A 222,980-nucleotide genomic window follows, 5' to 3' on the forward strand; every position below is an offset into this window, starting at 1 on the left:
CATCAAAGCCCGCCGCGAGCAGCGCGGGCTTGAGGAAACGCTGAATTTGCGGCTCGTCATCGACCACGGGGATACGTTGCTGCATCACATGGCCCTTCCCGGCTCGACGAGGGGCAGGCGCAGGGTGGAGCGGGGGACGGCGCTGCGGGTGGAGGGGGGGGTGGCGGTTGTTGAGGGCGCTCGGGCGCGCCGCGCGCGCCCGGGGGTGGCCCGTCCGGGCCACCCCTTGGGGGGGGGGGCCCGCCCCGCCCGCCCGGCCACCTGCGTCAAAATCTGATAGGTTCGCGTTGCCGCGCGCGGATCGCCATGCGCCAGCCCCAGATCGGCATCGAGCACGCCAACCACCGAGAGCTTTTCGAAATGGTGACCCTTGCTCACCAGTTGCGTGCCGATGATCAGGTCATATTCGCCCCGCTCGATCTCGCTGAAGCGCTCGCGCAATTGCGCGTTGGAACCCATATCGGAGGAGAGAATCACCCGCCGCGCATCGGGGAACCGCGCCGCTGCTTCCTCAGCCACCCGCTCGATGCCCGGCCCCACCGCAATCAACGTATCTTCTTCGCCGCAGGCGCTGCAGGTCTTGGGCGTGCGCACTTCATGCCCGCAATGATGGCACATCAACACGCCCCGGAAGCGGTGCTCTACCATCCAGGCAGAGCAATCGGGACATTGATATTGATGCCCGCAAGCGCGGCACAACGTCAGCGGGGCGTAGCCGCGCCGGTTGAGAAATAATAGCGCCTGCTCGCCTCGATCCAGCGCCGCAAACACTTCACGCGCCAGCACCGGGGCAATCCACTGCCCCTTTTCCGGCCCGTCGATCCGCATATCGATCGCGGTAATATTGGGCATGGAAGCCTCGGCAAAACGCGAGGTCAGCAGCACATGGGCATAGCGGCCGATATTGGCATTGTTGCGCGTTTCGACCGACGGCGTGGCCGAACTCAGCACCACCCGTGCATTGGCCAGATGCGCCCGCACAATGGCCATGTCGCGGGCATGGTAATTGACCCCATCGGACTGCTTATAGGCCCCGTCATGCTCCTCATCGAGCACCAGCATGCCCAGCTCGCGAAACGGCAGGAACAGCGCCGAGCGCGCGCCCACCACGGCCCGTACACTGCCATCAAGCACCCCGCGCCACACCTTGGCCCGCTGTACCGGTGTCATGTCCGAATGCCATTCGGCCGGCCGCGTGCCGAAGCGCTTGGTGAAGCGGTCCAAAAATGTGTGGGTCAGCGCAATCTCGGGCAGCAGAATCAGGGCCTGCCGTCCGGCGCGCAACGTGTCAGCTACCGCCTCGAAAAATACCTCCGTCTTGCCGCCGCCGGTGACGCCATCGAGCAAAGCCACACCAAATGCATTGGCATCGAGCGCCACGATCTGCTCCAGCGCCGCGCTCTGCTCGGGATTAAGCGTGATCGCCGCGCCATCCGGGTCAGGCGGCAGAACGATTGGCGGCGGAGGCATTTCCAGGCGTTCGATGGCACCGGCCCGCTCCAGCCCCTCGATCACCGAAGCCGAAACGCCCGTGGCTCCAACCAATGCCGCCTTGGGCCAGGCCATATCGTCCATCAAGGCATCAAGCACCCGCAGCCGCGCCGGCGTCAGTTTTTCCGGCTCCAGCCCGGTGCGCCGGAAGGCGATGACCGGCTTGGGACTATCCAGCGCTTCGGTGGAACGCAGCACGGCGCGCAGCACCTGTCCTGGCGCGGCCAGCGTATAGCGCGCCACCCATTCGACCAGCTTGAGCAATTCCTCGCTGAGCGGGGGCACATCATAGGCCATGGCGATATCGCGCAGCCGGTTATGCGCCACCATGTCCTTGGGCGGCCCCCAGACCACGCCCAGCGTCAGCCGCGGGCCCAGTGGCACAGCCACGATCGAGCCGCGCGTGACGCTCATATGGGCGGGCACGCGGTAGCTATAGGGGCCCTCGACGGCCACCCCCACCATGACGGCGACGATGTCTGGACGTATCTCCATTTGTGCCTGTTCTGTTCGCATTCCAGCGATCACAGCGCAAGTGATTCTGCTGCCATCCCGGACTGCTGACAGGCCCTGTCAGGGGGCGGGTGCAATCTGTCTTCCCAAGCACAGGAGGATAGCATGACCCAGATGATCGATCGGGTGTCCCTATCGGAAGACATCGTCACCATCGCCAAGCGCGCCAGTCTTTATCAGCTGCTGCTATCGGCATTGCGACGCCAGAAGCGGGTGCAGGAATTGCCGGGCCATCTCTATAACGACCTGGGCATACCGCCCAGCCAGCGCCCCGATTTCACCCCGCGCTGCCGGTGACGTCAGCCCTCGGATGAGGGGTCCAATCCCATGCAGGCCTCCCAAAGGCCCCCTCATCCGCCCCCTTTTCCCTGGCTACAATTTTATAACCGACATGCGCTAAATTCCCGGCATGGTCGATTCAGCCTTTGCCACCGACGAGTTCGTTCGCGCCCAGATCGCCTCTTGGCAGCGCGAGTTGGGTTCGGTTCGCCGGCTCGCCGAAAACACGCTTGAGGCCTATAGCCGCGACCTCGATCAATTCCTGCAATTCCTCGCTGGCCATGCCGGCGGCCCGGTGACCTTGAGCACTCTCAAGGACTTGCGCGGCGCCGATATCCGCGCCTTCATGGCCCAGCGGCGCAATGAAAGCCTGGGCTCACGCTCGCTGGCCCGGGTGCTGTCGGCGCTCAAATCCTTCTTCCGCTTTCTCGAACGCGAAGGCGTTTTGGCAACCGAAGCGCTCAACGTCATCCGCACCCCCAAACAGCCAAAATCCCTGCCCAAGGCGCTGACTGTGATCGAGGCGCGCCGCACCATTACCACCACCGAGGAAATGGAAGAGCGCCCCTGGGTCGCGGCGCGCGACATGGCGGTGCTGTCGCTTTGCTATGGCGCCGGCCTGCGTATTGCCGAGGCTTTGGCACTGACTCGGGCGGATCTGGAATCCCAGACTTTGCGCGTCACCGGAAAGGGCGGCAAGGTGCGGATGGTGCCGCTGATCGAGGCGGTACGGAAGTCGATCGAGCTTTATCTCGAGCTTTGCCCGTTCAAATCCTGGCCCCAGGAACCGCTGTTCCGGGGGGTCAAGGGGGGGGTGCTGTCGCCGCGGTTGATCCAGTTGCGTGTGGCCCAATTGCGCGGCGCCCTGGGCCTGCCACCTTCGGCCACGCCGCATGCGCTAAGGCATTCTTTTGCAACGCATTTATTGGGGCGGGGTGGCGATTTACGGGCCATTCAGGAACTGCTCGGCCATGCCAGCCTGTCCTCCACCCAGATCTATACCGCGGTCGACACCGACCGCCTGCTCGACAGCTATCGCAAGGCGCACCCAAGAGGCTAATTGGTGCACGGACTGTTAGCGTTGAGATTGCCATACCGGCCGAACGGTTAACGCCCAAGCCGCCTTGCCAGCCGCAGCAGCCAGCGCTACGAAACTGCCCATGCATTCGTCCGCCACCATCATTCTGCTTGGTCTTTGGCTTTCTGGCTCCCTTTGGGTCCGGAACGAGCGCTGACATCCAGCCCTTCGTCTCACCGGCCCGCCTTTCAGGCGCCGGTATTGCTTGAGGCGGGTGTTTTTGGAACCGCCTCCCATGTCCGCTGCCGTCTCATCCCCCCAAGCCGCCAATGACCCCCTGGGCTATGCCTTTGCCGTGGCCGGCGCCGTGCTGTTCGCCACCAAGGGCATTTTCATCAAGCTCGCCTATGCCCAGGGCGTCTCCACCGAAATGCTGCTCAGCCTGCGCATGATCGTGGCGCTGCCGGTTTACCTGCTCATTATGGTGGGCCTGTTGCGGCGCGAGGAGAAATTGCGGGCTTCCCTGAGCTGGCCCGTGGTGCTGACCAGCATGGCCGTGGGCATTCTGGGCTATTATGTCTCGAGCTATCTCGACTTTTTGGGGCTGAATTACCTGACCGCGCAATATGAGCGGCTGGTGCTGTTCACCTATCCCTTTTTCGTGCTGCTGTTCGGCGTCTGGTTCTTTGGTGATCGCATGGTGTGGGGTGTTGTGCCGGCCATGCTGGTCTCCTATGCCGGGCTGCTGGTGATTTTCGGCTGGAATCTCGCCGTCAACCCCGACGGGCTGGTGACCGGCACGCTGCTGGTGCTGGGTTCGGCCATCACCTTTGCGCTTTACCAGCACCTGGCCAAGCGGCAGATGCTCAAGCTCGGCTCGGGCCTGTTCACCTGCATCGCCATGTCCACCGCCGCGCTTTGCGCCATCGGACAAAACCTGATCATTGCCGGTCCACAGAGTTATCTGATGCTGTCGCCGCAGATCTGGACCTATGGCCTGGCTCTGGGCGTACTCGGCACCGTGCTGCCCTCGTTCCTGATGAATGCCGGCATGGCCCGCATCGGGGCGCGCGCCACCTCCTCCACCGGCGCGTTCGGGCCCATCATCACCATCATCATCGCCGTCATCGTGCTGTCCGAACCCTTCACCATTTTCCATGCCGCGGGCACCGTTCTGGTGCTGGCGGGTTCGATATTGTTCACAAGAGCTGAACGCCGGGCGCGCAATCGGCGGGACTAGTCCCAATCGGCGTCAGCGAATGGCGATTGGGACTAAAACGCTGTCAGCCGCCGCAAAGCCGCTATATTGTGCGGCCACCACTGGCGGCGATACCTTCGGAAAGGGACACCGATGCAAACATATAAGCGGTTGCTGGGCGCGACCACATTGGGGCTGATTCTGGCTTCAGGGCTTGCCGCACCGGCCTTTGCCCAGAAGCTCGACAACAAGACCGGCCCCAGCACCCTCACCACCTCAGCGGGCGACATCGATTTCGGCGATGATTCGAGCGAATGGGCCAATGACGGGGAATGCGACGATCCGCGATTCTCGGGCACGGGCAGCGCCGCCGAACTGGTCGATGAGGATATCGCCAAGGACGCCACCGATTGCCGCGCCGCCTTTGCCGCCGGCACCGTGACCCTGGTCGAAGGCGGCAGCCCGGCCCAGGCCGATATTGCCAGCCCGATCGACGCCATCGACTTTGGCGATGACAGCAGCGAATGGGCCAATGATGGCGAATGCGACGACCCGCGTTTCAAGGGAGAAGGCAGCGCCGAAGAATTGCTCGATGAGGATACCGCCAGGGACGCCACCGATTGCGAGGCCGCTTATGCAGCGGGCACCGTGACCCTGGCCGACGATAATTCCAACGCCGATGCCACCACCAATATGCCCGCCAGTGCTGCCGAGATCGATTTCGGCGATGATTCGAGCGAATGGGCCAATGACGGGGAATGCGATGATCCCCGCTTTTCCGGCAGCGGCAGCGCCGCCGAACTGCTCGACGCCGATATCCGCAAGGATGCTACCGATTGCCGGACCGCCCATGAAGCGGGCACTGTGACCTTCAATGGCGACAGTGCCGGCAGCACCGCTACCCCGGTCGACATTTCCGACATCGATTTTGGCGACGACACCAGCGAATGGGCCAAGGACGAGGAATGCGATGATCCCCGCTTCTCGGGCGCCGGCGCTGCTTCCGAAATGCTGGACGATGACATCGGCCACGATGCCACCGACTGCAAGGCGGCCTATGCTGCCGGGACGGTGAGTTTCGACCCCGATGGCACTGCCGCCACCAGCGCGAGCCCGGCTTCCACCGAGTTCGACTATGGCAGCGACACGTCCAAATGGGCCAATGACGGGGAGTGCGACGATCCGCGCTTCCTGGGCGAAGGCACCAACAAGAAGCAGCTCTACGAAGACCAGATGGCCGACGCCACCGACTGCAAGACGCTGGAAGCCGAGGGCAAGGTGCAGATCCGCGAAGTCTACCAGCCCAGCTACGCAGCCGGGGCGCCCTATGACAGCGGCCATATCGAGTTCGGCGACAACACCTCGAGCTACGCCAATGACGATCAGTGCGACGACCCGCGCTTTGAAGGCCCCGGTGCCGCCATCACCTTGCTCGACAGCGACCTGGAACACGACGCCGACGACTGCAAGGCCGCCTTCGAGGCCGGCACCATCGTGCTTAAGTAGAGCTGAGGGTCGGTAGGATTTATTTCAACGGCGGGGCGCAGGCTCCGCCGTTTTTGTTTTAGGCGTAATCGCGGGTGCGCGTCAAAGCGAACACCATCCTGCTTGTGGTGCCTTAAGCCGCCTGCCCCGCGGCCCAGCCTGAGGCCCAGGCCCACTGGAAATTGTAGCCACCGAGCCAGCCGGTGACATCGACCACTTCGCCGACGAAATAAAGGCCGGGCACCGCGCGGGCTGCCATGGTCTTGGCGTCGAGATCGCGCGTATCGACGCCGCCTAGCGTCACTTCGGCGGTGCGATAGCCTTCCGAACCGACGGGTTTAAGCGTCCAGTTCTTGAGCCTGGCTTCGATCACGGCCAGCTTCTTGTCCGAGAAATCGCCGAACATGCCCGGCAGATCGAGTTCGTCGCCCAGCAATTGGGCGAGCTTTTTGGGCAGGAGATTGCCGATGACAGTCTGTACCTGAACCTTGGGCGTTTCCCTGCGGGCGGCGCGCAGCAATTCGCCGGCATCGCGACCGGGCAGCAGATCGACCTCAATGGAATCGCCCTCGCGCCAATAGGAGGAAATCTGCAGGATGGCCGGACCGGACAGGCCCCGATGGGTGAACAGCAGGGCTTCCTCGAACGCGGTCTTGCCATGTTTGACAATGGCGTCGGCAGCAATGCCCGAAAGGGGTTTGAGCTTTTCCAGCGCCCCGGTTTCAAAGGTCAGCGGAACCAGGCCCGGGCGGGTTTCAGTGAGGCGGAGGCCGAACTGGGTGGCGAGCTGATAGCCAAAGCCGGTGGCGCCCATTTTGGGGATGGATTTGCCCCCGGTGGCGACGATCAGGCTTTCCGCTGTTGCCGATGTGCTGGTGAACAGCACTTCAAAACCGGTTTCGGTCCTGGTGACCCGCTCGATTGCCGTCTTGAGCCAAAGGGTGACCCCGGCCAGCCGCATTTCGCCCAAAAGCATGGTGTTGATCTGGGTGGCGGGGCCATCGCAAAACAATTGGCCAAGGGTCTTTTCATGAAAGGTGATGCCGTAGCGGCGCACCAGGGCGATGAACATGTCGGGCGTATAGCGCGACAATGCCGAGAGCGCGAAACGTGGATTGTCGCTCAGGAAGCGGTCGCGGCCATGTTCGATCGTGGCATTGATATTGGTGAAATTGCAGCGCCCGCCGCCCGAAATGCGGATCTTGTCGCCGGCATGGGCGGCGTGATCCACCAGCAGCACCTTCCGGCCGCGCTTGCCCGCCTCGATGGCGGCCATCATGCCAGCGGCCCCGGCGCCGAGGACGATCACGTCGTAATGCATTTTTTTGGCCCTTTGGGTTTGGGGCAGTTACAGCCATGGGGCATGTGGTGGCAAGCGCTGAGGGGTGCTTTCCCCGCCCCGCTCCATCCTCATCACCCGGCTCGTCCGGGTGATCCGTCGTTCAGCGCATGCGGCGCCCTGGATTGCCCGGACGAGCCAGGCAATGACGGTTCCTGGGAGAATAGTGGTGGTTTAAGAGGCCGGAGCCAGCCTCTTAAGGGGCCAAAAAAGGTGACCAAAAAACCGAAAGATTGACTCTTTCCTATTTGAGAGTATGACAAGTCCTGCTTGCAACCAAAGCAGTCACAAGATGCGCAGCGCTTTCGCTATGGCCGATTTGCCTACGACCCCGGTTTTCACCGGCGGCGTCGCTGTCCTTATGACCAAAACCACCAAAACCGCCTGACGCTTTTCCCCGGGTCGTCTCCCGACGGGGAGAGGCTCAAAGCACTGGCCGCGATGCAGATCATCGCGCGGGGGCGGAAACTGGTAAGGGACTGGAGTTCCAAAAAATGGGTTATCGCGTCGCTGTCGTCGGTGCCACTGGTAATGTGGGCCGGGAAGTTCTCAATATTCTGGCCGAACGCAAGTTCCCCGCCGACGAGGTTATCGCGCTGGCGTCCTCGCGCTCGATCGGGCGGGAAATTTCCTATGGCGACAAGATTTTGAAGGCCAAGAATCTCGAGGATTTCGATTTCACCGGGGTGGATTTCGCCATCATGTCGGCCGGCGGCGCCATTTCCAAGGAATGGGCGCAGCGCATTGCCGCCAAGGGTGCCATCGTGATCGATAATTCGAGCTATTGGCGCTATCATTCCGATGTGCCGCTGGTGGTGCCCGAAGTGAACGCCCATGTGCTGGACGCCTTCATGGCCAATCCCAACCGCACCAATATCATCGCCAATCCCAATTGCTCGACGGCCCAGCTCGTGGTGGCGCTCAAGCCCCTGCATGACTTCGCCAAGATCAAGCGCATCGTGGTCTCGACCTACCAGTCGGTGTCGGGCGCGGGCAAGGACGGGGTGGATGAGCTGTGGAACCAGACCAAGGGCATTTTCGTCAACGATAGCGCCACGCCCGGCAAGTTCCCCAAGCAGATCGCCTTCAACGTCATCCCCCATATCGATGTGTTCATGGAAGACGGCTACACCAAGGAAGAGTGGAAGGTGCTGGCCGAAACCAAGAAGATCCTCGATCCCAAGATCAAGGTGACCTGCACCGCCGTGCGCGTACCGGTCTTCGTGGGGCATTCGGAAGCGGTCAATATCGAATTCGAAAACCCGATTTCGGCCGACGAAGCCCGCGATATCCTGCGCGAAGCGCCGGGTATTTCGGTGCTCGACAAGCGCGAGCCGGGTGGCTACGCGACGCCGGTGGAAGTGGTCGGCGAATACGACACCTATGTCTCCCGCATCCGCGAAGACAATACGATCGAGAACGGGCTCAATATCTGGGTCGTGAGCGACAATCTGCGCAAGGGCGCGGCGCTCAACACGATCCAGATCGCCGAAACGCTGATCGAGCGCGGGCTGCTCGCCAAGCAGGCGGCTTAATCTTTTGGCCCCGGTTTGCGCCGGGGCCGGTCACTACCACGGTGTCAGCCCGGTGGTGAGGGAAAACTTCAGGCCCAAAAATGTCCCCGCGTGATCTTATTCTAGCCCTCGGCGTCGTCGTGATCTGGGGGCTCAACTTTGTCGCCATCAAATGGGGTGTCGAGGAAGTTCCCCCCTTCATGCTGACGGCGTTGCGCTATCTGGGTTGCGCCCTGCCGGCGGTGTTTTTCATCCGCCGGCCGGCCGTCAGCTGGCGCATGCTGATCCTCTACGGTTTCACCGTGGGCGTGCTGCAATTCAGTTTCCTGTTCACTGCCATGCGGCTGGGCATGCCGGCGGGGCTAGCCAGTCTGGTCATGCAGATGCAGGTGTTTTTCACCATGGCGCTGGCCGTGTTGTTCTTGGGCGAACGGCCGGGCCTGTTCCAGCTGGGCGGGGCGCTGGTGGCTCTGCTGGGACTCGCGACGATCGGGGCCGAGCATCTGGGCGGGGCGGTGCTGGTGCCGCTGGTGATGACGCTGGTGGCGGCCATGTTCTGGGCCCTGTCCAATATCGTCACCAAGCGGGCCGGCAAGGTCGATATGCTGGGCTTCGTCGTCTGGGGGAGTCTCGTGCCGCCCATTCCCATGCTGGCGCTGTCGCTGATATTCGAGGGGCCGGCCGCTTATGGATCGCTCCTCGCCATGACGCCGCGCGGCATTGGCTCGGTGCTGTTCATCGCCTATGGCTCCACGCTGTTCGGCTATGGGCTGTGGGCGGTATTGCTGGGGCGTTATCCGGCCAGCGTCGTGGCGCCATTCTCGCTTTTGGTGCCGGTGGTGGGCTTTGCCGCGGCGATGATCATTCTGGGCGAAGCGGTCACCCTGCCCGAAATCCTGGGAAGCCTTTTGATCTTTGTCGGGCTGGTACTCAATGTGCTGGGCCCGCGCGCCCTGGCCTGGTGGGGCAAAAACAAGAAGGCCGCCCCGCAGGGCGGCCGCTAAAGCCAGCAGGGGCGGACTACTGCACCAGCGAATCGGGGGTTTCGACCGGGTCTGCGGGTGCTGCCGGGGCTGCGGGGTCAGCCGGGACGGCGGCGGGCTGCAGGCCGGCCAATTCGCTGGCCGAAATGCCGCCGCTGGCATCGATATCGGCGCCGGTGAATTCGGCCTCGGTCAGGTCGGGCCAAACCACCTGCAATTCGCTGAGCGACAGCTCGCCGCTGCCATCGGTATCGACATCGGTGAAATTGGTGGGGGTCTGCGCCAGGGCGGCGCCGGCCGATAGGCCCAGAATGGCAAAGCCAAGAACAATCTTGCGCATCAATTCTCTCCTAGATGGGTGCCCGTTCTGGCGGGCGGGGCAAGAGCCGGGGGAAACCGCGCCGCGGGCGTTGGTTCCCCCAGGCTAATTTACATTGCGGGCGCTGGAACCGGGGCCGGAGCGGTGGCCGCGGCAAATTCCTCGGCACTCAGCTCGCCATTGGCGTCGGTATCGGCGGCGGCAAATTGCTCGGCGGTGACGCCGGGCATGGCCACCTGCAGCTCGGTCAGCGAGATGCCGGCGCTGGCATCGGTATCCAGGGTCGCAAAATCGGGGGCAACCGCGTCTTGCGCGAAAGCGGCGCCGGACAGGCCCAGAACGACAGCGACGGACAGGATGAGCTTTTTCATGGGGGTTTGCACTCCATGTTGGGGAGACAGCGGCAACAGGTTAGCCCGTGGCCGACGGATCGCACTCCGCGCGGTCCGTGCAACAAAGAGTGATGGGTTAATGTGTCCTGTGCTGGCCGTAAAACCGGCAGCGAGCGGGAGATAATCGGGCAAATTAGGGGCAGTGATTGCGCGCAATATCTATCATGTATTGCACAAATATTGTGCCGCGGCCGCGATGATTTCGAAGTTTACTTATCGGGATAGTCTTGCATGAGCGGATGAATTTTCATCATCCCGGCATGAACTTCGGATACCGGCAAGTCGGCGCGATCACATAAGCGTGACAGCTTCGAAACGGAAACTTGATCCCCCGCTCCCGCCAAGTCGAACGGCCCGAAAATCTCAGAAATCGGGGCGAACGAAATCGCCGCTGGAATTCATCACCCACAATTCGCCGGTCGAAATATCGAACCAGGCGCCATGCACGGCGATCTTTCCCTCGGCTTCGAGCGCGGCGACATAGGGGAAGGTGCGCAGGTTGCGGATCGAGTTGCGGATCGAAATCCGCTCCAGCGCGGTCTGCCGCTCGGCCGGGGTCATCAGCTCGTTCTGCACGATCTGGTCGGGCAGGCCGCCCAGCATGCTCATCCACTTGCCGATGAAGTCGCCGGTGTCGAGCGGCTTGCTGTCGGGGTTGAGCGCCGCCTTGATGCCGCCGCAGCGGCCATGGCCCATCACCACCACATTGGCGATGCCCAGCGCCTTGACGGCAAATTCGATGGCCGCCGAGGTGCCGTGCTGGCCGCCATCTGGCTGATAGGTCGGTACCAGATTGGCCACATTGCGCAGCACGAAGAGTTCGCCCGGCCCGGAATCGAAGATCATTTCGGGCGCCGCGCGGCTGTCGCAGCAGGCGATGATCATGGTTGTGGGGTTCTGCCCCTCGGCGGCCAGATCGCGAATCCGGTCCTTTTCGCGGGCATAGCGGCCGGCCATGAAATTGGCGTGGCCCTTGAGCAGGTGGTCTGGAAAGCTGTGCATGGCATATCGCTTAGCTCTGTGGCAGAAGAAGATCAACCTGGGGCGCATGGGGCGCCCGCATACCGGGGTTGCAATGCTGATCTACCGCTTTTTGTCCGGGGAAGACGATTCCTCGTTTTGCCACAAGGTCACCAAGGCCCTGAGCGAGGGCTGGGAGCTGCATGGCTCGCCCACCTATGCCTATGATGCGGTCGCCAAGAAGATGAAGGCCGGCCAGGCCGTCACCCGCGTGGCCAGGGACCAGCCCTATGATCCCGACAAGAAGCTGACGGAGTATTAGGCGGAGTTAGCGCCTCGATCGCCCTCGGGGACGGCCTTCAGTCAGCCCCCCAATCCCGCTCACCCACCCCATCTCCCTCGGGCTCGACCCGAGGGCCATTCGCCGCTTGTGCCGTGTTGGGAGAAGCCCTCGGGTCAGGCCCGAGGGAGATGCGGTGGGTGGGGTACACTTGAGCCAATATTTGGCACCGCATTCGTCCTCCCACAATGTCATTCCGGCGCAGGCCGGGATGACACGGTGGGTTGGAGGGTTTTGGGGGCAACCCCAAATCCTGCCCAAAAATCACCCGCGCATCTGTTGCAGCGCCAGCGCCTGCAGCAGCATGATGGTCTTGGCGTCGATGATCTCGCCGGTTCCGATCATGGCGAGCGCTTCGGCAAAGCCGATTTCGAACACTTCGATATCCTCGCCTTCATGTTCGAGCCCGCCACCGGCATGCAGCTGTGCGCCTGGCGTGTAGCGGGCGAGGAAGCAGGCGCATTTTTCCGTCAATGAGCCCGGGCTCATATAGGCATTGAACATGAATTGCAGGCCGGCCGGCTCATAGCCGGTTTCCTCCACGGCCTCGCGATGGGCAGCGACGGCGGCACTTTCCCCGTCCAGCATGCCGGCGGGCACTTCGATCATCCAGGCAGGATCGCCATTCAGGTGCGGCGGCAGGCGGAACTGGCGGGTGAGGATGATCGTGCCGGCTTCGGGCGCATGCAGCAGCACGGCGGCGGCGCTGCCATGGTCATAGACTTCGCGGCGCACCGTCTGGGTTCCCCCGTCACGGCGCGGATGATTGACATGATAATCGTCGAACCGGCCCCAATTATGGGCCAGCTTGGTGACGCTCTCGATAATGATCTTGCCGCTCAATCGGATGCCCTCTCGATGCTGGCAGAGCTATGCCGCAAATGGCGCGCCAGGGCCAGTCATCAATGCCGGCTTGTGCTAACCCTCACCCAGATGCACCCGGCGCAGCTCCGCCATCTGCGCCTCGATGGCGCCGGGGCCGCCTTTGTCGCGCGCTTCGCCAGTGGCGGCGAGTACGGGATCGACGGGCATATAGCTGCGGCTCCAGCGGCTGATCTGGGCAATGATCGGCAGCAGGTCGATGCCCTTTTCGGTCAGCGAATAGATCGCCTTGAGCTTGTGGCTGGGATCGCCCGCGCGGGTCACGATGCCCGCCCCCACCAGCATGGCCAGCCGGTCGGACAGGATATTGCTGGATATGGCTTCGTCCGAGGCCAGGAATTCGCGGAAATGGCGTTTGCCGGCAAACATCATGTCGCGAATGATCAGCAGGGTCCATTTGTCGCCGAACATTTCAAGGCCCAGATTGATCGGGCAGCCGGAACGGAAAGCAGTTTGCGTCATGACTTGACTCTAGGCAATATGGTTGTAAAACGCAAGTGCTTGCATTTTGCAATCAATGGAGGAAGCAATGACCACATATGTGATCGTGCATGGCGCCTGGGCCGGTGCCTGGGGGTGGGACAAGGTGGCCGAGCTGCTGCGCTCGCACGGCCATCGCGTGCATGTGCCGACGCTGAGCGGGCTGGGCGAACGCGCCCATCTGGCCAATCTGCCGATCACGCTGACCACTCATATCGAGGACGTGGTCAACGAGATGGTCTGGCACGAATTGAGCGATGTGGTGCTGGTGGCCCATTCCTATGGCGGGTTCGTTGCCACCGGGGTGGCCGAGCGCGCCGCCGGGCGCATCGCTTCCATTGTCTATCTCGATGCCTTCATTCCCCAGGATGGCCAATCCTTCGCCGACATCATGGGCGAAATGCCGGAGGGGCCGGTGGTTGCGGTCCCCGAGATCGGGAATAACGAATATCCCACCGAGGCCGAGCGCCAGCGCGTTGCTGCCCTCGCCACTCCGCAGCCTACCGGCACCTTCACCGAACGCCTCAAGGTCAGCGGCGCCTATCTCAGAATTGCCCGCAAGACCTTCATCCTCGCCACCGGCTGGGACGGCTTCGGCGGGGTCGCTGCGCCGCTACGAGAGGACCCCGCCTGGAGCGTGCACGAACTGCCCTGCGGCCACGACGTGCCGCTGCTGCTGCCTGTGGAACTGGCGGGACTGCTGGAAAAGGCGTGATGGGGCTCAGGAAATTGCCGGAGCGCTAATCGGCTCCGGCAATAGCGATACTGCCTGCGATCACTGGTAGCGACGCCTTCGCCAGTCCGGCGGTGGTGATGAGCAGAGGCTAAGTCGGTTCGAGCATCAGGCGTGAGTTACAATCGTGGCGGGATTTTTTGCGCCCGTGCTTATGTAAAGGGATTGGGGGGGCATAGTTGCAGCGCGTCCCCGCTAAGCAGCCGCTTCCACCCCGCATTCCGTCGCCCTCCGAACACTTAGTGCGCTATACGAACAAAGTGCGCAATGCGCCAAAAGTTGACCTCCGGGGGGCTTTGAATTGTCATGCGGGGAGGCTAGAAGTCTTGAACCATTCCAAACTACAGCGGTCCCTCCCGCGCGTTCAGGACGGCTCCAGGAAGACTCCATGACGGTTCGCTCCCGCCCCACTTCTCCGCATCTGCAAATCTATCGCTGGACCATCACCATGGCCATGTCGATCGCGCATCGCGCGACGGGCATTGCCAATTATGTGGGCTCGGCCCTGCTGGTGCTGTGGCTGGCCGCCGCCGCCATCGGCCCGGAACCGCTCAATGTGGTCAATGCCATCTATGGCAGCTGGTTCGGGCAATTGGTGCTGTTTGCCTATTCCTGGTCGCTGTTCCACCACATGCTGGGGGGCTTGCGCCACTTCGTCTGGGATTTCATCGAGATGATGGAGCCGGGCCAGCGCGAAGCCATCGCATGGGCCAATCTGGTGGCCTCGATTGCGCTGACCCTTTTGGTCTGGACCATTTTTGTGTGGGTGCGTTGATGCGTGAACAAGTGATCACCCGGGACATCATCGCCGATCCCAAGACCAAATATGGCAATGGGAAAGCCTCGACCCGCCATTTCATCACCCAGCGGCTGACCGGCGCGATCAATGTGCTGTTCATCGGCCTGCTGGTGTTCATCGTCGTGCGCCTGGCCGGGCAGGACCGGGCCGGCATGGTATCGCTGATCGGCAATGGTTTTGTCGGCATTCCCTTTGCCGTGCTGCTGGCCATTGTCACCGTGCATATGCGCAATGGCATGCGCGATACGCTCGAGGATTACCTTTCTGGCGCCACCTATCGGCTGGCCATGCTGCTCAATACGCTGTTCTGCCTCGCCGTGGGTCTTATCGGCGTGGTCTCCATTCTCAAGCTCGTCTTCTGGGGTTAGTGCCTGATGGCTTCCACTTATGAACTCATCGACCACGAATTCGACGTGGTCGTGGTGGGCGCCGGCGGCGCAGGCCTCCGGGCGACCCTGGGCATGGCCGAGCAGGGCTTCAACACCGCCTGCATCACCAAGGTCTTCCCCACCCGCAGCCATACCGTGGCGGCGCAGGGCGGCATTGCGGCGTCCTTGCAGAATATGGGCCCCGATAGCTGGCAATGGCATATGTACGACACCGTCAAGGGGTCGGACTGGCTGGGCGATAATGACGCCATGGAATATCTGGCGCGCGAGGCCCCGGCCGCCATTTATGAGCTGGAACATTACGGCGTGCCGTTCAGCCGCACCGAACAGGGCAAGATCTATCAGCGCCCGTTTGGCGGCCACATGACCGAATTCGGCGATGGCCCGCCGGTGCAGCGCACTTGCGCCGCCGCCGACCGCACCGGCCACGCGATCCTGCACACGCTCTACGGCCAGAGCCTGCGCAACAATGCGCAATTCTATATCGAATATTTCGCGCTCGACCTGATCATGGGCGAGAATGGGGAATGCCAGGGCGTGATCGCCTGGAAGCTCGATGATGGCACGCTGCATCGTTTCCGCGCCAAGCTGGTCGTCTTGGCCACCGGCGGCTATGGCCGCTCCTATTTCTCGGCCACCTCGGCCCATACCTGCACCGGCGATGGCAATGGCATGGTGGCGCGGGCCGGCCTGCCGCTCCAGGATATGGAATTCGTGCAATTCCACCCTACCGGGATTTATGGCGCAGGCGTGCTCATCACCGAAGGCGCGCGCGGCGAGGGCGGGTACCTCACCAATTCGGAAGGCGAGCGCTTCATGGAGCGTTATGCCCCCAATGCCAAGGACCTGGCATCGCGCGACGTCGTCAGCCGCTGCATGACGCTCGAAATCCGCGAGGGGCGCGGCGTCGGCCCCAACAAGGACCACATTTATCTCCACCTCGATCATCTCGATCCCAAGGTGCTGCATGAGCGGCTGCCCGGCATTACCGAGAGCGCCAAGATCTTTGCCGGTGTCGACCTCACCCGCGAGCCGATCCCGGTGCTGCCCACCGTGCACTATAATATGGGCGGCATTCCCGCCAATTATCATGGCGAAGTGCTCGACCCCACGCCGGAAAACCCCAATCGCATCGTGCCCGGCCTGATGGCTGTGGGCGAAGCGGCCTGCGCCTCGGTGCATGGTGCCAACCGGCTGGGCTCCAATTCCCTGACCGACCTTGTGGTGTTCGGCCGCGCCGCCGCCATTCGCGCCGGCAAGGTGATCGATAAGGCCAGCCCCGTACCGGCCATCAATGCCGCCCAGGACGCCAAAATCCTCGCCCGCTTCGATCGTCTGCGCCATGCCGATGGCAGCCAGTCGACCGCCAAGCTGCGCGACGAAATGCAGCGCACCATGCAGGCCGACGCCGCCGTGTTCCGCACCTCGGATTCGCTGCAGAACGGCGTCAAGGCAATGAGCGAAATCTATGCGCGCCTGCCCGACGTCAAGGTGACCGATCGCTCGCTGATCTGGAATTCGGACCTGGTGGAAACGCTGGAGCTGGAAAACCTGATGACCTGCGCCATCGCCACTGTCGTCTCCGCCGAAGCCCGCCACGAAAGCCGCGGCGCCCATGCGCATGAGGATTTCCCCAATCGCGACGACGTGGAATGGCGCAAGCACACGCTGGCCAAGGTCAATGTCGATACCGGTGCGGTGGAACTGAGCTACCGGCCAGTGATCCTCGATCCGCTGACGCCGGAAAGCGAAGGCGGCATCGACCTCAAGAAAATCGCGCCCAAGGCACGCGTTTACTGATGAGCGATCCGGCCGGATATTCGGGTACGCCGCTGGCGCAGAAGCTGGGGTTCAAGGATGGGCAGCGCGTGCTGTTCATCGATCTGCCCCCCGCGCTGGACGGGTTGGCCACGAGCCGGCAATTCGCCGAAGCCGAGCGGATCGCCGCAGCCCAGGCGGGCAAGGCCAGAGCCGGCTATGACGTGATTCATCTCTTCACCGCTGCCCGTGCCGTGCTCGAAGCGCTGGCGCAGACGCTGATGGGGCTGATTGCCCGCGATGGCATGATCTGGGTCAGCTGGCCGAAAAAGGCAGCGAAGATTGCCACCGACATGACCGAGGATGTGATCCGCGCCGTGGTGCTGCCGCTGGGGCTGGTGGATGTGAAGGTCTGTGCCGTCGACCAGACCTGGTCGGGGCTGAAACTGGTGATCCGGAAGGAATTGCGCTGATGCGATTGGCACTGGGTTTGGTGGGTTTGATCGCGCTCACGGCGCCGGCTTTTGCCGTCGCGCCCACGCCGGCGCAGAAGGCCGAATTTTACCAGGTCTGCATGGGGATCGCGAGCGATGACACGCTGTGCGCCTGCAAGGCCGATGCGGCCATGAGCCTGATCGACGAGCGCTTCATGGGCGTGGTGATCAAATCCATGCAGGGTGGCTCCCCGGCCGAGGGCGATTACGTCGCCTACAACACATACGTGGCCAAAAGTAATCAGGTCTGCAAACCGGATTATTGACCACTCACGGAGTCATTCCCGCGAAAGCGGGAACCTCCGTTCAGCAAAACAGGGGTTCCCGCTTTCGCGGGAATGACCCGGTGAGAAGTAGACGATCCTTGAGCCTCATGCGGCTCAGTTGAGAAGGAAGAGCGACCCATGGTCGAACTGATGCTCCCCAAGGCCGACCGGCCGCAGCAGGGCAAGACCTGGCCCAAGCCCGAGGGCGCCAAGCGCCTGCGCGAATATCACATCTATCGCTACGACCCCGACAGACAAGCCAATCCGCGCATCGATACCTATTTCGTCAATCTGGACGATTGCGGCCCGATGATTCTCGATGGCCTGCTCTGGATCAAGAACAAGGTCGATCCTACCCTGACGCTGCGCCGCTCCTGCCGCGAGGGCATTTGCGGCTCCTGCTCGATGAATATCAACGGGCTCAATACCCTGGCCTGTACCAAGGGCATGGATGACTCGACCGGCCCGATCAAGATCTACCCGCTGCCGCATATGCCGGTAGTCAAGGATCTGGTGCCGGACCTGTCCAATTTCTACGCCCAGCACCGTGCCATCGAACCCTGGCTCAAGACGACGTCACCCACCCCGGCCAAGGAATGGACGCAGTCCGTGCCCGAGCGCGCCAAGCTCGATGGGCTCTATGAGTGTATCCTGTGCGCCTGCTGCTCGACCTCCTGCCCGTCCTATTGGTGGAATGGCGAGAAATATCTGGGGCCGGCCGCCTTGCTGCAGGCCTATCGCTGGCTGATCGACAGCCGCGACGAAAGTACGCAGGAACGGCTCGACGACCTTGAAGACCCCTTCAAGCTCTATCGCTGCCACACCATCATGAACTGCGCCAAGGTCTGCCCCAAGGGCCTCAACCCGGCCAAGGCCATCGCCGAAATCAAGAAGATGATGGTGGAACGCAAGGTCGCCGCCTAGTTTTTTGCGCCCGCCTCCGGCCGTCCAGGCCCTCCACGATTCTTGAAACCTGCCGCCCCCCTCAAGGGTGCGGCAGATCACAGAAAGCGGGCATCCGCCGATTGTCTCGCCGGCGCAACCTGGCCGTGGGGACCTGCCGGCCTGCAGCGAACATCTAGTTCACCGCCCAGGTGGCGATGGGCGGGAAGAACAGGATGATCATCAGCACCGCCAATTGCAGAGCGATGAATGGCAGGAGTGCCGTGTAGATGTGCTTGAGCGTAATCTGCCTGGGCGCAACGCTCTTGAGATAAAAGGCCGCCGGGCCAAAGGGGGGCGTCAGGTAGGAAACCTGCATGTTGACGGCAAAAAGGATGCCGAACCAGATGGGGTCGTAACCAAGCTGGATGACGATCGGCACGAAGATGGGCAGGGTGAGCAGGGCGATGCCGATCCAGTCGAGGAACATGCCCAGAACCAGCAGGATCAGCATCATCACCATGATGATGACGACAGGCGGTGCATCGATGCTCAGGATGGCGCTCGAGACGAAACGGTTGCCGCCCATCAGATTGTAGACGCCGACAAGTACGGCCGCCGCAATGCCGATCCAGATGATCATGCCGCAGGTCTCGAGCGTATGGACCAAGCTGGCCTGCAGCATCTTGAGATTGAGCTCGCGCCGCAGCAGGGAAATGACCAATACGGCCGACACACCCAGAGCGGCCGCCTCGGTGATCGAGGCGATGCCGCCATAGATCGAGCCCAGCACCACGACGACGATGAAGAGCGGCGCGGCGACCGAGCGCATCGCGCTGCCAAACGATTCCTGGGACAGCTCCTCCCGGGACATGGGGGGCCCCATTGCCGGATTGCGCAGGCAGATGAACAGCACATAGGCCACGTAAAAGGCCAGGAGCATCAGGGCGGGGGTGATGGCGGCGACGAAAAGGTCGGCAATGGAGACACTGGCAACCAGGCCATAGATGATCAGCACGATCGAGGGCGGCATCATGGTGCCCAGCGATCCGCCCGCGACGACGACGCCAATAGACAGGTTGCGATCATAGCCCAGGCGCAGCATCTGGGGCAGCGCCAGAATTCCCAGCAGCACGATCTCCCCGCCAATGACCCCCGACATGGCGGCCATCAGGATGGCCACGATCAGGGTCTGTACAGCCACGCCACCGGGCAGGCGGCCGGCCAGAATACGCATGCCGCGGAACAGGTCGCGCGCAATGCCGGAGCGATCCAGCAGAGCGGCCATCAGGATGAACATGGGAATGGCCACCAGCGAATATTCGGTGATGAAGCCGAAAATGCGCGAGGTCACCAAAGGCAGGGCGGCACCGCCAAACCAGCCGAAGGTGAAAATCAGGGCGACCAGGCCGGTGACCCAGGCCAGCGGCAGGCCGGTAAGCAGCAAGAGGAAAATGCTGCCGACCAGAATATAGGAGCCCAGCTCGATACCCAGAGTATTCAGGCCCATATCAATGCTCTCCCGTTGCGTCGAGTGTGATGTCCGGCTTGCGCCGGATGGCAGCGATGAGATGGAGCAGGGTCTGCACGAACATGAGGCCGACACAGATCAGCACCAGAACCTTCAGCATGGCTGGGGTCGGCGGGTTCCAGGCGGTACCGGTCCCCTCGAGCCGGAATTCGCCCGCCGGGGTAAACGTGGCCTTGGACGACATGGTCCAGGCAGCGTAGGACAGGCCCGCGAAAAAGATCAGGGCGAGGATGGAATTGACGATATCGAGCCAGCGCCGCCCCTTGGGTGAGACACTGTCATAGAACATGCGCACGCGGATATGCTTGTCGCGCGCCAGGGCGATGGGGCCACCGACGAGGAAAATGGCGGCGATCAGAAATGTTGTCGTCTCATGCGCCCAGAATGTGGGGCTGTTGAAGGCGTAGCGGGAGATGACCTCGAAAACGGTGACCGCAAAAGCCAGGAAAATGGCCCAGGCCAGGACCTTGGTTGTGCCCGCGACAAATCTGTCGAGCCCTGAACGGATTTCGGCGTCGTCCTGGTCAGGCTGAACAGCGATTTCTGGATCTTCAACCATCCGGCATCTCCTGGTGCGCGATAAGGCGCCCGGCGATGAACTGCCGGGCGCTGGTCATTTTTGAACGAGGCTTTCGGCCGCTCTAGAGCAGGTTCCGGCCTTCGAGATAGGCGGTAACGGCATCATAATAGCGCTGGGTCATTTCGCTGCGGCCGGCCCAGTTCAGCCATTCTTCCTGCGCGATGCGCCGGAACTTGGCGCGTTCGTCACCGGACCAGTTGATGATCTCGATTGCCGGGTTGGCGCGGGCTTCGGCCACTGCGGCGGCGTCGAGCATGCGCACCGAATAGACGTGGTCGAAGATGAACTGGTCGACCGACGCGTTCAGGATGGCTTGCAGATCCGCCGGCAGGCCGTCCCAGATTTCCTTGTTCATCGAAATGTCGATCAGCGGCAGCGAATGGAAGCCGGGATAGAGCGGATAGGGCGCGACATCATTCATGCCCAGCGCCTGGTTGGTGGCAAACACCGTATTGTCGGCAGCATCGACCACGCCCTTGTCGAGGGCGGAAAAGATTTCCGAACCCGGCAGGGCGACCGGGGCTGCTCCGGCCTTGGAGAAGATCTCGAACACCATGCCTTCGGGGGCACGCAGCTTGACGCCCTTCAGATCCTCCACGGTGCGGATCGGCACCCCGGCAACGAAGGCCTCGGGCTCGGTGGCTGCGGCGCCGATGAAATGTACGCCATAGGGCTCAACCAGTTCGGCATAGAGCTCGTGGCCGCCGCCCGACTGCATGAAGCCGAGCAGTTCGAACGGGTCGCTCCAGGCGCCGACCAGATTGCCCATCATGGCAAAGGCGGGGTCGCGGCCGGAGAAGTAGCTGGGATCGGTCAGGTGGCCCTGCAGAATGCCGCTGCCGACGGCCTCGAGCGTATCGGTATGGGGCACGACCGAGCCGATGGGCAGAATTTCAATTTCAATGCGGCCACCGGACAATATGCCGACATTTTCGGCCCATTTGGTCTTGTTGACGAAGCCCGGTTCGCCCGCCGTCTCGGAGGTTTGGAAAGTCCAGTTATAATCAGCGGCCTGCACGGCACTGGACAATGCCAGGATGGACGCTGTCAGCAGCACAAGTTTGGAAACTGCATTCGGTACGGTCACGGTCTCTCTCCCAAGTTTGTAACTTCAATTGTTTTTATGCGCTCGGGAGGCATCACGCTTCCGGCACTTGGGGGAAGTTGCGCATGATTTGCCGCCACAGGCAACGTTTGATGCGCCAGTTTTGGGAAAGACAATCGTCTGGCCGGCAGCCACGCTCTTTGAAGTTGCCGCTGTTCGATGGCTCTTGGCAGTGTGTGCCAAGCCGGTTTTTCAGGCGCAAAATCTGCCCTTAGCCGCCGTGATGGAGGCCAAAGCCGAGCTGCTCAAGATCACGGCGCACCGCCGGATCCCGCGAAAGCTCCGCAATAGCCCCAATCCGCCGCAGCCGTGCTTCACGGCGTGCGATCATGGCCTGCGCTAGTCTGGCGACGAGGAAAGACCAGGGGATACGGCCAGGTTCGCGAAACAGCATTTCTTGTGTGGCCCCCAGGTTGTAATCGCGCTACGTGCGCAAGTTCGGCACCACGAGGGGCGCAAGGATTGCGGGCAAGTTGCCTTGGGAGATCGCGCCGCTGATCAGGGTCGCGGCTGGATGGCAGGCTCGAACCGCCGCCAGTTACCCTCCGACACCACCCCATGAACGCCATCGACCACCGTGATGGCCGATTGGTCGTCCAATGCGTAGGTCGGCACCGGAATGCCGGCGGCCCATTTGCCGATATTGTGCAGCGTCGTATCGGGCATGTCCGGATGGTCGAGATGGGGATAGAGCGTGAAATCCACCAGCCCCAGCGCCCGCTCGGCGCCCTCGGCCATTTCGTGGCCGTCGGGCATGAACTGCAGATCCCACTCCGCATCGCAATTATAAGGCGTCACCGCGATACTGCCCGCGCTCACCCCGACATATACCGTTCCGGTCAGCGTCGGCAGCAGGTCCGCAAGGCCCGATTTTCGCATCCAGTAAGTGAGGTAAAGCACATCGCCGCCCCACACCAGCAGCACGTCGGCGTTCTTGACGGCGGGGATCCAGTTCTCCCGCCGGATAGTGGGCAGCGCCGTCAGCTCCAGGACGCCCACCGATTTCCAGCCCAGCTCGACTGCCCGGTTCGGCCCCTTGCCGGCAATCGCCTTCCATCCCAGTTCCGGGCCTACGGGAAAGGGATAGATCGCAGTCGGGATGATCAACGCATTGCACTCGGCAATGGGCTTGCCCAGGAGCTCGACCAGCGCGGCGGCAATACTGGGATTGCTGATGCCCGCGGACGTCAAAAGAAACTTCATCATATGCCCTCCCAATTTCGCGCTACCGTCTCGGTTCGTACCGCAGCGCCAGAGCGCCTGAACTGAGCTCCTTGCGGTCGACGAGCTTCAACTCGACAAATCTGGAAAGCCCGGCGAGCAGGGTGGGCCCATGACCGGCCAGCCTGGGCTGCATCACGAATTCGTACTCGTCGATCAGGCCCAGCTCCGCCAGCGCCAGCGGCAGCTTCACCCCGCCTGTGAACAGCGCCCCGCCTGGCTGCTGCTTGAGCTTTTGTACCGCCTCGCCCAGGTCTCCGCGCACGAGCTCCGTATTCCATCCGACCCGGTCGAGCGTGCTCGATACCAGGTACTTCTTCATCGCGTCGATCTTGCGCGCGAATGGCTCGGTCCAGTCGGGCGGCGTCGAGATGCGCGTCTCCAGCCGCCATGCTCCTTCCATCATCTGGTAGGTGACGCGACCAAAGAGCAGGGCGTCGGCGCGGCCCATGCTTTCGGTGGCGTGGCGATGTGTTGCACGCAGCTGCTCCTCCTGCAGTACCGCGTCCGCCGGTATGGCGTTGTGATCGACGCAGCCATCGAGCGTCACGTTGATGGAGTAGAGAAGAGGTCGCATCAGGGTCGCTGCTCCTTTGCTGCTCGCGCCGCTATGGCCAGGTCGAACCGCTGCAACTGGCTGGTCAGTCCCAGGATTGCGCCGCGTGTCATCTCGGGGTCCGGGTGGCGATCGGCGATCACGATCATCCGCACCCGCCCGGCTTCGGCGTGGAGTTCCATCACCATGTCGTAGGGATACGGCTCGACACCGGGCACGAAGTCGATGTCAAAGCGAATCCGCAGCCGGCGGTGATGCTCAATCTCCATAAATCGAGCGCTCACCCATGTTGTCGGCGGCCTTTCGAATTTGGCCATGTAAGCGACCGCCTCGGCGCTCACCGCAGTCATCACGTGATTGAACGTGCCACCGACCCACAGCTCGAGCGTCGATATCTCCAGGTGCAGCCCTTCGGGCGCGAACCACGCCTCGAGACCTTCCTTGGTGGTCCACAGCGCCCAGACGTCCTCGACCGGCGCGTCGTAGACCCGTTCGAACCTGATCGTATCCGCGCCTGATGCGCTGCCCTGTACCATCACTGCTTCTCCTCGCCTTGCCGCGCATAGCGTCGCTCCAGGGCGGCCTCGAAGCGATCGAGCCGGCTCTCCCAGAGCTTGCGATAGGTCCGGACCCAGTCGTCGATCGCCTGGAACGGCTCGGGCCGGAGCGAATAGAGGCGCCGCGCCCCGTCGGGCCGCATCGCGACGAAACCAGCTTCGCCCAGGATCCGCAGGTGCCGCGAAACGCCGGACTGATCGATATCGACGGCCTGAACCAGCTCGCCCACGGCCTGCTCGCCGGCTGCCAGCACTTCGATGATACGAAACCGCGTAGGATCGGCCAGGATCTGGAATGTGTTTTGTTGCATCATGCTGCATATGTATGATAATGCATATTCATGGTCAAGTCGCTTCGAGCGCCGGGGACCTCGCCAGCCGAACAAAGTGGCGGCAGAGTGCGTATCAACTCGGGCGAAGCTGAGAGGAGTTGAAAAATGCCGCCAGGACACGAAGCCGTGGAAGGTTCCTGTCATTGCGGGGCGGTGAAGATCCGCGCCGCCTCGATGCCCAAGGACCTCAACGATTGCCAGTGCGAACACTGCCAGAAGCGCGGCGCGCTGTGGGGGTACTACGCGCTCGATCAGATCGAGATCAATGGGCCGACCTCGGTTTATATCTGGGGTCCGAGCCTGCGCGAATTTCACTTCTGCACAACGTGCGGGATGACCACGCATTGGTGGCCCATCGATGCCGGCAGCATCCCATGGATGGGGCTTAACGCGCGCGTGTTCGGCCGGGACGTCTTCCAGCAAATTCCGGTGAAGAAGGGCGACTAGGCGGCGTCAAGCTAATAGCTTTCGTTCAGTTCGCGGTTCGTAAACCCCTCCGATTTCCGGCACAGCCCTGCCCGGCTCAAAACCGGATACCGGCGCGGATACCCACATTGGTCAATCCTTCGCTGTCCAGCCCGCACAACCCGCCATCGGTATAATGCTCGGCCGTCAGCATGAGCGAGGCCCCCGGCAGCACATCGACACCCACGCTGCCCGAGGCGCGCAACAGTGCCGCGCAGCCAAAGCGTTGCGGCGTTCCCTCGGCCAGCATGGAGCCGTTCTGCAGCGCTCCGCCCAGGCTTGCTTCGGCAAAAATCGGCAGCACGGGCAGCCGGAAGGTCAGGCTCAACCCGCCATAGAGCATGCTTTCCTTGCCATCCAGATTGAAGGTGGCGCCCAGATGCGGGCGGATTTCGGCCGGCACCAGAACCGGGCTCAGCGCCGGCACGGCAAACAGCAATTCCACATTGGCGTCTTCGATCCGCTCGGTATCGAACAGGCCCGAACTATCCGCATCGGTCACGCCGCGCGAGAAAATGCCGCCGCGGATTTCGGGCACGATATCGAATTGGGCCTGCGCGCTGCCTGCGGCAAACAGCGCCAGACCCAAAGCCACCATCACCCGCCAGACTATCCGCATCGCTCAACTCCAATTCGCCTGCGGCGATTGGAGGGCGTGGCGCCAGGATGCGCAATGTTTGATGCAAATTGTCTTTAACTGGACGTTAACGCTGGCGGGGTGGCCCAATGCCCTCCCACTCGCCAAGCACTCGGAGACCTCATGGTGAGCTTGTCGAACCACGAGGTCGAGCGGGTGGAGGCTCAGGTGCCACGACGTCGCCCTTCGACAAGCTCAGGATGAGGTCTACTGAGGAATTGTGGTGAGCAACCTAGAACTTCCAGCCGACCCGCAGGCCAAAGTTGGACAGCCCGTCATTGGCGTCGCACCAGCCATTGTTGGAGGTGTGCTCATAGGTCAGCGTGGCGGTCATGTTTTCGCTGAGATTGGCGCCAACGCCGAATCGTTCGTAGAAATTGACGCGGCAGCCGAAATTCTTGCGGCCCTCGGGCGCGCCGGTCAGATAGCCGTCATTGATCGCGGCGCCGAACGTGCCCTCGAGGTAGAACGGGGTTTCAAAGACCGGCAATTGCCAGGTCAGGCCCAGATGGGCGATCGAATCGCCGTCACCCAGATTGATCGTGGCGCCAATCTCGGGGCGTGGCGCGCCGACCCAGCGGAAGGCATCGAGGTCTGGCGAAGTAAACAGCACGTCAAAGCTGACATCCTCGATATGGCTGAGATCCCAGTTCTGCACGCTGAAGGGCAGCATGGTGCTGTCCACGGAATGGGCGTGGATGCCGATGCGCAATTCATCGACCACGCCGGCCAGCGGATGAGGGTCCATCAAGTCCTGCGCGGCCACTGGCGCAACGGCACCGACGAGACCCAGGGCAGAAAAAAACAGCGTACGCAGTACCGACATGATCGACCATTCACTTGGAAAACGGCCTGCATTGAGCTTGCAAGCACCAATGAAGTCAATGCCTTCGGAGTGATTTGCGGCCGCTGTGACCCCGGGGCAACGCTCGGTTTGATCGCAATCGGAGGCAAAAAATCCCGCATGCGGGATCAGGCGGGGTGGCATGGCGGGCCTGCAGAGCCTATCTTTCATCGTAATCAGACGATAAAAGCCTAACCATTGCGCCTTTGAGAGACGATTGCCCCGCCATGTCCAAGCCCCTTGCCCTTTCGATCCTCGATCTTGCCCCCATTGCCGAAGGCACTTCGACGCCTGACGCGCTGGCTGAAACCATCAAGCTGGCGCAGCTGGGTGATGCGCTCGGCTATACCCGCCTGTGGTATGCCGAGCATCACGGCATGGCCTCGATCGCCTCCTCCTCCCCCGAAGTGCTGATCGCCAGCGCAGCCGCGAATACCAAGAATATCCGGGTCGGCTCGGGCGGCGTCATGCTGCTCAACCACGCGCCCCTGCGCATTGCCGAGGCCTTTCGCACGCTTGAAGCGCTGCATCCGGGCGGCGACGGCTATGCCATGCGGGCCCTGCGTAGTGGCGGCGGCGAGGAATTTTCCACCTATCTCGCCGAAATGATGGCGTTCGATGAAGACAATTTCCCGACTGACCACCCGTTTTCGCGGGTGCCGGTGGCCCCCGGCGGCATTCGCCTGCCCCCGCTCTGGCTGCTCGGCTCGTCCGGCGCCAGCGCCCAGGCGGCCGGCCAATTGGGCATGGGCTATGCCTTTGCCGCCCATTTCAGCCATACCCCGGCGGCACCCGCTTTCGAAGCCTATCGCTATGGCTTCAAACCGAGCCAAGCCATGCCCGAACCCCACACCATTCTGGGCGTCTCGGTGGTCTGCGCGCCGACCGATGAGGAAGCGCAATACCTCTCCTATTCCCAGGCGGTGCAATGGGCCCTGTTCACCACCGGCGAACAGCGCCGCCTGATGAGCCCGGAAGATGCCCATGCCCGCGTGCTGACCAGCCAGCAGCAAAGCGTCATCGATCATCAATCCACGCTCTGGATCGTGGGCTCGCCCCGAACCGTGCGCGACACCATTGCCGAAAAGGCCGAAAGCGCCGGCGCCGATGAGGTGATCATCACCACGACGGTGCACAGCTATGAGCTGCGCCGCCGCTCCTATCAATTGATCGCGGAGGCCTTCGGGCTGGTGCCGCGGGCGCTGGCGGCTTAAGGCCACCGGCGCCATGGGCGGCCCCGTTAACCTCTCGTTCTACCCACCGCGATAGGATCGGCTCATAATCGTTGGGACCAATGGACGGGGAGCGTTCATTGGCCTGTCTGGGCGATACCGAATGGGGACGCCACGGGCCGTGTCCGGCTCTGGGCCAGAGTTGCGAACATGGGTGCCGCCGGTTTCGTCCTCGCCATCAATATTTTCGTCGCTGGATTGTTTGCCGCGGCCTTTGGTGCCGTGGCCTGGCGCTATAGCAGCGCCATAGGCGCCCGCTGGCTCTCGCTGGCCTATGCCCTGGGCATCCTCAATTCCATCCTCGAATATATCCTGCCCGGCCAGGACGATCCGCGTCTGCTTGGCATCACCGTCTTTGCCGTAGCGCTGTCGGCCTTCCTCGTCTGCGTTGTCGGGCTTGCCCGCCATTATGCCGTCGCCGTGCCCTGGATTTCGCTGGCTCTATTGGGCGGCGGCTCCCTGCTCGCCAATACCATCCTGATCAACGAGCCGGCCACCGCTACGCTGGGCCGGGCCATGATCTACCAGCTGCCCTATTTCTTTGCCCATATCCTGGCGGCAATCGTGGTGTTCCGGGCGCCGCGCCGCGGAGCGCTCGATGTGCTGCTGATCGTGTTCCTGCTGGTCAGCGGCCTGCAATTTATCGCCAAACCGTATCTGGCCATGGGCCTGGGCGATGCGAGCCTCAAGAATTACATGCACAGCCTTTATGGCGCCTGGTCGCAAATGCTGACCGCCTTCCTTCTGGTCTCCAATGGCGTGCTGATGCTGCTGATCAATGTGCGCGAGGTGATGGCCGAAATCACCCTGCGCTCGGAAACCGACAAGCTGTCCGGCCTGCTCAATCGCCGCGGCTTCGAGGAGCGGGCCGAACGGGCGCTGCAAAACGCCACCCGCGCGCGCATTCCCTCGGCGCTGGTGCTGGCGGATCTGGATCATTTCAAGGACGTCAATGACACATTCGGCCATGATGCCGGCGACCGGGTGATTGCCGCCTTTGCCGGGCTTCTGGTCAATAGTGCCGATGCCCGCATGGTGCTGGGGCGGCATGGCGGGGAGGAGTTCGCGATCCTCTTGCCGGGAGCCAATCTGGCCTCCGGGCGGCTTTATGCCGAAGGCGTACGCCAGGCCTTTGCCGCGCTATCGGGCAGCGATCTGGGCGCCAACCGCCCGCTCAGCGCCAGTTTCGGTGTCACCCAGATGCAGGCCGGCGATAGCCTGCATGATCTGGTCCACCGCGCCGACGCAGCGCTCTATGCCGCCAAAAAGGCCGGCCGCGATCGCGTCCATGCAGTGAGCATCGAGCCGGTCGACACTGCCGACCCCCGCCTGAGCGGGCAGGCCGGCAGCTGAAATTCTTGGTCAACGTTAGACTCTATTGATCCAGCGGCTCTTTCGTCCCCTCGCCCCTCAGGGGAGAGGGCCAGGGTGAGGGGTGCGATGCTTGAGCATCACACGTGCTACAGCATCGCACCCCTCACCCGCCGCAAAGCGGCGACCTCTCCCCTGAGGGGCGAGGTGATATGAGATCGTGGCTGCCGAGATCAATTTGATTGGCGGCGGTCCACCAGCTCGAAATCATCGGCGGTGAGGTCGACCTTGAGCGCCAATTGCTGGCGGTCGAGTTCGGCCAGCCACGCCGTCCAGGAACAGGGGCTGATCCCCTCGTTCGGGCCGCCCTGCCAGCCCGGGCGCTGAAAGCTCAGCTTGAGCTGGGCGTGTTCCTCCCCGAACCGGTTGCGCACCCGGGCGATGGCCGGAACACCATGCCGGTCGCTCACCCAGTTCTGGATGTCGCGATGGCGCGTCAGAGTATGAATATGGGTCATGGTCGCGGCCTCCCGTCCGCTAGTTCAGGCCCTCGTTCCGCAACGGTTCCGGTCCTCCACCGGTTCCGCTATGGCAGGTTAATTCTGCGCAAGGTTTGTGACGATCTTTAGTGCCGTCAGCTCCTCGGCAGAAAAATAGTACAGCTGGTCCGGCGGCGTCTGCAAGGCATGCAGCCACATGGCCGGATCAACACCCGATTTGGTCAGATGCGCAATGATATCGGCCGTCGTGCTCTGCGCATCGGCCATGGCGACGCCGGCCGCGCGCAGCGGGTCGCCACTCATGGCGGAAGCGTAAATCTGGTGCACGCCAATGGCGGCATCCGGACCGGCAATCCGCTCCACGCCCGAGGCAAAGACAATGGGGCAGGATGAGGCGCACAGCGATCCGGCCGCGACTTCGGTTGCCAGCCCCTGCTCACGAATCAGATCGCCTATCGCCAGCGCATCCAGGACCGACCCGCCGGGCGAATCGAGAAGGACAATCTGCACATACTCGCCGCGCGCCGCAATCTCGGCGGCAAAGCGCTCGGCGGCGCCCGGATCGATCGTGCCGGTCAGGCGCAATTGCCCGCCAGCGCCCAGGGCGATCTCCAATGGCTGGTCGAGCACTTCGGGGGCCGTGGTGACATTGGGCATCGGACCCTGCGGCAGCGCTGGATTGGAGGGCGGCAGGATGGGATGGCCGGGCCGGGCCAGCCCCGCGCTTTCGCCCGCCGTCAGCTCGCGAAAATCCACATAGAGCACCGAGGCGGTGCCGATCAACAGGCCGAAAAATGCCACCCGCAGGATCGCCCCATCCTCGAGCCCGGCCAGCCAGCGGATCGCCCCGCGATAGAAGGGGCCTTCGTCACTATCGGGGCGGGCATTGGCTGCGGTCTTCATGCCGGGCGCGGCCCGTCAGTGCGCTTGCGCTGCGCCGCGTCGATCGGGGTGACCGTGGTGTCATCGGCCACCTGCGCCGCTGCGGGTTCCTCGACCGGCTCCGGCACTATTTCGGGCTCCGTCACAGCAGGCTCGCTCCGCACCGGCTCGGACATTACCCCGGCCGCTTCCATGCGCCGGTACAGATTCATGGCGCGCAGCATTTCGGCGGCGGTGATATTTTCCGCCTCTTCCAGGCTTTCGGACTCCCGCCGCATGGCGTCATTGACGATCATCAGCACCAGGACCAGCACGACCGGCAAAAGATCAATGGAAATGGCGCCGGCCCAGGAGGGAATGAAATCCTGCCAATAGCGGATCACGGCTTCGGCACTGGACAGCGGCACGAAGCGGCGCTGCTCCACCGCCGGCACCGCCAGGATTTCGTCGGCCGCCGCGGTCAGCGCTGCCGATTGTGCCGCCACCGAGACGCGCACCGTTTCCATCACCTGATCCTGCCGATTGGCCAGATCGGCCGTCTGCCCATTGGCCACCGGCGCGATGAACCCGGCGGACAGATCCGCCGAAGCCCGCTTGACCGATGCGGCCACCCCGGTCTGCTGCAGGGAAGCGATAATGGCCGAAAGCTGCACCGCCTCGGTCTGGAAACTATCGGCGCGCGGCTCGATGGCGCCGGGGGTCGAGACCAGTTCGCGCATGGTGGCGAGCCGCGCCGAGCCCTGCTCGAACTGGCTCGCCACCTGGTCGCGCGAGCCGGTAATGGTGGCGGCCAGCTGGTTCATCTGCGTGCCCATCTGGGTCAGCAATTGCACGACGCTCCCCGAGCCGGTCGTGCCGGTCAGCGCGCCCGATTCCCGCTCATCGGCGGCCAGCCCGGTAAACCGCTCGGCCGCGCGCTGCACATCGGGCAGCAGCGACTGGGCGGCCAGCGCATTGGAATGGGCCTGATCGAGATCTTCGGCATAGCCCTGCAGGGTCACCGCCATATGCTGCTCGGTGGCGGCGGACCCCGCGAGCGCCGCCGCATTGAGCCAGCTCGACATGGCGATGATCATGGCGCAACCCGCCGCCATGGTGATGAACAGCCCGATCCGCTGCACCCCATTGGTCACCAGCGGCACAAAGCGCAGCATGAAGCTCCAGAAGGCATAGATCGCCACCGACACGGCGACCGAATAGATGATGGCGGCAAAGAACACGAAGTTCGCCGAGCCGTCGAGAATCCCCCGCACGCCCAGATAGGTATAGACGCCCGAGGCCAGCGCCAGCACCGCCAGCGCAAAACGGGTCATCGTCTCGACGCCCTTGACGGTTTCGTTGAGGCGATAGGCATTCGGCTTGAGCTGCATTGGCAATCGGGCCCCTCACGGTCTTAAGCGGAGGTTAACACAGCGATCCCGGCGGAACGGTGGCGGATTTGGTGAGGGTTAATGACGAGGCCGTGATGAGGCGGGGGCAACCCGACTTTCCTGTCCCTCGAAGGTAGCGAGCTGCCCCGGCCCACCTCGCCCCTCAGGGGAGAGGTCGCCGCAACGCGGCGGGTGAGGGGTGCGATGCTTCAACATCCTCGATGCCCCAGCATCGCACCCCTCACCCTGGCCCTCTCCCCTGAGGGGCGAGGGGACGATAGGGCCGATGGATCTGCGTATGCGACGGCCTCCCTCAATGGGGGAGAGAGCCCCAAACCTACCCGTTCAATTTCCGCATCACCCGTTCCACCCGGTCCCGCTTGGACTTTTGCGCGATGCCCTTGATGCGCCCTTTCAGCACTGCCAGGAAGCCCGGCTTCTGTTCGGGCGTCATCACGCTCGCGGTTTCCTCGGCATAGGCGGGAAACTGGTTGGGCGCCGCATTCTTGAGCCGCTCGACCAGGAGCGGCACGGCCTTTTGCGCATAGCCCGCCCGCGCCAGCTTGACCAGGATCGAGGTGCAGCGATCCTTGGCGATCACCGAGCCCTTGTCGGCCGCCGCCATGATGCGCGGCAATTCGGCCACCAGCGTATCGGCGCGCTGTTCGGCCACGCTGTCGAGCGCCGCCATGGCGCCCCAGACCTGTTTATTGTTCGAACTGGCCAGCGCCTCGAGAAAGACCGGGCAATAGCCGCCGACCAGGTCGGGCCGCCTTGCGCCGATCTCATACAGCACCTTCATGCCGTCATTGCGCTGCCGGCTGGTGCCCGAGCGCACCAGTTCGACGACCTCGGCAATACCCGCTTTGTCCTCGCGGGCCACCAGGTCTTCGGCCAGTTCGACATTGGGCGCCTCGTCGCGCCGCTCCAACGCCCCCGCCAGGCGATCCGCCACGCTCATCGTCAGGCCTCGATCGCCACGTCAAGCGCCAGCGTCACCATGTCCCTCAGCGAAGTCTGCCGTTCATCGGCATTGATCTCTTCCTTGGTGATCAGGCAATCGGTCATGGTGCAGATGGTGAGCGCCTTGACGCCAAACCGCGCCGCCAGCGTATAGAGCGCCGCCGCCTCCATCTCGACCCCGATCACTCCATGGCTGGGCAGCGCGCCATAGCCGGCAAAGCCGTCGGCGTGGTAGAAAATATCCGAGGAGAGCATATTGCCGGCGTGAAAGCGCATGCCCGCCGCCTCGGCCTTTTCCGCCGCCGCGCGCAGCAGGCCGAAATCGGCGATTGGGGCAAAATTGAACGCCCCGAACCGGTCCTTGACGATGGCGCTGTCCGTGGTCGCCGCCTGCGCCAGGATCAGGTCGCGCACTTTCACCCTGGCATTGAGCCCGCCACAGGTGCCCACCCGCAGCAGGGTCTTGGCGCCATAGACATTGATCAGCTCATGCACGTAGATCGACAGCGACGGCTGCCCCATGCCGGTGGCCTGCACCGAAACCGGCTTGCCCTTCCAGAGCCCGGTATAGCCCAGGCAATTGCGCACCGAATTGACCAGTCTGGGCGCCTCGAAAAACGTTTCGGCAATCCATTTGGCGCGCAGCGGATCGCCCGGCAGCAGCACCGCCTCGGCATAGTCGCCCGACTTGGCATGGTTATGTGGGGTCATTTTGGCTCCCTTGGCTTTGCTGCAAGCATTGCCACCCAGCGCCAGCAACGGCAAGAGCCGGGTCTATAGCGTCTTGACCCCGTCATCCTGCAGGTCCATTTACGCAGGGCTAAAAACGGAGCGCTGCCATGGCCGCCAAGATTTTCATCGACGGGGAAGCTGGAACCACGGGTCTGCAGATCCGCGATCGCCTGGCCGGCCGGCGCGATCTGGAAGTGATCTCCATTGCCGCCGACAAGCGCAAGGACCTGGACGAGCGCAAGCGCCTGCTCAATGCGGCCGACGTCGCCATCCTGTGCCTGCCCGACGATGCGGCCAAGCAAAGCGTCAGCCTGATCGAGAATGACACGACAAGGGTGATCGACGCCTCGACCGCCTATCGCATCAATCCCGACTGGGCCTATGGCTTTGCCGAAATGGACCAGGATCAGCCGGAAAAAATCGCCAATGCGCGCTTTGTCGCCAATCCCGGCTGCTGGCCGCAGGGGCTGATCGCCAATCTGCGGCCGCTGCTCGCCGCGGGCCTGCTGCCGGCCGATTTCCCGATCAGCTATAACGGCATTTCCGGCTATACCGGCGGCGGCAAGCAGATGATTGCCGAATATGAAGCCGCGGGGGACGCGGCCAGCCAGTTCATGCCCTATGGGCTGACCTTCAACCACAAGCATGTGCCCGAAATGACCAAATATACCGGTCTGTCCAGCGCGCCGCTCTTTGTGCCCAATGTCGGCGGCTTTGCCCAGGGCATGACCACTTTCGTGCCGCTGCAGCTGGGCCAGCTGGCCAAAGTGCCGGGCGGCAAGGATATCCACGCCGCCATTGCCGACCATTTCGCCGGGATCAAGGACAGCTTTGTGACCGTTGCACCCTATGATCCGGCCCTGGGCAAGACCCCGGCGCTCGACCCGCAGGCGCATAACAACACCAATACGATGACCCTGCATGTCTTTGCCAATGATGCGCGCGCCCAGGCCGTGCTGGTCGCCGTCTATGACAATCTGGGCAAGGGCGCCTCGGGCGCTGCCGTACAGAACCTCAACCTGATGCTGGGCGTCAGTGCCAGGGAAAGCCTCGCGGCTTAAAGCTCGTCGTCCCCACCCTCCCCTTCTGGGGAGGGAAACGGCTCCCGCAGGGCGAACCGAACGCTTTCCCCCAATCCCGACTTGACCAAATGCCCGCTTTTGCGCGATGAACCGCCCCAAAGCGAGGTTTTCCGTCATGGACAAGTTCATCACTCTGACCGGGGTCGCGGCGCCGCTGCCGATCATCAATATCGATACCGATATGATCATCCCCAAGCAGTACCTCAAGACCATCAAGCGCACCGGGCTGGGCACCGCCCTGTTCTCGGAAATGCGCTACAATGAGGACGGCAGCGAAAACCCCGATTTCGTGCTCAACAAGCCCGCCTATCGCGGCGCCAGCATCATCGTGGCCGGCGACAATTTCGGCTGCGGCTCCAGCCGCGAACACGCTCCCTGGGCGCTGCTCGACTATGGCATCCGCTGCGTCATCTCGACCAGCTTTGCCGATATTTTCTACAATAACTGCTTCAAGAACGGCATCCTGCCGCTGGTGGTCACGCCCGACCAGCTCAAGCTGCTGCTCGACGACGCCGAGCGCGGCTCCAACGCCACCCTGACCGTGGATCTGGAAGCCCAGACCATCAAGGGACCCGATGGCGGCACGATCCATTTTGATATCGATCCCTCCCGCAAGCAGATCCTGCTCGAAGGCCTGGACGATATCGCCGGCACGCTCAAGTCCGATCCGTCCATCACCACATTCGAAACCAAGATGGCGGCCGACCGCCCCTGGCTCTAGTCAGTGGCGGACATCGTCTACGAGGCCAAGCTCACGCCGCAGAGCGAAACCGCCATCGGCGATGCGCTGGTGGCGTTCAATCGCAGCCAAGTGCCGAGCTTTCCGGCCCCGGAGACGATCGGCCTCGTGCTGAAACGGCCGGACGATGGCAGCGTCGAGGGCGGGCTAACCGCCCGGATCAGCTTCAACCACATGTTCGTGGAAATGCTGGTCGTGCCCGAGCGCCTGCGCGGTCAGGGCGTCGGCCGCCAGCTCATGCAACAGGCCGAAGCGGTGGCGCGCGAGCGGGGCTGCGCCGGCATCTGGCTCGACACGTTCAGCTTCCAGGCACCGGGCTTCTATGAAAAGCTCGGCTATGCTGTCTTTGGCGCAATCGGCAATTATCCGCCTGGCCACAGCCGCTTCTTCCTCCACAAACCCTTGAGTTGATATTTCATGGTTCAGCGCGTTTCCACCGGCTCTCCCTTCGAGGCCACTTTCGGTTATTCCCGCGCCGTGCGGCACGAGGACAGTGTCTATGTCTCGGGCACGACGGGCTATGACTATGCCACCATGACCATGCCGGACGATGTCGGCGCCCAGGCCGCCAATGCGCTGGCCACTATCGACAAGGCGTTGAAAGAGGCCGGCTCCTCGCTGGCGGACACAGTGCGCGTCGTCTATTATGTGGGCGACCGCAATGATGTGGATGCGGTGGTCAAGGCCGTCGGCCCCGTGTTCAAGGATATCCGTCCGGCAGCCTCCATGCTGATCGTGCAGATGATCGAAGCGGGCATGAAGATCGAGATCGAAGTCACCGCCCGCATCGGGGCAGCCAACAGCTAGGGACAATCACAGACATGGCGAGCGTATCCAACCCCCAGGGCGCACTACCTCGCACCATGTTGAACCGGGCTCAGCTTGCCCTCGTGCTGCACGCGCTGGCGCTGATCGCCATCCTGCTCGTGCTGGTGCCGATCCTGACCAGCGCGCTGGGCACGACGGGTTATCTGGTGGTGTTTGCGCTCTACTGGATCGGCTTCTGCTCGCCGGTCATCGCCATCCATGCCCTCTCCGGGCGCAGTCCGCGCCTGTTCTCAGAAAAGCTCTCGCGGCGCGACTGGTTCGTGCCGGTGCTGTTGCTGGTGCAGGTTGTGGCAATCGGCGCCCTGGCCTTGGCGCCCAATACGTCGCTGCTCACCACGCCCGGCCTCATGCTGGCGGCCCTGGTCGCCATCATCAATGGCCCGCTCGAGGAAACCGCCTGGCGCGGCGGCTTCATGACCCGCTTTGCCGACCGGCCCAGGCTCGGCTTCTGGCTGGGCTGGCTGCTGTTCACCGCCTGGCATATTCCGCTCACCCTCAGCCATGGCGTGATCTTCGATGGCGGTGCAATGGGCCTTGTCGCCGGCGCTGCCGTGCTGGGCCTGCTGTGGAACTGGATCGCCTGGCGCACGGGCTCGGTGTTCTGGGTGGGCCTGGCCCACGCCCTCACCAATATCGCCACCTTCTGGGTGCTGTTCGACCGCAGCGGCTTCCTCTGACGCCAAGATTCCTGCCTGGCTGAACCGATCCGCCTGCGCACACCCTTGCGCGGCGCGCCAAAATGTCTCTATGTGCGCCCAAGCGTAACCACCAGTACGGCGAGGAGCATATTTTGGCCACCCATTCCCTATTTCTGTTGCCGGGCGACGGCATCGGCACCGAAATCATGGTCGAGGTCGAAAAGCTGATCGCCTGGACCAACCAAGAGCAGCTCACCGATTTCTCGACCGATAGCGGTCTTGCCGGCGGCGCGGCCTATGACCAGCATCAGGTGGCCATCACCGATGAGGACACGCAGAAGGCGCTCGCTGCCGATGCGGTGATCTTCGGCGCCGTAGGCGGGCCGAAATGGGACAATGTCCCCTATGAGCATCGCCCCGAAGCCGCCCTGCTGCGCCTGCGCAAGGAAATGGCGGTTTTCGCCAATCTGCGCCCCGCCATCTGCTATCCCGCGCTCGCCGATGCCTCCTCGCTCAAGCGCGAACTGGTCGAAGGCCTCGATATCCTGATCGTGCGCGAATTGACCGGCGGCGTCTATTTCGGCGAGCCCAAGACCATTACCGACCTGGGCGATGGCCAGAAGCGGGCGATCGACACCCAGGTCTACGAGACCTATGAAATCGACCGCATCGCCCGCGTCGCCTTCGATCTGGCCCGCACCCGTTCCGGCAAGGTTCACTCCGCCGACAAGAAGAACGTCATGAAGTCCGGCGTGCTATGGGACGAAGTGGTCAAGGGCGTCGCCAAGGACTATTCCGACATCGAGCTGCACCACATCCTGGCCGATAACGCGGCCATGCAGCTGGTGCGCAATCCCAAGCAATTCGACGTCATGGTCACCGATAACCTGTTTGGCGATATTCTGTCGGACGTTGCCGCCATGCTCACCGGCTCGCTCGGCATGCTGCCTTCAGCCTCGCTGGGCGCGCCCGATCCGCTCACCGGCAAGCGCAAGGCCTTTTACGAGCCCGTGCACGGTTCGGCCCCCGACATTGCCGGCAAGGGCATTGCCAACCCCATCGCCATGATCGCCTCGGTCGCCATGGCCCTGCGCTACAGCTTCGGCATGATCGAATTGGCCACCAAGATCGAGAACGCCATCTCGGCCGTGCTCAGCGACGGATTGCGCACCGGCGATATTGCGCAGGACAATCGCAAGACGGTCGGCACCGAAGAAATGGGCGCGGCGGTTCTGGCGAAGCTCAAGGCTTAAGACCGACGCTAACTCTCGCCTCCATCGTCCACACCCCTCCCAACGTCCCCCATCAAGGGGGAGGTGCCGTTCGGCGGAAATGGCACCATATTGCCCAAAGCTCGATGTCACCCTCCCCTTCATGGGGAGGGCCGGGGAGGGGTGACGAGAGCCCCAATATCCAGCCTCATGCTCTGACAGAGCCCAAACAACAAAAAGCCCCGGCGCTCGCGCACCGGGGCTTTCTGTTCAAACCGGCCAGATTACTCGGCGGCTGCTTCTTCAGCGGCCGGAGCTTCCTTGGGGGCGTTCTTGGCTTCTTCGATAGCAGCGGCCTTGGCGGCCTTTTCGTCGGCGCGGGCAACGGCCTTCTCGCCGGGCTTGGCCTTGTTCGGGTTGTTGCGGGCGTCGCGCTTGGCAACGCCGGCAGCGTCGAGGAAACGCAGCACGCGGTCGGTCGGCTGGGCGCCAACGCCGACCCAATGGGTTGCGCGTTCGGCATTGAGCACGACGCGGCCTTCATTGTCCTTGGCCAGCAGCGGATTGAACGTGCCGATCTTTTCGATGAAACGGCCATCGCGGGGCGAACGGGCATCGGCAATCACGATGTGGTAGAAAGGACGCTTCTTGGTGCCACCACGGGCGAGACGGATCTTGAGGGACATTGTTGGTTTTCCTTGAGGTTAGCTAAGCGGGATTATTTCTTCTTGCCCAGGCCGGGAAGGCCGGGGAAACGGGGGGGGCCACCCAGGCCGGGCAGGCCCGGAAGGCCGGAACCGGATTTGAGCAGCGCGCCGACATCGCTGGGCAGTTTCTGGGCGATCTGCGGCTGGGCGGCAGGCAGGCCTTGGAGTTGCTTGGGATCGATACCGGCCTGGCGGGCCATTTGTTCGAGCTGGGCCGGGTCCATTTTGGACATGTCCGGCATGCCGCCGAGCATGCCACCCATCTTGCCGCCGAACATGCCCCCAAGCGCGCCCATGCCGCCCTTGGACACCTTTTTCATCATATCGGCCATCTGACGGTGCTGCTTGGCCAGCTTGTTGATTTCGCTGACCTCGACACCGGCACCGGCGGCAATGCGCTTGCGGCGGGACGCATTGAGCAGGTCGGGCTCGGCCCGTTCCTTCTTGGTCATCGAATTGATGATGGCGATCTGGCGATCGAACACCTTCTCGTCGATATTGGAATTGGCCATGGCCTTCTTGATCTGGCCGGCGCCCGGCATCAGGCCCATGAGGCCACCCATGCCGCCCATCTTTTTCATCTGGATCAGCTGGCCACGCAGATCGTCCAGGTCAAAGGAGCCCTTTTTGAGCTTCTTGGCCATTTTCTGGGCGTCTTCGGCCGACACATGCTCGGCGGCCTTTTCGACCAGCGAAACGATGTCGCCCATGCCCAGGATGCGGTCGGCAATGCGGGAGGGGTGGAAATCGTCCAGCCCATCCATCTTTTCGCCGGTACCGATCAGCTTGATCGGTTTGCCGGTCGCTGCCCGCATCGAGAGCGCCGCGCCGCCACGGCCATCGCCGTCGACACGGGTCAGCACGATACCGGTCACATCGAGCCGGCTATCGAACGATCGCGCCACATTGATGGCGTCTTGCCCGGTCAGGGCATCGACCACCAGCAGGATTTCGTGCGGCTTGGCGATCGCCTTGATCTCGGCCGTTTCGGCCATCAGCTCTTCGTCGATATGGGTGCGGCCCGCCGTATCGAGAATGAGCACATCATAGCCGCCCAGCCGGCCCTCGCGCTCGGCGCGGCGGGCAATCTGGACCGGATTTTCGCCGGTGACGATGGGGAGCGTATCGACGCCCACTTGTTCGCCCAGAACGCGCAGCTGCTCCATGGCCGCCGGACGGCGCGTATCGAGCGAAGCCAGCAACACCTTTTTCTTCTGGCGTTCCTTGAGGCGCTTGGCGATCTTGGCAGTGGTCGTGGTCTTGCCCGAGCCCTGCAGGCCCACCATCAACAAGGTGACGGGCGCGGGGGCGTTGAGATCGATCGCGACGGCGGTCTCGCCCAATACGGCGACCAGCTCGTCATGGACGATCTTGACCACTTGCTGGCCCGGCGTCACCGAGCGGGTAACCTCGGCGCCGACGGCACGGTCCTTAACCTGCTCGACAAAGGCGCGGACCACTTCGAGGGAAACGTCGGCCTCGATCAGCGCGCGGCGGATTTCGCGCAGCGCCGCCTCGACGTCGGTCGCATTGAGCGCCCCACGGCCACGCAGTCCATCGAAAATTTTGCCAAGCCGGTCGGAAAGGCTCTCGAACATATTTTTGGTCCTTCTCTGCGGAGTGTTCCGCGAGACATAGGATCCATCAGTCCAAACGCCAAACTCACCCGCGGGCGCAACGCGCTGGCGGATGGTGGCCTCCGGGATCGGTTTATACCCCAAGGGGTCCCGGTCGGCTGGTCAGGGGCAAGCCTGATGAATGGGCTGGCTTTAGGGGAAAGCGGGCGCCGAGTCAAGAAAACGGCAGGCGAGGCCCCGTCCGACCCGCTGGCACTGGCAATTTTGCGGCACTTCCGCCATATAGAGCCGATATGAACTTCCCATGGGCGAGGCAAAAGTGAACGGCGTGCCGTTTCTCAAGATGAACGGGCTGGGCAACCAGATCATCGTGGCCGATATGCGCGGCCGCGCCGATCGGGTGACGCCTGCTGCTGCCATTGCCATCAATGCCATGCCAGCCACCAAGTTCGACCAGATCATGGCCATCCATGATCCCAAGACGCCCGGCACCGCCCATTATATCGAGATCATCAATTCCGACGGCAGCCTCGCCCAGGCCTGTGGCAATGGCATGCGCTGCGTCGTGCAGTTTTTGGCCTCTGAAAGCGGCCAGAAGACCTTTATGTTCGAGACGATTGCGGGGCTGCTGTTCGGAGAAGAACATGCAGACGGCATGATCACTGTCGACATGGGCACGCCAAAGCTGGCCTGGTACGACATTCCCCTGGCCGAAGAATTCGCCGATACCCGCCAGATCGAGCTGCAGATCGGGCCGATCGATGCGCCGGTGCTGCACTCGCCATCGGTCGCCTCCATGGGCAATCCGCATGCCACATTCTGGGTGCATGACGATGTGTGGAACTATGCTTTGGACCGGTTCGGGCCGATGCTGGAAAACCATCCGATCTTTCCCGAGCGCGCCAATATCTCGATCGCTCAGGTACTGACGCCAGACCGCATCATCCTGCGCACCTGGGAGCGTGGCGCCGGCCTCACGCTGGCCTGTGGCACCGCCGCCTGTGCCGCTTTGGTCAATGGCGCCCGCACCCGCCGTACTGCCCGCAAGGCGACAATCACCCTGCCGGGCGGCGATCTGGTGGTGGAATGGCGTGCTGACGACCATGTCGTAATGACCGGCCCCGCCGAGCGCGAATGGGTGGGCATGCTCGACCCCGCCAACGGCTCCTGGATCCGCGCCGGGGAAGCGGCCTGATGGCCGTCGAGACGCTGACATTCGGCTGCCGGCTCAATGCCTATGAAGCCGAGGTGATGAAGGCCGAGGCCGAGAAGGCGGGGCTCGACAATGCCATCATCATCAACACTTGCGCAGTGACCGCCGAAGCCGTGCGCCAGGCCAAACAGGCCGTGCGCAAGGCCCGCCGCGACAATCCGGCTGCCCGCATCATCGTCACCGGCTGCGCCGCCCAGACCGAGGCGCGCAGCTTTGGCGACATGGCGGAAGTCGATCTGGTCATCGGCAATAATGACAAGATGAAAGCCGAGAGCTACCAGCCCATGGTGTTCGGCACCCCGCTGAACGACAAGGTGCAGGTCAACGACATTATGAGCGTGCGGGAAACCGCCGGTCATCTGATCGAGGGCATGGATGGCCGCGCGCGGGCCTTCGTACAGGTGCAGAATGGCTGCGATCATCGCTGTACGTTCTGCATCATCCCGTTTGGCCGTGGGCCCTCGCGCTCGGTGCCGATGGGCATGGTGGTCGATCAGGTCAAAAAGCTCGTCGCCAATGGCTATGGCGAAGTGGTGCTGACCGGGGTTGATATCACCTCCTATGGCCCCGATCTGCCGGGCACGCCCACCCTGGGCAAGCTGACCCAATCCATCCTGCGTCATGTGCCGGACCTGCCGCGCCTGCGCATTTCCTCGATCGATTCCATCGAGGCCGACGAGGCGCTCTATGATGCCATTGCCAGCGATCGCCGGCTGATGCCGCATCTGCACTTGTCGTTGCAATCGGGCGACGACTTGATCCTCAAGCGCATGAAGCGGCGCCATTCGCGCGATGACGCGCTGGCCATTGTCGGCAAGCTGCGCGCCCTCCGCCCCGAAATGGTGTTTGGCGCCGATATCATCGCCGGCTTCCCCACCGAAACCGACGAAATGTTTGAAAATACCCGTCGCATCGTCACCGAGGCGGACCTGACCTATCTGCATGTCTTCCCCTATTCGCCGCGCGAAGGCACCCCGGCCGCCCGCATGCCGCAGGTCAATAAGCGCGTGGCACGCGACCGCGCCGCTATTCTGCGCGCCGAGGGCGAGGCGCAGTTCCAAAAGCTCTGCGCCAGCCGCGTCGGCAAAGTGGAAAACGTGCTGATCGAGCGCGACGGACTGGGCCGCACCGAGCAATTCGTGCCGGTCGCCGTGCCGGAAGCGCAACCCGGCGAGCTGCTGGCCGTTCGCATCACTGCCACTGCCGCCGATGGGCTGGTGGGTGAAGCCCTGCGCGAGGCGGCGTGATAACCAATAGCCGCTTTTTCTCCCACAGTGTCATTCCCGCGAAAGCGGGAACCTCTGTTACAAGGGATAGGGCGGCAAACGGAGGTTCCCGCTTTCGCGGGAATGACTCCTAGAAAAGAGCGGGCCTTCAGTGAACCGCCATCAGAAGTGAAAGCACGTTAATGACCGACAAGAAGCCGGGATTTTTCAAGCGATTGTTCGGTGGCGAGACCAGCCAGCCGGCGCCGCAACCCGTGCCGCCGCAGGAGCTTCCGGTCGAGCCGCCTCAGGACGTCCCACCACCAATCGATCCTGTGCCTGTGCCACCCGAACCGGTGCCGCCGGTCCCCGCGCCGGAACCCGAACCTGTGCCGGCGCCCCAGCCCGAGGAAATCCCGCCACCCGGCCCGCCCGAGACTACGCCCGATTATCTCGAAGATATCGCAGAAACGGCCGAACGCACCGCCGTTCCGCCACCTCTGCCTGTCGAGCCCCCCGCACAGCAGCAGGGCTGGTTTGCGCGACTCGCGTCCGGGCTCAAGCGCTCTTCCGATCAGCTCAGCGGCTCGATCACTTCGGTCTTCACCAAGCGCAAGCTCGATGCGGCAACGCTCGATGAGCTGGAAGACGTGCTGATCCAGGCCGATCTGGGCATCGAGACGGCCTCTGCCATCACCGAAACGCTGCGCCGCGACCGTTTCGACAAGGATGTCACCGGCGAAGACGTGCGCGCCGTGCTCGCTGCCGAGGTGGAAAAGGTGCTGGGGCCCGTGGCGCGCCCGCTGCTGATCGATCCCGGCCAAAAACCCTTCGTCATCCTGATGATCGGCGTCAATGGCTCGGGCAAGACCACCACGATCGGCAAGCTGGCGCAGAAATTTGTGGCCGAGGGCAAATCCGTCATGCTGGCGGCCGGCGATACGTTCCGCGCTGCCGCCATCGAGCAGTTGCAGATCTGGGGCCAGCGGACCGGCGCGCCGGTAATCGCCCGACCGGCGGGTTCGGATGCCTCGGGCCTGGCTTTCGATGCCATGACCCAGGCGCAGGCCGAAGGTCGCGATATTTTGATCATCGACACCGCCGGGCGCCTGCAGAACCGCGACGAGCTGATGAACGAGCTGGAGAAAGTCATAAGGGTGATCAAGAAGGTTAACCCTTCGGCACCCCATGCGACGCTTTTGACCCTCGACGCGACCACAGGACAGAATGCCATGCGACAGGCCGAAGTCTTCGGCCAGCGCGCCGGAGTGACCGGGCTGGTAATGACCAAACTGGACGGCACGGCGCGCGGCGGCATCCTCGTCGCCATCGCCAGAACGTTCGGCCTGCCGGTGCATTTTATCGGCGTGGGCGAAGGCGTGGATGACCTCGAACCCTTCGCCGCCGCCGATTTCGCCCGCGCCATTGCCGGCCGCGAGTGAGGCTTAGCCGCAATCTGACCACGCTGGCGGGTTAAGCGCCTGCTTGCATCATTACGCGCCTGCGCCCACATTGCGGCAGTGCCGAACTTGAAGAACCGAAAAACCGCATGACCGAAAAAACCGCCGAATCCGAGGTCAATTGGGACGAGCTGCGTCCCCAGCTCATCAAGATGGGACTGGAACTCGGTCCGCTGATCATCTTCTTCATCGCCAATGCGCGGGCCGATATCTTCGTGGCCACGGCCTGGTTCATGGGCGCCATGGTGGTGTCGCTGGTGCTGACCTGGGCGATCCTCAAGAAGATCGCCATCATGCCGCTGGTGACTGGCGCGGTCGTGCTGGTGTTCGGCGGGCTGACGCTGTGGCTGCAGGACGACACCTTCATCAAAATGAAGCCGACCATCACCAATTCGCTGTTTGGCGCGGTGCTGCTGGGCGGCCTGCTATTCGGCCATTCCCTGTTGAAATATGTGTTTGGCGACGTCTACAAGCTGCGCCCTGAAGGCTGGAGCAAGCTGACGCTCAATTGGGGCATCTTCTTCTTCGTCCTCGCCATCCTAAACGAAGTGGTCTGGCGCGGCAGCAATGCCTATTTCCCCAATGATCCCAAAGCCGCGACCGATCTATGGGTCGCGTTCAAGGTCTGGGCCACCATGCCGCTGACGGTGATTTTCTCGATCAGCCAGGTATCGCTGCTGAGCAAATATGCCCCGGCGGACGAGCCCAAGCACGTCCCGCCCATCGTGGTGGAAAGCTAGACGCCTAGCCGAATAGCCCGATCATCAGGCCATCGATCAGCAGCACGGCCAGCAGATACCCGCCATTGATCGCGGTCAGGCTCCAGGGCCGGCCTTCATAGCGATGATTGAGGACCATGGCAGTGAGGATGAAGCCCACCCACATATGGGCGCCGACAAGCAGGCCATTGCCCACATTAGTGGCTCCGGTCAGCGCCGGGGTCAGCAGGGCGATGAAATAGGCCATCACGAACAGCACGATGGCCGACCAGATAAAGGGCGTGTAATCGCCCTTGTTCATGTCTTCCATTTTCTTGCCGATACCGGCCAGCCATGGCTTGGACAGCAGCATGTACCAGCCGGCTCCGAAGCCGAAGCTGGCAATGGTGGCGACGATGACGGCAAGCCAGTTGACGGCAAAATGCGACATGCGATCTCCCCCGAAAGCGCGGTCTGCGCCGGGACAGATTAGCGCCTCCGCCGTATCATGAGAAGCTGCGGCATTTCAGTAGACCGCATCCTGAGCCTGTCGAAGGATGAGGGTCGTGGCAGAGTCTGCGCAAGCGACCTCGTGGTTCGACAAGCTCACCATGAGGTCTCTGTCAGAGCCCGCCCATCCTGCAGATAAAGTCCCATTCCGCTTCGCTCACCTTGGAGACCGAGAGGCGCGAGAGCTTGACCAGTTCGAGGTTTTCCAGCTCCGGCGTCGCCTTGATGGTGGCCAGCGTTACCGGCTTGGGCAGCGGTTTGACCGCTTCCACATCGACGCATTCCCACACCACCTGGCCCTTGTCGTTGGGCTCGGCAGTGCTGTCGGGATGAGCCAGCGCGATCACCTTGATGATGCCCACGATCTCCTTGCCGATATTGGAATGGTAGAAAAAGGCCAGGTCGCCCAGCGCCATGGCCTTCATATTGTTGCGGGCGGCATAGCTGCGCACGCCGTGCCATTGTTCGGGCTCGCCGCGCTTGGTCTTGGCCATCATGTCGTCGAAGGAGAAGACATCGGGCTCGGACTTCATCAACCAATAGGCCATGGCTTTAGTCCTTTTTGGTCATGTTGTTGATCGCCAGCCGCCAGGGCTTGATCTCGTAGCTGGCAAAGATGCCGGCGTCGATAAAGGGATCAGCCATGAAGCTGGCGGTGGCTTCTTCGATGGTTTCGGCTTCGATGACCATCAGCGATCCCTCGGGCGCACCGGCCTCGTTCAGCAGGGCGCCGGCCAGTACCAGTTTGTCGCCCAGGCTGTTGAGATGATCCAGATGCACCGGGCGCACTTCTGTGCGCTGGTCGCCGCTACCGGGCCTGTCCTTGGCGATCATGGCAAAAAGCATCGACTAATCCTCGCGTTTGAGCGGGCGGGACATCAGCCCCGCCACCACTGTGGCAATATCGGCTCTGCCGCTGAGCACAGCCTGTACGGCATGGATCAGCGGTGCGTCGACCCCAAGGCTTTTGGCCAGCGCATCGGCAACCGGCGTCGTGGCGACGCCTTCGGCCAGCTTGGCGCCCCCGGCAATGATGTCTTCCACGCTCTGGCCACGCCCCAGCGTCATGCCGAACTGATAATTGCGCGATTGCACCGAGGTGCAGGTCAGGGTCAGATCGCCCAGCCCGGCAAGACCGGTGAGTGTGGTGGCCGACCCGCCCATGGCGGTGACCATCCGGGCCATTTCGGCATAGGCCCGGGCAATCAGGGCCGAGCGGGCCGAGGCGCCCAGGTCTGCGCCCTCGATGGCGCCACAAGCCAGGGCATAGACGTTTTTCAGCGCCCCCGCGACTTCGACACCAATGCGATCATCGGCGGCATAGGGGCGGAAGCTGGGGCCCGCCAGGGCCAAGGCCAGCGCGGAGGTCTGTGTTGCATCGTCGCCCGCCAACGTCACCGCCGTGGGACGGCCCGCGGCAACATCGGCAGCAAAGCTGGGGCCGGACAGCACGAAGGGGATGGCTTCGGGCGCCATGTCGAACAGGATTTCGCTCTGCCGGTCGAGCGTGCCAGTCTCGAGCCCTTTGGCCGACAGGATCACCGGCTTGCCCGCGAGCAGATCAGGCGCAATGGCGCCAAGCGCAGCGCGGCTGGCTTGGGCCGGTACGGCGAGAATGATGATATCGGCGAGTCCCGCTTCGGTCGACGCGGTAATGTTTTGATGCAGCACTTGCGGGCCCAGATAGCGGGCATTGGTGCGTTTGCTATTGATCTCGTTGACCTGCGCGACATCCCGCGCCACCAGCGATACGCTGCGACCGGCCATGGCCGCCGCCTGCGCCAGAGCTGTGCCCCAGGCGCCGCCACCGATGACGCTGACAGTTTCAAGCCGCATCGGATGCCACCTTCATGTCAGGCAGATCGAGCGGCCAGCGGGGGCGCGCGGTAAAATCGAGCTGGTCGGTCGCGCCCAAGGCAAAGCGCTCGGCGCCCGCCCAGGCCACCATGGCGCCGTTATCGGTGCAGAGGGCAATTGGGGGCACGATCAGAGTGGCGCCGGCCGCGGAACAGACCTTGTCCAGGGCAGCTGCGATAGTGCGGTTGGCGGCGACGCCTCCGGCGACGACGAGCTGGGGCTTATGGTCCGGCAATTCGGCCTTGAAGCGTGCCAGCGCCTGCCCGGCGCGGACGGAGACGACCTCGGCCACCGCTGCCTGAAAACTCGCCGCGATATCGGCCACGTCCTGGTCCGATAGCGGCGCCAGGGCCTCGGCCTGCAGCCGCACAGCGGTCTTGAGGCCGGAGAAGGAAAAATCGAGCCGCGCCTCGCGCAGCAGCGGGCGGGGGAATTTGAACCGCTTGGGATCGCCCGATTTGGCTGTGGCTTCCACGGCGGGGCCGCCGGGATGGCCCAGGGTGAGGAGCTTGGCCACCTTGTCGAAGGCTTCGCCCAGGGCGTCATCGATCGTGGTGCCCCAGCGCTCATAGTTCCCGACGCCGCGCACCAGCACGAATTGGCTGTGACCACCCGAGACCAGCAGCATCAGATAGGGGAATTGCACCCCATCGGTCAGCCGCGCGGTCAGCGCATGGGCTTCGAGGTGGTTGACCGCGATCAGGGGCTTGTCGAGCGCGGCGGCTAGCGCCTTGGCGGTGGTCAACCCCACCAGCACGCCGCCGATCAGCCCCGGTCCGGCCGTGGCCGCGATGGCGTCGACATCACCGAGTGAAATTCCGGCCTCGCGGCAGGCCTGGGCGATGATATGATCGAGATAGGTGACATGGGCGCGGGCGGCGAGCTCGGGCACGACGCCACCGAAAGCTGCATGTTCATCGAGCTGGCTGCGCACCACATTGGAGCGAATAGCTGCCCCGCCCGCGGAATCGCGCACGACTATGGAGGCCGCAGTTTCGTCGCAGCTGGTCTCTATGCCAAGAATAGTGGCTTGCGCTTGCCGGGTCACGACGAACTGGTTACTCCCTGAAGCATCGTGCGGAAACTGGGAGCCAGGTTTCCGCCAGAACGATGCGACGTAAAGTCGAGCCTTTGCCTACTATAGGACGCCAAGAGATTGCAATCGCCAGCCCCCTTCGCCCGGATCGGAACACGCGGCAGCCCGCTGGCACTGGCACAGGCGCGGCTGGTGCGCAAAATGCTCTCCGAAGCGCATGGCGTTCCCGAGGATGATATCGCCATTCTGGTGATTTCGACCGGCGGCGACCGCAGCCAGGCCAGCAATGCCAGCCTCATCGAGATCGGCGGCAAGGGCCTGTTCACCAAGGAAATCGACGAGGCCATGCTGGCTGGCGTGGTCGATATCGGCGTGCATTCGTCCAAGGATGTGGCCACGAGCCTGCCTGAGGGCATTGCGCTGACCGCCTTTCTTGAACGTGAGGATGTGCGCGACGCCTTCATGTCGGTGAGCGTGCAGAGTCTGGATCATCTGCCCGAAAATGCCAAATTCGGCACCTCCTCCATCCGCCGGGCGGCGCAGGTGTTGCGGCAACGGCCTGATCTGCAGATTGTGCCGTTTCGTGGCAATGTCGGTACGCGGCTGCAAAAGCTGCTCGATGGGGTGGCTGATGCCACCATGCTGGCTGTGGCTGGGCTCAATCGGCTGGGCGAGGGGCATCGGGCGACGGCTTTGCTCGACCCTGAAATCTTCATGCCGGCGCCGGCCCAGGGCGCTATCGGCATTGCTGTGCGTCCGGACGACACGCGGATTGCTGATCTGGTTGCCGTGCTCGATCATGCTCCGACCCACACGGCGATTGCTGCCGAACGGGCCATGCTGGCCGTGCTCGATGGCTCCTGCCGCACCCCGGTTGGCGCGCTGAGCCGGCTTGAGGGCGGCACTTTGACGCTGAAGGGGCAAATCCTCAGCCTGGATGGCAAAACCGCCTTTGACAGCACGGCGACGGGTTCCGACCCTGTGGCGCTAGGCAAAACGGTCGGCGACGATCTGATCGCCCAGGCCGGCACCGAATGGCTGGCACAATGGGCCGCTACATGACGAGGATGCTGGTCACCCGCCCGGAACCCGATGCGCAATCGAGCGTGCTCAAGCTGGCCGCTTTGGGGATCGATGCTTTTGCGGCGCCGGTCATGGTGCGCCAGACGCTCGACAGCAGCGTGCCCCCGCCCGATGGCTTTGCTGCCATGGTGCTGACCAGCGCCAATGGCGTGCGTGCGCTGGCCGATCGGGGACTGGTCGGACAATACCGGCATTTGCCGGTGTTTGCCGTGGGCGACCGGACGGCGTTCGAAGCGCGCGAACATGGCTTTACCGAGGTCGCCAGCGCCGACGGCGCCTTTGCCGATCTGGTCAATCTGATTGCGCGGGCGCGGCTCAGCGGCCCGGTCTTCTATCCGGCGGGCAAGCATCAGAGTGGCGATCTGGGCAAGGCGCTGGCCCCGTTCGGCGTGATGGTGGCCACGGCACGGCTCTATGAAATGGTGGCGCTGGATAGCCTGCCGGAAGACGCTCTGGAGCGCTTGGCCGATGGCACGATCGGTGCGGTTCTGGTCTATTCGCGCCGCACGGCAGAGATTTTTGCGCAACTGGCGGGCCGGCTCGATCGGAGCCAGCGCAGCGCCATTGCCATGCTGGCCATGTCGGAAGCGGTGGCCGAGCCGCTGATGGAAAACCACTTCAATCGCATCAGCCTCGCCGACCGGCCCGATGAAGATGGCATGATGACGCTCGCACTGGCTTTTGCCCGCGAGCAAACTGGGCCATGATCGGCACCAAGAACCAAGGAGTCCGCGCATGGCCGACCCAAAGGGCAACGACCCCAAAGCGACCCAGGGCAAAGCAGCAGCCGATCCGGCTGTAGCCAGGCCCGAAGCTGGCAAGTCCGGCGCAGTCCGGCCGCCCGTGCTCGATTTGCAGGCGCGCGAGACTGGGGCTGGCGCCAAAAAGCCCGAGCCCGCGGAAAAGCTCGCGGCCGAAAGCGTTAGCCAAGCGCCCAAGCCAAGCGCTAGCGCACCGCCGCCTCGCGAGGGGTCGCCCGTGCTGCCGGCTATCGCTGGTGGTGTGCTGGGTCTTGCGGCCGCCTATGGCCTGGCCTGGTTCGGCCTTTGGCCAACCACGCCCGCCCCGGCGCCCCCTGCCGATCCACGGCTGGCCCAATTTGCCAGCGCCATTCCCGAACTCGAGACCGTGACCAACACGACCCAGTCGGAATTGGCGACGCTGACGCGACGCGTGGCCGGGCTCGAAAGCAATGGGCCGGCTAGTTCCACCGCCGAACCGGTCGATCTCGCCCCGATCCAGACCGAGATTTCGGCACTGACCCAGCGCATCGACACTTTGGCAAATGCCCCGGCAGCGCCCGGTAATACGACAGCTGTCGAGAGCCTACGAACCGAGTTGGCGGGCCTGACAACGCGGCTTGATGAACTGGGTGGCCGGTTGGGCAGCGCTGAAGCCAATCTGCGCAACCTCGACACCATTGTGAGCCAGACTTCGGCCACCCTGGCTGGCCAGCCCACCGATATCGGCGCCGTGCTGCAATTGCCGCTGATTCTCTCCGGCTTCGAAGCGGCCTTTTCGACCGGCCGGCCCTATGAGACCGAGTTGGCCGCTCTGCGCGCCGCCGTGCCGGATGCCGCCATACCCACTGCCATCGCCAATGCGGCAGTAGCCGGCTTGCCCCGTCCCGATGTCATCGCGCAACGCTTTGCCGATGTGCTCCCGGCCATCCTTGCCGGACGGCCTGCCGATCCCGCCGCCGGCTGGCAGGATGGCGCCGTTGATTGGTTCCGCTCGGCTATTGCCCTGCGGCCGACCGGGGAAATGGAGGGCGATTCGCCCGATGCCATCGCCTCGCGTCTCGAAGGGGCGATTGCCCGGCGTGATTTTGCGGGTGCAAAAGCCCTGTTCGATAGCCTCCCCGCCCCCATGCTGAGTGCGGCGGGTGATGTTCCGGCTCTGGTGGCAACACAGGCAGAGGCCGCGGGTTTCCTCGAACAATTGCGCGCCCAGGCGCTGGCGGGCGAGGTTCGCCCATGATCCGGCTCGCCTCCTGGATCATCGGTAGCCTGGTCGTGGCGGCGCTGGCCGCCTGGATGATCGCCCTGCCGGGCACCTTGACGCTGGAAGTGGCCAATTATCGCATGCAGCCCCGGCTGGGTGCGGCCATTGTCATGTTAATCATTGTGGCGCTGCTCATCATTTTCATCTGGTCGCTGATCCGCCGCGTGCTGACAGCGCCGCGCGCCATGGCCCGGCGCAATCGCGAGAAGCGCCGAGAACAGGGTGTCGAAGCCCTGTCCGACGCCATTGTTGCGCTGCAGGCCGGCGACCCGGCCCGCGCCCGGGCCTTGGCACGCGAGGCACAATCGCGCCTGCCGGCCAATGCGGCGGCACGCCTGCTCGAAGCCCGTGCCGATCTGGCTTTGGGCGACATGTCAGCGGCCCGCGAGCATTATCGTGCCCTGATCGCCAGCGAGAAAACCGCCGTCGCCGCATTGACCGGCCTCTATGATCAGGCCCGCGCCCAGCATCGCCCTGAAGCCGCGCTGACCTTTGCGCGCAAGGCGCTGGCCTTGGCGCCGGGCAGCGGTTGGGCGGCGGAGGCCGTATTCGACGATCTGACCAAACGCGGCCAATGGGCCGAAGCGGTTGCCATGGTCAATGCCGAAGCGGCCAGCAGCCGCGAGGCGCGCGCCGCCAAACGCCGCCGCCAGGCCGTGATCGAAACCGCCCGCGCCCGTGAAGCCGAAACCAGCGCCCCGCTTTCGGCGCTCGATCATGCGCTGACCGCGCTCAAGCTACTGCCCGATTTCGTGCCGGCGGCCCTGATTGCCGCGCGCATCCACATCAATCGCGGCGAGACGCGCAAGGCGATGAGCCTGTTGCGGCGCATCTGGCGCTCCACCGGCCATCCCGATATTGCCGCGCTCTATGCCCATGCCCAGCCCGGCGCTTCGGCGATCGACCGGCTCAAGCGGCTGGGGGAGATCATCGAGACCCCGCCACCGCATCGTGCCGCCGGCATGGCATTGGCTCGCGCGGCCATCGATGCCTATGACTGGCCGCTGGCCCGCAAGGCGCTGGAGCCCTTTGCCGGAGCCGACGCGACACAGGGTGTCGCCAGCCTGATGGCGGAAATCGAGGAAGGCCAATTGGGCGACCAGGGCAAGTCCCGCGAATGGCTGGCCCGTGCCGTACGCGCGCCGCGCGACCCGGCCTGGACCGCCGATGGCCTCGTCAGCGACGAATGGGAACCCATTTCCCCGGTCACCGGGCGGCTGGATGCCTTTGAATGGAAGGCGCCGGTGGCGCTGACCGGGCGGGCCATGCAACCCGCCGCACCAGCCGGTTTGCAATTGCCTGCCGCCGACCCCGCCTTGCCTCTTGCACCGGCCGAAAACCCAACGTAAAAGACCCAGCGTTCCGCTGCGGCGGATAAGCCGCTTTAGCTCAGTTGGTAGAGCACATCATTCGTAATTAGCGGGTCCGCTAGAGAATGACGTTCGAAGCCAGTGCGTTGGGGCTGGTGAGTGAAAGTTAGTAGGGCCATAGTATGGCCAGTGTGAAGGGTTAAGCCGCTTTAGCTCAGTTGGTAGAGCACATCATTCGTAATGATGGGGTCAGGTGTTCGAGTCACCTAAGCGGCACCATAATTTCTCTCGACATCATGGGCTGATCGCTGTCTCTCTTGCGGAGGGCCATTGCGACATGCCGGCCCAAAGGACAGCGCAGATGACCGATAAGACCCCCTTGCCGACCAAGCTCATCGTGCTGCTGGCCTTCGACAAGGGCGAGGATGGCGAGCTGTTCCCCGCCTTTGACGCGCGCGAAATGCGCGACGAATCCACCGCCATGCGCACCGGCCGCGACTTGGCCGGCAAGCATGCCGGGGTGATCGCCTGGTCGCGCTCGGCCGATCTGGTCAATGGCGAATTCGGCGATCCCGTCGTGCTGTTCCAGCACGGCGATGTGCCGGACATGGACTGATATTGCCGTCGGTGCCTAACCGTGCCGGCGATTGGCCTGAACCAGCCGCCGCGGCGCATTGAGCCGCCCGATCAGCTCGGCAATATCGCGCGCCGGCAGCGGACGGCTGAAGAAATAGCCCTGCACCTGCTGCACCTTTGTATGCTGGAGCACCGCATCGAGCTGAGCTTCGGTCTCCACACCCTCGGCCACCACGATCAGGTCGAGATCGCGTCCCAGGCGCGCGACATTGGCCAGCAGCCGAAGCGATTTTTCATCGCTCGCGATATCGGCCACGAAGGAGCGGTCGATCTTGAGCTTGGTGAAGGGCAGCGCATGCAGATAGCTCAGCGACGAATAGCCGGTGCCGAAATCATCAAGCGCAATCGCCACGCCCCTGGCCGCCAGCGCGGTCAGCAGGCGCTTGGCGATGTCAGGCTCTTCGATCACCGCCGTTTCGGTAACCTCGATCTCGAGTCGTGACGGCGCCAGCCCGCAACATGCCAGCGCCTCTTCGATCACGACCATCAGATCGACGCCGCGGAAATCGCGCGCCGAAATATTGACCGCAACGCTCACCGCGCCCGGCCAGGAACTGCATTGCTCGATCGCCGTGCCGATAACCCATTCGGTAATCGGGGAAATCAGCCCCATTTCCTCGGCCAGCGGAATGAAGGTGGAGGGCGCAATAAGGCCCAGTTCGGGATGATTCCAGCGCGCCAGCGCTTCGCAGGCCACCACCTTGCGGGTGGCGATATCGACCAGCGGCTGGAAGGTCAGGGTCAATCCGCCATGCTGCACTGCCTCGCTCAGATCGGCCTTGAGCCGCTGGCGATAATGGTAGTCGATATCCATCTGCGCGTGAAAAATCTGACTCCTGGCCTTGCCGTCGCCCTTGGCCGAATAGAGCGCCAGATCGGCCTTGGTCATCAGCTCGTCGAGGCCGTCATCGACATTGCCGCTGGTGACCAGGCCAATGCTGACATTGGCCTGCAGCGTCAAGCCATCGCGCTCAAACGGGGACGCAAAGGCTTCGAGCAGCGCCTGGGCATCGATATTGGCTTGGGCCGCATCCGCAACGGCACCGCGATAGACGACGAATTCATCGCCCCCCAGCCGCGCCAGGATCGCATCCACCGGCACGGTGGCGCGCAGCCTTTGCGCGACCAGGCGCAGCAGATGATCGCCCATGATGTGGCCGAACGTGTCGTTGACATGCTTGAAGTCATCGACATCGATGATCATCAGCGCCACCGCTCCGCCATCCATGCTCGATCGGCGGCTCGCGATATGTTCGGCGGCCAGTTCGCCGAAATAGGCGCGGTTGGGTAATCCCGTCAGAGCGTCGTGCCGCGCCATGAAATGAATGCGTTCTTCGGAACTGACGCGGGTGCTGATATCTTCGAGCAGCAGCACGCAGCGCTCCAGCCGGGCGCTGACCGTAACCTCATAATAAAGCCCCTCGGGCAGGGTGAGCCGCAACTTGCCCGATTGGCGCCTGCTGATCAGGTCGAGCAGGCGATCCACCGCCATGCGCGGCAGTTGGCCATTTGCGCCCATTTCGCTCAGGATGGCGGCAAAGGGCTGGCCCATCAGCCTGGGCGCGCCAAGCCGGGCGAAGACCCGGACCGCCGGCTCATTCACCACGCAGATCACGCCCGCTTCGTCCAACACGCACAGACCATGTTCGAGCGTACTCATAGCCATGTCGAGTTCGCTCGCCAGCCGGGACGCTTCGGTCCGGCCGTGTACCGCGCTGAGCAGGATGGCGCGGATATCGCCCGCCAGCTTGCGAAAGCTCGACAGCATCACGCCCAGTAGCCCCGCCAGCACGATATAATAGCCGCCGCCATGCAGCGCATAACCGGCCGCAAGCGGCACGGTGACCAGCACCAATTGAATGGTCACCAGCCGGTCGAGCCCGAAATTGCGTGCGCAAATGCCCGCCATTGCCGCAATGGAGAGCGAAGCGCTGGCCACGGCGGCAAACGGGTCCCGCACTATGGCCATCGAAGCAAAGCACCAGATGCCATAGACCAGGGCCAATAGTCCGCCGCTGAGCACGGCCCGATTTTCCCAATATTCGGCCGCCTGCGCATCATCGCTGTCGATGGCGGCCCGCCAGAATGCCCGCATATCGGCATAGCGAAACAGACCGATGATTACGAAAGCCAGCGTCACCAGGGCCAGGGCAGGCGAGTTGGCGCTGTGGGCCGTGAGGGCGGCGGTGAGCGCAGCCGCCAAGGTGCCCAAAAGCATCGCCCGCCTGTCGCCATAGACGGAGCGGATGATGGACACGTAATCGAGCGCCGGCATCGATCTTCGGGCCGAGGTGAACACCTGCTATCCCCAATATGTCGGGCGATATGAGGCGCTTGAGGCATTAAGATCGCCTTGCCAGCCGTGGTTGGGGATCTTGGCCTGCTCACTTTCCGGTGCAGAAGGTGAACGAGGCTTTAATGAGGATCGGGGCCGGGCCATCGCCTTGGAAGCGTCGCTTTGGCCTTTTAAGCCGATAGCATCAGGCACAGGAGGAGCAGGGACATGGTCGAAAAGCTGGTAGGCAAGGCGCGAGAGGATAGTCTTAAAACCCTCAATGGCTGGGTCTATGACGATGCGGCCGGGGCGATCGGCCACGCCTTCAAGTTCAAGGATTTTTCCGAGGCCTTCGCCTTCATGACCCGCGTGGCCCTTGCCGCCGAAAAGGCCGGCCACCATCCCGATTGGTCCAATAGCTATAATAGCGTCACCATCACGCTTTCGACCCACGACGCCGGCGGGCTGACAGAAAAGGATGTCGCCCTGGCCCAGGCCATCGACAAGATCATGGCTTAGGCGGCCGGGCTCAGTGGAAATTGCGCCCGCCCGGTAGCGCGGCATAGGCCTGCCGCCGGGCTTTTTCCTCCTCACGGCTGCGATCCCCGGGTGGGACAACTTCTCCGATATCCCTACCATTGCTGATGTCGAGCAATTGGGGGGTCATATCGATCATGTCCTCGGCAATGACATGGATCACCAACCCTTCCTTTTGCAGCTTGCCACGTACTGCCAGCAGGCGACTCGCCAGCAGCGTTCGGCGCATCTCGTCCTTCTCGAAGAGCTTTGGCCAGATGACGATATTGGCGATCCCAGTCTCGTCCTCGAGTGTGGCAAAGATCACCCCGCTCGCCGTACCGGGGCGTTGCCGCACCAGCACCAGCCCCGCCACCTCGATCCGATGCCCCGGCGTCACCTTGCCCAGATTTTTCGCCCGGACCGTGCCTCGCCCGTCAAGCATGGGCCGCAGGAACTGCACCGGATGCCCTTTGAGCGACAGGGAGAGCGACGCATAATCGTAGATCACCTCCTCACCGGGCCGCATCAGCGGCAGCCCGGACGGCGCTTCTTCCGCCAACGTCGGCTGGGCTGGCTGTGTGGCAGCAAAGAGCGGCAGCATCTCGGCCCCATGCGTGCCCAGCAATCCCCTGACCGTCCACAACGCTTCGCGCCGGTTGAGGCCCAGCCGGGCAAAGGCGTCAGCCCGGGCGAGTTTTTCAAGACTGGCAATCGGTACGCTGGTTCGCAACCACAGGTCACGAATGGATGTATAGCCCTCCCCCCGCAGCTCGATGATCCGCTCTATATCCTTCTTTGCCAGGCCCTGGACTTCCCGCAGGCCCAGCCGCAGCGCCTTTTCTGACCGGATGACTTCTCGCATGTCGACGTGACGATCCCAGACATGGTCACTGGCCTTCCAGCCATCATCCTCGAGCGCGCTATCATGGTTCGACCGGTTGATATCGGGCGGCCGCACCTCGACCCCATGCTCGACCGCATCGCGCACGAGCTGGCTGGGCGCATAAAAACCCATGGGCTGGGAATTGAGCAGCGCACAGGCAAAGACATCGGGATAGTGGCATTTGAGCCAGCATGAAGCGTAGACCAAGAGCGCAAAGGACGCTGCGTGGCTTTCGGGAAAGCCGTATTCGGCAAAGCCTTCAATCTGGGAAAAGCAGCGCTCGGCAAATTCCCGCGTATAGCCTCGCGGATTCTTCAGCATCCCATTGATGAATTTATCCCTGAAAATACCGATCTTTCCGGTTCGCCGCCAAGCTGCCATGGCACGCCGCAACTGGTCAGCCTCACCGGGTGTGAAACCCGCCCCTTTGACGGCCATTTGCATGGCCTGTTCCTGAAACAGAGGTATTCCAAGTGTCTTTTCGAGTACCATATCCAAAGGATCGTCGGGGTTTGCTTCCCAGCTCTTGTCCTGTCGGCGCTTGAGATAGGGATGCACCATGCCGCCCTGGATAGGACCGGGTCGCACGATGGCGACCTCGATAACCAAATCGTAGAATTCGACCGGCTTCAGCCGCGGCAGCATCGACATTTGCGCCCGGCTTTCTATCTGGAACACCCCGATCGTATCCGCCCGATGGGTCATGTCGTAGACCGGCTTTGCCCTGTCGGGATAATCGAATTCCTCATTCTGCAGCTCGACCAGTTTCACTTCTTGCCCATAATGCTCCTGCATCAGATCGAAGGCGCGGCGCAAACAGGTGAGCATGCCCAAAGCCAGCACATCGACCTTGAGAATGCCCAGGGCGTCGATATCGTCCTTGTTCCATTCGATGATATTGCGATTTTCCATGGCCGACTTGCCGATCGGCACCAGGCTTTCCAGCGAGTCGCGGGTGATGACGAAGCCGCCGACATGCTGGCTAAGATGGCGCGGAAAGCCTTTGAGGACCTTGATGACTTCAAACATCTGCGCCAGCACCGGATCGTCCGGGTCGAGGCCGATCGAACGGACCTTGCCCAGTTCGACGCTCGACCCCCAGCCCCAGTTCAACTGGTTGAAGGCATTGATCACATCGTCCGAAATTCCGAAGGCCTTGGCGGTTTCGCGCATGGCGCTCTTGGAGCGATAGGAGATGACATTGGCGGTCAGCCCGGTGCGCTTGCCGCCATATTTGTTGTAGACATATTGCATCACCTCTTCGCGCCGCTCATGCTCGAAATCGACATCGATATCGGGCGGTTCGTCGCGTTCGGTGGAGATGAAACGGCCGAAGACCAGAGTGGCCTTGCGTGGGTTGACCTCGGTGATTTCGAGGCAATAGCAGACCGTGGAATTGGCCGCCGATCCCCGCCCCTGGCATAGGATATTGCGCTCGTAGCGGGCAAAATGGACGATGTCGCGCACCGTCAGGAAATAGGCGGCATAGTTCTTATAGTCGATCAGCTTGAGTTCGGTGCGGATCGTGGCGGCGATATCTTCCGGCACCCCTCCGGGAAACCGCTTGGCCGCTCCTTCCCAGGTCAGCCGCTCCAATGTCTGCTGCGCCGTTTCGCCGTCGCCGATGGTTTCTTCGGGATAGTTATACTTGAGCTGATCGAGCGAAAAATCGATGCGGGCGATGAGGCGCTGGGTTTCAACGATGGCGTTGGGATGCTCGGCAAACAGCCGGCCCATTTCCCGCGCGGGTTTCAGATGCCGTTCGGCATTGGCGGCAAGCTGGAAGCCGGCGGTTTCGAGGGTGAGGTGCTCGCGGATACAGGTCACCACATCCTGCACCATGCGCCGGTCCGGCTCGTGATAGAACACGTCATTGCTGGCCAGCATGGGCGCGCCATGGCGCTTACCAAGCTCGTTGATCCGATTGAGCCGGGCCCGGTCATGGCCATCAAAGCGCACCGAGCCAGCAACCCAAATGCGGCCGCGCGCCAGCGTTGTCAGCTGTCCCAGCACCTGTTCAGTGCGCCCCCAATCGCTCTCATCGGGCATGAGAATGAAAAGCTGGCCCTGTGCATAATTTTCCGTCGGCCCCTGCTCGCTCGTCGAGCCCGGCCCGCCCGAACCGAAGAGGTCGGCGAAATGAAGCACCGGCTTGCCCTTCTCGCCCCGCTGGTTGGCGACGGTCAACAGCTTGCAAAGCCGGCCATAGGCCACCCGGCCGGTAGGATAGGCGATGATATCGGGCGTGTCATCGGCAAAGCAGAGCCGCACCCCGACCAGATAGCGGAAATCGGGATGGCTCTCCTTGAGATCGCGAGCCGCCACATAGCCGCGCACCACCCCGGCAAAGCTGTTGCGATCGGTCAGGCCAAAACCGGTATGCCCCAGATGGATGGCGGCATTTACCATTTCCTCGGGATGGGAGCCGCCATGGAGGAAAGAAAAATTGCTGGTAGAGACCAGTTCGGCAAACTCCGCCTCTACCGGTGGCAAACGAAGCCGCGTCCGTTGCGGTTGCGGTAGCTGGACGATCTGGCTCATGAGAAAATCCCATGCAGATACCAGCCAATTTCGCTCTGGGTCGGATCGAGCCCCTGCCGGTAAATCCAGAAGCGGTGGCCATCGGCATCCTCGACGACATAATAGTCCCGGCTCACCGCATCGGGGGTGAACCGGGCAAGGTTGGGGATATAGGGCTTCTGCTCACCCTTTTTGGGCACTTCTTGTGGAACCAATTGCAGCCGCTGGCCGCTGCGCCACCATTCGGCGCCCAGCCGTTCGGGGCCTGATGCCTTGATCAGCCGGTAGCTGATCCGGCGCCAGATCATCGAGGCCGGCAGCCCATCGGGCACTTCGGCATTGATCAGGATGGTTTCGGGCGCCGGCAGCAGGCGCAGGGGCCGGACCAGGTCGGGCCGCGGTTGATCATCGCCCGGAACATGGGCAATGGCCGGCACCAGCCGGGCGGCGCGTTCGGGGATATGGCTGGCCTGGAACTGGGTGCGCAGCACGACCATGGGTCCCAGCCGGCTGCTCATCCTGTCATGCAGCTGGTCGAGATCCTCGGTCGCGTCACGCTGGGTGAAAGCCCCCAATTGCGCGGCATCCAGCGCCCCCACCGAACTCACCGCCAACCGGATCATGTCAATGCCGAAGCCGGCGTCATAGGCGCCCTCCAGCCGCTCCGAGCGATGGGTGAAGAGCTTGGTGATATGCTCGGGATCGCGGCTGAGCCGGGCCGAATTGACCGAAAGCGTCATGACCTGATGATCGACGCGATAGAGAAAAAGATGAAAGGCCTGCCCGCCCAGCCCCTCGGTTTCAAGGCGAATGGCCAATTGGATGGCCAGGTCATGGGCGGTCATCAGCACATCGTCCATCAGGCCGATCGGATCGGCGAAGCGGCGTTCGGCATAGCGCTCGGCCGGGGGCAGGCGCGGCGTCATACGCTCTTCGATATGCCCAAAAGCCTGATCGAGCCGCAGCAACAGGCTTACTCCGAACCTGGCCTGCAGCGGCTTGCGTTCGCGGCTCCGCAATTGGCCGATGGCTTTGAGCCCCATCTGGGTCAGCCCGGCAATCTGGGCCGCGTCGAGCCGCAAGGCGGCGGCAGGCAACGCGTCGAGGACCCGGTCGAGATCGGGAGGTTCCACCACCTGGCTGCGGGCAAAATGGCTGACCGCCCAGGCCGCCCCGATCGTGGGCGCAATGGCGCCGGAGACGGCATAGCCAAGCTCGCGCAGCCGGGTCAGCAGCATGGCCAGCATGGCCCGTTCGCCACCAAAAAGATGGGCGACCCCGGTAATGTCCAGCACCAGATCGCCAAAGCCGGCGACATCATGCATCACCGCCACCAGCGGACTGGCATTGGAATGCCAATCGGCAAAATCGGCAAAGGCGGCTTCAAGCAGGGGCCGGTCCAGCTCGAGAACTGTGAGTCCCGGCACCATGGCGCGGGCATCGGCCAGGTTTTGCCCCACGCTGAGCCCAGCCCGGCCCGCTTCCGCGTCGATGGCGGCAAGCCGCAAGCCGCCCTTGATGCGCTCATAGAGCGCCAGGGGAGTGGTGAGCTTGCCATCACGCCGTTTCAGATAATCCGTCGGCCAGGTGGGCAGGAACAGCACGAGGAAGCGGCGCGCCGGCAGCATGCCGGTTTGCAGCCCTGTTTGCAGCATCGAGCGTTGTGAATCCATTTTGCGTCCAGCCTAGAAGCCATTCGGTTTGCTGGGTGAGAAGCACCCCCTTCTCCAATTGCACCCGCCAGCGCAGCGGGCCGGGGGCAAGGTGGTCGAAGCGTTTGCGGGCGCTAAGCGCGGGGGTGAGCCGCCAGCGCAGATGCGCGGCACTGGCTTCCCTTGTGGTGCCATAGCGCAACAGGAGAAACGAGGTGCCCGAACTGGCCGCCCGCAGGTTCAAGCGGCGGCTGGCGGTGAAATCGAGCACTTTGGGCTGGTCGGCGATATCGGCGATGACGGCGGCGACGGCTTTGCAGGCCAGAGCTTCTTCGGCAGCCCAGAGCAGCTCCACCATATTGGCCGGACGCACCAGGATCAGGGAGGCGGGATCAAAACCGAAACTGAGCAGGCCCGGGCCATAGGGCAGGCCCATTTCCTGGGACTGCTTGCCCAATTGCAGATAGATGACGGCACAGCGTTTTTCGCTGAGCAGGCTTTTCGCCTGGGCCAGGGCGAAGCCGAGAATGGCGCCACTATTGCGACGCTCATCGGTGAAAATCTCCTGCAGCAGCCCGCCGGCCAGCAGCGGAAACCCATCGCCCGGCGCGGCCGCCAGCACGCTGCGCCGCTCGGCCAGCACCGGTTTGCGCTCGATATCGGCAATAGTGTCGCGCAGCGCGGCAAGGCGCTGTTGTCGATCAGGCAAGCTCATGGAGCCGACCTCTCTTTGTGAACAAAACAAGAACCATTAGACTCCGTTTGCCGGCAGAGTCGAGTCCTTTTTGTTGGGATGAGCTGTTGCGGGGCTGCATCAATGCCGGTCAAGACCGCGTGACCCGGCCGCCCCAGCCATTGAGAGAATCCCAAGGCCTGCTATCTGTTTGAGGCCTGCCTTCCGGCGCGCACCCGTTTTACCGCTGCGCCCCAGAGGAGGCCATTACCATGTTCGAGGCCATTACCCGCCTGTTCAACAAGCCGGAAAACGCGCTTTCCGACCATGATCCCAAGCTGGCCGTCGCGGCTTTGCTGGTCCACCTCGCATCCGTGGATGGGCAGGCCAATGAAGCCGAACGCCGGGCGATCAAGGGCGCGCTGATGGATTATTATAGCCTGGATGAAGCCGCGGTAGACCAGTTGATGGAGCAGGCCGCCTTGCGCGATGCCGAAGCCGTCGATTTCTACAAATTCACCTCGGCACTGTCTTCGCTCGAAGCGAAAGACCGCATCGAGATCGTGCGTATGATGTGGATGGTGGTGTTTGCCGACAGCAAGAACCACGAACTGGAAGACAATATGGTCTGGCGCGTTGCCGAATTGATCGGCGTATCGAGCCGCGACCGCACCATATTGCGCAACCAGATCGGCAAGGCCGAGCAGGCCTGAATTACCAGGCCTTGAAGTCCCCGATGGTCTCGATTTCGTCTGTGGCGCAATCGAATGTGCCGGCCTTATCGGCGGCCTGACGCGCCCGCTCATTGGCATTGTCATTGGCCAGGGCATCGATATAGGCGATGTGGCAGCTATTGCCCTCGGCAAGCTGGGTCACCACCAGCACCTGGCCCTTGTTTTCCCCGCTTTGAGGATCGGCCGTGTGGTAGCGCACGATAGTGGCAATCGGCAGCCAGCGGCCCGAGGCATTGGACAGGCGCCATTCCAGCTTTGGCCCCAATTCGTTGAACGGACCCAGCGTCTGCCCGCGCGGTTCCTTGTCGATATTGAAGCCATAGCGGATGGAAAAGCGCAGATCGCCCTCGCTGACCAGCATGGGATAGCCCTTGTAGCCGGGGCAGGACCATTGGGTGGAAAAATCGTCCGAATCGAGCACCAGGCATTGGTTCAGATCCAGATCGGTATAGGCGCTGTTGAAGGCGGCATGAGCAGGCGCCGCGAGGAGCAATGGCAGGCAGGCGCCCAGCAAGATCGGCTTCATGGCATTTTTCCTTCCCGGGAACACGTTTTTGCCGCGAGCAGCAGGGACAAGCGGGATAAAGCCAAACTGGCTTGCTTTTGCGGCCCGTTCTGGGCAACAAAAGCCCCAATTTCGTCCCCCCCTTGATGAACGGACCTTGAACGCAAATGAACATCGACGCGATCCCAATCGGCAAGAACCCGCCCGACGACCTCAATGTCATCATCGAAGTTCCCCTGGGCGGCGAGCCGATCAAGTATGAGATCGATAAGGCCAGCGGCGCCCTCTTCGTCGATCGTTTCCTCTATACCCCGATGCGTTATCCCGGCAATTACGGCTTCGTGCCCCATACGCTGTGCGGCGATGGCGATCCGCTCGATGTCATCGTGATGAATTCGCGCCCGCTGGTGCCCGGCGCCGTGGTGCGGTCCCGCCCGGTCGGCGTGCTGTTCATGGAAGACGATGGCGGCCAGGACGAAAAGATCATCGCCGTGCCGGTCAGCAAGCTCACCCGCATGTATGACAATATCCTCGATATCGAAAATTTCCCCGAAATCCAGCTCGAACGGGTCAAGCACTTCTTCACCCATTACAAGGATCTCGAGCCCGGCAAATGGGCCAAGATCGACCGGATCGGCAATCTGGCCGACGCCCGCAAGGTGATTCTTGATTCGATCGAACTGGCCAAGACACAGAAATAGGTTTTGGCGCTTGCTCGATAAAACCCGCGCATGGGCGGATATGACGGGCCGCAAGCTGTGAGCGGGCGGATCGTCATTCTCAATGGTACGCCGCGGGCGGGTAAATCCTCCATCGCGGCGGCCATGCAGCAGCACCTGCCCGGGCGCTGGATCAATCTGGGGGTCGACGCGCAGAACAAGACCTTGCCGCCGCAATTGCTGCCCGGCATCGGCCTGCGGCCAGGTGGCGAGCGGCCGGATCTCGAGCCCAATGTGATCCCGCTTTATCTGGCGCTCTATGGCGCGATCGCGGCTCATGCCCGGCAGGGTTTTGATGTGGTTGCCGATGTTGGCCATCATGATGATTATTCGCGGCCGCTCGGTATCCTGCCGCAATGCGCCCGGCTGCTGGCGGGGCTGCCGGTGCTGTTTGTGGGGGTGCATTGCCCCATCGAGGTAATCATGGTGCGGCGCAATGCCGATCCACAGAGCGGGCTTTATGTGGGGGGCGACAGTGTTCCCGCGCCGGTACTACGCTGGCAGGAAGCGGTGCATGTGCCGGGGATTTATGATGTGAGCGTGGATAGCAGTGTCCTCACGCCGCAGGACTGCGTGGCGGTGATTGCCGAGGCGCTGCGGACGCCGAAGCGGCCGAGTGCGTTCGAGGTGCTGGCGGGGATGTGAGCCCCGACAACGTGATTTGCCGCGGCCCTGCCACAGGCGCACCCTCGCCTGAGGAAGGAGGGTCGATATGATGAGCATGTTGAGAAATGCTGTCGGCATTGTCTTGCTGGTGATCGGCGCGGTCTGGGTGTTGCAGGGCGCCAATATATTGACCGGGAGCGCCATGTCGGGCCGCAGCCAATGGCTGGTCGTGGGCATATTGATGGCCGTGGCCGGCGTGGCGCTGCTGTGGTGGAACCGGCGGGCGGGCCAGCGCAGTATATCGGCTGACCCGGCCGGGCATCAGGCGCGCAAGCGATAGGTCTGCACGATATTGCCCTTGGACGTGATGGTGCTGTCCACGAGGATAAGCCGCGTCGCCGGATCGCCCGGCTCGAACAGGTGCCGCCCCGTGCCGGCAATCACCGGATGGGTGATCAGCGTCAATTCGTCGAGCAGGCCGGCAAACAGCAGCTGCCGTACCAGCGAAATGCCGGCCATGGCGGCAATCTCGCCGCCCTCCTGCGCCTTGAGCGCACGCACGAAATCGAACAGCTCGCCCTCGATCAGGCTGGCATTGGTCCAGTCGAGCGGCCCCTTGAGCGTGCGCGAGGCGACATGCTTGGGCACTGCGTTGATGAAGCCGGCAAAATCCATGTCCTGCCCGGCATTGGGCCAATAGCCGGCCCATTCCTCGTATCCCACCCGGCCCAGCAATACCGTATCAACCTTGCCCATGACGCTGCCGAGCAATTGGCCGAGTTCGGCGTCAAACGCATCGAATTGCCAGCGATCGGGGGCTTCCACGACCCCGTCGACCGAATGAAACAGTCCGGCTGTCAGTTTACGCATGATGATTTTCTTTCCCTGTGCGGCGGCCAACTTGGCCACCCTCGCTGTCACGACGAACGCGATCGCGCGGTTTCGACAGAGTGCGGAAAATTTCGGGCGAGCAGAAGCGCCGCCTGGTACGGTTATCGAATGGACGGACGGGGAGAGCGGTGGGGGGAGATTGCGAAATGACCCTCGGTCCTCACCCACCCACAATGTCATCCCCGCGAAAGCGGGAAATCTCTGTTGTTTGGAGAGCCCGGTAAACAGAGGTACCCGCTTTCGCGGGGATGACATTGTGGGTGGTTTGACATTGGGAAGGAGCAGGGCTTCCTACTCCCCAGCCACCCATTCAATCTTGAACTCGCCGCGCCCTTCATCAGCCAACAGCGCCGCCAGCGGCGGCAGCAGCGTTCTCATGTCCTGCTCCAGCGCATAGGGCGGATTGACCACGATCATGCCGGTGCCGAAGAGGCGGGCCGGGGTGGAGGGCGCGCGGATGGTCAGTTCGATGCGCAGGATTTTGGGGATACCGGTCGCCCTGAGGTCGGCCACGAAGCTTTCGACCTCGCTTGGCTCCTTGATCGGATACCAGAAGGCAAAAATCCCGCCGGGCCAGCGGCGATGGCCTTTGATCAGGCCGGCCACCATGCGGGAAAATTCACCCTTTTCCTCAAAAGGCGGGTCGATGAGCACCAGGCCGCGTTTTTCCTTGGGCGGCAGATGGGTGCCCAGGGCGGCCCAGCCGTCGAGATGGGTGACGCGGGTCTGGAAATCGCCGGCAAAGTTTTCGCGCAGCGCCTCGGCATCGGCGGGGTGCAGTTCCAGCGCAAACAGCCGGTCCTGTTCGCGCAGCAGGGAGCGGGTGATCAGGGGCGAGCCGGGATAAAAGCGCAATTGCCCATCGGGGTTCTGCGCCTTGACGCTATCGAGATAGGGTTTTGCCAATTCCGCCGCTGCGGGGGGCAGGCCGGTTTGCACCAGGCGGGCAATGCCCTCGTGCCATTCCCCGGTGCGTTCGGCCTGATCGCCCTCCAGATCATAGAGCCCGACCCCGGCATGGGTATCGAGCACGCGGAAGGCGGCCGGCTTGCGCTTGAGATAGTCCAGAATCCGGACCAGGATCAGGTGTTTGACCACATCGGCAAAATTGCCGGCGTGAAAGGCGTGACGGTAATTCAACTCACTTGCGTCCTTCGGCCAGAAGAATGGTGGCGGCAAAGGCCATGAACACGGCCGCAAAGCTCCAGTTCAGCGCCTTGGAGACCCATTTGTTGTCGCGCAGGGTAGTAGTTAGCCATTCGGCGAAGAGCACAGTGGCGACCACGATCGGGATCGAGACGACGATAAACTCGACGCCCAGGAATAGCAGCTTGCTCGCGGCCGCTGGATCGCTGGCCGAGACGAATTGGGGCAGGAAGGTCACGAAAAACAGTGCCACTTTGGGATTGGTCAGATTGATGCCGAGCCCGGTCATGTAGCTTTGCGCGAAGCTGGGTTGGCGGTCGCCATCGCGCGCGACCAACAGGCCGCCACCACTACGCACCGCCTGGATCGCCAGCCATACGAGATATAGCGCCCCCACGATCTTGAGGACCCAGAAGGCTGCGGGTGCTGCAACAATCAGCACCGAAATGCCGAAGGCGACGAGCGCGGTGTGCACGGCGATCCCGGTCGTGGTGCCCAGCCCCGCCGCAAAGCCATGCGCGCGGCCATGGCTCATGGTGCGCGAGACGAATAGTGCCATGTCGGGCCCCGGCGTGATCGCCAGAACAAAAGCCGCGAGCGCAAAGGTCAGGATCACCGAAAGATCGGGAATGAAGCCGGGCATGGTATTTTCCGTGGGGGCAGGATTTGTGCCCTAGCCATAACGCGGCGCGGGCGGGGAAGCGAGCCTTCCAGTAGACCTCATCCTGAGCCTGTCGAAGGACGAGGGCGTGGCACCCGCTCCTCCACTCGCTCGACCTCGTGGTTCGACAGGCTCACCATGCGGTCTTTGAGAGATGGCCCTCACGCCAGCGGCAGCTCGTAGCTCCGCTTGATGGTTTCCATCGGCACGTCGGTCTTGACGCTTTGTACGCTGGGGATGCGGGTCAGGTAATCGGCCTGGAAGCGCCAATAGGCGTGCAGGTCCGCCGTGACCACGCGCATGATGGCGTCGCATTCCCCGGTGGTGAGATAGCATTCGACCACTTCGGGGAATTTGCGCACCGTCTCGGCAAATTGCGCGGTAATGGTGGAATCCTGGGTCTTGAACCAGACGCGGACGAACACGGTGAGGCCGACACCGGCCTTGGGCCCGTTGAGCACGGCGACATATTGCTCGATGACGCCGGATTCCTCCAAAATCTTGACCCGGCGCAGGCAGGGCGAGGGCGACAGGCCCACTTCATTGGCCAGTTCGACATTGCTCATGCGGGCATTGCGCTGCAGGGCGCGCAGAATGCGGCGATCGATGGCATCGAGCGAAACTGGTATTTTTGGTCTCCCCTGCGCGAGAAATTGGCAGATTGTGCCAGATAATGATGCAAGATTGACGTAATCGCAAGATTGTTGCGCTCGCTCTGGTGTATTACTTTGCGCCAGTTACCAAGGGAACAGAACCTTTATCATGGCAAAAGACATCAAGAAGGTCGTGCTGGCCTATTCGGGCGGGCTCGATACCTCGATCATCCTCAAATGGCTGCAGGAGACCTATCAATGCGAGGTGGTGACCTTCACCGCTGACCTGGGCCAGGGCGAAGAGCTCGAGCCGGCGCGCAAGAAGGCCGAACTGATGGGGATCAAGGAAATCCACATCGAGGATCTGCGCGAGGAGTTCGTGCGGGATTTCGTGTTCCCCATGTTCCGCGCCAATACGGTCTATGAGGGCCAGTATCTGCTGGGCACCTCGATCGCCCGCCCGCTGATTGCCAAGCGGCTGGTGCAGATCGCCCAGGAAAGCGGCGCCGATGCCATTTCCCACGGCGCCACCGGCAAGGGCAATGATCAGGTGCGGTTCGAACTGACCGCCAATGCGCTCGATCCGTCCATCAAGGTCATCGCGCCGTGGCGCGAATGGGATCTGCAGAGCCGCACGGCGCTGCTCAATTATGCCGAAAAGAACCAGATTCCGATCGCCAAGGACAAGCGCGGCGAGGCCCCGTTCTCGGTCGATGCCAATCTGCTGCACACTTCGTCCGAAGGCATGGTGCTGGAAGACCCCGCCGTGCCCTTCCCCGATTATGTGCCGCAACGCACCGTCAATCCGGAAGATGCACCCAACGAGGCTGAGATCATCACCATCGGCTACGAAAAGGGCGATCCGGTCTCGGTCAATGGCGAAAAGCTCTCGCCGGCGAGCCTCCTCACCAAGCTCAATGAGCTAGGTGGCAAGCATGGCGTGGGCCGGCTCGATCTGGTCGAGAACCGCTTTGTCGGCATGAAATCGCGCGGGCTCTATGAAACCCCCGGCGGCACGATCATGCTGGTGGCCCATCGCGGCATCGAATCCATCACGCTCGATCGTGGCGAAGCGCATCTGAAGGATGAGCTGATGCCCAAATATGCCGAGCTGATCTATAATGGCTTCTGGTATGCGCCCGAGCGCGAAATGCTGCAGGCGCTGATCGACAAGAGCCAGGAATTCGTCACTGGCGAAGTCACGGTCAAGCTCTACAAGGGCAGCGCCAGCGTCATCGCCCGCAGCTCGCCCTATTCGCTCTATTCGATGGATCTGGTGACCTTCGAAGAGGGCTCGGGCACCTATGATCATCACGATGCCGAAGGCTTCATCAAGCTCAATGGGCTGCGCCTCAAGACCTATGCCGCGCGCAACAAGAAGGCCGGCAAGTAGCTGATTCTCCTGCCGGGGCTGCGCGGCCCCGGCAGGCCTTAATGGCTCGTTAATGGGAAATCTCTAGCTTTCCCGCCAGCATGGATGCAGTTGCATCGGGCGGGGAGATATCGGCTGGTGCGAGCAGAAGACGCCGGCAGCTTGAGCGAGATGGCCGAGGCCCTGTTGCTCGATGCGGCCCTTGAAAACATTCCCTATGGTTTCTGCGTCTGGTCGCCCCAATTCCGGCTGGTCATGTGGAACAAGAACTGGCGCGACCTCTATGGCTTCCGGCTCGATCAGGTGCATCGGGGGATGAGCCTGGAAGAGGTGGTGGAGCTATCGGCCCGATTGGGCAATCACCACGAGCATGGTTCGCAGGGGTTTTACGAGGCCTATACCGCCGAGCTGTTGGCCAATCGCGGCGGCGCCCGCTACAAAAGCCAGGAAATGGTGCATGGCGGGCGGGTGATCGAAACCGCCCATGTCTATTCCGAGGCGCTGGGTTGGGTGGTGACCCATGAGGACGTTACCGCCGAGCTCGCCCGCACCGAAATCGTCGCCAAGCGCAAGCTGGAGCTTGAGCGGCAGAACATAAGGCTCGATGCAGCGGTCAACAATATCAGCCAGGGCCTGTGCATGTTCGATCCGCGTGGGCGGCTCGTCATCTGCAACCAGCCCTATATCAAGATCTACAATCTGCCCGAGCGCCTGCACAAGCCGGGCACCCAGCTTGAGGATATTCTGGGCCATCTGTTCGATGTGGGCATGAGCGCATCGGGTACGCGCGAGGACTATATCGTGTGGCGGCGCGAGGTGATCGCCCGGCGCGAATTTGGCAAGACCGTGCATGAGCTCAACGGCCGCGTCATCCTGATGCAGCACCATCCGATGAAGGACGGCGGATGGGTATCGACGCACGAGGACATTACCGAGCAACGCCAGACCGAAGCGCGCATCCGCCACCTGGCGCGGCACGATGCCTTGACCGACCTGCCCAACCGCATCGAATTTCTGGAACAGATGGCCAAGACCGAAGCGGGCCTGGGCCGTGGCGAAATGGCCGCCGTGCTCTATCTCGATCTCGATCACTTCAAGGCGGTCAATGACACGCTGGGCCATGCGGTAGGCGACGAAGTCATCAAGCAGGCTTCGGCCCGGCTCTGGGGCACCACGCGGGAAACCGATCTTCTGGCCCGCTTAGGTGGCGATGAATTCGCCATCCTGATGCGGCCGCTCGAGAGTGCGAGCGACGCGGCGCGCGTGGCCGATCGCATCATCAAGGCGATATCGGCGCCGATGAACATTGCCGGCCAGCAGATCGATATCGGCATCAGCATCGGCATTGCGCTGGGGCCGGGCGATGGCATCAAGACTGATACATTGGTCAAGAATGCGGATCTGGCGCTCTACAAGGCCAAGAGCGAAGGCCGATCTACCTATCACTTCTTCGAAGCCGGCATGGATGCCGCGCTGCAGCAGCGCCGCACCATCGAGGCCGGCCTGCGGCTGGCTCTGCAGCGCCAGGAATTGCGCCTGGTCTATCAACCGCTGCTGGGCCTCAAGGAAAACCGCGTCACCTGTGTCGAGGCGCTGTTGCGCTGGGACCATGACGATCGCACCGTCTCGCCGGTCGAATTCATCCCCATTGCCGAAGAAACCGGGCTGATCGTGCCGATTGGCGAATGGGTGCTGCGCGAAGCCTGCAAGTCCGCTGCGAGCTGGCCGGACGAAATCCGCGTCGCGGTCAATCTCTCGCCCGTGCAGTTCAAAAGCCGCGACCTCGTCGGCCTGGTCAAATCTGCACTTAGCGATGCGCGCCTGCCCGCGACGCGGCTCGAACTCGAAATCACCGAAAGCCTGTTGCTGGCCGAAAGCGAAAGCGTGCTCAAGGCTCTGCACGATCTGCGCGCCATGGGCGTACGCATTTCGATGGATGATTTCGGCACCGGCTATTCCTCGTTGTCCTATCTCCGCAGTTTCCCCTTCGACAAGATCAAGATCGATCGCTCCTTCATGGCCGATCTGACCAGCCGGCAGGATAGCCAGGCCATTATCCGGGCAGTGATCGGACTGGGCCAATCGCTGGGCATGTCGACCACCGCCGAGGGCGTGGAGACCGAAGAACAGCTCGCCATGGTGCGGGCGCAGGGCTGCTCGGAAGTGCAGGGCTTTTTGTTTTCGCCGCCACTGCCCCCGACCGCGCTCGCTAACCTGCTGCAGGGTGAGGCGGCCAGGGCGGAGGCCGAGGTGTGGACTGAGCGGAAGAAGGCGTCTTAGGTTTTCCGACACCGCATGTCGGGCGGCCAGTGTTTACTTTGAGTACTTCCCCGCACCGCCCAAACCATCCCCTCCATCGTCATTGCCCGGCTTGTCCGGGCAATCCATTGCTGCCGCGCCCGCTGAAAGATGGATCACCCGGACAAGCCGGGTGATGACGATGAATGGAGGGAAGCGTGCAAATGGTGAGTACTCTCACACCCCAATTGCCTTTTGCCCCGTCCCTTGACACCCTCACGCCGAGGAGACGCCATGCGGCCAAGCCATTACGCTCAATTGCTCGCCATTGCCCGCCGCGCCACCCTGCGGGCTGATGAAGCGGACGATCTGGTGCAGGATGCTCTGCTTGAAGCCGTGCGCAGCGGCCGCGCGATTGCCGGCCCGCAGGATGTCCGCTGGCTGGCCGGCATTATCCGCAACCGCGCCAGGCTCGCCGCAAGGGGCGCCAGCCGGCGAAGGCTGCGCGAGAGCCATTGGCATGCCATGCGGGTCGAGTCCGCGCCGCCTGCCGAACAACCCGACCTCACCACCATGCTTGCCAACTTGCCGCCGGCACTCAAGGCCGTCGCCGCGCTGACCCTGTCGGGTCACAACCGCCGCGAGGTCGCCTATTTGCTTGAGCTATCCGATACGGCCCTGCGCCAGCGCATCACTGCGCTCAAACGCCATCTGACTGCGCAGGGTGTCGCCATGCCCGAAGGCATGCCGGGGCTTAATCTCGATCTGGCCTATGGCCGCATTCGCGACGCGCTGCTGCCGGGCCTGTTGCGGCAAGGCGGGGTTTTCGCCAGCCACGATCCCGATGGGCATCTTTTTATCGTGCGGCGCTCACAAAAGCGCTGAGCGTGGCAACAAGGGCATATCAGACCACAGGAGGACGCCATGGCATTCAAGCCGAAATCGGCCAGTATCGTATTTTACGTTTCCGACATTACCCGTACCGAGAGCTTCTACAATGACGTGTTCGGGCTCGATCTTAGGCGCGAGGACGGCGCCGAGCCGTTCTGGCTGTCCGGCCGGCTCGAAAACGGGCTCGAGCTGGTCTTCTTCCAGATGGATGGCAAGCGCGGTGATACACCGGCTCTGGTCTTTGACGTCACTGAGGGTGGCATTGATGACGTGATTGCCGATCTCGTCGCCAAGGGCGTCACCATCGTCACCCCGGTCTCGGAGGCGCCGGGCGGCTGGAGCGCCGACTTTCTGGACCCCGATGGTTTTGGCCTGGGGCTCTGGCAATCGGAGGCGTTGCCGCGCTCGCTGAAGTAGTCCTGCGGGGCGGTCTTGGCCGCCCTGCAACCCACCTTTGCGTGTCGGGCGCTTGTCGGGCGGGCTCAAGTGCTGTAATAGCCGCGACAAATGCGCCAGCCTGCCCGAAAATGCGGCTGGCGTTCATGTTTCCGCATGATTTCAGCCAAGGCGCGCCCCGAACGACTTCCGGGGCCAATTTTTGGGATCATGCCAAAGAGGCCGATCCCCTATGAGCTTGCGCAATATCGCCATCATCGCCCACGTTGACCACGGCAAGACCACCCTGATCGACGTTCTGCTCAAGCAGTCCGGCTCGTTCCGCGAGAACGAACGCGTCGAAGAACGCGCCATGGACAGCAATGATATCGAGCGCGAGCGCGGCATCACCATCCTGGCCAAGGTCACGTCTTTGCTCTGGAAAGACACCCGCATCAATATCGTGGATACCCCCGGCCACGCCGACTTTGGCGGCGAAGTCGAGCGCATCCTGTCCATGGTCGATGGCGTGGTAATCCTGGTTGATGCGGCCGAAGGCCCGATGCCCCAGACCAAGTTCGTACTCGGCAAGGCCTTGGCCCAGGGCCTGCGTCCCATCGTTGCCATCAACAAGATCGATAAATCCGACGAGCGGCACCTCGAAGTGCTCGAAGAAATCTTCGACCTCTTCATCGCGCTCGACGCTTCCCCCGAGCAGCTCGATTTCCCGGTGCTCTACGGTTCGGCCAAGCAGGGCTGGATGGCAATGGAGCCGGAAGGCCCCAAGGAAGATCTGGGCCCGCTGCTCGACAAGGTCATCGAACACGTGCCGGAGCCCACCGTCGAGGAAGGCGCGTTCCGCATGCTGGTCACCACCATCGAGCGCAACCCGTTCCTCGGCCGTATCCTCACCGGCCGCATCACTTCGGGTTCGGTCAAGTCGAACGATCCGATCCACACGCTCAATCGTGAAGGCAAGGAAGTCGAAAAGGGCCGCGTCTCCAAGGTACTGGCTTTCCGCGGTCTCGAGCGCACCCCGGTCGATGTCGGCGAAGCCGGCGATATCGTCGCCATTGCGGGCCTCGTCACCTCGACCGTGGCCGATACGCTGTGCGCCACTTCGGTGACCAAGCCCATCGAATCCAAGCCGATCGATCCCCCGACCCTGTCGGTCACCTTCCGCATCAATGACGGTCCCTTGGCCGGCCGCGAAGGCGACAAGGTGCAGTCCCGCGTCATCCGCGAGCGCCTGATGCGCGAAGCCGAAGGCAATGTGGCCATCCGCGTCACGCCCGGCGACGACAATGACAGTTACGACGTTGCCGGCCGCGGCGAATTGCAGCTGGCCGTGCTGATCGAAAACATGCGCCGCGAAGGGTTCGAGCTGACCATCGGCCGCCCCAAGGTGCTGATGCAGGATATCGATGGCGTCCGCCACGAGCCGATCGAAGAAGTCATCATCGACGTCGATGACGAGCATACCGGCACCGTGGTGCAGAAGCTCACCGAGCGTAAGGGCGAATTGACCGACATGCGTCCGTCCGGCGTTGGCCGCACCCGCATTCAGCTGCTGGTGCCCACCCGTTCGCTGATCGGCTATCAGCCCGAATTGCTCAGCGACACCCGTGGCACGGCCATCTTCAACCGCCTGTTCCACTCCTTCGTGCCCTTCAAGGGCGACCTGCCGACCCGCCGTACCGGCGTGCTGATCTCCAACGGCACCGGCCAGTCCGTCGCCTTCGCGCTGTGGAACCTCGAAGACCGCGGCCCGATCATGATCGATGCCGGCGTCGATATCTATGAAGGCATGATCATCGGCGAGCATTCCCGCGAGAATGACCTTGAGGTCAATGCGCTCAAGGGCAAGCAGCTCACCAATATCCGCACCACGTCCAAGGACGAAGCGGTGCGCCTGACCACGCCCAAGAAGCTGACCCTCGAGCAGTCGCTCGGCTATATCGCCGAAGACGAATATGTCGAGGTCACGCCCAAGTCGATCCGCCTGCGCAAGATCTGGCTCGATCCCAATGATCGCAAGCGCAATATGCGCGCCCAGAAATCGGCGTAAGCCGGGGTTAGGGTTTCGCCACTAGTTTTCCATCACGTCATTGCCCGGCTTGTCCGGGCAATCCATTTCTGGGGCCATCAAATGCGGTGGTGACGCTGGCGCGGCAAGGAGCATCCCCATGACCGACTGGATCATCCAGACCATTTCCCAATGGGGCTATGCCGGCATTTTTGCCGTGATGCTGGCCGAATCCATCTTTCCGCCCATCCCGTCCGAATTGATCATCCCCTTTGCCGGCTTTGCCGCCGCCAATGGCGATCTCAACTTTTTCGGCGTTTTGATCGCGGCCACGGTCGGCGCCGTGGTTGGCATGCTGCCCTGGTATTATGCCGGTCGGCTGTTCGGGCTCGACCGCGTGCGGCGCCTGGCCGACCGTTTCGGTCGCGTCATGACCCTCAATGCCGAAGAGATCGATGTCGCGGTCGACTGGTTCCACCGCTTCGGCCCCATCATCGTGCTGTTCGGCCGGCTGATGCCGCTGATCCGCACACTGATTTCCATTCCCGCGGGCCTCGCCCGCATGCCGCTGCCTGTGTTCCTGCTCGCCTCGACCAGCGGCGCGCTGATCTGGAACACAATCCTGACTTCAGCGGGCTACCTGCTGCATGAGCATTACGAACTGGTCGAGGTGATCCTTGACCCGCTCAGCTATGTCGTGCTGGCTTTGGTCGTGCTGATTTACCTGGTGCGGCTGGTGATGTGGAAGCCGAGCAAGGCGGCGGAATAGGCTTTCGCAAAACGCGAGCCGCCTCGCATTCTGCAAGGCAGGCCCGCTCGCAAAATGCCAATCTTCACAATACTTTAACCTCTGCCGCCCGGTTTGCCTGCCTCCCCGACTTGGCACGCTAGTTGCTATTATGGGGATGTCCGGAAGTTCCCATGTAATGCGTACCGGATGTCAGTCATGTGGGCCCCGCACCGTGCGACCGGTGCGGGGCTCTCATGTCTTTGGGCAACCACACTCTTGTGGCAAGACCGCATAGCCATTAGATAATTCGCCGAACGTTCAACCGGAGACGCCCATGCGCGCCGTGCTCGATATCATCCTTCTCATCCTCCAGCTGTACTGGTGGGTTGTCCTGGCCATGATCATCATGAGCTGGCTGATCTCGTTCAACGTGATCAATACCCGCAATCAGTTCGTCGCCGCCGTCTGGCGCATTCTCAACCAGCTGACCGAACCGGTATTGCGCCCGATCCGCCGGGTCATGCCGAATTTCTCGGGGCTCGATATTTCCCCGATCATCCTGTTCCTGATCCTGTTCTTCATCGAACGCATCATCATCTACTACATCTATCCCAACGTGTTCTGATCCCCTTGGATCGCCCCGCTTGCTATCGGCTCAGCCCCTCGGGGCTGAGCCTTTTTGTTCGCGTTACCCCCAATGCCGGCCGCGACGCCATTGAGGGCGTGGAACAACGCGACGATGGCAGCGCCGTGCTGCGGGTCCGCGTCAAGGCGGTGCCCGACAAAGGCAAGGCCAATGCGGCCGTGGTGGCACTGCTCGCCAAGGCTTTGGGCGTATCCAAATCGGCGGTGAGCGTGGTGAGCGGGGCGACCGCACGGCTCAAGACACTGGCCGTGATGGGCGATAGTGCCGCCTTGATCAAGGCGCTCGGGAATATTCCGTCCTAGCCGCCCACCCACCACTGCGGCAAATCATCGCAATATCCATTGCTTAACGCACAAATCCATCACATCATCGGCCCCCAGAAGGGGCACAGAGGAGGATGGGCTTAGCGCCGATTGGAGGATCGGCCCTGGTCCATGCTGGGTCCCTGGAGGAACACCGAGAGGGACTTAAGGAATGACTTTGGCTTTATGGCTGATCGTCGTCTGTGGCGGGCTCAGCATTGTTTATGGCGTGATCACCACCCAGGGCCTGCTGGCGGCCGATGCCGGTTCGGCCCGCATGCAGGAAATCTCGGCCGCTGTGCGCGAAGGCGCCTCGGCCTATCTCAAGCGGCAATATACCACGATCGCCATAGTGGGCGTGGTCATCCTGATCGCCGCCTATTTCCTGCTCGGCATCTATGCTGCCATCGGCTTTCTGATCGGGGCGGTGCTCTCGGGCGCGGCCGGCTTTATCGGCATGAACGTCTCGGTGCGGGCCAATGTGCGTGTCGCCCAGGCGGCCACCACCTCGCTGGCGCGCGGGCTTGACCTGGCCTTTAAATCCGGCGCGGTAACCGGCATGCTGGTGGCGGGGCTGGGCCTGCTCGGTATCACCCTCTATTTCATCATCCTGACCGGCATGGGCCATGCGCCCACCAGCCGTACCGTCATCGATTCTCTGGTGGCGCTCAGTTTCGGCGCTTCGCTGATTTCGATCTTCGCCCGTCTGGGCGGCGGCATTTTCACCAAGGGCGCCGATGTGGGCGGCGACATGGTAGGCAAGGTCGAAGCCGGCATTCCCGAAGACGATCCGCGCAACCCCGCCACCATTGCCGACAATGTGGGCGACAATGTCGGGGACTGCGCCGGTATGGCGGCCGATCTGTTTGAAACCTATGTGGTCACCATCGTTGCCACCATGGTGCTGGCCGCCATCATTCTGCCCGAGACCTTCAAGCTGACCGGCATGGTGCTGCCGCTGGCCATTGGCGGGGCTTGTGTCGTCACCTCGATCATCGGCACCTATTTCGTCAAGCTGGGTGCCTCCAACAATATCATGGGCGCGCTCTACAAGGGCGTCATCGCCACCGGTGTACTCTCGCTGGTCGCGCTGCTCCCCGTGCTGTGGCTGATGTTTGGCGATCTCAACACCGCCATCGAGGCATCAGACAAGACCTTCACCCCGATGAGCCTGTTCTGGTGCGGCGCGGCGGGCCTGATCATTACCGGGCTGATTATCGTCATCACCGAATATTATACCGGCACCAATCGTCGCCCGGTCAATTCCATCGCCGAAGCCTCGGTCACCGGCCATGGCACCAATGTCATCCAGGGCCTGGCCGTATCGCTGGAATCCACGGCCCTGCCGGCCCTGGTCATCATTGCGGGCATTATCGTCACCTATAATCTGGCCGGCCTGTTCGGCATTGCGTTTGCGGTGGCCACCATGCTGGCTCTGGCCGGCATTATCGTGGCGCTCGATGCCTTTGGCCCCGTCACCGACAATGCCGGCGGCATCGCCGAAATGGCCGGACTCGACAAGGAAGTGCGCCACAATACCGACGCGCTCGATGCCGTCGGCAATACCACCAAGGCCGTCACCAAGGGCTATGCCATCGGTTCGGCCGGCCTGGGCGCCCTGGTGCTGTTTGCCGCCTATACGCAGGATTTGATCTATTTCGCCAATCTCCCCGATGCCCCGGCCATCTTCCAGGGCATGGGCACGCTCAGCTTCTCGCTGGCCGACCCTTACGTCGTGGTGGGCCTGCTGTTCGGGGGGCTCTTGCCGTTCCTGTTCGGTGGCATGAGCATGACCGCCGTGGGCCGCGCCGCCCAATCGGTCGTGGTCGAAGTGCGCCGCCAGTTCAAGGAACGTCCGGGCATCATGGCCGGCACCGAAAAGCCCGATTATGGCCGGGCCGTCGATATGCTGACCAAGGCCGCGATCAAGGAAATGATCGTGCCCTCGCTGCTGCCCGTGCTCAGCCCAATCGTGGTGTTCTTCCTGATCAACTGGATCGCCGGCCCCGCCGCGGGCTTTTCGGCCCTGGGCGCCATGCTGATGGGCGTCATCGTCACCGGCCTCTTCGTCGCCATCTCCATGACCGCCGGCGGCGGCGCCTGGGACAATGCCAAAAAGAGCTTCGAAGACGGCTTCACCGACAGCCACGGCGTCGTCCACCACAAGGGCGGCGACGCCCACAAGGCAAGCGTCACCGGCGACACCGTCGGCGACCCCTACAAGGACACAGCGGGCCCTGCGGTGAACCCGATGATCAAGATTACGAATATCGTGGCGCTGCTGTTGTTGGCGGTGTTGGCGCATTTGGGGTAGCCAGACGTAGTCTGGACTGGAATGAAGAAGGCCCGGGGGCGACCCGGGCCTTTTCAACACGCGCTATTCGTCTGCAGCTTGCGGTTTGCCCGCGTCTTCGGTGCGCTGCGGTTCTGGTCATTCATGAGCGCGTCTCGCGCCTGACCATCCTGGTGCGTCAACCCAGCAAGGCCGCCCGGCCGGTGCTCGACACACCTCACCAGCCGGCTGTCTGAACTCCCCGCCGGTCTGCGCCAGACCATCACCTTCGACAATGGCACCGAGTTCGCCCTGCACTATCGGCCCACCGAACGGCTCGGCATCCAGACTTTCTTCTGCGATCCCCATGCACCCTGGCAAACAACCGGTCCGGCCGCACTGGTTCATCGAATATATCGGTGGCAATATTGGCGAGTAGGGACGCGTCCGCGGCCGTTATCCGGCGACAGTTTATGGTCATGACCCTGCCTGCTCCCAGAGGCGGAGGAGATACCCATCCGGGTCCTGTACGCAAAACTGGCGCTGACGAACCACGTCATCACCAACCCGGTAGGCTTTGGTTTCCAGAGGCTGGAACAGAGCAACGCCCGCCTCTTGCAACCGGGCAAGAACCGGGTCAAGAGCCACAACTTCGATCTGGAAATTGACTCCGCGGCCAAGCGGCAATTCAAGCGGGGCAGTCACCCAATCCCGGCCAATACCAAGCTGGTCGAGCATCAACTCGGCGGCACCCAATTCGAGATAGGCAAAACCCTCGTCCGGCCGGCTATAACGCACCGAAAAGCCCAGCAAGTTGCAATAAAAGTGCAGGCGGAAAGCTCGGGAACCAGCGCGGGCGTCATACACCAGCCAGCGCGTCGCGGTCTTTCTTGGAGAGGCGTTCGCTTTCGCTCTTGAGCTGGCCGCAGGCGGCGAAGATGTCGCGGCCGCGCGGGGTGCGGACAGGGCTGGCATAGCCGGCTTTGTTGACGATATCGGCAAAGCGCTCGATGCGGCTCGAAGGGGAGCAACCATAATTGGTGCCCGGCCAGGGATTGAACGGGATGAGGTTGATCTTGGCGGGAATGCCGGCCAGCAGCCGCACCAGTTCGCGCGCATCGGCATCGCTGTCATTGATGCCGTCCAGCATCACATATTCAAAGGTGATGCGGCGGGCGTTGCTGAGGCCCGGATAATTGCGGCAGGCGTCGAGCAGCTCGGCAATCTTCCATTTCTTGTTGATCGGCACCAGCACGTCGCGCAGGTCGTCATTCACCGCATGCAGGGAAATGGCCAGCATGACATCGATCTCGCGGCCGGTCGGCTCGATGAACGGCACCACACCCGAAGTCGAGAGCGTGATGCGGCGCTTGGACAGACTCATGCCATCGCCGGCCGAGGCGATCAGCAGCGCCTGCTTCACATTGTCGAAATTGTAGAGCGGCTCGCCCATGCCCATCATCACGATATTGGTGATGGCGCGGCTTTCCCCACCGGGAACCAGGCCCCCATCATCGGGGCGGCTGCCGCCGGGAAAATCGCCCAGGCGCTCGCGGGCCATCAGGATCTGGCCCAGGATTTCGCCGGCAGTGAGATTGCGGACGAGTTTTTGGGTTCCCGTGTGACAAAAAGTACAGGTCAGCGTGCAGCCCACTTGGGACGAGACACAAAGTGTCCCGCGATCTTCCTCGGGGATGTAGACGGTTTCGATTTCGACCGGGGGATAGTTCGGATTGGCCGGATCGCGGAAGCGGAACAGCCATTTGCGGGTACCATCGGAGGAGACCTGCTCGGAGGCGATCTCGGGACGATCCAGAATAAAGGTATCGGCCAGTTTCTGGCGCACCGGCTTGGCCACATTGGTCATGCGCTCGAAATCGGTGACGCCATTGACATAGAGCCAGTTCCACAACTGGCTCGCGCGCATGCGGGCTTCCTTGTCGGCGGCAATGCCGGCAGTGGTCAGCGCCTCGGCCAGCTGCAGCTTGCTCAGGCCGATCAGCGACGGCCGGCTCGCCGCGGCGGGGCGGATAACGGACGAGTGATCGAGATTAAGCGCAATGCTCATGGCAAGGGGTCCAGACGTGACGGAAGCGCGGGCCAATAGCATATAGGACAGCTTTAGGCAAAGTCACGGGGCGGGCAGGTGCTTTGCTTGCGGCGCAAGAGGCCCTGCTCCCAGTAGACCTCATCCTGAGCTTGTCGAAGGACGAGGTCGTGGCACACGAGCCTCCACTCACTCGACCTCATGGTCGACGGGCTCACCATGAGGTCTTCTTGGAGCCGCGCTCGCGAGTGGCGTTTCTAGCAGCCGCTGCTGATCGACTGCGATGCGGCGGTGGCGCCGGAAAGCGAAAAGGTCTGCACCACTTTGATGCCACCGGCGGTCGTGCCTTCGACGGTCAGGCTCGAGCCGGCGCGGATGGCGCTGGCCAGGGCATCGGACTGGACGGCATCGTCGAGCCAGGCGGCGTCGTTCTGGGTGAACAGGTTAAAGCTCTGCCCGCCCACGGTGACCGTGGCCATGCTGTCGGGCTGGAAGGCAAAACCGGCAACCAGGTTGAATTCATTGGCGACATTCTCGCCCGGCCTATTGGTGATGTAGAGATAGCTTTGGGTATAGCCATCGGGCTCGGGCTGTACGCTGGTCGGCTTGGTCATGGCAAAGCACACTGCGCCCGCGCTGTCACTGGCGGCATAGCTCGACCAGGCCCGGTGCTCGCCCAGCAGCCGCACCGATTGCGCCATGGCTGCATTGGGCAGCATCACAATGGCGGCAAGAGCAAGTGCGGCAGCGAATTTGATCATCATGGCCTCTTGATATGCAACAGGGGCGAGCCCTTTTCGGACCCGCCCCGAATTATGGTGTTTCGCCCGAACCGGGCAAGGCAAATTACTGGCAGGCCGCGTCGATGGCGTTGACGGCCGCCGTAGCGCCGGACAGCGAATAGATGTCGGTCGTATTGGTGCCGCGCTGGCTGGTGCCCTTGATGACCAGGCTATTGCCCGCCTTGAAGGCCGCGACGAACCCCGCTTCATCCCCGGTCGAGGCGAGCCAGGCGGCCGAGCCTTCGGTGACCATTGGATAGGTCTTGCCATCGATCGCAGCGCTCGCTCCGGCATTGGTGGTATTATAGGGATAGCCGATGATCGTCTGCACCTCGTTCTTGGTGCCCATGCCCTTGCGATGGATGATCATGAAATGGATCGGGTCGCGATTGGCGCCAGCCGGCTCGCTTTTTTGCGGCGTCGCCGAGACATAGCAGATCACGCCAGAAGCGTCCGTCGCCTGCCAGGCCGTCCACGCGTTGAAGGTCCCCAGTTCGGTCGCCTGCTGCGCTTGGGCGGCAGGGGCCAGAGCCATGATTGCGGCGACCGCGAGCCCGAGCATCAGGCCACCGGTTTTCGTCGTCATTGCCAATTTCTTCCTCATCATCAGATCCGGGTTGGGAGGAGCTTGCCCGCTTCAACTTGCCCCAACATGGTTACCAAGGTGTCAAACGCCGCCGCATCCGACCGATTTGTCTCAAATGCGAGCCAATCGCGGCGGCATTTTGGCGTATAGCCGATCATGGTCCCCGGTTTGCGCCGTCGCGGTTAACATAGTGCTAACACTTGCGTGAACGTCAGGCGGCCAAGGGGTAACTCTGTTCAACCACATAGGGGCCACCGCCTACCGAATCCTTGCTCGAATACAGCACGAACCGGCCCACCGGAAAGCTCAGCGGCTCGAACCGCCCGGCCTCGGCCATGAAGCGGGCAACCTCTTCGGCGCTACAATTGCGTAACCGCGCCAGCGACACATGCGGCACGAATTTGCGCCCCTCGGGCGGCAGGCCCGCCCGCTGCAACACCCGTTCCTGCGCTGCCTGCAAACGAACCAGCGCCTCGTTCATCTCCACCCCGGCATAGAGCGCCCGCGGCTTGTCGCCGCCGAAAATCCCCAAATGCGTCAGGCGGATGGAAAAGCGCAGCGAATTGGAAAGCCGGTCCAGACTGTCCACCACTTCATTGGCGGTCTGGTGGTCAACATCGCCGATAAAGCGCAGCGTGATGTGGTAATTTTCGGGGTCGATCCAGCGTGCCCCGGTCAACCCACCCCGCTTGAGCGAGAGGGCAAATCCCACATCGGCCGGGATTTCGAGGCCGGTAAAGAGCCTGGGCATGGGCTCCTCCTCTAGTGGATCAATCACGCGATTCGTGGTTTGACCCTAACACAAGCGCGTCATGGGGCCAGTTCAAACGTCGCGGGGCCCCGTTCGGCCTTGTAAACAACTGGTCCCCCATCCATATTGTGCGTCAAGTGGCGAAGCAATGCGCCCACCGGCGGTGCAACGGACCGCTCTACCAATTGGGAAAGGAAACCGACTATGGCTGAATATGACCGTCAGACCCTCGGTGCGCGGGCCGGCTCGGCCTTGGCCATCGACGAGGGCCTGCGTAGCTACATGCTGCGCGTCTACAATTACATGGGTGTCGGGCTGGTTGTGACCGGGCTTGCCGCCTGGTTTGCCGCTGCCGCCGCCATCACCACCAATCCGGACGCCGCCGTGGGCCAGCTGGCCAATGGCCAATATGTGACCCAGTGGGGCGCCCTGCTCTATGCAAGCCCGCTGCAATGGGTCGTGATGCTCGCTCCGCTGGCTTTCGTGCTGGTGCTCAGCTTTGGCATCAACAAACTCTCGGTGCCGGCCGCGCAAGCCGTGTTCTGGGCGTTTGCCGCCATTATGGGCGTGTCGCTGTCTTCGATCTTCCTGGTCTATACCGACGCTTCGATCGCCAAGGTGTTCTTCATCACCGCCGCGACCTTTGGGGCCATGAGCCTTTACGGCTACACCACCAAGCGCGACCTGACCCAGATGGGCAGCTTCCTGTTCATGGGTCTGATCGGCCTGATCATCGCCTCGTTGGTCAATATCTTCATGCAGTCCTCCATGCTCGAATTCGCCATCTCGGCGGTCGGCGTGCTGATCTTTGTGGGCCTGACCGCCTATGACACGCAGAAGATCAAGGAAGGCTATGACGAAGCGCATGGCGCCGATGTGCTGGCCAAGGGCGCCATCATGGGCGCGCTGAGCCTCTATCTCGACTTCATCAACCTGTTCATGATGCTGCTCCGCCTGTTCGGCAATCGCGAGTAAGCCTCAGTCTCCTTGATTGGACGATCAAGGAATTTGGTTGGACGACAGATCGGACCGCATCCTAAAACGGGTGCGGTCCTTTTCTTTGCCGAGTTATGAGCCGTGTCCAATCCTATCCTGCGCCCCTTTGCCTGGTCCGACGTGCCCGCCATTACCGCGATCTACCGCCATTATGTGGACACGACGGCGATCACCTTTGATACCGAGGCGCCGGGCGAGGCGGCGATGGCAGAAAAACTCGCCCATCTTGTCGCGCTGGGCCACCCCCTGATCGTGGCCGAACAGGACGGCAAGGTGCTCGGCTATGCCTATGCCAGCTTCTATCGCCCACGTGCCGCCTATCGCTTCACCTGCGAAGATTCGATCTATCTCAACCCCGAAGCGACCGGCAAAGGGCTGGGCAAGCTGTTGCTGACGGAGCTTTTGGCGCAGTCAAGAGCCTTCGGCTTTAAGCAGATGCTGGCGGTGATAACAGCCGACACGGCCAATTCCATCGCCATCCACGAAAAATTCGGCTTCACCCATGTCGGGCGCTACGATTCCGTCGGCTACAAATTCGATCGCTGGCACGACATCGTGCATCTGCAGCTGGCACTCTAGGCTTGGCAGGCATAATCCGCCTCCCTCGCCGCGATGGGGGAGAACCACCGCATATGTCTCTATGTCGAGGCTCCATCGTCCCCTCGCCCCTCAGGGGAGAGGGTAGCGGCGCCGGGAGCAAAGCGACCTGGCAGAGCTGGGTGAGGGGTGCCGTGCTGGCATATCCCGTTCTTTGCAGCATCGCACCCCTCACCCGCCGGCTTCGCCGCCGACCTCTCCCCTGAGGGGCGAAGTGAAACCCGGCCATGTGCGATAACCTCCCTTCAAGGGGAAGAACGCTAAGGATTGGACCCACGACATGACCGTTCTGCACCTCATGGTCGGGCTGCCCTGTTCGGGCAAGAGCACCAGGGCAAAGCAATTGGAGGCTGAGCTTGGTGCGCTGCGGCTGACGCCGGATGAATGGCATATTGAGCTGTTCGGCGATGACGTCGCCGATCCCGACCATGACCGGCGCCACGATGCAGTCGAAGCGCTGATGTGGCGGGTCGCCAGTGCCGTTCTGGCCAAGGGTGTGGATGTGATCCTCGATTTCGGCTTCTGGGCGCGCGTCGAGCGCGAGGACTTTGCTGCCCGCGCGGCGGCTTTGGGCGCCGCGACCAAAATCCATTTCATGGACGTGCCTCGCGACGAGCTATTGGTCCGCCTGGCGCGGCGCAATGCCGAAGCGCCCGAGCATGCCTTTATCATTCCCGAAAGTGACCTGCTGGGCTGGCTGGCCCGCTTCGAGCCGCCAACAGCGGATGAGCTGGCGACGATCGCAGCGGCCGGCAGCCAGCATCAGTAGACCTCATCCTGAGCTTGTCGAAGGGCGGGGGCGTGGCATAGAAGCCTCCACTCGCCCGACCTCGTGGTTCGACAAGCTCACCATGAGGTCTCTCACCATCAGGACGCATCGATGACGCCGCAAAAAACTCCGGCCCATGATGCCTGGAGCCCCTTCCACCCACGCGAACTGGCGCAGCGGCTGGAGCATATATCCCGGCCTTGGTGCATTGTCGGCGGCTGGGCGCTGGACCTCTGGCATGGTCATGAGACGCGCGAGCATGAGGATATCGAATTCACCGTGCTGCGCGGCGATGTGAGCCTGTTCCGACAAGCTCTATCGGACCTTGAATTCTACGCGACCGGCAGCGGAGTGGTTGACTATCTACCCGATGGGCAGGAGCCGCCCGCGGACATTTTCCAGATCTGGTGCCAGGACCCGGCGGCGCAACGCTGGCGAGTGGATATGATGATCGAGCCGGGCACGCCGGACCTGTGGGTCTACAAGCGAGACCCGGGCATCACCCGACCACGTGCGGAGATGGTCGCGGTAACGCCGGATGGCCTGCCCTATCTCAAGCCTGCCGCCATCCTGCTGTTCAAGGCCAAGTTGGCCCGGGACAAGGATGAGGTGGATTTCGCCAATGCGGTGCCGAAGCTGGAATCCGCAGAGCGGTTGTGGCTGAAGACAATGCTGGAGCGGGCGCATCCGGGGCACGAGTGGATTGGACGATTGTAAAGCCGCGATCTGCAACTCCAGCTACACCAATACTTTCCGCATCGGATAGCCGCTGACCACGCGGCCGCTGGTTTGCGGGCCGTCCGCCTGCCAGCCCCGGCTTTGGTAAAAGGCACGGGCCGTGTTGGTGCTTTCGAGCCTGCCTTCACGATGGCCTAGCGCGACGAGCGCCTGTTCCAATCGGGCGAGCAGAGCTGTGCTGATGCCGGCAAAGCGCGCCTGCGGAGCGACATAGTTGAGGGCCACTGTGCCGTCCTTCGTTGCCGCGCCGACGGCCACGATCGCGCCGTCGCGCTCGGCCACGTAAAGTTCGAGATCGGGATTGGCCACCATGACAGCCACGCCCGCTTCGCTCTTGTTGCGCGTCCAGGCAGTAATGGCACTGGGATCCCCGCCATGGTCGGCAACACAGAGTTCGGTGATCGAGGCGGTCAGCACCACGCTCATGGCAGGCACATCGGCCGCAATAGCGCGGCGAATGTGCAATGTCACCCCACCACCGCCAATTGCGGATCGAGGACGCGCAGCACCTGGCTGAGGTCGTGGCCGCGCTTGAGGATGCGGCCCTGCTGGTTGGTGACCGAATATTGGCCCTGGCGATTACGCAGCTTGGGGGATTTTTCGACGATGAACAGCGGGCGCTCGGAGACGCGGGCATAGATGGAGAAGACGGCGCGCTCGCGCAAAAAATCCATCGCGTAGTCGCGCCACTCACCCAGCCCGACCTTGCGGCCATAGACCGACAGGATCAACATCAACTCGCGGCGGTCGAACGCCACGATGGGCATGGCCCTGGCTTGAGGCACACTGGAAGGCGCCTCTCCGGAATGGACCAGAGCCAGGCTTACCGGCTTGTCATGCGGCGTACGGCCTTGCACCGGTAACGCTCTCTCCGCTTGTCAACGCAGTGTCATGATTGCGGCATTTGCCTTTGCGCGCAAGGGTGCATGTCCAATCCGGTGGTGGGGAGACAAAATACCCAATTTCGAACACAGTTTTTCCCTCACAGCGCCAGATTGGGCAGTCAGCTTGCCAGCATTGCCTCCAGTGGTTGGCAACCGGACCGAACGAGCCCCCAAACCATGACGTTCGGTTGCCAACCAACCTTTTAGTTGACCAAGTCAGTCTATTCCTCCCGTTCCTGCCCCCAGGAACGGGAGTTCTTTTTGTCTGGATGGCGCTTAGCGCTCGAAGGCCGCGGCACCCAGGATCGGGCCGGGCAGCCCATCCTTTTCCTGCTGCACGATGACCGCCATGCCGGTATTTTCCGCCAGCATTTCGGGGAGCGGCAATTTCAGATCCGCGCCCGTCGCGCCTTCCCACATGCCCAGCGCCTGTCGGCCGGTCACCACCTGGGTATAGACCATGGTCTTACCGGCATTTTCGCCCTTGTCGATGGCCACATCGGCACGATCGAGATAGGTCACCAGCCACACCACCGCATTGTCGAAATCAGCATCGGGCGGCACGGCGATCTTGAGCAGGTCGCCCTGCCTGGTGATATCGACCGACAGGGGGAGCGTGGCAGCATCGAGCGCCCCATGCACCTCGTTGCGGCGCGAACCGACGACCCCCTTGTCGCCATTGACCACCATTTGCGGGGTATAGATACGCGAGGAGCCCCAGCTTTTGGCATAGGCGCGCTGGCGATCGGAATAATCGGCTTGGCCGAACGTGTCTTCCCAGCCCACATAATCCCAATAATCGACATGATAGGCGAGCGCGATGACATCGCCTTCTTCGGCAAGACTGGTCAGCAGCGCATCGGCCGGCGGGCATTGCGCACAGCCTTGGCTGGTGAACAATTCGACCACGGCCTTGGGGCGGTCATGCACTTTTTCCGCACCAGCCGGAAGGGCCAGGACGAGGAAGGCGGCAATGCCGGAGACCGGTGCAAATAGGGAACGCGATATCATGGGCAAACTTGTAAGCTGGCCCTGACAAGCCCCGCCAGTCAAAAGAGGGTGAGAGCGGGAAAAACGCCGCCAGCGTTTCCTTCATGCCACGGTGCAAAGAAAATGGCGGCCCCGAGGGACCGCCATTTCCAATTCGGCAATGTAAGCAGCTTTTACGCGGCGACGAGGCTGCGCAGCACGTAATGCAGGATGCCGCCATTCTTGTAGTAATCGAGCTCATTGGCCGTATCGATGCGGCAACGGGTCTCGACATTGAGGACCGAGCCATCGGCGCGGGTGATCTTGACGGTGACCTGAGCGCGCGGCGCGATCTCGGTGACGCCTTCGATATCAACGGTTTCCGAACCGTCGAGCCCCAGGCTCTGCCAGCTTTCGCCATCCTTGAACTGCAGCGGGATGACGCCCATACCGACCAGATTCGAGCGGTGGATACGCTCGAAAGATTGGGCGATGACGGCGCGCACGCCGAGCAGATTGGTGCCCTTGGCAGCCCAGTCACGCGAGGAGCCCGTGCCATATTCCTTGCCGGCAAAGATCACCAGCGGCGTGCCGGCGGCCTGATAGGCCATGGCGGCGTCATAGATCGCCATCTGGCTGCCATCGGGGCCCTTGGTGTAGCCGCCTTCGACGCCGTCGAGCATCTGGTTCTTGATGCGGATATTGGCGAAGGTGCCGCGCATCATCACTTCATGATTGCCGCGACGGGCGCCATAGGAATTGAAGTCCCGCGGCGCAACTTGCCGTTCTTCCAGATACTTGCCAGCCGGGGTCGATGCCTTGAACGAGCCGGCCGGAGAAATGTGGTCGGTGGTGATCGAATCAAGGAACAGGGCGAGCACCTTGGCCTTTTCGACATTGGTGATGGGCTTGGGCTCCATCGACATGCCTTCGAAATAGGGCGGGTTCTGCACATAGGTGGAAGACGAATTCCACTTATAGGTTTCCCCGCCATCGACGGCGATGCCCTGCCAATTGGTGTCACCCTTGAACACGTCCGAATAGCGGGCGCGGAACATTTCGGCGGTCACGTGCTTGCGCACGATCTCGGCGATCTCGTGGTTGGAAGGCCAGATATCCCTCAAGTAGACCGGCTGGCCATTGCTGCCAATGCCGAGCGGCTCGGTGGTGACATCGACATTGAGCGAGCCGGCCAGCGCATAGGCCACCACCAGCGGCGGGGAGGCCAGATAATTGGCGCGCACGTCAGGATTGACGCGGCCCTCGAAGTTACGATTGCCCGACAGCACCGAGCAGGCGACCAGCTTGTTCTCGTTGATGCAATCGGAAATCGCCTGAGGCAGCGGGCCAGAATTGCCGATACAGGTGGTGCAGCCATAACCGACCAGGTTAAAGCCCAGCGCGTCCAGATCTTCCTGCAGGCCCGCGGCCGTCAGGTAGTCGGTGACCACCTGCGAGCCGGGGGCCAGCGAGGTCTTGACCCAGGGCTTGGAATTGAGCCCCAGCGCCCGCGCCTTGCGGGCGACGAGGCCGGCAGCAACCAGCACCGAAGGATTGGACGTATTGGTGCAGGAGGTGATCGCGGCGATCACCACATGGCCGTCATCAAGGCCATATTCCGCGCCCTTGACCGGGAAAGCGGCATCCTCGGGAATGTCGCCGACGCCGGTGGCGCCCTCATCGACAAAGCGCGATTCCTGCTTGTCCGCCGGCAGGCGGGTGCGTTCGGCGCGGCCACCGGCCAGCTCGGGCAAAGCCTTGGCGAAGGAAGCAGCAGCATCCTTGAGGGCCACGCGATCCTGCGGACGCTTGGGGCCCGAGAGCGAGGGTACGACGGTCGACAGGTCGAGTTCGAGTGTCGAGGTAAAGACCGGATCGGGCGAGCTGGTCTCGCGGAACATGCCCTGGGCGCGCGAATAGGCCTCCACCAGCGCCACACGCTGCGGGTCGCGGCCCGAGGTGGTGAGGTATTTCAGCGTATCCGTATCGACCGGGAAATAGCCGCAGGTAGCGCCATATTCCGGCGCCATATTGGCGATGGTCGCCTGGTCTTCGAGGCTGAGGTAATCAAGGCCCGGCCCGTAGAATTCCACGAACTTGCCGACCACGCCCTTCTTGCGCAGCATTTCGGTGACGGTCAGCACCAGATCGGTGGCAGTGATGCCTTCATTGATCTTGCCGGTGAGCTTGAATCCCACCACTTCGGGGATCAGCATGGTGATCGGCTGGCCTAGCATGGCAGCCTCCGCCTCGATGCCGCCCACGCCCCAGCCGAGCACGGCCAGGCCATTGACCATAGTGGTGTGCGAATCGGTGCCCACCAGAGTATCGGGATAAGCAACGGTTTCGCCATTCTCGTCCTTGGTCCAGACAGTCTGGGCCAGATATTCGAGATTGACCTGGTGGCAAATGCCGGTACCGGGTGGGACGACGCGGAAATTATCGAACGCCGACTGACCCCAGCGCAGGAATTCATAGCGCTCGCCATTACGCTCATATTCGAGCTCGACATTCTGACCGAAGGCCAGCGCGGTGCCGAAGCTATCCACCATCACCGAGTGATCGATGACCAGATCGACGGGAACCAGCGGATTGATCTTCTGCGGATTGGCGCCGAGCTTGGCCGTGGCGTCGCGCATGGCAGCCAGATCCACCACCGCGGGAACGCCGGTGAAATCCTGCATCAGCACGCGGGCCGGACGGTAGGAAATTTCATGCTCGGAGGTGCGGGTCGTCAGCCAGGTGGCGACGGCCTCGATATCGGCCTTGGTGACCGTGCGGTTGTCTTCGAAACGCAGCAGGTTTTCCAGCACCACTTTCATCGAATGAGGCAGGCTCGACACGCCCTTGAGGCCGTTCTTCTCGGCTTCGGCGATGGAATAATAGGTATAGGTCTTGCCGCCGACCGTAAGGGTCGATTTGGACTTGAAGCTGTTTACTGACGTCATGGTGCTCCGCCCTTCGCTGGAATTGCTGCTGACGCGACAAGCGCAGTCGGAAAAGCTCCCGAAATCCGCCGGATAGCGCCGCCTTTTCTGGAATGACTCCAATCTGTGACGGCTTATAGACACTAAAGATTGCCCTTGCCAGTCTTGCCTTTGGTTCAATACGAGATGGGGTCATGACGCAAAGGCAAGCCTACCCATCCTTAGTACTGCGCGCGCAGGGGCTTGCCTGTGGTCGCGGCGGCCTGCCATTGGCCGATGACATGAGCTTTGCCGTGCCCGGCGGCACCTGCCTTTTTTTGCGCGGCCCCAACGGCACGGGCAAGACCACGCTGTTGCTGACGCTGGCCGGCATAGTCGCTCCGCTTGCTGGCTTTTTTGCCATCGAGGGGGCGGACCCGGAGGCCGGGCCGCTGCTGCATTATTGCGGCCATCGTAACGCCACCAAGCCGCGCCTCAGCGTGGCGGAAAATCTGGGTTTTTGGGCCGCGGTCAATGGCGCGGCGGGCGATAGCGTGGAAGCCGCACTCGGTCGCGTCGGGCTGGGCGATCTGGCCATGCTCGATGCCGGCTATCTCTCGGCCGGGCAGAGCCGGCGGCTGGCGCTGGCGCGGCTGCTGGTCACTCACCGGCCGGTCTGGCTGCTCGATGAGCCAACCGCGGCGCTCGACACCGAGGGCCATCAATTGGTGACCGACCTGATCGACGCCCATCTCGATGCCGGCGGCATCGCCATTGCCGCGACCCATGATCCGATCACCCTGCCCGATCCCGCCCGTATGGAAACCCTGGCTTTGGGCAAAGCCGCATGAGGGCGTTTTCCGCCATTATCGGCCGTGAACTGGCACTGGCTTTGCGCGGCGGCGGTGATGTGCTGACGCTGGTGCTGTTCTTCATCATCACCGGAGCCATCGTGCCCTTTGCGGTCGGCCCTGATAAGGCGCTGCTGGCGAGCATTGCGCCGGGCATTATCTGGATCGCGGCCTTCCTCGCCATGCTGCTGGGGCTCGATCGGCTGTTCCGACCCGATCATGAAGATGGCACGTTGATCCTGCTTCGCCATGCCGAGCTGCCGCTCCCGGCCATCATTGCCGCAAAAGTGATCGCCCATTGGCTGCTGACCGCGCTGCCGCTGATTCTTGCCAGCCCCATCCTCGCCGTGCTGCTGGCCATGGACTTTTCCGCCTTCTGGCGCATGGTGCTCTCGCTGCTGCTGGGCACCCCGGCACTGGCCGCTTTCGGCGCCATTGGCGCGGCGGTGACCGTGGCGATAAGGCGCGGCGGGCTCATCGCCCCCATTCTCATCGCGCCGCTCTCTGTGCCCGTGTTGATCTTCGGCACCGGGGCGATCAGCGCCACCCAGTCGAATGCCGCGCTGCTGTTTCTTGCGGCATTGAGCCTCATGGCCGTGGCGCTGGCTCCCTTTGCCGCCGCCCTTGCGATAAGCTCCGCCGAGGATTAGAGCGCTGATGTCATGACCATCCAAACCACACCCAAACAGAGCTGGTGGAGCCGGATTGCCCATCCCGGGCAATTCGTCGCCTGGACCCGCCCGCTGCTCTGGCCGCTCACCATCCTGACCGTCTTGCTGTTCGTCCTGGGCCTATGGTTTGCCCTCTATAATTCGCCGCAGGATTACCAAATGGGCGACACGGTGCGCATCATGTATGTGCATGTGCCCACCGCCTGGCTCAGCCAGTTCGTCTATGCGGTGATGGCGGTTTCAGCTTTGGGTTCGCTGGTCTGGCGCCATCCCATGGCCGATGTGTCGATGAAGGCGGCAGCCCCGTTGGGCGCGGCCTTTACCGCTTTGGCATTGTTCACCGGCTCGCTCTGGGGCCGGCCCACCTGGGGCACGTTCTGGGAATGGGACGGGCGCATGACCTCGACCCTGGTGCTGCTGTTCATTTATCTGGGCATTATTGCGCTGTGGCGGGCCTTTGACGATCAGCTCCGCGCCGCCCGGGTCATCGCCGTGTTTACGCTTGTGGGCGCTGTTAACATCCCCATCATCAAGTTCTCGGTCGACTGGTGGAGCACACTGCACCAGCCCGCCAGCGTGTTCCGTGCCGATGGTCCGCGCATGCCCTTCTCCATCCTGACGCCGCTTTTCGTGATGTTTTTCGCGTTTACAGTCCTGTTCCTGGTGCTGCATCTGAAAGCCATGCATACCGAAGTGAGCCGCCGCCGCGTCATGGCGCTGGAACGGCAGGCCGCGCAGGGAGCCAAGTCGTGATTGATCTGGGGCCGCACGCCATTTTCATCATCGCCGCCTATGCCGGGGTAACCTTGGCCGTCGCCGCACTGATTGTCTGGACCCGCCTCGATGCGCGGCGTGTCGCCAAAAAACTGGCAGATCTGGAAGCCCGCGGTATTCGCCGCCGCTCGGCGGGTCCGGCCTGATGCGCTATGTGTTATTTGCCCTGCCCCTGCTGCTGCTGGTCGCGCTGGTCGCTATTTTTGCCTCGTCCATGAATCGCGATCCCAGCCTGGTGCCCAGTGTCCTGATCGACAAGCCCGCGCCGGCCTTTGCCATGGAAGCAGTGCCTGAACTGGGCGTGCCGGGCTTTGATACTGCTGCGCTCAAGGGCGAAGTCACCGTGGTCAATGTCTTTGCCAGCTGGTGCCTGCCCTGCCGGGCCGAGCATCCGCTGCTCGAAGCGCTCAAGGATGTCGCCAAGGTCCGACTCTTTGGAATCAACCAATCCGACGCGCCCGAAAATGCCCGCGCTTTCCTCGCCGAACTGGGCAATCCCTATGATGCTGTCGGCGCCGACCGCGACCGGCGCGTCTCGATCGACTGGGGTGTCTATGGCGTGCCCGAAACCTTCGTGGTCAATGCCGACGGCATCATCACCTTCAAGCATGTCGGCCCGCTGACGCCGCAGGCGGTAACCGATCACCTGATGCCCGCCATCGAAAAGGCCCGGCTTTAGGAACCCGAGAGCGCTCCAGCAGACCTCATCCTGAGCTTGTCGAAGGACGAGGTCGTGGCACTTATGTCTCCACTCGCGCGACCTCGTGGTTCGACAGGCTCACCATGAGGTCTACTGGGAGTGGGCGGTCTACTCAAAAATCGCTGGTCAGGCCTTTGATTTCCCAATCGCCATAGCGGCCGGGTTCGAGCCCGCCGCGGCCGCCTTTTTCCCTGGGGGCAAAGGCGGTTTTGCCGTCGATGGCGCGGCGGCGTTCCTCCGCTTCCGCCAGCGCCCGCTGGGCGGCGGGGGTCAGCGGCGGGCGGGGTTCGCCCTCATCCGAACTCTGTTCTGCATCGCTCATTGCAGGCTTCCCGATTGTGGTATGGTCATGCGCCTTGCATGAAACCATCGCCGTCACAACATAATTGCAGGAAAGACGAACCCCAAGAGGCTCCGATGTTCAACATGTTTCGTACCGCCGTCCTGATCGCCGGGCTAACCGCCCTGTTCATGGTGGTCGGCTATTTCATCGGCGGCACCGGGGGCATGATGATCGCCCTGCTATTTGCGGCGGGCACCAATCTGTTCAGCTACTGGAATTCCGACAAGATGGTGCTGCGCATGCAGAACGCCGTCCCGGTCGAACGCAGCCGGGTGCCCGAACTGTACGACATGGTCGATACGCTCTCGCGGCGGGCCGGCATTCCCACTCCGGCGGTCTATGTCATCCAATCCGACCAGCCCAATGCCTTTGCCACCGGCCGCAATCCGCAAAATGCGGCCGTGGCCGTGTCGACCGGCCTGCTGCGCGCGCTCGAAACCCGCGAAGTGGCGGGGGTGGTGGCGCATGAATTGGCCCATATCCGCAATCGCGACACGCTGACCATGACCATTACGGCGACCTTTGCCGGTGCGATCTCGGCCTTGGCGCAGTTCGGCCTGTTCTTTGGTGGCGGCAATAATCGCGACAATCCGCTGGGCGGCATTGGCGCCTTGCTGATGGTGTTCCTCGCCCCGCTGGCCGCCATGGTGGTGCAGATGGCGGTGAGCCGGACCCGCGAATATGAGGCCGACAAGCATGGCGCCGAGATTTCGGCCGACCCGCTGGCCCTGGCCTCGGCGCTGAACAAGATTGCCGGCGCCGCCCGTCAAACGGTCAATATGGCGGCCGAGCGGAACCCCGCCATGGCCCATATGTACATTATCAATCCGCTTTCGGGGCAGCGCATGGATAACCTGTTTTCCACACACCCGGACACGGCCAATCGCATCGCCGCCTTGCAGAAGCTTGCAGCGGAGATGCAGGTGAACGATAAGGGCCCCGCGCCTCAGCCCCGTTCGCCATCGGCATCGCCGTCTCGCGACGCAAGTGGCAGCGGCACGAGCGGCTGGCGCGTGCCACCCACCGGAAGGTCCGGCGACGGTGGCGGACAAAATGGTCCCTGGGGATAAATCGTAAGCGTGGCACCAAAATCCGAACCGGCGGGGCTCAAGCTCCGTCTCGTTGCCGCCCAGCGGCTCAAGGCCGTTCTGGCGGGCGACAATTTTGTTCCCCTCAATGCGGTTGACCTGGCCGATGGGCGCGATCGCGCGCTGGCCAATCGGCTGATCACCACGGCCCTGCGCCGCCAGGGCCAGCTCAACTTCATTCTCCATGCCGTGCTCGACAAGGGCATGCCCGCCAAGTCCGGCACATTCGAAGCCATTCTGCGCCTGTCACTGGCCCAATTGGTGTTTTTACCCGATCTGGGGGCGCATAGCGCGCTGTTCCTTGCCGTCGAAGCCACCAAGCGCGACCCCAAGGCGCGGCATCTGTCGGGCCTGATGAATGCCGTCTTGCGCAGCGCCCAGGCCAATTCGGCCAAATTCGGCATGCTGAGCGACGACCTGCTGATCCCCGATACCTTTGGCGACACCTGGCTGGACGCCTATGGCGAAGCGGCCATTGATGGCTTTTCCGATGCCCTGCTCGCCGGCGCCCCGCTTGATCTGACGCTCAAGAGCAATGATCCAGATCTGATCGACACTCTGGGCGCCCAGGTCGCCCTGGCCGATACCGTGCGCATCGAACAGCGCGACCGCCCGGTCGAGGCCCTGCCCGGCTATGCCGAGGGCCAATGGTGGGTGCAGGACGCCGCTTCCGCCATCCCCGCGCGCCTCTTGGCGCTGCAACCGGGCGCGCGCGTACTCGATCTCTGCGCTGCGCCGGGCGGCAAGACCGCCCAATTGATCAAGGCCGGCTATGCCGTCACCGCGCTCGACAGTGACGCCGCCCGCATGGAACGCCTGCGGGGCAATCTCGCCCGGCTCGACTACACCGCCGAAACGATTGTCGGGGATGCCGGCACCTTTGCGCCTGCTTCGCTCTATTCTGGCGTGCTGCTCGACGCGCCCTGTTCGGCCACCGGCACGTTCCGCCGCCATCCCGAAGTGATCTGGCATCGCTCGGTGGGCGACGTTGCAGGTCGCGTCCGCCTGCAGCGGGCTTTGCTGACCAATGCCTTCCGCTGTCTCGATATTGATGGAGTGCTGCTCTATTGCGTTTGCTCGCTGGAGCCGGCCGAGGGCGAGGAGCAGGTCGATTGGGCGCTTGATTCGCTGCCGGGGCTCGAATTGTTCCCGGTTTCGGCTGCCGATCTGCCTGGTCTCGAGCAGGCGGTGACGCCCAAAGGGCTGGTGCGTACCCATCCGGGCATGAGCCCGAGCGGATTGGCTGGGGGCATGGACGGATTCTTCGTGGCGCGATTCCGCCGCCGGCGCTAGAATCGGCATGGGGGCGAATGGCAACGATCGGGGGACGTTGCACCGCAAAGGATTTGGGTTGTTGAGGTTTTTGACTAGCAAGAGACTGATCCCGGGCGCGCGGCGCGCGGGCGCGGTTTGATGTCCGGACAGATTCGATTCGCGCTGCGCCGGCTGTTTCTGGGCCTGGCCGACACTGTCGTGACCCTGCCCGTCTTGCGCTGGACCTGGCGGGGGCTGGCCGACGACGCCTTTGCCGGCGAACTGCCCGAATTCCGTCCCTCCGACCGCGAAGCCGTGCGCGACATGATGAGCGGCCGCTATCTTTTGGCTTCCAAGCTGGTGGAAACCGGCGGCACCTCGCCCTTCGGGCTTGAGGCCGAACACCAGGATTGGTGGCTCAACCTGCACGGCTTTTCCTGGCTGCGCCATTTCCGCGATGTGCGTGACCCCGGCGAGCGCAAATTTGCCCGCGTGCTGTTGCTCGACTGGATCAGCCGCGAAGCCCAGTTCGAACGCGACACCTGGGCCCCCGCACTCTGTGCACAGCGCGTGCTCAATTGGCTGCGGCATTTGCCTTTGCTGCTCGACGGGGCCAATCCCGAACAGGCCAAGACCATCCAGCGCGTGCTAGGCACGCAAATCCAGAGCCTGAAAGTGCGGGCGCCGCTGACCAGCGACCCCATCGAAGCGCTTTATGCCGCCATCGCCCTGCTCGGCGCCGAAATCTGCGACCAGGACGACAAGACCGACGTGCCGGCCCGCATCGCCAAGCTCAATACGATCCTGGCCAGCCAGCTCGATGCCGATGGACTGCATCTGTCGCGCAATCCCAAGCTGCAATTGCAGCTGCTGGTGGAGCTGGCCAGCGTGCGCCGCGCCGCTGGCGGCTACAAGACCGAGGAAAGCAACGAGCTGGGCGCTCAGATCGATCGCATGCATGAAAGCCTCGACGCGCTGACGCTGTCAAACGGCGAGCCGGTCTATTTCAATGGCGCCGGACAATTGCCCCACGACGTGCTGATCGCCGTGCAGGCGCTGTCGCCGCTGCGCAAGCGGCGCTCCATGCTGCTGGGCGGCTATGGCATTCTGCGCAATGGCGAAGCGGTGGTGATCGCCGATTCCGGCCGCATGCCGCCCAAGGGGTTCGACGCCGAAGCCCATGCCAGTGCATTGGCTTTTGAATTTTCCCATGGCAATGAACTGATCCTGGGCTCCTGCGGCCCCGCTCCGGCCGACCTGCCGGAAAGCCAGGCGCTGTTCCGCCAGACAGTGGCGCATTCGGCGCCCTCCATCGACGCCGAGGACGCCGAGCGAACGCCCCCGATCATCACGCTCGACGCGACCGATCATCTGCTGACGCTCGGCACGACCGGCTATGCCAAGCGCTATGGCGTTGATCTGGAACGCCGGCTGACCCTGCTCGCCGAAGGCACAACGCTGGTGGGGCAGGACCGCATGATCGCCAATGGCACGCCATCGGGGCTGCTCTCGGTGCGCTTCCATCTGGCGCCCAAAGTCATGGTGCGGCGTGTTTCCGGCGAAGGCCTGGTACGGTTGGTGCTGCCCAATGGGGCGGTCTGGAGCTTTTTGTGGGAAGGCGCCGATTTCCATGAGGAGGAAAGCGTGCGCCAATCCTCCTATCTCGGTTTTCACAAGACGCGTCAGCTGGTGCTCGAGACCGAAGCCGCCGCTGACCGCGAGATCGCCTGGATCTTTACGCTCGAACAATAGTGCATGGTTCCCATCGCCGCCGCTTCGTGCTAGCGAGCGCGCAGAATTTCCATTCTCTCTGCGGGACATTTTTGATGAGCAAGACGGTCAAGGTCGGGCGCGCACTGCTTTCGGTATTCGACAAATCCGGCATGGCCGATTTTGCGCGGGGCCTGAGCGAAGCCGGCGTGGAGCTGGTCTCGACCGGCGGCACGCATAAGCTCATCAGCGATGCTGGCCTCAAGGTGCGCGAGATTTCCGACCTCACCGGCTTCCCCGAAATGATGGATGGCCGGGTTAAAACCCTGCACCCAAAGGTGCATGGCGGCCTTCTGGCAGTGCGCGACAAGGCGGACCATGCCGCCTCCATGGCAGAGCATGAAATCGGCTCCATCGACCTGGTTGCAGTCAATCTCTATCCATTCGAAAAGACCGTCGCCTCGGGCGCCTCCTATGACGAGATTATCGAAAATATCGATATTGGCGGCCCCGCCATGGTGCGCTCTGCCGCCAAGAACCACGCCTATGTAACGGTCGTGGTCGATCCCGCCGATTATCCGGCTATTCTCGAGGCCATCAAGACCAGTGGCGGCGTGCCGTTCGAGCTGCGCCAGAAATTGGCCGCCAAGGCCTATGCCCGTACCGCGGCCTATGACAGCGCCATTTCAACCTGGTTCGCCAAGGCGATCGACTATCCCGAAATTCCCTATCGCAGCTTCGCCGGCACCCTGCGCGAAGTCATGCGCTATGGCGAAAACCCGCATCAATGGGCCGGCTTTTACGCCAATGGCGACAACCGCCCGGGCGTTGCCACTGCCACCCAGGTGCAGGGCAAGACGCTCAGCTACAACAATATCAACGATACCGACGCCGCCTTCGAGCTGGTCAGCGAATTCGACCCCGCCCAGGGCGCCGCCGTCGCCATCATCAAGCATGCCAATCCCTGCGGCGTTGCCGTGGCCGGCGATCTGGTGACTGCCTATAAAAATGCCCTGCGCACCGACCCGGTCAGCGCCTTTGGCGGCATTGTCGCCACCAATCGCGAGATCGACGCCGAAACCGCCGAAGAGATCGTCAAGGTCTTCACCGAAGTGATTGTCGCCCCTTCGGCCACGCCGGAAGCCCAAGCCATTATTGCGGCCAAGAAGAACCTGCGCCTGCTGCTGACCGGTGGCCTGGCCGATCCCAAAGCCGATGGCCTGACGGTCAAATCCGTGGCGGGGGGCCTGCTGGTCCAGTCCCGCGACAATCGCAATGTCGACGATTGCGATATCAAAGTGGTGACCAAGAAAGCCCCGAGCGACGCCGAAATGGCCGATCTGCGCCTCGCCGCCAAAGTTGCCAAGCACGTCAAGTCCAATGCCATCGTTTACGTCAAAGACGGCGCCACTGTTGGCATCGGCGCCGGGCAGATGAGCCGCGTCGATTCCGCGCTGACCGGCCATCGCAAATCCATTGACGCGGCCAAGGCCGCCGGCATTGAAGGCGCCTTGTCGCAGGGTTCCGTTGTGGCGTCGGACGCTTTCTTCCCGTTTGCCGATGGGCTTGAAGCCTTGGTCGCCGCTGGCGCCACTGCCGTAATCCAGCCCGGCGGCTCGATGCGCGACGACGAAGTGATCGCCGCTGCCAACGCCGCGGGGATCGCCATGGTGATGACCGGGATGCGCCATTTCCGGCACTAATCAGCGTTACCGAATTGTAACGGGACCGGTAAGACCTTTTTGAGATAGACCTGCCACATTGGCCAGGCCGGTTTCTGCCGCCGGTTACTGTGCTAGGAATACGCATGCTGAGGCAAAGGGGCGCTTTGGGGACGCTGCTGCGAACGGGTTTGACCCGATCGCTGGCTTCGCTCGCCATCAAGCTGGCCTCGGCCGGCCTCACCTATATTGGTTTTGTCGTGCTGGCGCGCACCATGAGCGTCAGCGAATATGGCTATTTCGCCTTTGGGCTGGCACTGGCGACTGTGCTGGCGATCGGCGCCGGCATGGGCCAGCAGACTGCAGTAATGCGATTCTATGCCGAAGACATGGCCAAGAAGGACAGCAACGCCGCCCAGACCACGCTGCGAGCCGGCAGCATGCTGACCATCCTGGGCAGTCTCGTTGTCGCGGCGGCGTTGTGCCTTTATGCGGCCATTGCCGATATGGTGCGTGGGACGCCCCCGAGCTGGCCGCTCTATGCCGCGGCCTTGTTGATCCTGCCCATGGCACTGGGCGAATTCACCTCGGCGGCTTTGCGTACGCAAGGCTCGATCTGGACGGCACTGGCCCCTCGCGACGTGTTGTGGCGCCTGGCCCTGCCGCTTGCGGCACTGGCGCTCGCCGCCACGGGCGTCATGCTCCCCGGCTGGGGCGCCTTGCTGCTTGCCGCCGGGCTGCTGTTGGTGGTGGTTGCCACCCAATACGGATTGGCACGAACCGAGCGCTATCAGCTGCCGCTCGGCTTTGCCGGACTTGCCGGCTTCTGGCGGGCACGCGGCAAAATCAGCCTCTGGCTGCTGCTGGGCGGCTTCATCAATGCGGCCGCACTCAATGCCGATACGATCGTCATTGGCGCATTACTGGCCCCTGAACAGGCGGGCGCCTATTTCAACGCCTTCCGCACCGGCGGGCTGATGACGCTGTTCGCCTTTGCCATTTCCCTTGTGATCGCCCCTCCGATTGCCCGGCATTTCTATGCCGGCGAGCGGCACAAGGCGCAAATGCTGCTGGCGGCGGGCACCTGGGGCGGATTCATATTTTCGCTGCTGGCCTGCCTCGCCTTCGTGTTTTTCGGCGAGCCGATCATGAGCCTGTTCGGGGAAAGCTATGGCAATGCCGCTATCTTGCTGATCATTCTTTCAGTGGGCTTTCTGGCTGATGCCGCCACCGGCCCGTCGCGCTCAGTATTGATGCTGACCGGCCATGAAAAGCGCTACGCAGCCATCTTCGGATTAACCACTCTGGCGAGTATCCTGGCCCAGATTGTCGTGTTGCCTAGCTTTGGTGTTATTGGAGTGGCCATAGTAAGTTCACTTAGCCGTGTGCTGGCTTACAGTCTATTGAGCTGGCAGTGCACGGTCCAAACGGGGCTCGACCCCACTATTTTTGGTATTTTGCGGCTTCGGACCCGTTCGGGGGGACAGGACGGCGCCGCCCACGGGACACATTTGGTGAAAAGCGAACCATGAGCATGTCGATGACATCCCCCCACCCCAAAGGCGCAATCATCCTGGCCGGTTCGCACGGCGCCATCGCGCTGGCACGCAGCCTGGCAGGGCAAGGACTCGATATCTGGTTCGTCACCAATTTCACCCCGCTGCCGCGTTTCTCGAACGCCGTGCACCATTGGGCTGAATGGCCGGGTGCCGAAAACCCCGGCGCGATCGAGGCGCTCGAAGCCCTGGTGCGCAAGAACGGCCTCGAGAACTACCTGCTCATTCCGGCCGCCGACGCGGACGTCAAACTGGTCGCCCAGGAACATGCTCGGCTCTCTGCGCTGCTGCAGGTCATGCTACCCGATTGGGAGCAATTGCAATGGGCCTGTGACAAGGCGCTGACCTATCAGCGCGCCGCCGAGCTGGGCATTGCAGTGCCCCGCATTTATGTGGTGGGCGACGATCTGGCGGCGACTGCTGCCAGCATCGAGTTTCCGGTGGTGCTCAAACCCACCATGCGCATTGCGCTTAATCGCTTCACCCGCGCCAAGGCCTGGCGCGCTGACAACGCAAGCCAGTTCATCGACCTCTTTACCCAAGCTGCGCAATTGCAGGGCAAGGAGCACATCGTTGTTCAGGAATATATTCCTGGTGGTGGCGAGACCCAGTTTTCCTATGCCGGCGTGTGGTGGAACGGCACGTCCCGCGCCAGCTTCGCCGCGCGGCGAACCCGTCAGTTTCCGGTGGAGTTCAGCTACACCTCGACATTCGTCGAAACTGTCGAGCAGGCCGATGTGGTGGCCAAGGGCGAGGCATTCCTCGCCTCGATCAACCATCACGGGCTCTGCGAAATCGAGTTCAAGCAGGACCCGCGCACGGGCGAGCTCAAGCTGCTCGACGTCAATCCGCGGCCATGGTCATGGTTCGGCCTGGCCCAGGCGGCGGGCATGGATTTTGGCGCCATGCTGACTGCGCTCAGCGCGGGAGAAACCGTCACCCCGACCACGGCGCGCCCGGGTGTCGGCTGGATGTTCATGCTGCGCGATTTCGTGGTTGCCCTGCAATTGGTGGGCATGGGCAAGCTGCGTCTGGGTGACTATCTGCGCTCAATCGGCCGTACACGCACCTTCGCCACCTTCTCCTGGCGCGACCCCAAGCCCGGCCTGGTCGAGCTGCCGCTGACCGCATGGCGCCTGCTCAAGCGGGGAAGCAAGCCGTCCGGTTCCCGGACAACGGCCCCTGGCGCCGAGCCAAGCACGATTTCGGAATAGCCAGCCGTACCCAGCGGTACGGTTGTGCTTGACCCTCGCCCCGTCCCGGCTTAGAACGGCTCCAAACTTCGTATTCCTGCCGGAACCTAAGCAATGACCAAGGCGCGTACGCTTTACGACAAGATCTGGGACGACCATCTGGTGCAGAACAACGAGGATGGGACCTCGCTGCTCTATATCGACCGCCACCTTGTGCACGAAGTCACGAGCCCCCAGGCCTTTGAAGGGCTGCGCATGAACAACCGCAAGGTGCGCCACCCCGAGCGCACCCTGGCCGTGGTCGATCACAACGTGCCCACTACCGACCGTTCCTTACCCAATCCCGACCCGGAAAGCGCGATCCAGATCGCGGCTTTAGCCGAGAATACCAAGGATTTCGGCATCGAATATTTCGACCCCTTCGACAAGCGGCAGGGCATAGTGCACATCGTTGGCCCCGAACAGGGTTTCACCCTGCCCGGCATGACCATTGTGTGCGGCGACAGCCATACCTCGACCCATGGTGCCTTTGGCGCCCTGGCGCATGGTATCGGCACCTCGGAAGTCGAGCACGTGCTGGCCACCCAAACGCTGATCCAGCAAAAGGCCAAGAACATGCTGGTGCGCGTGGACGGCCAGTTGCCGCCCCACGTCACTGCCAAGGACATTATCCTGGCCATCATCGGCGAGATCGGCACGGCAGGCGGCAACGGCCATGTCATCGAATTTGCCGGCGAAGCCATCCGCTCGCTGTCCATGGAAGGCCGCATGACGGTCTGCAACATGACCATCGAGGGCGGCGCCCGCGCCGGCCTGATCGCGCCTGACGAAACCACCTTCAACTACGTGAAGGGCCGCAATCGCGCGCCGACCGGCAAAGCCTGGGACATGGCGCTCGACTATTGGAAGACCCTCTATACCGATGAAGGTGCGGTCTACGACAAGGTCGTCATTCTCGACGCCGCCAAGCTACCCCCGATCGTGAGCTGGGGCTCCTCGCCCGAGGACGTGATTTCGGTGACCGGCGCCGTGCCGAACCCCGATGAGATCGAGGACGAGAACAAGCGCGCCTCCAAGTGGCGGGCGCTGGACTATATGGGCCTCAAGCCCGGCACGCCGATCACCGACATCACCGTCGAGCGCGTGTTTATCGGCTCCTGCACCAATGGCCGTATCGAAGATCTGCGGGCCGCCGCAGCCGTCATTGGCGACCGCAAGGTTGCCGCGGGCGTCAATGCCATGGTCGTCCCTGGTTCGGGCCTGGTAAAGGACCAGGCCGAGGCCGAGGGGCTGCACACGATCTTCCTCAATGCCGGCTTTGAATGGCGCGAGCCGGGCTGCTCGATGTGCCTGGCCATGAACCCCGACAAGCTCAAGCCGCAGGAACGCTGCGCTTCGACCTCGAACCGCAATTTCGAGGGCCGTCAGGGCTTCAAGGGCCGCACGCATCTGGTGTCTCCGGCCATGGCCGCAGCCGCGGCAATTGCCGGCCACTTCGTCGACATCCGCGAGTGGCAGTAAGCGGGACTGATTGGGGGGCGCGCTTTGCGCCCACCCTCGAGGATATCGAAGCCTTGGCGACAGCAGCCCTCGAAGCGCTGCCGGAGCCATTCCGTTCGCTGGCGGCTGACGTCACCTGTTCGGTGGCTGAATTTGCCGAGGATGACGTGCTCGAGGGCTTTGGCATGGAGAGCCCCTTCGAGCTGATGGGCTTGTTCACCGGCATCGGCATGACCGAAGACGGCGCCATGCCCCAGACCGGGCAGTTGCCGAACACGGTCTTTCTCTACCGCCGCGCCATTCTCGATTACTGGGCCGAAAACGACGACAACACGCTGGGCGAAGTCGTCACCCATGTGCTGGTCCACGAACTGGGTCACCATTTCGGCTTTTCCGACGAGGATATGGAAGCCATCGAAGCAGCGGAGGCAGATGACTAGCCAGGAGACCTCATGGTGAGCTTGTCGAACCACGAGGTCGGGCTACGCCGACGCCTGAGTGCCACGACTTCGTCCTTCGACGGGCTCAGGATGAGTCTACTGTGCGGCCCGCTCGATAAATTCGAACTCCGCTTCATTGCCGCCAGCCAGATCGTCGGACACCCGCAGCGCCAGATTGGCCGCTTCGAGCGCGGCAAACCAATCGTCCCAGCTGACCAGTTGAAAGCCACCAACACGATCCGGCCCCTCATTGCCATCGGTATTGATAGCGTGCTGGCCGAAGGTCAGCTGCAGCAAGGTACGGCTGCCGGTGCCATCGGGTGTTTCCATCAGCATGGGATTGCCGCCGCGTGCCTCGACCCATTGGCGTATGTCGTCGCGGGAAGTCAGAATCTTGGCCATGGCAGCGCTCCAGTGTTGTTGCCCTCACAATCGTTGGAACCATCGCGCGGTTCCCTGTGCCGGAGAATTCCCATTCCTCTCGCCGCCTGCTAGGAACAGCCCAGAAAAGCCGGGAACAACCATGAGCGACCAGACCAACCGCATCCTGATGGGCCAGATCGGTGCCGCCCATGGCATCAAGGGGCAAGTGCGCATCACCCCCTTCACCCAGGACCCCGCCGCCATTGGCGATTATGGCCCGCTGGACACCGACCGGCCGGGCCTCTCCATCACCATCACCAAGCTGCGCGTACAGAAGAATGTGATCATCGCCAACATCAAGGGCATTGCCGACCGCAATGCCGCCGAGGCGCTGAACGGGGTCTCGTTATTCATCGACCGCGCCCGCCTGCCCGAGCCTGAGGACGAAGACGACTTCTATCACGCCGACCTGCTCGGCCTTGAAGCCCGGCTCGACAGCGGCACGGTGCTGGGCAAGGTCTCGGCCCTGCCCAATTTCGGCGCCGGCGATTTGATTGAAATCCGCGATCCCCAATCGGGCGATACCTATTTGTACCCCTTCACCAAGGCCGTGGTGCCTGATATCCACCTTGCCGAGGGCTATCTGACCATCGTTGTGCCGCTTGATGCCGAAGCGGGCGAGGAAGAACCCGATTGAGTTTTTCCGCTGATATTATCACGCTGTTTCCCGAGCTGTTCCCCGGCCCGCTAGGCGCATCCGTGCTCGGCCGCGGGTTGGCGGACGGGCTGTGGTCGCTCAAGGCCACCCAATTGCGTGATTTTGCCACTGACAAGCACCGCACCGTAGACGACACGCCTTCGGGTGGCGGCGCGGGCATGGTGCTCAAACCCGATATCCTGGCCAGCGCGATCGACACGGTCTCCCCTTCCGGGGATCCGCGACCCCGCATCCTGATGTCGCCGCGCGGTGCGCCGCTGACCCAGCAAAAGGCGCGGCAATTGGCGCTTGGTCCCGGCGCGGTGATCATCTGTGGACGATTCGAGGGCATCGACCAGCGCGTTATCGACGGCCGTGGGCTCGAGGAAATCTCGATTGGCGACTATGTACTGGCCGGTGGTGAAGTTGCCGCCATGGTGCTGCTGGAAGCCGTTATACGGCTTATTCCGGGTGTGTTGGGCAAGGCGGAGAGCCATGCCGATGAGAGCTTTGAGAATGGCCAGCTCGAATACCCGCACTATACGCGGCCCCAACAATTCGAGGGCGTCGATATTCCGGCCGTGCTGACCTCGGGTGATCACGGCAAAATCGCCAAATGGCGGGCCGAACAAAGCCTCATGCTCACGCGGCGGCGGCGGCCTGATCTGCTGGATCCGGACAAGTCATAAAACTGTCCCAAACCCTAGACTCCGGGGCATTTTTGCCCTATAGCCGCGCCACGACTGCGACATTGGGCTGATCGGACCTGATGTTGCGCGAATAAAAAGACGAAAAACCTCCGTTACCAACCAAGACCGGGCGATCGGAATTTTCCCAGAAGTTCCGTGCAAACGCTCCATTGAAAAGATCAGAACGGATCAAGACATGTCCAATATCATCGAACAGATCGAGGCCGAGCAGGTCGCCGCCCTCTCCGCCAAGCGCGAGCTTCCCGAATTTACCCATGGCGATACCATCAAGGTGTGGGTGAAGATCAAGGAAGGCAATAAGGAACGCCTACAGGCCTATGAAGGCGTCGTGATCGCCGTCTCCGGCGGTGGCATCACCTCCAGCTTCACCGTGCGCAAGATTTCTTATGGCGAAGGCGTGGAGCGCGTGTTCCCGCTCTACTCGCCCAATATCGCTTCGGTCGAAGTGCTCAAGCGCGGTAAGGTGCGTCGCGCCAAGCTGTACTATCTGCGCGATCGTCGCGGCAAATCGGCTCGTATTTTTGAATCGACCAATTCGCGCACCAAGAAGATCGAAGCCAGCGAACGCACCGCCGCCCAGGCCGCGCGCGAAGCTCGTGAAGCTGAAAAGATTGCCGCTGCAGAGGCTTTTGCCGCTGAACAGGCCGCCAAGGACGCGGAAGCCGCAGCAGCGGCCGCCGCTGCCGAGCAGGCCGCAGCCGCTGAAGGCGAAGCCAAGAGCGAATAGGCTTTTCGGCACTGCCCTGAATTTGAAAGCCCGGTCGCAAGGCCGGGTTTTTTTGTTGGCCACTGACGCCCCATGTCAGCAGTGATCTCTCCATCGCCATTTCCGGCTTGTCCTTGGCGGTCCCCTCCGCGATAAGAATGCCCTCTGCTCAAGGGGCCAATCAATGACCGTCGCCGTCGTCACCTGGAACATCAATTCGGTTCGCCTGCGCCTGCCCATGGTGCTCGATTTCATCAGGCAATATCAGCCTGACGTGCTGATGCTGCAGGAGATCAAATGCACCAATGACCAGTTCCCGGCCAATGCCTTCATCGAAGCGGGCTATCCGCACCAGGCGGTACACGGCCAGAAGGGCTATCACGGCGTCGCTATTGTTTCGAAATTTCCGCTGACCGACATTTCGAGCCGCGTGTTCTGTGAAATCCCCGAATCGCGTCACGTCTCGGCAGTGCTCGATCTGGGCCGCGGGCCGCTGACCGTGCATAATTTCTACATCCCTGCCGGTGGCGACGAGCCGGACCCGCAGATCAATCCCAAATTCAAGCACAAGCTGGGTTTCCTCAGCGAATTGACCAGCTGGTTTTCCGAGCCAGGATTCCAGCGCGGCCATCTGATTGCCGGCGATTTCAATATCGCCCCGCATGAAAACGATGTGTGGAGCCACAAGCAGCTGCTCAAGGTGGTGAGCCACACCCCGATCGAAACCGAAGCGCTCAACGCCATTCTCAATGGTGGCCATGGCTGGACCGATCTGGTGCGCAAGCATGTGCCGTTCGATCAGAAGCTCTATTCCTGGTGGAGCTATCGTAGCGCCGATTGGGAAAACGCCAATAAGGGCCGGCGCCTCGACCATATCTGGGCCACTGCCGACATCGCCGAGCACAGCATCGCCGCCGAAATCGCCAAGCCATTCCGCGGCTGGGCCGACAAGCCGAGCGACCACGTGCCGGTCATCGTGCGGTTTGCCGGGGTTTAGGCCCCAGCGGCCGGATTCACGTGAAACAGGCGGCCCAAAAATCTATTCGCCCTTCATGCGAGCGCGAACGGGTTCAAGTGCGCCCAGATAATTGCCCAAGTCGCGTTGCACGCGTTCGACGGCGCGCTGCGCGAGGTCCGGCGATTGCTGCACGAGCTTGAGGAAAGCCTGGCGCGGCACGAACAGGGTCTGGCATTCGGTGACGGCGGTGATGGTGATCGGCCGCGGCTTGGCCAGGATCAGCGCCATGGCGGAGACCACGCTGCCCGGCTCGGACATGGCATAGGGCTTGCTGGCAGCCGCGCCTTCGGGCTTGGCGCGCAGCGTCCCCGAAATCAGCACGAACGCGCCCAAGGGAACGTCGCCAGCCTTGTACAGCACGGCATCGGCCTCGAAACGGCGTGTATCGCCGGCAAAGGCCAGCATGCGCCTTTGCTCGTCGTCGCAAATATCGAAAAATTCAGCTCTGGCCAGCGCCTCGGCCGCGTCGTCCCTGATCATAAGCCCCAAGTCCAGATGCAAGACTGTCCGCACACGGGGCGCGGACAGTCTTCATCCTATAAGGCATTTTGCCTCGATTTGTACCCGATTTCCGCGTTACGGAACCAGGCGATAGCCACCCTCTTCGGTGACCAGCAGGCGCGCATTGGAGGGGTCGCGCTCGATCTTCTGGCGCAGGCGATAGATATGGGTTTCAAGCGTATGCGTGGTGACCCGGTTATTATAGCCCCAGACTTCCTTGAGCAGCACATCGCGCGTGATGGTCTTGGGACCCTGGCGATAGAGGAATTTGAGGATAGAGGTTTCCTTGTCGGTCAACCGCACCTTGCCACCATCATTGGCTTCGAGCAGCTTGGCCGAAGGCTGGAAGCTATAGGGCCCGATGGTGAAGACCACGTCCTCGCTCTGATCGTGCTGACGCAGCGCCGCATTGATTCGCGCCAGCAACACCGGAAAGCGGAACGGCTTGGTCAGGTAGTCATTGGCGCCCGATTCAAGGCCCTGAATCTGATCGGCATCGCTATCATGACCGGTCAACATCAGGATGGGGCTTTTATAGCCTTTGGTGCGCAGCACCTTGACCGCATCGCGCCCATCCATGTCCGGCAGGCCGACATCGAGGATCATCAGATCGATATTGTTTTCCCGGGTGGCCTTGAGCGCGTCATTGGCGGTGCCGGCTTGGAGAATGTCGAACTCGTTATGCGTTTCGAGCTGCTCGACCAGGGTCTGCCGCAGATCGGTATCATCGTCCACCAGCAGAATGCGTCGCTTGTTCATTGTTTTCTCCGGGTTTTTGGCGCTTTGCCCGATCAAGGGTCACACTATTGCGACCGGTTTTTGTTCAACCAATCACATCGGCGTTACGACAGGCAGGAACGATACGAGAGGGTTAAAAGTTGCAATGATCTCCGCGTTTTACCTTGCTCGTCCACGTTTCAGCGCGCGTCTGCCTTGGGCCGGTAGCCAAACAGCGCCGACCCAACCCGGATATGGGTAGCGCCCATGGCAATGCCAAGCTCGAAATCCCCGCTCATGCCCATGGAGAGCCCAGGCACACCGGCAATCCCAGCCAGTTCGGCCAGATGAGCGAAATAGGGACCGGGCGGCACGCCATCGGGCGGAATGCACATCAGCCCAACGACATCGAGCCCGTGTTCGGCCCGGCAGCGCGCGACAAAAGCTGCCGTTTCGGCCGGCGCGATGCCGCTCTTCTGAGCCTCGCCACCGATATTGACCTGCACGAAACAGGGGAGCTGCTTGCCGGCGCGCGCCATCTCCTCGGCCAGGACGATCGCCAGCTTGTCACGATCGAGCGTTTCGATGACATCGAACAGCGCCACCGCCTCACGGGCCTTGTTGGTCTGTAGCGGACCAATCAGGTGCAATTGCACATCGGGATAGGCCTGCCGCAGAGCAGGCCATTTATCCTTGGCCTCCTGCACGCGATTTTCCCCAAACACGCGCTGCCCGGCCTTGAGAAAAGGCAAAACATCCCCGGCCGAAAAGGTCTTGGACACTGCCACCAGCTCGACGTGTTCGGCGGGCGGGCCGAAGCGCTTTTGCGCCGCCGCCATGCGCGCCCGTATCTCGCCCAGGCCGCGCTCGGCAAGGATCTGCTTCTCGTCCATGCTTTGGCCCTGTCCCTGTTGACCTTGAGGGGGTTTTCTGTTGATGGTCCGGTAGCCAAAATCCCCTTACAACGCAAGCGGCGCGGCAGTTTTCGCCGCTCGCGATTCCAGCATATTCGAGGACGATAACGTGAGCGTCGAACGCTACAATCCGCGCGAGGCAGAGCCCCGCTGGCAGCAGGTCTGGGACGATGCCAAGAGCTTCGTGACCAATACCGACGATCCGCGCGAGCCCTATTACGTCCTCGAGATGTTCCCCTACCCCTCCGGCCGCATTCATATGGGCCACGTGCGCAATTATACGCTCGGTGACGTCGTTGCCCGCTTCCAGCGCGCGCGGGGCAAGAATGTGCTGCACCCCATGGGTTGGGACGCTTTCGGCCTGCCGGCCGAGAATGCCGCCATGGAACGTGGGCTCAATCCCGGCACCTGGACCCGCCAGAACATCGCGACCATGAAGGCCCAGCTCAAGACCATGGGCCTGTCGATCGACTGGACCCGTGAAATCGCCACCTGCGAGCCCCAATATTACCAGCACCAGCAATCCATGTTCATCGACATGCTGGCGGCCGGGCTGGTTACCCGCAAGAAATCCAAGGTCAATTGGGACCCGGTCGACATGACCGTGCTTGCCAATGAGCAGGTGATCGACGGCCGCGGCTGGCGCTCGGGCGCCCCGGTGGAGCAGCGCGAGCTTACCCAGTGGTTCTTCAAGATTACCGACTATGCCGAGGATTTGCTGACGGCGCTGGACGGACTGACCGATTGGCCGGAAAAAGTGCGCACTATGCAGCGCAACTGGATCGGCAAGTCCGAGGGGTTGCGCCTGCTCTTTGAACTGGTGCCCGGCAGTGACGTCAGCCAGCAGAGCATCGAGGTTTTCACCACAAGGCCTGATACCATTTTCGGCGCCTCTTTCCTGGCGCTGTCTCCCGATCACCCGCTGACGACCGAACTGGCCGCGGGCAATGCGGACCTCAGTGAATTCGTTGCCGATTGCCATCGCCAGGGCACCGCCACCGAAACACTGGAAAAGGCCGAGAAGAAGGGCTTTTACACCGGGCTTTACGTCAAGCACCCCGTGATCGAAGGCGCGACGCTGCCCGTCTATGTCGCCAATTTCGTGCTGATGGAATATGGCACTGGCGCCATTTTTGGCTGCCCGGCCCATGATCAGCGCGATCTCGACTTCGCCCGCAAATACGAACTGGCGGTAACGCCTGTTGTGCTACCGCCCGGCGCTGATGCGGAAACGTTCGCGATCGGCATCGAAGCCGCAGTCGATGCCGGCACAATTTACAATTCCGGGTTCCTCGACGGCTTGGCCGTGGAAGAGGCCAAGAAAGCGATTGCGAGCCATTTCGGCGCGCGCACCGTCGATGGCCAGCCACAGGGTCGGGTTGAAGTGAACTATCGTCTGCGCGACTGGGGCCTGTCCCGCCAGCGCTATTGGGGCGCGCCCATCCCCATTATCCACTGCGAAGTCTGCGGCACGCTGCCTGTCCCGAAAAAGGACCTGCCCGTCGTGCTGCCCGAGGATGTCAGCTTCGACAAGCCCGGCAACGCTTTGGATCACCACCCGACCTGGAAGCATACGACCTGCCCGCAATGCGGCGGCGCGGCAACCCGCGAAACCGACACCATGGACACATTCGTGGATTCGTCCTGGTATTTTGCGCGCTTCACGGCCCCCGAGGCGCCCACACCGACCATTCCGGCCGTTGCCAACCGCTGGATGCCGGTCGATCAATATATCGGGGGCATCGAACACGCGATCCTGCACCTGCTCTATTCGCGCTTCTTCACCCGAGCCATGAAGGCCACCGGCCATATCGGGCTGGACGAGCCCTTCAAGGGCATGTTTACCCAGGGCATGGTGACCCACGAGACCTACAAGTCCGCCGATGGCCAATGGCTGGCGCCCGAAGATGTCCGGTTCGAGACCATTGAAGGCGAAAGACGGGCGATCGAAATTCAATCGGGCCGCCCCGCTCGCATCGGCCCCGTGGAAAAGATCTCGAAATCCAAGCGCAACGGCACCGATCCCGACGATATTTTGAAGGTCTATGGCGCCGATGCCGCCCGCTGGTTCATCCTTTCGGATTCGCCGCCGGAACGCGATATCGAGTGGACCGAAGCCGGCGTTGAAGGCGCCAGCCGCTTCCAGCAACGCATCTGGCGCCTAGTCGGCGAAACGGTCGAAATTGCCAAACAGTCTGCTGGCATTGTTCGCGTTTCTGACGACGACGAAGCCCTGTCCTTGCGCAAAACGGTGCATCGCGCCGTACATAATGTCGGCGGCGATATTGAAGGCCTGCGCTTCAACCGTGCCGTAGCGCAGATTTACGAGTTGACCAATGCGCTGGTCCGCTCGGCCGGTCTGGTTGCAGTGGCGCCGGCTGCACGCCTTGCTGCGCTGGAAGAGGGCGTTGAACGCTTGATCCAGCTCATTGCGCCCATGATGCCCCATCTGGCCGAAACCTGCTGGGAAGCCCTCGGCAAGTCCGGCCTGGTCGCCGATGCCTTATGGCCCAGTGTCAATCCCGCTTTGCTGGTGGATGACGAGGTGACCCTGCCTATTCAGCTCAATGGCAAGCGTCGCGGCGAGATTGTCGTTCCCAAAGGTCTGGCGGCGGCCGAGGTCGAAAAACGCGTCTTGTCACTCGACGAGATTGTCCGCATGCTGGATGGCAAGGCACCCAAGAAGATCGTCATCGTGCCGGACAGGATCGTCAATGTCGTTGTCTAAAGCCCTGCGCCTTGCCGCTCTTGCCGGCACTCTGGCCCTGTCAACGCTATTGGGCGCATGCAGCTTTGCGCCGGTCTATTCGAGCGGCACGCTGGCCAGCCAACCGCTGTTGAACCTGGCTTTTGCCAAACCCAATAGCCGGTTGGAACAGGTCGTCTACCAGGAGCTTTCGCTGCGCTTCGGCCATTCCGAGGCGCCCACCGCCCCACTGGCACAAGTATCCGTCAGCGCTCCCGCGGCGGATACCATGCTCTCGCAGACAGCCAATCCGGAAAAGTCGGTGGAAGTCACCGCAACGGCGACGCTCACCATCACCTATCGCGATGGCAGCGGCAAACCTCCAGTCACACTGACGCGCTTTGCTACGGCAGGCTATACCCGTAGTGACCAGGTTCTGGCCGATCGGGAAGCCGCCAGCGAAGCCGCCGAACGCGCCGCCAGGGCCGCCGCCGAATCGCTGCGCCTCGGCCTTCTGGCGGCCCTGAGCCGCTGATGAGCGCGCTCAAGGCGCATGAAGTTGCCCGCTTTCTGGCGCGCCCGGATCTGACCGAAGGCATTTTCCTCGCCTATGGACCCGATGCCGGACTGGTGCGCGAAACCGCGCAGCGGCTGATCCGTTCCCTCACTGGAGACGATCCAGAGAGCGCCAGCCTTGTTGTACTCGACGGCAGCGAGGTGGATGCCGATCCCTCCATCCTCGCCGTCGAGGCCAAGACCATCTCGCTCTTTGGTGGCAAGCGCATCATACGTGTGCGCGGCGCGACCAAATCGCTGGTCATGACACTGACCGAGTTGCGCGACGATCCCGGCGGGGCCGCCATCGTGCTCGAAGCCGGCAATCTCGCCCCAAAGGATGCCTTGCGGGCCCTGGTTGAGGCCGCAAAGCTCGGCCGCGCCCTACCTTGCTACCCCGACAATGACGAGACGCTGACGACGCTCATTCGCGAGACGTTTAATCATCAAGGCATTCGTGTGGATGCCGATGTCATTACTACCCTGCGCGAAATCCTCGGCAATGACCGCGAAATCACCCGCCGCGAACTCGAGAAGTTGTCGCTCTACGCCGCCAGCAGCAAGGTTCTGACGCGTGAGGATGTGCTGCTGCTCTGCGCCGACAATGGCGCCTTGGTGATCGACGCCATTCTCGACGCCACCGGCGGCGGCCATGCTGAAAAGCTGGAACTGGCGCTCAACCGCGCCTTGTCATCAGCCGTCGACCCGCAGCGCCTATTGGCCATGACCACGACACACTTTGCCAATCTGCGCCGCTGGCGGGTGGAAGTCGATGCCGGCAAAACACCGCGCGCGGTGCTGGACGGATTGCGGCCAAAGCCGCATTTTTCGCGCACCTCCGCCTTGGAACAGCAGTTGCGGCTCTGGACGGACAGTGCTCTCGCCACCGCCAGCCACCGCATCTTGCAGACTACCGCCGACAGCCGCCGCCGCCCGGCTCTTGCGGAAACCAGCCTGCGCCGCGCCCTGCTCGCCATCTGCATGATGGCCGCATCGCACTAATCCGCATCAGGAATCAACGTGCACGTTTCACGTGAAACGTTGCGGTTACAAGATCAGTTCGGGTACCCGGTCAGCCGCGCACAAATGCCGTCGAGTTGCTCAAGTGTCTTGTAGCGAATTTCCAGCTTCCCGCCACGTTCACTATGCGCCAGCGACACCGACAGCCCCAGTGCATCCGATAGCCGGCGCTCCAGCGCCACTGTATCGGCATCTCGGCTGGCAGCGGCTTCGGTAGGCTTACGCTTGCCGGCCACATCCCGCTGCTGGCTGAGCGCTTCGGCCTCACGCACAGACAGACCGCCAGAAACGATCTGCTGTGCCAGATGGGCCGGATCTTCCGCCGTAATCAGCGTACGGGCATGCCCTGCCGTCAGCGTGCCGCTGGCCACCATGCCGCGCACATCCTCAGGCAGCTTGAGCAGGCGCAGCGTGTTGGCGACATGCGAGCGGCTCTTGCCGATCACCTGGGCCAGGTCCTGCTGGGTATAGTCGAATTGCTCGATCAACTGGCCGTAGCCCATGGCTTCTTCGAGCGGATTGAGATCGGCGCGCTGCACATTCTCGATAATGGCGAGCTCGAGCGCTTCCTTGTCGCCGACATCGCGCACAATGACCGGCACGTCATGCAGGCCGGCCTTTTGCGAGGCGCGCCAGCGGCGTTCGCCGGCGATGAGCTCGAAAATATTGGGATCTTCGCTCGGCCGCACCAGTAGCGGCTGCATTACACCCTTTTCGCGAATCGAATTGGTCAACTCCTCGAGCTGATCCGGATCGAAACTCCGGCGGGGATTGGCGCGATTGGCGATGATCATTTCGACCGGCAGGCGCTTGACGCCGCCGCTCTCGGTGACTCTTGCGCCTTCGATAGTCGCCATATCGCCGATCAGCGCGGCCAGCCCGCGGCCCAGTCGTGTCGGTTTTTCGTTCATATCGGGCTCCTATGCCGCGTTGAGCTGCCGCTCACGGCGGATCACTTCGGTCGCCAGCCGCAGATAGGCCTGGCTGCCGGCACATTTCAAATCATAGAGCAAAGCCGGCTTGCCGTAGGACGGCGCCTCCGAGAGCCGCACATTGCGCGGGATCACGGTGTCATAGACCAGATCACCCATTTCGCTGCGCACGTCCTGCAAAACCTGTTCGGAGAGATTGTTGCGCTTGTCGAACATGGTCATCACCACGCCTTGGATCGACAGGCGTGGGTTCAATGTCGAACGGATCTGCTCGATCGTCTGCAACAACTGGCTGAGACCTTCCAAAGCAAAAAACTCGCATTGCAGTGGTACCAAAACGGCATCGGCGGCCACCAGGGAATTGATGGTCAGCAGATTCAGCGAAGGCGGGCAATCGATCAGGATATAGCTGACCGGCCGATCATTGATCGTCAGATCGTTCAATTGCTTGAAAGCATTACGCAATTTAAATGCGCGGTCGGCCTGGCCGGCAATGGTCAGCTCAACGCCCAACAGGTCCATGGTCGAGGGAACGATGGCAACATTGGGCACGCTGGTCATGATCGCCGATTGCGCGACACTCGCCTCGCCGACCAGCAGATCATAGGAGGACACTTCGCGATCGTTGCGGGAAATCCCCAGACCCGTCGAGGCATTACCCTGCGGGTCGAGATCAACGATCAGCACCCGTTCGCCAATGGCCGCCAAGGCCGTCGCCAGGTTGATCGCCGTCGTGGTTTTACCCACGCCGCCTTTCTGATTGGCCAGAGTCAGAATTCGGGGCGTCAAATCAGCCTCCAGTGTCTTTCCGCTAACGCACTGATTTCCGTCGCAGATTCGTGATCTCAAGGATCACTCCACCCGGATCGGTGTCGCTAGGAACCATTAACACGTCATGGTGCCAGTGGGCACCCGAATCCGCCAATTCTTCAACATATTCCCTTCCCTTGTGCAGTAAGGCCCGGGTTTTGCTAGCGAAAAACGGCTCCATCCAGTCGCAAAGCAGCGGCATTGCCGCCAAGGCGCGGGAGGTAATGACGTCGGGATTCGGTGTTTCACGTGAATCAATCTGGTCGCTGCGCCGCGCAAAAACCGTCACTGCCAGTCCCAGTTCTCGTGCTACAGTACGGAGAAAGCTGGCCTTTCTTCCATTCGGCTCCACCAACACGAATCGTTGCGGCCCGCCCTTGAGGGCAATGGCCAATGGCAGCGCGGGGAAACCGCCACCGCTGCCCAGGTCCATGAAATTGTGATCGCCCGCGCGCAGCAGCGGCAGAATCTGCAGGCTGTCAGCGAAATGCCGGGTCCATACCTGGTTCAGTGTTTCACGTGAAACAAGATTCTGCACCGCCTGCCACTTACGCACCAGCTGAGCATAAGATTCCAGGTCGCCAATAGTCTGGTCCGCTGACCGTACAAAGTACGGTGCGTATTTAAGAGATGCCGCGGTCTCCGACATCAGCTCGCCTTACGCAACTCGCCGCGGCGAATCACTGACAGCAACAGGGTGATCGCTGCCGGCGTCATCCCATCCAGCGCCTGTGCCTGGGCAATCGTCTGAGGCTGGTGCTGCTGTAGCTTCTGACGAAGCTCGATGGAGAGGCCGGGAATGGCCACATAGTCCACCCAATCGGGAATGGTGCGCTGCTCATCCCTGCGTACCGCGGCAATATCGTCGCGCTGACGTTCGAGATAGACGGCATATTGCGCATCCACCACCAGCTGTTCGATGGTTGTCGCGTCAATTTCTGTGATCTCTGGCCATAGCCGAGCAACGTCAGCCGGCGTCACATCTGGATAGGACAGCAGATCGAAGGCCGAGCGCGCCTTGCCGTCCTCGTTGACAGCAATGCCGGCCTTGCGTGCAGCACTTGGCGAAACGCTCAATGTTTCGAGCAGCCTACGGCCACTTTGTAGACCATCGGCCTTGCGCCAAAACATAGATTCACGTTGTTCGCCAACCAATCCGACCTCGATGCCCGTCTGGGTCAGGCGCTGATCCGCATTGTCGGCGCGCAGATAGAGTCGGAACTCGGCGCGCGAGGTGAACATGCGATAGGGCTCGGACACACCACGCGTCACCAGATCATCCACCATGACACCGAGATAGCTTTCGGTGCGCGACAATGTCAGCGCTTCGGCGCCGCGCGCGGCCAGGGCGGCATTGGCGCCAGCCAGCAGTCCCTGCGCGCCCGCTTCTTCATAGCCTGTCGTGCCGTTGATCTGGCCAGCGAGATAAAGGCCCGGCTGCTTCTTGACCTCGAGCGTCAGGCGCAGTTCACGCGGATCGACATAGTCATATTCGATGGCGTAGCCGGGACGGACGATCCGCACATTTTCAAGGCCTGGCATGGACCTTAAAAAGGCTTCCTGCACATCGGCTGGCAGCGAGGTAGACAGGCCGTTGGGATAGATGGTGCTGTCATCGAGCCCTTCGGGCTCAAGAAAGATCTGGTGGCTGTCGCGATCGGCGAAACGCACCACCTTGTCCTCGATGGATGGGCAATAGCGCGGCCCCCGGCTCTGGATCCGGCCGGAATACATGGCCGAGCGATGCAGATTGTCCGAGATAATCTTGTGGGTTTCGGCCGTGGTACGGGTAATGTGGCAGCTGACTTGCGGCGTGGTGATCGCCGTGGTCAGCGCGGAAAATGCCTCTGGCGGATTATCGCCGGGCTGCTCTTCAAGGGCCGAAAAATCGATGGAGGTGCCGTCAAGACGCGCAGGCGTGCCGGTCTTGAGGCGGCCCAGATTGAGGCCAAGGGCCTCAAGCCGGGTGGACAGCCCGAGTACCGGCTTCTCGCCAACGCGGCCGGCGGGCACGGTTTCCTCACCACGATGGATCAGGCCGCGCAGGAATGTGCCGGTAGTCAGCACCACGGCTTTGGTCGTGATCTGGCGGCCGTCCAGCAGCACCACGCCGCTGACGACGCCGTCGGTAACAACAATATCATCAACCTCGCCCTCGATGACATCGAGATTGGGCTGTGCCGTGATCGCCGCCTGCATCGCCTGGCGGTACAGTTTGCGATCAGCCTGGGCACGAGGACCGCGCACGGCGGGGCCCTTGCGGCGGTTGAGTACGCGGAACTGAATACCGGCCTGATCGGCGACGCGGCCCATCAGCCCATCCAGCGCGTCGATCTCGCGCACCAGATGGCCTTTACCGAGGCCACCAATAGCGGGATTACAACTCATTTCACCGATGGTCGCAAATTTGTGGGTCACCAGCGCGGTGGGAACGCCCAGACGTGCCGAAGCCGCGGCAGCTTCACAGCCCGCATGACCGCCTCCGACAACGATGACTGCATAGTCGCGCATGATAAGATCTCCGGCGCGTCCTCATAGGCCAATGTTTCACGTGAATCAATTCACGGCGCCGCAGGGCCGTGTTTCACGTGAATCATTTGCCGATGCAAAAGCTCATGAACAGCCGATCCAACACCCGCTCGGCATCGAGGCGACCCACCAGACGCTCCAACGCGAATGAGGCCTGGCGTAGGTTCTCGGCGGCAAGTTCCATATCGTCCAACCGCGTCGCGGCGGCATCGAGGGCGGCACTGGCATCTTGTAGCGCCAGCCGGTCGCGTTCCCTGCTCAGCAGGGAGGGTTCGCCAGTCCCCAGCGTTTCGCCGATGGTGCCTAGGCGGGCAAAGAGCTGATCGAGGCCTGCGCCAGTCTGCGCGGAAACGGCAATATCGGCCGCCGCATCCGCTCTGCCAAGATCGGACTTGGTAGCAATATGCAGCATGGGAACTGACACGGACGGGGGCGCCATATCGGGAGTGTCGGGCGCAGTTAGCCACAGCACGATATCGGCAAGCTCGATAGCGTGGCGGGCACGTCGCACGCCTTCGGCCTCGGCCTTGCTGTCAGTCTCCCGAAGGCCGGCGAGGTCCAGCAGCACAAAGAGCTGGCCAGCAATATCGAGAGGTACTTCGCGCACGTCGCGGGTTGTTCCGGCTTCGTCGGTAACGATAGCGATGTCGGAGCGCGCCAAGGCGTTGAGCAGACTTGATTTTCCGGCGTTCGGCACACCCGCCAATGCCACCCGAATACCTTCGCGGACTATGCGGCCGTGTTCGATCGAGGCTAGCGCTGCGCCAATACTGGATTTCAGCGCGGCAATATCGTCACCGAATTGCGGCGGCAGACCATCTGCCACATCACCCTCATCGGAGAAATCCAGTCGCGCCTCGATTTCGGCACGCAGATCCAACAGGCGATTGCGCCAGTCATCGATCTGCCGCGACAGACCGCCTTCGAAACGCGCCAAGGCCTGACGGCGCTGGTTTTCCGTTTCGGCGTCGAGCAGATCGCCCAGGCCCTCGATTTCAACCAGATCGAGCTTGCCATTCTCAAAGGCCCGGCGGGTGAATTCGCCGGCCTCGGCCAGGCGGGCACCCTGCCCGGCCAGCAATTTAAGGATGGCGCGCACGCCGGCGGGTGAACCATGCACCTGCAATTCGGTGCAGTCTTCACCGGTAAAACTATGGGGCGCGGGAAAAAACGCAACGAGGCCACGATCAAGCACGGAGCCCAGGCCAATTGGTCGAAGCACCATGCGACGCGGCTCGGGGACGCTGCCAGCCACCTGGGCGAGGATTTGGGGCACAGCGGGACCCGAGAGGCGGATCACCGCGACGCCCGAGGGCGGTGCCCCGGAGGACAACGCCACGATTGTATCGCCTGATCGCATCGGATCAGACGGCAATAGGCGCGGCGAAGGCTCGCAACGCGCCCATCTGCCTTAGGTATTCATCGAATCGAAGAAGTCGGAATTCGTCTTGGTCTGGCGGATCTTGTCCATCAGGAATTCCATGGCGTCGATCGTGCCCATCGGGGTCAGGATACGGCGCAGCACATACATCTTTTTGAGAATGTCGGGCTCGACCAGCAGTTCTTCCTTGCGGGTGCCGGACTTGGTGATGTCCAGCGCCGGGAAGACGCGCTTGTCGGCGACCTTGCGGTCCAGAATGATTTCCGAGTTGCCCGTGCCCTTGAATTCTTCAAAGATCACTTCGTCCATGCGCGAACCGGTATCGATCAGCGCGGTCGAAATAATCGTCAGCGAGCCGCCGTCTTCGATATTGCGGGCGGCACCGAAGAAGCGCTTGGGGCGCTGCAGGGCATTGGCGTCCACGCCACCGGTCAAAACCTTGCCGGAGCTTGGCACGACAGTGTTATAGGCCCGCCCGAGGCGGGTAATGGAATCGAGCAGGATGACCACGTCGCGCTTATGCTCGACCAGGCGCTTTGCCTTCTCGATCACCATTTCAGCCACCTGAACGTGGCGGCTGGCCGGCTCGTCGAAGGTCGAGGAGATGACTTCGCCGCGCACCGAGCGCTGCATATCGGTAACCTCTTCGGGGCGCTCGTCGATAAGCAGCACGATGAGGTAGCATTCGGGGTGATTGGTGGCGATTGATTGTGCAATATTCTGCAACAATACCGTCTTACCGGTACGCGGCGGAGCAACAATCAAAGCACGCTGGCCTTTGCCAAGCGGCGCCACCAGATCCAGAATCCGGGCCGAACGATCCTTCAAAGTGGGATCGGGCAGCTCCATGCGAAGCCGCTCTTCGGGATAAAGCGGGGTGAGGTTATCGAAGTTCACCTTGTGGCGAACCGCCTCGGGATCTTCAAAATTGATGGTCGAAACCTTGAGCAGCGCGAAATAGCGCTCGCCCTCCTTGGGAGAGCGGATTTCGCCCTCGACCGTGTCGCCGGTCCGCAAGCCGAAGCGGCGGATCTGGCTGGGGCTGACATAGATATCGTCGGGACCAGGAAGGTAATTGGCGTCGGGAGAGCGCAGAAAGCCGAAGCCGTCAGGCAGCACTTCGACCACGCCTTCCCCGGTAATATCGATATCCCGGGCCGCCAACTCCTTGAGAATGGCAAACATCAATTCCTGTTTGCGCATGGTCGAGGCATTCTCGACCTCGTGTTCTTCGGCGAACACCAGCAATTCGGCCGGAGATTTGGCCTTGAGCTCGCTGAGCTTCATATTCTGCATGTAGCGGATGGACCCTTGAGGGAAATCGAAAAGCGTTTGAGGCTATTTGGGAGGGTGGGCACCGCGCAGCGACTTGGGAAGTCAGCTTTAAGTCTCGGATGCGTTGGCCACCATGTAGCGTGATCCCGGCGCGATTTCAAGATCGAAACACGAACACCCGCAGAGGATTCACGTGAAACAGGATTTTAGAACGGCCGCGCGATCACCGCGATGACGATGATGATCATCAACACGGTGGGCACTTCGTTGATGATGCGGAAGTACTTTTGCGGCCTGGTATTCTTGTCTCCGGCAAATTCGCGCGTGTGCCGGGCCAGAATCCCATGGCAAGCGGTGAGCGCCAGAACGCAGACGGCCTTGAGATAGGGCCAGCCGGCGCTCCAATCGACCGCGCCCAAAACCACCATCCAGAGGCCAAAAATCCAGGCGGCGATCATGGCCGGGGTGATGATGCCCCGCAGCAGCCGGCGTTCCATGATCTTGAACGTCTCGGACTTGTCCGAGCCAATCTCGGCTACCGCATGATAAACGAACAACCGGGGCAGATAGAGCATGCCGGCCATCCAGGCGACGACGGCGATCACGTGGCCCGCCTTGATCCATTCCATTTTCGTGAACTCCTCAACAGCTCAGCTTTTTTGTCCGCTAGCCGTTTTTGACCAGATCGACCAGGCGCTCGACATGGGCAATCGGCGTCTCGGGGACGATGCCATGGCCCAGATTGAAAATATGCGGCCGATCGGCAAAGGCCGCGATGATCTGGCGCGCCCGGCCGTCCATCTGCGCGCCACCGGCCACCAGCCGTAACGGATCAAGATTACCCTGCACAGTGAACCCGGCCGGTACGTGCTTGGCGGCAAATTCGAGCGGGGTGGCATAATCAAGCCCGACGGCATTAACGCCTGTCGCCGCGACATAGGCCGCAATATTGCCAGCCGCACCGCGTGGAAAGCCGATGATCGGTGCATAGGGCACCCGGGCGCGAACACCTTCGACAATACGGCGATTGGGATCGATGACCTGGCGGGCAAAGGCCTCATCATCCAAATTCAATGCCCAGCTTTCAAACAACTGCACCACATCGGCGCCGGCGGCGAATTGGGCGACGAGATAGTCGATACTGGTTTGCACCAGCACGTCCATCAGCGCCGCAAAGGCCTGCGGATGCTGCAGAGCAAACAAGCGCGCCGCGGCTTGATCGGGCGAACCCCGGCCGCCGATCATGTAAGTCGCCACAGTCCAGGGTGAACCGCAGAAGCCGATCAGGGTCTTATCGGGAGCCAGCCCCGCGCGAACCCGGCGCAGCGTCTCGAACACCGGCGCCAAATGCTCCAAAGCCCGCTCGGGCTGCAATTGCCCGATTGTCTCGGCCGACACAGGTTCCAGGACAGGTCCTTCCCCAGCCTCAAAGCGCACCGATTGGCCCAGGGCGTCGGGAATGACCAGAATGTCCGAGAACAGGATTGCCGCATCGAGCGGAAAACGGCGAAGCGGCTGCAACGTGACTTCAGCAGCCAGCTCCGGCGTATAGCACAGATCAAGGAAGCCGTTGGTCTTGGCGCGCAGCTCGCGATATTCGGGCAAGTAGCGGCCGGCCTGCCGCATGATCCAGATCGGGGGTCGTTCCTGGCGCTCGCCCAGCACTGTTGCCAGCAAGGGTTTGTGGGCCACAGCGCTCATTCCATCACCCCTTCCAAGACCCCTAAAGAGAATCTTGAACTTAGTATTTGTATTATCATGGCGGTGTTTTGGATGAATTCATCGCCGTCCACAATCGCCCATCGCGGTGACACAAGGGCGCATCCCAAAGGTTAACAGGATGTGAATCAAAATCGGCCGGCCCCAAACCTTAACGAAAGGTAAATGGTTAACACCACGTTAAGAGGGCGCGTGCCGAGTCAACGATTCGATTCTGCCTGTGCGAATCCGCTTGATAGAAGAAGCCCGCCCCAGACCGGTTTTCCCCAGAGCTATCCATAGCCCTGGCGGCCCGTTCCCCTGAGTCCAACTGTTAATGTTTAATTTACCAAGTCGAACAAGTTTGGCCTCGAGCCAAAACCATGAGTCATTATCACAGGGAAGGCTTGAGCTGTGGATGACAGTGTGGAAAACATGGACCCATGCTGATCCTAGCCTCCCAGAGCCAGACGCGAAAAACCCTGCTGGAACAAGCCGGTTTGCGATTTTCGAGCCAGCCCGCCGCCATTGACGAACGCGCCATCGAAACCGCCGCTTTGGCCAATGGGGCCGATGCCCGCGACGTGGCTTTGCTGCTGGCGCAAAAGAAGGCCGAGGCCGTCTCAGAAGTTAACGCCGGGGCTTTTGTGATCGGGGCTGACCAGACCCTGGCGCTAGGCACCGAGCTTTTGCACAAGCCGGCTGATCGCGCCGCGGCTGCTGCCCAACTCGATCATCTCAAGGCCAAGACGCATCGCCTCCATGCCGGGGTGACCTTGGTGCGCGATGGCGCGGTTTTATGGTCTGATCTCCAGACAGCGGAGCTCACCATGCGTGATTTCTCCGCCGAAGAGCGTGAGGATATTCTGGATCGCGAAGGCCCCGCGGCGCTCAATTCGGTGGGTGGTTACCGACTCGAGGGCCCGTCCATTCGCCTGTTCGAAACCGTGACCGGCGATTATTTCACCATTCTGGGTCTGCCGCTTTTGCCGCTATTGTCAGTTTTGCGCTCGATTGCCCCCCACCTTCTGGCCGGAAAGCCATCCGCGTGACCATCAAAGCCTTTGTTATCGGGCATCCCATCGCCCATTCGCGCTCGCCCTTGATTCATAGCACCTGGATCGCCGAACACGGCATCGAGGGCAGCTATGAGGCCATCGATGTGGCGCCGGCCGAATTGCCCGGCTTTTTCGAGCGGCTGCGGGCGGGTGAATTTGCCGGCGGCAATGTTACCATTCCACACAAGGAAGCGGTGTTTGCCCTCTGCGACAGCGTCGATCCGCTGGCCAGGACCATCGGAGCCGTTAACACTTTGGTGGCGCACGACGGCAAGGTGCACGGCACCAATACCGATTATCTCGGTTTTTTGGGCAATCTCGATGCTGGAGCGCCAGATTGGTCCGCGGGTAAAAAGCCTGCCGTGGTGCTGGGTGCCGGCGGGGCGGCGCGAGCCATTCTGGTAGCGCTCAAGAGCCGGGGTATTCCCGTCATTCTGCTCAATCGCACGCGGGCCACAGCGGACCGTCTGGCCAGGGACATTGGCGGCGATATCAGCACGGGGGCATTAACTGATTTCAATACCGCGGTGCCCACGGCGGGCCTCGTCGTCAACACGACATCCATTGGCATGCATGGCAGCCGGTTCGACGGTTTTGACCTCGATCTGCTCCCGCCGGACGCGCTGGTCACCGACATCGTCTATGCGCCGCTGGTGACCCCGCTTCTGGCCGATGCCAGGACGCGTGGCTTGCGGATCGTCGATGGTCTGGGCATGCTGCTGCATCAGGCCGTGCCGGGATTCGAAGCCTGGTTTGGCGTGAGGCCCCAAGTGACCAAAGACTTGCGCGCCAGGATCGAAGCCACACTGGAGCATTGAGCATGTGGCGCATCGGCGTTACGGGATCGATTGCCACCGGAAAGTCTACCGTGCTCAAGGCCTTTGCCGACCTGGGGGTGCCGGTCTTTTCCGCCGATACGGCTGTGGCCGAGCTCTATGAGGGGGAAGCCGTCACCCCCGTCGAGGCCCTCTTTCCTGGCGTCACGCAGCATGGCCGCGTGGATCGCGCCCTGCTCTCCAAAAAATTGAGCGAAGATCCCTCCGGCTTCGAGCGGCTCGAAGCATTGGTGCATCCTTTGGTGCGGGCCCGTATCGCGCAATTTCTCGATACCGCCGAAGCGCAGGGCCATGCACTGGCGGTGGTTGAAGTCCCGCTCCTTTTCGAGAGCGGCCATGATTATGGCTTTGACGCCATTGCGGTCACCTTTGTCGATGACGCTATCCAGCGCGAGCGGGCTTTGGCCCGGCCGGGGATGTCCGTGGAAAAGCTCAATACCATCCTTGCCCGGCAGACTCCCCAGGCCGAAAAGAAGAGGCGCGCCACCTATCTCTTTGATACCGGCAGTTCCATCGCCCAGACCCATAAAGAGGTCGCCGCGCTGGTCGCTGCCATCCGCGCCAAAGGGCCAAAAAAATGAACCGCGAGATCGTACTCGATACCGAAACCACGGGCCTGTCGCCCGCCGATGGTGATCGGCTGGTGGAAATCGGCTGTGTCGAGCTGATCAACCACATCCCTTCGGGCCGGCATTATCACGTCTATATCAATCCGCAGCGCTCCATGCCCGAAGAAGCCTTCCGGGTGCATGGCCTGTCGGAAGAATTTTTGTCCGACAAACCGCTATTTGCCGCCGTGGCGGGCGAATTTCTCGATTTCATCGGCGATGCCAAGCTGATCATCCACAATGCGGCCTTCGATATCGGCTTTCTCAATGCCGAGCTCAAAAAGACCGGCCGGCCGGTTCTAGCCAATGAAGTGATCGATACGGTCATGGTGGCGCGGGCCAAGCATCCCGGCTCGCGGGTGAGTCTGGACGCGCTGTGCAAGCTCTATGGCATCGACAATTCCCGCCGCACGCTGCACGGCGCCCTGCTCGATAGCGAGATCCTGGCCGAGGTCTATCTCGAGCTGATCGGCGGCAAGCAGGTGAGCCTGGCGCTGATCGCGGAAAACCGCGTTTCGGGCGCCGACGCCATTGCCGCCCGCGCCGATGTGGCCCCGCGGCCCGTGCCGCTGGTCCGCCATATCAGCGAGGCCGAACTGGCCGCGCACGCTGCGCTAGTGGCAAAGCTGGGCCCCGATTCGATCTGGGCGCAATATGACAGCGAAGTGGCTGCCGCCGAATAGAAAAACCCCGGATGGATCATCCGGGGTTGCTTCATCACAGAACCAAATGGCCAAATTAATTTGGCTTGTCGGTCTCGGCATTGGCGGCGGTCAGCGGAGCAGCGCCCTGCTTGGCGGCGAGCTGGGCCAGGTTCTGGCGATAGATGGCGGCGAAATCGACCGGCTCCATCATCAGCGGCGGGAAACCGCCCTGCTGGGTGACGCTCGCCAGCACCTGACGGGCAAATGGGAAGATCAGGCGGGGGCATTCGATCATCAAAAGCTGGCTGAGCTGGGCTTCGGGCACATTCTTGAGGCGGAACACGCCGCCATAGACCAGCTCGACATTGAACAGGATGGTGGTCTCGCGATTGGCCTTGGCGTTCAGCGTCAGCTCGACCGCATAGACGTCATCGGCCTGCTTCTTGACGCCGACCGAAATCGACACGTTGAAGGCTGGGTTGCCGCCACCGGCCATGATCGAGCCCGGCGCGCCGGGATTTTCGAAGGAGAGGTCGCGAATATACTGACCCACCAGGTTCATGGAGGGCAAATTGCTGGCCTGGGGTGCTGCGGCGCCCTGGTTCTCGTCAGCCATTCTCTAGTCCTTTGCGGCAATATCGTTGGCGGGCTGGCTAACATCTTTGGCCTTGCGCCACAAGCGCAGCGCCCGCTTTGGCGTCATTTCGGGCGATAGTCGTCCTCGTCCAGATCAATCGTATCCGGCCCGTGAATACGCCCATCCTGCGGGTCGCGCTGGCTTCGATAGCTGGCGGTTTCGACAACCGTTACCCGGCTGGCCAACCCGCCGTAAATCCAGCTCCGCACCGGCGGCAGCAGCAGCGCCAATGCCAGTATATCGGTGAGGAACCCGGGCAGGATCAGCAGCAATCCGGCCAGCCCGATCATCATCGTGTCGGCAATGGTGCGGGCCGGCAATTGGCCGGCGCTGATATTGCCGCGCAATTGATTGACCACGCTCAATCCCTGCTGGCGCAGCAGCATGGCGCCGAACAGGGCAGCGCCGATCACCAGCGCCAGGGTTGGCCACAGGCCGATCGTTTGCCCCACCTTGATGAACAGGGCAATTTCCACGATCGGCAATACGAGCAGACCTAGGGCGAAAAAACGGGCCAAAGACAGGCATCCTTCCGGTAAATCCGCGTCACGGCGCGGCAAATTGCAACTCGCCCCAACGTGAACTGGTTTTGAGGTGAGGCTTTGCCTATATATAGGCCAATCTCCGCGCTCAGCGAGCGTCACCCGTGTCGATTTTCCGATGCGTCTTGCGCAAGGTATTCATTGATGGCCGAATTTCTAGATCTTCCGACCCTCATCGTCATCGCCGTCGCGGTGTTCGTCCTGTTCAGGTTGCGCTCCGTGCTGGGCACCCGGACAGGCAACGAACGTCCGCCGGTAGAGCGGCGCAAACCCGCTGACGCCCCGGCAACCGATGACACCGTGGTGCCGATGCGCCCCCGGCCGACGGCTGCTGCCCCCGATCTGGATGACGAGCGCCGCGCCCGCAAGACCGAGGCGGAGATCGAACAGCTCTCCCATGGCGATGCCGGTCTCGCCACCGGCCTCCGCCAGGTGGTCGAGGCCGATCCGACCTTCTCGCCCAAATCCTTCCTCGATGGCGCCAAGCAGGCCTATGAGATGATCGTCACCGCCTTTGCCTCGGGCGATCGTACCACGCTCAAGAACCTGCTGGAAAAAGACGTGTTCGATGGCTTCCAGCGCGTCATTGCTGACCGCGAGGCCGCTGGTCAGAGTGTCGATTTCACCTTTGTCGGCCTGCCCAAGGTGGAAATCTCGGACGCCGAATACGACAAGAAAAATATCCTGCTCACCGTGCGCTTCCATGCCGAAGTGGTGTCGGCCACGCGTGACAAGGATGGCAATCTGATCGAGGGCAATGCCGACCAGGTGCAGACCGTGGCCGATGAATGGACCTTTGCGCGCAATCCCAAATCGCGCGATCCCAATTGGAAAGTCACCTCCACCAGCCAGCTTGATTGAGCCAGTGTCCGGCAGGCGTGACCTTGTATGTCCAAGCGTGATTCCAAACGCCTGCCGCACGATTTCCACCTGTGGACGGCCGTTGCCGCCACGGTCGATCCGCTGCGGCGCAAGGGCCTGCTGAAAATGGCCACCGGCCCGCTGCCTCTGCCGGTTGCCGACCCCCAGCCTGACCTACCCAAGGCCCCGCCCGCCCGCAAACCGCCGCGCAAGGCGTTTTTGCCGCCCTATCAGGCGCCAACGGCCAATACGCCGCTGCCCGACAAGGTAGTGGAGCCGTCGCTGCGCAAGAAAGTGGTGCGCGGCCGGATCGAGATCGACGGCACGATCGATCTGCATGGCATGACCCAGAACGAGGCGCGCGGCGCTTTGTACCGGTTTATCCAGGCGCGTTTTGCCCGGGGTGACCGCACCATATTGGTCATCACCGGCAAGGGCCTCAAAACCGATAATGACTATATCGCGGCGATGAGCGAGCGCGGTGTGTTGCGCACCATGCTGCCGATCTGGCTCAATGAGCCGAGTCTGGCGCCGCTGGTGTCAGGCTGGAGCGTGGCGGCGCGTGGCCATGGCGGAGAGGGGGCGTGGTATGTGCGCCTGCGCCGCTCGTGACCCCGCTCGGCGCAAAGATAAGGGCGCTGCGCGAAGAACGCGGCATCTCGCTCAAGGAGATGGCCGCGGCGCTCAATGTGTCGAGCGCCTATCTGTCGGCGCTCGAACATGGACGGCGCGGCAGGCCCACCGGCTTCCTGCTGCATCGCATGATCACGTTTTTCAATGTGATCTGGGATGAGGCCGAGGAGCTGCAGCGGCTGGCTGAACTGAGCGATCCCAAGATCACCATCGATACGGGTGGTCTGGTGCCCGAGGCCACCGAGCTGACCAACCGGCTGGCCAAGGATATCGCCAGGCTCGATCCCGAGGATTTGCGGTTTTTGACCAATGAGGTCATGCGGCGGTCGGGGAAGAAGTAGGCCCTTCTTCCCCGCTCTTTTGATCGCCTACAGCACGAACTTGCTCAGATCCGTATCTGCCGCCAGCACGCCGACCTTGTCCGCCACAAAGGCGGCGTCGATCAGAATCGTCTGGCCCTGCTTGTCCGGCGCATCGAAGGAAATGTCCTCGACCAGCCGTTCCATCACGGTCTGCAGGCGTCGGGCGCCGATATTTTCGACCGAATTGTTGACCTTGACGGCCGCATCGGCGATCGCCTCGATGGCGTCCTGGGTGAAGTCGAGCGTGACCCCTTCCGTGCCCATCAAGGCCACATATTGCTTGATCAGGCTCGCTTCGGTGCTGGAGAGAATCTGGATGAAATCCTCCCGCGTCAGCGCCTTGAGCTCGACCCGGATCGGCAGGCGACCCTGCAATTCCGGCAAGAGGTCACTGGGCTTGGATACATGGAAGGCGCCCGAAGCGATGAATAGGATATGGTCGGTGCTGACCGGGCCATATTTGGTGGATACCGTGGTGCCTTCGATCAGCGGCAGGAGATCACGCTGCACGCCTTCGCGCGACGGGCCGCCGGACACGCCACCCTCGCGGGCTGCGACCTTGTCGATCTCGTCGATGAAGACGATGCCGTGATTTTCCACCAGCTCGATGGCCTCCGCCTTGAGCTGTTCCTGGTCGAGCAGCTTGTCGGCCTCTTCGGCAATCAGCGGCTCATAGGCATCCTTGACCTTGATCTTGCGCTTGACGCCGCGCCCGCCCATTGCCTGCTTGAACATGTCGGAGAGGTTGATCATGCCGATGCCGCCATTGGGCATGCCGGGAATTTCAAAGCCTCCGGTGCCGGTCGATGGCGTCATCTCGATCTCGATTTCCTTGTCGTCGAGTTCATTGTCGCGCAGCTTCTTGCGAAAGCTATCGCGCGTTGATGGCGCGGCCGAACCACCCACCAGCGCGTCGAGTACGCGTTCCTCGGCATTGTGATGGGCCTGGGCCTGCACATCGGCGCGGCGCTTGTCGCGCAGCACGGCAATGCCGGCTTCCACCAGATCGCGGATGATCTGCTCGACGTCACGCCCGACATAGCCCACTTCGGTGAACTTGGTGGCTTCCACCTTGATGAAGGGGGCTTGGGCCAGGCGCGCCAGGCGGCGGGAAATCTCGGTCTTGCCGACGCCCGTCGGCCCGATCATCAGGATATTCTTGGGGCTGACCTCGCGCCGCAATTCTGGCGGCAGCTGCTGGCGGCGCCAGCGATTGCGCAAAGCCACGGCCACGGCGCGCTTGGCGTCCTTCTGGCCCACAATATTGCGATCGAGTTCGGAAACGATCTCGCGCGGGGAAAAATTGGTCTCACTCATTTTTGTTCTTTCCTGGTGCCTCATCGAGATAGCGCACCATCAAATGATCGCCGTAGAACCGTCCGCCCCAGTAATAGGCACGGGGATCGCTGGCATAGATATGGAAGCCGGCTTTTTCGTAGAAGCGGATGGCGGCCGGGTTCTGGTCCCAGACGCCCAGGTGAATTTGCATCACCCTACCCCTGGCATGGTTGAGGATGGTTTCGACCAGGCCCATCGCGCAGCCGGTGCCCCGCATATGGGGCCGGACATACATCTGGATCAGCCAGCCGCGATGGCGGTCCTTGTCGCCACCTTCCTGCATGAACCCCGCAAGTCCGACCAACGCCCCGTCCGGGGCGAAGGCACCGAACAGCGCAAGGGCCTCGATCGTCTGGCTCCAGGATGAATCGGGCCGCCGAACCGCATTCTCGTAAACGCTGGCATAGGCCTCGGGGTGGTCCCTGAGGCTGTCCAGCCGTACCTGCCGGTAGGCATCGGCATCGTCCTGGGTCAGGCGGCGGACGGAATAGCTCACGCGTTGAGCTCGATGGTTTCCAGCGTCACATTGCCATTGGTGTAGACGCAGATTTCCTCGGCGATCTTCATGGCGCGGCGGGCAATGTCTTCGGCATCGAGCTCGGTTGCCTGATGCAGGGCCAAAGCCGCCGAATGGGCGTAATTGCCACCCGAGCCGATGGCGATGACGCCGTGGTCAGGGGTGAGCACGTCGCCCGTGCCGGTCAAAACCAGGGTGTCGGTCTTGTCGGCCACGATCATCATGGCTTCCAGCTTGCGCAGATAGCGATCGGTGCGCCAATCCTTGGCCAATTCGACCGCGGCCCGCATCAATTGGTCGGGATATTGCTCGAGCTTGGCTTCAAGGCGTTCGAACAGCGTGAAGGCATCGGCAGTGGATCCTGCAAAGCCGCCGATCACCTTGCCACCGGCCAGGCGCCGGACTTTTTTTGCGGTGTGCTTCATCACCGTCTGGCCCATGGAGACCTGGCCATCGCCAGCCACCACGACCTTATTGCCCTTGCGCACGGAAACGATCGTCGTCCCGTGCCACCCGGGGAAATTACTGTTACTCATTGGGAAGGTACTCCAGAACTGTCGAGTGATATTTAGGTGACATGGACGCGAATGCAATGCGTGCAAAAGCGCCGCACGGCGCGGGCGCCTGCGGAGACACGGTAACGGGCGGCCTTTGACTCGAGCCAGTTTAGTCTAGGGGAGCCAAAGGCCGCCCGTCACGATCCGCTTTTGTGCAGGGTCCGGTTCAGGCGGTACCATTCTTGCAGGTCCGGCTGCCGAGTTTCCAACCCCACTGGACAGGCGCCCCCATCCCACGGCCACCCCGCCCGGCCCTGCGTGGGGACCGGTGACTGGCGGGATGGGGAGATAGTGGCATGAGGTTTTGGGGGCGGGGATAAGGTGGATAGATCGGGGCATGTGGTGTGGTCGCCGCTGTTCCCAAAATCACCGGGTCTCCCTCGGGCTTGACCCGAAGGCCTTTCTCAATGCGGCGCAAGCGGTAAGTGGCCCTCGGGTCAGGCCCGAGGGAGAACGGTGGGCAGGAGAGGTGGTGCCCCCAAAATCTCAATCAATCACGGGAGGGTTTGGTGCAATCACCGCTCCACGCCCCCGCCCGCAACGCAATCTTTATGCGTTTGCGCATATCTGATAGACAGCCGCTCTATTCTGGAGACACGCCAATGCGCACCGCAACAATCGCCCGCAAGACCAACGAGACCGAGATATCCGTCTCGATCAATCTCGATGGCACCGGCGCGCATAACATGGCGACCGGCATTGGCTTTTTCGATCACATGCTCGACCAGCTTTCCCGCCACTCGCTGATCGACATGGATGTGTCTTGCACGGGCGACCTGCACATCGATTTCCACCACACGGCGGAAGACGTGGGCATTGCCATCGGCGAAGCTATTCGCCAGGCGCTGGGCGACAAGAAGGGCATCCGCCGCTATGCCTCATGCGACCTGCCGATGGACGGCACGCTGACCCGCGCGGCGCTGGACGTGTCCGGCCGGCCGTTCCTGGTGTTCCGCGCTGAATTCAGCCGCGACAAGGTGGGCGAGATGGATACCGAACTGTTTCGGGAATTCTTCCAGGCCTTTGCCATGAATGCCGGCATCACGCTGCATATCGAAAACTTCTACACCGACAACAACCACCATCTGGCCGAGTCGATGTTCAAGGCGGTGGCCCGCGCCCTGCGCGATGCGGTGGAGATCGATCCGCGCGCTGCCGATCGCGTGCCGAGCACCAAGGGCGTGCTGTAGGCTTACTCAGTAGACCTCATGGTGAGCCTGTCGAACCATGGGGTCGTGCCACGACCTCGTCCTTCGACGGGCTCAGGATGAGGTCTGATGCGGACCTATACTTTCAGCACACTTTTACCGCGCTGTATTTTGCTCTAAAGGCACGGCTAATTCCCGTCACAACGGCATCGGAGCCGCCATGACCCTCTTCGCCATTTTCGATGCCCAGGCCGGCAAAACCCTGGCCCCGGCTGCCATCCCGGAAAAGTTCTCCTGGTTTGCGGCTTTGCTGCCACCGGCCTTCGCGCTGGTGCATGGTCTCTGGCTCGAGCTGATTGGCTTTGTCGTGGCGCTGGTGGCGCTGAGCTTTGCCGCGCCCTGGCTGGGGGCTGACGCGGCCATCTGGCTCTATATCGTTTTCGCCATAGCCATCGGCTTTTCCGCGCCCGGCCTGCGCCGGCACAGCCTTGCATGGCGTGGCTGGCGCCACCGCGGCGACCGGGTGGCGGGCGACGCGGACCTGGCGCGGCTGGGTGCGCTGGAGAGCCGCTCATGAGCCTGGTTACCATTATCGATTACGGCGCGGGCAATCTGCACTCGGCGGCCAAGGCGTTTGAGCGCGTGGCGGCGGGGCTCGATGATCGTCCGGTGATTGAGGTTACCTCTGATCCCGATCGCGTGCGGCAGGCCGATCGCATCATGCTGCCCGGCGTCGGCGCCTTTGCCGAATGCAAGGCGGGGCTCGATGCCGTTGATGGCATGGTCGAGGTTTTGCAGGAGCGGGTGATCGGTGGCGGCGTGCCCTTCCTCGGGGTCTGTGTCGGCATGCAATTGCTGGCCAGCGAAGGCCGCGAAAAACTGGTGACGCCGGGGCTGGGCTGGATTGCCGGGGCGGTCGAAAAGCTCACCCCGTCCGATCCCACGCTCAAGATTCCGCATATGGGCTGGAACACCATTTCGGTGCTGCGCCCGCATGCCTTGCTCGCCGGTATTCCGACTGGGCCCGATGGGCTGCATGCCTATTTCGTGCACTCCTATCACCTGGTGACGGATGTGGCGGAGACGCTGGTCGCCACCGCCGATTATGGTGGGCCGGTCACGGCCTGCGTCGGGCGCGACAATATTTTCGGCACCCAGTTCCACCCGGAAAAAAGCCAGGCGCTGGGCCTGCAACTGATCGAGAACTTTTTGCGGTGGGCGCCATGATCCTGTTTCCAGCCATCGACCTCAAGGATGGGCAATGCGTGCGCCTCAAGCTGGGCGACATGAACCAGGCGACCGTGTTCAATGACGATCCGGCGGCGCAGGCCAAGAGCTTTGAGGACCAGGGTTTCGAGTATCTGCATGTCGTTGATCTCAACGGTGCCTTTGCCGGGGAGAGCGTCAACGGGGCGGCGGTGGAAACCATCCTCAGGAATGTCAAATTTCCTGTTCAGCTCGGCGGCGGCATTCGCAATCTGGGCCATATCGAAAGCTGGCTCGACAAGGGCCTGGCCCGCGTCATCCTGGGCACGGTCGCGGTGCGTGATCCGGCTTTGGTGAAAGAAGCGGCGCAAAAATTCCCCGGTCAGGTCGCCGTCGGCATTGATGCCCGCAAGGGCATGGTGGCGGTGGAAGGCTGGGCGGAAACGTCCGAACTCAGCGTGATCGAATTGGCCAAGCGCTTTGAAGGCGCCGGGGTCGCGGCGATCATCTATACCGATATCGACCGCGATGGCGTGCTGGCCGGGATCAATTGGGACTCCACCCTCGAGCTGGCCCGCGCCACCTCCATTCCGGTGATCGCCTCGGGCGGCTTGGCTTCGATGGCCGATATCGAGCGCATGACCCAGCCGGATTATGCGGTGCTCGAAGGCGCCATTTCTGGCCGCGCGCTTTATGACGGGCGGATTGATTCACGTGAAGCATTGGCCTTGTTGCGGCAGGCGTCGCCCGCAGCGCAGCAAGGACGCGCGAACCAAGGAAGCTCCGCATGAGTCTCAAGACCCGCCTGATCCCCTGCCTCGATGTGATGGGCGGCCGCGTGGTCAAGGGCGTGCAATTTGTCGACCTGATCGACGCCGGTGACCCGGTGGCGGCCGCCATCGCCTATGATGCGGCCGGCGCCGATGAGCTGACCTTTCTCGACATCACTGCCAGCCACGAGGGCCGCGACACCATTTTCGACGTGGTGGCGCGTACGGCCGAACATTGTTTCATGCCGGTGACGGTGGGGGGCGGTGTCCGCAGCATCGAGGATATCAGGAAGCTCCTGCTCGCCGGCGCCGACAAGGTCGCGATCAATTCGGCGGCGGTGAACGATCCCGATTTCATCGAACGGGCGGCGGACAAATTCGGCAATCAGTGCATCGTGGTGTCGGTCGATGCCAAGCAGCGGCTTGACCAGCGCGTCGGCGGCGACAATCGCAGCGAGTGGGAAATTTTCACCCATGGCGGCCGCCGGCCGGCCGGGCTTGATGCGGTGGAATTTGCCACCCGGCTGGTCGCGCGCGGGGCGGGCGAACTTTTGGTCACCTCGATGGATCGCGACGGCACCAAGTCGGGGTTCGACCTGGCGCTGACCCGGGCCATTGCCGATGCAGTGGAAGTGCCGGTCATCGCCTCGGGCGGGGTCGGCAGCTTGCAGGACCTGGTTGACGGGGTGAAGCAAGGCCATGCCAGCGCCGTACTGGCGGCGTCGATTTTCCACTTCGGCACCTTCACCATTCCCCAGGCCAAGCACTATCTGCGCGAGCATGGCGTGGATGTGCGGATGGACCGCGCGGCCTGATCGACGCCATTGGAGGCATTCATGCCCATGACTCTTGAAACTCTCGACCAGCGCCTGGCTTTGCGCGCTGCGGCTTCGCCCGAGGAAAGTTATACGGCCAAGCTGATTGCCCGGGGCGTGGAAAAATGCGCGCAAAAGCTGGGCGAGGAAGCCACCGAAGCGGTGATCGCTGCCGTCTCCCGCGACAAGCCGGAACTGACCAAGGAAGCTGCCGACGTACTCTATCACCTGCTGGTGCTGCTGCGCGCTTCGGGCGTGGCGCTGGACGATGTCATGGCCGAGCTCGATGCCCGCACCGCCCAATCGGGCCTCGCCGAAAAGGCCGGCCGCAAGGACAGTAACTGAATGAGCAAGCGCAAGGCGCCCGCCCCCTACCACCACTTCACCAAGGCGGAGTGGTCCGCCTTGCGGGCCGACGAGCCGATGACGCTGACCCGCGAGGACGTCGCCCGGCTGCGCACCCTGTCCGATCCGATTTCGCTGGAAGAGGCCGAGGAAGTCTATCTGCCGCTGACACGCCTGCTCTCCTTCTATGTCGAGGCCATCCAGGGCCTGCATAATGTGTCGGCGCGGTTCCTCGAAACCCCCGACCACAAAGTGCCCTTCATCATCGGGGTGGCCGGTTCGGTGGCGGTGGGCAAATCCACCACGGCACGTATCCTGCAGGCGCTGCTGCAGCGCTGGCCCTCAAGCCCCAAGGTCGATCTGGTCACCACCGATGGGTTTTTGTATCCCAATGCGATGCTGACCGAACGCGGCATCATGGAGCGCAAGGGGTTTCCCGAAAGCTATGATCGCGGGCGGTTCGTCTCGTTCCTGGCCGATATCAAATCGGGCAAGGCCAATGTCAAAGCCCCGGTCTATTCGCACCTGGTCTATGATGTGGTGCCGGGCGAGGAAGCTGTGGTCGACCGGCCCGATATCCTGATCGTCGAGGGGTTGAACATTTTGCAGCCCGGCGAATTGCCCAGGAATGGCAAGCCCATCGTCTTTGCCTCCGATTATCTGGATTTTTCGGTCTATATCGACGCCGATACCGATGACCTCGAAGGCTGGTATCTTGAGCGCTTCTTCCGCCTGCGGGAGACCGCATTCAAGGACCCCAATTCCTATTTCCGCCGCATCGCCGAAATGAGCGAGGAAGAAGCGGCCAGCTTCGGCCGCATGATCTGGCGGACGATCAACCTGCCCAACCTGCTGGAGAATGTGCTGCCGACGCGCGGCCGGGCCGATCTGGTGCTCAAGAAGGGCAAGGATCATCTGATCGAGGACGTGCAGCTGAGACGGGTTTAGGTTCGCTACTTGCATATTTCAGCGATCGTCATTGCCCGGCTTCGTCCGGGCAATCCATTTCAACGCTGGCGCGGGCTCGCAGATGGATCACCCGGACGAGCCGGGTGATGACGATGGGGTGGGATCGGGTTACGGCCCAAGCGTCAATCGCCCCTCAATAGGTCCCATGCTGGGGTTGGCTCAGCACGATCTGGTTGCCGTCAGGATCGCGGAATTTTGCGGTCTTGAAGAAATCGCCGATGGCCTTGGCGACCGGCACGATGCCGTGCAGGCTCAGCCGGCCCAATTCCTCGGCAATATCGTCGACCACCAGGGTCAGGGCCGAGGCGCCGGCGCGGTCGGCATCGGTGAACACCTGGATCCAGCCGCCGCCGGAGGTTTTCCATTCGGCTACATCATTGATCGGTCTGGCATCCGGCATGCGGCCGAACAGGCGTTCGTAAAAGTCGATCGCCTCGCCAATGTCTTCCACGGCAATGCCGGCCAGGGCGTTGGTGATGGTCATGTCGCGTCCTGATTTGGTCTGCGTTTTTCCAACACTAACACGCCCATTGTGTTCCGGTAGCGGTGTTGGCGTTTGCATCTGCCGCTGCTATAGCCGACGTGACTGTTTGGAGATGGACGATGACGCAGCTGAAGGTGATCGTGGCGGGGGCTGGCGGGCGCATGGGCGCGGCCAATATCAAAGCCATCGCCAATCACCCCGATCTGGTGCTGCATGCCGCCATCGACCGGCCCGGCTCTGCCGCCATCGGCAAGGATGCCGGCTCGCTTGTGGGCGGTGACGCCTTGGGCGTGGCCATTACCGACGATATTGACGCGGTGCTCGATGGCGCTGATGCAATCGTGGATTTCACCGCGCCGGGCGCCAGTGTTGCCCTGGCACAAAAGGCTGCCGCACTTGGGTTGGTTCACATCATCGGCACCACCGGCTGTTCGGAAGCCGACGACGCGGCGATTGCTGCCTCTGGCGCCGCCGGCGCGCGGATCGTCAAGTCGGGCAATTTCTCCATGGGCATGGTGGTGCTGGCCAATCTGGTGCGCCAGGCGGCGGCGGCCCTGGCCGATTACGACATCGAAATCTTTGAAATGCACCACGCCAAGAAGGTCGATGCCCCCTCGGGCACCGCGCTGATGCTGGGCGAGGCTGCTGCGGCGGGCCGCAATGTGTCGCTCAAGGACAAGAAGGTCAGCGGCCGTGATGGCCATACCGGCGCGCGCGAGCCCGGCACTATTGGTTTCACGGCTTTGCGCGGTGGCACGGTGATTGGCGATCACATGGTGATCCTGGCCGGCCCTTCCGAGCGGATCGAGCTCAACCACAAGGCCGAAGACCGCACCATCTACGCCAATGGCGCCGCCCGCGCCGTGCTCTGGGCCCATGGGCAAAAGGCAGGGCTTTATTCCATGGCCGACGTGCTCGGCCTTACCGACTGAACAAGGATATTTCTGACATGACCGGCACCCTGATCCTCGTGCGCCACGGCGAAAGCGAGTGGAACCTCAAGAACCTGTTTACCGGCTGGCGCAATCCGGACCTGACCGAAAAGGGCATCGGCGAAGCCCGCGCCACCGGCAAGGCGCTCAAGGCCAAGGGCATCGTGCCCGATCTCTACTACACCTCCGCCCTGCGCCGCGCCCAGCACACGCTGGACCTGATGCTGGAAGAGATGGACATCCTCAACGTCACCATCACCCGCAACATCGCGCTGAACGAACGCGATTATGGCGACCTGTCGGGGCTCAACAAGGATGACGCCCGCGAAAAATGGGGCGAGGAACAGGTGCTGATCTGGCGCCGCTCCTTCGACGTGCCCCCGCCGGGCGGCGAGAGCCTCAAGGATACGGCTGCCCGCACCCTGCCCTATTACGAGGCGGAGATTTTGCCGCTGCTCAAGGCCGGCAAGACCATCCTGATCGCCGCCCATGGTAATTCGCTGCGGGCGCTGGTGATGGCGATCGAGGGGCTGACGCCCGAACAGATCCTCAAGCGCGAAATCGCGACGGGGCAGCCGACGGTTTATAATATCGGGACTGAGGGGCAGCTCGAGGCGCGGGTGGAGATTTAGGGGTTTTCAGAACCAGCCCCAACCACCGCATCTCCCTCGGGCTTGACCCGAGGGCCGCTCGCCGCTTGTGCCACATTGAGAATGGCCCTCGGGTCAAGCCCGAGGGAGAGCCGGTGGGTGTGGGCGCTATGTGCCCCACCGATTCACGTGAAACTAATGCGCGGCGGAGATCACGCCGGCTTCCCAGCCCAGGATGGCCCGCTTGCGCGGCACGCCCCAGTGGTAGCCGGTCAGCGCGCCGGTGCTGCCGACGACGCGGTGGCAGGGCACGACGAAGGAAATCGGGTTCTTGCCCACCGCCGCGCCCACTGCGCGCGACGCCGTGGGGCGGCCGATATGGTTGGCCACGGTCTGGTAGGTCGTCGCCTTGCCGCAGGGAATCTTGAGCAGCGTTTCCCAGACCTTGACCTCGAAATCGGTGCCGATCAGCACCACCCGCACCGGTCTTTCGGGTGACCAATGCGCCGGGTCGAACGCCTGGGCGATCATCGGGGCGACCTTGGCGTCATTGCGGGTGAAGCGGGCATTGGGCCAGCGATTGGCCAGGTCCTCGAAGGCCTGCTCCACACTCATATCGGCATCGGCAAAGCCCAGGCCCGACATGCCATATTCGGTGGCGGTGACCACGGCGAGCCCGAAGGGCGAGGGCCCCACGCCCCAGACCATGTCGAGCCCCGCTCCGCCGGCCCGGAAAATTCCCGGCGGCATGGCTTCATAGGCGACGAACAGATCGTGCAGCCGCGAGGTCGAGCTGAGTCCCACTTCATAGGTGGTGTCGAGCACGCTTTCCCTGGCGCGCAACAGGCTCTTGGCATGGTCGAGCGCCACGGCCTGGGCGAAGCTCTTGGGGGACAGGCCACACCAGCGGCGGAACAGATCAGTCAGCTGCCGCTCGGTCAGCCCCAGCGCGCGGGCAAAGCGCGGCAGGTCGGCGACGTCCGGCCCGTTTTCGCTGAGATAGCGGATGGCAGCCTGGATGGTTTCGTAATCTGTATCGGGCGTAAGGGGCATGATCTGGTTCATCGGGACACCCATGATCGGTTTTTTGTCATGGCTTGATCTAGGCATTTGGGCGCGCCAAAGCGACCCGGTTTTGACGCAGTTCTAGGCGCGCGCCTTGCGCAAGGCCGTGCCAAACACCTTGGCAAAACTGGCCTTGTCGTCGCCATTGAGGAAGGCCCCGATTTCCATCTCGTCCCTATTGGCGCGCAGATGCAGCGCCAGCGTCTTTTCATTGACGTCCCGATCGAGTACCAGCCGCACGCTTTTGGGATTGAACCGGCGCAAGACGCGATCGCCCTTGGCGTCCACGCTGACCACTTCGAGCTGATCGGACCAGAGCCGCACGATCTCGCGCCTTTTGCCCTGGCGCGAGGCGAAAAACAGCGTCGCGCCAATGGCGATCATGTCGAGCACGATAAAGCCGAGCAATGGTCCAATACCGGCCGAGAAGGCCAGCAGCAGCGGCGACAGGATCAACAGGGCGCCGAGGCCAATGACGAGCTGCATGCCCCCCCGTCCCAGCATGCGATGGGGGGTCAGCTCGGCGGCAAACAGCGGCGAAGTGGTTGTGGCTTGCATCGGCATGGCTGTCTCTGGGAAAGACTATAGGCGCAGAATCAGTGTCGAGAGAATGGCTGTGGCGAAAAAAGTGAAGAGCCTGCCCAAAGCCGATGTCGAAGCCATCTTCGCCCGGTTCCACCAGATCGAGCCCGAACCCAAGGGCGAGCTCGATTATATCAATGCTTTCACCCTTCTGGTGGCGGTAGTGCTATCGGCGCAGGCCACCGATATCGGGGTCAACAAGGCGACCAGGCATTTGTTCCAGCTGGCGCCCTCGCCTGCCGCCATGGTGGCTTTGGGCCAGGAGAAAATCGAAGCTGAGATCAAGACCATTGGCCTCTATCGCACCAAGGCCAAGAATGTCTTGGCGCTGAGCCAATTGCTGCTGGAGCGGCATGGCGGGGAGGTGCCGCAGGATCGCGAGGCGCTGGAGGCCCTGCCCGGCGTGGGCCGCAAGACCGCCAATGTGGTACTCAATATCTGGTTCAAGCAGCCCACCATCGCGGTGGACACCCATCTGTTCCGCGTCGGCAATCGCACCGGGCTGGCGCCGGGCGCAACGCCCTTGGCGGTAGAACAGGCGCTGCTCAAGGTGATCCCGCCGCAATACTTGCTGCATGCCCACCATTGGCTGATCCTGCACGGGCGCTATGTCTGCAAGGCGCGCAAGCCCGAATGCTGGCGTTGCGCTATTGCCGAGTGGTGCCGGTTCGAGCCGAAGACGCCACTGCCGCGAGGGACGTGAGGCGTCAGGCTACGCCATAGCCGCGCGCCATTGCGGCGGCGAAAATCGGGATCAGCACCAGGATCGCCACTTCGCCATGCACGAATTTGCGGCTGGCGGCGATTTCGCTGGCGGGCGGGGCAAAATCCGGTTCGCTAGCCAGACGCTTGCGCCAGCGCGCCAGTGACAGCGTCGGCTGGATCGACAGCAGGCCCACGGTGACGAAGGCTGCCATCTTGGCCCAGAAGGCGAAATTGGTCAGGTAATAGCTGGCGTCCACGCCGCCAAAGAACACGCGGGTAAACCCGACGGCGATCACCAGCACCGCCACTCCGCCATAGGCGCCGTCGATGCGCGCCAGCTGGCCAAGGCGGGTGCCGGCAAGGCCCGGCCGCAGCATGGCGAATTCGGCGGCGATGATGCCGACCAGCGCAAACACCGCCAGATGATGGGCAATGGCGAGGAGAAGTCCGATATCCATTTGCGAGCCCTCAACGCTCCATGTTATCAATGTTCACATATCTGCTCTTTCATGTGATCAATGTCAACATCATCAAACGCGCCCTATCATCACGGCAATCTCCGCCAGGCTTTGCTCGAAGCGGCCCTGACCATTCTGCAGCGCGATGGCGAGGCGGGGCTGGGCCTGCGTGATCTCGCCCGCGCTGTCGGTGTCTCGGCGGCGGCGCCCTATCGCCATTTCGACAGCCGGGCGGCTTTGCTCGAGGCTCTGGCCGTCACCGGCTTCCAGCGCTTCACTGCCGCGATGGAGGCCATCCCCCTGACCAATCCGCCCGATCTGATGGCGGCCATGGGCAAGACCTATGTGCTGTTCGCGCTCGACAATGCCAATCTCTTCCGGCTGATGTTCTCGCCCCAGCTCAAAAAGGACGGCCGCCCCGGCCTGCGCATGGCCGCCGACGCGGCCTTCGACACCTTGCGCCATATCAGCGGTGGCGACACCAAGACCGGCCGCATTGTCGCGCTGGCCGCCTGGGCAAAGGTGCATGGACTGGCCGTGCTGTTGCTCGATGGCCAGATCGCCATCCGGGCCGGCGAAGACACTGAAGCCTTGATCGCCGAGATCGTGGAACACCTCTAGGACCAACCGGCATTCATCTGATGTTGGCCTGCAAATGGCAGTTTTCTGCGCTTCCGGTGCTCACGTACTTAAGTACGCTCCGCTCCGGTTCTCGAAAACCACCATTTCGGCTCAGCCTGAGATGAATGGCGATTGGTCCTAAGACTTGCCCCGGCGGCCCTGCCCGTCTAAACCGGGCGTCGGAAAATTTCCTCACCGGCGGACCCCCTGCATGTCCCATACCCGTTTTGACGTCCTCACCATCGGCAATGCGATTGTCGATATCATCGCGCCGGTCGAGGCGGGGTTTATCGAACGCGAGGGCATGAGCGAGGGCATCATGCATCTGATCGATACCGATCGGGCCGAGGAGCTTTATGGCAAGATGCCGCTGACCCGGCAGCAGATTTCGGGCGGCAGCGCCGCCAATACCGCTGCCGGCGTTGCCTCCCTGGGCGGCCGCGCTGCCTTTGTCGGCAAAGTGGCCGATGATCCGCTGGGCGATGTGTTTGAAAGCGACCTGGACGCCATCGGCGTGCATTATGCCACCAGCCGGCTCAAGAATGGCGCGCTGACGGCCCGCTCGATGATCTTCCTCAGTGAGGATGGCGAGCGCACCATGAATACCTATCTGGGCGCCTGCCACCAATTGACCGAGGCCGATATCCGCCCCGACGAGATCGGCGCCGCTTCCATCACCTATATGGAAGGCTTTTTGTGGGACCCGGTCGAGGCCAAGAAGGCCTTCGTGCTGGCCGCGCATTACGCGCACAAGAATGAGCGCGCGGCCGCCTTCACCCTGAGCGACCCGTTCTGCGTCGATCGCTACCGCGCCGAGTTCCTGGACCTGATCCGCAGTAAGACCATCGACTACGTCTTTGCCAATGTGCATGAGCTGAAATCACTGTACCAGACCGACGATCTGGGCGAAGCGGTGCGCGAAATCGCCAAGGATGCCGAGCTTGCCGCCATCACCATGGGCGCCGATGGGGCCATGGCGGTCTATAATGGCGAGATCACGTCGGTGCCGGCCTTCCCGGTCGGCAAGGTGGTCGACGCCACCGGCGCGGGCGACCTGTTTGCCTCGGGATTCTTGCTGGGCATGGCGCGCGGCCAGACGATGGAATCAGCGCTCAAGACCGGGTGCCTGGCGGCGTCCGAAGTGATCAGCCATATCGGCGCACGGCCGCTGGTGGAACTGACGGGGCTGGCCGAGGCGCATGGGCTGGCGGGGTAGTCCGCTACTTCTGGCACTACACATCCAACCATCGTCATTGCCCGGCTTGTCCGGGCAATCCATTCTTGGGTTAGCGCTGGTTGAAGTATGGATCACCCGGACGAGCCGGGTGATGACGGTGGGGAAGGATCGCGCGCGGTAGCCAACCTCCCTCAAGAAGCGAGGGGAAGAAAAAATTACCGCCCCAGTTCTACCCGCGTCTCGTCCAGCGCTGCCGCCGTCTCGCCCGTCGGCCTGAATTCCAGGCCGACATAGCCGGCATAGCTATTGGCGGCGAGCCAATCGAGTGTCGGAGCCAGCGGTAATTCGCCGGTGCCGGGCTGGTTGCGGCCGGGATGATCGGCGACGTGGATATGGGCGATGCGCTCGACGCGGCCGGCCAGCACGTCCTGGGGCACTTCGCCCATCACCATGGAATGGTAGAGATCGTAGAGCAGCGCGATTTCGGGACGATTGACGGCTTCCACGATATCGAGACCTTCAGCCGTCGAGTGCAAGAAGTAGCCGGCGTGATCGACAAGCGTGTTGAGCGGCTCCAGCGCCAGCTGCACGCCCGAGCCCTTGAGCACGTCGGCGGAGCGCGCCATGGCCTCCACCAGCGCATCATGCTGGCTCGCGCGCGATACGCCCTCGAGCAGCGGCCCGGCCTGGGCGATCATCACCCTGGTGCCCAGCCGCTGCGCCACGGCAAGGCTTTGCGCCAATCCATCGAGGAAGCGGTTGTGGTCGCTGGTGCGGGTCAATTCGGCAAAGGGTTCGGCGACGATGCCGGCCAAAGCCAGCCCGGTGGCGCCCAGCGCATCTTCAACGGCGTTGAGGTCCTTGTTGGACCAGAGCCAGAATTCCACCGCATCCATGCCCGCCGCCTTGGCCAGGTGAATGCGCTGCGCCATATCGGCCGTTTCGGGCACGAAAAGCATGTCGATACAGGCCGAATAGAGCCTCATGCCAGCCGCGTACCGCTGTTCATTTCGTTGAGAATGCCCAGTGCCGCAGCCTTCGGATCGGGCGCCGCGATGATCGGACGGCCCACCACCAGGTGGGTCGCGCCCAGGGCCAGGGCCTCGCCCGGCGCCATGACGCGCTTCTGGTCGCCCAGTGCCGTGCCGGCCGGGCGAATGCCCGGGGTGACGATGAACATCTTGTGCCCCAGAATGGTGCGCACCATTTCGGCCTCATGGGGGGAGGTCACCACACCGCCAATGCCGGCGTCGCGCGCCTGCTGGGCCCGCAGCGCCACGAGCCCCGCCGCATCGCGGGCATAGCCGGCATCCTTGACGTCCGCATCGTCCATCGAGGTCAAAACGGTGACGCCCAGCACGCAGAGATCGGAGCCCGTGGCGGCCTTGGCAGCAGCCTGCATGGTCTTGGGATAGGCATGCACGGTCAGCATGGTGGCGCCGGTCTCGGCAATGGCGGCGACGCCCTTTTCGACCGTGTTGTCGATATCGAGCAGCTTGAGATCGAAGAAGACTTTCTTGCCGGCCTTGAGCAGGTCGCGGCCCAGCGCGTAGCCATCGGCGCCGTAAAAGCACTGATAGCCGATCTTGTAGAAATCCACGCTATCGCCCAGCAGGGAGACGATTTCCTCGGCGCGCGCGCGTGACGAAACGTCAAGGCCCACGATTAACTGGCCAGTCATGGTCTTTCCCTCCGATGTCGCTATTGGACTGGCGTTAACGCAAATCCGGCTGCGCCGCAAGTCTCAGTGCCGGTGCCAGCCGGCGGCAATGTCCTCGATGCGGGTCCATTCGCTATGCAATTGGCTTGCGGCAAAATCGAACACAAAGCCATTGCCGCCGCCCGGCCCGCCGGTGCGGCCCTGGTCTTCGGCGCGGCTGATGGGGCGGCCAGCAACATGGCATTTGAGCAAGGTGCCCACCGCGCCATGGCCGCAAAACACCACCGGCCCATCGCCGGACACCCCGGCCAATGCTGTCGCGACGGCGTCCACGATGCGGGCCTGGGCATCGATCGCCCGCTCCCAGCCATCGACGCTGGTTTCCGGCGCGGCAAAGAAGCGGTCGGCGGTGGCCTCGAACAGCTCGGGCGGCAGGAAGCCGGTAGCGCTGCGATCATTCTCGCCCATATCATGCTCGCAGACGATGATGCTGCCCGTGACGGCGGCGATGATCTCGGCCAGTTCGACCGCCTTGCGCTCGCTGCTGGAAAAGATTGGTGCGCCGGAGGGGATCGCGCCGCTATTGGCAAAGGCCTCGGCGCGGCGCCTGCCCTCCTCGGAGAGCCCCCAGAGCGGCACGGGCACATCGGGGTCCATTCTGACCTGCGGATGGGTCACGTAGAGCGCCAGCATGGTTTTAGCCCCGCGAAAAATGGGTCAGTTCTTTGACCATGCTGTCGACCTTGCGGATGATGGCGGGCTCGACCGGGGCGCCGGCCTCGTCAAAGGCTTCGCTGGCCGGTCCGATCCCCAACAGCGTCGGCACCACCAAGGCGCCCACCTTGGTCAGCGATTCGCGCAAATGGCTGAGGCCCCAGATCGTGCCATATTTGCCCGAGCTGACCCCGCCAATGCCGAATATGGCATGCTGGAACGGGCTGGGCCGCTGGCGGCTGACCCAGGCCAGCGTGTTGACCATCAGCGGGGAAGCCCCGCCATTATATTCGGGGCTGGCAATGAAGATGATGTCGTGGCTGCGCCACAGCTCGGCCAGTCGCACCGCGGCTTCGGGCACATTGTCGGGCTCCAGATCCTCATTGAAGATCGGCATGTCGAAATCGGCGAGATCGAGCGCGGTGACGGTGACGCCGGCGGCTTCGAGCTTGCGGCCGATATGAGCCTGCAACAGGCGATTATACGATCCGGTGCGGATGGAGCCGGAAAGGGTAAGGGCGGTCGGCATGGTTGGGAGAGTTCCTGCTGCGGTGCAGTGACTGTGCCTGCGTGCCCCATATTCGGCAAGGGGCCGGGCTTGACTTCCCGCCGGCGCGCCATTTAACTTAAGCGAATGCCTTAGTAATTGCGCAAGGGAGAAGCATCATGGCCACCAATATCTTCATCAACCTGCCCGTCGCCGATCTGGAGGCGTCCAAGACGTTTTTCGGCAAGCTGGGTTTCAGCTTCAATCCGCAATTCACCGACGAGACGGCGGCGGCCATGGTGATCGACGAGAACATTTTCTCCATGTTGCTGACCCATGAAAAGTTCAAGCAATTCACGCCCAAGGCGATTGTTGACGCCAAGACGTCAAGCGAAGTGCTGATCGCCATTTCCCGCGACAGCCGCGAGGCGGTGGGCGAATTGTTCGACAAGGCGATAGCGGCCGGCGGCACCGAAGTGCGCCCGGGCGATGATTACGGCTTCATGGTCAGCAAGGCTTTTGCCGATCTCGATGGCCATATCTGGGAAGTGATGTGGATGGACCCGAACTATGTGCAGGGGTGAGGCTCGATGGCGCAGCGCTTTCACGCTCTGGTGAGGGCGGAAGTGGACTTCGTCACTTGCGCCGTGCTCTTCATTCATCGTCATCACCCGACTTGTTCGGGTGATCCATATCTCCGCGGGCGCTGCGGTGATGGATTGCCCGGACAAGCCGGGCAATGACGATTGGGGGGGGGGTGGCTTGGAAGGCCGCTCCGCCCGCCTAAGCCTCGAACATCTTCTTGAGCTTGTCGAAGAAGCCGCCAGAGGTCGGGCTGTTCTCTTCGGTCTCGAGCCGGGCGAATTCCTCAAGCAGTTCGCGCTGCTTGCGGCTCAGCGCCTGCGGGGTTTCGATATCGAGCTGCACATAAAGATCGCCGACATCCTTGCTGCGGAGCACGGGCATGCCCTTGCCCTTGAGGCGGACGCGCTGGCCAGGCTGGGTGCCGGCGGCGACCTTGACCTTGGCGCGGGTGGCGTCGAGCGTGGGCACTTCGAATTCCCCGCCCAGGGCCGCCGTGGTCATGGCGATGGGGATGCGGGCATAAAGATCGGCCCCGTCGCGCTGGAACAGGTCGTGCGGGCGGATCGAGATGAAAATATAAAGATCGCCCGGCGGGCCACCGCGCAGGCCCGCTTCGCCCTCATTGGCAAGGCGGATGCGGGTGCCGTCCTCGATGCCCTTGGGGATATCGACCGAGAGCTTGCGATTTTCCTGGCGCCGGCCCTGGCCACCGCAATCGGTGCAGGGCTGGTCCATCATCTGCCCGCGCCCCTGGCAGACCGGGCAGGTCCGCTCGATGGTGAAAAAGCCCTGGGCAGCGCGCACCTTGCCATGGCCGTTGCACTGCCGGCAGGTATGGGTGCCGGTGCCCGGCTTGGCGCCCGAGCCATCGCAGGTGGCGCAACCGACCAAAGTGGGAACGTCGATTTCGACGGTGCGGCCGGCAAAGCTCTCTTCCAGGCTGATTTCAAGATTGTAGCGCAGATCGGCACCGCGCAGCTTGGCGGCGCCACCACCGCCTCCGCCACGGCGGCCGCCGCCCATGAAGTCGCCAAAGATGTCTTCAAAGATATCGGACATGGAGGAGTTGAAATCACTGCCGAAACCGGCTCCGGGACCACGCCCGCCGCCATTCTCGAACGCGGCATGGCCGAACCGGTCATAGGCGGCGCGCTTCTGGCCGTCCTTGAGCGTGTCATAGGCCTCGTTGATTTCCTTGAACTTGGCCTCGGCCTCGGCATTGCCGGGATTGCGATCGGGGTGATGCTGCATGGCGAGCTTGCGATAGGCACTTTTCAGCGCTGCATCGTCGGCGCCCTTGGCCACGCCAAGCACCTCATAGAAATCCCGTTTGGCCAAGAAACAACTCCGAATGCATTTTGGGGGCGCATACGCCCCTGATCAAACCAGCCCCACGTCTCGCCCTAGATGGCAATCGACCCCGCTCCCCGCAAGGGGCTGGGGCCGGTTAACGGGCAAAACCATCGCCGCCGCTCTTAGCAAGGCACGGCGGGCGGTTCAACATTGCTGATTCGGCAGATGTTCAGGCGATCACCCGCGCCGGTCGGACATGAAGGCCTTGCTCAGCGCATCGGCGGCGTCGCCTTGGGCAAACAGCGCCTTGGTGACCAGGACGCCCAGCCCGAAAAAGCCCTGCGTGACACCGTCATAGACCCAGCAATTGACCGGCACATGGGCCGCTTCCAGCGCTTCGGCCAGGGCCTCGCCTTCCGAGCGCAGCGGATCGATCCCGGCGAGCACGATGGTGGCCGGGGCTACGCCGCGCCAGTCGTCGCGGGCGACCAGGTCAATGCGGTGGTCTTTGATGGTCTGGGCATCCTCGAACAGATGGCGGAAGCGCCAGCGCATGGCGGCCAGCCCGATCGGGCGGACCCGGAGCGTCGCGCCATAGGAGGCGGTGGTAAGATCGCTGCCGGCAATGGGGTGGATCAGCAATTGATGCAGCGGCTGGGTGACGCGTTCCGCGCGGGCGCGCAGCGCCACATTGGCGGCGAGGTTTGCTCCCGCATCTTCCCCGGCTATGGCCAGCCGGCGCGGATCCCCACCCAGCTCGCGGGCCTTGCCAATCAGCCAGCGCCAGGACGCCCAGGCATCGTCATGGGCGGCCGGGAATTTGTGCTCGGGGGCGAGGCGATAGGCGACCGAGACCACGATGGCGCCGGTACGCCGCGCCAAGGCACGGGCCGAGGCGTCGTGGGTATCCAGATCGCCGGTGACAAAACCGCCACCATGGAAATAGAGAATCATTGGATTGAGCCGGCTGAGCAGGCCCAGCGGCCGGTAGAGCCGCGCGGGCAGGCTGATATCCTCTGACGTCTCGATAGCGATGTCCTCGGCGGTCACGCCATCATCGGGAGCCTCGCGGGTCTGTAGCGCCAAAATGCCGGCGATCGCATCGGCGGCCTTGGGCTGGCGTCTTGCCGAGGCGGGTGTCGCCTGTTCCAGCGGCCGCGCGCCAAGCTCGGCCAGGGCGTCGAGCACATGCTTCATATCGGTATCGAGCCGGCTCATCGGATCGCCGCCGATCAATTCGGCAATGCGCCCGATAGTATCGGCCTGATGGGCCGGCTCAGGAATGTTCGCGCTGGAATCGCTCATCGAGCCACCTCGTTTTTAACTGGCTCTGTTTGATCCCCCCATTCGGCCGGGATTTAGGCCCAATCGTGCTGTTTTTGCGGCGGATGATTCACGTGAAACGGAATCACACCACAACCACCGGCCAGCACCAGATTCATCGGGGCAAACAAAAAAGGGCCCGGCTTGCGCCGGACCCTTTCATATTCTTGGCTTGAGACTTAAGCCGATTTCTTGTCGTCGTCGTCCTTGACCTCTTCGAAGTCGGCGTCGACGACATCGTCTTCGTCCTCATCGGCGGTGCCATTGGCCTTGGCTTCGGCTTCCGCCTGGCTGGCCTTGTACATGGCTTCGCCCAGCTTCATGGAGGCTTCGGCAAGCGCGGCGGTCTTTTCCTTGATCGCCTCGCCATCCTCGCCTTCGATCACGCCCTTGAGGTCGGCGATGGCGGCTTCGATGGCAGTCTTGTCCTCGGCCGAAACCTTGTCGCCATATTCCTTGAGCGACTTTTCGGTCGAGTGGATCAGGCTTTCGCCCTGGTTCCTGGCTTCCACGGCTTCGCGCTTGGCCTTGTCGGCCTCGGCGTTCTGCTCGGCTTCCTTGACCATCTTTTCGATATCGGCGTCAGACAGACCACCCGAGGCCTGGATGCGGATCTGCTGCTCCTTGCCGGTGCCCTTGTCCTTGGCCGAAACCTGCACGATGCCATTGGCATCGATGTCGAAGGTCACTTCGATCTGCGGCACGCCGCGCGGTGCGGGCGGAATGCCGGTGAGGTCGAAATTGCCCAAGAGCTTGTTGTTGGCGGCCATTTCGCGTTCGCCCTGGAACACGCGGATGGTCACGGCGCTCTGGCTGTCCTCGGCGGTCGAGAAGGTCTGGCTCTTCTTGGTCGGGATGGTGGTGTTGCGATCGATCAGGCGGGTGAACACGCCACCCAGCGTTTCGATGCCGAGCGACAGCGGGGTCACGTCGAGCAGCAGCACGTCCTTGACGTCGCCCTGCAGCACGCCGGCCTGAATGGCCGCGCCGAGTGCAACGACTTCGTCCGGATTGACGCCCTTGTGCGGCTCTTTACCAAAGAGCTGCTTGACCACTTCCTGCACCTTGGGCATGCGGCTCATGCCGCCGACCAGCACGACTTCGTCGATCTGGGCTGCGGTGAGGCCGGCATCCTTGAGCGCCTGCTTGCAGGGCTCGACGGTTTTCTGGATCAGGTCATCGACCAGCGATTCGAATTTCGAACGGCTCAGCTTGAGCGTCAGATGCTTGGGGCCCGAAGCGTCTGCCGTGATGAAGGGCAGGTTGATTTCGGTCTGGGTCGAGCTGGAGAGTTCGATCTTGGCCTTTTCGGCAGCTTCCTTGAGGCGCTGCAGGGCCAGCTTGTCATTGCGCAGGTCGATGCCCTGCTCTTTCTTGAACTCGTCGGCAAAATAATCGACCAGGCGCATGTCGAAGTCTTCGCCACCGAGGAAAGTGTCGCCATTGGTCGACTTCACTTCGAACACGCCATCGCCGATTTCCAGCACGGAAACGTCGAACGTGCCGCCGCCAAGGTCATAGACGGCGATCGTGCCGGCGGCCTTCTTGTCGAGGCCATAGGCGAGCGCGGCAGCGGTCGGCTCGTTGATGATGCGCAGCACTTCAAGCCCGGCAATGCGGCCGGCATCCTTGGTGGCCTGGCGCTGGCTGTCGTTGAAGTAAGCGGGAACCGTGATCACGGCCTGCGTGACGTTTTCGCCGAGATACGACTCGGCGGTTTCCTTCATCTTCTGCAGGATCATGGCCGAAACCTGCGAGGGCGAATACTTTTCGCCCGAGGCTTCCACCCATGCATCGCCATTGTCCGCCTTGACGATCTTGAAGGGGACCAGATTCTTGTCCTTGGCCACGACGCCATCGTCAAAGCGGCGCCCGATCAGGCGCTTGACGGCAAACAGCGTGCCTTCGGGATTGGTGACCGCCTGGCGCTTGGCCGGCTGGCCCACGAGACGCTCGCCATCCTTGGAAAAGGCGACCATCGAGGGGGTGGTGCGCGCCCCTTCCGCGTTTTCGATGACCTTGGGATTGGCGCCGTCCATTACTGCAACGCAGCTATTGGTGGTGCCCAGATCGATACCGATGACTTTAGCCATTTACTCTAGCCTCTCTTTCAGCAAACCCATTGTGGAGCCCTCCTTGCGAAGCAGCCCCATGGCCGCGCAGGCCGGGTTCCTTGCAACTGGAATGTGCCCATTGCTGGGCCTTGGGCGTATATAGGGGGGTGAGCATGGCGCTTCAAGCGCGCAGAGCCCGGATTTGCCTTGGGTTTGATTCATTCTTGCCGTCTTGGCTCACGCCGGCTTGTACCAGCCAGGCATGAGCAACCGAGCCAATTAATCGCTCAGCCCATATTCGTCCAGTGCGCAGTTGGGCCCTCTTGCCCAAAGTGCCCGGCCCAAGGCACTCTGATGCCAGTTCATTTGAGGAGTTTGCACCATGACGATCACCATCACACCCCAGGACGTGCTGGTCGTCGTCGATATGCAGTATGATTTCCTGCCCGGCGGCAATCTGGCGGTTGCGGGGGGCGATGACATAGTGCCGCTGATCAACACACTGGCCAAAAAATTCACCAATGTGGTGCTGACCCAGGACTGGCACCCGGCCAATCACATCTCCTTTGCCAGCAATCATCCCGGCAAGAACCCGTTCGAGACGATCGAGCTGCCCTATGGCAATCAGGTGCTATGGCCCGACCATTGCGTGTGGATGAGCCATGGCGCCCAGATCTCGGCCGATCTCGACATCCCCCAGGCCCAGCTGATCATCCGCAAGGGCTATAATCCCCGGATCGACAGCTATTCCGGCTTCCAGGAAGCCGACCGCGAAACGCTGACGGGCCTGGCCGGTTATCTCAACGAGCGCGACGTGGACCGGCTCTACCTGGTCGGCCTCGCCACCGATTTCTGCGTCGGCTGGACCGCCATCGACGGCGCCGCCGCGGGTTATGACGTGACAATCATCGAGGACGCTACCCGGGCCATCGACAATGCAGGCAGCCTGGCAAAGGCCTGGGCCGATATGGCGGAAGCGGGCGTGGAGCGGGTGCTGAGCAAGGATATTCTGGGGTAGCGACAGGCGCTCCAGCGCCACTCCCGCACAACCGCAATGTCATTCCCGCGAAGGCAAGAACCTCTGTTTTCCTTGCATAATCCGGCAAACGGAGGTCCCCGCCTTCGCGGGGATGACACCGTGTTTGGAACGAGGATTTCTGCCTAGCTACCTCACCGCGCAGATCACCACCTGCCGCATGCTGGTGGGCGTGAGCGGACTGCGATCAAACCCACCAAAGCGCTCGACCAGCGCAAACCCGCCGCGTTCCAGCAGGAGCAGTAGTTCCTGCGGATAGATTTGCCGCATCTCCAGCCTGGTATGGCGGAAATTCCGCTCGGCTGGATGTGACCAATACCAGTCGATCTGGCTGATCTGGCTGACCGGGTCATAGGCGATGGTCTCTTCGATGCTGACCTCGCCCAGTTCGGGATGCTGGAACACTCCCAATAGCTGCCGCTCATCACCGGGCCGGCTGAGTATCCAGGCGCTGGGCACGAAAATATCGAAGATGAGCCGGCCATCCGGCTTTAAATGCCGTGCCGCGCTTTCAAGGAAAGCCATCTGGTCTGCCGTTCGGGTAAGATGCAGCAGCGAATTGGCCGCCACGACGATCGTGTCAAAGCGCCGCCCAAGCGCGAAATCGCGCATGTCGAGCTGCACCAGAACCGGCGCTAATCCCTCCGCACGCGCCCGCTGTTGCGCCATATCGAGCATGGCCTGGGAGAGATCGCCGCCCGTGACATCGGCGCCCGAGCGCGAAAGCGGCAGGGTCAGCCGCCCGGTGCCGCAGGCCAGTTCCAGAACCTGCCTGCCGGGCCCGCCCGCCATAGCCACATAGAAGCGCTCCATATCCGGATCGGGCGGCGACGCCAGATCATAAAGCTCGGGCCGCTCGTAGAGATCGTCTGCCAAGGCCATCCTCCTCCCCAAACAAAAAGGGCGCCATTGCTGGCGCCCTAGATTGGTGAGTTGGCCTTAGACCGTCAAACGCTCTTATCCACCGTTTCGTCGGCCGGGGCGTGGCTGGGGCCGCCTTTGGCGACGCCGACCATGGCGGGGCGCAGCACGCGGTCGCCGATGGCAAAGCCGGCCTGCACGACCTGCACGACCGTGCCTTCGGGGCGGCTGGGATCGGGGACTTCGAACATGGCCTGATGCTTGTGCGGATCGAATTTCTGCCCTTCGGCCTCGATCGGCTTGACGCCGTGCTTGGCGAGCAGACGCTGCATTTCGCGCTCGGTCATCTCGATGCCTTCGATCAGGCTCTTGGTGGTCGCGTCGCCCGATTCGCGGGCTTCGGGCGGCAGCACCAGCAGAGCCCGGCTCAGCGCATCGGTGGCCGAGAGCATGTCGCGGGCAAAGCCGGCAATGGCATAGGAGCGCGTATCGGCGACATCGCGCTCGGTGCGCTTGCGCAGGTTTTCCATCTCCGCAATGGTCCGCAACACCCGGTCCTTGAGCTCGGCATTCTCGGCGCGCAGCGCTTCGATCGGGTCGATCTCAGGGGTCGCTTCAGGGGTTTCGACTTCGGGCGTTTCGCCATTGGCGGCGTTTTCGTCGCTCATCATGAATTTGGGTTCCGCAGAGAGTTCGGGATTTAGTCAGCCATATCGGCCAAACATGGCTGATTTTCAAGCCTTGGGAACGCCGCACTAGCGCTTCCGCGCCATCATCGCGGAAATCACGTTGGCGGTATAATCCACCACCGGCACGATGCGGGCGTAGTTGAGCCGGGTCGGGCCGATCACGCCCAATACGCCGACCACCTTGTCATTGGCGTCCTTATAGGGCGACAGAATCACCGAGGAGCCGGAGAGTGAGAACAGCTTGTTTTCCGAGCCGATAAAGATGCGCACGCCCTGTGCCTTTTCGGCGTCACCCAAGAGGTCCAGCAAGCCATCCTTGCTTTCGAGCTCATCGAACAGCTGCCGCATCCGCGCCAGATCGTCGGAGGCCATGGCGTCATTGATCAAATTGGCCCGGCCGCGCACGATCACCGTGGGCTGGCTCGAGGCCGAGGGCTGGCTGAGCGTGGCAATCCCCGCATCGACCAGCTTTTGCGTCAATTCATCGAGTTCGGCCCGCTGTTCGGCGCGTTGCTCGGCCAAGGCCTTGCGCGCCTCGGCAATGGTGCGGCCCACCACGTGATGGGCCAGATAATTGCTGGCCTGGGTCAGCGTGCTGGCGGCCAGACCCGGTGGCAGGTCCAGAATGCGGTTTTCCACCTGCCCGTCCTGCCCCACCAGCACGGCCATGGCGCGCGTCGCGTCGAGCCGCACGAATTCGATATGGCGCAGTACCATGTCGGCCTTGGCAGCGATCACCACCCCTGCCCCCTGGCTGAGGCCTGAGAGCAATTGGCTGGCCTCGGTCAAAAAATCCTCGACCTGGCCCTGCCGCCCTTCGATATGGCTGGCGATCTGGCTGCGCTCACGCTCGTCGACCGCGCCCACTTCGAGCATGGCATCGACAAAAAACCGCAACCCTTCCTGCGTCGGGGCGCGGCCGGCCGAAGTATGCGGCGCCGCGATCAACCCCAGATCTTCGAGGTCCGCCATGACATTGCGCACCGAGGCGGGCGACAGGCCCACCTGCAGCATGCGCGACAGATCGCGCGAGCCCACCGGCATGCCGGTATCGAGATAGCGCTCGACGATCTTCTTGAAGATGTCCTGGCTACGGGCATTGAGGACGCTGAGAAAGTCTTCCGGGGGCTTTGTCATGAGAAAAGATTCAAATTATCCCTTTAACCCTGAGCTCTCATTTAAGGGCATTGCTGCCTCCCGCCAAGCGTCCGCGACTTGTGAGCGGGGCCCATCAGGGTTAAGAGGCGGTTAACAGCCCTTTTCTTTGACTTGTCTTCAGGTGATTTGCCCATGCGGCCTTCCGGACGTGAGCCCAACCAGATGCGCGCCGTAAAAATCGAGCGCGGCGTCGCCCAGAAGGCGGAAGGCTCGTGCCTCGTCAGCTTCGGCAATACCAAGGTGCTGGTGACGGCATCGGTGGAAACCAGCATCCCGAGCTGGCTGCGCGGCAAGGGCCAGGGCTGGGTCACCGCCGAATATGGCATGCTGCCCCGCGCGACCGGCAGCCGCACCCGCCGCGAGGCGACCGCCGGCAAGCAGTCCGGCCGCACCCAGGAAATCCAGCGGCTGATCGGGCGGTCCTTGCGCGCCGTGGTCGACCTGCAATTGCTGGGTGAAAACCAGATCACCGTGGATTGCGACGTGCTCGAGGCCGATGGCGGCACCCGCACTGCTTCGATCACCGGCGCTTATATAGCGCTGCGCGACGCCATCGCCTGGATGGACGAGCGCAAGCTGACCAAGGGCGTGGCCCTGCGCGACTCGGTCGCCGCGGTGTCCTGCGGCATCTATCGCGGCGCCCCGGTGCTGGATCTGGACTATCTCGAAGATGTCGAAGCCCATACCGACGCCAATTTCGTCATGACCGGCTCGGGCAAGTTCGTTGAAATCCAGGGCACGGCCGAACAGGTCCCCTTCAGCCGCGACGAGCTCGATGCGCTGATGGCGCTGGCCGAACAGGGCATTGGCGAATTGACCCTGCTGCAACAGGGCGCGTTTGCCTCATGATCGGCTGGATTCTCAAAAAGCTCACCCGCAACCAGCCCGCCCCCAAGAACGAACCGCCTCGCTCCGTGCCGGGCGAGAATTGCGCGCTCTGGCACGATGTGAGCCGGGCGCTCGATCAATCGGCCAGCGCGCGCAAAGCCAAGGGAGCGACACGATGACCGCCATTCCCCGCCTGCGCGAAGGCGACCGCCTGGTTTTGGCCTCCCACAACAAGGGCAAGCTGGTCGAATTCCAGGAATTGTTCGAGCCCTTCGGCCTCGAAATCGTCTCGGCCGCCGAGCTTGACCTGCCCGAGCCCGAGGAAACCGGCACCAGCTTTGCCGAAAATGCCCGCATCAAGGCCCATGCGGCTGCCCAGGCATCCGGCATGCTGGCGCTATCGGATGATTCGGGCCTCTGCGTTGATGCGCTGGGCGGCGATCCGGGCGTCTATACCGCCAATTGGGCCGGGCCGAACAAGGACTTCATGCATGGCATGAAGCGCGTCGAAGATGCGCTGCAGGCCGCCAATGCCACCTCGCCCAATCAGCGCCAGGCCCATTTCATGGCCACGCTCTGCCTCGCCCATCCCGATGGCCGCGACGTGCTGTTCGAGGGCCGGGTCGATGGCACCATTGTCTGGCCGCCGCGTGGCGATCGGGGCCATGGCTTCGATCCGGTTTTCATGCCCGCCGGCTATGACATCACCTTTGGCCAGATGGCCGCCGAAGCCAAGCATAGCTGGGCGCCCGGCGAGCAGGGTCTGAGCCACCGCGCCCGTGCCTTTTCGAAATTCGTCGAGGACCAGATTGCCAGGGACTGACCGCATCATGTGGCAGCCATTATTGGGAGCAGGGAATGCCGCAATCCAGCAATGACCTGTTCGGCGTCTATGTGCATTGGCCGTTCTGCGCGTCCAAATGCCCCTATTGCGACTTCAATTCCCACGTCCATCGCGGCCCCTTTGACGAGGAAGGCTATGTCGCCGCCTATGAGCGCGAGATTGCCCATGCCGCCCAGCTGGCGCCCGGCAGGGTCGTGCAATCGGTGTTTTTCGGCGGCGGCACGCCCTCGCTGATGAGCCCCTGGGCCACCGGCAAGATCATCGACGCCATTGCCAGGCACTGGACCGTCGAGCGAAATGCCGAGATCACGCTCGAAGCCAATCCGACCAGCGTCGAAGTCGATCGCTTCAAGGGGTTCCGCACCGCGGGCGTCAACCGCGTCTCGCTGGGTGTGCAATCGCTGCGCGACAAGCCGCTGGCCGAACTGGGCCGCCGCCACAGTGTGGACGAAGCGATTACGGCGGTGCGCATCGCCCAATCGGTGTTCGAGCGCTCCAGCTTCGATCTGATCTATGCCCGTCCGCACCAGACGCTCGAAGATTGGGAAGACGAGCTCAAGGAAGCCCTCTGGATGGCGCGGGGCCATATCAGCCTCTACCAGCTCACCATCGAGCAGGGCACGCGCTATTTCGACCTGCACAAGGCCGGCAAGCTCAAAATGCCCGACGAGGACCTGTCGGCCGATTTCTACGAGCTGACCCAGGAACTGACCGCTGCGGCCGGCCTGCCCGCCTACGAGATTTCCAACCACGCCCGCCCCGGCCAGGAAAGCCAGCACAATATGCTCTATTGGCGCTATGGCGAATATGCCGGCATCGGCCCTGGCGCGCATGGCCGCCTGATGATCAACAACCAGCGCCACGCCACCGCCGCCGAAAAAATGCCCTTCGACTGGCAGAAAAAGGTCAATGCGGCCGGCCACGGCATGGTGGTGGATGACGTGCTGACCTGGGAAGAACAGGGCGACGAATTCCTCGTCATGGGCCTGCGGCTCAAGGAAGGCATTTCGCCGTCTCGTTTCACCGCGATTTCCGGCCGCAAGATCAACCAGCGCCAGATTGATGATCTGAAGGGCTATGGGTTCGTCGAGACCCTGCCCAATGGCAATATCCGTGTAACGGACCGTGGCTGGCCAGTGCTGGATGCCGTGGTGGCGGATCTGGCGGCTTAGGCTTCTTCCCCCTCCCCTCGAGGGAGAGGGGAAGAGTTCAGAGCTTCACGCCATCCACCGTCACCGCCCCGCCCGGTGCCAGCTTCTTGATCACCAGCCCATATTCGCTGCGCCCATTGCCCAGGAACCGGAATATCCCATCCCGCCCGTTGAAGCCCGACGCCGCCAGCATCAGGCTCGGATTATAGGGCGGGTTGGCCATGGACAGCGTGTTCACATTGGCGAGGATCGTTGCCGTATAGGCGATGGTCGCTAGCGGATGCGGCTGGGTGCCGAAGCGGGCCTGGTAGTCACCGCGGATGGCATTGAGCCCGCCATCATCGACGCTGGGATAGACCGCCCCGCTCAATGACGGCGATTGCAAGATCGCCAGGTCGCCCTGCCAATCGGCCGAGCCGACCAGCAGCACTCGGCCTGGCGCCACTCCGGCTTGCTGCAAGGCCGCGGCAAAGCTTGGTGCACTCGCCCGGTCGGGCAAAAAGAGCGTATCGATCACCCCGCTCTGGATCAGCGGCAGCGCCTGGCTGATGACCTGCGGCACTTCCCCGGCGCTGGAAAAGCCATAAACCGCCTGCGGCTGATAGCCCGCCACCGCCGCCTGTTGCCGGAACGCGGCTTGTTGCGCCTGCCCGAACTCGGTATTGGGAAAAATCCCGGCAATGCCGCGCTTGCCCTGCGTCCGCACATAGGCGAGCGAGCGCTTCATCTCGGCATCGGGCAAGACGCTCAAGAGGTATACGCCGGGGCTGGCCGCATTGGGATTGTTGGAAAACCCGATCAGCGGCAGTCCGGCCGAACGCGCCACGGCGCCTGCCGCCGTCACCTGATCGGCCCGCAATGGCCCCAGGATCAGCTTGGCCCCATCGGTCACGGCAGCGCTCGCAGCGCTGGCCGCCCCCTCGATGCTGGTGCCGGTGTCGCGCAGCGTGATGGTGATATTCTCGGCAATATTGGGATTGGCTTCGATGAAGCTGATGGCCAGCTTGCTGGCATTGGCCAGCGCCATGCCGACTGAGGCCGTGCCAGGATCCCCGCTCAGCGGCAGCAGCAAGGCCACCTTGACCGGACCGCGACCGAAACTCTCCGATGGCCCTGCCGCCACTGGCACGGGCATCATGCCACCCTGCTGCATCGGGATGGGCTGGCCCTGCTGCTGCGGGCTCGAACCGCCAAAGGGAAAGCTGAAGGTGCGCGAACCGATCTGGTATTCGCCAGGGGTGCAGGAAGATACGGCGAGCAGCGCCGCACTCAGCAGCGCCAGCCGGATTCGCCGCGTGGATGGTTTGACAACGCCCACCCCATGCCCTCGAATTGATAGCAATCGGTTAACATCTTGCGCCGATATCGTTAACCCGGCGTCAATGACGTGCGACAAGGCAAAGCCATGACCGAACCCTCCTCCGGCTATTTCATCGCCGGCACCGCCTTCGTTGCCCCGCCCCTCGCCCCCGGCCTTTATGTGGTAGCGACGCCGATCGGCAATCTGCGCGATATCACCATTAGGGCGCTGGAAACCCTCGCCGCTGCGTCCGTCGTGCTATGCGAGGATACCCGCATGTCCGCGCGCCTGCTCGATCACTATGGCATCAAGGGCCGCCGGGTGGCGCTGCATGAACACAATGAGCGCGCCAAGGCCGACGACATCGTCGCCCGCGTCGCTTCCGGCCAGGCCATCGCGCTGATTTCCGACGCCGGCACGCCGCTCCTGTCCGATCCCGGCTTCCCGCTGATCCGCGCTCTGGCCGAAGCCAATCTGCCGGTCTTTCCCATTCCCGGCGCCTCGGCCCTGCTCTCGGCGCTGGTGGTGGCGGGCCTGCCTACTGATGCCTTTGCCTTTCATGGCTTTTTGCCGAACAAGGCCGGCGCCCGCGCCAATGCCATTACGGCGCTCAAGGATTCACGTGAAACTTTGGTGTTTTACGAAAGCCCCCGCCGGCTCGATGACACGCTCGCTGCCATGGCCGAAATCTTTGGCGAGCGGCAGGCCGCCGTGGCGCTGGAGCTGACCAAGCGCTTCGAGCGCGTCCACCGCGGCACGCTGCCTGCTCTGGCCGCTGAATTCGCCGACACCGAAACCAAGGGCGAAGCTGTCATCGTCGTCGCCGGCGCTGCCGAAGCCTCGGCTCCCGACGCCGCCGATTGGCAGGCCGATCTCGTCGCAGAAATGGCTAAGCACCCCCTGCGGGCAGCGGTGGACGAAGTGACCAAAAAATATGGGCTCAAGCGCAAGGAAGTCTATGATGCAGCCCTCGCCCTCAAAGCCGAAAAGTAAGGCCCGCATTGCGGCCCATCTGGGCGGCCACCGGGGCGAGGCGCTGGCTGCGTTTTTCCTGCGCCTCAAGCTCTATCGCATTGTCGAGACCCGCTACAAAACCCCGGTCGGGGAAATCGATCTCATCGCCGAGCGCTTCGGCACCACCGTCTTTGTCGAGGTCAAGGCGCGCACCAGGGCCAGCGCCCATGCCGAGGCGCTCGCTGCGGTCAATCAGTCGCGCATCGTGCGGGCGGCGGAATATTGGCTATCGCGTCACCCTGCCAAGGCCCATACCAACCTGCGCTTCGACGTGATCTTTCTCGCGCCGCGCACATGGCCGCGCCATTTGCACAACGCCTTCGGCGGCTAGGCCACTTCACCTCTCCCTTGGGGGAGAGGTCGGCCCGCTTGGGCCGGGTGAGGGGGCCTTCCTTTAACTCAGTACCAAGAAAAGGCCCCCTCACCCCACCCTCTCCCCCAAAGGGAGAGGGGGCGATAGCTGAAACGCCTCAGCAAAATCCTGGCAACCTGCAAAATCCTGGCAACCTGAATGGTGATTGGTCCTAGGGCAGGTCGGAAAGTTCCACCCAGATAAGGTGGTGATCGCTGGCGGCGTGGATGTCCTTGTCCAGCTCGGGAAACACTTCCCAGCGCTTGGGCCGCGAACCCGGCCAGGCGCCCTTGCGGAAAATGCCGGCCGCGGTGACCCGGGCAAACAGCGCCGGGGACAGCAACAGATAGTCGATCTTGTTGCTGTCATTGCCCAGCCCATAGGTGCCCTTGCCGGCAAACGCCCCGGTGGAAAAATTGGGGTGCTCGCTGACCTCCATCAGGTCCGTATCGGCCAGCAGGCGCTGCAGCGGTTCGGATTCGGGCGTGTCATTGAGATCGCCCAGGACGACGATCTTGTCGTGCCCCTCGGCGCGCAATCCCTCATAGATCTCGGCGGTGCGCCTGGCCTGGTCGCGCCGCTTGGCGATCGAATTCTCGTCATTGCCGCCGAATTTGGATTTGAAGTGATTGGGCAGGATCCAGATGGTTTCCCCGCTTGGCGCAATCACCTGATATTCCGGGCAATCGCGCGAATAGATGCGCTCGCCATTTTCCCGCATATCGGCGATGTGGCTGCGCATCAGACCCACCGAATAGCCATTGGTGAGCATCAGCCCGACATCGATGCCGCGCTCGTCATTGCCATCGATCAGCATGATCTCGTCATAGGGATCGCCGCCCAGCTTGAGCAGCACCTGTTCGGAAAACTGCTTGAGCGCCACCCGATCTTCCGCCTCGATCACCGCCAGAATATCGGCTGCGGCCTCCATGATCACCCGTCCGGTATTCATCACCGCGACCGCATTATTGGGCTCGGTGCGCAATTCCACCCAGCCCACCCAATCGGCGCGCCCCTTGGCTGTGATAACCATTGGACCGGTCTTGGGCCGCTTCCAGAAACTGCCGCGAATCTTGCGGAAAATGGCGAAGGGTGGGCGGGGCGAGGTGAGCTTGAGCTGCTTGATCAGCGCCAGCATCCGCTTCTTGTCGGCATCCGAATAGACATCCTTGCCGATCAGCACATTGATTTCGGCTACCGCATCGGTAATCGCGGCGCCCTTGGCCTGGTCTTGCAGGTTAAAGGCCTTGGGCCGGTCGAACAGATTCTCCACATTGAATGCTGCAATCTTCATGATGCCCTCCAGCGCATGAATAGCCCACTCACTATGCGCCGCCATTGTGACGCTGGCGACTCGAGAAAAATCACTGGGCCAAAAGCTCTTGCGTCAGGCCGCGTCGCGCGCCATGTCATTGCACTCACTGCCAAGCAAAGGGCCCTCCATGTCGCTCAAAGTCGCCGTCCAGATGGACCATGTCGCCAGTATCAACCCACGCGGGGATTCCACCTTCGCCATGATGCTGGAGGCCCAGGAGCGCGGGCACCAATTGCTGCATTATACGCCCGACAGCCTGGCCCTGCACGGCAATGTCGTCTCGGCGCTGGCCGCCCCGATCACCGTCATCGACAAGCCCAAGGGCGAGCATTTCACCCTGGGCGAGGCGAGCCGGATCGATCTTTCCACCCAGGACGTGGTGCTGATGCGCCAGGACCCGCCCTTTGACATGAACTATATCACGCTCACGCACCTGCTCGAGCGCATCCACCCCAAGACACTGGTGGTCAATCCGCCCGCTGCCGTGCGCAATGCGCCCGAAAAAATCCTCGTCACCGATTTCCCCGAGCTGATGCCGCCGACGCTGGTGACGCGCGACCGCAGCCAGATCCACGAATTCCGCAAGGAACATGGCAATATCATCGTCAAGCCGCTCTACGGCAATGGCGGGGCCGGCGTGTTCTTCATCCAGGAGGGCGACCACAATCTGGCCAGCCTGCTCGAACTGTTCGAGGCCAATTACCGCGAACCCTTCATGATCCAGAAATACCTGCCCGATGTGCGCAAGGGCGATAAACGCATCATCATCGTGGATGGCGAGCCGGTGGCCGGGCTCAACCGCATCCCCGCCGATGGCGAAGCGCGCAGCAATATGCATGTCGGCGGCCGCCCCGAACTTTCCCCCCTCACCGAGCGTGAGAAGGAAATCTGTGCGGCGATTGCCCCCGCTCTAAAGGCGCGAGAAATGATCTTTGTGGGTATCGACGTCATCGGCGACTACCTCACCGAAATCAACGTCACCTCCCCCACCGGCATCCGCGAAATCAAACGCTTCGGCGGACCGGACATTGCGGTGATGATCTGGGACGCGATCGAGAAGCGGCGGAGCTGATTTGCGGTGCGCCCGCTGGCATCGCTTGTCGATTCGGCGTGCTTTCCGACAGGCACACCGCTGGCCGTGGCGCGGTGCACGGCATCGGGCGTCATCGAGGATATTGTCGCCGGCAGTTGGCCGGATGGCCGGGCGGTGGAGCGGTCCGATCGGTTTTATGGCGCCAGCCTCGCCAAGCAATTGACCGGCGCAGCCGCGGCCATGCTGGTGCGCGACGGCCGCTTCGATCCAGACCAGCCGGTGCGGCGCTATCTGGGTGAGCTGCCGGAATGGGCCGCAACAATAACGGCGCGCCAGCTGGCCCATCACCTTGCCGGCCTGCCTGCCGCCGGTGAACTTGAAGCAGTGGCGCCGGGCGATTGGACCGACGACTTCGTGCTCGGTGCGCTGGCCGCCCTGCCCGGCCTCTCCGCGCCGCCCGGCACCGGCTATGCCTATTCGAATATTGGCTACATCCTGCTCGCCAGGATCGTGGAGCGCGTCTCGGGCCAGCCCTTTGCTGCTTTCGTTGATTCCCAACTGCTGGCGCCGCTGGGTGTTGAAGGCATGGGCTTTGCCAGTGACATTGCGGCTTTTCCGCAGCGCGCTGTCATGGGGCCGCGCCTACCGCTGACCCTGGGCGATGGCGGCCTTTGGTCGTGCGGGCGAAGCTTTGCGCTGTGGCTGCACCTGCAGAATGAGGATGCCCTGGGCATAGCCGGCATTGTCGAAACGCCTGGCCGGTTGGTGGATGGGAGCGAGGTGCGCTATGGCTGGGGTCTGGGTCTGCGGACCCATCGCGACCATCGCTTGCTCATCCATGGCGGCGAATGGACCGCCACTGTCGCCAAGGCCGTGCGTTGCCCCGCGCTTGGCATTGCCGTTATTGCCATGGCGGCCGATTGCCCATTCCAGACGCTGGATTACTTGGTGCAAATGGCGTTGAACGACGCCGCGTGATCCCTGAGCGCCGGGACTGGTCCCCGGCCGTTTAAGCCGCTAATGCTGGTGGCGATAGCGAGACCCAGCACCATGCCCACTACGACATTTTTCGTCGCCTTTGCGACCCTGTTCGCCACTGTGGGCGTGGCCGACATAGCGTTCATCTTCGCCGCGCTTACCAAGCATAATACGGCCAAGCAGCGCTTTGCCTTTGCCACGCGCGGCGTGATCATTGCCGGTATTATCCTGCTGCTGTTCGGCGTTTTGGGCAGCGCCATTCTTGAAGTCTTCGGCATTACCATTCCGGCCTTGCGCACGGCGGGTGGCTTGCTGCTGTTTTTGATCGCCATCGACATGGTGTTTGCCCGCCATTCGGGCGGCACCGGGACCACCGATGAGGAAGAGGTCGAGGCCCGCCAGCGCGAGGACATTGCCGTCTTTCCGCTGGCCATGCCGCTCCTGGCCGGTCCCGGCGCCATCTCGGCGGTGATCCTGCTCACCACCGGCACGACAAGCGATCTCGAATTCTGGGCGGTACTCGCCGCCATCGTGGTGATTCTGTTCCTCGCCTGGCTGACCCTGCTGGTCGCCATTCCCATCCAGCGCCTGCTGGGCGTCACGGGCTTGGCCGTGGTGTCGCGTGTCGTCGGCATTCTGCTGGCGGCTTTGGCGGTGCAATTCGTCTTTGACGGGGTCAAGGCCAGCGGCCTGCTTGGCGCTTAAAATGCGCGTAAAATTGCTATGTTAATCAAGTCTTAACGTGGTTGTTGACCCTGCTGATGGCGAGGCGCACCTATCTGCCAAGACCTTGAATGGGGCGGAGGGGTTTTATGCGTATCACCGCGGCAATCGTCTTGCTGATCTTTGCCATTATCGGCACCGGCGCGGCCGGCATTGCCGCCACGCAGACCTCGCCGCCCGCCGCGTTCAGCACTACGCAATGAAACGAAAACGGCCGGCATGCGCCGGCCGTTCGAGATTTCATCCTGGCAATAGCAGCCTGGGCTATTTCTTGGCCACATTGCCGGCGCTGCCGGCGCCCAGCCCCGTGACAGGCTTGGCCGCGGCCAGCTTGTCCTTTTTGGGTTTCTTGGCTTCCTTGTTGCTGCGCATCTGTCCTTTGGCCATCCAATGGTCCTCCTCTAGTCGGGCGCCCGCCCGCAATTACAATTGTGAGGCTAATCCTGCCCCAGAAGGCTGGCAAGGCCCGCAATTATTTGGCATAGCCACACCGTCCGGTCGGTAGCAGCGCTGAAATGGCACGCGGATCGCAGCCCGTCGAGAGGAACGTCAGCCAGTCATTCTGGTTGCCATAAAAGGCATTGCGGTCCACTTCCCCGCGCACGCCGCGCACCACCCCGGTCTGGGTCCACTGCCAGAAGGTCCAGGTGCGGTTGTGGTAGCGCTCATGCGGCTCAGCGGCGGTCGAGCGCAGCCAGAACGCATTGGGGAAATACTCGCCTTCCAGAATATCGCGGTGGAAATTCATGTCGGTATAGATGATCGGGAGCTTCCCGGTATGGCGCTCCATGGCGTCCAGCATGACGCGGATCTTTTCCAGCGCATCGGCCCGGCTCGGCTTGTTCTTGCAGCTTGAATGATTGTTCCATTCCAGATCCAGCACCGGCGGCAGCGCGTCGGGATCATTGGGCACATTGGCGACGAACCACGCCGCCTGTTCGGACGCCAGCGAACACCAGGTCATGAAGTGATAGGCGCCGCGCGGCATGCCCGATTGGCGCGCCCGCTCCCAGTTCACCCGGAAATTGGGATCGATATAATCCTTGCCCTCGGTCGCCTTCATGAAGACGAAATGGATACCAGCGCCAAAAGCGGCCGGGAAATCCACATTCTCCTGATAGCGCGCCACATCGATCCCCTGGATGGGCATGGTGCGGGCCCGGTCGACCCCCTTATGCGGGCGGTTGTCGCCCGGAATGGCGCCGTAAAGCCCGCCGCCGGTCGAACAGGCAGCCAGAATGAACACGATAGCGGCAGCCAGTGCGGTCTTGGCTATGGCAGAAAACGAGAAGAATGGCCGGCTGGCGGTCATTGGGCGGAACTCTATGCAACAAACAAATCTGGCCTTTGATTCAACACGGCGCGGTTAATGGAGGATTAGGGTAACCATTGTGGCAGCGCGCATGGTTAATGAGCCATATTTTGTTCGCCAAACGTTCTTGTCGGCCAAAAGAAGGCCTGCTAGGCTCCCCATGGGTTTAGGGGAGTCAAAGGGCATGGTCACCCGCGTTGCGACCGTGGCGTTTCAGGGCATCGAGGCCGTGCCGGTCGATGTGCAGGTGCAGATCGCGCCCGGCGTGCCGAAATTTCTCATGGTCGGATTGCCCGACAAGGCGGTTAAAGAGTCCAGCGAACGCGTCTATGCCGCGCTGATCGCTTCGGGACTGGGCCTGCCGCCCAAGCGCATTACCGTCAATCTGGCGCCCGCCGACCTGCCCAAGGAAGGCAGCCATTATGATCTGCCCATTGCGCTGGGCCTGATGGCCGCCATTGGCGCCATTCCGCAAGATGCGCTGGATGGATTTCTGGTGCTGGGCGAATTGGGCCTTGATGGCCGATTGGCGCCGGTCAGTGGGGTACTGCCTGCGGCGATTGCCGCGCAGAGCCGTAATCTGGGGATTATCTGTCCTGCGCCTTCCGGCCCCGAAGCGGCCTGGGCGGGGGAAGGCATCGATATCATCGCGGCGGAGAGTCTGCTGGCACTGGTCAATCACCTGACCGGGCATCAATTGGCGGCGCGTCCGCAGCCGCGCAAATATCTGCCCAATGGCGCCCTGCCCGACCTCAGCGAAGTGCGTGGCCAGCAGGTGGCGCGCCGCGCGCTCGAAGTAGCGGCGGCCGGTGGGCATAATATGCTGATGATCGGCCCGCCCGGCGCCGGCAAATCCATGCTGGCGGCGCGCCTGCCCTCCATCCTGCCGCCGCTCAATCCGCGCGAATTGCTGGATATTTCGATGATCCAGTCCATTGCCGGGGAACTCGCCGGTGGCGCTATTTCGGACCGGCGCCCGTTCCGTGCGCCGCATCATTCCGCCTCCATGGCCGCTTTGGTGGGCGGTGGGCTGCGCGTGCGGCCGGGCGAAGTGAGTCTCGCTCATAATGGCGTGCTGTTTCTCGACGAATTGCCCGAATTCGCGCCCCAGGTGCTCGATAGCCTGCGCCAGCCGCTCGAAAGCGGCGAAACGGTGATCGCCCGCGCCAATGCGCGGGTCAATTATCCCAGCCGCGTGCAGCTGATCGCCGCAATGAATCCGTGCAAATGCGGCATGGCGGGCACGCCGGGCCACACCTGCAAGCGCGGCGCGGCCTGCGCCGGCGCTTACCAGTCCCGCGTCTCCGGCCCGTTCCTTGATCGCATCGACATCCGCATCGACGTACCTGCCGTCACCGCCGCCGACATGATCGCCCCGGCCGCCGCCGCCGAAAGCTCGACCGTGGTTGCCCAGCGCGTCCATGCTGCCCGCGAGCGGCAGCGCCAGCGCTTCCTTGAGCATGGCGTGCCCGACATTTTCACCAATGCCGCGGCTGGTCCGACGCTGATCGAAAAGCTGGTCAATCCCGACAAGGAAAGCCAGGCGCTATTGTTGCAAGCCGCCGAACGCTTCAACCTGTCCGCCCGCGCCTACCACCGCGTACTCAAGGTCGCCCGCACCCTGGCCGATCTTGCTGGAATGGATCGCGTCGCCCGCCCGCATATCGCCGAAGCGTTGAGCTATCGCGTCAATATGGGGCTGGCGTGACCCGTGAGGCACATATTGCAGCAGCGCATAATAGCGGTTTGCGATCGCAAGATCGCCGCCAAGGGGCCCGAGGTCGGACTGTCCTTCTATGCCTTCTTCGCCAACAGGAATGACGATCCCGAACTGCTGATGGAGGCGGCCGAATGGTGGATCCGCACCCATCAGCTCGATCATTTCGAGAAGGCGGTCAGGATACGGGCTATGGTCAGCGCCGAGGCCGCGTCCGGCTAGGTTGGCCGCCCTGCCCGGCGCGGTTTCCCGAGCCTGTGGATAAATGTTCCACGTGAATCACCGTACGCTCGTATAGCCGCCCGGCACGCCATGCGGCGACAGCACCACTTGCCAGAGGCTGATATTGCGGGCGCGGAACAGGGCGGCGAAGACGTTGAGATAATAGCGCCACATCCGGTAGAAGCGCTCGTCATACTGATCCTTGAGCTGCGGCCAGGCCGCGACGAACCGCTCATGCCAGGCCATCAGCGTTGTGTCGTAATCGGCGCCGAAATTGTGCCAGTCCTCTATCACGAACAGACTCTCTGTAGCCTTGCCGATCTGGGCGATGGAGGGCAGCATGCCATTGGGAAAAATATACTTTTCGCTCCAGGGGTCGCCGTGGCTGGTTGAGCTGTGCCCGCCAATGGTATGCAGCAGCATCAGCCCATCCGGCACCAATAGGCGCGCGGCCTTTTCGAAATAGGCGCGGTAATTCTTGTAGCCGACATGCTCGAACATGCCGATCGAGATGATGCGATCGAATTGGCCGTCCAGCGCCTGATAATCGAGCAGCTTTGTCTCGACCGGCAAATGCGCCGTGCGCTCATTGGCGAGCGCGGCCTGTTCCTTGGAGACGGTGACGCCGACGCCTGACACGCCATAACGCTCGGCGGCAAATTGCAGAAAACCGCCCCAGCCCGAGCCGATATCGAGAATGCGCATACCCGGCTCCAGCCCCACCTTGCGGCAGATCAGGTCGAGCTTGGCTTCCTGCGCTGCGTCAAGGTCGCTGGCATTCTGCCAATAGCCGCAGGAATAGATCATGCGTTTGTCGAGCATGGCGGCATAAAGATCGTTGCCGATATCGTAATGCTTCTCGCCCACTTCGGTGACGCGCCGGCGCTGCATGTTGAGCAGCTTGCCCTTGAGCACGCTGCCGATCAGCGCCAGGTCCTTGGGGAAATTGTCCTGGATATTGGCTTGGATCAGCTTGAACAGGAACTGGTCGAGCGCCTCGGCATCCCACCAGCCATCCATGTAACTTTCGCCCAGCCCCAAAGTGCCCTGGCTGAGCACGCGCCCATAAAGGCTTTCATTGTGCACCTGCACGTCCCAGGGACGGCTGCCCCCGATCTCGATCTGTGTGCGGGCCAATTGGGTTTGAACGAAGCGCTTCGCGGTATCGGACATGGCAAACGGCATGAAAAAATGGAAGGAAGTACCAGCCTACATCCATCGTCGTTTACCGATCAATGGTTTTTTCAGGCTATTTTAAGCCCCGCAAAGCCTGCTTAACCGGCCTGTGGCTATGCTGGCCGGCTGGAGGAACAGCATGCGCAAAAGCGGACAATTGATCGATTGGAACGATGATCGCGGCTTCGGCTTCATCCGCGACACCGAGGGTGAGCGCTATTTTGTGCATATCAGATCCATCGGCCGCATCGCCACGCGCCCGCTGATAGGCGATCATCTCGATTTCGACGCTGGCATGGATGCACAAGGCCGCCCACGCGCGCTCAATGCCCGAATCCGGGGTGCCAATCCCGCCCCGCCCCGGGCCGTCCGCTCGCGCGGCCTGCCGCCTGCTGCCAATGCACAGCGTTTCGATCCGCGGCCATGGCTCGCCTCGGGCCTGCTCGCTTTGCTCTTTTGCGATCTGGCGCTGGGTCTGGCGCCACTCTGGCTGGGGGTCGGCTATCTTGCGATGGGCGCCCTGTCCTTCGGGCTATACGCTACCGACAAGCATTATGCCCAGACCGATCAATGGCGCATTTCCGAAACCATGCTGCACAGCATCGATCTGGGTTTCGGCATTATCGGGGGCCTATTGGCGCAGAGCCGCTTTCGGCACAAAACGGTCAAGCCGGGTTTTGTCCTGCTCACCTGGTGCCTGGTGGGTTTGCACGCGCTTTGGCTGGGCGGCATAGCGATTGGCCGTATCGCGCCGGCCGATCTGGTGGGTCTGCTCGATCTATTCGGCTGATTCACGTGAAACGGGTGAGGCCCGTTGGCGTCACTCGCCACGCCGCTCTGCGGCCAGCACTTCGCGCCATTCGCGTTCCAGCATGGCGCGGCGCTTGCCGTAGCGGTCTTCGGTCATCAGCAGCGACACGATGCGGTCGGTGCGGAAATTGCGGAAGGCCTGGCGCAGGCAGCACCAGGCGGCGATGACCTGCTTGCCTTCGTAATAGGCCAGTTGCACGGGCCAGATGGCGCGTTCGCTGGGCCGCCCGCTTTCGTCGGCATAGGCAATCTGCAGCGCTTTTTCGGTGCGCATCGCCAGCCGTACCTGGCCCAGAACCGGCATGGGCGTTTTGGTGCTCCACACCGCCACCGGCCACAGGCCCGTATCATTGATGCGATCGCGTAAATCCTCGGGCGAGGCGGTGGCAATCTTGGCCAGGGCATTTTGCGCTGCGGCACCCAGCCCGTCATCGGGCTGCGCCCCCACCCAGCGGGCGCCGAGCACCAGGGCCTCGAGCTCTTCAGGCGTAAACATCAGGGGCGGCAGGAAGAAGCCGGGTTTCAGCATATAGCCCACCCCCGCTTCGCCATCGATGGGCGCACCCAGCCCGATAAGCGTCTGCACATCGCGATAGAGCGTGCGCACGGAAACGCCCTGTTCCTCGGCCAAAGCGGCAGCCGTGACCGGCCGGCGATGGCGCCGCAGCGCATCCATGACAGCAAAGAGCCGCTCGGTCTTGTCCATGGTTCGTTCTCCTCTGGCAGTCTTGGATGCCAGATTCCCGGGACGGAGCCAAGCGTCTGCCGAGCGAACTTCGCGGCGCCGGAATTACGCGATCTGGCCATGGAAGGCACGAATGTCGTGAGCCATCGCCTCGGGCACTTCGAGCGCCGGGAAATGACCGCCCTGGCTCAGTTCGGTCCAGCGCACGATGTTCCACAGATTGCGTTCGCCCCAGGCCCGCGGCGCCGGATTGTCGGCGGGCGGCACGAGAATGGCGTGGGGCACCTCGTGCCGGGCCGGCTTTTTGGGCAATTCGGCATCGGCAAAAGCCTCCTTGTAGAGCCGGACAGACGAGCCGATCGTCTGGGTGAACCAATAGACCGACAGGATCGTGCAGAGGTCCTCGAACTCGAAGGCATTGCTGATCTCGCCGCCATTATCCGACCAGGTCCGGTATTTTTCGAGAATCCAGGCGGCGAGCCCGGCCGGGGAATCGTTGAGACCGACCGCCAGCGTTGCGGGTTTGGTACCCTGGACCATGGCATAGGCGCCTTCGGCGAAGGCCCAGTAATTGCCGCGCTCGACATAGGCCTTTTCCTCGGGCGAAAGGTCGTCCGGCTTGGGAAAGCCGAAATAGACATTGATGTAATGGGCCCCGATCAGCCGGTCGGGAAAGTCGCGCACCAGCGCCATTACCGCGCCGGCCCCCATATCGGAGCCGGATACGAGAAATTTCGGATAATCGAGGCGGCGCATCAGTTCGGCCCAGAGCGGAGCGACCCGGGTCAGGTTCATGCCGGGCCGGCTGGGCTTGCCCGAAAAGCCGAAGCCGGGCAGCGAAGGGATGATCACGTCGAACGCCACGCCATCCACCGGTTCGGTCAGCAGCGGCACCAGCGGCAGCAATTCGACGAAATTGGACGGCCAGCCATTGGCCAGGAGGAGCGGCACATTGGTCTGGCCGCGGCCGCGAACATGCACGAAATGCACCAGCTCACCTTCGATCACTTCGGTGAATTGGGGGAAGGCATTGAGCCTGGCTTCGGCGGCGCGCCAATCGTAGATGGTGCCCCAATAGGCGAGGAAATCGCGCAGGAATTTTTCGTCTATGCCATCGTCCCAGCCGGCATTGGGCAAGGCATGGGGAAATCGGGTGCGGCCGAGCCGGTCTTTGAGATCGGCGATATCGGCGTCGGAAACAGCGATGGTGAAAGGGGTCATTTGTCTCTCCTCATGTCGCAGCAACGCGACATCATGAGGAAAACTTCAGTCACACGTACTGACAGGCCGTGGCAGCAGTGATTCGGCCTGCTCCATTGCCTGCGGTCAGTTTGCTGCCCACGAACCCTGCCGTCATTGCCCGGCCTGTCCGGGCAATCCATGCCGCAGCGTGAGCGGAAAATGGATCACCCGGACGGGCCGGGTGATGACGATCGTTGAGAGTTTACAGGCGTCAGGCGATCTCGAATTCGCACCAATGGCTGTAGGGGCGTTCGGGCGAATAGATCACATTGGGGAAATGCGGATTGTGCACCGCATCGGCAAAGGCCTGGTCCTCGAGGCAGAAGCCGGCATGTTTGCCATAATGCCTGCCGCCCAGACCGGGGACCGGAATGTCGGTCCATACGCCATTGTAAACCTGCACGCCCGGCCGGTCGCTCCAGAGCTTGAGCGTCAGCGCCTTGTCCGGTCCGACCACGGTGGCGATGGGATCGGCATGATTGCGGCCGGTGTCGAGCACCATGCCGATATCGTAGTCAACCGGCGCGCCATTGCTGTCGCGCATGCTGCGCGGCTGGCGCAGGTCATATGCCGTGCCGGCCGATGGCAGGATGGCGCCGGTCGGCGCCAGATCCTCGCCCAGCTGGGTATAGGCCGATGAATTGACCTGGATCGTATGGTCGAGCACGTCCGCTGATGTGCCCAGGTTGAAATATTGGTGTTGCACGAGGCTGATCGGGGTCGCCCGGTCGGTCGTTGCAGTCAGCTCCAGCAACAGGCGATGGCCCTTGAGCCGGTAGGTTGCGGTGAAATTGACATTGCCGGGATATCCCATGGCGCCATCCGGGCTGAAATGGGTGAAGCGCACGGCAGTGTTGGCTTCGTCCACTTCCCCGTCCCACACCTGCCGGCCCAGGCCCTCGGTCCCGCCATGCAGCTGCAGGTTGCCGGCATTTGCAGGCAGGTTGTAGGTTTTTCCGTCAAGATCGAAGGAGGCATTCTTGATGCGGTTGGCGACGCGCCCGGCAAGCGAGCCCAGATGAGGGCTATGGGCGGGATAGGCGTCGAAATTGTCAAAGCCCAGCACCACCGAGCGCGGCGCTCCTGCAACTGGCACGCGCCAGTCGCGCACCACCACGCCATAGCCGATCAGGTCGACTTCAACGCCCGTATCGCTCACCAGGCGGAACTGGTCCACCCGCTTGCCTGCGTGTTCGCCGAATGTCGATACCGCAATGGTCATGCTGCCCCTCCAGGTTTTGGCGCTATGGTCTAGCGCGCTTTCTCGGCGCCCTGCAATGTCGGACTTGACCTTTTCTCGGGCGGTGTCGAGTGTACGCGCAATGAGGGAAGGAAAGTGCCGTGAATGAGATCGCTGGCAGACGGCGCGTCACCGTCCATGACGTGGCGCGGGTGGCGGGCGTATCGCTGGCCACGGTCGATCGCGTGCTCAATGGGCGTCCGGGCGTGCGCGCCGCCACCGTCGAAAAGGTCGAGACGGCCATTGCCGAGATCGGTTTTCACCGCGATCTGTCGGCGTCCTTGCTGGCCCGCGCCCGCGATATCGGCGTCACCTTCATCATCCCCGATGGCTCCAATGCCTTCATGGCCAGCCTTGCCGAGGCGATCGAGCGCTGGACGGCGCCGGCGCTAACCGACCGGGTGCATACCCAGATCCTGCGGGTCAAGGCGCTGGATGGCGCCGCCCTGGCCCGGGCGCTGGATGGGCTCGACGCAAAAACCTGCGATTGCGCCGTGATCGTGGCGGGCGAAGATCCGGCCGTGCTGGCCGCTGTCGACGCCGCCAGCCGCCGCGATATTGCCGTGCTCACTTTGGTGTCGGACCTTCCCGGTTCGCAGCGCCGCCATTTCATCGGCATCGACAATGTCGCCGCCGGGCGCACGGCTGCCTCGCTATTGGGCCGGTTCCTGCCGCAGGGCGGCAAGGTGGCCTTGATCGCCGGATCGCTGCATCTGCGCGATCACTCTGATCGCCTGGCCGGTTTTCATGCGGTATTGGCGGCCGAATTTCCCGCCATTGCCGTGGTGGGGCCGCTGGAAGGGCATGACGAGGCCTCCCAGACCGAATCAATCGTCGCCGCGCTCCTCGCCGAGCATCCCGATCTTGCCGGGCTCTACAATCTGGGCGCGGGCAATACCGGGCTGGTCAAGGCGCTGGATAGTTCCGGGCAGGCTGGCGCCATCCGCGTCATCGCCCATGAATTGACCGCCGCCACGCGGCAAGGCCTTGTTGGCGGGGCGATTGACGTGGTGCTCGACCAGAATCCGGATGGGGAAATCCGGCAGGCGATTGCGGCGGCGCGGGGCCTGGCTTTGGGCGGCAATGGGCTTTCCGGCAATGCCCCCATTGAAATCGGGATTTTCCTGCGCGACAATCTGCGCTAAGAAGCACGCCATCACCAAACCGGCGTGGCCCCAAAATGGGGCGGGAGGACGTTCAGATGTTGTTTGTGACCGCCAATGAGGTACGTGCCTCATGACCTTTCTCGGCATCGATATCGGCACGTCCGGCGTCAAGGCATTGCTGATCGACGATAGCGGCAAGCCCATCGGGGAGGCTTCGGCACCGGCCGTCGAGCCCGTGCGCCCCCATCCGGGCTGGTCCGAACAGAACCCGGCCGACTGGTGGACGGCAACCCTTGCCGCCGTGGACAAGCTCAAGGCCAGTCATCCGGCCGATCTCGCCAAAGTGCGCGGCATTGGCCTCTCCGGTCACATGCATGGCGCCACCTTGCTGGGTAAAAATGATGAGGTTCTGCGGCCATGCATTCTGTGGAACGACGGCCGCTCGGCCGCCGAATGTCTCGAGATGGAAGCGGCGCTTCCCAGCCTGCGTGAGATTGCCGGCAATATCGCCATGCCGGGCTTTACCGCCCCCAAGATCGCCTGGGTGCGCAAGCACGAGCCGGACATCTACGCCAGAATCGCCAAGGTGCTGCTGCCCAAGGCCTATGTGCGGCTGCTGCTGAGCGGCGAGCATATCGAGGACATGTCCGACGCGGCCGGCACGCTCTGGCTCGATGTCGCCAGGCGCGATTGGTCGGACGAGCTGCTGGCCGTGACCGGGCTGAACCGCTCCCACATGCCGCGACTGGTCGAGGGCTCGGCGCCCGCCGTCAGCCTCAAGCGTGAGCTGGCCGCCCGTTGGGGCATGTCGGGCGATGTGGTCATTGCCGGCGGCGCTGGTGACAATGCCGCTTCCGCCTGCGGCATCGGTGCCATCCGGGCCGGCGAGGGCTTTGTCTCGTTGGGCACGTCGGGTGTGCTGTTCGTTTCCAATGATAAGTTCCGCCCCAATACCAAGGGCGCCGTACACGCCTTCTGCCACGCCATTCCCGATACCTGGCACCAGATGGGGGTGATCCTGTCGGCCACCGATAGCCTCAACTGGCTCGCCCGCATCAGCGGCCAGAAACAGGCCGATCTTTCCCGCGCCGCCGAAGCAGGCTTCAAGGGTCCGGGCGAAGAAATTTTCCTGCCTTACCTGTCGGGTGAACGCACCCCGCATAACAATGCCAAGGCACGCGGCTCCTTCACTGGCCTCAGCCAGAGTACCGAGCCGGCCCAATTGGCCCAGGCCGTCATGGAGGGCGTGACCTTTGCCATGCGCGATTGCCAGCGCGTACTCTCTGATGCTGGCACGAAAATCGACCGGCTGCTGGCCGTCGGCGGCGGCAGTAAATCCGCGCTCTGGCTCAAGCTGCTGGCCACCAATCTCGACATGGAAATCGCCCTTCCCGAGGACGGCGATTTTGGCGGGGCGCTCGGCGCCGCCCGGCTCGGCCTGTGTGCCGCGACCGGCGCCAACCCGGCCGACATCATGACCATGCCGCCGATCAAGACCGTCATCGCGCCCGACAAGAGCCTGTCGGTCGCCTATTCCGATCAATATGCGCGCTATCGCGCCCTTTACCCTGCCATCGAGGAGGCAATTTCGTGAGTGATTTTTTCAAGGGTCTGAGCCAGGTCAAGTATGAAGGCCCTGCCAGCAAGAACCCGCTGGCCTATCGGCATTACAACAAGGACGAAGTGATCGCCGGCAAGCGGATGGAAGACCATATCCGCCCGGCCATCGCCTATTGGCACACCTTTGCGCAGGAAGGCGGCGACCCGTTCGGCGGCCGTACGTTCGACCGCCCCTGGTTCGACAAGGGTCTGGAAGGCGCCAAGCTCAAGGCCGAAGTGGCCTTTGAATTCTTCAACCTGATCGACGTGCCCTTCTTCGCCTTCCACGACGTTGACGTGGCCCCCGAAGGCGCAACGCTCGAGGAGAGCAACAAGAACCTGCGCGTCATCGGCGATATCCTTGCATCCAAGATGCAGGAAACCGGCAAGAAGCTGCTCTGGGGCACGGCGAACCTGTTCTCCAACCGCCGCTACATGGCCGGCGCCGCCACCAATCCCGATCCGGAAATCTTCGCCTATGCGGCCGGCCAGGTGAAGGCCGTGCTCGAGCTGACCAATGAACTGGGCGGCGAGAACTATGTGCTCTGGGGCGGCCGCGAAGGCTACGAAACCTTGCTCAATACCAAGATCGGCCAGGAACAGGACCAGATGGCCCGCTTCCTGCATCTGGTCATCGAGCATGCCGAAAAGATCGGCTTTACCGGCCAGATCCTGATCGAGCCCAAGCCACAGGAACCGAGCAAGCACCAGTACGACTTCGACGTCGCCACGGTGTTTGGGTTCCTGCAGAAATACGGCCTCGAAAAGAAGGTGAAGTGCAATATCGAGGTTGGCCACGCGTTCCTGGCCGGTCACTCCTTCGAGCATGAACTGGCTGTTGCTTCCTCGCTGGGCCAGCTCGGCTCGGTCGACGCCAACCGCAACGATCTGCAGTCCGGCTGGGACACCGACCACTTCCCCAACAATGCGGGCGAAATGGCCTTGGCCTTCTACTACATCCTCAAGCAGGGTGGTCTGGGCAAGGGCGGCTTCAACTTCGACGCCAAGGTGCGCCGCCAGTCGCTGGACCCCGCAGACCTGCTGCATGGCCACATCCTGGGTCTCGATACCCTGGCGCGCGGCCTCAAGGGCGCCGTCGCCCTGATCGAGGATGGCGAATATGACAAGCTGCTCGATGGCCGCTATGCCGGCTGGGACAATGGCCTCGGGCAGGACATCCTTGCCGGCAAGCTGAGCCTGGCTGACATCGCGGCCAAGGTCCATGCCGATGGCATCAACCCGCAGCCCAAATCCGGCCGCCAGGAATATCTCGAAAACCTGATCAACCGCTTCGTCTAAGCTAAAACGCGGACCCCTTCCCTACCAGGGAGGGGGTCTTTCAACCATCGCAGACCCCTCATCCGGCGCTGTGCGCCACCTTCTCCCACAGGGGAAGAAGGGAAGCGGTGGCGGGAGGAGGAAATATGCCCCAGATCACCAATCCCATCCTGCCCGGCTTCAATCCCGACCCATCCATCCTGCGGGTCGGCGAGGATTATTACATCGCCACCTCGACCTTCGAATGGTTCCCGGGCGTGCAGATCCACCACTCCAAGGACCTTGCCAATTGGGACCTCGTCACCCGTCCGCTGACGCGCAAGGCTCAGTTGGATATGCGCGGCGATCCCGACAGCTGCGGCGTCTGGGCGCCCTGCCTTACCCATGACGGGGAAAAATTCTGGCTGGTCTATACCGACGTCAAGCGCAAGGATGGCTCATTCAAGGACGCGCATAATTACATTGTCACCGCGCCCAGCATCGAAGGTCCCTGGTCCGACCCGGTATATGCCAATTCCTCGGGCTTTGACCCTTCCCTGTTCCACGATGACGACGGCAAGAAGTGGTTCGTCAACATGCTGTGGGACCATCGCACGCGGCCGCTCAAGTTCGCCGGCATTGCACTGCAGCAATTCGATCCCGCCCAGGGCAAGCTGGTCGGCCCGATCAAGAACATCTATCAGGGTACCGACCTGAAGCTGGTCGAAGGGCCCCATCTCTATAAGCGGAACGGCTGGTATTACCTGCTGACCGCCGAGGGCGGCACGGCCTATGACCACGCAGTCACCTTTGCCCGCTCGCGCAATATCTGGGGGCCTTACGAGACTCATCCGGACAAGCACATTCTCACGTCCAAGGACGCGCCCTTCGCCGCCCTGCAGCGCGCCGGCCATGGCGATCTGGTGGAAACGCCCGAGGGCAAGACCTATCTCGTCCACCTCACCGGCCGCCCCACCACGCAGAACCGCCGCTGCGTGCTGGGCCGGGAAACCGCTATCCAGGAGGCCTATTGGGGCGACGACGACTGGATTCACGTGAAACACGGCCCGGTCCCCTCGCTGCATGTCGAAGTGCCCGGCGCGTTCGACACGGCAAAATACTGGGCCGAGCAGCGCTACACATTCGAAGGCGCGCTGCACAAAGACTTCCAATGGCTGCGCACGCCGGAGCCGGAGCGGATTTTCGCCCTTGCGGACAACAAGCTGCGCCTGTTTGGTCGCGAATCGATCGGTTCGTGGTTCGAGCAGGCATTGGTCGCCCGCCGCCAGACCCATTTCTCCTATGATGCCGAAACCGTCGTGGACTTCCCCGCCACCGACGAGCGCACCATGGCAGGCCTCGCCGCCTATTACAGCCGGTACAATTTCTTCTATCTCGCGGTTACGGCGCATTCCGATGGCCAGCGCGAATTGCTGCTGATGACCTCTGAAATAAGCTGGCCCGACGGCAATCTGGGTTTCCCGGCCGATCCAGTGCAGATTCCGAATAGTGGTAAGGTCAAGCTGGCCCTGAGCATTCGCGGGTCAAAGCTGCAATTCTTCTACGCGCTGGAAGGCCAGGACCTGCAGCCCATCGGTCCCGTACTCGATGCCTCGATCCTGTCGGACGAATGCGGCGGCCACCAGGCCCACGGCAGCTTCACCGGCGCCTTTGTCGGCGTGGCAGCGCATGATCTCAACGGCACGGCCAGCCCGGCGGATTTCGATTATTTCGTCTATCGGCCCGTGGAGGATAAGACGGACCGCTACGAGATTTAGAAACTGTCCGACAATTCCAGTAGACCTCGTCCTTCGACAAGCTCACCATGAGGTCTCCTGGCGCCTTCACAATTTTCCGAGCCGGGGGCGACAATCTGCCGCAGCTGGGTTATCCTTCCTCGTCTGGCAGGTCGCGCTTCGTGGCCGAAGCGATGCTACAAGGTCATGCGACGCGGCCTCCCCATGTTCTGGAGGAGGACATTCATGGCGAATTTTCACGTGATCGGTGGCGCTACCGAGGCGTTGGACCACCCCGTTATTCGCAAGATCACCCTGGCGGACCTGATCGATGCGCTCAAACGCGGTGCCGCCGATTTCTGGGCCAAACCGTCCCATTATGTGCTGCTGACGCTGATCTATCCGATTGTCGGTATCGTGCTGGCGGTGTGGATGTCGGGCTATCACACTTGGCCCCTGCTCTATCCGCTGATGGGCGGCTTTGCGCTGATCGGCCCCTTCGCCGCTATCGGGCTTTATGAAATCAGCCGGCGGCGCGAATTGGGGCTCGATACCTCCTGGATCCACGCTTTCGAGGTGCTGCGCTCTCCCGCTATCGCTTCGATTGCGGCTGTCGGCATTTTCCTCTTTGCCGTGTTCACGCTCTGGCTCACCGCAGCACAGGGGCTTTACGAAAATCTTTTCGGCTCCTCCGCCCCCGCCCAGCTCAGCGCCCTGATCAATCAGGTGCTGACCACGCCGGAAGGCTGGACGCTGCTGATCGTGGGAAATCTCTTGGGTCTGGCCTTTGCCGTGATCACGCTGTGCACCACCGTGGTGGCCTTCCCGCTGCTGCTCGATCGCGATGTCGGCGCCTATGTCGCGGTGACCACCTCGATCCGCGCCGTGCTGAAAAATCCCATTCCCATGCTGGCCTGGGGCCTGATCGTCGCCGTTGGACTGGCGCTGGGTTCACTGCCCTTGTTTGTGGGCCTGGCCGTGGTGATCCCGATTTTCGGCCATGCCACCTGGCATCTTTATCGCAAGGTCATCGAGCCGGTCGAAATGGCGCCACCGCCACGGCGGCGGGCATCCACAGCCAAAGCAAAAACTCGCTAAGGCGCGAACATTCCGCCATAATCCCGGGCACCGGTTCCTCTGGCCGGTGCCCTTGTCTTTGGCTCGAGATGTCATGCGTCGCTTCCTGATCACCGCCGTGCCCATCATCCTTGCTGCGCTTTGTGCCCTGGCCATCGTTCCCTGGTTGTTGGGCGTTCCCGGCACCGACAATAATTACGCCAAGGGCTGGACGATCGGCTTTTATGCCCTTCTGGCCTATCTCACCGCCTTCATTGTTCTGGCCATATTGCGCGTCGCTGCCCATCTGGGCTGGTTCCGCTTCCCCGCCCATACCGCCGATAGCCTGAGCTGGTCGGCGGTGCTGGGTTTCGTCATCGCGCAGGGCCTTGCCTGGTGGCTGATTCTGGGCGCCAATTGAGCGGGACAATGAGCCTTGCGCGGTTGTATCGGGCCGCAACCTGCCCTAGTTTGGCCGCTTCCTGCCGCATAGTTTAAAGCATTCATGGACCAGTCGCTCCCCGACTCCGCATCGCTTTCGCCCGCCCCGGCCCTGACGCCGATGATGGCGCAATATTTCGAGATCAAGGCGGTCAATCCGGGCTATCTGCTGTTCTATCGCATGGGCGATTTCTACGAGCTGTTCTTCGAGGACGCCGAGATCGCCAGCGCCGCCCTGGGTATTGTGCTGACTAAGCGCGGCAAGCATCTGGGCCAGGATATCGGCATGTGCGGCGTGCCCATCCATGCCGCCAATGATTATCTCAACAAGCTGGTCAAACTGGGCCACCGCGTCGCCATTTGCGAGCAGGTGGAAGACCCCAAGGAAGCCAAGAAGCGCGGCGCCAAATCGGTGGTCAAACGCGATGTCGTGCGGCTGATCACGGCCGGCACGCTGACCGAGGATGATCACCTCGATGCCCGCGCGTCCAATTTCCTCGCCGCCCTCTCCATGGTGCGGCATGGGGAAACCGATTTCGCCCTTGCCTGGACCGATGTATCGACCGGGGAGAGCTTCACGGCCGATCTGGGTGCCGATCAATTGCAGGACGAATTGGCCCGCATCGATCCGGCCGAACTGATCCTGAGCGAGGCCACCCGTCTGGCTTTGGTCGAGCGGCATCTGTTCGCCCCCGCCTGGCTGCCGATCAGCCATATTGCACCCGCGGAGATTTTCGACAGCGAGGCGGCGACCGCCAGTTTGCGCGACGCCTTTCCCGGCGGAGCTTTCGATCCGTCCGCTCTCTCCCGCGCCGCCCGCTCGGCTTTGGGCGCCATTGTGGCCTATATCAGCGATAGCCAGAAAGGCGTCGGCGTCGCGTTGCGCGCGCCCGTATTCGGCACCAATGCCCGCACCATGGCCATTGACCAGGCGACCCGCGCCAGCCTGGAACTGCACCAGACCCAGCGGGGTCAGCAACGCGGATCGCTGCGCAATGCTATCGATCTGACGGTCACCGCGCCCGGCTCGCGCCTGCTCTCGGCGCGTTTGGCGGCGCCGCTGGCCGATGCAGCAGCAATCAATGAGCGGCTCGACGCCGTCTCGGTTCTGGCCGGCGATACCATGCTCAATGGCCGGTTGCGCAGCGACCTCAAGGCCGTGCCCGATCTGGCCCGCGCGCTGACGCGATTGGCGCTTGATCGCGGCGGCCCCCGCGACCTGGCCGCCATCGGCAAGGCGGTCAGCGCCGCTCTCGCGCTCTCGAGCCATTTCGCCCGGCTCGATGATGTCCCCACGGTCCTTGCCCGACTATCGGCGACCCTCGCCGCTGCCCCCGCGCCGCTGGCCTCCATGCTGGCGCTGGCGCTGGATGATGAATTGCCCCTGTTCAGCCGCGATGGCGGTTTTGTGCGCAAGGGCTATGACCAGACCCTGGATGACGAACGCGCGCTGGCTAGCGAAACTCGTGCTGTCGTCGCCGCGCTGCAGGCCCGCCTGATCGAGGAAACCGACGTCCGCTCGCTCAAGATCCGGCACAATGGCGTCCTGGGCTATTTCGTCGAAGTGCCGGCGGCGCATGGCACGAAATTGCTCGAAGAGCCGCACCGCCAGAGCTTTATCCATCGCCAGACGCTGGCCAACGCCATGCGCTTCACCACGACCGAACTAGCTGATCTCGAGGGCCGCATCGCCCGCGCCCATGAAGCGGCGCTCGATATCGAGATCAGGATTTTTTCGAGCCTGCGTTCGGAGGCTCTCGGCCGCACCGATGCGCTGCGCGAGCTCGCCGACGCCCTGGCCGAACTCGACGTCACTGCCGCGCTCGCTCATCTCGCTGCGACCCGCAATTATGCCCGGCCCGAAATCGACACCTCCCTGGCCTTCGAGATCAAGGCCGGCCGCCATCCGGTGGTCGAGGATATGGTGCGGGCCGAGGGCCAGAGCTTTGTCGCCAATGATGCGGACCTCTCCGGCGCCGATGATATTGGCGGCGGCCGGCTCTGGCTGGTTACCGGCCCCAATATGGGCGGTAAATCGACCTTCCTGCGCCAGAATGCGCTGATCGCCATCCTGGCGCAGATGGGCAGTTTCGTGCCCGCCGCCTCGGCCCATATCGGGGTCATCGACCGGGTCTTCTCCCGCGTCGGCGCGTCCGACGACATTGCCCATGGCCGCTCGACCTTCATGGTCGAAATGGTCGAAACCTCGGCCATCCTCAATCGCGCCACCCGCCGCTCGCTGGTGGTGCTCGATGAAATCGGCCGCGGCACCGCTACTTTCGATGGTCTGTCCATTGCCTGGGCCGCCGTCGAAGCCCTGCATGAAACCACCGGCTGCCGCGCGCTGTTCGCCACCCATTTCCACGAGCTGACCAGCCTGGCCAAAACCCTGTCCCGCGTGTCCAATGTCACCATGAAGGTGCGCGAATGGGAGGGCGAAGTGGTGTTCCTGCATGAAGTAGGGCCCGGCGCCGCCGACCGCTCCTATGGCATTCAGGTGGCCCGGCTGGCCGGCCTGCCCGAGCCGGTGCTGGCCCGCGCCCGCCAGGTGCTCGATATTCTCGAACAACGCTCGGCCGGTACGGCCTCTTCCAGCCAGAAGGCCAGCGTGCTAGATGATCTGCCGCTCTTTGCCCATCAACCCGCTCCCAAACCGGCGGGTCCTGATCCAGTCCATGCCGCGCTCGACGCCGTTCGTCCCGACGAAATGACCCCCAAGCAAGCGATCGAAGCCCTCTACGAACTAAAGAAACTCCGCGATGACGCTCGCCGAAGCTGAAGCCAAGCCGCGAAAACCCCAGTTCGCGCTGAAAAGCGCCGAAGCCCTGTTGGCTGAACTGGACACCGCCATTGGCGATGAGGCGCCCAAAAGCGCTGCCGCCCGTGCCGTGGTGCTGGCCCATATGCGCAAGACCCTGGCCGAGGCGCGCAAATCGGCCGAAGCCGAATTGCTCGCCAATGGCAAAGGCACCCGCTGCGCGCAAAATCTGTCCGACGCGCAGGACGAGATCATCACCGCGGTCTATCTCTTCGCTACCAGCCGGGTCTATCCGGTCGACAATCCCTCCGGCGCCGAAGCCATCGCGCTCTCTGCCGTTGGCGGCTATGGCCGCGGCACGCTGGCGCCCGGTTCCGATATCGATCTGCTGTTCATCCTGCCCTACAAGCAGACGCCCTGGGGCGAGCAGGTTACCGAATATATCCTCTACCTGCTATGGGATCTGGGCCAGAAGGTCGGCCACGCCGTCCGCTCGGTCGATGAAAGCATCCGCATGGCCCGCGCCGACATGACCGTGCGCACCGCCACCCTCGAGGCGCGTTATCTGACCGGCGACAAGGCTCTGTTCGACCAATTGGTCCGGCGCTTTGAAACCGAGATCATGCCCAAGACCGGGCCGGAATTCATCGCCGCCAAAATGGCCGAACGCGATGAACGGCACAAGGCGATGGGCAATACCCGCTATGTGGTCGAGCCCAATATCAAGGACGGCAAGGGTGGGCTGCGCGATCTCAACACCCTGTTCTGGATCGGCAAATATTTCTACCAGGTCAAGACCAGCCATGAACTGGTCGGCAAGGGCGTGCTGTCCAATGGCGAATACCGCCTGTTCTCCCGCGCCGAGGATTTTTTGTGGGCGGTGCGCTGTCACCTGCATTTCCTGACCGGGCGGGCCGAAGAAAAGCTGACCTTTGACGTGCAGCCCGAACTGGCTCACCGCATGGGCTATGCCCAGCGCCTGGGCATGCTGGGCGTCGAGCGCTTCATGAAGCGCTACTTTCTGGTCGCCAAGGATGTGGGCGATCTGACCCGCATCATCTGCGCTTCTCTCGAATTCAACCACGCCAAGGATATGGACCTGGTCGGCCGCGTGCTGGCCCCGTTCCGTTCGGGCAAATCCAGGATCAAGGGCGAAAGCGATTTCGTACTCGATACTGGCCGGATCAACATCGCTGCCCCCGACGTGTTCGAAAAAGACCCGGTCAACCTGATCAAGATTTTCCTCGTCGCCGGGCGCGAGGAACTGCTGTTCCATCCCGATGCCATCAAGGTCATCTCCCGCTCGCTGCGCCTGATCGACAACCGGGTACGCAACGACGCCAAGGCCAATAGCTATTTCCTGACCATCCTGACCGCTCCCATGTCGGTCGAGCGCATCCTGCGCGCCATGAACGAGAGCGGCGTTCTGGGCAAGTTCGTGCCCGATTTCGGCAAGATCGTCGCCCTGATGCAATTCAACATGTATCACCATTATACAGTGGACGAGCATCTGATCCGCTCGGTCGGCGTCATGGCCGATATCGCCAATGGCGGCCTTCGCGATCAGTTGCCGCTGACCCATGAATTGCTGCCCCAGCTCAACGACACGCGCCTGCTCTATGTCGCGCTGTTCCTGCACGATATCGCCAAGGGCCGCCCGGAAGACCATTCCATTGCCGGCATGCGCATTGCCAAAAAACTCTGCCCCCGCTTTGGCCTCACCCCGGCCGAAACCGATACGGTCAGCTGGCTGATCGAACATCACCTGTTGATGAGCGAGATCGCCCAGGCCCGCGATATCCAGGACCCCGAAACCGCCAAGGCCTTTGCCGACGTGGTCCAATCGCCCCAGCGCCTGGCGCTGCTGATGATCCTCACCGCCTGCGATATCCGTGCCGTCGGCCCGGGCGTGTGGACCGGCTGGAAGGGCAGCCTGCTACGGGCGCTCTATTACGCCACCGAACCGCTCCTTTCCGGCGGCCATAGCCAGGTCACCCAATCGGACCGCATCGAGGCCGCCCGCCGCCAGCTGGCCGAAAAGCTCGAGACCTGGCTGCCGGCCGATGTCGAAGCCTATATGGCCCGCCATTACGATCATTACTGGCTGCGCGCCGAGCCCGAATTGCAGCTCGAGCATGCCCGGATGATCCGCCAGGCCGATAGCTCGGGCGAGACCTTTGCCGGCTCGATCCGCATCAAGGCATTCGAGGGCATAACCGAGGTCAGCTTCTACATGGCCGACCATCCGCGCCTGCTCTCGCTGATCGCCGGCGCCTGTACCATGCAGGATGCTTCGATCATTGGCGCTCAGATCTTCTCCACCCGCGATGGCCGCGCCATCGACACGTTCCGGCTGCGCCGCTCCTTCACCTCCGACGAGGACGAAAAGGTTCGCGCCACCCGCATCATCGATACGGTCCGCCAATTGCTGCAGGGCAAGCGGCAGATTCTGATCGATCTGGGCAAGGAAAGCCGCCACAACAAGCGCCTCAAGCCATTTGCCCTGCCCGCCCAGGTTTCGGTGAGCAACGCATTGTCGGAAAAATTCACCGTCATCGAGGTCTCCGGCCTCGACCGCATGGGCCTGCTCCATGCCATGACGCGCGAGATTTCCGATCTCAACCTCACTATCGGCTCGGCCCATATCGGCACCTATGGTGAAAAGGCCGTCGACGTCTTCTATGTCACCGATCTGACCGGCCAGAAGATCATGTCCAAGCCCCGCCAGCGCAAAATCCATGATGCGCTGATGAATGTGTTCCACCCCAAGCCGGCGGAGCAGAAGGTGGTCAATGGGTAGGGGCTGGGGCGCTGTGCGCTCCTCACCTCTCCCTTGGGGGGAGAGGTCGACGGCAAAGCCGGCGGGTGAGGGGGCCTTCCCCCAACACCAGGCCAGGAAAAGGGCCCCTCACCCGGCCCTGCGGGCCGACCTCTCCCCCAAAGGGAGAGGTGAAGAAGGCGCCTGCCTCCCATGAGCCTCTATCGCAATTTCCTCTCCGTGGGCGGGCTGACCCTGGTCTCCCGCATTGCCGGCTTTATCCGCGATGCGCTGATGGCCGCCGTGCTTGGTATCGGCCCTGTCGCCGATGCCTTTTATGCTGCCTTCCGCTTCCCCAATCTGTTCCGGAGGCTGTTTGCCGAAGGCGCCTTCAACACCGCCTTCGTGCCGATGTTTTCCACCGCGCTCGAAACCCAGGGCGAAGAAGCCGCCAAGCTGCTGGCCAGCCGCATCATGAGCTGGCTGGTCGCGGCGATCCTCACCGTCACCATCCTGGCCGAAATCTTCATGGACCCCATCATGCGGGTCTTCGTGCCGGGCTTCGATGATCCGGAAAAATTCGCGCTGACGGTCTTTTTGGCGCGCGTCATGTTCCCCTACCTGGCCTGCATGTCGTTGATGGCCGCCTATGCGGGCATTCTCAACACGTTGGGCCGCTTTTTCGCTTCCGCCTTTGCCCCGATCATCCTCAATATCGTCAACATTGCCGCTCTGATCCCGCTGGCTATTCTAGCGCTGGAAGACAAGGCCGATATCGCCTTTTGGGTCGCCATCGCCACACTGGTCGGCGGGGTCGCGCAACTGGCTTTGGTCTATGGCGCGGTGCGTCGCGCCAATTTCGCGCCGCGCCTGGGCATTCCCTGGCCCAATGCCGAAGTGCGCCGCTTCTGGCTGCTCGCTATTCCAGCAATCCTGGCGGGCGGCATTACCCAGATCAATATTTTGGTGGGTACTGCAATCGCCTCAGGCGCCGAAGACGCCATCTCGGTTCTCGGTTATGCCGACCGCCTCTACCAGCTCCCCCTCGGCATTATCGGCATTGCCATCGGCACCGTGCTGCTGCCCGAGCTTAGCCGCCATCTCAGCGCCGGGCGCAATAAAGAGGCCAGCCAGAGCCAGGATCAGTCGCTATTGCTTTCCATGCTGCTGTCCATGCCCGCGGCGGCCGCTCTTGCCGCGCTTTCCGTCCCCATCGTGCGGGTCCTGTTCGAGCGCGGGGCGTTCGACGCCAGCGCCACCATTCCCGTCGCCGAGGCGCTGGTCGGCTATGCCTGGGGCCTGCCGGCCTTCGTCTTGATCCGCGTGTTGCAGCCAGGCTTTTTCTCGCGCAAGGACACCATCACGCCGACGATTTTTGCGGGCCTCTCCGTGCTCGCCAATATCGGCATTTCGCTCTGGCTGTTCCCCAGCCTGCAACATGTCGGCATTGCGCTCGCCACCACCATTTCGTCCTGGCTCAATGCGGTGCTGCTGGCGCTCTTCCTCGCCCGGCGCGGCTATTTCGCCCTGCCTGCGGCTTCGCTGCGCAAACATGTGCTGATCATCGCCAGCAGCCTGATCATGGCCGGGGTGCTGTATCTGCTCGCCCAGCGCGCCACCACCCTCTTCGCCCCCGGCGCGCCGTTCCTCACCCAGGCTGCGGCTTTGTTCGTCATCTGCGTGTTCGGCAGCGCGGTCTATTTCACCCTGGTCCACATTACCGGGGCGCAAAAGCTGGGCATGCTGGCCAATAGGTTGCGCCGCAAGCGCACCCAGTAGACCTCATCCTGAGCCTGTCGAAGGACGAGGTCGTGGCACTCAAGCCTTAGCGTACCCGGCCTCATGGTTCGACAAGCTCACCATCAGGTCTCCGAGAAGACGGTTTTCAATATCTGTTCTCGGATATAAGTGTTCCCCATATCCGCGTTATCGAACCTCCGGGCTCCCCTTCATGGCTTTCACCCCTCGCGTCTTTTCCGGCATCAAGCCTTCGGGCGACCTGCACTTAGGCAATTATCTCGGCGCCATCCGCCGCTTCGTGCCCCTGCAGGACACGCATGAGACCATCTATTGCGTGGTCGATATGCATGCCATCACCGTGTGGCAGGACCCCGTTGACCTCAAGCGCTGGACCTATGAGATCGCGGCCGCCTATATCGCGGCGGGGGTCGATCCGAAAAAGTCGATCATCTTCAACCAATCCCAGGTGATGGAACATGCCGAACTGAGCTGGATATTCAACTGCGTCGCCCGCATGGGCTGGATGGCACGGATGACCCAGTTCAAGGACAAGGCGGGTGAAAACAGCGAGAATGTCTCGCTGGGCCTGTTCGCCTATCCCTCGCTGATGGCCGCCGATATCCTGCTCTATAAATCCACCGGCGTGCCGGTGGGCGAAGATCAAAAGCAGCATCTCGAACTGACGCGCGATATCGCCAAGAAGTTCAATCACGACTTCAAAAAGCAAATCAAGGCGCTGGGCCATAAGGGCGATTTCTTCCCCATCACCGAAACCCTGGCCACCGGCCCCGCCATGCGGGTCAAGTCGCTCAAGGATGGCTCCAAGAAGATGAGCAAGTCCGATGCTTCGGACCTGTCGACCATCTATATGATGGACGATGCGGCCACGATCGCTAAAAAGATCAAGCGCGCCACCACCGACGCCGATGCCTTGCCCAGCGAAGCCGCCGGCCTTGCCGGGCGTCTTGAGGCGGAAAACCTGGTCGGCATTTATGCCGCCCTCTCCAACCGCAGCGTGGACGACGTGCTGGGCGAATTCGGCGGCCAGGGCTGGGGCGCGTTCAAGCCGGCTTTGGCCGATCTTGCTGTCGCCGTGCTCTCCCCCATTGCCGACGAAATGCAGCGGCTGGTCAGCGATCGCGGCGAAATGGACACGATCCTGCGCAGCGGCGCCGACCGCGCCCGCGCTATCGCCCAGCCTATCATGGCCGATATCCGTAATATCGTCGGCTTCATTCGATAACCGGAGGCGCAATGTACGAGACCGAGTACAAGCGAAAATTCCTCGTCGTCATTGACGAGACGCCCGAATGCGACCGCGCTCTGACCTTTGCCGCCTATCGCGTCAAGCGCACGGGTGGCGTCGTGGTGCTGATGAGCGTGGTGCAAAAGCCCGAATTCATCGGCCTGGGCGTCGAAGATGTGCTGCGCGCCGAAGCCGTCGAGGAGGCCGAGCGCAATCTGGACGCCCGTCTCGCCCGCATAAGGGATATCGGCGACGTCAAGGTCGAGTCGGTCATCCGCGAGGGCGAAGGTCCCGAGCAGATCGAGACCGTTATCGGGCAAGACCGCGAGATCGCCATCCTGGTGCTCGCTGCCTCGACCTCCACCGATGGCCCCGGCCCTCTGGTGATGCACTTCGCCGGTCGCGCCAACGCCCTGCCCATCCCGCTGACAGTGGTCCCCGGCCGCATGAGCGACGAGGAGATTATCGCGATCTGCTGAGGGCTGGTGCTGCCTCAGGCGATCCGCGACTCATCCAGCAACTGCTTGCGCTTCAGGAACGGGTCATTGAGAAATGTGCCGAACGGCACAAAGGCCGCGATGGTCGTGCGGGCCCATTCCCCGCGGGTAAAGCCCCTCCCCCATAGGCACGCGATCATCGCCATGACATAGGCAATGAACGCTACGCCATGGATCATGCCCACCGGTGGCACGAGGCCCGGCGTGGCGAACCAATATTTGAGCGGCATAGCGACAACAAACAGCGCCAGCGTGGTAATGCCTTCGACAAGGCCGATAAAGCGGAACAAGCGGATCATGGCCAAAGCCATATCGCCGGCCCACCCCGCTGTGAACGCGGCGCATGGTCGCGATGCGCGATTGGCCTTGCACTCCGCGTCTAAAAGACTATTTTAGAAGCGTTCTAAGTGTAGAACCTGCCCGTCCGAGGATCATTGATGTTCATCCAGACCGAAGCCACGCCCAATCCGGCAACCCTGAAATTCCTGCCCGGGCGCGATGTGCTGGTTGGCGAACCGCGCGATTTCCGCAATACCGAAGCCGCCGCGGCCTCCCCGCTGGCCACGGGCCTGTTCGCCATTTCCGGCGTCACCGGCGTGTTCCTCGGCTCCGATTTCATCTCGGTCACCAAGGACGACACCAATTGGGCCCATATCAAGCCGGCCATTCTTGGCGTCATCATGGACCATTTCCTGTCCGGCAAGCCTGTCATCGCTGAAGGCGCCGCTCCGGCGGCCGACTTCGACGAGGTCGAGGAATTCTTTGAATCCGAAGACAGCGAGACTGTTGAAGTGATCAAGGAACTGCTGGCCACCCGCGTGCGCCCGGCCGTCGCCATGGATGGCGGCGACATCATCTTCAAGGGCTTCAAGGAGGGCACCGTGTTCCTCCACATGCAGGGTGCATGTTCAGGTTGCCCCTCCTCCACCGCCACGCTCAAAAGCGGCATCGAAAACCTGCTCCGCCACTTCGTCCCCGGCGTCGAATCGGTTCAGCAGGTCTGATCGCAAAAGTTACGCAGCAAGCCAAAGGCCCAGGGAGAAATCCTTGGGCCTTTTGTTGTTTTGGCTACCCAAAGCCAAAAGCCCGGATCGCTCCGAGCTTTTCTTATTCCGCGGCAGCCTTGTCGGCTTCACTGCGCTGATCGGTAATCGCCAGTGGTTCGTCATTCCCCCCAACACGCTTGCGGCGGATGCGCAGGCGCTTGATGCGGCGGCTGTCGGCGGCCAGGATTTCGAAATCAAAACCCTCGAGCCGCGTCACGCGTTCGCCGCGCTTGGGGACGTGCCCGGCCAGGTCGAACACCAGCCCACCAATGGTTTCCACCTCTTCGCCGAATTCGCCCGGATCGAAATCCGGCCCGATCAGGCTGCGCACGTCGCTCAATTCGGCGCGCGCGTCGGCGATATAGGTATCGGCCCCCACCTTGCGGATCAGCGCGGCAGCCAGCTCGTCATGCTCGTCCTCGATCTCGCCGACCACCGCTTCAAGCAGGTCCTCGATGGTCACCAGCCCGTCCGTGCCGCCATACTCGTCCACCACGATCGCCATATGCACGCGGGAAGCGCGCATGGATTGCAGCAGGTCGCCCACCGGCATGAAGGTAGGCACGAACATGGCCGTGCGCATCAGGTCGAACTTGCCGATCTTCTGCTTGAGCACGGTGGAAATGAGCTTTACCGGCACATCCTTGCCCGGGTCGGTCACCGGCTCGGTGATCCTGCCCAGTGCGTCCTTGACGTGGATAAAGCCTAAAATATTGTCGAGCCCATCATCATAGATGGGCAGGCGCGAATGGCCGACTTCGCGGAACTTGGCCAATAGCGTACCCAGATTGACGTCGAACTCGATGGCCTGGATATCGCTGCGCTCCACCATCACGTCGGCAACCGACACATTGGAGAGCTTGAGTACGTTTTGCAGGATGGTCCGCTCGCTTTCGGAAAAGTCGGCGGTTTCGGCGCTCCCCTGCTCTTCGAGCGCGACCTGCAGGTCGTCGCGCAGGGAAACCGTGCGCAAGGCCAGCATGGCCTTGATGCGGTTCCAGATCGATGGCCTCCGTGCATGCACGGAGGCGGGACTAGAAGGAGGCTCGGGATTGGCGGGCGCGGTGTGGCCCAGACTGTCGCTATCGTTCATTGGCATGATGCCGCAAGAATTGCGGCTTTCTATCCTCAAATGGGAAACTGCGCCCCAATTATAGGGGCACCGCGCTAATCGGCATAGGGGTCGTCTATCCCCAATGCCGCCAGTATCTGGGTTTCAAGGCTCTCCATTTGAAGGGCCTCGGCGTCGGTAAGGTGATCATAGCCTAAAATATGCAGAAATCCATGCACCACGAGATGGGTGAAATGGTCGGGCAGGCTCTTGTCCAGTTCGAGCGCTTCCCGCTCCAGCGTTTCGCGCGCCAAAGTGATGTCACCCAGAATACCCACCACCGGCCCGAATGGCTCGATCTGGGGAAAGCTCAGCACATTGGTCGAGCTGTCCTTGCCCCGCCACTGCTGGTTGAGTTCATGCTGCTCTTCATCGTCGGTGAGCAGGATGGACAGCTCGGCCGCCCCCTTGATCTTGGGCTTGGCATGCTTGAGCGCCTCCAGCACGGCGCGTTCGGCCAGAGGATCGAAATCCTCCGGCCAGTTTTCATCATTGCGGATAATGGCAATGTCTATGGGTAGTGCAGTCAGCGCGTGCTTCCTTCGGCCTTTTCGGCCAGTTTCTTGGCCGTATCAGCCTCGTAGGCCCGCACGATGCGGCCCACCAGGGCGTGGCGCACCACGTCCTTATCGCCAAACCGGCTGACATGCACGCCCTCGACGCCATCGAGCAGATGCACCGCCTCGACCAGTCCCGATTTTTCCCCGCGCGGCAGATCGACCTGGGTCGGATCGCCGGTGACGATCATCTTGGAGTTCTCGCCCAGGCGGGTCAGGAACATCTTCATCTGCATTGACGTGGTGTTCTGCGCTTCGTCCAGGATCACCACGGCATTGGCCAAGGTTCGCCCACGCATGAAGGCCAAAGGCGCCACTTCGATAATGCCCGAGGTGATGCAGCGCTCGACATTTTCCGGCTTCATCATGTCGTAGAGCGCGTCATAGAGCGGGCGCAGGTAGGGATCGACCTTTTCCTTCATGTCACCGGGCAAAAAGCCCAGCCGCTCGCCCGCTTCGACGGCCGGCCGCGACAGGATGATGCGATTGATATCGCCACGTTCGAGGAGCGAAGCGGCATGCGCGACCGCAAGATAGGTCTTACCCGTACCGGCCGGACCCACGCCGAACACCAATTCACTGCGGTCCATGGCGCGCATATAGGCGTCCTGGGCCGGGGTGCGGGCGACGATGGTGGATTTGCGCGTGGCGATCTGGGCCATGCGCACCTTGCCCTTGCGTTCCAGCGTCGGCAGGGTGAGCTGGCTATCCTCGGTCTCGATCATGCGGATCACGGCGTCCACGTCGGCAATGTCGACGCTGCGGCCCTCCTCGAGGCTCGCATAAAGCGATTCCAGCACGCGCCGCGCCTGGTCAACCGTGCTGGCGGCGCCTTTAAGCAGAACGTGATTGCCGCGGGGAGTGGCCGAAACCTTGAGCCGCTGTTCGATCAGGGCCAGGTTCTGGTCGAAATCGCCATAGAGCTGTGCAGCCAGACGATTGTCTTCAAAAGCGAGTTCGAGTTGGGATGCGAGTGCGTTGTCGGCGGTCGGTGACAAGTGCCTGCTCAAACTGATGTGGCTCCCGAAAGGAACGCGGCGCGGGCTTGCACCGCGAATACAAGACCAAGGCTAGGCCGATTTGCGCGTGATGTCTGTAGCAATATTGTGACTGTCCCGCGCAAGGACAAGGGGGCGCCCGCTTAACTTGCCGGCCGGATCAGGCCCACTTTCATATCCTTGGCGGTATAGATGACCTTGCCATCCGCCACCACGCGGCCATCGCCCATGCCCAGCGTCAGCGCGCCGCGCTTGACCCGGTGCATATCGACTTCATAGCGCACCAGCTTGGTCTTGGGTGTGATGTCGCCCTTGAACTTGACCTCGCCGACGCCGATTGCGCGCCCCTTGCCGGGCGATCCGGACCAGCCCAGCCAATAGCCGACGATCTGCCACATGGCATCGAGCCCCAAGCATCCAGGCATCACCGGATCGCCGGCAAAATGGCAGTCGAAAAACCACAGTTCAGGCGAAATATCCAGTTCAGCCACGATGTGGCCTTTGCCGTGCTCGCCGCCATCCAGGCTGATTTCGGTAATCCGGTCCATCATCAACATGGGCGGCGATGGCAATTGTGCATTGCCCGGCCCGAAATAGCCGCCCCGGGCCGAGCTCAGCAGATCGGCCTTGGAATAGGACGGTTGCGGGGTATGAAAGTGAATTGGATCGGCCACTCAACTGCGCTCCTGGTTCAAAGCACTAGGAGTAATGCAAAGCTGTGGTGTTGCAAGCCGGCGTCCGGCAGGACTTCAAGCCACCTGTGCTTGCCTGAGCCGTCCCACCAGCGAATTTGTGCTGGTGCCGATAATCTCCACCTGATGGATCGCCCCGATCAAATCGGTCGATCCCTCCAGATGCACGGCCTGCAGATAGGGCGAGCGGCCACCGACCTGGCCCGGCATGCGGCCGGGCCGCTCGATCAGCACCGGCAGGGTCTTGCCGACGCATGAGGCATGGAAGGCAGTGGTCTGGCTATTGACCAGATCCTGCAGCCGCCACAGGCGTTCATTCTTGACCTCTTCAGCGATCTGATGCGTGAGGTTCGCGCCCGGCGTGCCGGGGCGAGTCGAATATTTGAACGAATAGGCCGAGGCATAGCCCACATCGGCAATGATCTTGAGCGTGTCCTCAAAATCCTTGTCAGTCTCGCCGGGGAAGCCGACGATGAAATCGCCCGACAGCGCCATATCCGGCCGCGCTGTCTTGATGGCCTCGATGACCTTCATATATTCAGCCGCCGTATGCCGCCGGTTCATCGCTTTCAGGATCGTGTCGGACCCCGACTGCACCGGCAGATGCAGATAGGGCATCAAAATATCGAGATCGCGATGCGCTGCGATCAGGGCGTCGTCCATGTCGCGCGGATGGCTGGTCGTATAGCGCAGCCGTTCCAGCCCCGAAATTTCGGCCAGCAGATAGCTGAGTTCGCCCAGGCCCACCGCCCGGCCCGCGCCGTCCACGCCATGATAGGCGTTGACGTTCTGGCCCAGAAGCGTGATTTCCTTGACGCCGGCTTCCACCAGCCCGCGCGCCTCGGCAATCACCTGGCTGACCGGCCGCGACACTTCGGCGCCCCGCGTATAGGGCACCACGCAGAAGCTGCAGAACTTGTCGCAGCCTTCCTGCACGGTCAAAAACGCGGTCAGCCCGCGCTTGATGGTCACTTCCTTCCTGGGTGCCGGCAAATGGTCGAACTTGTCTTCCTCGGGGAAGTCGGTGTCGATCACCGCCTGCTTCAGGCTCGGATGCATATGCCGCTGCGCCTCGGCACGGGCCAGCATGGAAGGGAGGCGATGATAGGCCTGCGGGCCAAACACCATGTCCACCACTGGCGCCCGGCGGGCGATTTCCTCGCCTTCGGCCTGCGCCACGCAACCGGCGACGCCGATCATCATGTCGCCACCCAAAGCGCGGCGCTCGCTCTGCAATTCCTTGAGCCGCCCCAGTTCGGAAAACACCTTTTCCGAAGCCTTCTCGCGGATATGGCAAGTGTTGAGCAGCACAAGATCGGCCTGCGCGATGTCGCCGGTCGGCTCATAGCCTTGCGGCGCCAGGGCGTCGGCCATCCTGTCGCTGTCATAGACATTCATCTGACAGCCATAGGTCTTGATGAAGAGCTTCTTGGTATTGGCGCGCATTTCGGTCATGGCCGCTCTTTACCAGAGGCGGCACCAAGACTCCAAGCCCGAGACTGCAGGTGCAAGACGCTTGCAACCCGGCGCCACCCGCATGGGTTGATACCGGAGAGGCAGAAAGATCAGGAGGTCGCCATGCTCAAGAAAACCAGCCGTGACAAGTCCAGGCCCGATGCCGCCGCCATGAAGGACGGCAAGAAACCCGGCCCCCAGGATTCCCCGGTGCAGGTGCGCAATGCCGGCAAGGAGGAGCAAGCCGATTCGCCCAAGGACTGGGATGACCAGGACGAAGCGGTCGACGAGAGCTTCCCCGCCAGCGATTCCAGCGCGAAATACTAGGCGCGCTGCCGCGTAGTCCCGCCCGTGCGGCAGCGATACCACCGCAAATCGCCACACCGCTTTAACGGCCCGCGAAGGCTATGGCCAAACTTGGGCGAAGTCATCTGCTTTAACGACCTCAAGCGGGGAGTTGCTCATTGCATGGGCAAGGCTCGCGGGGCTAGCATCACCGATGTTGCGTACCCATTTTGAGTACAGGCGAGACGTGATCCCGAAATCCGGGAACCGGCTTTCGGAGATCCTCGTGTCGATAACAACGACAAGAAGGAAGAGGAAGCCATGACCTTACGTATTTCGGGAAAGAACATGGATGTGGGCGATGCGCTGCGCGGCAAGGCGGCGGATCATTTTGCCACGGTCGTCGGGAAATATTTCGACGGCGGCTATGACGGCCACCTGACCCTTACCCCCGACGGCATCGGCTTCCGCGCGGATTGCGTGGTGCATCTGGATACCGGCGCAACCCTGCAGGCCAGCGCCCAGGGCGGGGACGCCACCAGTGCTTACGAAATCATGGCGCTCAACATCGAAAAGCGTCTGCGCCGCTATAACCGCAAGCTCAGATCCCATCGCAAGGGACCCAATGGGGTCTCTGATGCCGTGACCGCACAATATACCGTGTTCGGCGCCGGCGACGAGTTCGACGAACTGGACGAGGATTATGCGCCCCCGGTGATCGCCGAAACCACCAAGAACCTGCGCCAGATGAGCGTGGAAGAAGCCGTGATGGAGCTCGACCTGACGGGCGGCCAGGTGGTGATGTTCCGCCATGCTGGACATGGCGGGCTAAATGTGGTCTACCGCCGCTCCGACGGCAATATTGGGTGGATCGATCCCGCCCTCGGGACCAATTGAACGCGCCCGGCGCCACAATTGAGCCAACAATAGTCAAGGCAGACTTATGGAATTGTCCGATATCCTGGCGGAACGGGCAGTGCTTTCTTGCACCAGCCTGAAATCAAAACGCCAGTTGTTTGAACAGCTTGCCGAAAAGGCAGCCGAGATGACCGGGCGCCCGGTCGAAGACATCTGTTCCGCCATCACCAGCCGGGAAGAACTCGGCTCCACCGGCCTGGGTAATGGCATTGCCATTCCCCATGGCAAGATTGCGGGCCTTGATGGGGTCACCGCCGTGTTCGCGCGGCTGGACGATCCCATCGAGTTCGACGCGGTCGATGACCAGCCTGTGGATATTGTGATGATGCTGCTGGCCCCCGCCGGGGCCGGCGCCGACCATCTCAAGGCCCTCTCGCGGGTGGCGCGCCTGCTGCGCACCGAAAGCGTGGTGGACGATTTGCGGCGGACCGATGATCCGCACCGGCTCTACCAATTGCTGACCAGCCCGCTCGAAGGCAGCTACGCCGCCTGAAACGGTCATGGCGAACAGAAAAACCCCCGGATCGTCTCCGGGGGTTTTTGAGTCCTGGGACTCGTGCCAGGGGCATTAGTGCACAGTAGCGAGCCCCAGATTCTTGTCGCCCAGCCAATCGGCCACGGCGTCGGCAGTGTCGGTGACCAGAAGCGGGGTACCATTGGCCGACATGACCAGCTGATACAGCTCATCCTCGTCGAACTGGGCGTCCTGGATCATGGTTGAAAGGGTCTGCCCGCTGACCGGGCGCACATAGACGACGGCATCGCCGCCCAGCGCCATGAACTGGGCAGGGGTCAGGCCCCTGAGGGGGTGGACGGGCGCGTCCGTTGCGGGCGCATCATTGCGTTTTTCGTACATTTGTCGGCCCTTTCCTCATACTGAGCGAATGTCGATACGTCGGGCGATCTTTGGCGCTTGCGGGCGCTCAAGAGCAACAACGAGCATACCGTGCCCTAAAGTTGCATCTTTCACGATCATGCCATCAGCAAGAAGGAAGGAACGCTGGAACTGCCGTGCGGCGATACCGCGGTGCAGGTATTGTTTTCCAGCCTCATCCTTCTGCCTTCCGCGGACAATGATCTGATTGTCCTCGGCGACCACTTCGAGCTCATCGACCGAAAAACCGGCGACCGCGATGGAGACGAGAAACTGTTCGGTTCCCCTATCATCTTGAGTTCGCTCGATATTATAGGGCGGGTAGCCGTCGGCGGACTTGGCCAGCCGATCAACTCGTTCCTCAAAGGCATCAAAGCCGAGGAGAAATGGGGCGGAAAACACCGAAATACGCGACATCTACGCCGTCCTTGGTCACAAGCAACGTCTTGGCGAAGGACCCAAAGAGAGTGGCATCCAGCGCCTGAGGAAGATATGGGACAAGCTCCTGCCCGGTTCAAGTCCGGCATAATGCAGTCCTGTTCATGAACGGATGCTGACGCGCAAATGAATGAAACCGTCGCCGTGATCATGCCGGCCTATCGGGCAGAGCAGACTATCGCCGCAAGCGCCGCCAGCGTGCTGGCGCAGAGCTATCCGCATTTCCAATTGCTGATCGTCAGCGATGACGGGGTCGATTACGCCGAATTGCTGGGACGGCAGGGCCTCGCCGATAAACGCATATTACAGCTCTCGAGCGGGGTGGTGGGCAGCGGTGCCTCGGCGGCGCGCAACCTGGCGCTGGAGGCCAGCACGGCGCCCTATGCCGCGATTCTGGATGCCGATGACCGGTTCAAGCCGGAAAAACTGGCGTTGGCCGTGGCCGCGCTCGCCGATCAAGCCATTGTCAGCACCGCGCTCGACGTGATGACCGATCAGTTCGTGCATCTGCGCCATGTCGCCATGGGCCCCGACCGCCTGGTCAAAGCCGGCGCGCATAAATGGCTGAACCTGTCGATGGATTCGATGATCGTGTGGGACCGCCGGCGCACTGACGGGCGCTATGATACCACGCTCAGCAACATGACCGATCTCGAGCTATTACTGCAGCTCTATCGCACGGTGCCGCAATCCTGGCATCTGGGCACCCCGTTGCATGATTATATCAAACGGTCGAACTCGATGAGCAATGGCGCCAATGTCGCGGCGGGGATGATTGCCAGCAAGACGGCCATTCTGAGCCGGGTGGAGACGGGCTATTACGGGCTATCCGAGGCGGACGCAGAGGGTGTCGCCGCCTTTCTGCGCATCTCGCTGGAGGCGGAAAAACGCTATGGCGGCGCGCTGGCGGCCCGGCCCGGCCTGTTGTTCGAGGATCATCTGGAGCCGATGCTGGCGGCGGCAAAAGCGGGGCCTGCCGGCATTTAGCGCCTGCTATGGTATTTCCCGCCATGGATCGCGGTGCCTCTTGCCTTCCCCCCGCTTTCCCCCTATAGAGCCCACTTCTCCGGACCGCCCGGCCAACAGGCATGCCGTGGCGGTTCTTGAATGCGATGGGCCCAAATCCATCCAAATACTCTGAAGGACCCGCAAAATGCCCAAGATGAAGACGAAATCTGGCGCGAAAAAGCGTTTCAGTTTCACAGCGACCGGTCGCGTCAAGGCTGGTGTCGCAGGCAAGCGTCACCGTTTGATCAACCACAACGCAAAGTACATCCGCACCAACCGCGGCACCAAGATCCTGTCCAAGGGCGACGAGGGTCTGGTCAAGTGGTACATGCCGTACAACCGCTAAAACGCTGAAAAGGAAGCTGACACATGTCACGCGTTAAAAGAGGCGTTACCAACCACGCCCGTCACAAAAAAGTTTTGAAGGCTGCGGAGGGCTATTATGGCCGCCGCAAGTCCACGATCCGTATCGCCAAGCAGGCCGTCGAAAAGGCCGGCCAGTACGCCTATCGCGATCGTCGCGTCAAGAAGCGCAATTTCCGCGCCCTGTGGATCCAGCGGATCAACGCTGCCGTGCGCGATTATGGCCTGACCTATGGCCGATTTATCGACGGCCTCAGCAAGGCTGAGGTTGCCGTTGACCGCAAGGTGCTGAGCGATCTCGCGATCACCCAGCCCGAAGCGTTCGGCGTGCTGGTCGAAAAGGCCAAGGCAGCGCTCGCGTATCTCGAAGGCGTCGAAAAGACGACCCACGAGCGCGTCTCCGCCTAATACCTCGCTTACGCTGAGGCCCAAATTGACGCCTTGCGCTATCCCGAAAGGGCTGGCGCGAGGCGTTTTGTTTTGGTCTATAGCGGCCAAACACTGACGGGACCCATGAGACCTCATGGTGAGCCTGTCGAACCACGGGGTCGGGCACGCCGATCTCGCCACGACCTCGTCCTTCGACAGGCTCAGGATGAGGTCCACTGCATGACCCGGACGCCCTTGGAACCAACGATGTCGCTCGAAAATCAGATCGCCACCCTCCGCGCCGAACTTTCGGCCGCCATTGCCAATGCCGGCGACGATGCCGCGCTCGATAGCGTACGCGTTGCGGCCCTCGGCAAGAAGGGCAGCGTGTCAGCGCTCCTCGCTTCGCTGGGAAGCATGGCTCCGGAAGAGCGCAAAAGCGCGGGTCCGGCCATCAATGGCCTCAAGCAGGAGATCGCTGGGCTGATCGAAGCCAAGAGCGGTCAGCTTAAGGCGGCCGCCCTCGACGCCCGGCTCAAGGCCGAGACGGTCGATATCACCCTGCCTTTGCCCGCAGCGCCCACGGCGCGCGGCCGCATCCATCCGATCAGCCAGACCATTGACGAGATCACCGCGATCTTCTCCGACATGGGTTTCTCGATCGCCGAAGGGCCCGATATCGAGACAGATTATTTCAACTTCACCGCGCTCAATTTCCCCGAAGGCCATCCGGCCCGGGAAATGCACGATACCTTCTTCATGAAGCCGGGCGCCGACGGCGTCAAAAAAGTGCTGCGCACGCACACTTCACCCGTGCAGATGCGGGTGATGCAGAAGACCAATGAAAAGCCGGCCGCCAGCTATCTGACGCCACCGATGGATCCGCCGATCCGCGTGGTGATGCCCGGCCGCACCTATCGCAACGACAGTGACCAGACCCATACCCCCATGTTCCATCAGGTCGAGGGCCTGGTCATTGATAAGGAAAGCCATATCGGCCAGCTGCGCTGGGTGCTGGAGGAATTCCTCAAGGCCTATTTCGAAGTGCCCAATGTGACGCTGCGCTTCCGCCCGAGCTTCTTCCCCTTCACCGAACCCAGCATGGAAGTGGACGTGCAATGCGACCGGTCGGGCAATGAGGTCAAGATCGGCGAAGGCAGCGATTGGCTCGAAATCCTGGGCTGCGGCATGGTGCATCCCAATGTGATCCGCAATGCCGGGCTCGATCCCGATGTCTATCAGGGCTTTGCCTGGGGCATGGGGATCGACCGCATCGCCATGCTGAAATACGGCATGCCGGACCTGCGGGCGTTTTTCGATGCCGACCAGCGCTGGCTGGACCATTACGGCTTCCGCCCGCTCGACCTGCCGACGCTGTTCGGGGGGCTGAGCAGCTAAATGAGCGACACCCCGCTCGAGCCGATCTTCATCGTCACCGATATCGAAGCGGATGGGCCGACGCCGTTGCATTCATCCATGCTGAGCTTTGCCTCGGTGGCGATCGAGGCGGATGGCACCCCGCATGGCGAGTTCGAGGCACAGCTCACGCCGCGTCCCGATCGCAAACCGGACGAAACAACCATGGAATGGTGGGCGACCCAGCCGGAAGCCTGGGCGGCGACCACGGCCAATGCCGAGGACCCCGCCGTGGTGATGCCGCGCTTTGCCGATTGGGTGGAAAGCCTGCCCGGACCAAAAGTCTTCGTCGCCGCGCCGATGATTTTCGACGGGTTGTGGATGGACCATTATCTGGACGAATTCGCCGGCACGCGGGTGTTGGGCGGACCGTTCAAGAGCCGGCAGATATTCAAGGGCGGCGGGGTGTGTCTCTACACCATGGCCGGAACCTTGCGCGGCGTTCCCTATCTCGATTGGGGTATGAGCAAGCTGCCGGCCGAATTTTACGGCCATATCGCCCACACCCATAAAGCCATCGACGATGCGCGGGGCTTTGCCCATGTGCTGGTCGAATTGTTCAAGATTTCCCGTGCCCTGCCGCCGATCACCGGCAGCAAGTCCGACTTCCGCTAAGGTGCAGAACAGATGAAATTCACCCTCGATTGGCTCAAGGAGCATCTCGATACCACTGCCTCCGTGGACCAGATCGGCACGGCGCTGACCTCGGTCGGGCTGGAGCTCGAAGGCATTGAAAACCAGGGCAAGTCGCTTTCGGCCTTTGTCGTGGCCCATGTGGTATCGGCCGAGCAGCACCCCAATGCCGACCGCTTGCGGGTGTGCAAGGTGGATGCGGGCACCGGCGAATTGATCGATGTGGTCTGCGGCGCGCCTAATGCGCGCACGGGCCTCAAGACAGTGTTCGCCTTCCCCGGCACCTATATTCCGGGCAAGGACATGACCATCGGCAAGGGCAATATCCGCGGGGCCGACAGCAATGGCATGCTGTGCTCGGGGGAAGAGCTGGGCCTTTCCAACGACCATGACGGCATTATCGAGCTGCCCGCCGATGCGCCGGTTGGCGAAAAATATGTCGACTATGCCGGGATCAATGGCGTGGTGTTCGATATCGCCATCACGCCCAATCGCGGCGACGCCACCGGGGTTTACGGCGTAGCACGGGATTTGGCGGCATTCGGACTGGGGACGCTGAAAGCCACGGACATGTCGGTTGTGCCCTCCAAAGGCAAGAGCCCGATCGCCCCGCTGCCCCACGAGTTTGGGGCCGACGAGCCCAAGGCGATCCGCAAATTTGGCGGCCGCTATATCAAGGGCGTCAGGAACGGACCCTCGCCCGATTGGCTGCAGCAGCGCCTGCGCGCCGTGGGCCTGCGGCCGATCAATGCTATTGTCGACATTACCAATCTGGTGTCGCTGGGCTGGGGAAGGCCCCTGCATGCCTATGACGCCGACAAGATTGTTGGCGCGCCCGTACTGCGCAATGCCAAGCCAGGCGAGGCGTTCGATGCGCTGGACAACAAGATCTATGCGCTGGACGAGACCATGACGGTGATTGCCGACCACAATGGCCCGCTGTGCCTGGGCGGCATTATGGGCGGGGTTCGCTCGGGCGTGACCGACGGCACCACCAATGTCTTCATGGAATGCGCCAGCTGGGACCCCGAACTGATCGCCCGCACCGGCCGCAAGACCGGCATCGTTTCGGATGCCCGCTACCGGCTGGAGCGTTCGGTCGATCCGGCGCTGACCGAGCCGGGGCTGGAACTGGCGACGCGCCTCGTGCTCGAACTCTGCGGCGGCGAACCGATGGAACCGGCGATTTCGGGCGAGGATGTGTTCCCCGATACTGTCATAGAATTTCCGCTGCGCGAGGTCGGACGCCTGACCGGGCTCGACCTGGGGGCTTCCCGGATCGAAGCCATCCTGACATCGCTGGGCTTCGTTCTGTCGGGCGCTGGCGAGAGCCGGACCGTCAAGGTGCCGAGCTGGCGGCCGGATGTGACGCAGAAGGCGGACCTGGTCGAAGAAGTGATGCGCATGGTGGGCGTGGACCATGTGCCCGTCGAGCCGCTGCCCCGCCTTAATCACGTCGCCCAGCGCATGCTGACCAATATCCAGAACCGCCGCCGCATTGCGCGGCGGGCTTTGGCGGCACGGGGGCTGGACGAAGCGGTGACCTGGTCGTTCATTCCCCATGCCGAGGCCGTGCGCTTCGGTGGTGGGCAGGAAAGCCTGCAATTGGCCAATGCCATTGCTTCGGACATGACCGATATGCGGCCCTCGCTGCTGCCGGGTCTTTTGGCCGCGACGCGGCGCAATGCCAATCGCGGCACGGCGGATCTGGCGCTGTTCGAAGTGGGCCAAGTCTTCCTGAGCGACATGCCGGACGGACAGCACACCTATGCCACCGGCATTCGCACCGGCACCGCCAAGCTCGATGGCGCCGGGCGCCATTGGAGCGGCAAGGCCGAGCCTGTGGGCGTGTTCGACGCCAAGGCCGATCTGGGCGCGGTGCTGGACGCACTGGGCGTCGATATCGACAAGGTGCAGATCTTTGCCGAGCCGGCGCCCTGGAGCCATCCGGGCCGGGGCGGACGCATCGCGCTCAATCCCAAGGTGACCCTGGGCTGGTTTGGTGAATTGCACCCCGCCTGGGCGGCCGAACTCGATATCGAGGGGCCGGTTTCAGCGTTCGAACTTGATCTGGATGCGCTTCCCGAGCCGCGCAGGAAAGCCACCAGGACCAAGCCGGCGCTGACCCTGTCCGGGCTGATGCCGCTATCGCGCGATTTCGCCTTTGTGGTGGACCGGGGTGTCACGGCCGCAACGATTCTGAAGGCGGCCCGCGGGGCCGACAAGGGACTGATCCGCGATGTGAGCGTGTTCGACGTGTTCGAAGGCACCCATGTCGGTGAGGGCAAGAAGTCTGTGGCTATCGAGGTGACGTTGCAGCCCCTGGACAAGACGCTGACGGATGAGGAGATCGAAAAGGTCTCCGCGTCCGTGGTGGCGGCGGTGACCAAGGCGAGCGGCGGGGCGTTGAGGGCTTAGGTCGGTCTGGATCTCGCCACGTCCATCTGGAGCCACGATGTATGAACTCTATCGTCCCCTCGCCCCTCAGGGGAGAGGGACAGGGTGAGGGGTGCGATGCTGGGACAATAGCGGATGCGGAAGCATCGCACCCCGCACCCGCCGCGTTGCGGCGACCTCTCCCCTGAGGGGTGAGGTGATGTCCGGTGGTTGAGATGAGATAGAGCTAACTCACACCCAACGCGGCTGGACAAAGCCGGGGGGAACCATTCAAATCCGGCCATGAGTGAACCCCGATTCCCCGATGTGATGCTGCTGGCTGCGGGCCTGGGTACGCGGCTGCGGCCATTGACCGACAGCTTGCCCAAGCCGCTGGTGCCGGTGCTGGGCGTGCCGCTGATCGAGCGGATCATGGTCAACGCGCGGGCCGAGGGCGCCAGGCGCTTTGCCGCCAATGCCCATTACCGGGCCGATCAGCTGCTGGCCCATTTCGGCGGCCTGCTCAAGGTCAGCCGCGAGGATGATCTGCTGGGCACTGGGGGTGGGGTGAAGCGGGCGCTGCCCATGCTGCATTCGGACCCGATTTTCGTGATGAATACCGATGCCTTCTGGCCGGCGGGGCAGGACCAGCCGCTGGGGCGGATGGTCGGGCGCTTCGAAGGCGAAGACGAGGCGGTGGTGCTGCTCTGCGTGCATCCGCACCGGGCGACGGGGTTTGATCGCAGCCACGATTTTTGCCTCGACCCCATGGGACGGATCACCCGCGATTATGGCGCGCCAGTGATTTACGGCGGGGTGGCGCTGCTGGGCAAAAGCTGGTTCGCCGAGGCTGCCGACGGGGCGTTTTCGCTGCTCGATATTTTTGAAATAGCGCTGGAGCGCGAAAAGCTGTTCGGCGTCGCACTGGATGCCGATTGGTATCATGTGGGCGACCCCCAAGCTCTGGCCGAGACCGAACGGCTTCTGGCTCGATGAGCCTTTTTTCCATACCCCCGCACGAGCGGTTTCTCGCCACACTGGCCGCGCGGGTAATGGATGGCACGCTGCTGGGCGGGTGGGATCGCGCCAGTAATCCATTCTGGCTGAGCGATGTCACCATCGTCGTGCCGACGCGCCGGGCCAAGCAGGTTTTGGCCGATGAATTCGCCAGGCGCGGCACGGGCCTATTGCCCGACATTCGCACCTTTGGCGGCGAGGCGGCCGACGAAGAACCGTTCCTGCCGCCCTTCGATGTGGCGGCGCCCATGGCCAGTGCGCTGGAGCGGCGGCTGGTATTGTCGCAATTGGTGGCGGCCTGGGCGGAAACGCCGGCGGGGCGGCAGGCTTTTTCCAGCCCGCCAACGGCCGCCGAAATCCTCTCCATGGCCGAATCGTTGGGTGCGCTGATCGATGACCTGCTGACCGAGGAACGCAGCGCCGCCGATATCCGCGCCATCGTGCCCAAACTGGCGGGCGAGCTGGGCGCCTATTGGCAGCAGACGCTGACCTTTCTCGATATTGCGCTCAGCTATTGGCCGGAGCGGCTGGCGGCCAAGGGGTTCGAAGACGGCATGAAATTGCGCGGTCTGCGGCTCGACCGGCAGGCGGCGGCAGCGCCCCTGCTCTGGGGCGACCGGCCAGTGATTGCCGCGGGCTCGACCGGCTCGATTCCTGCTACCGCACGGCTGCTCAAGGCCATCCACCAATTGCCGCGCGGGGCGGTGGTCCTGCCGGGGCTCGATTGCAGCATGAGCGAAGCCGACCACGCGGCATTGCTCGATGCAGCCAACAATCCGCATGGCCATCCGCAATATGGCCTGGCGCGGCTGCTGCGGCTGCTGGGGGCGACGGCAGATTCGGTGACCGAACTGGGCCAGAGCGACAATCTGCGCACCATTCTGGTCAATCGCGCGCTGGCGCTGACCAAGGATACGGCACGCTGGCCCGAGCAACGCCTGACCCAGCTCGAAATCGGCACGGCCTGCGAGGGTCTTTCCATCATCGCCGCCCGCGATGAGGATGAGGAAGGGCGCGCCGTGGCGCTGGCGGCGCGGCAGGCACTGGCTGGCGGCAAGAGCGTCGGTATCGTCACGCCCGACCGCAATTTGGCCCGTCGCATCGCCGCCGAGCTCAAGCGCTTCGCCATCGAAGTGGATGATGCGGCGGGCGCGCCGCTGTTCCAGTCTCCGGCCGGCCGGCTGCTGCGGCAGATCCTGACCCTGGCCGCGGGCAATTGTGCGCCGGTGGATGTGATGGCCCTGCTGCGCCATCGCGCCGCCCGCTTCGGCATGGCCCGTCCCGATATTGCGCGGCTGGCCGATGATATCGAACTGGGCCTGTTGCGGGGGCAGCGGCCAAATCCGGGGCTGGCAGGGCTGCGCGCCCTGCTCGCGGCCAATGCTGGCGAGGTGACCACCCATGTGGCCAAGCGGCTGAACGCGCGGCAGGCCGAGGCGATCGAGGCGCTGTTCGGCCGTATCGAGACGGCACTGACGCCGCTGCTGGCCTTGCTGGGCGAACACCGGATCACGGCGAGCGCACTGGCTGCCGCGATCTGCCAGGCCTTTGACGCGGTGGCTGATGGCGCCGACATTCCCGGCCGTGCGGAACTGGCCGATTGGGCCAGCCAGATGGCGGCGCAGGCCAACGAGGGGCACAGCTTTCCGCCCACCGGGCTCGATAGCGTGCTGGCGGCGCTGATGGCGGGATTCCAGGTGCGCACGCGCGAGGAGCGGCGCAGCGATATCGCCATCTGGGGGCAGATCGAAGCCCGGCTGATGAACCCGGACCTGCTGATTCTCTGCGCGCTCAACGAGGATAAATGGCCTGAAGCGGCCGATCCCGGACCCTGGCTCAGCCGGGGCATGCGCCTGGCGGCGGGGCTGGAACCGCCCGAGCGGCGGCAGGGGCTGGCGGCGCATGACTTTGCCCAGGGCCTGGGCAATGAAAGTGTCATCATCGCCTTTTCAGGCCGCATCGGCACCAGCCCCGCTCTGCCCTCCCGGCTGGTGCAGCGGCTGGAAGCCTTTGCCGGCGAGGACAATGTGGCGGCCTGGCAAAAGCGTGGTGCGGTGTGGCTGGAACAGGCGCGGCGGCTCGATGCGGTGACCGAAACCCGCGCCGCCACGCGGCCGGCGCCCAATCCGCCGGTCGATACAAGGCCGCGCCAGCTCTCGGTCACCGAGATCGAGACGCTGATGCGCTCACCCTATGACATTTATGCCAAGCATGTGCTCAGGCTGCGGCCGCTCGACGCCTTGGGCGAAACGCCCGAGGCGCGCGAGCGCGGCACCATTATCCACGATATCCTCGCCCGCTTCGTCGAGGAGGGGCATGACGTGATGGCCGCCAATGCCGCCGCGCTGTTGCGGCAATTTGCGGTCGAGGCCTTTTCGGGGCTCGAAGGCATCGCCGAGCGGCGCGATATCTGGATCCGGCGCTTCGAGACGGCGGCGCGGCAATTCCTCGATTTCGAGCGTGCCCGCAATGCCGAGGTGCGGCGGCGCCATGCCGAGATCGCGGGGCTGTGGCCACTGCCCACCGGCTTTACCCTCAACGGCCGGGCCGACCGGGTTGATGAGATGGTCGATGGCAGCTTGCAAATCCTCGATTTCAAGACCGGCTCGCTCCCCACGCCGGGAGCGATGAAGGCCTTCGAGGCGCCGCAAATGCTGCTCGAGGCGCAGATGGCGCGCGCGGGTGCCATGGCGGGCGTGCCGCCGGCCGACACGTCGCGGCTGACCTATATCAAGATCGGGCTGGGCCCCGAGGCGTTCAGCCCCAAGGATTTTTCGCTGGGCGAGGGCCACACCATCATGAGTGCGGCCCAGGACATTGCCGAGCGCATGCAGCGCCATGTGGATTTTTTCCTGTTCAACCAGATGCCCATGCCGGCCCGCATCCTGCCGCTCAAGACGCAGCGTTTTGCTGGCGCCTATGATCATCTGGCGCGGGTGGATGAGTGGACCGCGGTGGACGAAGACGAGGAGGACGGATTTTGAGCGAGCGCGGCAAACCCGTCATTTCTCCGCAAACCCGCACCAATCAGGCAAAAGCGGCGGACCCGAACCTGTCCATCTGGGTGTCGGCCAATGCCGGCTCGGGCAAGACATTCGTGCTGACCCGGCGCGTGCTGCGGCTGCTGCTGGCGGGAGCCACCCCGCAATCCATCCTGTGCCTCACCTATACCAAGGCGGCGGCGGCCGAAATGCGCGGCCGGCTGGCCCGGGAACTGGCCCGCTGGGCCACCCTGCCCGAGCCCGAACTGGTGCGGGAGCTCAAGGAGATCGAAGCCAATGCCTATCGGCCCGCGCTGGTCGAGCGGGCGCGCACCCTGTTTGCCCAGGCGCTGGAGACGCCGGGCGGGCTCAAGATCGTCACCATCCACGCCTTTTGCGAATCGGTGCTGCATCGCTTTCCGCTCGAAGCGGGCGTGCCCTTCGATTTCAAGGTGATCGAGGACGAGGAACGCATCCAACTGCTGACGCAGACCCGCGAGGCCGTGCTGGCGCAGGGACTGCGCGGCGAGGGCGCGACGGCGGCGGTCGAGACGCTGTTCGGCCTGCTCAGCGATTTTGCGCTGAGTGACGCCATCGAATTGGCGCTGGGCGACGGGCGTAAGCTCAAGGCGGTGCTGGCCGACATCCCGCGCGCCAAGGCCAATCTGCGCCAGCTGGTGGGCCATGCCGGGGAGAGCTCGGCCAGCCTGCAGCGGCAATTGGTCGAGCAAAGCCTGCTGACGCCCGAGGGGATCAGGGAGATCGTGCGGCTGTTCGGCGGCGACCCCGGCGGCAATAACCGCTTTGTGGATCTGCTGGCGCGGCTGGACCCCGATGCCATCGATACCGGCACCTTGCGCACGGCTTTTCTCACCGACAAGGGCACGGCCCGCAAACTACTGACCGCCAAGCAGCAGGCCGACCGCCCCGATATCCTGACATTGCTCGAAGCCGAACAGGCTCGTGTCACGGCGCTGGTCGATGCGCTCAGCACGGCACTGCTGGTCGAGCGCAGCGAGGCGTTGCTCGACGTGGTGGCGCTGATTGCATCCCGCTATCAGGCGCATAAGCGGGCCCGCTCGCTGCTGGATTTCGACGATCTGGTCGAAAAGCTGGGTGACCTGCTGGAAAATCCCGACGCCGGGCCCTGGGTGCAATACAAGCTCGATACCGGCATCGATCACATCCTGGTCGACGAAAGCCAGGACACCAATCCCGAGCAATGGCGGGTGGTGCGAGCCATTGCCGACGAATTCTTCAGCGGCGCCGGCGACGTGACGCGGCTGCGCTCGCTGTTTGCGGTGGGCGACCAGAAACAGTCGATCTATTCGTTCCAGGGGGCGGAGCCGACCCTGTTCGGCGCCACCGGCGAGCTGTTCCGCCGCCGCGCCGCCGAGGTCGAGGTGCCCTTCCTGCCGCTGCGGCTGCATATGAGCTTTCGCACCCTGCCCGAAGTGTTGGCGGCGGTCGACAAGGTCAGCGACGACCCCAATATCCAGGACGCGCTGCTCGAAACCGAGAAGGTGCATCACGATACCAGCCGCCCCACCAAGGGCGGTAGCGTGTGCTTGTGGCCACCGCTGCAACAGGCGGCGTCCGCAGGAGACGCTGGCGAATGGCCGACCGAGCCGGCCGAGGGTGGCGAAAAAACCGCGCCGCGCCAGGTTGCCGAGCGCATTGCGCGGGAAATCAAGGGCTGGATCGACACCAAGCGGCCGCTCACCAATCGCGGCCGGCCGGTGCGGCCCAATGACGTGCTGATCCTGGTGCAATCGCGCGGGGCCGTGTTCCAGGAGGTGATCCGCGCACTGCGGCAGGCGGGACTACCCACGCCCGGCGCCGACCGGCTGGCCGTGTCCGACCATATCGCGGTGCTGGACCTGCTGGCGCTGTGTGACGTGCTGCTCAATCCGGCCGATAGCCTGCAATTGGCGGCGCTGCTGCGCTCGCCTTTGTTCGATATCGGGGAGGAAGAACTGTTTGCTCTGGCCCAGCCGCGCGAGAAAGGCCGTACGCTCTGGCAGGCACTGGAAACAGCGATCACGCCGGGCTGTGCCGAGGCCTATCGTGCCCTGTCGCGCTGGCGCGGCGAACTCGACTTTGAGCGGCCGTTCGAATTTCTGACTCAGGTGCTTTATGCCGAGGGCGGGTTGCGGCGCTTCCATGCCCGGCTGGGCGAGGAGGTGGACGAGGTCTTCGCCGAATTGCTGGAACTGGCGCTGGCCCATGAGCAGGGGTCGCAGCCATCGCTGCAGGGCTTTGTCGTCGCCATGCGGCAAAGCGCGGTCTCGATCAAGCGCGAATTGGCCGAGGCCGGTAATGGCGTGCGAGTGATGACGGTGCATGGCGCCAAGGGGCTGGAAGCGCCAATCGTCATTCTGGCCGATGCCGCCAGCAAGCCGCAGGGCAATCAGGTCAACCGGCCGGTCTACCTGTTGACCGAGGCGCCGGGCCCGCTGCTGGTGCATGCCTCGGGCAGCAAGAACCATGTGCCGGGCAGCCTGGGCGTCAAGAGCCAGGTCGAGGCCAATCTGGCCAAGGAATATTGGCGCCGGCTCTATGTCGCCATGACGCGGGCGGAAGACGAACTCTACGTCACCGGCGCGCTGACCCCCTCGGCCAAGCCCGAACGGCAGCTTGAGGGCACCTGGTATCAGGCGATCGAGCGAGCCTTGCGCGCCGACGCCGAAAGCGTGCTCGACGATGAGGGCCGCGAAACCGCGCTGATTTATCCGCGCGATCGGGTGGCGCCGCAACCGGTCAAGCGGCTGGCCGAACCGCTCGCCGCCGCGAGCCCGCCGCAGGCTTTCGTGCCGGTGCCGGCGCCCACCAGGGTGAAGGTGGTTCCTCCCTCGGCCGCCCGCAGCCATGTGGCGCCGAAAATGGCGCTCGATACTCTGGCCGAACAGCTGCGCGATGCCGAGACTGCCCGCAAGGAGGGCATTGCCCTGCATGCCCTGTTGCAGCATCTGGGCCGGGTGGAACCAGGCCTGTGGCCGGCCGTGGTGCCCAAGGCACTGGCAGCGCTGTGGCCCGAAGCACCCGACCAGCATGCCCGGATCGGGGCCAAGGCCATATCCATCCTGACGCGGCCCGAGCTGGCCCCCCTATTTGCCGCCAATAGCCGGGCGGAAGTGCCGTTTTCGGTGGCGGCGCAGCGCGATGGCACCCCGATCTGGCTGGCCGGACGGATCGACCGGCTGGTCATTGACGACTCAAGGCTATTGGTGGTCGACTACAAATCCGACATGTCGGTGCCCGGCGACCCGGGGGATGTGCCGGGGCCGTATTTGACGCAATTGGGCCTGTATGCGCTGGTTGCAGACCAGCTCTTCCCGGGCCATTCCGTCGAGGCGGCCATCCTGTGGACCGGATTGGAATCGTTGATGATTTTGCCGTCTGATCACCTTGGCGCAGCGACCGGGGGCTTCACCTTGCAGTGACGCACGCTTGCAGCAAGGCTGGACTCTCACCAGCTTTGGGAGCAATGAGACCACCGCTTTCAACCAAAAGGCAACATAACCCATGACTACACACGTTTCCGACGCCAATTTTGGCGAGGAAGTCCTTAACTCCAAAGAGCCCGTTCTCGTGGATTTCTGGGCGGAGTGGTGCGGGCCCTGCCGCGCGATCGCACCTGTGCTCGATGAGCTTTCGAGCGAACTGGCCGGCAAGGTCAAGATCGTCAAGCTGAACATCGACGAAAACCCGTCCACCACGGTCAAATACGGCGTCCGCTCCATCCCCACCATGATCCTGTTCAAGGGCGGGGAAGCTGCCGATATGAAGATCGGCGCTGGCACGCCCAAGGCAGGCCTGACCAAGTGGCTCGAAGGCCACGCGGCCTAAGACCGCCCATTCAAGAATTGCAGAACACCGCTGGGCGACCCGGCGGTGTTTTTGTTTGGGGCAATCGGCACGCAAAGACTTTCCCTCCGCCCGGTGCACACTACATTTTGTATGCCTTTCCATAGCGCCCGACTCTCTATAGCATTCATCGCTCTTTACCGATGGAGACGATCATGGCCCACCACGTTACCGACGCCGACTTTGCCGCCGAAGTGCTGAATTCCAGCGAGCCGGTGCTGGTGGATTTCTGGGCGGAATGGTGTGGGCCCTGCAAGGCGATGGACCCGATCCTGGAACAGGTCGCGCTCGATCTGGCCGGCAAGGTCAAGATCGTCAAGCTCGACGTGGACAGCAATCCGGGCACCGTGACGCAATATCATGTGCGTGCCATGCCCACGATGATCGTGTTCAAGGATGGCCAGCCCGCCGATGTGAAAGTGGGCGCCGGCCAGTCGCGCGCGCAGCTGATCAAGTGGCTGGAGAGCCACGCCGCCTGATTGGCTGATATCAGCCGGCCTGATAGTCTCTCCTCCATAAGAAGACTTGGAGGAGAGGCCCGTGGCCCCTATCGATCTCGCTGCCGCCCCGTTCAACCTCGATGACGAGGCCATGGCCTGGGTTCACACCACCCGCGATGGCCTGACCCCGCGCGACAAGCTGGCCCAGCTCTTCGTGCTGCTGGCGCGGGGCGAGCCCGGCGAGGTGCTCGAGCAATTGCGCGCCTTCAAGCCCGGCGGCATTACCCGGGTCTATTCGGGCGATCTCACGAGCGAAATGGAACTGGCCCAGGGCCTCAACGGCATTGGCGCCGTGCCCATGCTGGTCAGTGCCGATCTCGAAGGCAGCCGCATGAGCCTGCCTTTCGGCACGCCCGTGCCCAATCCGCTGGGCCTGGCGGCGGTGGACGATTTGGAAGCGACCACGGCGATTTCCACCATCATGGCGCAGGAAGCCCATGCGGTGGGGCTCAACTGGAGCTTTACCCCGGTCATCGATATCAATGCGGCCTTCCGCAGCGCCATTGTGGGCACCCGCTCCTATGGCAGCGATGTGGACCGCATCGAGCGCCACGCGCTGGCCCAGATCGCCGCGTTCCAGGCCAATGGCGTCGCCGCCACGGTCAAGCACTGGCCGGGCGAGGGCTATGACGATCGCGACCAGCATCTGGTGACCACGGTCAATCCGCTGACCATGAAGGCCTGGGAGAGCAATTTCGGCCGGCTCTATCGCGCCGCCATCGAGGCAGGCGTGATGAGCGTGATGTCCGCCCATATCGCCTTTCCCGCCTTTGTGCGGGCGCTCGACCCCGATGCGGGCGCCGAGGCCTATCGGCCCGCGTCGTTGAGCCGGATTTTGAATGAGGACCTGCTGCGGCGCGAGCTGGGGTTCAACGGCCTGATCGTTTCCGACGCCACGCCCATGGCGGGCATGGGCGATTGGGGGCCGCGCGACACTGTCCTGCCCGAAGTGATCATTGCCGGCTGCGACGTGATCCTCTTCTCCGATGATCCCAATGCCGATCTGATGCGGCTGGTCAAAGCCGTGGCTGACGGGCGGCTGAGTCAGGAACGGGTGGACGAGGCGGTGACGCGCGTACTGGCGCTCAAGGCCGCGCTGGGACTGCATCGCAATCCCACCCTGCCCAGCCTTGCCTCTGCCCAGCAGGTGGTGGGCAGCCAGGCCAATCGAATGACCGCCGAAGCCGTACACAGGCGAGTGCCGACGCTGGTCAAGGATGTGGCCGGATTGCTGCCGCTGTCACCCGCCAGGCACAAGCGGGTGCTGGTATTTTCCGGCGGGGCGGTTGTTCCCTTCGTGCCCCAGCCATTGCCGCTCAGCGTGCCGGAGCGGCTGGATCGCGAGGGTTTCTCCGTCACGCTGTTCGAACCCGGCATGAGCGTGAGCCCCAAGGATTTTGACCTCGTGCTCTATCTCTTTGCTGAGGAAACCGTGCTGACGCGTAGCCGCATTTTCCTCGATTGGGTCAAGCTCACCGGCAGCGTGTTCGACGGCATGGCGCGCTATTGGCACGACCTGCCCACGCTGATGATCAGCTTCGGCTATCCCTATTATCTCTATGACGCGCCGCGCGTGCCCACCTATGTCAACGCCTATGGCTCCAGCGAGGCGCTGCAGGCGGCAGTGGTCGAGGCACTGATGGGCCGCACGGAATTTGCCGGGACCAGCCCCGTGGACCCGTTCTGCGGCAGCGAGCAGGGTAAGTATTGAGGGCTTAGGCCTCCGCAGGCGGAGAGCCCCGATCCAGTCCCCTCCCCCTCGAGGGGGAGGGAGGCAGATCGAGCTACTCCGGGAACGTCCCGTTCTTGAGCAGCACCTGCCCCGCCAGATACAGCGAGCCGGAGATCACCACGCGGGCATTGGGCGTGGTTGCGGCCGATTTCAGCGCGGCCTGGATCGATCTGGCGGGTGTCGCATTGAACCCGGCCTTGTTGGCCTCTTCGGCAATGTAGCCGGCGTCATGCGCATTGGTCTCGCCGGGAATGGTCAGCGTGATGATGCGCTCGGCCATGCCGGCAAAGGGCGCCAGTACCGCGCCGGGCGAGCGGGTGTTCATCATGCCCATGATCAGCACCAGGGGGGCGGGGCGCGCCCGCTCCATATCCGCCAGGGCCCGTGCGAGAGCCCGTGTGCCATGGGCATTGTGCCCGCCATCGAGCCAGAGTTCGGCCCCGGGGCCGAGCAGATCGCGCAGCCTGCCCACAACCGGCGAAAGGCGGGCCGGCCAGCTGACATCGCCCAGCCCCTGCGCGATCGCCGACTCATCGACGGGCAGGCCGAAATGGCGAATGGCGGCGATGGCGACACCGGCATTTTCGAACTGGTGATTGCCCACTAGCTTGGGCGGCGGCAGATCGAGCAGGCCCTTTTCGTCCTGATAGATCAGCCGGCCATCCTGGGCAAAGGCGTCGAAATCCTGCCCGCCGACAAAGGGCACCACACCCAGCTTGGCGGCGACGCGATTGATCGAGGCCAGACCCTCATCAGCCTGACGGGCGACCACGGCAAGCGAACCGCGCTTCATGATATTGGCCTTTTCGACCGCAATCTTGCCGATCGTATTGCCCAGGAACGCCATGTGATCGAGATCGACCGGGGTGATGATAATGCCCAGCGGGTGCTCGACCACATTGGTCGTGTCATAGGTGCCACCCAGACCCACTTCGAGCAGCAGGTAATCGGCCTTGATCTCGGAGAACAGCACGAAGGCGGCGGCCGTGGTCACCTCAAAATAGGTGATGGGCTGGCCGGCATTGACCTGTTCGACCCGCTCCAGCACTTCATTGAGCCGGCGGGTGGAGACCAGCTTGCCGGCTAGGCGGATGCGCTCGTTGAAGCGCACCAGATGGGGCGAGGTATAGACGTGCACCGACTTGCCCGCCGCTTCCAGCATGGCCCGCAGATAGGCGATGGTCGAACCCTTGCCATTGGTGCCGGCGACATGGATGACGGGCGGCATACGGTGATCGGGGCGGCCGAGTTCGTCCAACAGCCGATTGAGCCGCTCCAGGCTGAGATCGATCAGCTTGGGATGCAACACCGAAAGGCGCTTGAGGATGGCGTCGGTACGGGACATGGGGGCGGACTCAATTGCAGCACGGGATCGGCCGGGCCGGTTTACAATGGGTCGGATGCCGCCTCAAGGGCGGCGTGGTCCTAGCCGCGGCCGCGATAGCTTGGCACGCCGGTATCGGGCAGCCAGATACCCTCGGGCGGGGTGCCGGTCTGCCAGAACACATCGATGGGAATGCCGCCGCGCGGATACCAATAACCACCGATGCGCAGCCAGCGCGGATCGAGCAGGGCCACCAGCCGCCGGCCGATGGACACCGTGCAATCCTCGTGGAAAGCGCCGTGATTGCGGAACGAGGTCAGATAGAGCTTGAGCGATTTGGATTCGACCAGCCAATCGCCAGGCACGTAGTCGATGATCAGATGAGCGAAATCGGGCTGGCCGGTCACCGGACAAAGCGAGGTGAACTCGGGCGCGGTGAAGCGGGACACATAATTGGTGTCGGCCTGCGGATTGGGCACGCGCTCCAGAATGGCGGCCTCGGGCGAGGCAGGAATACCGGCATTCCGGCCGAGCTGGGTGAGATTGAGACTATCGGACATCAAAGTTTCTCCTGCGGACAGGCAACACAGACCTGCGCTGGTTTTCGAATAGAGGGTCACGGCGCATAAAAAAAGACCGGTCGCAATGGACCGGCCCTTTCAATGCTTGAATGCCAGAATTATTCGGCGTGCGCGGCGCTGGGCGCGGCCAGATCGCCGTCATCGCCTTCGGCGGCAATCGCCGCGTCGCGCAGGCTGACGGCAGGCAGGGCCGGAGCGGTGCCGGTCAAATCGGCACTGGGCTCGGCACGGGTCAGGATGCCGGCGAGTGAACCGATGGTGGACCGCAGATTGTGGCGGTGCACGACCATGTCGACCATGCCGTGCTCATGCAGATACTCGGAGCGCTGGAATCCCTTAGGCAGTTTTTCGCGAATGGTCTGCTCGATGATGCGGGCGCCGGCAAAGCCGATACGTGCGCCCGGCTCGGCCAGGTGCACATCGCCCAGCATGGCATAGGAGGCGGTAACGCCGCCGGTGGTGGGATCGGTAAAGACCACGAAGAAGGGCAGTCCCGCCTCGCGCAGGCGCAGCACGGCAACCGTGGTGCGCGGCATCTGCATCAGCGAAAAAATGCCTTCCTGCATGCGGGCGCCGCCGGAGGCGACGAACAGCACGAAGGGGGTCTTGCGAGTAACGGCGGTTTCGAGCCCGGTAATGATGCCCTGCCCGGCCGCCATGCCCAGCGAGCCACCGATGAAATCGAAATCCTGCACGGCGACGGTGGTGTGGCGATCATAGAGCTTGCCGGTGGCCACGATAACGCTGTCATCATAGCCGGTCTTGGCGCGGCTTTCCTTGAGGCGGTCGGTATAGCGCTTCTGGTCGCGGAATTTGAGCGGATCGACCGGCACGGCCTGCACCGGCACGAGATCATACTTACCCTCGTCAAAAAAGGTCGCCAGCCGATCGGCCGGCTTGATCTTCATGTGATAGCCCGAATTGGGCACGACCCACTGATTGGCCTCGAGATCGCGATAGAACACCATCTCGCCGGACTCAGGGTCCTTTACCCACAGATTCTCCGGCGTTTCGCGCTTGTTGGAGAGGAAGGAGCGAATTTTGGGGCGGACGAAATTGTCGATCCAGTTCATGGCGGCGGCCTTATCGGATGTCCTGTTGGAACAGGACGTAATGGTCAATTGTGGCGGATATTATCAGGGGTGGCGCGGCATGGCAAAAGTCAGCCTTTTCTAGCCCCGCGCCCGCTTCACCCCAGCGGCGAGGCTCGCCACGATATCGCGGACGGCGCTGACGGTTTTGTCGCTCGCCTTGCCATCGACCAGCGATTGTCCCACGGCATCCACCAATACGGTACCCACCACAATGCCATCGGCATGGCGGCCGATTTCGGCGGCGTCTTCGGCGGTCTTGATGCCAAAGCCCACGGCGACGGGCAGGCCGGTATGGCTCTTGATGCGCTCGACGGCCTCCCCCACTGCGCCACGCGACTTGATGGCAGCGCCGGTAATGCCGTTCATTGAGACATAATAGACAAAGCCCGAGGTGTTCTTCAGCACGGTGGGCAGGCGCTGGTCATCGGTGGTGGGCGTGGTGAGGCGGATGAAATTGATGCCGGCCTTGAGGGCGGGAATGCAGAGTTCTTCGTCTTCTTCGGGCGGCAGGTCGACGATGATCAGGCCATCGACACCGGCATCCTTGGCAGCGGCCAGAAACTTGTCGACACCGAAAATATAGATGGGATTGTAATAGCCCATCAGCACCACCGGGGTGGTTTCGTCCTTGCGGCGGAAATCCTCGACCATGCCGAGCACGCCGCGCAGCGTCTGCCCGGCGGCAAGCGCCCGCTGGCCACCCAGCTGGATGGCAACGCCATCGGCCATGGGATCGGAAAACGGCATGCCCAATTCGATCACATCGGCACCGGCCTGCGGCAGGGCCTCGAAAATAGCTTGGCTGGTGGCCAGATCCGGATCGCCGCCCATGACGAAGGTCACCAGAGCCGGACGGTTCTGGGCCTTGAGTTCGGCAAAACGCTTTTCAATACGCGACATGGCTAGAGCAGTCCCAGATAATTGCCGACGCTTTCGACATCCTTGTCGCCGCGCCCGGAGAGGCACAACACTACGGATTGGTCCTTGCCCATAGTGGGGGCGAGCTTGATGACTTCGGCCAGGCCATGCGCGGATTCGAGCGCGGGGATGATGCCTTCCATGCGCGTGCAGAGCTGGAAGGCGGCGAGCGCTTCATTGTCGGTAATGGGCACATAAGTGACGCGCTTGGTGTCGTGCAGGAACGAGTGTTCCGGGCCGACGCCGGGGTAATCAAGACCGGCCGAAATGGAATGGCCTTCCAGAATCTGGCCGTCCTTGTCCTGCAGCAGATAGGTGCGGTTGCCATGCAGCACGCCGGGCGAACCGCCGGTCATGGAAGCGGCGTGGCCGTTTTCGACATCGACGCCATGTCCGCCCGCTTCGGCGCCATAGATGGCGACTTCGGGGTTATCGAGAAAGGCATGGAAAGTGCCGATGGCATTGGAACCACCGCCGACACAGGCAACGATCGCGTCGGGCAGCTTGCCCTCGGCTGCCTGGAATTGTTCCTTGAGCTCGGTGCCGATGACCGATTGGAAATCGCGCACCATTTCGGGATAGGGATGCGGGCCGGCGGCGGTGCCGATCAGGTAATAGGTGGTGTCGACATTGGTGACCCAGTCGCGCAGCGCCTCGTTCATGGCGTCCTTGAGCGTGCCGGCGCCGGCGGTGACGGGGCGCACTTCGGCGCCCAGCATTTTCATGCGCAGCACATTGGGCTTTTGCCGCTCGACGTCGGTCGCGCCCATGAAAATGGTGCAGGGCAGATCGAATTTGGCGCAGACCGTGGCCGTCGCCACGCCATGCTGGCCGGCGCCGGTTTCGGCGATGATGCGGGTCTTGCCCATGCGCTTGGCCAGCAGGATCTGGCCCAGGCAATTATTGATCTTGTGGCTGCCGGTATGATTGAGCTCTTCGCGCTTGAACCAGACCTTGGCGCCGCCCAGATGCTCGGTGAGGCGCTTGGCGAAATAAAGCGGGCTGGGGCGGCCGGTATAATGGACCGCCAGGTCCTTGAGCTCGGCCTGGTAGGCGGGATCGGTCTTGGCGGCACGATAGTGCTGCTCCAGATCAAGGATCAGCGGCATCAGGGTTTCGGCGACGAAGCGGCCGCCATAGAGCCCGAAACGGCCGTGCTCGTCCGGGCCGTTGCGCAGGGAATTGATGCCGGTGTTATCCAATCGCCAGTCCTCTTACAAAGTCCAGGAAAGGACCTCATCCTGAGCTCGTCGAAGGACGGGGTCCGGTGCGCCCGGCCTCGTGGTTCGACAGGCTCACCATGAGGTGTCAATAAGCTGGGGTGCCTGGCAAATGCAACCGCTAACCGGCTGCCCGCGCGTTTCGAATGAACGCTTCGATCAGCCGCTTGTCCTTGACGCCGGGCGCGGATTCGACTCCGGAGGACACATCGACCCCAAAAGGGCGCACGGTCAGAACAGCGTCGGCCACGGTTTGCGGCGTCAGGCCACCCGAAAGCATGAAGGGGATGGACGGGTCAAGCGCCTTGAGCAGCGACCAGTCGAAGGTTTCGCCCAATCCACCGGGCCGATCCGCGCCTTTGGGCGGCTTTGCATCGAGCAGGATGCGGTCGGCGACCTCGACGAAATCAGCCACATGCGCCACGTCCTCGGCCGAGCCGATGGGCAGGACCTTCATGATTTCCACCCCGGCCTCAGCGCGGATGGCCTCGACGCGATGTGGTGTTTCGGGGCCGTGCAACTGGATCCAGTCCGGTCCGAGCGCGGCAATCTCGGCCACGCTGGAATTGTCTGGGTTGACCAGCACGACGCAGGTCTGGATCCGGCCGCGCGCCTGGGAAATCAGCGTGCCGATCTGCTCGATATTGGCGTGGCGGGGCGAACGCGGGAAATGCATGAAGCCCACCATGTCAGCGCCGGCCGCTATGGTGACGTCCAGCATTTCGGGGGTCTTGATGCCGCAGATTTTGATGATCAGGGGGTCGGCCATGGGGTCGCTCAACGGAGCTCCAAAAGGTCATCGACGTCGCTCAGCGGCCCGCCGGCTGGCGATTGGCCCTGGCTTTTACGCAGGGATTCAAGCTCGGTGTTGAGCATATGGGCCTCGCGGCGCCAATGGCGCTCGCGCTGGCGGTGCTGTCCCTGGGCAAACCAGGTGGCAATGCCGCCCAACAATACCCCCACCAGCAGCACGATATACAGCACCACGAACAGCGGCACGCCATAGCCGGGCGTCGCCAATTGCTCGACCGGCGCGAAGGGGTTGAAGTTGACGATCACGAATTGCCGGTTGGCCAGGGCAAAGACAATCAGCACCAGACAAAGCGGCACAAGGACCAGCCAGCCGACAATCTTGTTGAGCATACTCGCTTTTGCCTATTGGGAGCCGCTTGCCCCGTTACGAGCGGTTGAGCCGCTCGCGGATTTCCTTGCCCGCCTTGAACTGGGGCACGTATTTCTCGCCGACATCGACCTGTTCGCCGGTGCGTGGATTGCGCCCGACACGGGCCGGCCGGTTCTTGACCGAAAAGGCGCCAAAGCCGCGCAACTCAACGCGGTCACCCCGCGCCATGGCGTCCCCGATCTCGTCGAGGATGGCATTGACGATGTTTTCGATATCACGCTGGAACAGATGCGGATTTTCCGCCGCGAGCTTCTCGACGAGTTCCGACTTGATCATCCCTGGCTCCGGGTGCGAGACCGTTGTGCCCCGCAAGGTTACGAGGCTGCGCCAACCTGCCAAAGCGAGACCAGCCCGTCAAGCGTGATGGCCCCATTCGCGGGCAAACCAAGCGCTGCACGGGCCTGTCCGCCCAAAAAAGTGCCAATCCAGCCCAGCCCGGAGCTTTCCAATGGCCAGGCGGTAATGATTTGCAGGTCCTTGGGCACGTCGCGCTCGGCTTCGAGCCAGGCCTGGGCCTCCAATTCGCCGCCCACCGCGTCGATCAGCCCAGTCTCGACGCCGGCCCGCCCGCTCATGATGCGGCCATCGGCAAGGCTCAGCGCCACCGGCCGTGCCAGATTGCGGCGTTCGGCAACGATATCGACGAACCACTGGAAGCTGTCATCGACCAGGGCACCGATCGAGGCGCGCGCCTCGCCCGCCATGGGTTCGTCATAATCGGGCTCGGCCTTGAGCGGGCCGGAAGCGACCTTGTCGAGATCGACGCCGATCGTATCGAGCAGCTTGCCGGCATTGATATGCTGGTAAAGCACGCCGATCGAGCCGACAATGGAGAGGCGCCGGGCAAAAATCTGGTCGGTACCGATGGCGGCCATATAGGCGGCCGAGGCGCCCAATTCCTTGATCACCGCCACGACCGGCTTTTTGGCCCGCAATTGGCCGAGCGCTTCATAGAGTTCTTCGCCGCCGGCCGTGGTGCCGCCGGGCGAATTGATGGCGACGACCACCGCCTTGACGCTGTCATCCTCGGCCAGTTCCTCAATCAGCTTGAGGCGCGCCGGATCGGTGGCAATGGTGCCATCGATCACCACACGGGCGATGTGTTCGCCCACTGGGGCATTGGAAAGGGCAAAGCGGCCGGCCACAGCCAGAACAGCAATCGCCAGCGCCACAAAGGCCAGAATGCGCCAGAAACCCCGCGAGCGCCGATAGGTCTCGGCGGCAATGATCTCATGCGGATTGGTGGGGCGGGATGACTCTTCGGCAGGCTGATCACTCATCATCGCCTCGCTGGTTTGGTGACCGCAGGGGTAGCGAGCGTGCGCAGGCTTGGCAAGAGCGCGTCAGCCAGCCTTCTTTTGTGCCCGTTTCTCCTGCGCCGTCACATAGGCCCGCAGCGCCTTGTTGATGTCGGTCTGATAGCCCTTGCCGTCCTTGGCGTGGCGCTTGAACCAATCGAGAATGTCGGCGTCGAGGCGGATGGTCAACTGGGCCTTGAGGGCACGCGCATAATAGGGATTGCGCATGCCGTTTTTGAAGAAGTCGTCGCTCAGCCGCGGAATGTCGGAGAAGTCGATATCTTCGTCGCGCAGATTGTCGAGCGCCTTGAGCCGTTCCACCTGCTCCTCGGTCAGAGGCGGCGGATTGAGCAAGTCCAGCTCGTAGCGCACCGTTTTAGGAGGCTTCGTAGCGTCGTCGTTCGATTTTTTCGGCTTTTCGGGCCGAGATGATGCGGATGAGTTCTTTGCCATTGTTTTGATCGGTCGTGGTGTGGGCGACGAGGAGAAGTGTGTATCCGCCAATTGTGCCGATGATTTGCCAGCGCTCTTCGCCATCTACCACCCTATCCTGTTCGCGAATGGCCAGCGGATCGAAAAATACCCGGACCGCGTCCTCGAACGCTACGCCATGCTTGCGCAAATTGGCCGCAGCCTTGTCGTCATCCCATTCAAATTCCACGCGTTGCCCCCTCCGCGCCTACTCTAATGTAACTACAATTCTGTAACTACACAAGCCGCTTGACCATGAACCGCGCCGCTGCCTCGTAGCTCAGCAGCTTTTCGGCCAGTTCGGGAGCCGGGAAGGGCCGGAAGCCGTGTTTGGTCCAGAAGGGGATCGAGCCATTGACCGCGACCAGACTCATATTGGCAAAGCCTTTTGCCCGGGCGTGGCGCTGGATGTCGCCGATGATCATGGCAGCAGCGCCGGTGCCGCGGGCGGCGGGCAGCAGGGCCAGGTCATGCAGGTAATAGGTGTCGGCGTCAGGCGGAATGGCGCCCAGCAGCGCATTGAGCGCCGGCAGGGATTTGAAGCGCCAAGGATGGGAAAGGATATAGCCCGAAGGGGCGCCGTCGAGCTCGAGCAGGCGCGTACCATCGGGATAAAGCTGCTGGCGTTCGATGAACACCGCCAGGTCTTCGGGAAAGCCGGGATGCACTTTTTCTGCGATCGCTTCGACCACGGGCAGATCGAATGTGGTCAGGGCCCGCCAGTGCATTGCTTGTTTCATGGGGCTTCTTAAGGGCAAAAGGCCCGCACTGTGAAGTGCGGGCCCCTGCAGATTTGCAAAGCTAGGACGAATTACTTCTCGTCGCGGCCCTTGAGGGCTGCGCCCAGGATGTCGCCGAGCGAAGCGCCCGAATCGGACGAACCGTAATTGGCGACGGCTTCCTTTTCCTCGGCGATTTCGAGCGCCTTGATGGAAAGCTGGATGCGCGACGTCTTGCGATCGTACTGGGTGACGCGTGCGTCGACCTTTTCGCCCTTGCTGAAACGCTCGGGACGCTGGTCGTTGCGGTCGCGGCTGAGATCGGCACGACGGATGAACGCGGTCAGCTCGCTGTCGGCGATGCGGACTTCAATGCCCCCATCGTTGACTTCGATAACGGTGCCGGTGACGACAGCGCCCTTGCGGATGCCGCCGGCTTCGCCGGTG

At 62.6% G+C, this 222,980-nt stretch carries 237 protein-coding genes, 1 tRNA gene and 1 pseudogene (1 of these 239 running past the window's edge); 131 read left to right on the top strand and 108 right to left on the bottom strand.

Annotated elements, in window-relative coordinates; genetic code table 11:
- Positions 1-88 (bottom strand): annotated as a pseudogene (locus FF80_RS22185) (DNA-binding response regulator); the annotation flags it as partial.
- Positions 85-1,986, bottom strand: coding sequence for a primosomal protein N' (gene priA, locus FF80_RS07370; RefSeq protein ID WP_081917313.1), 1,902 nt, complete (start codon positions 1,984-1,986; stop codon positions 85-87). The gene priA and the pseudogene FF80_RS22185, both read right to left, overlap by 4 nt.
- Positions 1,987-2,109: 123 nt before the next feature.
- On the opposite strand from priA, the gene FF80_RS07375 reads away from it, so the two are divergent.
- From FF80_RS07375 to FF80_RS22075, 4 genes are all read left to right on the top strand, one after another.
- Positions 2,110-2,301, top strand: a complete 192-nt coding sequence (locus FF80_RS07375) for a hypothetical protein (RefSeq protein ID WP_035099009.1) — start codon at positions 2,110-2,112, stop codon at positions 2,299-2,301.
- Between the two features lie 112 nt (positions 2,302-2,413).
- Entirely contained in the window at positions 2,414-3,343 is a 930-nt protein-coding gene (locus FF80_RS07380) for a tyrosine recombinase XerC (protein ID WP_035099011.1), read from the top strand.
- Between the two features lie 253 nt (positions 3,344-3,596).
- Entirely contained in the window at positions 3,597-4,541 is a 945-nt protein-coding gene (locus FF80_RS07385) for a DMT family transporter (RefSeq protein ID WP_035099012.1), read from the top strand.
- A gap of 111 nt (positions 4,542-4,652) precedes the next feature.
- Positions 4,653-6,005: a hypothetical protein gene (locus FF80_RS22075; RefSeq protein ID WP_052153287.1), complete on the top strand. Its 1,353-nt coding sequence runs from the start codon at positions 4,653-4,655 to the stop codon at positions 6,003-6,005.
- A gap of 112 nt (positions 6,006-6,117) precedes the next feature.
- Here FF80_RS22075 and FF80_RS07400 read toward each other — a convergent pair whose 3' ends face one another.
- Complete coding sequence (locus FF80_RS07400; RefSeq protein ID WP_035099013.1) at positions 6,118-7,305, bottom strand: NAD(P)/FAD-dependent oxidoreductase; 1,188 nt, start codon at positions 7,303-7,305, stop codon at positions 6,118-6,120.
- 512 nt (positions 7,306-7,817) lie between these two features.
- Between FF80_RS07400 and FF80_RS07405 the strand changes: the two genes are divergently transcribed.
- Together FF80_RS07405 and FF80_RS07410 are read left to right on the top strand one after the other, a co-directional pair.
- On the top strand, positions 7,818-8,858 hold the full coding sequence (locus tag FF80_RS07405) for an aspartate-semialdehyde dehydrogenase (RefSeq protein ID WP_035099014.1): 1,041 nt from the start codon (positions 7,818-7,820) through the stop codon (positions 8,856-8,858).
- Positions 8,859-8,938: 80 nt separating this feature from the next.
- Positions 8,939-9,841 (top strand): EamA family transporter, encoded by a 903-nt coding sequence (locus tag FF80_RS07410; protein ID WP_035099015.1) that lies wholly within the window; start codon positions 8,939-8,941, stop codon positions 9,839-9,841.
- Between the two features lie 16 nt (positions 9,842-9,857).
- Here FF80_RS07410 and FF80_RS07415 read toward each other — a convergent pair whose 3' ends face one another.
- The 3 genes from FF80_RS07415 to FF80_RS07425 form a co-directional block, all read right to left on the bottom strand.
- The gene (locus tag FF80_RS07415; protein WP_052153288.1) at positions 9,858-10,160 is read right to left on the bottom strand and encodes a hypothetical protein; all 303 of its coding nucleotides are present in this window, start codon (positions 10,158-10,160) and stop codon (positions 9,858-9,860) included.
- 89 nt (positions 10,161-10,249) lie between these two features.
- Positions 10,250-10,510 carry a hypothetical protein gene (locus FF80_RS07420; protein ID WP_035099016.1) on the bottom strand — a complete coding sequence of 87 codons (261 nt, stop codon included), beginning with the start codon at positions 10,508-10,510 and terminating at the stop codon, positions 10,250-10,252.
- Positions 10,511-10,894: 384 nt separating this feature from the next.
- Positions 10,895-11,533 carry a carbonic anhydrase gene (locus FF80_RS07425; RefSeq protein ID WP_035099018.1) on the bottom strand — a complete coding sequence of 213 codons (639 nt, stop codon included), beginning with the start codon at positions 11,531-11,533 and terminating at the stop codon, positions 10,895-10,897.
- Between the two features lie 73 nt (positions 11,534-11,606).
- On the opposite strand from FF80_RS07425, the gene FF80_RS07430 reads away from it, so the two are divergent.
- Positions 11,607-11,813 (top strand): DUF1737 domain-containing protein, encoded by a 207-nt coding sequence (locus FF80_RS07430; protein ID WP_035099388.1) that lies wholly within the window; start codon positions 11,607-11,609, stop codon positions 11,811-11,813.
- A gap of 282 nt (positions 11,814-12,095) precedes the next feature.
- On the opposite strand, the gene FF80_RS07435 is transcribed toward FF80_RS07430, so the two are convergent.
- Positions 12,096-12,674: an NUDIX domain-containing protein gene (locus FF80_RS07435; protein ID WP_244445730.1), complete on the bottom strand. Its 579-nt coding sequence runs from the start codon at positions 12,672-12,674 to the stop codon at positions 12,096-12,098.
- A gap of 75 nt (positions 12,675-12,749) precedes the next feature.
- A complete protein-coding gene (locus FF80_RS07440) occupies positions 12,750-13,175 on the bottom strand; it encodes a helix-turn-helix domain-containing protein (protein WP_035099020.1) in 426 nt (141 codons plus the stop codon).
- 67 nt (positions 13,176-13,242) lie between these two features.
- Between FF80_RS07440 and FF80_RS07445 the strand changes: the two genes are divergently transcribed.
- From FF80_RS07445 to FF80_RS07475, 7 genes are all read left to right on the top strand, one after another.
- The gene (locus FF80_RS07445) at positions 13,243-13,908 is read left to right on the top strand and encodes an alpha/beta hydrolase (RefSeq protein ID WP_035099021.1); all 666 of its coding nucleotides are present in this window, start codon (positions 13,243-13,245) and stop codon (positions 13,906-13,908) included.
- Positions 13,909-14,314: 406 nt separating this feature from the next.
- Complete coding sequence (sdhC, locus tag FF80_RS07450) at positions 14,315-14,701, top strand: succinate dehydrogenase, cytochrome b556 subunit (RefSeq protein WP_035099022.1); 387 nt, start codon at positions 14,315-14,317, stop codon at positions 14,699-14,701.
- On the top strand, positions 14,701-15,093 hold the full coding sequence (gene sdhD, locus FF80_RS07455; protein WP_052153289.1) for a succinate dehydrogenase, hydrophobic membrane anchor protein: 393 nt from the start codon (positions 14,701-14,703) through the stop codon (positions 15,091-15,093). The genes sdhC and sdhD overlap by 1 nt, the downstream gene beginning before the upstream one ends.
- Positions 15,094-15,099: 6 nt before the next feature.
- On the top strand, positions 15,100-16,914 hold the full coding sequence (gene sdhA, locus FF80_RS07460) for a succinate dehydrogenase flavoprotein subunit (RefSeq protein ID WP_035099024.1): 1,815 nt from the start codon (positions 15,100-15,102) through the stop codon (positions 16,912-16,914).
- On the top strand, positions 16,914-17,345 hold the full coding sequence (locus FF80_RS07465; protein ID WP_035099025.1) for a hypothetical protein: 432 nt from the start codon (positions 16,914-16,916) through the stop codon (positions 17,343-17,345). The genes sdhA and FF80_RS07465 overlap by 1 nt, the downstream gene beginning before the upstream one ends.
- Positions 17,345-17,632, top strand: a complete 288-nt coding sequence (locus FF80_RS07470; RefSeq protein WP_035099026.1) for a hypothetical protein — start codon at positions 17,345-17,347, stop codon at positions 17,630-17,632. The genes FF80_RS07465 and FF80_RS07470 overlap by 1 nt, the downstream gene beginning before the upstream one ends.
- A gap of 138 nt (positions 17,633-17,770) precedes the next feature.
- Positions 17,771-18,556 (top strand): succinate dehydrogenase iron-sulfur subunit, encoded by a 786-nt coding sequence (locus tag FF80_RS07475; protein ID WP_035099027.1) that lies wholly within the window; start codon positions 17,771-17,773, stop codon positions 18,554-18,556.
- Positions 18,557-18,710: 154 nt separating this feature from the next.
- Here the strand turns inward: FF80_RS07475 and FF80_RS07480 are convergent, their stop codons facing one another.
- From FF80_RS07480 to FF80_RS07515, 7 genes are all read right to left on the bottom strand, one after another.
- The gene (locus FF80_RS07480) at positions 18,711-20,024 is read right to left on the bottom strand and encodes a TRAP transporter large permease subunit (protein WP_035099028.1); all 1,314 of its coding nucleotides are present in this window, start codon (positions 20,022-20,024) and stop codon (positions 18,711-18,713) included.
- Position 20,025: 1 nt separating this feature from the next.
- Positions 20,026-20,604 carry a TRAP transporter small permease gene (locus FF80_RS07485; RefSeq protein ID WP_035099029.1) on the bottom strand — a complete coding sequence of 193 codons (579 nt, stop codon included), beginning with the start codon at positions 20,602-20,604 and terminating at the stop codon, positions 20,026-20,028.
- Between the two features lie 82 nt (positions 20,605-20,686).
- The gene (locus FF80_RS07490) at positions 20,687-21,712 is read right to left on the bottom strand and encodes a TRAP transporter substrate-binding protein (RefSeq protein WP_035099030.1); all 1,026 of its coding nucleotides are present in this window, start codon (positions 21,710-21,712) and stop codon (positions 20,687-20,689) included.
- 516 nt (positions 21,713-22,228) lie between these two features.
- Positions 22,229-22,936 (bottom strand): Type 1 glutamine amidotransferase-like domain-containing protein, encoded by a 708-nt coding sequence (locus tag FF80_RS07500; protein WP_200877178.1) that lies wholly within the window; start codon positions 22,934-22,936, stop codon positions 22,229-22,231.
- A 19-nt stretch (positions 22,937-22,955) separates the two neighbouring features.
- The gene (locus FF80_RS07505) at positions 22,956-23,528 is read right to left on the bottom strand and encodes a dihydrofolate reductase family protein (protein WP_035099034.1); all 573 of its coding nucleotides are present in this window, start codon (positions 23,526-23,528) and stop codon (positions 22,956-22,958) included.
- Positions 23,528-24,043, bottom strand: coding sequence for an SRPBCC domain-containing protein (locus FF80_RS07510; RefSeq protein ID WP_052153290.1), 516 nt, complete (start codon positions 24,041-24,043; stop codon positions 23,528-23,530). Before FF80_RS07510 ends, FF80_RS07505 begins: the two co-directional genes overlap by 1 nt.
- Positions 24,043-24,378, bottom strand: a complete 336-nt coding sequence (locus FF80_RS07515; protein WP_200877179.1) for a metalloregulator ArsR/SmtB family transcription factor — start codon at positions 24,376-24,378, stop codon at positions 24,043-24,045. The genes FF80_RS07510 and FF80_RS07515 overlap by 1 nt, the downstream gene beginning before the upstream one ends.
- A 123-nt stretch (positions 24,379-24,501) precedes the next feature.
- On the opposite strand from FF80_RS07515, the gene FF80_RS07520 reads away from it, so the two are divergent.
- The gene (locus FF80_RS07520) at positions 24,502-24,843 is read left to right on the top strand and encodes a hypothetical protein (RefSeq protein ID WP_035099035.1); all 342 of its coding nucleotides are present in this window, start codon (positions 24,502-24,504) and stop codon (positions 24,841-24,843) included.
- A gap of 76 nt (positions 24,844-24,919) precedes the next feature.
- Here FF80_RS07520 and FF80_RS07525 read toward each other — a convergent pair whose 3' ends face one another.
- Positions 24,920-25,480 carry an acyloxyacyl hydrolase gene (locus FF80_RS07525; RefSeq protein WP_035099036.1) on the bottom strand — a complete coding sequence of 187 codons (561 nt, stop codon included), beginning with the start codon at positions 25,478-25,480 and terminating at the stop codon, positions 24,920-24,922.
- A gap of 250 nt (positions 25,481-25,730) precedes the next feature.
- Positions 25,731-26,324, bottom strand: a complete 594-nt coding sequence (locus FF80_RS07530) for an acyloxyacyl hydrolase (RefSeq protein ID WP_160172807.1) — start codon at positions 26,322-26,324, stop codon at positions 25,731-25,733.
- A 245-nt stretch (positions 26,325-26,569) separates the two neighbouring features.
- On the opposite strand from FF80_RS07530, the gene FF80_RS07535 reads away from it, so the two are divergent.
- Entirely contained in the window at positions 26,570-27,556 is a 987-nt protein-coding gene (locus FF80_RS07535) for an LLM class flavin-dependent oxidoreductase (RefSeq protein WP_035099039.1), read from the top strand.
- 168 nt (positions 27,557-27,724) lie between these two features.
- Complete coding sequence (locus FF80_RS07540) at positions 27,725-28,927, top strand: GGDEF domain-containing protein (RefSeq protein ID WP_035099040.1); 1,203 nt, start codon at positions 27,725-27,727, stop codon at positions 28,925-28,927.
- Positions 28,928-29,118: 191 nt separating this feature from the next.
- Here the strand turns inward: FF80_RS07540 and FF80_RS07545 are convergent, their stop codons facing one another.
- The 5 genes from FF80_RS07545 to deoD form a co-directional block, all read right to left on the bottom strand.
- Positions 29,119-29,403 carry a hypothetical protein gene (locus tag FF80_RS07545; protein ID WP_035099041.1) on the bottom strand — a complete coding sequence of 95 codons (285 nt, stop codon included), beginning with the start codon at positions 29,401-29,403 and terminating at the stop codon, positions 29,119-29,121.
- Positions 29,404-29,481: 78 nt separating this feature from the next.
- Entirely contained in the window at positions 29,482-30,288 is an 807-nt protein-coding gene (locus tag FF80_RS07550) for a hypothetical protein (RefSeq protein WP_081917319.1), read from the bottom strand.
- Positions 30,285-31,637, bottom strand: a complete 1,353-nt coding sequence (locus FF80_RS07555; protein ID WP_035099043.1) for a hypothetical protein — start codon at positions 31,635-31,637, stop codon at positions 30,285-30,287. The genes FF80_RS07550 and FF80_RS07555 overlap by 4 nt, the downstream gene beginning before the upstream one ends.
- Positions 31,638-31,974: 337 nt before the next feature.
- Positions 31,975-32,598: a hypothetical protein gene (locus tag FF80_RS07560; RefSeq protein ID WP_035099044.1), complete on the bottom strand. Its 624-nt coding sequence runs from the start codon at positions 32,596-32,598 to the stop codon at positions 31,975-31,977.
- A gap of 2 nt (positions 32,599-32,600) precedes the next feature.
- Complete coding sequence (deoD, locus tag FF80_RS07565) at positions 32,601-33,311, bottom strand: purine-nucleoside phosphorylase (RefSeq protein ID WP_035099396.1); 711 nt, start codon at positions 33,309-33,311, stop codon at positions 32,601-32,603.
- 128 nt (positions 33,312-33,439) lie between these two features.
- On the opposite strand from deoD, the gene argC reads away from it, so the two are divergent.
- The 6 genes from argC (at position 33,440) to leuB (ending at position 37,872) form a co-directional block, all read left to right on the top strand.
- Positions 33,440-34,393, top strand: coding sequence for an N-acetyl-gamma-glutamyl-phosphate reductase (gene argC / locus FF80_RS07570; RefSeq protein WP_035099046.1), 954 nt, complete (start codon positions 33,440-33,442; stop codon positions 34,391-34,393).
- A 136-nt stretch (positions 34,394-34,529) separates the two neighbouring features.
- Positions 34,530-35,135, top strand: coding sequence for a 3-isopropylmalate dehydratase small subunit (leuD, locus tag FF80_RS07575; protein WP_035099047.1), 606 nt, complete (start codon positions 34,530-34,532; stop codon positions 35,133-35,135).
- A gap of 3 nt (positions 35,136-35,138) precedes the next feature.
- Complete coding sequence (locus FF80_RS07580; RefSeq protein WP_035099048.1) at positions 35,139-35,564, top strand: GNAT family N-acetyltransferase; 426 nt, start codon at positions 35,139-35,141, stop codon at positions 35,562-35,564.
- A 6-nt stretch (positions 35,565-35,570) separates the two neighbouring features.
- Positions 35,571-35,960 carry a RidA family protein gene (locus FF80_RS07585; RefSeq protein WP_035099049.1) on the top strand — a complete coding sequence of 130 codons (390 nt, stop codon included), beginning with the start codon at positions 35,571-35,573 and terminating at the stop codon, positions 35,958-35,960.
- Between the two features lie 14 nt (positions 35,961-35,974).
- The gene (locus FF80_RS20900) at positions 35,975-36,658 is read left to right on the top strand and encodes a CPBP family intramembrane glutamic endopeptidase (RefSeq protein ID WP_081917320.1); all 684 of its coding nucleotides are present in this window, start codon (positions 35,975-35,977) and stop codon (positions 36,656-36,658) included.
- Between the two features lie 113 nt (positions 36,659-36,771).
- Entirely contained in the window at positions 36,772-37,872 is a 1,101-nt protein-coding gene (gene leuB, locus FF80_RS07595; protein ID WP_035099050.1) for a 3-isopropylmalate dehydrogenase, read from the top strand.
- Positions 37,873-38,114: 242 nt separating this feature from the next.
- On the opposite strand, the gene rpsP is transcribed toward leuB, so the two are convergent.
- Complete coding sequence (rpsP, locus tag FF80_RS07600; protein WP_035099051.1) at positions 38,115-38,516, bottom strand: 30S ribosomal protein S16; 402 nt, start codon at positions 38,514-38,516, stop codon at positions 38,115-38,117.
- Positions 38,517-38,548: 32 nt separating this feature from the next.
- Complete coding sequence (gene ffh / locus FF80_RS07605) at positions 38,549-40,135, bottom strand: signal recognition particle protein (protein ID WP_035099052.1); 1,587 nt, start codon at positions 40,133-40,135, stop codon at positions 38,549-38,551.
- 283 nt (positions 40,136-40,418) lie between these two features.
- On the opposite strand from ffh, the gene dapF reads away from it, so the two are divergent.
- The 4 genes from dapF (at position 40,419) to FF80_RS07625 (ending at position 44,732) form a co-directional block, all read left to right on the top strand.
- Positions 40,419-41,309, top strand: a complete 891-nt coding sequence (gene dapF, locus FF80_RS07610) for a diaminopimelate epimerase (protein ID WP_035099053.1) — start codon at positions 40,419-40,421, stop codon at positions 41,307-41,309.
- The gene (gene mtaB / locus FF80_RS07615) at positions 41,309-42,574 is read left to right on the top strand and encodes a tRNA (N(6)-L-threonylcarbamoyladenosine(37)-C(2))-methylthiotransferase MtaB (RefSeq protein ID WP_035099054.1); all 1,266 of its coding nucleotides are present in this window, start codon (positions 41,309-41,311) and stop codon (positions 42,572-42,574) included. The genes dapF and mtaB overlap by 1 nt, the downstream gene beginning before the upstream one ends.
- 161 nt (positions 42,575-42,735) lie before the next feature.
- On the top strand, positions 42,736-43,974 hold the full coding sequence (gene ftsY / locus FF80_RS07620) for a signal recognition particle-docking protein FtsY (RefSeq protein WP_035099056.1): 1,239 nt from the start codon (positions 42,736-42,738) through the stop codon (positions 43,972-43,974).
- A 107-nt stretch (positions 43,975-44,081) separates the two neighbouring features.
- A complete protein-coding gene (locus FF80_RS07625) occupies positions 44,082-44,732 on the top strand; it encodes a septation protein A (RefSeq protein WP_035099057.1) in 651 nt (216 codons plus the stop codon).
- 4 nt (positions 44,733-44,736) lie between these two features.
- Here FF80_RS07625 and FF80_RS07630 read toward each other — a convergent pair whose 3' ends face one another.
- The 5 genes from FF80_RS07630 to tsaD form a co-directional block, all read right to left on the bottom strand.
- A complete protein-coding gene (locus FF80_RS07630; RefSeq protein WP_035099059.1) occupies positions 44,737-45,141 on the bottom strand; it encodes a DUF1761 domain-containing protein in 405 nt (134 codons plus the stop codon).
- A gap of 172 nt (positions 45,142-45,313) precedes the next feature.
- The gene (locus FF80_RS07635; RefSeq protein ID WP_035099060.1) at positions 45,314-45,748 is read right to left on the bottom strand and encodes an EVE domain-containing protein; all 435 of its coding nucleotides are present in this window, start codon (positions 45,746-45,748) and stop codon (positions 45,314-45,316) included.
- Positions 45,749-45,752: 4 nt separating this feature from the next.
- Entirely contained in the window at positions 45,753-46,046 is a 294-nt protein-coding gene (locus FF80_RS07640; protein WP_035099063.1) for a YciI family protein, read from the bottom strand.
- A 3-nt stretch (positions 46,047-46,049) separates the two neighbouring features.
- Complete coding sequence (locus FF80_RS07645) at positions 46,050-47,036, bottom strand: NAD(P)H-dependent glycerol-3-phosphate dehydrogenase (protein WP_035099064.1); 987 nt, start codon at positions 47,034-47,036, stop codon at positions 46,050-46,052.
- Positions 47,026-48,081, bottom strand: coding sequence for a tRNA (adenosine(37)-N6)-threonylcarbamoyltransferase complex transferase subunit TsaD (tsaD, locus tag FF80_RS07650; protein ID WP_052153335.1), 1,056 nt, complete (start codon positions 48,079-48,081; stop codon positions 47,026-47,028). The genes FF80_RS07645 and tsaD overlap by 11 nt, the downstream gene beginning before the upstream one ends.
- A 132-nt stretch (positions 48,082-48,213) precedes the next feature.
- Between tsaD and hemC the strand changes: the two genes are divergently transcribed.
- The 6 genes from hemC to FF80_RS07680 all read left to right on the top strand — a co-directional run bounded on the left by hemC (position 48,214) and on the right by FF80_RS07680 (position 53,106).
- Positions 48,214-49,155 carry a hydroxymethylbilane synthase gene (hemC, locus tag FF80_RS07655; RefSeq protein WP_035099066.1) on the top strand — a complete coding sequence of 314 codons (942 nt, stop codon included), beginning with the start codon at positions 48,214-48,216 and terminating at the stop codon, positions 49,153-49,155.
- Positions 49,152-49,883, top strand: coding sequence for a uroporphyrinogen-III synthase (locus tag FF80_RS07660; protein ID WP_160172808.1), 732 nt, complete (start codon positions 49,152-49,154; stop codon positions 49,881-49,883). Before hemC ends, FF80_RS07660 begins: the two co-directional genes overlap by 4 nt.
- Before the next feature lie 28 nt (positions 49,884-49,911).
- Positions 49,912-51,156, top strand: a complete 1,245-nt coding sequence (locus FF80_RS07665) for a hypothetical protein (protein ID WP_035099068.1) — start codon at positions 49,912-49,914, stop codon at positions 51,154-51,156.
- Positions 51,153-52,529 carry a heme biosynthesis HemY N-terminal domain-containing protein gene (locus FF80_RS07670; RefSeq protein ID WP_052153292.1) on the top strand — a complete coding sequence of 459 codons (1,377 nt, stop codon included), beginning with the start codon at positions 51,153-51,155 and terminating at the stop codon, positions 52,527-52,529. The genes FF80_RS07665 and FF80_RS07670 overlap by 4 nt, the downstream gene beginning before the upstream one ends.
- Before the next feature lie 164 nt (positions 52,530-52,693).
- Positions 52,694-52,769 (top strand) — tRNA-Thr (locus FF80_RS07675).
- 82 nt (positions 52,770-52,851) lie between these two features.
- Positions 52,852-53,106, top strand: a complete 255-nt coding sequence (locus FF80_RS07680) for a hypothetical protein (protein ID WP_035099069.1) — start codon at positions 52,852-52,854, stop codon at positions 53,104-53,106.
- 15 nt (positions 53,107-53,121) lie between these two features.
- On the opposite strand, the gene FF80_RS07685 is transcribed toward FF80_RS07680, so the two are convergent.
- Positions 53,122-55,401, bottom strand: coding sequence for an EAL domain-containing protein (locus tag FF80_RS07685; protein ID WP_052153293.1), 2,280 nt, complete (start codon positions 55,399-55,401; stop codon positions 53,122-53,124).
- Between the two features lie 228 nt (positions 55,402-55,629).
- Here FF80_RS07685 and FF80_RS07690 point away from each other — a divergent pair, with 228 nt between their 5' ends.
- Complete coding sequence (locus FF80_RS07690; protein ID WP_035099070.1) at positions 55,630-55,920, top strand: 4a-hydroxytetrahydrobiopterin dehydratase; 291 nt, start codon at positions 55,630-55,632, stop codon at positions 55,918-55,920.
- Positions 55,921-55,930: 10 nt separating this feature from the next.
- Here FF80_RS07690 and FF80_RS07695 read toward each other — a convergent pair whose 3' ends face one another.
- The 3 genes from FF80_RS07695 to FF80_RS20905 are packed head-to-tail and all read right to left on the bottom strand — an operon-like array spanning position 55,931 to position 61,690.
- The gene (locus FF80_RS07695; protein ID WP_081917324.1) at positions 55,931-59,344 is read right to left on the bottom strand and encodes an error-prone DNA polymerase; all 3,414 of its coding nucleotides are present in this window, start codon (positions 59,342-59,344) and stop codon (positions 55,931-55,933) included.
- Positions 59,341-60,996 carry a DNA polymerase Y family protein gene (locus FF80_RS07700; protein WP_152558299.1) on the bottom strand — a complete coding sequence of 552 codons (1,656 nt, stop codon included), beginning with the start codon at positions 60,994-60,996 and terminating at the stop codon, positions 59,341-59,343. The genes FF80_RS07695 and FF80_RS07700 overlap by 4 nt, the downstream gene beginning before the upstream one ends.
- Positions 60,881-61,690 carry a hypothetical protein gene (locus tag FF80_RS20905; protein ID WP_052153295.1) on the bottom strand — a complete coding sequence of 270 codons (810 nt, stop codon included), beginning with the start codon at positions 61,688-61,690 and terminating at the stop codon, positions 60,881-60,883. Before FF80_RS20905 ends, FF80_RS07700 begins: the two co-directional genes overlap by 116 nt.
- 230 nt (positions 61,691-61,920) lie before the next feature.
- Between FF80_RS20905 and FF80_RS07710 the strand changes: the two genes are divergently transcribed.
- The gene (locus FF80_RS07710; protein ID WP_035099072.1) at positions 61,921-62,361 is read left to right on the top strand and encodes a TerB family tellurite resistance protein; all 441 of its coding nucleotides are present in this window, start codon (positions 61,921-61,923) and stop codon (positions 62,359-62,361) included.
- 1 nt (position 62,362) lies between these two features.
- Here the strand turns inward: FF80_RS07710 and FF80_RS07715 are convergent, their stop codons facing one another.
- Positions 62,363-62,908, bottom strand: coding sequence for a hypothetical protein (locus tag FF80_RS07715; protein WP_052153296.1), 546 nt, complete (start codon positions 62,906-62,908; stop codon positions 62,363-62,365).
- A gap of 146 nt (positions 62,909-63,054) precedes the next feature.
- Between FF80_RS07715 and ppa the strand changes: the two genes are divergently transcribed.
- The 3 genes from ppa (at position 63,055) to FF80_RS07730 (ending at position 64,552) form a co-directional block, all read left to right on the top strand.
- Positions 63,055-63,588 (top strand): inorganic diphosphatase, encoded by a 534-nt coding sequence (gene ppa, locus FF80_RS07720; RefSeq protein WP_035099073.1) that lies wholly within the window; start codon positions 63,055-63,057, stop codon positions 63,586-63,588.
- Positions 63,589-63,618: 30 nt separating this feature from the next.
- Positions 63,619-64,251 (top strand): chloramphenicol phosphotransferase, encoded by a 633-nt coding sequence (locus tag FF80_RS07725; RefSeq protein ID WP_035099075.1) that lies wholly within the window; start codon positions 63,619-63,621, stop codon positions 64,249-64,251.
- Between the two features lie 67 nt (positions 64,252-64,318).
- Entirely contained in the window at positions 64,319-64,552 is a 234-nt protein-coding gene (locus FF80_RS07730) for a hypothetical protein (RefSeq protein WP_035099077.1), read from the top strand.
- Here the strand turns inward: FF80_RS07730 and FF80_RS07735 are convergent.
- From FF80_RS07735 to FF80_RS07750, 4 genes are all read right to left on the bottom strand, one after another.
- Complete coding sequence (locus tag FF80_RS07735; protein ID WP_035099411.1) at positions 64,534-65,082, bottom strand: dihydrofolate reductase family protein; 549 nt, start codon at positions 65,080-65,082, stop codon at positions 64,534-64,536. The genes FF80_RS07730 and FF80_RS07735 overlap by 19 nt on opposite strands.
- 312 nt (positions 65,083-65,394) lie before the next feature.
- The gene (rlmJ, locus tag FF80_RS07740) at positions 65,395-66,243 is read right to left on the bottom strand and encodes a 23S rRNA (adenine(2030)-N(6))-methyltransferase RlmJ (RefSeq protein ID WP_035099079.1); all 849 of its coding nucleotides are present in this window, start codon (positions 66,241-66,243) and stop codon (positions 65,395-65,397) included.
- A 1-nt stretch (position 66,244) separates the two neighbouring features.
- Positions 66,245-66,892 carry a LysE family translocator gene (locus FF80_RS07745; protein ID WP_035099081.1) on the bottom strand — a complete coding sequence of 216 codons (648 nt, stop codon included), beginning with the start codon at positions 66,890-66,892 and terminating at the stop codon, positions 66,245-66,247.
- Positions 66,893-67,071: 179 nt separating this feature from the next.
- Positions 67,072-67,539, bottom strand: a complete 468-nt coding sequence (locus FF80_RS07750) for an Lrp/AsnC family transcriptional regulator (RefSeq protein WP_035099083.1) — start codon at positions 67,537-67,539, stop codon at positions 67,072-67,074.
- Positions 67,540-67,672: 133 nt separating this feature from the next.
- Here FF80_RS07750 and FF80_RS07755 point away from each other — a divergent pair, with 133 nt between their 5' ends.
- The 9 genes from FF80_RS07755 to FF80_RS07795 all read left to right on the top strand — a co-directional run bounded on the left by FF80_RS07755 (position 67,673) and on the right by FF80_RS07795 (position 78,397).
- Positions 67,673-68,896, top strand: a complete 1,224-nt coding sequence (locus tag FF80_RS07755) for an argininosuccinate synthase (protein ID WP_035099084.1) — start codon at positions 67,673-67,675, stop codon at positions 68,894-68,896.
- A 117-nt stretch (positions 68,897-69,013) separates the two neighbouring features.
- Positions 69,014-71,155, top strand: a complete 2,142-nt coding sequence (locus FF80_RS07760) for an EAL domain-containing protein (protein ID WP_160172809.1) — start codon at positions 69,014-69,016, stop codon at positions 71,153-71,155.
- Between the two features lie 252 nt (positions 71,156-71,407).
- The gene (locus FF80_RS07765) at positions 71,408-71,998 is read left to right on the top strand and encodes a sigma-70 family RNA polymerase sigma factor (protein WP_052153298.1); all 591 of its coding nucleotides are present in this window, start codon (positions 71,408-71,410) and stop codon (positions 71,996-71,998) included.
- Positions 71,999-72,037: 39 nt separating this feature from the next.
- Positions 72,038-72,421: a VOC family protein gene (locus FF80_RS07770; RefSeq protein ID WP_035099086.1), complete on the top strand. Its 384-nt coding sequence runs from the start codon at positions 72,038-72,040 to the stop codon at positions 72,419-72,421.
- Between the two features lie 211 nt (positions 72,422-72,632).
- The gene (gene typA / locus FF80_RS07775; RefSeq protein ID WP_035099087.1) at positions 72,633-74,447 is read left to right on the top strand and encodes a translational GTPase TypA; all 1,815 of its coding nucleotides are present in this window, start codon (positions 72,633-72,635) and stop codon (positions 74,445-74,447) included.
- 118 nt (positions 74,448-74,565) lie between these two features.
- Positions 74,566-75,174: a DedA family protein gene (locus FF80_RS07780; protein WP_035099088.1), complete on the top strand. Its 609-nt coding sequence runs from the start codon at positions 74,566-74,568 to the stop codon at positions 75,172-75,174.
- Positions 75,175-75,469: 295 nt separating this feature from the next.
- A complete protein-coding gene (locus FF80_RS07785) occupies positions 75,470-75,760 on the top strand; it encodes a YggT family protein (RefSeq protein WP_035099089.1) in 291 nt (96 codons plus the stop codon).
- Positions 75,761-75,765: 5 nt separating this feature from the next.
- The gene (locus FF80_RS07790; RefSeq protein WP_035099090.1) at positions 75,766-76,083 is read left to right on the top strand and encodes a DUF167 family protein; all 318 of its coding nucleotides are present in this window, start codon (positions 75,766-75,768) and stop codon (positions 76,081-76,083) included.
- 172 nt (positions 76,084-76,255) lie between these two features.
- A complete protein-coding gene (locus FF80_RS07795; protein ID WP_035099091.1) occupies positions 76,256-78,397 on the top strand; it encodes a sodium-translocating pyrophosphatase in 2,142 nt (713 codons plus the stop codon).
- Positions 78,398-78,832: 435 nt separating this feature from the next.
- Here the strand turns inward: FF80_RS07795 and FF80_RS07800 are convergent, their stop codons facing one another.
- The 5 genes from FF80_RS07800 to thpR form a co-directional block, all read right to left on the bottom strand.
- On the bottom strand, positions 78,833-79,222 hold the full coding sequence (locus FF80_RS07800) for a VOC family protein (protein WP_244445731.1): 390 nt from the start codon (positions 79,220-79,222) through the stop codon (positions 78,833-78,835).
- The gene (gene rlmN, locus FF80_RS07805; protein ID WP_152558300.1) at positions 79,215-80,423 is read right to left on the bottom strand and encodes a 23S rRNA (adenine(2503)-C(2))-methyltransferase RlmN; all 1,209 of its coding nucleotides are present in this window, start codon (positions 80,421-80,423) and stop codon (positions 79,215-79,217) included. Before rlmN ends, FF80_RS07800 begins: the two co-directional genes overlap by 8 nt.
- A gap of 236 nt (positions 80,424-80,659) precedes the next feature.
- Positions 80,660-81,163: an invasion associated locus B family protein gene (locus tag FF80_RS07810; protein ID WP_160172810.1), complete on the bottom strand. Its 504-nt coding sequence runs from the start codon at positions 81,161-81,163 to the stop codon at positions 80,660-80,662.
- A gap of 85 nt (positions 81,164-81,248) precedes the next feature.
- Entirely contained in the window at positions 81,249-81,770 is a 522-nt protein-coding gene (locus FF80_RS20910) for an invasion associated locus B family protein (RefSeq protein WP_052153299.1), read from the bottom strand.
- Positions 81,771-81,981: 211 nt separating this feature from the next.
- Positions 81,982-82,521: an RNA 2',3'-cyclic phosphodiesterase gene (gene thpR, locus FF80_RS07820; protein ID WP_035099093.1), complete on the bottom strand. Its 540-nt coding sequence runs from the start codon at positions 82,519-82,521 to the stop codon at positions 81,982-81,984.
- A 204-nt stretch (positions 82,522-82,725) separates the two neighbouring features.
- Between thpR and FF80_RS07825 the strand changes: the two genes are divergently transcribed.
- From FF80_RS07825 to FF80_RS07840, 4 genes are all read left to right on the top strand, one after another.
- A complete protein-coding gene (locus FF80_RS07825) occupies positions 82,726-83,496 on the top strand; it encodes a Bax inhibitor-1/YccA family protein (protein WP_035099095.1) in 771 nt (256 codons plus the stop codon).
- 102 nt (positions 83,497-83,598) lie between these two features.
- On the top strand, positions 83,599-84,096 hold the full coding sequence (locus tag FF80_RS07830) for a GNAT family N-acetyltransferase (RefSeq protein ID WP_035099096.1): 498 nt from the start codon (positions 83,599-83,601) through the stop codon (positions 84,094-84,096).
- 298 nt (positions 84,097-84,394) lie between these two features.
- Positions 84,395-84,883, top strand: coding sequence for an ATP-binding protein (locus FF80_RS07835; protein ID WP_035099097.1), 489 nt, complete (start codon positions 84,395-84,397; stop codon positions 84,881-84,883).
- 111 nt (positions 84,884-84,994) lie between these two features.
- A complete protein-coding gene (locus FF80_RS07840; RefSeq protein WP_035099098.1) occupies positions 84,995-85,600 on the top strand; it encodes a hypothetical protein in 606 nt (201 codons plus the stop codon).
- A 21-nt stretch (positions 85,601-85,621) separates the two neighbouring features.
- Here FF80_RS07840 and FF80_RS07845 read toward each other — a convergent pair whose 3' ends face one another.
- From FF80_RS07845 to acnA, 4 genes are all read right to left on the bottom strand, one after another.
- Positions 85,622-86,092 (bottom strand): GNAT family N-acetyltransferase, encoded by a 471-nt coding sequence (locus tag FF80_RS07845; RefSeq protein ID WP_152558301.1) that lies wholly within the window; start codon positions 86,090-86,092, stop codon positions 85,622-85,624.
- Positions 86,089-86,406 carry a DUF2794 domain-containing protein gene (locus FF80_RS07850; protein WP_348270319.1) on the bottom strand — a complete coding sequence of 106 codons (318 nt, stop codon included), beginning with the start codon at positions 86,404-86,406 and terminating at the stop codon, positions 86,089-86,091. The genes FF80_RS07845 and FF80_RS07850 overlap by 4 nt, the downstream gene beginning before the upstream one ends.
- Before the next feature lie 375 nt (positions 86,407-86,781).
- A complete protein-coding gene (locus FF80_RS07855) occupies positions 86,782-87,516 on the bottom strand; it encodes a DUF1223 domain-containing protein (protein ID WP_035099101.1) in 735 nt (244 codons plus the stop codon).
- A gap of 152 nt (positions 87,517-87,668) precedes the next feature.
- Positions 87,669-90,422 carry an aconitate hydratase AcnA gene (gene acnA, locus FF80_RS07860; protein WP_035099103.1) on the bottom strand — a complete coding sequence of 918 codons (2,754 nt, stop codon included), beginning with the start codon at positions 90,420-90,422 and terminating at the stop codon, positions 87,669-87,671.
- 173 nt (positions 90,423-90,595) lie between these two features.
- Here acnA and ccmA point away from each other — a divergent pair, with 173 nt between their 5' ends.
- The 5 genes from ccmA to FF80_RS07880 are packed head-to-tail and all read left to right on the top strand — an operon-like array spanning position 90,596 to position 93,355.
- Positions 90,596-91,231, top strand: coding sequence for a heme ABC exporter ATP-binding protein CcmA (gene ccmA / locus FF80_RS07865; RefSeq protein WP_035099105.1), 636 nt, complete (start codon positions 90,596-90,598; stop codon positions 91,229-91,231).
- Positions 91,228-91,881, top strand: coding sequence for a heme exporter protein CcmB (gene ccmB / locus FF80_RS07870; RefSeq protein WP_035099107.1), 654 nt, complete (start codon positions 91,228-91,230; stop codon positions 91,879-91,881). Before ccmA ends, ccmB begins: the two co-directional genes overlap by 4 nt.
- A gap of 12 nt (positions 91,882-91,893) precedes the next feature.
- Positions 91,894-92,655: a heme ABC transporter permease gene (locus FF80_RS07875; RefSeq protein WP_035099109.1), complete on the top strand. Its 762-nt coding sequence runs from the start codon at positions 91,894-91,896 to the stop codon at positions 92,653-92,655.
- Positions 92,652-92,822 carry a heme exporter protein CcmD gene (gene ccmD, locus FF80_RS21330; RefSeq protein WP_348270320.1) on the top strand — a complete coding sequence of 57 codons (171 nt, stop codon included), beginning with the start codon at positions 92,652-92,654 and terminating at the stop codon, positions 92,820-92,822. Before FF80_RS07875 ends, ccmD begins: the two co-directional genes overlap by 4 nt.
- Positions 92,822-93,355 carry a DsbE family thiol:disulfide interchange protein gene (locus FF80_RS07880; protein ID WP_035099112.1) on the top strand — a complete coding sequence of 178 codons (534 nt, stop codon included), beginning with the start codon at positions 92,822-92,824 and terminating at the stop codon, positions 93,353-93,355. Before ccmD ends, FF80_RS07880 begins: the two co-directional genes overlap by 1 nt.
- 133 nt (positions 93,356-93,488) lie before the next feature.
- Here FF80_RS07880 and FF80_RS07885 read toward each other — a convergent pair whose 3' ends face one another.
- Positions 93,489-93,698, bottom strand: coding sequence for a DUF1674 domain-containing protein (locus tag FF80_RS07885; protein ID WP_035099113.1), 210 nt, complete (start codon positions 93,696-93,698; stop codon positions 93,489-93,491).
- A 95-nt stretch (positions 93,699-93,793) separates the two neighbouring features.
- On the opposite strand from FF80_RS07885, the gene htpX reads away from it, so the two are divergent.
- From htpX to FF80_RS07925, 8 genes are all read left to right on the top strand, one after another.
- Entirely contained in the window at positions 93,794-94,789 is a 996-nt protein-coding gene (htpX, locus tag FF80_RS07890; RefSeq protein ID WP_035099114.1) for a zinc metalloprotease HtpX, read from the top strand.
- Between the two features lie 9 nt (positions 94,790-94,798).
- Positions 94,799-96,100: an RsmB/NOP family class I SAM-dependent RNA methyltransferase gene (locus FF80_RS07895; RefSeq protein WP_052153302.1), complete on the top strand. Its 1,302-nt coding sequence runs from the start codon at positions 94,799-94,801 to the stop codon at positions 96,098-96,100.
- A gap of 120 nt (positions 96,101-96,220) precedes the next feature.
- Complete coding sequence (locus tag FF80_RS07900) at positions 96,221-97,813, top strand: heparinase II/III family protein (RefSeq protein ID WP_035099116.1); 1,593 nt, start codon at positions 96,221-96,223, stop codon at positions 97,811-97,813.
- Between the two features lie 74 nt (positions 97,814-97,887).
- Positions 97,888-99,474, top strand: coding sequence for a bifunctional phosphoribosylaminoimidazolecarboxamide formyltransferase/IMP cyclohydrolase (gene purH, locus FF80_RS07905; protein ID WP_035099117.1), 1,587 nt, complete (start codon positions 97,888-97,890; stop codon positions 99,472-99,474).
- A gap of 104 nt (positions 99,475-99,578) precedes the next feature.
- Positions 99,579-100,964, top strand: coding sequence for an oligosaccharide flippase family protein (locus FF80_RS07910; RefSeq protein ID WP_035099119.1), 1,386 nt, complete (start codon positions 99,579-99,581; stop codon positions 100,962-100,964).
- Positions 100,965-100,972: 8 nt separating this feature from the next.
- Positions 100,973-102,202, top strand: a complete 1,230-nt coding sequence (locus FF80_RS07915; RefSeq protein ID WP_152558302.1) for an ATP-grasp domain-containing protein — start codon at positions 100,973-100,975, stop codon at positions 102,200-102,202.
- A 93-nt stretch (positions 102,203-102,295) separates the two neighbouring features.
- Positions 102,296-103,702 carry a 3-isopropylmalate dehydratase large subunit gene (gene leuC, locus FF80_RS07920; RefSeq protein ID WP_035099120.1) on the top strand — a complete coding sequence of 469 codons (1,407 nt, stop codon included), beginning with the start codon at positions 102,296-102,298 and terminating at the stop codon, positions 103,700-103,702.
- The gene (locus tag FF80_RS07925; protein ID WP_035099121.1) at positions 103,693-104,121 is read left to right on the top strand and encodes a metallopeptidase family protein; all 429 of its coding nucleotides are present in this window, start codon (positions 103,693-103,695) and stop codon (positions 104,119-104,121) included. The genes leuC and FF80_RS07925 overlap by 10 nt, the downstream gene beginning before the upstream one ends.
- A gap of 96 nt (positions 104,122-104,217) precedes the next feature.
- Here FF80_RS07925 and FF80_RS07930 read toward each other — a convergent pair whose 3' ends face one another.
- Positions 104,218-104,523, bottom strand: a complete 306-nt coding sequence (locus FF80_RS07930; protein ID WP_052153304.1) for a hypothetical protein — start codon at positions 104,521-104,523, stop codon at positions 104,218-104,220.
- Positions 104,524-104,644: 121 nt separating this feature from the next.
- Here FF80_RS07930 and rimM point away from each other — a divergent pair, with 121 nt between their 5' ends.
- The 4 genes from rimM (at position 104,645) to FF80_RS07950 (ending at position 107,594) form a co-directional block, all read left to right on the top strand.
- On the top strand, positions 104,645-105,181 hold the full coding sequence (gene rimM / locus FF80_RS07935; RefSeq protein WP_035099122.1) for a ribosome maturation factor RimM: 537 nt from the start codon (positions 104,645-104,647) through the stop codon (positions 105,179-105,181).
- The gene (gene trmD / locus FF80_RS07940) at positions 105,178-105,870 is read left to right on the top strand and encodes a tRNA (guanosine(37)-N1)-methyltransferase TrmD (protein WP_035099124.1); all 693 of its coding nucleotides are present in this window, start codon (positions 105,178-105,180) and stop codon (positions 105,868-105,870) included. Before rimM ends, trmD begins: the two co-directional genes overlap by 4 nt.
- Positions 105,871-106,066: 196 nt before the next feature.
- Entirely contained in the window at positions 106,067-106,618 is a 552-nt protein-coding gene (gene rplS, locus FF80_RS07945) for a 50S ribosomal protein L19 (protein ID WP_035099125.1), read from the top strand.
- 163 nt (positions 106,619-106,781) lie between these two features.
- The gene (locus tag FF80_RS07950) at positions 106,782-107,594 is read left to right on the top strand and encodes an exodeoxyribonuclease III (protein ID WP_035099126.1); all 813 of its coding nucleotides are present in this window, start codon (positions 106,782-106,784) and stop codon (positions 107,592-107,594) included.
- A gap of 42 nt (positions 107,595-107,636) precedes the next feature.
- On the opposite strand, the gene FF80_RS07955 is transcribed toward FF80_RS07950, so the two are convergent.
- From FF80_RS07955 to FF80_RS07965, 3 genes are all read right to left on the bottom strand, one after another.
- Positions 107,637-108,095 carry a cyclic nucleotide-binding domain-containing protein gene (locus tag FF80_RS07955; RefSeq protein WP_035099128.1) on the bottom strand — a complete coding sequence of 153 codons (459 nt, stop codon included), beginning with the start codon at positions 108,093-108,095 and terminating at the stop codon, positions 107,637-107,639.
- A 96-nt stretch (positions 108,096-108,191) separates the two neighbouring features.
- The gene (locus FF80_RS07960; protein ID WP_035099130.1) at positions 108,192-108,875 is read right to left on the bottom strand and encodes a response regulator transcription factor; all 684 of its coding nucleotides are present in this window, start codon (positions 108,873-108,875) and stop codon (positions 108,192-108,194) included.
- 158 nt (positions 108,876-109,033) lie between these two features.
- The gene (locus FF80_RS07965) at positions 109,034-109,726 is read right to left on the bottom strand and encodes a YggS family pyridoxal phosphate-dependent enzyme (RefSeq protein ID WP_052153305.1); all 693 of its coding nucleotides are present in this window, start codon (positions 109,724-109,726) and stop codon (positions 109,034-109,036) included.
- A 130-nt stretch (positions 109,727-109,856) separates the two neighbouring features.
- On the opposite strand from FF80_RS07965, the gene leuS reads away from it, so the two are divergent.
- From leuS to holA, 3 genes are read left to right on the top strand one after another with little or no spacing between them, the layout of a single operon-like run.
- Positions 109,857-112,475, top strand: a complete 2,619-nt coding sequence (leuS, locus tag FF80_RS07970) for a leucine--tRNA ligase (protein WP_035099131.1) — start codon at positions 109,857-109,859, stop codon at positions 112,473-112,475.
- Positions 112,462-112,968: a hypothetical protein gene (locus FF80_RS07975; protein ID WP_035099132.1), complete on the top strand. Its 507-nt coding sequence runs from the start codon at positions 112,462-112,464 to the stop codon at positions 112,966-112,968. The genes leuS and FF80_RS07975 overlap by 14 nt, the downstream gene beginning before the upstream one ends.
- Positions 112,968-113,990, top strand: coding sequence for a DNA polymerase III subunit delta (gene holA / locus FF80_RS07980; RefSeq protein WP_035099134.1), 1,023 nt, complete (start codon positions 112,968-112,970; stop codon positions 113,988-113,990). The genes FF80_RS07975 and holA overlap by 1 nt, the downstream gene beginning before the upstream one ends.
- A gap of 53 nt (positions 113,991-114,043) precedes the next feature.
- On the opposite strand, the gene FF80_RS07985 is transcribed toward holA, so the two are convergent.
- The 8 genes from FF80_RS07985 to hemE form a co-directional block, all read right to left on the bottom strand.
- Positions 114,044-114,919, bottom strand: a complete 876-nt coding sequence (locus FF80_RS07985; RefSeq protein WP_035099136.1) for a ParB/RepB/Spo0J family partition protein — start codon at positions 114,917-114,919, stop codon at positions 114,044-114,046.
- Between the two features lie 9 nt (positions 114,920-114,928).
- Complete coding sequence (locus FF80_RS07990) at positions 114,929-115,729, bottom strand: ParA family protein (RefSeq protein WP_035099137.1); 801 nt, start codon at positions 115,727-115,729, stop codon at positions 114,929-114,931.
- Between the two features lie 22 nt (positions 115,730-115,751).
- Positions 115,752-116,399: a 16S rRNA (guanine(527)-N(7))-methyltransferase RsmG gene (rsmG, locus tag FF80_RS07995; protein WP_035099138.1), complete on the bottom strand. Its 648-nt coding sequence runs from the start codon at positions 116,397-116,399 to the stop codon at positions 115,752-115,754.
- Positions 116,399-118,261 carry a tRNA uridine-5-carboxymethylaminomethyl(34) synthesis enzyme MnmG gene (mnmG, locus tag FF80_RS08000; RefSeq protein ID WP_035099140.1) on the bottom strand — a complete coding sequence of 621 codons (1,863 nt, stop codon included), beginning with the start codon at positions 118,259-118,261 and terminating at the stop codon, positions 116,399-116,401. Before mnmG ends, rsmG begins: the two co-directional genes overlap by 1 nt.
- An 82-nt stretch (positions 118,262-118,343) precedes the next feature.
- Positions 118,344-119,639, bottom strand: a complete 1,296-nt coding sequence (gene mnmE, locus FF80_RS08005; RefSeq protein WP_035099142.1) for a tRNA uridine-5-carboxymethylaminomethyl(34) synthesis GTPase MnmE — start codon at positions 119,637-119,639, stop codon at positions 118,344-118,346.
- Positions 119,640-119,690: 51 nt separating this feature from the next.
- On the bottom strand, positions 119,691-120,956 hold the full coding sequence (rho, locus tag FF80_RS08010; RefSeq protein ID WP_035099144.1) for a transcription termination factor Rho: 1,266 nt from the start codon (positions 120,954-120,956) through the stop codon (positions 119,691-119,693).
- Between the two features lie 185 nt (positions 120,957-121,141).
- Positions 121,142-121,564 (bottom strand): protoporphyrinogen oxidase HemJ, encoded by a 423-nt coding sequence (gene hemJ / locus FF80_RS08015; protein ID WP_035099145.1) that lies wholly within the window; start codon positions 121,562-121,564, stop codon positions 121,142-121,144.
- Positions 121,565-121,601: 37 nt separating this feature from the next.
- Complete coding sequence (gene hemE / locus FF80_RS08020) at positions 121,602-122,636, bottom strand: uroporphyrinogen decarboxylase (protein ID WP_035099146.1); 1,035 nt, start codon at positions 122,634-122,636, stop codon at positions 121,602-121,604.
- Positions 122,637-123,076: 440 nt separating this feature from the next.
- Here hemE and FF80_RS08025 point away from each other — a divergent pair, with 440 nt between their 5' ends.
- Genes FF80_RS08025 through dnaQ form a run of 4 tightly spaced genes read left to right on the top strand, consistent with a single transcriptional unit; the run spans position 123,077 to position 125,818 of the window.
- Positions 123,077-123,685 carry a Maf family protein gene (locus FF80_RS08025; RefSeq protein WP_035099148.1) on the top strand — a complete coding sequence of 203 codons (609 nt, stop codon included), beginning with the start codon at positions 123,077-123,079 and terminating at the stop codon, positions 123,683-123,685.
- Positions 123,682-124,509 carry a shikimate dehydrogenase gene (locus FF80_RS08030; RefSeq protein WP_035099149.1) on the top strand — a complete coding sequence of 276 codons (828 nt, stop codon included), beginning with the start codon at positions 123,682-123,684 and terminating at the stop codon, positions 124,507-124,509. Before FF80_RS08025 ends, FF80_RS08030 begins: the two co-directional genes overlap by 4 nt.
- A 2-nt stretch (positions 124,510-124,511) precedes the next feature.
- Entirely contained in the window at positions 124,512-125,108 is a 597-nt protein-coding gene (gene coaE / locus FF80_RS08035; protein ID WP_035099150.1) for a dephospho-CoA kinase, read from the top strand.
- Positions 125,105-125,818 (top strand): DNA polymerase III subunit epsilon, encoded by a 714-nt coding sequence (dnaQ, locus tag FF80_RS08040; RefSeq protein WP_035099151.1) that lies wholly within the window; start codon positions 125,105-125,107, stop codon positions 125,816-125,818. Before coaE ends, dnaQ begins: the two co-directional genes overlap by 4 nt.
- Before the next feature lie 55 nt (positions 125,819-125,873).
- On the opposite strand, the gene secB is transcribed toward dnaQ, so the two are convergent.
- Positions 125,874-126,395, bottom strand: coding sequence for a protein-export chaperone SecB (secB, locus tag FF80_RS08045; RefSeq protein WP_052153306.1), 522 nt, complete (start codon positions 126,393-126,395; stop codon positions 125,874-125,876).
- A gap of 83 nt (positions 126,396-126,478) precedes the next feature.
- Positions 126,479-126,934, bottom strand: coding sequence for an FxsA family protein (locus FF80_RS08050; RefSeq protein WP_160172811.1), 456 nt, complete (start codon positions 126,932-126,934; stop codon positions 126,479-126,481).
- 168 nt (positions 126,935-127,102) lie between these two features.
- Between FF80_RS08050 and FF80_RS08055 the strand changes: the two genes are divergently transcribed.
- Genes FF80_RS08055 through FF80_RS08065 form a run of 3 tightly spaced genes read left to right on the top strand, consistent with a single transcriptional unit; the run spans position 127,103 to position 128,793 of the window.
- Complete coding sequence (locus FF80_RS08055) at positions 127,103-127,819, top strand: Tim44/TimA family putative adaptor protein (protein ID WP_035099153.1); 717 nt, start codon at positions 127,103-127,105, stop codon at positions 127,817-127,819.
- Between the two features lie 27 nt (positions 127,820-127,846).
- Complete coding sequence (locus tag FF80_RS08060; RefSeq protein WP_052153307.1) at positions 127,847-128,431, top strand: Smr/MutS family protein; 585 nt, start codon at positions 127,847-127,849, stop codon at positions 128,429-128,431.
- On the top strand, positions 128,428-128,793 hold the full coding sequence (locus FF80_RS08065) for a helix-turn-helix transcriptional regulator (protein WP_035099154.1): 366 nt from the start codon (positions 128,428-128,430) through the stop codon (positions 128,791-128,793). The genes FF80_RS08060 and FF80_RS08065 overlap by 4 nt, the downstream gene beginning before the upstream one ends.
- 27 nt (positions 128,794-128,820) lie before the next feature.
- Here the strand turns inward: FF80_RS08065 and hslU are convergent, their stop codons facing one another.
- From hslU to hslV, 3 genes are read right to left on the bottom strand one after another with little or no spacing between them, the layout of a single operon-like run.
- Complete coding sequence (hslU, locus tag FF80_RS08070) at positions 128,821-130,131, bottom strand: ATP-dependent protease ATPase subunit HslU (protein ID WP_035099155.1); 1,311 nt, start codon at positions 130,129-130,131, stop codon at positions 128,821-128,823.
- Positions 130,124-130,648 (bottom strand): GNAT family N-acetyltransferase, encoded by a 525-nt coding sequence (locus FF80_RS08075; RefSeq protein ID WP_035099156.1) that lies wholly within the window; start codon positions 130,646-130,648, stop codon positions 130,124-130,126. The genes hslU and FF80_RS08075 overlap by 8 nt, the downstream gene beginning before the upstream one ends.
- On the bottom strand, positions 130,645-131,205 hold the full coding sequence (gene hslV, locus FF80_RS08080) for an ATP-dependent protease subunit HslV (RefSeq protein ID WP_035099157.1): 561 nt from the start codon (positions 131,203-131,205) through the stop codon (positions 130,645-130,647). Before hslV ends, FF80_RS08075 begins: the two co-directional genes overlap by 4 nt.
- A 623-nt stretch (positions 131,206-131,828) precedes the next feature.
- On the opposite strand from hslV, the gene hisB reads away from it, so the two are divergent.
- From hisB to coaA, 7 genes are all read left to right on the top strand, one after another.
- Positions 131,829-132,416: an imidazoleglycerol-phosphate dehydratase HisB gene (gene hisB, locus FF80_RS08085; protein ID WP_035099158.1), complete on the top strand. Its 588-nt coding sequence runs from the start codon at positions 131,829-131,831 to the stop codon at positions 132,414-132,416.
- A 178-nt stretch (positions 132,417-132,594) separates the two neighbouring features.
- Positions 132,595-132,951: a DUF2628 domain-containing protein gene (locus FF80_RS20915; protein ID WP_052153308.1), complete on the top strand. Its 357-nt coding sequence runs from the start codon at positions 132,595-132,597 to the stop codon at positions 132,949-132,951.
- Positions 132,948-133,601 (top strand): imidazole glycerol phosphate synthase subunit HisH, encoded by a 654-nt coding sequence (hisH, locus tag FF80_RS08095; protein WP_035099159.1) that lies wholly within the window; start codon positions 132,948-132,950, stop codon positions 133,599-133,601. The genes FF80_RS20915 and hisH overlap by 4 nt, the downstream gene beginning before the upstream one ends.
- On the top strand, positions 133,598-134,371 hold the full coding sequence (gene hisA, locus FF80_RS08100) for a 1-(5-phosphoribosyl)-5-[(5-phosphoribosylamino)methylideneamino]imidazole-4-carboxamide isomerase (RefSeq protein ID WP_035099438.1): 774 nt from the start codon (positions 133,598-133,600) through the stop codon (positions 134,369-134,371). The genes hisH and hisA overlap by 4 nt, the downstream gene beginning before the upstream one ends.
- Positions 134,368-135,165, top strand: a complete 798-nt coding sequence (hisF, locus tag FF80_RS08105) for an imidazole glycerol phosphate synthase subunit HisF (protein WP_035099160.1) — start codon at positions 134,368-134,370, stop codon at positions 135,163-135,165. The genes hisA and hisF overlap by 4 nt, the downstream gene beginning before the upstream one ends.
- A gap of 21 nt (positions 135,166-135,186) precedes the next feature.
- Positions 135,187-135,510, top strand: coding sequence for a phosphoribosyl-ATP diphosphatase (locus FF80_RS08110; protein WP_035099161.1), 324 nt, complete (start codon positions 135,187-135,189; stop codon positions 135,508-135,510).
- On the top strand, positions 135,511-136,458 hold the full coding sequence (gene coaA, locus FF80_RS08115; RefSeq protein ID WP_035099162.1) for a type I pantothenate kinase: 948 nt from the start codon (positions 135,511-135,513) through the stop codon (positions 136,456-136,458).
- A gap of 154 nt (positions 136,459-136,612) precedes the next feature.
- Here coaA and FF80_RS08120 read toward each other — a convergent pair whose 3' ends face one another.
- Positions 136,613-136,963 carry a VOC family protein gene (locus FF80_RS08120; protein ID WP_035099163.1) on the bottom strand — a complete coding sequence of 117 codons (351 nt, stop codon included), beginning with the start codon at positions 136,961-136,963 and terminating at the stop codon, positions 136,613-136,615.
- 119 nt (positions 136,964-137,082) lie between these two features.
- Between FF80_RS08120 and dapB the strand changes: the two genes are divergently transcribed.
- Together dapB and FF80_RS08130 are read left to right on the top strand one after the other, a co-directional pair.
- Positions 137,083-137,895: a 4-hydroxy-tetrahydrodipicolinate reductase gene (gene dapB / locus FF80_RS08125; protein ID WP_200877180.1), complete on the top strand. Its 813-nt coding sequence runs from the start codon at positions 137,083-137,085 to the stop codon at positions 137,893-137,895.
- A 17-nt stretch (positions 137,896-137,912) separates the two neighbouring features.
- Entirely contained in the window at positions 137,913-138,527 is a 615-nt protein-coding gene (locus FF80_RS08130; RefSeq protein ID WP_152558305.1) for a 2,3-bisphosphoglycerate-dependent phosphoglycerate mutase, read from the top strand.
- A 153-nt stretch (positions 138,528-138,680) separates the two neighbouring features.
- On the opposite strand, the gene FF80_RS08135 is transcribed toward FF80_RS08130, so the two are convergent.
- Both FF80_RS08135 and FF80_RS08140 read right to left on the bottom strand, forming a co-directional pair.
- The gene (locus tag FF80_RS08135; protein ID WP_244445732.1) at positions 138,681-139,550 is read right to left on the bottom strand and encodes a bifunctional helix-turn-helix domain-containing protein/methylated-DNA--[protein]-cysteine S-methyltransferase; all 870 of its coding nucleotides are present in this window, start codon (positions 139,548-139,550) and stop codon (positions 138,681-138,683) included.
- 81 nt (positions 139,551-139,631) lie between these two features.
- A complete protein-coding gene (locus FF80_RS08140; protein WP_035099167.1) occupies positions 139,632-140,114 on the bottom strand; it encodes a DUF2244 domain-containing protein in 483 nt (160 codons plus the stop codon).
- A 52-nt stretch (positions 140,115-140,166) separates the two neighbouring features.
- Here FF80_RS08140 and nth point away from each other — a divergent pair, with 52 nt between their 5' ends.
- The gene (nth, locus tag FF80_RS08145) at positions 140,167-140,835 is read left to right on the top strand and encodes an endonuclease III (RefSeq protein WP_348270321.1); all 669 of its coding nucleotides are present in this window, start codon (positions 140,167-140,169) and stop codon (positions 140,833-140,835) included.
- A gap of 4 nt (positions 140,836-140,839) precedes the next feature.
- Here the strand turns inward: nth and FF80_RS08150 are convergent, their stop codons facing one another.
- A complete protein-coding gene (locus tag FF80_RS08150; RefSeq protein ID WP_035099170.1) occupies positions 140,840-141,295 on the bottom strand; it encodes a DUF2214 family protein in 456 nt (151 codons plus the stop codon).
- 60 nt (positions 141,296-141,355) lie between these two features.
- Between FF80_RS08150 and FF80_RS08155 the strand changes: the two genes are divergently transcribed.
- Both FF80_RS08155 and FF80_RS08160 read left to right on the top strand, forming a co-directional pair.
- The gene (locus tag FF80_RS08155; protein ID WP_035099171.1) at positions 141,356-141,916 is read left to right on the top strand and encodes a TetR/AcrR family transcriptional regulator; all 561 of its coding nucleotides are present in this window, start codon (positions 141,356-141,358) and stop codon (positions 141,914-141,916) included.
- 211 nt (positions 141,917-142,127) lie between these two features.
- Positions 142,128-143,132, top strand: coding sequence for an adenosine kinase (locus tag FF80_RS08160; RefSeq protein ID WP_035099173.1), 1,005 nt, complete (start codon positions 142,128-142,130; stop codon positions 143,130-143,132).
- 176 nt (positions 143,133-143,308) lie between these two features.
- Here the strand turns inward: FF80_RS08160 and FF80_RS08165 are convergent, their stop codons facing one another.
- From FF80_RS08165 to FF80_RS08180, 4 genes are all read right to left on the bottom strand, one after another.
- Entirely contained in the window at positions 143,309-144,079 is a 771-nt protein-coding gene (locus tag FF80_RS08165) for a TIM barrel protein (protein WP_035099174.1), read from the bottom strand.
- Positions 144,076-144,774 carry an orotidine-5'-phosphate decarboxylase gene (gene pyrF, locus FF80_RS08170; protein WP_035099175.1) on the bottom strand — a complete coding sequence of 233 codons (699 nt, stop codon included), beginning with the start codon at positions 144,772-144,774 and terminating at the stop codon, positions 144,076-144,078. Before pyrF ends, FF80_RS08165 begins: the two co-directional genes overlap by 4 nt.
- 63 nt (positions 144,775-144,837) lie before the next feature.
- On the bottom strand, positions 144,838-145,446 hold the full coding sequence (locus FF80_RS08175) for a histidine phosphatase family protein (protein WP_035099176.1): 609 nt from the start codon (positions 145,444-145,446) through the stop codon (positions 144,838-144,840).
- Positions 145,447-145,450: 4 nt separating this feature from the next.
- Positions 145,451-145,996, bottom strand: coding sequence for an NADPH-dependent FMN reductase (locus FF80_RS08180; RefSeq protein WP_035099177.1), 546 nt, complete (start codon positions 145,994-145,996; stop codon positions 145,451-145,453).
- Between the two features lie 137 nt (positions 145,997-146,133).
- Between FF80_RS08180 and FF80_RS08185 the strand changes: the two genes are divergently transcribed.
- Positions 146,134-146,538, top strand: coding sequence for a VOC family protein (locus FF80_RS08185; protein ID WP_035099179.1), 405 nt, complete (start codon positions 146,134-146,136; stop codon positions 146,536-146,538).
- Between the two features lie 199 nt (positions 146,539-146,737).
- Here the strand turns inward: FF80_RS08185 and dnaJ are convergent, their stop codons facing one another.
- From dnaJ to dnaK, 3 genes are all read right to left on the bottom strand, one after another.
- Positions 146,738-147,877 carry a molecular chaperone DnaJ gene (gene dnaJ / locus FF80_RS08190; protein ID WP_035099180.1) on the bottom strand — a complete coding sequence of 380 codons (1,140 nt, stop codon included), beginning with the start codon at positions 147,875-147,877 and terminating at the stop codon, positions 146,738-146,740.
- Positions 147,878-148,069: 192 nt separating this feature from the next.
- Positions 148,070-149,137: an alpha/beta hydrolase gene (locus FF80_RS08195; RefSeq protein ID WP_052153310.1), complete on the bottom strand. Its 1,068-nt coding sequence runs from the start codon at positions 149,135-149,137 to the stop codon at positions 148,070-148,072.
- 197 nt (positions 149,138-149,334) lie between these two features.
- Entirely contained in the window at positions 149,335-151,248 is a 1,914-nt protein-coding gene (gene dnaK, locus FF80_RS08200) for a molecular chaperone DnaK (RefSeq protein WP_035099181.1), read from the bottom strand.
- A 343-nt stretch (positions 151,249-151,591) separates the two neighbouring features.
- Here dnaK and pncA point away from each other — a divergent pair, with 343 nt between their 5' ends.
- Positions 151,592-152,227, top strand: coding sequence for a bifunctional nicotinamidase/pyrazinamidase (pncA, locus tag FF80_RS08205; protein WP_035099182.1), 636 nt, complete (start codon positions 151,592-151,594; stop codon positions 152,225-152,227).
- 147 nt (positions 152,228-152,374) lie between these two features.
- Here the strand turns inward: pncA and FF80_RS08210 are convergent, their stop codons facing one another.
- The 3 genes from FF80_RS08210 to hrcA all read right to left on the bottom strand — a co-directional run bounded on the left by FF80_RS08210 (position 152,375) and on the right by hrcA (position 154,932).
- Positions 152,375-153,121 (bottom strand): class I SAM-dependent methyltransferase, encoded by a 747-nt coding sequence (locus tag FF80_RS08210; protein ID WP_160172813.1) that lies wholly within the window; start codon positions 153,119-153,121, stop codon positions 152,375-152,377.
- Between the two features lie 71 nt (positions 153,122-153,192).
- Positions 153,193-153,774 (bottom strand): nucleotide exchange factor GrpE, encoded by a 582-nt coding sequence (gene grpE, locus FF80_RS08215; protein ID WP_035099450.1) that lies wholly within the window; start codon positions 153,772-153,774, stop codon positions 153,193-153,195.
- A gap of 87 nt (positions 153,775-153,861) precedes the next feature.
- Positions 153,862-154,932, bottom strand: coding sequence for a heat-inducible transcriptional repressor HrcA (hrcA, locus tag FF80_RS08220; RefSeq protein ID WP_035099183.1), 1,071 nt, complete (start codon positions 154,930-154,932; stop codon positions 153,862-153,864).
- Between the two features lie 153 nt (positions 154,933-155,085).
- Here hrcA and rph point away from each other — a divergent pair, with 153 nt between their 5' ends.
- From rph to hemW, 4 genes are read left to right on the top strand one after another with little or no spacing between them, the layout of a single operon-like run.
- A complete protein-coding gene (gene rph / locus FF80_RS08225) occupies positions 155,086-155,802 on the top strand; it encodes a ribonuclease PH (RefSeq protein ID WP_035099184.1) in 717 nt (238 codons plus the stop codon).
- Entirely contained in the window at positions 155,799-155,960 is a 162-nt protein-coding gene (locus FF80_RS21855; protein ID WP_160172814.1) for a hypothetical protein, read from the top strand. Before rph ends, FF80_RS21855 begins: the two co-directional genes overlap by 4 nt.
- Complete coding sequence (gene rdgB, locus FF80_RS08230; RefSeq protein WP_052153312.1) at positions 155,957-156,604, top strand: RdgB/HAM1 family non-canonical purine NTP pyrophosphatase; 648 nt, start codon at positions 155,957-155,959, stop codon at positions 156,602-156,604. The genes FF80_RS21855 and rdgB overlap by 4 nt, the downstream gene beginning before the upstream one ends.
- Positions 156,605-156,639: 35 nt before the next feature.
- Positions 156,640-157,797: a radical SAM family heme chaperone HemW gene (gene hemW / locus FF80_RS08235; RefSeq protein ID WP_035099186.1), complete on the top strand. Its 1,158-nt coding sequence runs from the start codon at positions 156,640-156,642 to the stop codon at positions 157,795-157,797.
- A gap of 37 nt (positions 157,798-157,834) precedes the next feature.
- On the opposite strand, the gene FF80_RS08240 is transcribed toward hemW, so the two are convergent.
- Positions 157,835-159,094, bottom strand: coding sequence for a penicillin-binding protein activator (locus FF80_RS08240; protein ID WP_035099187.1), 1,260 nt, complete (start codon positions 159,092-159,094; stop codon positions 157,835-157,837).
- An 87-nt stretch (positions 159,095-159,181) separates the two neighbouring features.
- On the opposite strand from FF80_RS08240, the gene rsmI reads away from it, so the two are divergent.
- Entirely contained in the window at positions 159,182-160,069 is an 888-nt protein-coding gene (gene rsmI, locus FF80_RS08245; protein WP_035099188.1) for a 16S rRNA (cytidine(1402)-2'-O)-methyltransferase, read from the top strand.
- A complete protein-coding gene (locus FF80_RS08250) occupies positions 160,035-160,421 on the top strand; it encodes a YraN family protein (RefSeq protein ID WP_035099189.1) in 387 nt (128 codons plus the stop codon). Before rsmI ends, FF80_RS08250 begins: the two co-directional genes overlap by 35 nt.
- 193 nt (positions 160,422-160,614) lie before the next feature.
- Here FF80_RS08250 and FF80_RS08255 read toward each other — a convergent pair whose 3' ends face one another.
- On the bottom strand, positions 160,615-161,736 hold the full coding sequence (locus tag FF80_RS08255; RefSeq protein WP_035099191.1) for an endonuclease/exonuclease/phosphatase family protein: 1,122 nt from the start codon (positions 161,734-161,736) through the stop codon (positions 160,615-160,617).
- A 148-nt stretch (positions 161,737-161,884) separates the two neighbouring features.
- On the opposite strand from FF80_RS08255, the gene gshB reads away from it, so the two are divergent.
- From gshB to FF80_RS08270, 3 genes are all read left to right on the top strand, one after another.
- Positions 161,885-162,829 (top strand): glutathione synthase, encoded by a 945-nt coding sequence (gene gshB, locus FF80_RS08260; RefSeq protein WP_035099192.1) that lies wholly within the window; start codon positions 161,885-161,887, stop codon positions 162,827-162,829.
- A 6-nt stretch (positions 162,830-162,835) separates the two neighbouring features.
- Positions 162,836-163,768 (top strand): serine hydrolase domain-containing protein, encoded by a 933-nt coding sequence (locus FF80_RS20920; RefSeq protein ID WP_052153313.1) that lies wholly within the window; start codon positions 162,836-162,838, stop codon positions 163,766-163,768.
- Positions 163,769-163,840: 72 nt separating this feature from the next.
- Positions 163,841-164,473 (top strand): MarC family protein, encoded by a 633-nt coding sequence (locus FF80_RS08270; RefSeq protein ID WP_035099193.1) that lies wholly within the window; start codon positions 163,841-163,843, stop codon positions 164,471-164,473.
- A 282-nt stretch (positions 164,474-164,755) separates the two neighbouring features.
- Here FF80_RS08270 and FF80_RS22320 read toward each other — a convergent pair whose 3' ends face one another.
- Both FF80_RS22320 and FF80_RS08275 read right to left on the bottom strand, forming a co-directional pair.
- A complete protein-coding gene (locus tag FF80_RS22320) occupies positions 164,756-164,878 on the bottom strand; it encodes a hypothetical protein (RefSeq protein ID WP_280113893.1) in 123 nt (40 codons plus the stop codon).
- 85 nt (positions 164,879-164,963) lie between these two features.
- Positions 164,964-165,803: a GH25 family lysozyme gene (locus FF80_RS08275; protein ID WP_035099195.1), complete on the bottom strand. Its 840-nt coding sequence runs from the start codon at positions 165,801-165,803 to the stop codon at positions 164,964-164,966.
- A 184-nt stretch (positions 165,804-165,987) separates the two neighbouring features.
- On the opposite strand from FF80_RS08275, the gene FF80_RS08280 reads away from it, so the two are divergent.
- Complete coding sequence (locus tag FF80_RS08280; RefSeq protein WP_035099196.1) at positions 165,988-167,511, top strand: YifB family Mg chelatase-like AAA ATPase; 1,524 nt, start codon at positions 165,988-165,990, stop codon at positions 167,509-167,511.
- A 3-nt stretch (positions 167,512-167,514) separates the two neighbouring features.
- The gene (locus tag FF80_RS08285) at positions 167,515-167,742 is read left to right on the top strand and encodes a DUF6500 family protein (RefSeq protein WP_035099197.1); all 228 of its coding nucleotides are present in this window, start codon (positions 167,515-167,517) and stop codon (positions 167,740-167,742) included.
- 57 nt (positions 167,743-167,799) lie between these two features.
- On the opposite strand, the gene cfa is transcribed toward FF80_RS08285, so the two are convergent.
- Positions 167,800-168,915 (bottom strand): cyclopropane fatty acyl phospholipid synthase, encoded by a 1,116-nt coding sequence (gene cfa / locus FF80_RS08290; protein ID WP_035099453.1) that lies wholly within the window; start codon positions 168,913-168,915, stop codon positions 167,800-167,802.
- A 142-nt stretch (positions 168,916-169,057) separates the two neighbouring features.
- On the opposite strand from cfa, the gene FF80_RS08295 reads away from it, so the two are divergent.
- Positions 169,058-169,708, top strand: a complete 651-nt coding sequence (locus FF80_RS08295; protein WP_052153314.1) for a DUF1294 domain-containing protein — start codon at positions 169,058-169,060, stop codon at positions 169,706-169,708.
- Between the two features lie 30 nt (positions 169,709-169,738).
- On the opposite strand, the gene FF80_RS08300 is transcribed toward FF80_RS08295, so the two are convergent.
- The 3 genes from FF80_RS08300 to FF80_RS08310 all read right to left on the bottom strand — a co-directional run bounded on the left by FF80_RS08300 (position 169,739) and on the right by FF80_RS08310 (position 172,877).
- Positions 169,739-170,434, bottom strand: coding sequence for a YafY family protein (locus tag FF80_RS08300; protein WP_035099198.1), 696 nt, complete (start codon positions 170,432-170,434; stop codon positions 169,739-169,741).
- An 84-nt stretch (positions 170,435-170,518) separates the two neighbouring features.
- Positions 170,519-171,634 (bottom strand): epoxide hydrolase family protein, encoded by a 1,116-nt coding sequence (locus FF80_RS08305; RefSeq protein WP_035099199.1) that lies wholly within the window; start codon positions 171,632-171,634, stop codon positions 170,519-170,521.
- Positions 171,635-171,866: 232 nt separating this feature from the next.
- Positions 171,867-172,877 (bottom strand): aldose epimerase family protein, encoded by a 1,011-nt coding sequence (locus FF80_RS08310; RefSeq protein WP_052153315.1) that lies wholly within the window; start codon positions 172,875-172,877, stop codon positions 171,867-171,869.
- Positions 172,878-172,996: 119 nt separating this feature from the next.
- Here FF80_RS08310 and FF80_RS08315 point away from each other — a divergent pair, with 119 nt between their 5' ends.
- The 11 genes from FF80_RS08315 (at position 172,997) to FF80_RS08365 (ending at position 189,071) form a co-directional block, all read left to right on the top strand.
- Positions 172,997-174,040 (top strand): LacI family DNA-binding transcriptional regulator, encoded by a 1,044-nt coding sequence (locus tag FF80_RS08315; RefSeq protein ID WP_035099200.1) that lies wholly within the window; start codon positions 172,997-172,999, stop codon positions 174,038-174,040.
- Between the two features lie 91 nt (positions 174,041-174,131).
- Entirely contained in the window at positions 174,132-175,595 is a 1,464-nt protein-coding gene (gene xylB / locus FF80_RS08320) for a xylulokinase (RefSeq protein ID WP_035099201.1), read from the top strand.
- Positions 175,592-176,899 carry a xylose isomerase gene (xylA, locus tag FF80_RS08325; RefSeq protein ID WP_035099202.1) on the top strand — a complete coding sequence of 436 codons (1,308 nt, stop codon included), beginning with the start codon at positions 175,592-175,594 and terminating at the stop codon, positions 176,897-176,899. The genes xylB and xylA overlap by 4 nt, the downstream gene beginning before the upstream one ends.
- Positions 176,900-177,024: 125 nt before the next feature.
- Complete coding sequence (locus tag FF80_RS08330; protein ID WP_035099203.1) at positions 177,025-178,635, top strand: glycoside hydrolase family 43 protein; 1,611 nt, start codon at positions 177,025-177,027, stop codon at positions 178,633-178,635.
- Positions 178,636-178,839: 204 nt separating this feature from the next.
- Complete coding sequence (locus FF80_RS08335; RefSeq protein WP_035099204.1) at positions 178,840-179,691, top strand: DUF2189 domain-containing protein; 852 nt, start codon at positions 178,840-178,842, stop codon at positions 179,689-179,691.
- Between the two features lie 73 nt (positions 179,692-179,764).
- Positions 179,765-180,070: a hypothetical protein gene (locus tag FF80_RS08340; RefSeq protein ID WP_035099205.1), complete on the top strand. Its 306-nt coding sequence runs from the start codon at positions 179,765-179,767 to the stop codon at positions 180,068-180,070.
- Between the two features lie 84 nt (positions 180,071-180,154).
- On the top strand, positions 180,155-182,869 hold the full coding sequence (gene mutS, locus FF80_RS08345) for a DNA mismatch repair protein MutS (RefSeq protein ID WP_035099206.1): 2,715 nt from the start codon (positions 180,155-180,157) through the stop codon (positions 182,867-182,869).
- The gene (locus FF80_RS08350; protein WP_035099207.1) at positions 182,850-185,648 is read left to right on the top strand and encodes a [protein-PII] uridylyltransferase; all 2,799 of its coding nucleotides are present in this window, start codon (positions 182,850-182,852) and stop codon (positions 185,646-185,648) included. Before mutS ends, FF80_RS08350 begins: the two co-directional genes overlap by 20 nt.
- Before the next feature lie 171 nt (positions 185,649-185,819).
- Complete coding sequence (gene murJ, locus FF80_RS08355; protein WP_035099208.1) at positions 185,820-187,385, top strand: murein biosynthesis integral membrane protein MurJ; 1,566 nt, start codon at positions 185,820-185,822, stop codon at positions 187,383-187,385.
- A gap of 172 nt (positions 187,386-187,557) precedes the next feature.
- Positions 187,558-188,589 (top strand): tryptophan--tRNA ligase, encoded by a 1,032-nt coding sequence (gene trpS / locus FF80_RS08360; RefSeq protein ID WP_035099210.1) that lies wholly within the window; start codon positions 187,558-187,560, stop codon positions 188,587-188,589.
- A gap of 11 nt (positions 188,590-188,600) precedes the next feature.
- A complete protein-coding gene (locus tag FF80_RS08365) occupies positions 188,601-189,071 on the top strand; it encodes a universal stress protein (protein ID WP_035099213.1) in 471 nt (156 codons plus the stop codon).
- A 14-nt stretch (positions 189,072-189,085) separates the two neighbouring features.
- Here FF80_RS08365 and FF80_RS08370 read toward each other — a convergent pair whose 3' ends face one another.
- The gene (locus FF80_RS08370; RefSeq protein ID WP_244445733.1) at positions 189,086-189,388 is read right to left on the bottom strand and encodes a DUF3817 domain-containing protein; all 303 of its coding nucleotides are present in this window, start codon (positions 189,386-189,388) and stop codon (positions 189,086-189,088) included.
- A gap of 138 nt (positions 189,389-189,526) precedes the next feature.
- On the opposite strand from FF80_RS08370, the gene FF80_RS08375 reads away from it, so the two are divergent.
- The gene (locus FF80_RS08375; protein ID WP_035099217.1) at positions 189,527-190,093 is read left to right on the top strand and encodes a NifU family protein; all 567 of its coding nucleotides are present in this window, start codon (positions 189,527-189,529) and stop codon (positions 190,091-190,093) included.
- Between the two features lie 103 nt (positions 190,094-190,196).
- Here FF80_RS08375 and FF80_RS08380 read toward each other — a convergent pair whose 3' ends face one another.
- The 5 genes from FF80_RS08380 to miaB form a co-directional block, all read right to left on the bottom strand.
- Complete coding sequence (locus FF80_RS08380; RefSeq protein WP_160172815.1) at positions 190,197-191,228, bottom strand: hemolysin family protein; 1,032 nt, start codon at positions 191,226-191,228, stop codon at positions 190,197-190,199.
- Positions 191,229-191,302: 74 nt separating this feature from the next.
- Positions 191,303-191,776 carry an rRNA maturation RNase YbeY gene (ybeY, locus tag FF80_RS08385; protein WP_035099221.1) on the bottom strand — a complete coding sequence of 158 codons (474 nt, stop codon included), beginning with the start codon at positions 191,774-191,776 and terminating at the stop codon, positions 191,303-191,305.
- A complete protein-coding gene (locus FF80_RS08390) occupies positions 191,773-192,801 on the bottom strand; it encodes a PhoH family protein (protein WP_244445735.1) in 1,029 nt (342 codons plus the stop codon). Before FF80_RS08390 ends, ybeY begins: the two co-directional genes overlap by 4 nt.
- 143 nt (positions 192,802-192,944) lie before the next feature.
- Positions 192,945-193,475, bottom strand: a complete 531-nt coding sequence (fabA, locus tag FF80_RS08395; RefSeq protein ID WP_035099225.1) for a bifunctional 3-hydroxydecanoyl-ACP dehydratase/trans-2-decenoyl-ACP isomerase — start codon at positions 193,473-193,475, stop codon at positions 192,945-192,947.
- 75 nt (positions 193,476-193,550) lie between these two features.
- Entirely contained in the window at positions 193,551-194,948 is a 1,398-nt protein-coding gene (gene miaB / locus FF80_RS08400) for a tRNA (N6-isopentenyl adenosine(37)-C2)-methylthiotransferase MiaB (protein ID WP_035099227.1), read from the bottom strand.
- A 123-nt stretch (positions 194,949-195,071) separates the two neighbouring features.
- Between miaB and FF80_RS08405 the strand changes: the two genes are divergently transcribed.
- The 3 genes from FF80_RS08405 to FF80_RS08415 all read left to right on the top strand — a co-directional run bounded on the left by FF80_RS08405 (position 195,072) and on the right by FF80_RS08415 (position 196,644).
- Positions 195,072-195,275, top strand: coding sequence for a hypothetical protein (locus FF80_RS08405; protein WP_035099228.1), 204 nt, complete (start codon positions 195,072-195,074; stop codon positions 195,273-195,275).
- A gap of 279 nt (positions 195,276-195,554) precedes the next feature.
- On the top strand, positions 195,555-196,130 hold the full coding sequence (locus FF80_RS08410; protein ID WP_035099230.1) for an HPF/RaiA family ribosome-associated protein: 576 nt from the start codon (positions 195,555-195,557) through the stop codon (positions 196,128-196,130).
- Positions 196,131-196,176: 46 nt separating this feature from the next.
- A complete protein-coding gene (locus tag FF80_RS08415) occupies positions 196,177-196,644 on the top strand; it encodes a PTS sugar transporter subunit IIA (protein WP_035099231.1) in 468 nt (155 codons plus the stop codon).
- A 75-nt stretch (positions 196,645-196,719) separates the two neighbouring features.
- Here the strand turns inward: FF80_RS08415 and FF80_RS08420 are convergent, their stop codons facing one another.
- Positions 196,720-197,007 carry a DUF1150 family protein gene (locus FF80_RS08420; RefSeq protein ID WP_035099234.1) on the bottom strand — a complete coding sequence of 96 codons (288 nt, stop codon included), beginning with the start codon at positions 197,005-197,007 and terminating at the stop codon, positions 196,720-196,722.
- Between the two features lie 15 nt (positions 197,008-197,022).
- Entirely contained in the window at positions 197,023-197,442 is a 420-nt protein-coding gene (locus FF80_RS08425; protein ID WP_035099235.1) for an Hsp20 family protein, read from the bottom strand.
- 147 nt (positions 197,443-197,589) lie between these two features.
- Here FF80_RS08425 and FF80_RS20925 point away from each other — a divergent pair, with 147 nt between their 5' ends.
- From FF80_RS20925 to FF80_RS08485, 12 genes are all read left to right on the top strand, one after another.
- Entirely contained in the window at positions 197,590-198,450 is an 861-nt protein-coding gene (locus FF80_RS20925; RefSeq protein ID WP_052153316.1) for a glycosyltransferase family 2 protein, read from the top strand.
- 166 nt (positions 198,451-198,616) lie between these two features.
- A complete protein-coding gene (gene rpmI, locus FF80_RS08435; RefSeq protein WP_035099236.1) occupies positions 198,617-198,817 on the top strand; it encodes a 50S ribosomal protein L35 in 201 nt (66 codons plus the stop codon).
- A gap of 23 nt (positions 198,818-198,840) precedes the next feature.
- Positions 198,841-199,242 (top strand): 50S ribosomal protein L20, encoded by a 402-nt coding sequence (gene rplT, locus FF80_RS08440; protein ID WP_035099237.1) that lies wholly within the window; start codon positions 198,841-198,843, stop codon positions 199,240-199,242.
- Between the two features lie 228 nt (positions 199,243-199,470).
- Complete coding sequence (pheS, locus tag FF80_RS08445; RefSeq protein WP_035099238.1) at positions 199,471-200,601, top strand: phenylalanine--tRNA ligase subunit alpha; 1,131 nt, start codon at positions 199,471-199,473, stop codon at positions 200,599-200,601.
- Positions 200,602-201,234, top strand: coding sequence for a 3'-5' exoribonuclease (locus FF80_RS08450; protein ID WP_035099239.1), 633 nt, complete (start codon positions 200,602-200,604; stop codon positions 201,232-201,234).
- Positions 201,235-201,246: 12 nt separating this feature from the next.
- Positions 201,247-203,670: a phenylalanine--tRNA ligase subunit beta gene (pheT, locus tag FF80_RS08455; RefSeq protein ID WP_035099240.1), complete on the top strand. Its 2,424-nt coding sequence runs from the start codon at positions 201,247-201,249 to the stop codon at positions 203,668-203,670.
- A gap of 261 nt (positions 203,671-203,931) precedes the next feature.
- Positions 203,932-204,624, top strand: a complete 693-nt coding sequence (locus FF80_RS08460; RefSeq protein ID WP_035099243.1) for a nucleotidyltransferase family protein — start codon at positions 203,932-203,934, stop codon at positions 204,622-204,624.
- The gene (addB, locus tag FF80_RS08465; RefSeq protein ID WP_081917331.1) at positions 204,621-207,629 is read left to right on the top strand and encodes a double-strand break repair protein AddB; all 3,009 of its coding nucleotides are present in this window, start codon (positions 204,621-204,623) and stop codon (positions 207,627-207,629) included. The genes FF80_RS08460 and addB overlap by 4 nt, the downstream gene beginning before the upstream one ends.
- The gene (addA, locus tag FF80_RS08470) at positions 207,626-211,069 is read left to right on the top strand and encodes a double-strand break repair helicase AddA (RefSeq protein ID WP_035099246.1); all 3,444 of its coding nucleotides are present in this window, start codon (positions 207,626-207,628) and stop codon (positions 211,067-211,069) included. Before addB ends, addA begins: the two co-directional genes overlap by 4 nt.
- A gap of 82 nt (positions 211,070-211,151) precedes the next feature.
- Positions 211,152-211,475 carry a thioredoxin gene (gene trxA / locus FF80_RS08475; RefSeq protein ID WP_035099248.1) on the top strand — a complete coding sequence of 108 codons (324 nt, stop codon included), beginning with the start codon at positions 211,152-211,154 and terminating at the stop codon, positions 211,473-211,475.
- Between the two features lie 173 nt (positions 211,476-211,648).
- On the top strand, positions 211,649-211,972 hold the full coding sequence (gene trxA, locus FF80_RS08480) for a thioredoxin (protein WP_152558306.1): 324 nt from the start codon (positions 211,649-211,651) through the stop codon (positions 211,970-211,972).
- A gap of 61 nt (positions 211,973-212,033) precedes the next feature.
- Entirely contained in the window at positions 212,034-213,704 is a 1,671-nt protein-coding gene (locus tag FF80_RS08485) for a glycoside hydrolase family 3 N-terminal domain-containing protein (protein WP_244445736.1), read from the top strand.
- 73 nt (positions 213,705-213,777) lie between these two features.
- Here FF80_RS08485 and FF80_RS08490 read toward each other — a convergent pair whose 3' ends face one another.
- The 13 genes from FF80_RS08490 to rpsA form a co-directional block, all read right to left on the bottom strand.
- Positions 213,778-215,070: a folylpolyglutamate synthase/dihydrofolate synthase family protein gene (locus FF80_RS08490; protein ID WP_052153317.1), complete on the bottom strand. Its 1,293-nt coding sequence runs from the start codon at positions 215,068-215,070 to the stop codon at positions 213,778-213,780.
- Positions 215,071-215,150: 80 nt separating this feature from the next.
- On the bottom strand, positions 215,151-215,609 hold the full coding sequence (gene queF / locus FF80_RS08495; protein ID WP_035099255.1) for a preQ(1) synthase: 459 nt from the start codon (positions 215,607-215,609) through the stop codon (positions 215,151-215,153).
- Positions 215,610-215,728: 119 nt separating this feature from the next.
- A complete protein-coding gene (gene accD / locus FF80_RS08500; RefSeq protein ID WP_035099256.1) occupies positions 215,729-216,703 on the bottom strand; it encodes an acetyl-CoA carboxylase, carboxyltransferase subunit beta in 975 nt (324 codons plus the stop codon).
- A gap of 99 nt (positions 216,704-216,802) precedes the next feature.
- Entirely contained in the window at positions 216,803-217,624 is an 822-nt protein-coding gene (gene trpA / locus FF80_RS08505) for a tryptophan synthase subunit alpha (protein WP_035099258.1), read from the bottom strand.
- A 2-nt stretch (positions 217,625-217,626) separates the two neighbouring features.
- Positions 217,627-218,844, bottom strand: coding sequence for a tryptophan synthase subunit beta (trpB, locus tag FF80_RS08510; protein WP_035099261.1), 1,218 nt, complete (start codon positions 218,842-218,844; stop codon positions 217,627-217,629).
- Positions 218,845-218,983: 139 nt separating this feature from the next.
- Positions 218,984-219,631, bottom strand: a complete 648-nt coding sequence (locus FF80_RS08515) for a phosphoribosylanthranilate isomerase (RefSeq protein WP_035099263.1) — start codon at positions 219,629-219,631, stop codon at positions 218,984-218,986.
- An 8-nt stretch (positions 219,632-219,639) separates the two neighbouring features.
- The gene (locus tag FF80_RS08520) at positions 219,640-220,005 is read right to left on the bottom strand and encodes a lipopolysaccharide assembly protein LapA domain-containing protein (RefSeq protein WP_052153318.1); all 366 of its coding nucleotides are present in this window, start codon (positions 220,003-220,005) and stop codon (positions 219,640-219,642) included.
- Between the two features lie 34 nt (positions 220,006-220,039).
- Complete coding sequence (locus FF80_RS08525; RefSeq protein WP_035099264.1) at positions 220,040-220,321, bottom strand: integration host factor subunit beta; 282 nt, start codon at positions 220,319-220,321, stop codon at positions 220,040-220,042.
- 38 nt (positions 220,322-220,359) lie between these two features.
- A complete protein-coding gene (gene sppA / locus FF80_RS08530; RefSeq protein WP_081917333.1) occupies positions 220,360-221,325 on the bottom strand; it encodes a signal peptide peptidase SppA in 966 nt (321 codons plus the stop codon).
- A gap of 63 nt (positions 221,326-221,388) precedes the next feature.
- The gene (locus FF80_RS08535; protein ID WP_035099266.1) at positions 221,389-221,715 is read right to left on the bottom strand and encodes a BrnA antitoxin family protein; all 327 of its coding nucleotides are present in this window, start codon (positions 221,713-221,715) and stop codon (positions 221,389-221,391) included.
- 4 nt (positions 221,716-221,719) lie between these two features.
- Positions 221,720-222,004, bottom strand: coding sequence for a BrnT family toxin (locus tag FF80_RS08540; protein ID WP_035099268.1), 285 nt, complete (start codon positions 222,002-222,004; stop codon positions 221,720-221,722).
- A gap of 46 nt (positions 222,005-222,050) precedes the next feature.
- Entirely contained in the window at positions 222,051-222,554 is a 504-nt protein-coding gene (locus FF80_RS08545) for a GNAT family N-acetyltransferase (protein WP_244445737.1), read from the bottom strand.
- Positions 222,555-222,625: 71 nt separating this feature from the next.
- Positions 222,626-222,980: the final stretch of a 30S ribosomal protein S1 gene (gene rpsA / locus FF80_RS08550; protein WP_035099273.1), read on the bottom strand. The gene runs 1,364 nt beyond the window's last position; 355 of the gene's 1,719 nt are visible here — the last part of the coding sequence; its start codon lies beyond the right edge, outside the window — the gene reads right to left on this strand; its stop codon occupies positions 222,626-222,628.

Origin of the sequence: Devosia sp. LC5 (assembly GCF_000735585.1) — a bacterium.
Lineage (GTDB): Bacteria > Pseudomonadota > Alphaproteobacteria > Rhizobiales > Devosiaceae > Devosia.

Excerpts from the sequence above, each read along its gene's own strand:
- FF80_RS08340 (WP_035099205.1), top strand. The coding sequence starts at position 179,765 with ATGCGTCGCTTCCTGATCACCGCCGTGCCCATCATCCTTGCTGCGCTT.
- dapF (WP_035099053.1), top strand. The coding sequence starts at position 40,419 with ATGGGCGAGGCAAAAGTGAACGGCGTGCCGTTTCTCAAGATGAACGGG.
- rpsP (WP_035099051.1), bottom strand. The coding sequence starts at position 38,516 with ATGTCCCTCAAGATCCGTCTCGCCCGTGGTGGCACCAAGAAGCGTCCT.
- sdhC (WP_035099022.1), top strand. The coding sequence starts at position 14,315 with ATGACGGTTCGCTCCCGCCCCACTTCTCCGCATCTGCAAATCTATCGC.
- FF80_RS08420 (WP_035099234.1), bottom strand. The coding sequence starts at position 197,007 with ATGTACGAAAAACGCAATGATGCGCCCGCAACGGACGCGCCCGTCCAC.
- FF80_RS07530 (WP_160172807.1), bottom strand. The coding sequence starts at position 26,324 with ATGTCGGTACTGCGTACGCTGTTTTTTTCTGCCCTGGGTCTCGTCGGT.
- FF80_RS07420 (WP_035099016.1), bottom strand. The coding sequence starts at position 10,510 with ATGAAAAAGCTCATCCTGTCCGTCGCTGTCGTTCTGGGCCTGTCCGGC.
- FF80_RS08060 (WP_052153307.1), top strand. The coding sequence starts at position 127,847 with ATGTCCAAGCGTGATTCCAAACGCCTGCCGCACGATTTCCACCTGTGG.
- FF80_RS07835 (WP_035099097.1), top strand. The coding sequence starts at position 84,395 with ATGACCGTTCTGCACCTCATGGTCGGGCTGCCCTGTTCGGGCAAGAGC.
- FF80_RS07755 (WP_035099084.1), top strand. The coding sequence starts at position 67,673 with ATGGCAAAAGACATCAAGAAGGTCGTGCTGGCCTATTCGGGCGGGCTC.
- rsmI (WP_035099188.1), top strand. The coding sequence starts at position 159,182 with ATGACCGAACCCTCCTCCGGCTATTTCATCGCCGGCACCGCCTTCGTT.
- FF80_RS07885 (WP_035099113.1), bottom strand. The coding sequence starts at position 93,698 with ATGAGCGATGCAGAACAGAGTTCGGATGAGGGCGAACCCCGCCCGCCG.
- FF80_RS08525 (WP_035099264.1), bottom strand. The coding sequence starts at position 220,321 with ATGATCAAGTCGGAACTCGTCGAGAAGCTCGCGGCGGAAAATCCGCAT.
- thpR (WP_035099093.1), bottom strand. The coding sequence starts at position 82,521 with ATGCCCAGGCTCTTTACCGGCCTCGAAATCCCGGCCGATGTGGGATTT.
- hslU (WP_035099155.1), bottom strand. The coding sequence starts at position 130,131 with ATGAGTGAGACCAATTTTTCCCCGCGCGAGATCGTTTCCGAACTCGAT.
- FF80_RS08380 (WP_160172815.1), bottom strand. The coding sequence starts at position 191,228 with ATGAACGATAGCGACAGTCTGGGCCACACCGCGCCCGCCAATCCCGAG.
- FF80_RS22075 (WP_052153287.1), top strand. The coding sequence starts at position 4,653 with ATGCAAACATATAAGCGGTTGCTGGGCGCGACCACATTGGGGCTGATT.
- FF80_RS08330 (WP_035099203.1), top strand. The coding sequence starts at position 177,025 with ATGCCCCAGATCACCAATCCCATCCTGCCCGGCTTCAATCCCGACCCA.
- FF80_RS07465 (WP_035099025.1), top strand. The coding sequence starts at position 16,914 with ATGAGCGATCCGGCCGGATATTCGGGTACGCCGCTGGCGCAGAAGCTG.
- FF80_RS08405 (WP_035099228.1), top strand. The coding sequence starts at position 195,072 with ATGCTCAAGAAAACCAGCCGTGACAAGTCCAGGCCCGATGCCGCCGCC.
- FF80_RS08140 (WP_035099167.1), bottom strand. The coding sequence starts at position 140,114 with ATGCCGATGCAAGCCACAACCACTTCGCCGCTGTTTGCCGCCGAGCTG.
- dapB (WP_200877180.1), top strand. The coding sequence starts at position 137,083 with ATGACGCAGCTGAAGGTGATCGTGGCGGGGGCTGGCGGGCGCATGGGC.
- rplT (WP_035099237.1), top strand. The coding sequence starts at position 198,841 with ATGTCACGCGTTAAAAGAGGCGTTACCAACCACGCCCGTCACAAAAAA.
- FF80_RS07695 (WP_081917324.1), bottom strand. The coding sequence starts at position 59,344 with ATGAGCCAGATCGTCCAGCTACCGCAACCGCAACGGACGCGGCTTCGT.
- FF80_RS08195 (WP_052153310.1), bottom strand. The coding sequence starts at position 149,137 with ATGAGCGATTCCAGCGCGAACATTCCTGAGCCGGCCCATCAGGCCGAT.
- FF80_RS07950 (WP_035099126.1), top strand. The coding sequence starts at position 106,782 with ATGACCGTCGCCGTCGTCACCTGGAACATCAATTCGGTTCGCCTGCGC.
- ftsY (WP_035099056.1), top strand. The coding sequence starts at position 42,736 with ATGACCGACAAGAAGCCGGGATTTTTCAAGCGATTGTTCGGTGGCGAG.
- FF80_RS08120 (WP_035099163.1), bottom strand. The coding sequence starts at position 136,963 with ATGACCATCACCAACGCCCTGGCCGGCATTGCCGTGGAAGACATTGGC.
- miaB (WP_035099227.1), bottom strand. The coding sequence starts at position 194,948 with ATGACCGAAATGCGCGCCAATACCAAGAAGCTCTTCATCAAGACCTAT.
- FF80_RS21855 (WP_160172814.1), top strand. The coding sequence starts at position 155,799 with ATGATCGGCTGGATTCTCAAAAAGCTCACCCGCAACCAGCCCGCCCCC.
- FF80_RS07625 (WP_035099057.1), top strand. The coding sequence starts at position 44,082 with ATGACCGAAAAAACCGCCGAATCCGAGGTCAATTGGGACGAGCTGCGT.
- FF80_RS07545 (WP_035099041.1), bottom strand. The coding sequence starts at position 29,403 with ATGACCCATATTCATACTCTGACGCGCCATCGCGACATCCAGAACTGG.
- hemJ (WP_035099145.1), bottom strand. The coding sequence starts at position 121,564 with ATGGAATGGATCAAGGCGGGCCACGTGATCGCCGTCGTCGCCTGGATG.
- FF80_RS07665 (WP_035099068.1), top strand. The coding sequence starts at position 49,912 with ATGGCCGACCCAAAGGGCAACGACCCCAAAGCGACCCAGGGCAAAGCA.
- pncA (WP_035099182.1), top strand. The coding sequence starts at position 151,592 with ATGACGATCACCATCACACCCCAGGACGTGCTGGTCGTCGTCGATATG.
- FF80_RS08425 (WP_035099235.1), bottom strand. The coding sequence starts at position 197,442 with ATGTCGCGTATTTCGGTGTTTTCCGCCCCATTTCTCCTCGGCTTTGAT.
- typA (WP_035099087.1), top strand. The coding sequence starts at position 72,633 with ATGAGCTTGCGCAATATCGCCATCATCGCCCACGTTGACCACGGCAAG.
- FF80_RS08370 (WP_244445733.1), bottom strand. The coding sequence starts at position 189,388 with ATGATCCGCTTGTTCCGCTTTATCGGCCTTGTCGAAGGCATTACCACG.
- FF80_RS07660 (WP_160172808.1), top strand. The coding sequence starts at position 49,152 with ATGACGAGGATGCTGGTCACCCGCCCGGAACCCGATGCGCAATCGAGC.
- FF80_RS07630 (WP_035099059.1), bottom strand. The coding sequence starts at position 45,141 with ATGTCGCATTTTGCCGTCAACTGGCTTGCCGTCATCGTCGCCACCATT.
- rph (WP_035099184.1), top strand. The coding sequence starts at position 155,086 with ATGCGGCCTTCCGGACGTGAGCCCAACCAGATGCGCGCCGTAAAAATC.
- FF80_RS20910 (WP_052153299.1), bottom strand. The coding sequence starts at position 81,770 with ATGACGACGAAAACCGGTGGCCTGATGCTCGGGCTCGCGGTCGCCGCA.
- rho (WP_035099144.1), bottom strand. The coding sequence starts at position 120,956 with ATGCAGAATATGAAGCTCAGCGAGCTCAAGGCCAAATCTCCGGCCGAA.
- FF80_RS08180 (WP_035099177.1), bottom strand. The coding sequence starts at position 145,996 with ATGCCGACCGCCCTTACCCTTTCCGGCTCCATCCGCACCGGATCGTAT.
- FF80_RS07780 (WP_035099088.1), top strand. The coding sequence starts at position 74,566 with ATGACCGACTGGATCATCCAGACCATTTCCCAATGGGGCTATGCCGGC.
- FF80_RS08250 (WP_035099189.1), top strand. The coding sequence starts at position 160,035 with ATGATGCAGCCCTCGCCCTCAAAGCCGAAAAGTAAGGCCCGCATTGCG.
- rplS (WP_035099125.1), top strand. The coding sequence starts at position 106,067 with ATGTCCAATATCATCGAACAGATCGAGGCCGAGCAGGTCGCCGCCCTC.
- FF80_RS07475 (WP_035099027.1), top strand. The coding sequence starts at position 17,771 with ATGGTCGAACTGATGCTCCCCAAGGCCGACCGGCCGCAGCAGGGCAAG.
- hrcA (WP_035099183.1), bottom strand. The coding sequence starts at position 154,932 with ATGACAAAGCCCCCGGAAGACTTTCTCAGCGTCCTCAATGCCCGTAGC.
- FF80_RS07795 (WP_035099091.1), top strand. The coding sequence starts at position 76,256 with ATGACTTTGGCTTTATGGCTGATCGTCGTCTGTGGCGGGCTCAGCATT.
- FF80_RS07470 (WP_035099026.1), top strand. The coding sequence starts at position 17,345 with ATGCGATTGGCACTGGGTTTGGTGGGTTTGATCGCGCTCACGGCGCCG.
- FF80_RS07515 (WP_200877179.1), bottom strand. The coding sequence starts at position 24,378 with ATGATGCAACAAAACACATTCCAGATCCTGGCCGATCCTACGCGGTTT.
- FF80_RS07505 (WP_035099034.1), bottom strand. The coding sequence starts at position 23,528 with ATGCGACCTCTTCTCTACTCCATCAACGTGACGCTCGATGGCTGCGTC.
- accD (WP_035099256.1), bottom strand. The coding sequence starts at position 216,703 with ATGAACTGGATCGACAATTTCGTCCGCCCCAAAATTCGCTCCTTCCTC.
- FF80_RS07500 (WP_200877178.1), bottom strand. The coding sequence starts at position 22,936 with ATGATGAAGTTTCTTTTGACGTCCGCGGGCATCAGCAATCCCAGTATT.
- FF80_RS08365 (WP_035099213.1), top strand. The coding sequence starts at position 188,601 with ATGTACGAGACCGAGTACAAGCGAAAATTCCTCGTCGTCATTGACGAG.
- ccmB (WP_035099107.1), top strand. The coding sequence starts at position 91,228 with ATGAGGGCGTTTTCCGCCATTATCGGCCGTGAACTGGCACTGGCTTTG.
- FF80_RS08300 (WP_035099198.1), bottom strand. The coding sequence starts at position 170,434 with ATGGACAAGACCGAGCGGCTCTTTGCTGTCATGGATGCGCTGCGGCGC.
- FF80_RS07550 (WP_081917319.1), bottom strand. The coding sequence starts at position 30,288 with ATGAAGACCGCAGCCAATGCCCGCCCCGATAGTGACGAAGGCCCCTTC.
- FF80_RS07840 (WP_035099098.1), top strand. The coding sequence starts at position 84,995 with ATGACGCCGCAAAAAACTCCGGCCCATGATGCCTGGAGCCCCTTCCAC.
- FF80_RS07810 (WP_160172810.1), bottom strand. The coding sequence starts at position 81,163 with ATGATCAAATTCGCTGCCGCACTTGCTCTTGCCGCCATTGTGATGCTG.
- pheT (WP_035099240.1), top strand. The coding sequence starts at position 201,247 with ATGAAATTCACCCTCGATTGGCTCAAGGAGCATCTCGATACCACTGCC.
- FF80_RS22320 (WP_280113893.1), bottom strand. The coding sequence starts at position 164,878 with ATGGCCAAAGGACAGATGCGCAGCAACAAGGAAGCCAAGAAACCCAAA.
- FF80_RS08055 (WP_035099153.1), top strand. The coding sequence starts at position 127,103 with ATGGCCGAATTTCTAGATCTTCCGACCCTCATCGTCATCGCCGTCGCG.
- priA (WP_081917313.1), bottom strand. The coding sequence starts at position 1,986 with ATGGAGATACGTCCAGACATCGTCGCCGTCATGGTGGGGGTGGCCGTC.
- FF80_RS08275 (WP_035099195.1), bottom strand. The coding sequence starts at position 165,803 with ATGACCGCCAGCCGGCCATTCTTCTCGTTTTCTGCCATAGCCAAGACC.
- FF80_RS07910 (WP_035099119.1), top strand. The coding sequence starts at position 99,579 with ATGCTGAGGCAAAGGGGCGCTTTGGGGACGCTGCTGCGAACGGGTTTG.
- coaA (WP_035099162.1), top strand. The coding sequence starts at position 135,511 with ATGAGCAAGCGCAAGGCGCCCGCCCCCTACCACCACTTCACCAAGGCG.
- acnA (WP_035099103.1), bottom strand. The coding sequence starts at position 90,422 with ATGACGTCAGTAAACAGCTTCAAGTCCAAATCGACCCTTACGGTCGGC.
- FF80_RS08545 (WP_244445737.1), bottom strand. The coding sequence starts at position 222,554 with ATGAAACAAGCAATGCACTGGCGGGCCCTGACCACATTCGATCTGCCC.
- FF80_RS08255 (WP_035099191.1), bottom strand. The coding sequence starts at position 161,736 with ATGAAGATTGCAGCATTCAATGTGGAGAATCTGTTCGACCGGCCCAAG.
- FF80_RS07540 (WP_035099040.1), top strand. The coding sequence starts at position 27,725 with ATGGGTGCCGCCGGTTTCGTCCTCGCCATCAATATTTTCGTCGCTGGA.
- coaE (WP_035099150.1), top strand. The coding sequence starts at position 124,512 with ATGTGGCGCATCGGCGTTACGGGATCGATTGCCACCGGAAAGTCTACC.
- FF80_RS08160 (WP_035099173.1), top strand. The coding sequence starts at position 142,128 with ATGTCCCATACCCGTTTTGACGTCCTCACCATCGGCAATGCGATTGTC.
- FF80_RS07715 (WP_052153296.1), bottom strand. The coding sequence starts at position 62,908 with ATGAAGCCGATCTTGCTGGGCGCCTGCCTGCCATTGCTCCTCGCGGCG.
- hisH (WP_035099159.1), top strand. The coding sequence starts at position 132,948 with ATGAGCCTGGTTACCATTATCGATTACGGCGCGGGCAATCTGCACTCG.
- FF80_RS08280 (WP_035099196.1), top strand. The coding sequence starts at position 165,988 with ATGGTCACCCGCGTTGCGACCGTGGCGTTTCAGGGCATCGAGGCCGTG.
- FF80_RS07645 (WP_035099064.1), bottom strand. The coding sequence starts at position 47,036 with ATGCGGCTTGAAACTGTCAGCGTCATCGGTGGCGGCGCCTGGGGCACA.
- FF80_RS07430 (WP_035099388.1), top strand. The coding sequence starts at position 11,607 with ATGCTGATCTACCGCTTTTTGTCCGGGGAAGACGATTCCTCGTTTTGC.
- secB (WP_052153306.1), bottom strand. The coding sequence starts at position 126,395 with ATGGCTGACGAGAACCAGGGCGCCGCAGCACCCCAGGCCAGCAATTTG.
- hemW (WP_035099186.1), top strand. The coding sequence starts at position 156,640 with ATGCCGCAATCCAGCAATGACCTGTTCGGCGTCTATGTGCATTGGCCG.
- rdgB (WP_052153312.1), top strand. The coding sequence starts at position 155,957 with ATGACCGCCATTCCCCGCCTGCGCGAAGGCGACCGCCTGGTTTTGGCC.
- leuC (WP_035099120.1), top strand. The coding sequence starts at position 102,296 with ATGACCAAGGCGCGTACGCTTTACGACAAGATCTGGGACGACCATCTG.
- FF80_RS08135 (WP_244445732.1), bottom strand. The coding sequence starts at position 139,550 with ATGAACCAGATCATGCCCCTTACGCCCGATACAGATTACGAAACCATC.
- pheS (WP_035099238.1), top strand. The coding sequence starts at position 199,471 with ATGTCGCTCGAAAATCAGATCGCCACCCTCCGCGCCGAACTTTCGGCC.
- FF80_RS07680 (WP_035099069.1), top strand. The coding sequence starts at position 52,852 with ATGACCGATAAGACCCCCTTGCCGACCAAGCTCATCGTGCTGCTGGCC.
- FF80_RS08375 (WP_035099217.1), top strand. The coding sequence starts at position 189,527 with ATGTTCATCCAGACCGAAGCCACGCCCAATCCGGCAACCCTGAAATTC.
- FF80_RS07915 (WP_152558302.1), top strand. The coding sequence starts at position 100,973 with ATGACATCCCCCCACCCCAAAGGCGCAATCATCCTGGCCGGTTCGCAC.
- addB (WP_081917331.1), top strand. The coding sequence starts at position 204,621 with ATGAGCCTTTTTTCCATACCCCCGCACGAGCGGTTTCTCGCCACACTG.
- pyrF (WP_035099175.1), bottom strand. The coding sequence starts at position 144,774 with ATGACTGGCCAGTTAATCGTGGGCCTTGACGTTTCGTCACGCGCGCGC.
- FF80_RS08155 (WP_035099171.1), top strand. The coding sequence starts at position 141,356 with ATGTCAACATCATCAAACGCGCCCTATCATCACGGCAATCTCCGCCAG.
- FF80_RS20915 (WP_052153308.1), top strand. The coding sequence starts at position 132,595 with ATGACCCTCTTCGCCATTTTCGATGCCCAGGCCGGCAAAACCCTGGCC.
- FF80_RS20900 (WP_081917320.1), top strand. The coding sequence starts at position 35,975 with ATGGCGAGCGTATCCAACCCCCAGGGCGCACTACCTCGCACCATGTTG.
- FF80_RS08410 (WP_035099230.1), top strand. The coding sequence starts at position 195,555 with ATGACCTTACGTATTTCGGGAAAGAACATGGATGTGGGCGATGCGCTG.
- FF80_RS07635 (WP_035099060.1), bottom strand. The coding sequence starts at position 45,748 with ATGGCCTATTGGTTGATGAAGTCCGAGCCCGATGTCTTCTCCTTCGAC.
- FF80_RS07670 (WP_052153292.1), top strand. The coding sequence starts at position 51,153 with ATGATCCGGCTCGCCTCCTGGATCATCGGTAGCCTGGTCGTGGCGGCG.
- murJ (WP_035099208.1), top strand. The coding sequence starts at position 185,820 with ATGAGCCTCTATCGCAATTTCCTCTCCGTGGGCGGGCTGACCCTGGTC.
- sppA (WP_081917333.1), bottom strand. The coding sequence starts at position 221,325 with ATGAGTGATCAGCCTGCCGAAGAGTCATCCCGCCCCACCAATCCGCAT.
- FF80_RS07405 (WP_035099014.1), top strand. The coding sequence starts at position 7,818 with ATGGGTTATCGCGTCGCTGTCGTCGGTGCCACTGGTAATGTGGGCCGG.
- FF80_RS07445 (WP_035099021.1), top strand. The coding sequence starts at position 13,243 with ATGACCACATATGTGATCGTGCATGGCGCCTGGGCCGGTGCCTGGGGG.
- FF80_RS07735 (WP_035099411.1), bottom strand. The coding sequence starts at position 65,082 with ATGCGTAAACTGACAGCCGGACTGTTTCATTCGGTCGACGGGGTCGTG.
- FF80_RS08185 (WP_035099179.1), top strand. The coding sequence starts at position 146,134 with ATGGCCACCAATATCTTCATCAACCTGCCCGTCGCCGATCTGGAGGCG.
- FF80_RS07425 (WP_035099018.1), bottom strand. The coding sequence starts at position 11,533 with ATGCACAGCTTTCCAGACCACCTGCTCAAGGGCCACGCCAATTTCATG.
- FF80_RS08150 (WP_035099170.1), bottom strand. The coding sequence starts at position 141,295 with ATGGATATCGGACTTCTCCTCGCCATTGCCCATCATCTGGCGGTGTTT.
- FF80_RS07855 (WP_035099101.1), bottom strand. The coding sequence starts at position 87,516 with ATGATATCGCGTTCCCTATTTGCACCGGTCTCCGGCATTGCCGCCTTC.
- FF80_RS07975 (WP_035099132.1), top strand. The coding sequence starts at position 112,462 with ATGTCGTTGTCTAAAGCCCTGCGCCTTGCCGCTCTTGCCGGCACTCTG.
- grpE (WP_035099450.1), bottom strand. The coding sequence starts at position 153,774 with ATGAGCGACGAAAACGCCGCCAATGGCGAAACGCCCGAAGTCGAAACC.
- xylB (WP_035099201.1), top strand. The coding sequence starts at position 174,132 with ATGACCTTTCTCGGCATCGATATCGGCACGTCCGGCGTCAAGGCATTG.
- hemE (WP_035099146.1), bottom strand. The coding sequence starts at position 122,636 with ATGAGCGCTGTGGCCCACAAACCCTTGCTGGCAACAGTGCTGGGCGAG.
- FF80_RS07955 (WP_035099128.1), bottom strand. The coding sequence starts at position 108,095 with ATGATCAGGGACGACGCGGCCGAGGCGCTGGCCAGAGCTGAATTTTTC.
- FF80_RS08305 (WP_035099199.1), bottom strand. The coding sequence starts at position 171,634 with ATGACCCCTTTCACCATCGCTGTTTCCGACGCCGATATCGCCGATCTC.
- FF80_RS07730 (WP_035099077.1), top strand. The coding sequence starts at position 64,319 with ATGATGAGCATGTTGAGAAATGCTGTCGGCATTGTCTTGCTGGTGATC.
- FF80_RS07520 (WP_035099035.1), top strand. The coding sequence starts at position 24,502 with ATGCCGCCAGGACACGAAGCCGTGGAAGGTTCCTGTCATTGCGGGGCG.
- FF80_RS07375 (WP_035099009.1), top strand. The coding sequence starts at position 2,110 with ATGACCCAGATGATCGATCGGGTGTCCCTATCGGAAGACATCGTCACC.
- FF80_RS07585 (WP_035099049.1), top strand. The coding sequence starts at position 35,571 with ATGGTTCAGCGCGTTTCCACCGGCTCTCCCTTCGAGGCCACTTTCGGT.
- hisF (WP_035099160.1), top strand. The coding sequence starts at position 134,368 with ATGAGTCTCAAGACCCGCCTGATCCCCTGCCTCGATGTGATGGGCGGC.
- rimM (WP_035099122.1), top strand. The coding sequence starts at position 104,645 with ATGAGCGACCAGACCAACCGCATCCTGATGGGCCAGATCGGTGCCGCC.
- FF80_RS08490 (WP_052153317.1), bottom strand. The coding sequence starts at position 215,070 with ATGTCCCGTACCGACGCCATCCTCAAGCGCCTTTCGGTGTTGCATCCC.
- FF80_RS07485 (WP_035099029.1), bottom strand. The coding sequence starts at position 20,604 with ATGGTTGAAGATCCAGAAATCGCTGTTCAGCCTGACCAGGACGACGCC.
- purH (WP_035099117.1), top strand. The coding sequence starts at position 97,888 with ATGAGCAAGACGGTCAAGGTCGGGCGCGCACTGCTTTCGGTATTCGAC.
- FF80_RS08310 (WP_052153315.1), bottom strand. The coding sequence starts at position 172,877 with ATGACCATTGCGGTATCGACATTCGGCGAACACGCAGGCAAGCGGGTG.
- FF80_RS07440 (WP_035099020.1), bottom strand. The coding sequence starts at position 13,175 with ATGACGCAAACTGCTTTCCGTTCCGGCTGCCCGATCAATCTGGGCCTT.
- ccmA (WP_035099105.1), top strand. The coding sequence starts at position 90,596 with ATGACGCAAAGGCAAGCCTACCCATCCTTAGTACTGCGCGCGCAGGGG.
- trxA (WP_152558306.1), top strand. The coding sequence starts at position 211,649 with ATGGCCCACCACGTTACCGACGCCGACTTTGCCGCCGAAGTGCTGAAT.
- FF80_RS07965 (WP_052153305.1), bottom strand. The coding sequence starts at position 109,726 with ATGGACGAGAAGCAGATCCTTGCCGAGCGCGGCCTGGGCGAGATACGG.
- hisA (WP_035099438.1), top strand. The coding sequence starts at position 133,598 with ATGATCCTGTTTCCAGCCATCGACCTCAAGGATGGGCAATGCGTGCGC.
- FF80_RS07765 (WP_052153298.1), top strand. The coding sequence starts at position 71,408 with ATGCGGCCAAGCCATTACGCTCAATTGCTCGCCATTGCCCGCCGCGCC.
- sdhA (WP_035099024.1), top strand. The coding sequence starts at position 15,100 with ATGGCTTCCACTTATGAACTCATCGACCACGAATTCGACGTGGTCGTG.
- FF80_RS07400 (WP_035099013.1), bottom strand. The coding sequence starts at position 7,305 with ATGCATTACGACGTGATCGTCCTCGGCGCCGGGGCCGCTGGCATGATG.
- rsmG (WP_035099138.1), bottom strand. The coding sequence starts at position 116,399 with ATGTCGGAGACCGCGGCATCTCTTAAATACGCACCGTACTTTGTACGG.
- ffh (WP_035099052.1), bottom strand. The coding sequence starts at position 40,135 with ATGTTCGAGAGCCTTTCCGACCGGCTTGGCAAAATTTTCGATGGACTG.
- trpS (WP_035099210.1), top strand. The coding sequence starts at position 187,558 with ATGGCTTTCACCCCTCGCGTCTTTTCCGGCATCAAGCCTTCGGGCGAC.
- FF80_RS08460 (WP_035099243.1), top strand. The coding sequence starts at position 203,932 with ATGAGTGAACCCCGATTCCCCGATGTGATGCTGCTGGCTGCGGGCCTG.
- FF80_RS08450 (WP_035099239.1), top strand. The coding sequence starts at position 200,602 with ATGAGCGACACCCCGCTCGAGCCGATCTTCATCGTCACCGATATCGAA.
- FF80_RS07960 (WP_035099130.1), bottom strand. The coding sequence starts at position 108,875 with ATGAACAAGCGACGCATTCTGCTGGTGGACGATGATACCGATCTGCGG.
- holA (WP_035099134.1), top strand. The coding sequence starts at position 112,968 with ATGAGCGCGCTCAAGGCGCATGAAGTTGCCCGCTTTCTGGCGCGCCCG.
- FF80_RS08110 (WP_035099161.1), top strand. The coding sequence starts at position 135,187 with ATGCCCATGACTCTTGAAACTCTCGACCAGCGCCTGGCTTTGCGCGCT.
- FF80_RS08165 (WP_035099174.1), bottom strand. The coding sequence starts at position 144,079 with ATGAGGCTCTATTCGGCCTGTATCGACATGCTTTTCGTGCCCGAAACG.
- FF80_RS07985 (WP_035099136.1), bottom strand. The coding sequence starts at position 114,919 with ATGAACGAAAAACCGACACGACTGGGCCGCGGGCTGGCCGCGCTGATC.
- FF80_RS07385 (WP_035099012.1), top strand. The coding sequence starts at position 3,597 with ATGTCCGCTGCCGTCTCATCCCCCCAAGCCGCCAATGACCCCCTGGGC.
- FF80_RS07875 (WP_035099109.1), top strand. The coding sequence starts at position 91,894 with ATGACCATCCAAACCACACCCAAACAGAGCTGGTGGAGCCGGATTGCC.
- FF80_RS07410 (WP_035099015.1), top strand. The coding sequence starts at position 8,939 with ATGTCCCCGCGTGATCTTATTCTAGCCCTCGGCGTCGTCGTGATCTGG.
- FF80_RS20905 (WP_052153295.1), bottom strand. The coding sequence starts at position 61,690 with ATGAGCTTGCCTGATCGACAACAGCGCCTTGCCGCGCTGCGCGACACT.
- FF80_RS08515 (WP_035099263.1), bottom strand. The coding sequence starts at position 219,631 with ATGGCCGACCCCCTGATCATCAAAATCTGCGGCATCAAGACCCCCGAA.
- FF80_RS07725 (WP_035099075.1), top strand. The coding sequence starts at position 63,619 with ATGGGCGGATATGACGGGCCGCAAGCTGTGAGCGGGCGGATCGTCATT.
- mtaB (WP_035099054.1), top strand. The coding sequence starts at position 41,309 with ATGGCCGTCGAGACGCTGACATTCGGCTGCCGGCTCAATGCCTATGAA.
- FF80_RS07900 (WP_035099116.1), top strand. The coding sequence starts at position 96,221 with ATGTCCGGACAGATTCGATTCGCGCTGCGCCGGCTGTTTCTGGGCCTG.
- FF80_RS07510 (WP_052153290.1), bottom strand. The coding sequence starts at position 24,043 with ATGGTACAGGGCAGCGCATCAGGCGCGGATACGATCAGGTTCGAACGG.
- FF80_RS07700 (WP_152558299.1), bottom strand. The coding sequence starts at position 60,996 with ATGGATTCACAACGCTCGATGCTGCAAACAGGGCTGCAAACCGGCATG.
- FF80_RS20925 (WP_052153316.1), top strand. The coding sequence starts at position 197,590 with ATGAATGAAACCGTCGCCGTGATCATGCCGGCCTATCGGGCAGAGCAG.
- queF (WP_035099255.1), bottom strand. The coding sequence starts at position 215,609 with ATGTCCGATAGTCTCAATCTCACCCAGCTCGGCCGGAATGCCGGTATT.
- FF80_RS07525 (WP_035099036.1), bottom strand. The coding sequence starts at position 25,480 with ATGCGGATAGTCTGGCGGGTGATGGTGGCTTTGGGTCTGGCGCTGTTT.
- cfa (WP_035099453.1), bottom strand. The coding sequence starts at position 168,915 with ATGTCCGATACCGCGAAGCGCTTCGTTCAAACCCAATTGGCCCGCACA.
- FF80_RS08130 (WP_152558305.1), top strand. The coding sequence starts at position 137,913 with ATGACCGGCACCCTGATCCTCGTGCGCCACGGCGAAAGCGAGTGGAAC.
- FF80_RS07825 (WP_035099095.1), top strand. The coding sequence starts at position 82,726 with ATGGCTGAATATGACCGTCAGACCCTCGGTGCGCGGGCCGGCTCGGCC.
- FF80_RS07930 (WP_052153304.1), bottom strand. The coding sequence starts at position 104,523 with ATGGCCAAGATTCTGACTTCCCGCGACGACATACGCCAATGGGTCGAG.
- hisB (WP_035099158.1), top strand. The coding sequence starts at position 131,829 with ATGCGCACCGCAACAATCGCCCGCAAGACCAACGAGACCGAGATATCC.
- sdhD (WP_052153289.1), top strand. The coding sequence starts at position 14,701 with ATGCGTGAACAAGTGATCACCCGGGACATCATCGCCGATCCCAAGACC.
- mnmE (WP_035099142.1), bottom strand. The coding sequence starts at position 119,639 with ATGCGATCAGGCGATACAATCGTGGCGTTGTCCTCCGGGGCACCGCCC.
- FF80_RS08175 (WP_035099176.1), bottom strand. The coding sequence starts at position 145,446 with ATGCTGGCGCTCTACGTGACCCATCCGCAGGTCAGAATGGACCCCGAT.
- FF80_RS08415 (WP_035099231.1), top strand. The coding sequence starts at position 196,177 with ATGGAATTGTCCGATATCCTGGCGGAACGGGCAGTGCTTTCTTGCACC.
- FF80_RS07685 (WP_052153293.1), bottom strand. The coding sequence starts at position 55,401 with ATGCCGGCGCTCGATTACGTGTCCATCATCCGCTCCGTCTATGGCGAC.
- FF80_RS08335 (WP_035099204.1), top strand. The coding sequence starts at position 178,840 with ATGGCGAATTTTCACGTGATCGGTGGCGCTACCGAGGCGTTGGACCAC.
- dnaQ (WP_035099151.1), top strand. The coding sequence starts at position 125,105 with ATGAACCGCGAGATCGTACTCGATACCGAAACCACGGGCCTGTCGCCC.
- htpX (WP_035099114.1), top strand. The coding sequence starts at position 93,794 with ATGTTCAACATGTTTCGTACCGCCGTCCTGATCGCCGGGCTAACCGCC.
- rpmI (WP_035099236.1), top strand. The coding sequence starts at position 198,617 with ATGCCCAAGATGAAGACGAAATCTGGCGCGAAAAAGCGTTTCAGTTTC.
- FF80_RS08520 (WP_052153318.1), bottom strand. The coding sequence starts at position 220,005 with ATGCTCAACAAGATTGTCGGCTGGCTGGTCCTTGTGCCGCTTTGTCTG.
- mutS (WP_035099206.1), top strand. The coding sequence starts at position 180,155 with ATGGACCAGTCGCTCCCCGACTCCGCATCGCTTTCGCCCGCCCCGGCC.
- FF80_RS07555 (WP_035099043.1), bottom strand. The coding sequence starts at position 31,637 with ATGCAGCTCAAGCCGAATGCCTATCGCCTCAACGAAACCGTCAAGGGC.
- FF80_RS08025 (WP_035099148.1), top strand. The coding sequence starts at position 123,077 with ATGCTGATCCTAGCCTCCCAGAGCCAGACGCGAAAAACCCTGCTGGAA.
- dnaK (WP_035099181.1), bottom strand. The coding sequence starts at position 151,248 with ATGGCTAAAGTCATCGGTATCGATCTGGGCACCACCAATAGCTGCGTT.
- leuD (WP_035099047.1), top strand. The coding sequence starts at position 34,530 with ATGGACAAGTTCATCACTCTGACCGGGGTCGCGGCGCCGCTGCCGATC.
- rlmN (WP_152558300.1), bottom strand. The coding sequence starts at position 80,423 with ATGAGCATTGCGCTTAATCTCGATCACTCGTCCGTTATCCGCCCCGCC.
- FF80_RS07880 (WP_035099112.1), top strand. The coding sequence starts at position 92,822 with ATGCGCTATGTGTTATTTGCCCTGCCCCTGCTGCTGCTGGTCGCGCTG.
- FF80_RS07785 (WP_035099089.1), top strand. The coding sequence starts at position 75,470 with ATGCGCGCCGTGCTCGATATCATCCTTCTCATCCTCCAGCTGTACTGG.
- FF80_RS08350 (WP_035099207.1), top strand. The coding sequence starts at position 182,850 with ATGACGCTCGCCGAAGCTGAAGCCAAGCCGCGAAAACCCCAGTTCGCG.
- trxA (WP_035099248.1), top strand. The coding sequence starts at position 211,152 with ATGACTACACACGTTTCCGACGCCAATTTTGGCGAGGAAGTCCTTAAC.
- argC (WP_035099046.1), top strand. The coding sequence starts at position 33,440 with ATGGCCGCCAAGATTTTCATCGACGGGGAAGCTGGAACCACGGGTCTG.
- FF80_RS08270 (WP_035099193.1), top strand. The coding sequence starts at position 163,841 with ATGCCCACTACGACATTTTTCGTCGCCTTTGCGACCCTGTTCGCCACT.
- FF80_RS07480 (WP_035099028.1), bottom strand. The coding sequence starts at position 20,024 with ATGGGCCTGAATACTCTGGGTATCGAGCTGGGCTCCTATATTCTGGTC.
- FF80_RS07710 (WP_035099072.1), top strand. The coding sequence starts at position 61,921 with ATGTTCGAGGCCATTACCCGCCTGTTCAACAAGCCGGAAAACGCGCTT.
- FF80_RS07770 (WP_035099086.1), top strand. The coding sequence starts at position 72,038 with ATGGCATTCAAGCCGAAATCGGCCAGTATCGTATTTTACGTTTCCGAC.
- FF80_RS07745 (WP_035099081.1), bottom strand. The coding sequence starts at position 66,892 with ATGCCCGGCTTCATTCCCGATCTTTCGGTGATCCTGACCTTTGCGCTC.
- FF80_RS07690 (WP_035099070.1), top strand. The coding sequence starts at position 55,630 with ATGGTCGAAAAGCTGGTAGGCAAGGCGCGAGAGGATAGTCTTAAAACC.
- trpA (WP_035099258.1), bottom strand. The coding sequence starts at position 217,624 with ATGTCGCGTATTGAAAAGCGTTTTGCCGAACTCAAGGCCCAGAACCGT.
- FF80_RS07560 (WP_035099044.1), bottom strand. The coding sequence starts at position 32,598 with ATGAGCGTGGCGGATCGCCTGGCGGGGGCGTTGGAGCGGCGCGACGAG.
- FF80_RS07640 (WP_035099063.1), bottom strand. The coding sequence starts at position 46,046 with ATGCTTTTTGCCATGATCGCCAAGGACAGGCCCGGTAGCGGCGACCAG.
- FF80_RS07535 (WP_035099039.1), top strand. The coding sequence starts at position 26,570 with ATGTCCAAGCCCCTTGCCCTTTCGATCCTCGATCTTGCCCCCATTGCC.
- mnmG (WP_035099140.1), bottom strand. The coding sequence starts at position 118,261 with ATGCGCGACTATGCAGTCATCGTTGTCGGAGGCGGTCATGCGGGCTGT.
- gshB (WP_035099192.1), top strand. The coding sequence starts at position 161,885 with ATGTCGCTCAAAGTCGCCGTCCAGATGGACCATGTCGCCAGTATCAAC.
- FF80_RS07415 (WP_052153288.1), bottom strand. The coding sequence starts at position 10,160 with ATGCGCAAGATTGTTCTTGGCTTTGCCATTCTGGGCCTATCGGCCGGC.
- FF80_RS08295 (WP_052153314.1), top strand. The coding sequence starts at position 169,058 with ATGCGCAAAAGCGGACAATTGATCGATTGGAACGATGATCGCGGCTTC.
- FF80_RS07380 (WP_035099011.1), top strand. The coding sequence starts at position 2,414 with ATGGTCGATTCAGCCTTTGCCACCGACGAGTTCGTTCGCGCCCAGATC.
- ppa (WP_035099073.1), top strand. The coding sequence starts at position 63,055 with ATGAACATCGACGCGATCCCAATCGGCAAGAACCCGCCCGACGACCTC.
- hslV (WP_035099157.1), bottom strand. The coding sequence starts at position 131,205 with ATGAGTAACAGTAATTTCCCCGGGTGGCACGGGACGACGATCGTTTCC.
- deoD (WP_035099396.1), bottom strand. The coding sequence starts at position 33,311 with ATGACCCCACATAACCATGCCAAGTCGGGCGACTATGCCGAGGCGGTG.